Annotated in this window: 210 protein-coding genes and 9 pseudogenes (1 of these 219 running past the window's edge); 87 read left to right on the top strand and 132 right to left on the bottom strand. The window is 70.9% G+C overall.

The annotated features are described in order from the left end of the window. The 12 genes from moeZ to ACWDEN_RS09265 all read right to left on the bottom strand — a co-directional run. A protein-coding gene (gene moeZ, locus ACWDEN_RS09320; RefSeq protein ID WP_351608401.1) for an adenylyltransferase/sulfurtransferase MoeZ crosses the window boundary here: on the bottom strand, positions 1-393 show its start. It extends 786 nt beyond the left edge of the window; the window shows 393 of its 1,179 coding nt (coding positions 1-393); the start codon lies at positions 391-393; the stop codon falls past the left edge of the window. A gap of 63 nt (positions 394-456) precedes the next feature. Continuing rightward, on the bottom strand, positions 457-1,206 hold the full coding sequence (locus ACWDEN_RS09315) for a spherulation-specific family 4 protein (RefSeq protein WP_351608398.1): 750 nt from the start codon (positions 1,204-1,206) through the stop codon (positions 457-459). Then, on the bottom strand, positions 1,194-2,153 hold the full coding sequence (locus ACWDEN_RS09310; protein ID WP_351608395.1) for an NAD-dependent epimerase/dehydratase family protein: 960 nt from the start codon (positions 2,151-2,153) through the stop codon (positions 1,194-1,196). Before ACWDEN_RS09310 ends, ACWDEN_RS09315 begins: the two co-directional genes overlap by 13 nt. A gap of 334 nt (positions 2,154-2,487) precedes the next feature. Beyond that, positions 2,488-3,867, bottom strand: coding sequence for a hypothetical protein (locus ACWDEN_RS09305; RefSeq protein ID WP_450858264.1), 1,380 nt, complete (start codon positions 3,865-3,867; stop codon positions 2,488-2,490). A gap of 362 nt (positions 3,868-4,229) precedes the next feature. Beyond that, the gene (locus ACWDEN_RS09300) at positions 4,230-5,930 is read right to left on the bottom strand and encodes a DUF3492 domain-containing protein (protein WP_351608392.1); all 1,701 of its coding nucleotides are present in this window, start codon (positions 5,928-5,930) and stop codon (positions 4,230-4,232) included. Positions 5,931-6,131: 201 nt separating this feature from the next. Further along, a complete protein-coding gene (locus ACWDEN_RS09295; RefSeq protein WP_450858198.1) occupies positions 6,132-7,724 on the bottom strand; it encodes a dipeptide ABC transporter ATP-binding protein in 1,593 nt (530 codons plus the stop codon). Continuing rightward, on the bottom strand, positions 7,721-8,719 hold the full coding sequence (locus tag ACWDEN_RS09290; RefSeq protein ID WP_351608387.1) for an ABC transporter permease: 999 nt from the start codon (positions 8,717-8,719) through the stop codon (positions 7,721-7,723). Before ACWDEN_RS09290 ends, ACWDEN_RS09295 begins: the two co-directional genes overlap by 4 nt. Further along, the gene (locus ACWDEN_RS09285; protein ID WP_450858196.1) at positions 8,716-9,759 is read right to left on the bottom strand and encodes an ABC transporter permease; all 1,044 of its coding nucleotides are present in this window, start codon (positions 9,757-9,759) and stop codon (positions 8,716-8,718) included. The genes ACWDEN_RS09290 and ACWDEN_RS09285 overlap by 4 nt, the downstream gene beginning before the upstream one ends. A 4-nt stretch (positions 9,760-9,763) precedes the next feature. Next, positions 9,764-11,482 (bottom strand): ABC transporter substrate-binding protein, encoded by a 1,719-nt coding sequence (locus ACWDEN_RS09280; protein ID WP_450858195.1) that lies wholly within the window; start codon positions 11,480-11,482, stop codon positions 9,764-9,766. 156 nt (positions 11,483-11,638) lie between these two features. Further along, positions 11,639-11,734 carry an Ms4533A family Cys-rich leader peptide gene (locus ACWDEN_RS09275; RefSeq protein ID WP_351608378.1) on the bottom strand — a complete coding sequence of 32 codons (96 nt, stop codon included), beginning with the start codon at positions 11,732-11,734 and terminating at the stop codon, positions 11,639-11,641. Positions 11,735-11,790: 56 nt separating this feature from the next. Then, positions 11,791-13,521: a DUF3152 domain-containing protein gene (locus ACWDEN_RS09270; protein WP_450858192.1), complete on the bottom strand. Its 1,731-nt coding sequence runs from the start codon at positions 13,519-13,521 to the stop codon at positions 11,791-11,793. A gap of 7 nt (positions 13,522-13,528) precedes the next feature. Continuing rightward, on the bottom strand, positions 13,529-14,512 hold the full coding sequence (locus ACWDEN_RS09265; RefSeq protein WP_351608372.1) for an alpha/beta fold hydrolase: 984 nt from the start codon (positions 14,510-14,512) through the stop codon (positions 13,529-13,531). 235 nt (positions 14,513-14,747) lie between these two features. Between ACWDEN_RS09265 and ACWDEN_RS09260 the strand changes: the two genes are divergently transcribed. The 4 genes from ACWDEN_RS09260 (at position 14,748) to ACWDEN_RS09245 (ending at position 16,621) form a co-directional block, all read left to right on the top strand. Further along, the gene (locus tag ACWDEN_RS09260) at positions 14,748-14,972 is read left to right on the top strand and encodes a hypothetical protein (protein WP_351608370.1); all 225 of its coding nucleotides are present in this window, start codon (positions 14,748-14,750) and stop codon (positions 14,970-14,972) included. Positions 14,973-15,129: 157 nt separating this feature from the next. Further along, entirely contained in the window at positions 15,130-15,771 is a 642-nt protein-coding gene (locus tag ACWDEN_RS09255; protein WP_132853227.1) for a TetR/AcrR family transcriptional regulator, read from the top strand. Between the two features lie 134 nt (positions 15,772-15,905). Beyond that, positions 15,906-16,133 (top strand): DUF3107 domain-containing protein, encoded by a 228-nt coding sequence (locus ACWDEN_RS09250; RefSeq protein WP_351608368.1) that lies wholly within the window; start codon positions 15,906-15,908, stop codon positions 16,131-16,133. Between the two features lie 221 nt (positions 16,134-16,354). Then, on the top strand, positions 16,355-16,621 hold the full coding sequence (locus tag ACWDEN_RS09245) for a hypothetical protein (RefSeq protein WP_450858189.1): 267 nt from the start codon (positions 16,355-16,357) through the stop codon (positions 16,619-16,621). Positions 16,622-16,747: 126 nt separating this feature from the next. Here the strand turns inward: ACWDEN_RS09245 and ACWDEN_RS09240 are convergent, their stop codons facing one another. After that, positions 16,748-17,494: a ferritin-like fold-containing protein gene (locus tag ACWDEN_RS09240; RefSeq protein WP_450858187.1), complete on the bottom strand. Its 747-nt coding sequence runs from the start codon at positions 17,492-17,494 to the stop codon at positions 16,748-16,750. 406 nt (positions 17,495-17,900) lie between these two features. Between ACWDEN_RS09240 and ACWDEN_RS09235 the strand changes: the two are divergent. Beyond that, positions 17,901-18,902: pseudogene (locus tag ACWDEN_RS09235) on the top strand (DEAD/DEAH box helicase); the annotation flags it as partial. Here the strand turns inward: ACWDEN_RS09235 and ACWDEN_RS09230 are convergent. Beyond that, a complete protein-coding gene (locus tag ACWDEN_RS09230) occupies positions 18,899-20,551 on the bottom strand; it encodes an AbfB domain-containing protein (RefSeq protein WP_450858262.1) in 1,653 nt (550 codons plus the stop codon). The pseudogene ACWDEN_RS09235 and the gene ACWDEN_RS09230 overlap by 4 nt on opposite strands. On the opposite strand from ACWDEN_RS09230, the gene ACWDEN_RS09225 reads away from it, so the two are divergent. After that, positions 20,550-21,431: an alpha/beta fold hydrolase gene (locus ACWDEN_RS09225; protein ID WP_450858185.1), complete on the top strand. Its 882-nt coding sequence runs from the start codon at positions 20,550-20,552 to the stop codon at positions 21,429-21,431. The two genes, ACWDEN_RS09230 and ACWDEN_RS09225, sit on opposite strands and share 2 nt — an antisense overlap. Here ACWDEN_RS09225 and ACWDEN_RS09220 read toward each other — a convergent pair. Further along, a complete protein-coding gene (locus ACWDEN_RS09220) occupies positions 21,428-22,324 on the bottom strand; it encodes an NYN domain-containing protein (protein ID WP_351608357.1) in 897 nt (298 codons plus the stop codon). The two genes, ACWDEN_RS09225 and ACWDEN_RS09220, sit on opposite strands and share 4 nt — an antisense overlap. Before the next feature lie 216 nt (positions 22,325-22,540). Here ACWDEN_RS09220 and ACWDEN_RS09215 point away from each other — a divergent pair, with 216 nt between their 5' ends. Next, positions 22,541-22,693 (top strand): hypothetical protein, encoded by a 153-nt coding sequence (locus ACWDEN_RS09215; RefSeq protein ID WP_351608354.1) that lies wholly within the window; start codon positions 22,541-22,543, stop codon positions 22,691-22,693. Positions 22,694-22,748: 55 nt separating this feature from the next. On the opposite strand, the gene ACWDEN_RS09210 is transcribed toward ACWDEN_RS09215, so the two are convergent. From ACWDEN_RS09210 to ACWDEN_RS09195, 4 genes are all read right to left on the bottom strand, one after another. Continuing rightward, a complete protein-coding gene (locus ACWDEN_RS09210; RefSeq protein WP_351608351.1) occupies positions 22,749-23,354 on the bottom strand; it encodes a MarC family protein in 606 nt (201 codons plus the stop codon). 62 nt (positions 23,355-23,416) lie between these two features. Further along, a complete protein-coding gene (locus ACWDEN_RS09205) occupies positions 23,417-24,274 on the bottom strand; it encodes a PHP domain-containing protein (protein ID WP_450858183.1) in 858 nt (285 codons plus the stop codon). Between the two features lie 188 nt (positions 24,275-24,462). Beyond that, positions 24,463-25,104: a DUF6758 family protein gene (locus tag ACWDEN_RS09200; RefSeq protein ID WP_351608347.1), complete on the bottom strand. Its 642-nt coding sequence runs from the start codon at positions 25,102-25,104 to the stop codon at positions 24,463-24,465. 164 nt (positions 25,105-25,268) lie between these two features. Next, complete coding sequence (locus ACWDEN_RS09195) at positions 25,269-25,853, bottom strand: suppressor of fused domain protein (RefSeq protein ID WP_351608346.1); 585 nt, start codon at positions 25,851-25,853, stop codon at positions 25,269-25,271. Positions 25,854-26,366: 513 nt separating this feature from the next. Between ACWDEN_RS09195 and ACWDEN_RS09190 the strand changes: the two genes are divergently transcribed. Both ACWDEN_RS09190 and ACWDEN_RS09185 read left to right on the top strand, forming a co-directional pair. Continuing rightward, on the top strand, positions 26,367-27,497 hold the full coding sequence (locus ACWDEN_RS09190; RefSeq protein WP_351608344.1) for a magnesium and cobalt transport protein CorA: 1,131 nt from the start codon (positions 26,367-26,369) through the stop codon (positions 27,495-27,497). Between the two features lie 25 nt (positions 27,498-27,522). Next, on the top strand, positions 27,523-28,038 hold the full coding sequence (locus ACWDEN_RS09185) for a hypothetical protein (protein ID WP_351608341.1): 516 nt from the start codon (positions 27,523-27,525) through the stop codon (positions 28,036-28,038). A 95-nt stretch (positions 28,039-28,133) separates the two neighbouring features. Here ACWDEN_RS09185 and ACWDEN_RS09180 read toward each other — a convergent pair whose 3' ends face one another. Beyond that, entirely contained in the window at positions 28,134-28,889 is a 756-nt protein-coding gene (locus ACWDEN_RS09180) for a hypothetical protein (RefSeq protein WP_351608338.1), read from the bottom strand. Between the two features lie 226 nt (positions 28,890-29,115). On the opposite strand from ACWDEN_RS09180, the gene ACWDEN_RS09175 reads away from it, so the two are divergent. Genes ACWDEN_RS09175 through ACWDEN_RS09165 form a run of 3 tightly spaced genes read left to right on the top strand, consistent with a single transcriptional unit; the run spans position 29,116 to position 32,195 of the window. Beyond that, a complete protein-coding gene (locus tag ACWDEN_RS09175) occupies positions 29,116-30,408 on the top strand; it encodes a magnesium transporter MgtE N-terminal domain-containing protein (protein WP_351608336.1) in 1,293 nt (430 codons plus the stop codon). Continuing rightward, entirely contained in the window at positions 30,398-31,018 is a 621-nt protein-coding gene (locus tag ACWDEN_RS09170; RefSeq protein WP_351608333.1) for a DUF1003 domain-containing protein, read from the top strand. The genes ACWDEN_RS09175 and ACWDEN_RS09170 overlap by 11 nt, the downstream gene beginning before the upstream one ends. A 43-nt stretch (positions 31,019-31,061) precedes the next feature. After that, a complete protein-coding gene (locus ACWDEN_RS09165) occupies positions 31,062-32,195 on the top strand; it encodes an Mrp/NBP35 family ATP-binding protein (RefSeq protein WP_351608332.1) in 1,134 nt (377 codons plus the stop codon). Between the two features lie 88 nt (positions 32,196-32,283). On the opposite strand, the gene ACWDEN_RS09160 is transcribed toward ACWDEN_RS09165, so the two are convergent. The 5 genes from ACWDEN_RS09160 to sigE form a co-directional block, all read right to left on the bottom strand. Next, entirely contained in the window at positions 32,284-32,949 is a 666-nt protein-coding gene (locus tag ACWDEN_RS09160) for a hypothetical protein (protein WP_351608329.1), read from the bottom strand. A 269-nt stretch (positions 32,950-33,218) separates the two neighbouring features. Beyond that, entirely contained in the window at positions 33,219-33,668 is a 450-nt protein-coding gene (locus ACWDEN_RS09155) for a sec-independent translocase (RefSeq protein WP_450858178.1), read from the bottom strand. Between the two features lie 84 nt (positions 33,669-33,752). Continuing rightward, positions 33,753-35,582 (bottom strand): trypsin-like peptidase domain-containing protein, encoded by a 1,830-nt coding sequence (locus ACWDEN_RS09150; protein WP_450858176.1) that lies wholly within the window; start codon positions 35,580-35,582, stop codon positions 33,753-33,755. 145 nt (positions 35,583-35,727) lie between these two features. Next, entirely contained in the window at positions 35,728-36,780 is a 1,053-nt protein-coding gene (locus ACWDEN_RS09145; protein WP_351608325.1) for a zf-HC2 domain-containing protein, read from the bottom strand. Next, on the bottom strand, positions 36,777-37,487 hold the full coding sequence (sigE, locus tag ACWDEN_RS09140; RefSeq protein WP_351608322.1) for an RNA polymerase sigma factor SigE: 711 nt from the start codon (positions 37,485-37,487) through the stop codon (positions 36,777-36,779). The genes ACWDEN_RS09145 and sigE overlap by 4 nt, the downstream gene beginning before the upstream one ends. Positions 37,488-37,733: 246 nt before the next feature. Between sigE and ACWDEN_RS09135 the strand changes: the two genes are divergently transcribed. Next, positions 37,734-38,432, top strand: coding sequence for an O-methyltransferase (locus tag ACWDEN_RS09135; protein WP_351608440.1), 699 nt, complete (start codon positions 37,734-37,736; stop codon positions 38,430-38,432). Between the two features lie 84 nt (positions 38,433-38,516). On the opposite strand, the gene ACWDEN_RS09130 is transcribed toward ACWDEN_RS09135, so the two are convergent. Both ACWDEN_RS09130 and ACWDEN_RS09125 read right to left on the bottom strand, forming a co-directional pair. Further along, positions 38,517-38,684, bottom strand: coding sequence for a DUF3117 domain-containing protein (locus ACWDEN_RS09130; protein WP_018544333.1), 168 nt, complete (start codon positions 38,682-38,684; stop codon positions 38,517-38,519). Positions 38,685-38,828: 144 nt separating this feature from the next. After that, entirely contained in the window at positions 38,829-38,993 is a 165-nt protein-coding gene (locus tag ACWDEN_RS09125; RefSeq protein WP_351608320.1) for a hypothetical protein, read from the bottom strand. Positions 38,994-39,055: 62 nt separating this feature from the next. Here ACWDEN_RS09125 and chcB point away from each other — a divergent pair, with 62 nt between their 5' ends. Further along, on the top strand, positions 39,056-39,859 hold the full coding sequence (gene chcB / locus ACWDEN_RS09120) for a 2-cyclohexenylcarbonyl CoA isomerase (protein WP_351608317.1): 804 nt from the start codon (positions 39,056-39,058) through the stop codon (positions 39,857-39,859). 125 nt (positions 39,860-39,984) lie between these two features. On the opposite strand, the gene ACWDEN_RS09115 is transcribed toward chcB, so the two are convergent. Both ACWDEN_RS09115 and ACWDEN_RS09110 read right to left on the bottom strand, forming a co-directional pair. After that, positions 39,985-40,575 (bottom strand): DNA-3-methyladenine glycosylase I, encoded by a 591-nt coding sequence (locus tag ACWDEN_RS09115; RefSeq protein WP_450858173.1) that lies wholly within the window; start codon positions 40,573-40,575, stop codon positions 39,985-39,987. Next, complete coding sequence (locus ACWDEN_RS09110) at positions 40,572-40,928, bottom strand: DivIVA domain-containing protein (RefSeq protein WP_450858171.1); 357 nt, start codon at positions 40,926-40,928, stop codon at positions 40,572-40,574. Before ACWDEN_RS09110 ends, ACWDEN_RS09115 begins: the two co-directional genes overlap by 4 nt. Positions 40,929-41,065: 137 nt before the next feature. Here ACWDEN_RS09110 and folP point away from each other — a divergent pair, with 137 nt between their 5' ends. After that, entirely contained in the window at positions 41,066-41,926 is an 861-nt protein-coding gene (gene folP, locus ACWDEN_RS09105; RefSeq protein ID WP_450858169.1) for a dihydropteroate synthase, read from the top strand. A gap of 62 nt (positions 41,927-41,988) precedes the next feature. Here folP and ACWDEN_RS09100 read toward each other — a convergent pair whose 3' ends face one another. Continuing rightward, positions 41,989-42,747, bottom strand: a complete 759-nt coding sequence (locus tag ACWDEN_RS09100; protein WP_351608307.1) for an LOG family protein — start codon at positions 42,745-42,747, stop codon at positions 41,989-41,991. Positions 42,748-42,891: 144 nt separating this feature from the next. Continuing rightward, positions 42,892-43,971 carry a succinyl-diaminopimelate desuccinylase gene (gene dapE / locus ACWDEN_RS09095; protein ID WP_450858167.1) on the bottom strand — a complete coding sequence of 360 codons (1,080 nt, stop codon included), beginning with the start codon at positions 43,969-43,971 and terminating at the stop codon, positions 42,892-42,894. 98 nt (positions 43,972-44,069) lie between these two features. Here dapE and ACWDEN_RS09090 point away from each other — a divergent pair, with 98 nt between their 5' ends. Then, positions 44,070-45,062 carry a heavy metal transporter gene (locus ACWDEN_RS09090; RefSeq protein ID WP_450858165.1) on the top strand — a complete coding sequence of 331 codons (993 nt, stop codon included), beginning with the start codon at positions 44,070-44,072 and terminating at the stop codon, positions 45,060-45,062. A gap of 288 nt (positions 45,063-45,350) precedes the next feature. After that, complete coding sequence (locus tag ACWDEN_RS09085) at positions 45,351-45,767, top strand: ATP-binding protein (protein ID WP_351608301.1); 417 nt, start codon at positions 45,351-45,353, stop codon at positions 45,765-45,767. Positions 45,768-45,846: 79 nt separating this feature from the next. On the opposite strand, the gene ACWDEN_RS09080 is transcribed toward ACWDEN_RS09085, so the two are convergent. Continuing rightward, positions 45,847-46,944, bottom strand: a complete 1,098-nt coding sequence (locus ACWDEN_RS09080) for a bifunctional succinyldiaminopimelate transaminase/glutamate-prephenate aminotransferase (protein WP_351608299.1) — start codon at positions 46,942-46,944, stop codon at positions 45,847-45,849. 124 nt (positions 46,945-47,068) lie between these two features. Next, positions 47,069-47,389: a ferredoxin gene (gene fdxA / locus ACWDEN_RS09075; RefSeq protein ID WP_018561461.1), complete on the bottom strand. Its 321-nt coding sequence runs from the start codon at positions 47,387-47,389 to the stop codon at positions 47,069-47,071. 140 nt (positions 47,390-47,529) lie between these two features. Here fdxA and ACWDEN_RS09070 point away from each other — a divergent pair, with 140 nt between their 5' ends. After that, on the top strand, positions 47,530-48,645 hold the full coding sequence (locus tag ACWDEN_RS09070; protein WP_450858162.1) for a GNAT family N-acetyltransferase: 1,116 nt from the start codon (positions 47,530-47,532) through the stop codon (positions 48,643-48,645). A gap of 28 nt (positions 48,646-48,673) precedes the next feature. Further along, the gene (locus ACWDEN_RS09065; protein WP_351608294.1) at positions 48,674-49,540 is read left to right on the top strand and encodes a transglutaminase-like domain-containing protein; all 867 of its coding nucleotides are present in this window, start codon (positions 48,674-48,676) and stop codon (positions 49,538-49,540) included. A gap of 4 nt (positions 49,541-49,544) precedes the next feature. Here ACWDEN_RS09065 and ACWDEN_RS09060 read toward each other — a convergent pair whose 3' ends face one another. The 7 genes from ACWDEN_RS09060 to mshB form a co-directional block, all read right to left on the bottom strand. Then, on the bottom strand, positions 49,545-50,159 hold the full coding sequence (locus ACWDEN_RS09060) for a response regulator transcription factor (protein WP_351608291.1): 615 nt from the start codon (positions 50,157-50,159) through the stop codon (positions 49,545-49,547). Next, a complete protein-coding gene (locus ACWDEN_RS09055; protein ID WP_450858259.1) occupies positions 50,156-51,346 on the bottom strand; it encodes a sensor histidine kinase in 1,191 nt (396 codons plus the stop codon). The genes ACWDEN_RS09060 and ACWDEN_RS09055 overlap by 4 nt, the downstream gene beginning before the upstream one ends. A gap of 5 nt (positions 51,347-51,351) precedes the next feature. Then, a complete protein-coding gene (locus ACWDEN_RS09050) occupies positions 51,352-52,083 on the bottom strand; it encodes an ABC transporter permease (protein ID WP_351608288.1) in 732 nt (243 codons plus the stop codon). Then, positions 52,080-53,009: an ABC transporter ATP-binding protein gene (locus ACWDEN_RS09045; RefSeq protein WP_351608286.1), complete on the bottom strand. Its 930-nt coding sequence runs from the start codon at positions 53,007-53,009 to the stop codon at positions 52,080-52,082. The genes ACWDEN_RS09050 and ACWDEN_RS09045 overlap by 4 nt, the downstream gene beginning before the upstream one ends. Before the next feature lie 147 nt (positions 53,010-53,156). Then, on the bottom strand, positions 53,157-55,568 hold the full coding sequence (locus ACWDEN_RS09040; RefSeq protein WP_450858158.1) for a hypothetical protein: 2,412 nt from the start codon (positions 55,566-55,568) through the stop codon (positions 53,157-53,159). Positions 55,569-55,764: 196 nt separating this feature from the next. After that, positions 55,765-56,181: a DUF6113 family protein gene (locus ACWDEN_RS09035; protein WP_351613697.1), complete on the bottom strand. Its 417-nt coding sequence runs from the start codon at positions 56,179-56,181 to the stop codon at positions 55,765-55,767. Beyond that, positions 56,178-57,044: an N-acetyl-1-D-myo-inositol-2-amino-2-deoxy-alpha-D-glucopyranoside deacetylase gene (mshB, locus tag ACWDEN_RS09030; protein WP_351613700.1), complete on the bottom strand. Its 867-nt coding sequence runs from the start codon at positions 57,042-57,044 to the stop codon at positions 56,178-56,180. Before mshB ends, ACWDEN_RS09035 begins: the two co-directional genes overlap by 4 nt. Positions 57,045-57,161: 117 nt before the next feature. Here mshB and ACWDEN_RS09025 point away from each other — a divergent pair, with 117 nt between their 5' ends. Continuing rightward, positions 57,162-57,947, top strand: coding sequence for an alpha/beta fold hydrolase (locus ACWDEN_RS09025; protein WP_351613703.1), 786 nt, complete (start codon positions 57,162-57,164; stop codon positions 57,945-57,947). 38 nt (positions 57,948-57,985) lie between these two features. Here the strand turns inward: ACWDEN_RS09025 and ACWDEN_RS09020 are convergent, their stop codons facing one another. After that, complete coding sequence (locus tag ACWDEN_RS09020) at positions 57,986-58,180, bottom strand: hypothetical protein (RefSeq protein ID WP_228623323.1); 195 nt, start codon at positions 58,178-58,180, stop codon at positions 57,986-57,988. A gap of 164 nt (positions 58,181-58,344) precedes the next feature. Between ACWDEN_RS09020 and ACWDEN_RS09015 the strand changes: the two genes are divergently transcribed. Further along, a complete protein-coding gene (locus ACWDEN_RS09015; protein WP_450858155.1) occupies positions 58,345-60,483 on the top strand; it encodes a prolyl oligopeptidase family serine peptidase in 2,139 nt (712 codons plus the stop codon). 146 nt (positions 60,484-60,629) lie between these two features. Here ACWDEN_RS09015 and ACWDEN_RS09010 read toward each other — a convergent pair whose 3' ends face one another. From ACWDEN_RS09010 to ACWDEN_RS08990, 5 genes are read right to left on the bottom strand one after another with little or no spacing between them, the layout of a single operon-like run. Beyond that, the gene (locus ACWDEN_RS09010) at positions 60,630-61,682 is read right to left on the bottom strand and encodes an ABC transporter ATP-binding protein (protein WP_351613708.1); all 1,053 of its coding nucleotides are present in this window, start codon (positions 61,680-61,682) and stop codon (positions 60,630-60,632) included. After that, positions 61,657-62,649 carry an ABC transporter ATP-binding protein gene (locus ACWDEN_RS09005; protein WP_351613784.1) on the bottom strand — a complete coding sequence of 331 codons (993 nt, stop codon included), beginning with the start codon at positions 62,647-62,649 and terminating at the stop codon, positions 61,657-61,659. Before ACWDEN_RS09005 ends, ACWDEN_RS09010 begins: the two co-directional genes overlap by 26 nt. A 23-nt stretch (positions 62,650-62,672) precedes the next feature. Further along, complete coding sequence (locus ACWDEN_RS09000) at positions 62,673-63,653, bottom strand: ABC transporter permease (protein WP_351613710.1); 981 nt, start codon at positions 63,651-63,653, stop codon at positions 62,673-62,675. Continuing rightward, the gene (locus ACWDEN_RS08995) at positions 63,646-64,566 is read right to left on the bottom strand and encodes an ABC transporter permease (RefSeq protein ID WP_351613713.1); all 921 of its coding nucleotides are present in this window, start codon (positions 64,564-64,566) and stop codon (positions 63,646-63,648) included. The genes ACWDEN_RS09000 and ACWDEN_RS08995 overlap by 8 nt, the downstream gene beginning before the upstream one ends. Positions 64,567-64,571: 5 nt before the next feature. After that, on the bottom strand, positions 64,572-66,191 hold the full coding sequence (locus tag ACWDEN_RS08990; protein WP_351613716.1) for a peptide ABC transporter substrate-binding protein: 1,620 nt from the start codon (positions 66,189-66,191) through the stop codon (positions 64,572-64,574). Positions 66,192-66,567: 376 nt separating this feature from the next. Between ACWDEN_RS08990 and ACWDEN_RS08985 the strand changes: the two genes are divergently transcribed. Genes ACWDEN_RS08985 through ACWDEN_RS08965 form a run of 5 tightly spaced genes read left to right on the top strand, consistent with a single transcriptional unit; the run spans position 66,568 to position 72,423 of the window. Beyond that, entirely contained in the window at positions 66,568-68,442 is a 1,875-nt protein-coding gene (locus tag ACWDEN_RS08985) for an ABC transporter substrate-binding protein (RefSeq protein ID WP_450858151.1), read from the top strand. Positions 68,443-68,445: 3 nt separating this feature from the next. Further along, complete coding sequence (locus ACWDEN_RS08980) at positions 68,446-69,489, top strand: ABC transporter permease (RefSeq protein WP_450858149.1); 1,044 nt, start codon at positions 68,446-68,448, stop codon at positions 69,487-69,489. Further along, complete coding sequence (locus tag ACWDEN_RS08975) at positions 69,486-70,400, top strand: ABC transporter permease (protein ID WP_351613722.1); 915 nt, start codon at positions 69,486-69,488, stop codon at positions 70,398-70,400. Before ACWDEN_RS08980 ends, ACWDEN_RS08975 begins: the two co-directional genes overlap by 4 nt. After that, positions 70,397-71,413, top strand: coding sequence for an ABC transporter ATP-binding protein (locus ACWDEN_RS08970; RefSeq protein WP_351613724.1), 1,017 nt, complete (start codon positions 70,397-70,399; stop codon positions 71,411-71,413). Before ACWDEN_RS08975 ends, ACWDEN_RS08970 begins: the two co-directional genes overlap by 4 nt. Continuing rightward, on the top strand, positions 71,410-72,423 hold the full coding sequence (locus tag ACWDEN_RS08965; protein ID WP_351613726.1) for an ABC transporter ATP-binding protein: 1,014 nt from the start codon (positions 71,410-71,412) through the stop codon (positions 72,421-72,423). The genes ACWDEN_RS08970 and ACWDEN_RS08965 overlap by 4 nt, the downstream gene beginning before the upstream one ends. Before the next feature lie 343 nt (positions 72,424-72,766). On the opposite strand, the gene ACWDEN_RS08960 is transcribed toward ACWDEN_RS08965, so the two are convergent. From ACWDEN_RS08960 to ACWDEN_RS08930, 7 genes are all read right to left on the bottom strand, one after another. Then, the gene (locus ACWDEN_RS08960) at positions 72,767-73,909 is read right to left on the bottom strand and encodes an ABC transporter ATP-binding protein (protein WP_351613729.1); all 1,143 of its coding nucleotides are present in this window, start codon (positions 73,907-73,909) and stop codon (positions 72,767-72,769) included. Further along, positions 73,902-74,954 carry an ABC transporter ATP-binding protein gene (locus ACWDEN_RS08955; protein WP_351613730.1) on the bottom strand — a complete coding sequence of 351 codons (1,053 nt, stop codon included), beginning with the start codon at positions 74,952-74,954 and terminating at the stop codon, positions 73,902-73,904. Before ACWDEN_RS08955 ends, ACWDEN_RS08960 begins: the two co-directional genes overlap by 8 nt. Positions 74,955-74,968: 14 nt before the next feature. Then, on the bottom strand, positions 74,969-75,904 hold the full coding sequence (locus tag ACWDEN_RS08950) for an ABC transporter permease (protein ID WP_351613733.1): 936 nt from the start codon (positions 75,902-75,904) through the stop codon (positions 74,969-74,971). Continuing rightward, on the bottom strand, positions 75,897-76,820 hold the full coding sequence (locus ACWDEN_RS08945) for an ABC transporter permease (protein WP_351613736.1): 924 nt from the start codon (positions 76,818-76,820) through the stop codon (positions 75,897-75,899). Before ACWDEN_RS08945 ends, ACWDEN_RS08950 begins: the two co-directional genes overlap by 8 nt. A gap of 164 nt (positions 76,821-76,984) precedes the next feature. After that, on the bottom strand, positions 76,985-78,610 hold the full coding sequence (locus ACWDEN_RS08940) for a peptide ABC transporter substrate-binding protein (RefSeq protein ID WP_351613738.1): 1,626 nt from the start codon (positions 78,608-78,610) through the stop codon (positions 76,985-76,987). Positions 78,611-79,281: 671 nt separating this feature from the next. Next, the gene (typA, locus tag ACWDEN_RS08935; protein WP_351613741.1) at positions 79,282-81,189 is read right to left on the bottom strand and encodes a translational GTPase TypA; all 1,908 of its coding nucleotides are present in this window, start codon (positions 81,187-81,189) and stop codon (positions 79,282-79,284) included. Positions 81,190-81,342: 153 nt separating this feature from the next. After that, positions 81,343-83,547 (bottom strand): ABC transporter family substrate-binding protein, encoded by a 2,205-nt coding sequence (locus ACWDEN_RS08930; protein WP_351613744.1) that lies wholly within the window; start codon positions 83,545-83,547, stop codon positions 81,343-81,345. Between the two features lie 314 nt (positions 83,548-83,861). On the opposite strand from ACWDEN_RS08930, the gene ACWDEN_RS08925 reads away from it, so the two are divergent. Genes ACWDEN_RS08925 through ACWDEN_RS08910 form a run of 4 tightly spaced genes read left to right on the top strand, consistent with a single transcriptional unit; the run spans position 83,862 to position 87,725 of the window. Continuing rightward, positions 83,862-84,152, top strand: coding sequence for a hypothetical protein (locus ACWDEN_RS08925; RefSeq protein ID WP_351613747.1), 291 nt, complete (start codon positions 83,862-83,864; stop codon positions 84,150-84,152). Between the two features lie 28 nt (positions 84,153-84,180). Beyond that, positions 84,181-85,002 carry a hypothetical protein gene (locus ACWDEN_RS08920; RefSeq protein ID WP_351613750.1) on the top strand — a complete coding sequence of 274 codons (822 nt, stop codon included), beginning with the start codon at positions 84,181-84,183 and terminating at the stop codon, positions 85,000-85,002. A gap of 18 nt (positions 85,003-85,020) precedes the next feature. Continuing rightward, complete coding sequence (locus ACWDEN_RS08915; RefSeq protein WP_351613752.1) at positions 85,021-86,958, top strand: fumarate reductase/succinate dehydrogenase flavoprotein subunit; 1,938 nt, start codon at positions 85,021-85,023, stop codon at positions 86,956-86,958. Further along, positions 86,955-87,725, top strand: coding sequence for a succinate dehydrogenase/fumarate reductase iron-sulfur subunit (locus ACWDEN_RS08910; RefSeq protein ID WP_351613755.1), 771 nt, complete (start codon positions 86,955-86,957; stop codon positions 87,723-87,725). Before ACWDEN_RS08915 ends, ACWDEN_RS08910 begins: the two co-directional genes overlap by 4 nt. On the opposite strand, the gene ACWDEN_RS08905 is transcribed toward ACWDEN_RS08910, so the two are convergent. Continuing rightward, a complete protein-coding gene (locus ACWDEN_RS08905; RefSeq protein ID WP_351613757.1) occupies positions 87,706-88,014 on the bottom strand; it encodes a hypothetical protein in 309 nt (102 codons plus the stop codon). The genes ACWDEN_RS08910 and ACWDEN_RS08905 overlap by 20 nt on opposite strands. An 82-nt stretch (positions 88,015-88,096) precedes the next feature. Next, positions 88,097-89,284 carry a glycoside hydrolase family 18 protein gene (locus ACWDEN_RS08900; protein ID WP_351613760.1) on the bottom strand — a complete coding sequence of 396 codons (1,188 nt, stop codon included), beginning with the start codon at positions 89,282-89,284 and terminating at the stop codon, positions 88,097-88,099. 80 nt (positions 89,285-89,364) lie between these two features. Between ACWDEN_RS08900 and ACWDEN_RS08895 the strand changes: the two genes are divergently transcribed. Next, entirely contained in the window at positions 89,365-90,927 is a 1,563-nt protein-coding gene (locus ACWDEN_RS08895) for a hypothetical protein (protein WP_351613763.1), read from the top strand. Between the two features lie 52 nt (positions 90,928-90,979). Here the strand turns inward: ACWDEN_RS08895 and ACWDEN_RS08890 are convergent, their stop codons facing one another. The 5 genes from ACWDEN_RS08890 to ACWDEN_RS08870 form a co-directional block, all read right to left on the bottom strand. Continuing rightward, complete coding sequence (locus ACWDEN_RS08890) at positions 90,980-93,565, bottom strand: SpoIIE family protein phosphatase (RefSeq protein ID WP_351613766.1); 2,586 nt, start codon at positions 93,563-93,565, stop codon at positions 90,980-90,982. Between the two features lie 271 nt (positions 93,566-93,836). Then, positions 93,837-94,298 carry an ATP-binding protein gene (locus tag ACWDEN_RS08885; RefSeq protein ID WP_351613769.1) on the bottom strand — a complete coding sequence of 154 codons (462 nt, stop codon included), beginning with the start codon at positions 94,296-94,298 and terminating at the stop codon, positions 93,837-93,839. A gap of 66 nt (positions 94,299-94,364) precedes the next feature. Next, positions 94,365-94,775: a (deoxy)nucleoside triphosphate pyrophosphohydrolase gene (locus ACWDEN_RS08880; protein ID WP_351613788.1), complete on the bottom strand. Its 411-nt coding sequence runs from the start codon at positions 94,773-94,775 to the stop codon at positions 94,365-94,367. A gap of 126 nt (positions 94,776-94,901) precedes the next feature. Beyond that, positions 94,902-95,093, bottom strand: coding sequence for an SPOR domain-containing protein (locus ACWDEN_RS08875; protein ID WP_055709733.1), 192 nt, complete (start codon positions 95,091-95,093; stop codon positions 94,902-94,904). A gap of 1,103 nt (positions 95,094-96,196) precedes the next feature. Continuing rightward, on the bottom strand, positions 96,197-96,949 hold the full coding sequence (locus ACWDEN_RS08870) for a GntR family transcriptional regulator (protein WP_351613772.1): 753 nt from the start codon (positions 96,947-96,949) through the stop codon (positions 96,197-96,199). Positions 96,950-97,424: 475 nt separating this feature from the next. Here ACWDEN_RS08870 and ACWDEN_RS08865 point away from each other — a divergent pair, with 475 nt between their 5' ends. Continuing rightward, positions 97,425-98,669, top strand: coding sequence for a serpin family protein (locus ACWDEN_RS08865; RefSeq protein WP_450858140.1), 1,245 nt, complete (start codon positions 97,425-97,427; stop codon positions 98,667-98,669). Between the two features lie 25 nt (positions 98,670-98,694). After that, on the top strand, positions 98,695-99,915 hold the full coding sequence (locus tag ACWDEN_RS08860; RefSeq protein ID WP_450858138.1) for a serpin family protein: 1,221 nt from the start codon (positions 98,695-98,697) through the stop codon (positions 99,913-99,915). Here the strand turns inward: ACWDEN_RS08860 and ACWDEN_RS08855 are convergent. Further along, entirely contained in the window at positions 99,878-100,318 is a 441-nt protein-coding gene (locus ACWDEN_RS08855; protein ID WP_351613776.1) for a MarR family winged helix-turn-helix transcriptional regulator, read from the bottom strand. The genes ACWDEN_RS08860 and ACWDEN_RS08855 overlap by 38 nt on opposite strands. Before the next feature lie 136 nt (positions 100,319-100,454). Between ACWDEN_RS08855 and ACWDEN_RS08850 the strand changes: the two genes are divergently transcribed. The 3 genes and pseudogenes from ACWDEN_RS08850 to ACWDEN_RS08840 all read left to right on the top strand — a co-directional run. Beyond that, positions 100,455-101,432, top strand: coding sequence for an SMP-30/gluconolactonase/LRE family protein (locus ACWDEN_RS08850; RefSeq protein ID WP_450858136.1), 978 nt, complete (start codon positions 100,455-100,457; stop codon positions 101,430-101,432). 107 nt (positions 101,433-101,539) lie between these two features. Next, positions 101,540-102,865: an NYN domain-containing protein gene (locus ACWDEN_RS08845; protein ID WP_351613780.1), complete on the top strand. Its 1,326-nt coding sequence runs from the start codon at positions 101,540-101,542 to the stop codon at positions 102,863-102,865. Positions 102,866-103,214: 349 nt separating this feature from the next. Further along, positions 103,215-104,528, top strand: a pseudogene (locus ACWDEN_RS08840) (M14 family zinc carboxypeptidase); the annotation flags it as partial. Between the two features lie 93 nt (positions 104,529-104,621). On the opposite strand, the gene ACWDEN_RS08835 reads toward ACWDEN_RS08840, so the two are convergent. Further along, positions 104,622-105,002 carry a VOC family protein gene (locus tag ACWDEN_RS08835; RefSeq protein WP_351613796.1) on the bottom strand — a complete coding sequence of 127 codons (381 nt, stop codon included), beginning with the start codon at positions 105,000-105,002 and terminating at the stop codon, positions 104,622-104,624. Positions 105,003-105,983: 981 nt separating this feature from the next. Here ACWDEN_RS08835 and ACWDEN_RS08830 point away from each other — a divergent pair. The 6 genes and pseudogenes from ACWDEN_RS08830 to ACWDEN_RS08805 all read left to right on the top strand — a co-directional run bounded on the left by ACWDEN_RS08830 (position 105,984) and on the right by ACWDEN_RS08805 (position 113,461). After that, positions 105,984-106,451, top strand: coding sequence for a transposase family protein (locus ACWDEN_RS08830; RefSeq protein WP_450858133.1), 468 nt, complete (start codon positions 105,984-105,986; stop codon positions 106,449-106,451). 79 nt (positions 106,452-106,530) lie between these two features. Then, on the top strand, positions 106,531-106,956 hold the full coding sequence (locus tag ACWDEN_RS08825) for a hypothetical protein (RefSeq protein ID WP_388764905.1): 426 nt from the start codon (positions 106,531-106,533) through the stop codon (positions 106,954-106,956). After that, complete coding sequence (locus ACWDEN_RS08820; protein WP_388764904.1) at positions 106,953-107,111, top strand: hypothetical protein; 159 nt, start codon at positions 106,953-106,955, stop codon at positions 107,109-107,111. The genes ACWDEN_RS08825 and ACWDEN_RS08820 overlap by 4 nt, the downstream gene beginning before the upstream one ends. Positions 107,112-107,435: 324 nt before the next feature. Further along, a pseudogene (locus ACWDEN_RS08815) lies at positions 107,436-108,614 on the top strand (DUF6531 domain-containing protein); the annotation flags it as partial. Positions 108,615-108,677: 63 nt separating this feature from the next. Then, positions 108,678-112,988 (top strand): RHS repeat-associated core domain-containing protein, encoded by a 4,311-nt coding sequence (locus tag ACWDEN_RS08810; RefSeq protein ID WP_388764936.1) that lies wholly within the window; start codon positions 108,678-108,680, stop codon positions 112,986-112,988. A 74-nt stretch (positions 112,989-113,062) separates the two neighbouring features. Beyond that, complete coding sequence (locus ACWDEN_RS08805) at positions 113,063-113,461, top strand: DUF6193 family natural product biosynthesis protein (RefSeq protein ID WP_388764902.1); 399 nt, start codon at positions 113,063-113,065, stop codon at positions 113,459-113,461. A gap of 265 nt (positions 113,462-113,726) precedes the next feature. Here the strand turns inward: ACWDEN_RS08805 and ACWDEN_RS08800 are convergent, their stop codons facing one another. From ACWDEN_RS08800 to ACWDEN_RS08730, 15 genes are all read right to left on the bottom strand, one after another. After that, positions 113,727-114,227: an NUDIX domain-containing protein gene (locus ACWDEN_RS08800; protein ID WP_388764900.1), complete on the bottom strand. Its 501-nt coding sequence runs from the start codon at positions 114,225-114,227 to the stop codon at positions 113,727-113,729. 2 nt (positions 114,228-114,229) lie between these two features. Continuing rightward, positions 114,230-115,066 carry a hypothetical protein gene (locus ACWDEN_RS08795; protein ID WP_388764897.1) on the bottom strand — a complete coding sequence of 279 codons (837 nt, stop codon included), beginning with the start codon at positions 115,064-115,066 and terminating at the stop codon, positions 114,230-114,232. Further along, entirely contained in the window at positions 115,050-115,934 is an 885-nt protein-coding gene (locus ACWDEN_RS08790) for an aldo/keto reductase (RefSeq protein ID WP_450858130.1), read from the bottom strand. The genes ACWDEN_RS08795 and ACWDEN_RS08790 overlap by 17 nt, the downstream gene beginning before the upstream one ends. Then, positions 115,931-117,100, bottom strand: a complete 1,170-nt coding sequence (locus ACWDEN_RS08785; RefSeq protein ID WP_388764892.1) for a cupin domain-containing protein — start codon at positions 117,098-117,100, stop codon at positions 115,931-115,933. Before ACWDEN_RS08785 ends, ACWDEN_RS08790 begins: the two co-directional genes overlap by 4 nt. Before the next feature lie 15 nt (positions 117,101-117,115). Next, the gene (locus ACWDEN_RS08780) at positions 117,116-117,250 is read right to left on the bottom strand and encodes a hypothetical protein (protein ID WP_388764891.1); all 135 of its coding nucleotides are present in this window, start codon (positions 117,248-117,250) and stop codon (positions 117,116-117,118) included. 179 nt (positions 117,251-117,429) lie between these two features. Next, positions 117,430-117,753, bottom strand: a complete 324-nt coding sequence (locus ACWDEN_RS08775) for a hypothetical protein (protein WP_388764889.1) — start codon at positions 117,751-117,753, stop codon at positions 117,430-117,432. Beyond that, positions 117,747-118,154: an ATP-binding protein gene (locus tag ACWDEN_RS08770; RefSeq protein WP_388764935.1), complete on the bottom strand. Its 408-nt coding sequence runs from the start codon at positions 118,152-118,154 to the stop codon at positions 117,747-117,749. Before ACWDEN_RS08770 ends, ACWDEN_RS08775 begins: the two co-directional genes overlap by 7 nt. Before the next feature lie 171 nt (positions 118,155-118,325). After that, positions 118,326-119,174, bottom strand: a complete 849-nt coding sequence (locus ACWDEN_RS08765; RefSeq protein WP_388764887.1) for a helix-turn-helix domain-containing protein — start codon at positions 119,172-119,174, stop codon at positions 118,326-118,328. Positions 119,175-119,189: 15 nt separating this feature from the next. Beyond that, positions 119,190-119,723, bottom strand: a complete 534-nt coding sequence (locus ACWDEN_RS08760; protein WP_388764885.1) for a DUF6879 family protein — start codon at positions 119,721-119,723, stop codon at positions 119,190-119,192. After that, positions 119,692-119,958, bottom strand: a complete 267-nt coding sequence (locus ACWDEN_RS08755) for a hypothetical protein (protein ID WP_225099815.1) — start codon at positions 119,956-119,958, stop codon at positions 119,692-119,694. The genes ACWDEN_RS08760 and ACWDEN_RS08755 overlap by 32 nt, the downstream gene beginning before the upstream one ends. 162 nt (positions 119,959-120,120) lie before the next feature. Continuing rightward, positions 120,121-121,833, bottom strand: coding sequence for a relaxase/mobilization nuclease domain-containing protein (locus ACWDEN_RS08750; protein ID WP_450858126.1), 1,713 nt, complete (start codon positions 121,831-121,833; stop codon positions 120,121-120,123). Continuing rightward, positions 121,830-122,402 (bottom strand): MobC family plasmid mobilization relaxosome protein, encoded by a 573-nt coding sequence (locus ACWDEN_RS08745; protein ID WP_388764879.1) that lies wholly within the window; start codon positions 122,400-122,402, stop codon positions 121,830-121,832. Before ACWDEN_RS08745 ends, ACWDEN_RS08750 begins: the two co-directional genes overlap by 4 nt. A 400-nt stretch (positions 122,403-122,802) precedes the next feature. After that, entirely contained in the window at positions 122,803-123,651 is an 849-nt protein-coding gene (locus ACWDEN_RS08740) for a DUF2637 domain-containing protein (RefSeq protein ID WP_388764877.1), read from the bottom strand. A gap of 363 nt (positions 123,652-124,014) precedes the next feature. Further along, entirely contained in the window at positions 124,015-125,316 is a 1,302-nt protein-coding gene (locus ACWDEN_RS08735) for a DUF3631 domain-containing protein (protein ID WP_388764875.1), read from the bottom strand. A gap of 140 nt (positions 125,317-125,456) precedes the next feature. Continuing rightward, entirely contained in the window at positions 125,457-125,654 is a 198-nt protein-coding gene (locus tag ACWDEN_RS08730; RefSeq protein WP_388764873.1) for a helix-turn-helix transcriptional regulator, read from the bottom strand. A gap of 122 nt (positions 125,655-125,776) precedes the next feature. Here ACWDEN_RS08730 and ACWDEN_RS08725 point away from each other — a divergent pair, with 122 nt between their 5' ends. Continuing rightward, positions 125,777-126,274, top strand: coding sequence for a helix-turn-helix domain-containing protein (locus ACWDEN_RS08725; RefSeq protein ID WP_388764872.1), 498 nt, complete (start codon positions 125,777-125,779; stop codon positions 126,272-126,274). A 17-nt stretch (positions 126,275-126,291) separates the two neighbouring features. Further along, the gene (locus tag ACWDEN_RS08720; RefSeq protein ID WP_450858122.1) at positions 126,292-127,416 is read left to right on the top strand and encodes a tyrosine-type recombinase/integrase; all 1,125 of its coding nucleotides are present in this window, start codon (positions 126,292-126,294) and stop codon (positions 127,414-127,416) included. Between the two features lie 106 nt (positions 127,417-127,522). Here ACWDEN_RS08720 and ychF read toward each other — a convergent pair whose 3' ends face one another. Next, the gene (ychF, locus tag ACWDEN_RS08715) at positions 127,523-128,611 is read right to left on the bottom strand and encodes a redox-regulated ATPase YchF (protein WP_351613782.1); all 1,089 of its coding nucleotides are present in this window, start codon (positions 128,609-128,611) and stop codon (positions 127,523-127,525) included. 184 nt (positions 128,612-128,795) lie between these two features. Between ychF and ACWDEN_RS08710 the strand changes: the two genes are divergently transcribed. Then, positions 128,796-129,374 (top strand): DUF6542 domain-containing protein, encoded by a 579-nt coding sequence (locus ACWDEN_RS08710; RefSeq protein WP_450858119.1) that lies wholly within the window; start codon positions 128,796-128,798, stop codon positions 129,372-129,374. Positions 129,375-129,404: 30 nt separating this feature from the next. Here ACWDEN_RS08710 and ppgK read toward each other — a convergent pair whose 3' ends face one another. Together ppgK and ACWDEN_RS08700 are read right to left on the bottom strand one after the other, a co-directional pair. Continuing rightward, entirely contained in the window at positions 129,405-130,151 is a 747-nt protein-coding gene (gene ppgK, locus ACWDEN_RS08705) for a polyphosphate--glucose phosphotransferase (RefSeq protein ID WP_450858117.1), read from the bottom strand. 30 nt (positions 130,152-130,181) lie between these two features. Beyond that, positions 130,182-131,198, bottom strand: a complete 1,017-nt coding sequence (locus ACWDEN_RS08700) for a 4-hydroxy-3-methylbut-2-enyl diphosphate reductase (RefSeq protein ID WP_351611891.1) — start codon at positions 131,196-131,198, stop codon at positions 130,182-130,184. Positions 131,199-131,340: 142 nt separating this feature from the next. Between ACWDEN_RS08700 and xseA the strand changes: the two genes are divergently transcribed. The 3 genes from xseA to ACWDEN_RS08685 all read left to right on the top strand — a co-directional run bounded on the left by xseA (position 131,341) and on the right by ACWDEN_RS08685 (position 133,520). Next, positions 131,341-132,549, top strand: coding sequence for an exodeoxyribonuclease VII large subunit (gene xseA / locus ACWDEN_RS08695; RefSeq protein ID WP_450858115.1), 1,209 nt, complete (start codon positions 131,341-131,343; stop codon positions 132,547-132,549). Further along, positions 132,546-132,785: an exodeoxyribonuclease VII small subunit gene (locus tag ACWDEN_RS08690; RefSeq protein WP_351611886.1), complete on the top strand. Its 240-nt coding sequence runs from the start codon at positions 132,546-132,548 to the stop codon at positions 132,783-132,785. The genes xseA and ACWDEN_RS08690 overlap by 4 nt, the downstream gene beginning before the upstream one ends. A 144-nt stretch (positions 132,786-132,929) precedes the next feature. Then, on the top strand, positions 132,930-133,520 hold the full coding sequence (locus ACWDEN_RS08685; RefSeq protein WP_351611883.1) for a malonic semialdehyde reductase: 591 nt from the start codon (positions 132,930-132,932) through the stop codon (positions 133,518-133,520). Between the two features lie 65 nt (positions 133,521-133,585). Here ACWDEN_RS08685 and ACWDEN_RS08680 read toward each other — a convergent pair whose 3' ends face one another. Beyond that, on the bottom strand, positions 133,586-134,113 hold the full coding sequence (locus tag ACWDEN_RS08680; protein WP_351611880.1) for a DUF4245 domain-containing protein: 528 nt from the start codon (positions 134,111-134,113) through the stop codon (positions 133,586-133,588). Positions 134,114-134,240: 127 nt separating this feature from the next. Between ACWDEN_RS08680 and glpX the strand changes: the two genes are divergently transcribed. After that, positions 134,241-135,275 (top strand): class II fructose-bisphosphatase, encoded by a 1,035-nt coding sequence (gene glpX, locus ACWDEN_RS08675; RefSeq protein ID WP_351611877.1) that lies wholly within the window; start codon positions 134,241-134,243, stop codon positions 135,273-135,275. A gap of 65 nt (positions 135,276-135,340) precedes the next feature. Here the strand turns inward: glpX and ACWDEN_RS08670 are convergent, their stop codons facing one another. Continuing rightward, a complete protein-coding gene (locus ACWDEN_RS08670) occupies positions 135,341-135,718 on the bottom strand; it encodes a WhiB family transcriptional regulator (protein WP_228625931.1) in 378 nt (125 codons plus the stop codon). A 175-nt stretch (positions 135,719-135,893) separates the two neighbouring features. Further along, positions 135,894-136,613, bottom strand: a complete 720-nt coding sequence (locus tag ACWDEN_RS08665; RefSeq protein ID WP_351611874.1) for a DUF1707 SHOCT-like domain-containing protein — start codon at positions 136,611-136,613, stop codon at positions 135,894-135,896. A 167-nt stretch (positions 136,614-136,780) separates the two neighbouring features. On the opposite strand from ACWDEN_RS08665, the gene ACWDEN_RS08660 reads away from it, so the two are divergent. The 4 genes from ACWDEN_RS08660 to ACWDEN_RS08645 all read left to right on the top strand — a co-directional run bounded on the left by ACWDEN_RS08660 (position 136,781) and on the right by ACWDEN_RS08645 (position 143,429). Then, positions 136,781-138,451 (top strand): fumarate hydratase, encoded by a 1,671-nt coding sequence (locus ACWDEN_RS08660; RefSeq protein WP_450858111.1) that lies wholly within the window; start codon positions 136,781-136,783, stop codon positions 138,449-138,451. 287 nt (positions 138,452-138,738) lie between these two features. Further along, on the top strand, positions 138,739-140,130 hold the full coding sequence (locus tag ACWDEN_RS08655) for a class II fumarate hydratase (RefSeq protein WP_351611870.1): 1,392 nt from the start codon (positions 138,739-138,741) through the stop codon (positions 140,128-140,130). A gap of 82 nt (positions 140,131-140,212) precedes the next feature. Continuing rightward, positions 140,213-140,929, top strand: a complete 717-nt coding sequence (gene fomD / locus ACWDEN_RS08650) for a cytidylyl-2-hydroxypropylphosphonate hydrolase (RefSeq protein WP_450858109.1) — start codon at positions 140,213-140,215, stop codon at positions 140,927-140,929. Between the two features lie 304 nt (positions 140,930-141,233). Beyond that, positions 141,234-143,429, top strand: coding sequence for a SpoIIE family protein phosphatase (locus ACWDEN_RS08645; RefSeq protein ID WP_450858107.1), 2,196 nt, complete (start codon positions 141,234-141,236; stop codon positions 143,427-143,429). A gap of 60 nt (positions 143,430-143,489) precedes the next feature. On the opposite strand, the gene ACWDEN_RS08640 is transcribed toward ACWDEN_RS08645, so the two are convergent. Beyond that, positions 143,490-145,832: a transglycosylase domain-containing protein gene (locus tag ACWDEN_RS08640; RefSeq protein ID WP_450858105.1), complete on the bottom strand. Its 2,343-nt coding sequence runs from the start codon at positions 145,830-145,832 to the stop codon at positions 143,490-143,492. A 217-nt stretch (positions 145,833-146,049) separates the two neighbouring features. Between ACWDEN_RS08640 and ACWDEN_RS08635 the strand changes: the two genes are divergently transcribed. The 5 genes from ACWDEN_RS08635 to ACWDEN_RS08615 all read left to right on the top strand — a co-directional run bounded on the left by ACWDEN_RS08635 (position 146,050) and on the right by ACWDEN_RS08615 (position 150,835). Further along, positions 146,050-146,961: an SPFH domain-containing protein gene (locus ACWDEN_RS08635; RefSeq protein WP_351611860.1), complete on the top strand. Its 912-nt coding sequence runs from the start codon at positions 146,050-146,052 to the stop codon at positions 146,959-146,961. Continuing rightward, complete coding sequence (locus tag ACWDEN_RS08630) at positions 146,958-147,191, top strand: hypothetical protein (RefSeq protein ID WP_351611858.1); 234 nt, start codon at positions 146,958-146,960, stop codon at positions 147,189-147,191. Before ACWDEN_RS08635 ends, ACWDEN_RS08630 begins: the two co-directional genes overlap by 4 nt. 94 nt (positions 147,192-147,285) lie before the next feature. Further along, entirely contained in the window at positions 147,286-147,810 is a 525-nt protein-coding gene (locus ACWDEN_RS08625; RefSeq protein ID WP_351611855.1) for a PadR family transcriptional regulator, read from the top strand. Further along, positions 147,807-148,496 (top strand): ABC transporter ATP-binding protein, encoded by a 690-nt coding sequence (locus tag ACWDEN_RS08620; RefSeq protein WP_351611853.1) that lies wholly within the window; start codon positions 147,807-147,809, stop codon positions 148,494-148,496. Before ACWDEN_RS08625 ends, ACWDEN_RS08620 begins: the two co-directional genes overlap by 4 nt. Then, a complete protein-coding gene (locus ACWDEN_RS08615; RefSeq protein WP_450858102.1) occupies positions 148,493-150,835 on the top strand; it encodes an ABC transporter permease in 2,343 nt (780 codons plus the stop codon). Before ACWDEN_RS08620 ends, ACWDEN_RS08615 begins: the two co-directional genes overlap by 4 nt. Before the next feature lie 47 nt (positions 150,836-150,882). On the opposite strand, the gene ACWDEN_RS08610 is transcribed toward ACWDEN_RS08615, so the two are convergent. The 4 genes from ACWDEN_RS08610 to ACWDEN_RS08595 all read right to left on the bottom strand — a co-directional run bounded on the left by ACWDEN_RS08610 (position 150,883) and on the right by ACWDEN_RS08595 (position 153,747). Continuing rightward, on the bottom strand, positions 150,883-151,308 hold the full coding sequence (locus tag ACWDEN_RS08610) for a hypothetical protein (RefSeq protein ID WP_351611847.1): 426 nt from the start codon (positions 151,306-151,308) through the stop codon (positions 150,883-150,885). Positions 151,309-151,311: 3 nt separating this feature from the next. After that, on the bottom strand, positions 151,312-151,698 hold the full coding sequence (locus ACWDEN_RS08605; protein ID WP_351611845.1) for a roadblock/LC7 domain-containing protein: 387 nt from the start codon (positions 151,696-151,698) through the stop codon (positions 151,312-151,314). A 60-nt stretch (positions 151,699-151,758) separates the two neighbouring features. After that, positions 151,759-152,625, bottom strand: a complete 867-nt coding sequence (locus tag ACWDEN_RS08600) for a MarR family transcriptional regulator (RefSeq protein ID WP_351611842.1) — start codon at positions 152,623-152,625, stop codon at positions 151,759-151,761. Positions 152,626-152,799: 174 nt separating this feature from the next. Beyond that, on the bottom strand, positions 152,800-153,747 hold the full coding sequence (locus tag ACWDEN_RS08595; RefSeq protein ID WP_450858256.1) for a LysR substrate-binding domain-containing protein: 948 nt from the start codon (positions 153,745-153,747) through the stop codon (positions 152,800-152,802). Between the two features lie 138 nt (positions 153,748-153,885). Here ACWDEN_RS08595 and ACWDEN_RS08590 point away from each other — a divergent pair, with 138 nt between their 5' ends. Beyond that, positions 153,886-154,440 (top strand): peroxiredoxin, encoded by a 555-nt coding sequence (locus tag ACWDEN_RS08590; RefSeq protein WP_351611839.1) that lies wholly within the window; start codon positions 153,886-153,888, stop codon positions 154,438-154,440. A gap of 3 nt (positions 154,441-154,443) precedes the next feature. Beyond that, positions 154,444-154,977, top strand: coding sequence for an alkyl hydroperoxide reductase (locus tag ACWDEN_RS08585; protein WP_351611836.1), 534 nt, complete (start codon positions 154,444-154,446; stop codon positions 154,975-154,977). 21 nt (positions 154,978-154,998) lie between these two features. On the opposite strand, the gene ACWDEN_RS08580 is transcribed toward ACWDEN_RS08585, so the two are convergent. From ACWDEN_RS08580 to ACWDEN_RS08560, 5 genes are all read right to left on the bottom strand, one after another. Next, on the bottom strand, positions 154,999-156,333 hold the full coding sequence (locus ACWDEN_RS08580) for an AI-2E family transporter (RefSeq protein ID WP_351611833.1): 1,335 nt from the start codon (positions 156,331-156,333) through the stop codon (positions 154,999-155,001). Positions 156,334-156,484: 151 nt separating this feature from the next. Next, the gene (locus ACWDEN_RS08575; protein ID WP_351611831.1) at positions 156,485-157,183 is read right to left on the bottom strand and encodes an aggregation-promoting factor C-terminal-like domain-containing protein; all 699 of its coding nucleotides are present in this window, start codon (positions 157,181-157,183) and stop codon (positions 156,485-156,487) included. Positions 157,184-157,583: 400 nt separating this feature from the next. Beyond that, on the bottom strand, positions 157,584-158,909 hold the full coding sequence (locus tag ACWDEN_RS08570; protein ID WP_351611829.1) for a PhoH family protein: 1,326 nt from the start codon (positions 158,907-158,909) through the stop codon (positions 157,584-157,586). Between the two features lie 352 nt (positions 158,910-159,261). Next, on the bottom strand, positions 159,262-160,035 hold the full coding sequence (locus ACWDEN_RS08565; RefSeq protein WP_351611826.1) for an isoprenyl transferase: 774 nt from the start codon (positions 160,033-160,035) through the stop codon (positions 159,262-159,264). Between the two features lie 720 nt (positions 160,036-160,755). Next, entirely contained in the window at positions 160,756-161,538 is a 783-nt protein-coding gene (locus ACWDEN_RS08560) for a methyltransferase domain-containing protein (protein WP_450858097.1), read from the bottom strand. A gap of 52 nt (positions 161,539-161,590) precedes the next feature. On the opposite strand from ACWDEN_RS08560, the gene ACWDEN_RS08555 reads away from it, so the two are divergent. Next, positions 161,591-162,100 carry a DinB family protein gene (locus tag ACWDEN_RS08555; protein ID WP_351611820.1) on the top strand — a complete coding sequence of 170 codons (510 nt, stop codon included), beginning with the start codon at positions 161,591-161,593 and terminating at the stop codon, positions 162,098-162,100. Here the strand turns inward: ACWDEN_RS08555 and ACWDEN_RS08550 are convergent. The 3 genes from ACWDEN_RS08550 to ACWDEN_RS08540 are packed head-to-tail and all read right to left on the bottom strand — an operon-like array spanning position 162,084 to position 164,097. Beyond that, positions 162,084-162,683, bottom strand: coding sequence for a nucleoside deaminase (locus tag ACWDEN_RS08550; protein ID WP_450858094.1), 600 nt, complete (start codon positions 162,681-162,683; stop codon positions 162,084-162,086). The two genes, ACWDEN_RS08555 and ACWDEN_RS08550, sit on opposite strands and share 17 nt — an antisense overlap. Positions 162,684-162,688: 5 nt before the next feature. Then, positions 162,689-163,171, bottom strand: coding sequence for a GNAT family N-acetyltransferase (locus tag ACWDEN_RS08545; protein ID WP_450858092.1), 483 nt, complete (start codon positions 163,169-163,171; stop codon positions 162,689-162,691). A gap of 47 nt (positions 163,172-163,218) precedes the next feature. Then, positions 163,219-164,097 carry an LLM class flavin-dependent oxidoreductase gene (locus ACWDEN_RS08540; protein WP_450858090.1) on the bottom strand — a complete coding sequence of 293 codons (879 nt, stop codon included), beginning with the start codon at positions 164,095-164,097 and terminating at the stop codon, positions 163,219-163,221. 95 nt (positions 164,098-164,192) lie between these two features. On the opposite strand from ACWDEN_RS08540, the gene ACWDEN_RS08535 reads away from it, so the two are divergent. Beyond that, the gene (locus ACWDEN_RS08535; protein ID WP_450858088.1) at positions 164,193-164,603 is read left to right on the top strand and encodes a DUF192 domain-containing protein; all 411 of its coding nucleotides are present in this window, start codon (positions 164,193-164,195) and stop codon (positions 164,601-164,603) included. A gap of 123 nt (positions 164,604-164,726) precedes the next feature. Continuing rightward, positions 164,727-165,170 (top strand): DUF3224 domain-containing protein, encoded by a 444-nt coding sequence (locus ACWDEN_RS08530; RefSeq protein ID WP_450858086.1) that lies wholly within the window; start codon positions 164,727-164,729, stop codon positions 165,168-165,170. Between the two features lie 221 nt (positions 165,171-165,391). Here ACWDEN_RS08530 and ACWDEN_RS08525 read toward each other — a convergent pair whose 3' ends face one another. The 14 genes from ACWDEN_RS08525 to ACWDEN_RS08460 all read right to left on the bottom strand — a co-directional run bounded on the left by ACWDEN_RS08525 (position 165,392) and on the right by ACWDEN_RS08460 (position 176,563). Continuing rightward, positions 165,392-166,006 carry an OmpA family protein gene (locus ACWDEN_RS08525; RefSeq protein ID WP_450858084.1) on the bottom strand — a complete coding sequence of 205 codons (615 nt, stop codon included), beginning with the start codon at positions 166,004-166,006 and terminating at the stop codon, positions 165,392-165,394. A gap of 7 nt (positions 166,007-166,013) precedes the next feature. Beyond that, the gene (locus tag ACWDEN_RS08520) at positions 166,014-166,595 is read right to left on the bottom strand and encodes a hypothetical protein (RefSeq protein WP_450858082.1); all 582 of its coding nucleotides are present in this window, start codon (positions 166,593-166,595) and stop codon (positions 166,014-166,016) included. A gap of 34 nt (positions 166,596-166,629) precedes the next feature. Continuing rightward, positions 166,630-167,223: a pilus assembly protein TadG-related protein gene (locus ACWDEN_RS08515; RefSeq protein ID WP_450858255.1), complete on the bottom strand. Its 594-nt coding sequence runs from the start codon at positions 167,221-167,223 to the stop codon at positions 166,630-166,632. Further along, positions 167,223-167,420 (bottom strand): Flp family type IVb pilin, encoded by a 198-nt coding sequence (locus ACWDEN_RS08510; RefSeq protein ID WP_450858080.1) that lies wholly within the window; start codon positions 167,418-167,420, stop codon positions 167,223-167,225. Before ACWDEN_RS08510 ends, ACWDEN_RS08515 begins: the two co-directional genes overlap by 1 nt. A 125-nt stretch (positions 167,421-167,545) precedes the next feature. Further along, positions 167,546-168,301, bottom strand: coding sequence for a response regulator transcription factor (locus ACWDEN_RS08505; protein WP_351611797.1), 756 nt, complete (start codon positions 168,299-168,301; stop codon positions 167,546-167,548). A gap of 11 nt (positions 168,302-168,312) precedes the next feature. Beyond that, positions 168,313-169,632, bottom strand: a complete 1,320-nt coding sequence (locus ACWDEN_RS08500) for a sensor histidine kinase (RefSeq protein WP_450858253.1) — start codon at positions 169,630-169,632, stop codon at positions 168,313-168,315. 78 nt (positions 169,633-169,710) lie between these two features. Then, positions 169,711-170,601, bottom strand: coding sequence for a DUF5936 domain-containing protein (locus ACWDEN_RS08495; protein ID WP_351611795.1), 891 nt, complete (start codon positions 170,599-170,601; stop codon positions 169,711-169,713). Between the two features lie 16 nt (positions 170,602-170,617). Next, positions 170,618-171,562 carry a type II secretion system F family protein gene (locus ACWDEN_RS08490; RefSeq protein WP_351611792.1) on the bottom strand — a complete coding sequence of 315 codons (945 nt, stop codon included), beginning with the start codon at positions 171,560-171,562 and terminating at the stop codon, positions 170,618-170,620. Positions 171,563-171,567: 5 nt separating this feature from the next. Further along, a complete protein-coding gene (locus ACWDEN_RS08485) occupies positions 171,568-172,905 on the bottom strand; it encodes a CpaF family protein (protein WP_351611789.1) in 1,338 nt (445 codons plus the stop codon). A gap of 16 nt (positions 172,906-172,921) precedes the next feature. After that, the gene (locus ACWDEN_RS08480) at positions 172,922-173,266 is read right to left on the bottom strand and encodes a TadE/TadG family type IV pilus assembly protein (protein WP_351611787.1); all 345 of its coding nucleotides are present in this window, start codon (positions 173,264-173,266) and stop codon (positions 172,922-172,924) included. Between the two features lies 1 nt (position 173,267). Then, complete coding sequence (locus ACWDEN_RS08475; protein WP_351611784.1) at positions 173,268-173,648, bottom strand: TadE family protein; 381 nt, start codon at positions 173,646-173,648, stop codon at positions 173,268-173,270. Between the two features lie 7 nt (positions 173,649-173,655). Next, the gene (locus ACWDEN_RS08470; RefSeq protein ID WP_450858076.1) at positions 173,656-174,897 is read right to left on the bottom strand and encodes an AAA family ATPase; all 1,242 of its coding nucleotides are present in this window, start codon (positions 174,895-174,897) and stop codon (positions 173,656-173,658) included. Positions 174,898-174,909: 12 nt separating this feature from the next. Beyond that, positions 174,910-175,617: a Flp pilus assembly protein CpaB gene (gene cpaB, locus ACWDEN_RS08465; RefSeq protein WP_450858074.1), complete on the bottom strand. Its 708-nt coding sequence runs from the start codon at positions 175,615-175,617 to the stop codon at positions 174,910-174,912. 58 nt (positions 175,618-175,675) lie between these two features. After that, positions 175,676-176,563 carry a hypothetical protein gene (locus ACWDEN_RS08460; protein ID WP_450858072.1) on the bottom strand — a complete coding sequence of 296 codons (888 nt, stop codon included), beginning with the start codon at positions 176,561-176,563 and terminating at the stop codon, positions 175,676-175,678. 321 nt (positions 176,564-176,884) lie between these two features. On the opposite strand from ACWDEN_RS08460, the gene ACWDEN_RS08455 reads away from it, so the two are divergent. Then, positions 176,885-178,600, top strand: a complete 1,716-nt coding sequence (locus ACWDEN_RS08455; RefSeq protein ID WP_450858070.1) for a chitinase — start codon at positions 176,885-176,887, stop codon at positions 178,598-178,600. Between the two features lie 142 nt (positions 178,601-178,742). On the opposite strand, the gene ACWDEN_RS08450 is transcribed toward ACWDEN_RS08455, so the two are convergent. From ACWDEN_RS08450 to ACWDEN_RS08430, 5 genes are all read right to left on the bottom strand, one after another. After that, complete coding sequence (locus ACWDEN_RS08450) at positions 178,743-179,309, bottom strand: hypothetical protein (RefSeq protein ID WP_450858068.1); 567 nt, start codon at positions 179,307-179,309, stop codon at positions 178,743-178,745. 73 nt (positions 179,310-179,382) lie between these two features. Next, the gene (locus ACWDEN_RS08445) at positions 179,383-180,861 is read right to left on the bottom strand and encodes a GntP family permease (protein ID WP_450858066.1); all 1,479 of its coding nucleotides are present in this window, start codon (positions 180,859-180,861) and stop codon (positions 179,383-179,385) included. Positions 180,862-180,983: 122 nt separating this feature from the next. Then, positions 180,984-181,394, bottom strand: a complete 411-nt coding sequence (locus ACWDEN_RS08440) for a RidA family protein (protein ID WP_351611768.1) — start codon at positions 181,392-181,394, stop codon at positions 180,984-180,986. Continuing rightward, entirely contained in the window at positions 181,391-182,164 is a 774-nt protein-coding gene (locus ACWDEN_RS08435; protein WP_351611765.1) for an IclR family transcriptional regulator, read from the bottom strand. Before ACWDEN_RS08435 ends, ACWDEN_RS08440 begins: the two co-directional genes overlap by 4 nt. After that, positions 182,161-183,192 carry a sugar kinase gene (locus tag ACWDEN_RS08430; RefSeq protein WP_450858063.1) on the bottom strand — a complete coding sequence of 344 codons (1,032 nt, stop codon included), beginning with the start codon at positions 183,190-183,192 and terminating at the stop codon, positions 182,161-182,163. The genes ACWDEN_RS08435 and ACWDEN_RS08430 overlap by 4 nt, the downstream gene beginning before the upstream one ends. Positions 183,193-183,351: 159 nt before the next feature. On the opposite strand from ACWDEN_RS08430, the gene ACWDEN_RS08425 reads away from it, so the two are divergent. Both ACWDEN_RS08425 and ACWDEN_RS08420 read left to right on the top strand, forming a co-directional pair. Beyond that, positions 183,352-184,626 (top strand): amino acid deaminase, encoded by a 1,275-nt coding sequence (locus tag ACWDEN_RS08425; protein WP_450858061.1) that lies wholly within the window; start codon positions 183,352-183,354, stop codon positions 184,624-184,626. 25 nt (positions 184,627-184,651) lie between these two features. After that, entirely contained in the window at positions 184,652-186,265 is a 1,614-nt protein-coding gene (locus ACWDEN_RS08420; protein ID WP_450858059.1) for an N-acyl-D-amino-acid deacylase family protein, read from the top strand. On the opposite strand, the gene ACWDEN_RS08415 is transcribed toward ACWDEN_RS08420, so the two are convergent. Continuing rightward, a complete protein-coding gene (locus ACWDEN_RS08415; protein ID WP_351611756.1) occupies positions 186,262-187,095 on the bottom strand; it encodes a trypsin-like serine peptidase in 834 nt (277 codons plus the stop codon). The genes ACWDEN_RS08420 and ACWDEN_RS08415 overlap by 4 nt on opposite strands. 222 nt (positions 187,096-187,317) lie before the next feature. Further along, positions 187,318-188,046 (bottom strand): hypothetical protein, encoded by a 729-nt coding sequence (locus ACWDEN_RS08410; RefSeq protein ID WP_450858057.1) that lies wholly within the window; start codon positions 188,044-188,046, stop codon positions 187,318-187,320. A 294-nt stretch (positions 188,047-188,340) separates the two neighbouring features. On the opposite strand from ACWDEN_RS08410, the gene ACWDEN_RS08405 reads away from it, so the two are divergent. The 6 genes and pseudogenes from ACWDEN_RS08405 to ACWDEN_RS08380 form a co-directional block, all read left to right on the top strand. Beyond that, on the top strand, positions 188,341-189,552 hold the full coding sequence (locus tag ACWDEN_RS08405) for a pyridoxal phosphate-dependent aminotransferase (RefSeq protein ID WP_450858055.1): 1,212 nt from the start codon (positions 188,341-188,343) through the stop codon (positions 189,550-189,552). A gap of 110 nt (positions 189,553-189,662) precedes the next feature. Next, positions 189,663-190,082, top strand: a complete 420-nt coding sequence (locus tag ACWDEN_RS08400; protein ID WP_450858053.1) for an SCO4983 family protein — start codon at positions 189,663-189,665, stop codon at positions 190,080-190,082. A gap of 258 nt (positions 190,083-190,340) precedes the next feature. Continuing rightward, positions 190,341-190,884 (top strand): annotated as a pseudogene (locus ACWDEN_RS08395) (hypothetical protein); the annotation flags it as partial. Beyond that, positions 190,871-191,342: pseudogene (locus ACWDEN_RS08390) on the top strand (toxic anion resistance protein); the annotation flags it as partial. The pseudogenes ACWDEN_RS08395 and ACWDEN_RS08390, both read left to right, overlap by 14 nt. After that, positions 191,339-192,238: pseudogene (locus ACWDEN_RS08385) on the top strand (substrate-binding domain-containing protein); the annotation flags it as partial. The pseudogenes ACWDEN_RS08390 and ACWDEN_RS08385, both read left to right, overlap by 4 nt. Beyond that, positions 192,238-192,477, top strand: a pseudogene (locus ACWDEN_RS08380) (hypothetical protein); the annotation flags it as partial. The pseudogenes ACWDEN_RS08385 and ACWDEN_RS08380, both read left to right, overlap by 1 nt. A 124-nt stretch (positions 192,478-192,601) precedes the next feature. Here ACWDEN_RS08380 and ACWDEN_RS08375 read toward each other — a convergent pair. Further along, positions 192,602-194,422, bottom strand: coding sequence for a phosphoenolpyruvate carboxykinase (GTP) (locus tag ACWDEN_RS08375; RefSeq protein ID WP_351618329.1), 1,821 nt, complete (start codon positions 194,420-194,422; stop codon positions 192,602-192,604). Between the two features lie 287 nt (positions 194,423-194,709). Between ACWDEN_RS08375 and trhA the strand changes: the two genes are divergently transcribed. From trhA to ACWDEN_RS08350, 5 genes are all read left to right on the top strand, one after another. Then, on the top strand, positions 194,710-195,420 hold the full coding sequence (trhA, locus tag ACWDEN_RS08370) for a PAQR family membrane homeostasis protein TrhA (protein ID WP_351618326.1): 711 nt from the start codon (positions 194,710-194,712) through the stop codon (positions 195,418-195,420). Positions 195,421-195,550: 130 nt separating this feature from the next. After that, positions 195,551-197,122, top strand: coding sequence for an MFS transporter (locus tag ACWDEN_RS08365; RefSeq protein ID WP_450858050.1), 1,572 nt, complete (start codon positions 195,551-195,553; stop codon positions 197,120-197,122). A 5-nt stretch (positions 197,123-197,127) separates the two neighbouring features. Then, the gene (locus tag ACWDEN_RS08360; protein ID WP_450858048.1) at positions 197,128-197,760 is read left to right on the top strand and encodes a TetR/AcrR family transcriptional regulator; all 633 of its coding nucleotides are present in this window, start codon (positions 197,128-197,130) and stop codon (positions 197,758-197,760) included. Positions 197,761-197,793: 33 nt separating this feature from the next. Further along, positions 197,794-198,525 (top strand): Mut7-C RNAse domain-containing protein, encoded by a 732-nt coding sequence (locus tag ACWDEN_RS08355; RefSeq protein WP_351618317.1) that lies wholly within the window; start codon positions 197,794-197,796, stop codon positions 198,523-198,525. Positions 198,526-198,573: 48 nt separating this feature from the next. Then, entirely contained in the window at positions 198,574-198,918 is a 345-nt protein-coding gene (locus tag ACWDEN_RS08350; RefSeq protein WP_351618314.1) for a hypothetical protein, read from the top strand. Here ACWDEN_RS08350 and ACWDEN_RS08345 read toward each other — a convergent pair. The 6 genes from ACWDEN_RS08345 to ACWDEN_RS08320 all read right to left on the bottom strand — a co-directional run bounded on the left by ACWDEN_RS08345 (position 198,905) and on the right by ACWDEN_RS08320 (position 208,247). Further along, positions 198,905-201,301, bottom strand: a complete 2,397-nt coding sequence (locus tag ACWDEN_RS08345; RefSeq protein WP_351618312.1) for a galactose oxidase early set domain-containing protein — start codon at positions 201,299-201,301, stop codon at positions 198,905-198,907. The genes ACWDEN_RS08350 and ACWDEN_RS08345 overlap by 14 nt on opposite strands. After that, positions 201,298-202,461: a glycosyltransferase gene (locus ACWDEN_RS08340; protein ID WP_450858045.1), complete on the bottom strand. Its 1,164-nt coding sequence runs from the start codon at positions 202,459-202,461 to the stop codon at positions 201,298-201,300. The genes ACWDEN_RS08345 and ACWDEN_RS08340 overlap by 4 nt, the downstream gene beginning before the upstream one ends. Next, on the bottom strand, positions 202,458-204,104 hold the full coding sequence (locus ACWDEN_RS08335; RefSeq protein WP_450858043.1) for an ArnT family glycosyltransferase: 1,647 nt from the start codon (positions 204,102-204,104) through the stop codon (positions 202,458-202,460). The genes ACWDEN_RS08340 and ACWDEN_RS08335 overlap by 4 nt, the downstream gene beginning before the upstream one ends. Continuing rightward, positions 204,101-205,369, bottom strand: coding sequence for a glycosyltransferase (locus tag ACWDEN_RS08330; protein ID WP_351618304.1), 1,269 nt, complete (start codon positions 205,367-205,369; stop codon positions 204,101-204,103). Before ACWDEN_RS08330 ends, ACWDEN_RS08335 begins: the two co-directional genes overlap by 4 nt. Before the next feature lie 216 nt (positions 205,370-205,585). Further along, positions 205,586-207,631 carry a thioredoxin domain-containing protein gene (locus ACWDEN_RS08325; RefSeq protein ID WP_450858040.1) on the bottom strand — a complete coding sequence of 682 codons (2,046 nt, stop codon included), beginning with the start codon at positions 207,629-207,631 and terminating at the stop codon, positions 205,586-205,588. Next, positions 207,612-208,247 (bottom strand): ArsR/SmtB family transcription factor, encoded by a 636-nt coding sequence (locus ACWDEN_RS08320; protein WP_450858038.1) that lies wholly within the window; start codon positions 208,245-208,247, stop codon positions 207,612-207,614. The genes ACWDEN_RS08325 and ACWDEN_RS08320 overlap by 20 nt, the downstream gene beginning before the upstream one ends. 118 nt (positions 208,248-208,365) lie before the next feature. On the opposite strand from ACWDEN_RS08320, the gene ACWDEN_RS08315 reads away from it, so the two are divergent. Continuing rightward, the gene (locus ACWDEN_RS08315; protein WP_450858036.1) at positions 208,366-208,773 is read left to right on the top strand and encodes a hypothetical protein; all 408 of its coding nucleotides are present in this window, start codon (positions 208,366-208,368) and stop codon (positions 208,771-208,773) included. Between the two features lie 126 nt (positions 208,774-208,899). Next, positions 208,900-212,103, top strand: coding sequence for a tetratricopeptide repeat protein (locus ACWDEN_RS08310; protein WP_450858034.1), 3,204 nt, complete (start codon positions 208,900-208,902; stop codon positions 212,101-212,103). Between the two features lie 8 nt (positions 212,104-212,111). Here the strand turns inward: ACWDEN_RS08310 and ACWDEN_RS08305 are convergent, their stop codons facing one another. Further along, positions 212,112-212,366 carry a hypothetical protein gene (locus ACWDEN_RS08305; protein ID WP_450858032.1) on the bottom strand — a complete coding sequence of 85 codons (255 nt, stop codon included), beginning with the start codon at positions 212,364-212,366 and terminating at the stop codon, positions 212,112-212,114. Further along, positions 212,359-213,219 (bottom strand): mycothiol conjugate amidase Mca, encoded by an 861-nt coding sequence (gene mca / locus ACWDEN_RS08300; protein ID WP_450858251.1) that lies wholly within the window; start codon positions 213,217-213,219, stop codon positions 212,359-212,361. The genes ACWDEN_RS08305 and mca overlap by 8 nt, the downstream gene beginning before the upstream one ends. 135 nt (positions 213,220-213,354) lie before the next feature. Here mca and ACWDEN_RS08295 point away from each other — a divergent pair, with 135 nt between their 5' ends. Beyond that, a complete protein-coding gene (locus ACWDEN_RS08295) occupies positions 213,355-213,753 on the top strand; it encodes a DUF4307 domain-containing protein (protein ID WP_351618286.1) in 399 nt (132 codons plus the stop codon). A 188-nt stretch (positions 213,754-213,941) separates the two neighbouring features. Then, on the top strand, positions 213,942-214,442 hold the full coding sequence (greA, locus tag ACWDEN_RS08290) for a transcription elongation factor GreA (protein ID WP_351618284.1): 501 nt from the start codon (positions 213,942-213,944) through the stop codon (positions 214,440-214,442). Positions 214,443-214,548: 106 nt separating this feature from the next. On the opposite strand, the gene ACWDEN_RS08285 is transcribed toward greA, so the two are convergent. From ACWDEN_RS08285 to ilvA, 3 genes are all read right to left on the bottom strand, one after another. Beyond that, positions 214,549-215,406 carry an ABC transporter permease gene (locus tag ACWDEN_RS08285; protein WP_450858030.1) on the bottom strand — a complete coding sequence of 286 codons (858 nt, stop codon included), beginning with the start codon at positions 215,404-215,406 and terminating at the stop codon, positions 214,549-214,551. Next, entirely contained in the window at positions 215,403-216,386 is a 984-nt protein-coding gene (locus tag ACWDEN_RS08280) for an ATP-binding cassette domain-containing protein (RefSeq protein WP_450858028.1), read from the bottom strand. Before ACWDEN_RS08280 ends, ACWDEN_RS08285 begins: the two co-directional genes overlap by 4 nt. Positions 216,387-216,573: 187 nt before the next feature. After that, positions 216,574-217,803 (bottom strand): threonine ammonia-lyase, encoded by a 1,230-nt coding sequence (gene ilvA, locus ACWDEN_RS08275; protein ID WP_450858026.1) that lies wholly within the window; start codon positions 217,801-217,803, stop codon positions 216,574-216,576. Positions 217,804-217,947: 144 nt separating this feature from the next. On the opposite strand from ilvA, the gene ACWDEN_RS08270 reads away from it, so the two are divergent. The 3 genes from ACWDEN_RS08270 (at position 217,948) to ACWDEN_RS08260 (ending at position 219,536) form a co-directional block, all read left to right on the top strand. Then, positions 217,948-218,472 carry a MarR family winged helix-turn-helix transcriptional regulator gene (locus ACWDEN_RS08270; RefSeq protein ID WP_351606171.1) on the top strand — a complete coding sequence of 175 codons (525 nt, stop codon included), beginning with the start codon at positions 217,948-217,950 and terminating at the stop codon, positions 218,470-218,472. Positions 218,473-218,653: 181 nt separating this feature from the next. Beyond that, complete coding sequence (locus ACWDEN_RS08265; protein ID WP_351606169.1) at positions 218,654-219,157, top strand: sigma factor-like helix-turn-helix DNA-binding protein; 504 nt, start codon at positions 218,654-218,656, stop codon at positions 219,155-219,157. Positions 219,158-219,287: 130 nt separating this feature from the next. After that, a complete protein-coding gene (locus ACWDEN_RS08260) occupies positions 219,288-219,536 on the top strand; it encodes a hypothetical protein (protein ID WP_351606166.1) in 249 nt (82 codons plus the stop codon). A gap of 355 nt (positions 219,537-219,891) precedes the next feature. Here ACWDEN_RS08260 and ACWDEN_RS08255 read toward each other — a convergent pair whose 3' ends face one another. Beyond that, a complete protein-coding gene (locus ACWDEN_RS08255; RefSeq protein ID WP_351606163.1) occupies positions 219,892-221,046 on the bottom strand; it encodes a cystathionine gamma-synthase in 1,155 nt (384 codons plus the stop codon). Positions 221,047-221,190: 144 nt separating this feature from the next. On the opposite strand from ACWDEN_RS08255, the gene ACWDEN_RS08250 reads away from it, so the two are divergent. The 3 genes and pseudogenes from ACWDEN_RS08250 (at position 221,191) to ACWDEN_RS08240 (ending at position 223,300) form a co-directional block, all read left to right on the top strand. Next, positions 221,191-222,309 carry a hypothetical protein gene (locus ACWDEN_RS08250; protein ID WP_450858023.1) on the top strand — a complete coding sequence of 373 codons (1,119 nt, stop codon included), beginning with the start codon at positions 221,191-221,193 and terminating at the stop codon, positions 222,307-222,309. A 259-nt stretch (positions 222,310-222,568) separates the two neighbouring features. Then, positions 222,569-222,721 (top strand): annotated as a pseudogene (locus tag ACWDEN_RS08245) (DUF4291 family protein); the annotation flags it as partial. Positions 222,722-222,739: 18 nt separating this feature from the next. Continuing rightward, positions 222,740-223,300: a recombinase family protein gene (locus tag ACWDEN_RS08240; protein ID WP_450858021.1), complete on the top strand. Its 561-nt coding sequence runs from the start codon at positions 222,740-222,742 to the stop codon at positions 223,298-223,300. Here the strand turns inward: ACWDEN_RS08240 and ACWDEN_RS08235 are convergent. Both ACWDEN_RS08235 and ACWDEN_RS08230 read right to left on the bottom strand, forming a co-directional pair. Continuing rightward, positions 223,295-223,687: a hypothetical protein gene (locus ACWDEN_RS08235; RefSeq protein ID WP_351606155.1), complete on the bottom strand. Its 393-nt coding sequence runs from the start codon at positions 223,685-223,687 to the stop codon at positions 223,295-223,297. The genes ACWDEN_RS08240 and ACWDEN_RS08235 overlap by 6 nt on opposite strands. Before the next feature lie 121 nt (positions 223,688-223,808). Next, positions 223,809-224,450, bottom strand: a pseudogene (locus ACWDEN_RS08230) (hypothetical protein); the annotation flags it as partial.

Below are 224,450 nucleotides of genomic sequence, written 5' to 3'. Positions count from 1 at the left end.
GTACTGGCTGAAGATGTCCATCACGTTCTCGGCTTCGAGCCGCTCCTCGTGAAGGATCACGTTCACGTACGGGTTGATGCCCTTGACGGTGTCACGGGCGGACTCGGCCTTGGAGCGGCCGATGTCGGACTGGCTGTGGATGATCTGGCGCTGCAGGTTCGACTCGTCCACCTCGTCGAACTCCACGATGCCGAGGGTGCCCACGCCCGCGGCGGCCAGGTACATCAGCGCCGGCGAGCCCAGGCCGCCGGCGCCCACACACAGCACCTTGGCGTTCTTCAGCCGCTTCTGCCCGTCCATGCCCACGTCGGGGATGATCAGGTGGCGGGAGTACCTGCGGACCTCGTCTACGGTGAGCTCAGAGGCTGGCTCAACCAGGGGTGGCAGCGACACGGGGACTCCGTTGGTCGGTCAATCACTACAGTTGTTCTCCCCGTAACACTGCCACGGCCTTCTTCATTCCGAGACACCCGTTCCGATGCGCGAGACGATTTCGTCCCAGTAGCCGGGCATGGTCTCCCAGGGGTCGCTGCGGCCGCCTCGGTCCGTGCGGTCGGTGAAGTAGATCGTCGCCGCTCCCTGCCAGCGGGCGATACGCAGCGCCTCCTCCAGATGGCCGCGGGGCACGCTGTGCACGAAGTGGCAGAAGCGGTCCGGCGGGTAGTCGGCGGTCCACTCGGCGACCTGCGACCAGCGGTAGTCGGACCAGGGGCCGGAGAAGGTCACCAGTTGATCGGCGTTCTCCGCGTACCCGGGGTGCGGATGGCTGCCGTGGCCGAGGACGATGTGGGCGGTGTCACTGATCGTCCGGAGCGTGGTGACCGCGCGGCGGACCTCGGGGAGCGCGGTGCGGTCGGTGGGGCAGCGGTCCAGCAGGAAGCCGTCGACGCGGTACCAGTCGAGGTGGCGGTGGGCGTCGGAGAGCAGGTCGGCGAAGGCGCGGGTGCCGTGGGCGAGGTCCAGGTGGCCGAGGACCCGGACGCCCGCTCGCCGCAGCCGGCCCGCGGCCTCCAGGCAGTGCGGGTCCGGGCGGGTGCCGGGGCCGGCGGCCACGTTCAGGACCACCCAGTCCAGCGGGGTGCCCGGGCGGGCGAGCTCGGCCCACTGGGCGGGAGCGACGAGGGGGTGGGCGTAGCCGGGGACGCCGATGGCGGTGCGCAGGCCGGTGCTCGTGGCGCCTGCTGTGGTGCTGGTCAGATGCGGCATGCCGCCTCCATCCAGATGTCGGCCAGGGATTCTTCGAGGTTGATGCGGGGCCGCCAGCCGAGCCGGTCGCGCGCGGTGCGCACGTCGGCCTGCTGCCAGCTGCCGCAGCCGTCCGGGTACGGGTACGCCATCGGGGCCGCGTGGTCGGAGTCGGCGCGGGGGTGGCCGATGGCGCTGCGCAGCGGGCCGGGCGGGGCGTCGAGTTCGTGCAGGGCGCCGCCGTATCCGGCCACGCGCGCGAGGACGGCGGCGGCGTCGCGGAGGCGGACGGCGCGGCCGGAGCCGATGTTGATGACGCCCTGCGCGGCGGAGAGCGAGGCGGCGTGCACGGCGCGGGCGACGTCGCGTACGTCGACGAAGTCGCGCTGCACGCCGAGGCCGCCGAGTTTGAGCTCACCGTCGCCGGACTGCATGGCGCGCCGCATGGCCTCGGCGAGCCGGCCCAGCGGGGAGCCGGCCGGGGTGCCGGGGCCGGCCGGGGAGAAGATCCGCAGTACGACGGCGTCCAGTCCGGAGCCGAGGACCAGCTCGGTCGCGGCGAGCTTGCTCACGCCGTACGGGCCGCCGGGGCGCGGTACGGCGTCCTCGGCGGTCGAGGAGCCGGGCTGGCTCGGCCCGTACTCGGAGCTGCAGCCGATCTGCACCAGCCGGGCCCCGCAGCCGCTGCGGCGCAGGGCCTCGCAGACGGTGGCGACGGCCACGGTGTTGTGCCGGGTCAGTTCGCGGGCACCGCCGCGGATGGCGCCGGCGCAGTTGACGACGACCCCGGGGTGGACCGCGTCGAGGAAGCGGGTGAGGGCGCCGGGGCTGCCCGTGGCGAGGTCGAAACGGACGTCGGCGTCGTCGCCGCGGCCGAGCGCGGTGAGCTGGACGGCCGGGTCGGCGAGCAGGCGGTCGGCGACGAAGCGGCCGATGTATCCGTTGGCTCCGATCAGCAGAACCCTCATCGGACGGCTCCCTGGGTGCGGGCGCCGGCCTGACGGGCGGGGCCGAGGTGATGACCGGCAGGGCCCATGTGACCGGCGGCGCCGAGGGGTTCCGTGGGCCGGGAGGGGGCGGCGGGTCCGCTCTCTCCCGCGGTGCCGGCGGATCCGGTGGTTTCCCGGACTCCGGCTCCGGCGGTCCCGGCGGATTGTGCGCCTGCGGCTGCGACTGCTGCGGACGCGCCGGCGGCTCCGGGGTCTCCGGACGCTCCGGGTCGGGAGGTGGTCATCTGGCTTTCTCCTTCAAAAGGCGTGGTGCGGTCGCCTCCGGCGGCGGTTCGGGCCGGTGGCGGAAGATTCAATCGGGGGCTCCGGTGGGCGCGTGCGCCGAGGCCTGGGTGAGGGTGCGGCCGGCGTGGAACAGCAGGGCCAGCGCGGCCGTGCCGCAGGCGAGGGCCGGGACGGCGGCCTCGCCCCAGGCGTCCAGCAGCGTGCGTACGGGGGCCGTCAGGACGGCACAGCCCGGCAGCCTTCCGGCCAGCGGCAGGGCGAGGGCCACCGCCTCCGTGGCCGCCGCGGCACCGAGCACCACGGCCGGGGCGTGCCGGTGGCCGTGGACGGTGAGCAGGCGGGCGAGCAGCAGCAGGGCGCCCAGGGCGAGGGTCTGCGGGTAGGCCACGGGTCCGTGCAGGACGGTGCCGCACACCAGGAGCAGGGCGGTGAGCGCGCCCAGGAACAGGGCGAACGTGCCGAACAGCAACGGCTTGGCGGCGGCTGTGAAGTCCTCCAGACCCCGGCTGCCGGTGAGCCTTCGGCGGGCGCCCGCGCTGAGCAGATGGGCGCACCAGGCCGCCGGGGCACAGGCCAGGATCAGGGCCAGGGCGGGGGCGACGGCCGTGGGCCAAGGGCCGTCCGGGATGCCGGTCGGCAGGGCATCGGGGCCACCGGTCGCGACGGCGTGGAGGAGGCCGTCGCCGAGGAGGGCGTACCCGAGCAGCCACAGGGTCCACGCACGCGTGCCGTACGCCGTGCGCCACGCGTGCGTGCCGGGCGGACTGGCGAGGGGGCCGCGGCGCAGCGCGGCGCGCGTGGCGAGGGCCACGGCGAGGATGCCGACGGCGGCGGCCAGGAGGCGGGGGTGTCCGTGGGTGAGGCGCAGTCCGGCCACGGTGGCCGCGCCGAGGGCGCCCGGCAGGAGGGTGAGCAGGATCCAGTCGGCGCGCACGCGGGGTACGGGCAGGGGCTCGGGGTCTGGGCCCTGCTCGCCGCCTCGCGGCACGCGCGCGTACAGCTCCTCGGCGAGCGAGAAGACATCGCGGTGGCGGAAGCGGGCGGCGGTCCGGTCGGTGACACCGTGCGCCTCCAGCCCGGCGGCGATCTCCAGCGGGTCCACGGCCCGCTCGCACAGCTCACGGTGCCGGTGCAGCAGGGCTTTCACGGGGTCGGCGGCGCCACGCCGGGGCGCGGCGACGCGCCGTTTGCCCGACTCCCCGTTGCCCGGGCGGGAGTTGTCCGGCGCCGGCCGTGTGGCGGCGCCCGTGGCGAGCGGTCCAAGGCGGCCCGGCCGCCCGTCCGGCGCGGCGGTGCCGACGGGGCCTCGCGCACCGGAGACGGAGGCGGACGGCGCCGACGAGGTGGCGCCGTACGGGACTTCCTCGGGGCCCCGCTCTGTCCCGAACCACTCCCCCGGCCCCGGGTCCCAGGGCTCAGCCGCGCTGGGCATCCCGGGCCGGTCCATCCCGCCCGGCGCACCGGCCACCCGCCCGCCGTCGTCACAAGCCCCCGGCGCGACGGCCGAACCGGAGCCCCCGGCTCCCTCCGGCACGCCGGTGCCCAGCCCGCTCAGCGCCTCCGGTGCCCCGGCAGCCGAGCCCAAGCTCCCCGCCCCGTCCGCCACCCCGGCAGCCGAACCCGACAACCCCATGTCCGGCGCACCCGGCGCACCCGGCGCACCCGGCGCCCCGGCGCCCGAATCCGCGTGGCCCAGCCCCGCCGGCGCCCCCCTGCCCAGCGGGCCGAGGTCTCGTAGCGCGTCCCGGTCGCTCAACTCGTCCACCGCCCCGGTGTGGTCTCGGCCCGTGCGGTCGTCCCGTGTGTCCATCACGCCCCCTCAGCGGCGGCCAGTCGTGTCGCGCGCACCGGTGGGGCCGTGGCCCAGCCGGGGACGGTCCGGGGCAGGACGCGGGCCGTGGGGCCGGTCCAGCGGCCGGGGATGTGGGACTCGGCGGGGGTGGCGAACGGCAGGGGTTCGCCGGCCTCGTCGAGGACGACCCGGCGGACCGGGCAGTGCGAGACGATCTGCAGGTAAATGCCGTGGAACGCGGCGACGTTCTGCTCGACGGTGAAGAGTTCGAGCGCGCGGGCGCGCGCGGCGGCGCCGAGGCGCGCACGGCGCTCGGGGTCGCGCAGCAGCGCCACGCACGCCTCGGCGAGTGCCCGCGGATTGCGCGGAGGCACGACGAGTCCCGTGCCCCCGATGACCTCCACCACCGCGCCGACGTCGGTGGACACCGTGGCCCGGCCGCAGAACATGGCCTCGATCAGGCCGACCGGGAAGCCCTCGACCACGCTGGACAGCACGGCGACCGCACCGGCGGCGTACGCCTCGGGCAGCGTGGGGGTCTCCGGGCCGCCGATCTCCTCGAAGGAGACCGGGTTGTCGCCGACGGCGTGCACGCCCTCCGCCTCGTCCGGGAAGAGCTGTGCGGCGAGCGCCCGGCAGTGGCCGAGGTAGGCGGCGCCCTCGGGTCCCGAGGGCGTGCCGACGATCCTGAGGCGCGCCTCGGGCTCCTCCTTGCGGACCTCGGCGAAGGCGTGCAGCAGTGAGATCAGGTCCTTGGCGGGTTCGACGCGCCCGACCCAGACCAGGGTGCCGGGGTCGGCGCGGTCCGGGGCCTCGCCGACCTCCGCGAAGCGGGTGGCGTCCATGCCCGGGTGGACCGTGCGGATCCGGGCCCGGTCGGCCCCGCACCGTTCCTGCCAGCGGCGGGCGTGGGCGTTGCCCGGGGTGAGGATCTCGGCGCGCCGGTAGACCTCGGCGGCGAGCCGGCCGTGGAAGGCGGCGAGCAGTGCGCGTACGGCCGGGGCGGCGGTGTCGGGGCCGAGGGCCAGGTAGTGGGAGCGGAGTTGCACGCCGTACTCGGTGACGAGCAGCGGTACGTCGGCGAAGTGCCGGGCGAGCAGCCCGGGGAGGGCTGCGGAGCCGCCGGCGGCGGCGTGGCTGAGGTCGGCCGCGCCGAGGCCGTCGTCGCCGTACCAGTCGAGGGAGAGAGGGCGCAGGGCGCGTTCGAGGTGTGCGGTGACGGTGAGGAGATCGGGTACGCGCGCCTCGCGCGCCGTGCGCAGCGCGCCGGGGGCGCGGCAGGCGCGTTCGAGGGTGCGTACGGCGGCGTCCGAGCGCAGGGCGGCGACCAGTCCGCCCTCCTCGCGGGCGAGTTCGGCGAGTCCGTACAGCGCGCTGCCGAAACGGTCCGCCAGATCGGTGGACGCCCCCTCGGAGGCGGCACCGGTCCCGTCGCACACCGCTCCGGCCAGTTCGCCGTAACACTCGGTGAAGCGCCGGCGCGTGCGCCGCCCGTAGGCGACCCCGTCATCCTCGGCCGTCCACAGCGGTGCCGTACGCACCCGGCCGACCTGCGGCGGGAGCGCGACCCAGCCGTCGTCCTCCTGGCGCCTGCTGCGGCTGAGCGCGTAGATGTCGAACTCGTGCTGGTCGAGCCCGCGCACGAGCCGGTCGCACCAGAGTCCGGCGTCACCGCTCACATACGGATAGCCACCCTCCGTAAGCAGTCCGATGCGCACGCGTGCACCCCCGATCTCCTGTCCGGTGAGCCGCCGTTCGTCCGGCGGCTCGCAGCGGGACGAACGTAAGCGGACAAGGCGGTGGCGCGACGGACGGTTGTCCATCGCGCCACCAAAAGGGGTGAACGGTCGTAACTTTCGCGTGCGGGTCGCGTTCGGCCGCGCTAAGGCATCACACGGCGATCAACCATGCACGAAACGTTACGCCACGGCCGGTTCGTGTCGCGCCGCGCGCCGCCGTGCCGCCAGTTCCGGGTCGAGTGCAGGTACGGCGGCCAGGAGCTCCCTGGTGTACGGCTCGCGCGGGCTGTCGTACACCTCGTCGGCCGGCCCGTACTCGACGACCCGGCCCCGGCGCATCACCGCGACCCGGTCGCTGACCTGCCGTACGACGGCGAGGTCGTGGGCGATGAAGACCAGCGCGAGGCCGAGTTCCCGCTGGAGCTCGCCGAGCAGCTCGACCACCTGGGCCTGTGTGGTGACGTCGAGCGCGGAGACCGGCTCGTCGCAGACGATGACGCGCGGATCGGCGGCGAGCGCCCGGGCGATGCCGATGCGCTGGCGCTGACCGCCGCTGAACTCGTGCGGGTAGCGGTCGAAGTGCGCCCTTTCGAGCCCCACGCGCTCCAGCAACTCCGTCACACGCCCCCTGATGCGCTCCTCGTCGTGGTCGCCACGCGCGCGGAGCGGGTCGGCGATGGACTCGCCCACGCTGCGGCGCGGGTTGAGGGAGGAGACGGGGTCCTGGAAGACCATCTGGACGGCCGGGTTCACGCCGGTGTGCGGGCGGCCCTCGTAGCGGATCGCGCCGGCGGTCGGCTGCAGCAGCCCGACCAGCATGCGGCCGAGTGTCGTCTTGCCGCTGCCGCTCTCGCCGACCACGCCGAGCGTCTCGCCGCGGCGGACGGTCAGCGAGACGTCGTCCACGGCCGCGAACGCCCGCCTGCCGCGCCCGAACTCGCGCCGCAGCCCGGTGGCCTCCAGCACGACCTCGTCGGAGGCCGCGGAGGCGGTGCGGCGGGCGTCCACGCGCGGGACGGCGTCGAGGAGTTCCCGGGTGTACGCCTCGGCGGGCGCCGCGAGGACCGTGCCGACCGGGCCGTGCTCGACGACCCTGCCGTGCCGCATGACGAGGATGTCGTCCACGCTCTCGGCGGCGACGCCCACGTCATGGGTGACGAGCAGCAGGCCCATGCCGGTCTCCTCGCGCAGCGTGTGCAGCAGGTCGAGGATCTGGGCCTGGACGGTGACGTCGAGGGCGGTGGTCGGCTCGTCGGCGATCAGCAGGTCCGGCTCGCAGGCGAGGGCCATGGCGATGAGGGCGCGCTGGCGCATGCCGCCGCTGAACTCGTGCGGGCGGGACCGGGACCGCCGTGCCGCGTCCGGAATTCCAACCCGCTCCAGCACCTGCACGGCACGCGCGCGTGCGCTGCGGCGCGACACGCGCGTGTGCACGCGGTGGACCTCGGCGATCTGGTCGCCGATCGCGTAGTAGGGGTCCAGCGAGGACAGCGGGTCCTGGAAGACCATGGCGGCCTTGGCGCCGCGCAGCCGCCGCAACTCCTCCTCCGGGGCCGCCTGTACCTCCGTGCCGGCGACGCGGACCTGGCCGGTGACCCGGGCTCCGGTGCCGCGGTGCAGGCCCAGCAGGGCGCCGGCGACCGTGGACTTGCCGGAACCGGACTCGCCGACCAGGGCCAGCGCGGCGCCCTTCGCGAGGCTGAAGGAGATTCCGTCCACGGCCCGCAGCGGGCCGAACTCGACGGTCAGGTCCGTGACTTCCACCAGGCTCATCGGAGCACCACCCGTCGATCGGCCACCGCGTACAGGACGTCCGCGACGGCGTTGGCGAGGACCACGAAGAATCCGATGACCAGGACCATGCCGACGACCACCGGCAGGTCGACGACGTTCACCGCGTGCACCAGTTCCTGGCCGATGCCGGGCAGCCCGAAGAGGGTCTCGGTGAGGACGGCACCGCCGACGGCCGAGCCGACGTTGTTGGCGTTCAGCGCGATCACGGGCGCCAGGGCGCCGCGCAGGGCGTGCCGGCCGACGATCGCGCGCTCCGCGACGCCGTACGCCCGGAAGGTGCGGATGTGGTCCTCGGCAAGGGTCTCCAGCATGGCGGCGCGGGTGAGGCGGGCGAAGGACGCCGCCTCGATCAGGGCGAGCGAGAGCCAGGGCAGCAGCAGGTTCCAGGCCCATTGCTCGGGGTCGTCGGAGAAGTTCACGTACTGCGGGAAGGGCAGCAGCTGCAGTTCGCCGCAGACGACGATCATCAGCACCAGGCCGATGACGAAGACGGGCGTGGCCGTGCCCGCGAGGGTGATCGCGGTCAGCACGCGCTCGGAGATCCGGCCGCGTCGCCACGCGGACAGCACACCGGTGCCGACGCCGAGGAGGAGCCACAGCACCATGGCGCCGAGGACCAGCGACAGGCTGACCGGCAGCTTGGTCAGGATGATGTCCAGGACCTGCTGGTCGGTCTGGTACGACTGCCCCAGGCAGGGCGCGGCGCAGTGCTCGACCGCGGTGCCCGTGGAGAAGTCCTGGCCGACGAACAGGCCCTGCAGGAAGTGCCAGTAGCGCAGGTAGAGGGGGTCGCCGAGCTTCAGCTGCGCGGCGACCTGGTGCACCTGTTCCGGTGAGCAGCGCGGGCCGCAGGTGATCTGGGCGACGTTGCCGGGAGTGACGTAGAAGACGACGTAGACGATCACCGAGATGGCGAGCAGGGTGACCACCACGCCCAGGGCACGGCGCAGCAGAAATCCGCCGAGGCCGCTCATGCGGTTGCCTCCTTGTCGTTCATGGCGCCCTCGATGCCCTTGGCGTCCTCGACGACCTTGGCGTCTTTGCGGCCGGTGCCGACGCGCAGGCGGGAGGCGGCGCGCGGGTCGAGGGCGGTGCGCACGCCGTCGCCGAGGACCGTGAGGGCGAGGACGGTGACGAACAGGGCGCCGGCCGGCAGCAGCAGGTACTGGGGCGCGGCCTGGTACCAGACGTCCGCGGCGGTCAGCATCTGTCCCCAGGACGGGGTGGGCGGCTTCACGCCGACGCCGAGGAAGGACAGCGCCGCCTCGACGGAGATGTTCGTGGGCACCAGCAGGGCGGCGTAGGTGATGACGGGCGCGGCGAGGCCGGGCAGCAGTTCGCGGCGGGCGACGTGCCAGGTGCCCCAGCCGCTCAGCCGGGCCGCGGAGACGTGGTCGAGCCCCTTGAGCGAGAGGGTCTGGGCCCGCACGATCTTCGCGATGTTGCCCCAGGCGATCAGGCCGATGACCAGGGTGACCAGGACCGGCCGCGGGAAACTGGACGGCACGATGGCCAGCAGTGCCAACGACATGATCATGAGCGGCATCGAGACGATGATGTCCGTGGCACGGCTCAACAGTTGATCAACCCATCGGTTGCCGAGCGCGGATCCCACGCCGACCGCGACACCGATGGCGACCTGCACCACCGTGGCTGCCAGCGCGACGCCCAGCGACACCCGCGCCCCGTACACCAGGCGGGCGAACAGGTCGCGGCCGGTCTGCGGTTCGACGCCCAGCCAGTGGTCGGCGCCGATGCCGCCGAGGGAGCCGATGGGCACGCCCCCGCGCGCGGAGTCGACCAGGGACGGGTGGTAGGTGGTGGGGTCCTGGCCCTCCAGGGCGGTGAGCAGCGGCGCGGCGAGCGCGACCAGGACGAGCAGCGCGACGACGGCCGCGGCGACCAGGGCGGCGCGCTGCGCGCGCAGCCGCCGCCAGAACTGACGGGCCCCCGAAGCCGCCGGGACGGAAGCGTCCGTCCCGGCGGCCCCGACGGCGACGAGTGCCTCGCTCACGGCGCTACTTCACCGCGACCTGGGAGATGTCCAGCACGCCGGTCCAGTCGCTGATGACGATGTTCTTGACGTCCTTGCCGTACAGACGCTTGTAGACCGGGTGGAACAGCGGCACGACGAGGGCCTTCTCGCCGATCTTCTTGTCCAGTGCGCCCCACCGCTCGGCGGCCGCGTCAAGGTCGGTCAACTTGTTGATCGCGTCAATCTCGTCATTGACCGACTTGTCATTGAGCAGGCCCGTGTTGAAGTTCGCGCCGTCCTTGACGATCTGCCGGCCGTCGAAGATCGGCGCGAGGAACGGACCGCCGGAGGGCCAGTCGGCACCCCAGTGCGCGAGGAAGAAACCGGGCTCGGTCTTCACGCTGTGGATCTTGTCCCGGTAGTCGTTGTCCTCCAGGCCCTGCAGCCTGACCGTGATGCCGGCCTTCTTGAGCGCGTCCTGGACGGCGGTCGCGATCTCGGGGCTGGTCTCGAAATCCTTGGCGTTGGAATGGGTCAGCGTCACCGTGAGACCGCTCTTGTAACCGGCCTGGGCGAGCAGGTCCCTGGCCTTGGCCGGATTGCCGGACGCACCGGCCGGGAACGGGTCGTACGGCGTGTGGCCGAAGGACTTCTGGTCGGGCAGGAAGGTGGTGGCGGACTCGGCCAGCGCGCTGCCGCCGGCCGCGTTGACCACCGAGGAGCGGTCGACGGCGTAGGCGATCGCCTGCCGCACCTTCGGGTTGTCGAACGGCTTCACGGTCGGGTTGAACGCGATGTAGTTCGTGTAGCCGAAGTGGCCGGTGCCCACGCGCGCGGCCAGTTCCCTGTCGCCGCTGACCTTGGCGAGCTCGGCCGGGCCGAGGTTGGTGTCCGTGGTGACCGCGGCGGCGTCCACACCCTGGGACGCGGACAGCCGCTGGTTGATCACCGGGGAGTCGAGGCCGGAGCGGACGTCGATGGTGTCCGGGTAGGCCTTGCGCTGGTCGTCGACGGCCGCCGACCAGTACGTGTTGCGCTCCAGGACCAGGTGCTCACCGTCGTTCTCGTTCCTGACGACCTTGTAGGGGCCGGACGAGATCGGGTGCTCCTCGTACTTGGTGCCGTTGTCCTTGCTCCTGGGCACCGGGGTGAACTGCGTCTGCGTGGCGAGGAACGGGAACTCGCCCTCGGGCTTGTTCAGATGGAAGACGATGGTCCGCGCGTCCGGCGTCTCGATCGCCGAGAGCCCCTTCTTGTCCTTGTAGGGCCCCTGGTAGTCGGCCGCACCGACCAGCCAGTCCCGCAAGTAGGGTGCGCCGCCGGAGAGTTCGGGGGCGAAGGAGCGCTCGATGCCGTACTTGATGTCGGCCGCGGTGATCGGGGTGCCGTCCTCGTACTTGAGTCCCGCCTTCAGGGTGTACGTCCACACGGTCGCGTTCTTGCTGGGGCGCCCGGTGTCGGTGGCGAGGTCGGGGACGACCTTGGCGCCGGCCGCGCCGTTCGCGCGGTTGCGCGTGGTGAGGGTGCGGAAGACCAGCGAAGGGACGTTTCCGCCGCCGGAGGTGTAGAGGCGGGCCGGGTCGAAGTCGGTCTGCGGCTGGGAGTTCAGCACCGTGAGGGTGCCGCCCCTGTGGGGCGTGGAGTCGCCACCGGAGCCCTTGGCACCGTTGTCCTTCGGGCCGCAGGCGGCGGCGCCCGCTGCCACGACCAGGCTGACGGATGCCGCTGCCACGCGGCGCGCTATGACGGACGGTTGACGCATCGGAATGACGACCTCTCGAATACTGAGACTTACAGACAAGGGGTGAGACGATTGCGGGCAGACGTCAGCCCCGGCGTCGGTCGTCGAAAATCCGTGACTCACTCACGGACACAAAAGGGAGAAAAGGGTCGCGACGCGAACGCCAGGGAGGCGGCGTCAGCGACAGTGGACGTCGGCCACGCAGAGTGCGGTCACGCCGATGAGCGCCAGCTCGATGGCTGCGCTGTCGGAGGCGGCATGACTAGACCACATGCACAGGAATATGAACGAACTCGCGCCGCATGTCAATGTGACATAAGTGGTATCCGTCAACTCCTGGGATAAGGCCAGGGGTTGGGCAGACAGTGGATTCCGTCATGGTCGAGGAACTTGGTCTGCTGCTGCATGACGGGGGCGAGTTCGCCGTCCTTCTGACACGTCACATGGCCGTGGCCGAGCCGGTGACCGACCTCATGATTGATCAACATCTGCCGGTAGGCGTACATCTTGTCGCCATATGTCGTGCTGCCCTGGGCCCACCTGTATGCATTGATCATCACTCGTTCGGTGGCAGCCGAGTCACAGGAGACGTTGTCCTCGGTGGTGTCGAGCCCGGACTTGGCGCACCACTCGGCGGTCGTACCGGGGCTCGCCAGCGTGATCACGAAGTCGGGCTTGCCGGAGGAGATCCGCTCGAAGGTGCGGGCGCCGGCGTGGGCCCAACTGCGGTCGTCGTTCAGGGTCTTCTGCACGGCCTCGGCGAACAGCTCGCCGTCCAGGCCGAGTCCCTGCTCGACGTCCACGCGGTAGGTGTACTTCTGCCCGGTGCCGGGCGCCTTGGCGAAACCGGGCACGGAGTCGAACTTCCCCGAGCCCTTCAGCGTGGAGCTGAGCGGGTACTTCCGGTCCATCTTCTGCTCGTACGACAGCGTGGCCGTGCCGGGCGAGGCGGACGGGGTCGCACCGCCGGGGGTGCGTGCGTCCCGGGCCTGGTCGGTGGCGGAGTTCGACTCTGCGCCGCCGTCGTGGTGCGACCCGGTCACCTGGCCGGCGACGACCACCGCGAGCACGGTGGTGACGGCGGCCGCCGCGATTCCGGTGAAGGCCCGTCCCTTGCCGCCGGTGCGCTGCGCGGGCAGGCCGGCGGGGCGCTCGGCGGGCGGGCCGGCCGGGGTTGCGTCATCGGCGTCCGCCTCCGGCGCGTCGGCCGGGTGTTCCACGGCGGGGCGAGGCGTCCCCGTGCGGGGCGTGAAGACGTCGACGTCGACGTCGTCGTCGAGGCCGACGCCGCGGACGCGCCCGTCGGCGAAGGCGTCGAGGTACTCCTGCCGGGGCCCGGAGCCGGGCCCCGGCCCGGCCGACCGCTGCCGCGGAAGCACCACACCGGGACCGGCCGCCCCCGCGAACCGGCCCCAGCCCCCGCCGGTTTCCCGCTGCTCGGGATGCCCACCACGCGTGGGAGCGCCCTCACGAAGACGGGGGACGCCGTGCGCGGGCGTGCCGTCGGGGAGACGGGGGACGCCGTGTGCCGGGGTGCCGTCGGGAAGCCTCGGGACGCCGTGCGCGGGCGTGCCACCCGGAACCCTCGGGACGCCGTGCGCGGGAGTGCCCTCCGGAAAGCCCGGGACACCGCGCGCGGGAGCGCCATGAGGGAGGCGGGGGACGCCGCGCGCCGGAGTCCCCTCCCCGAAACGCGGCACACCCCGGCCCGGCGTGCCGTCCGCGAACCTCGGAACACCCTGCGCGGGCGTGCCGTCAGGCGGACGAGGCACACCCCGCACCGGAGCCCCCTCCCCGAAACGCGGCACACCCTGGGCCGGAGTCCCCTCCCCGAAACGTGGCGCGTGGTCCTGCGGGAACGTCGGTGGTTCTTGCGGGCCGCGCGGCGGGTATCCGGTTGCGGTTGCGGCATCGGCACTGGTGCCGGCCCCGTCCGTCGGTGCCTGTCGCCGGCCGGGCAGGAGCGGCTGCCCGTCCCGGGCGCCGCCCTTCCGCCTGGCGGCGGGTATGTCCGCGGAGTCGCCCTTCGGAGACGGGCCGCGGCGGCTGTGACGTCCCACGCCGGCCTCAGCTCCCCGTGCCCGAGTCGGTGCCGGCGTCCCCGGTCTCCGCGAGGAGTTCCCGGAAGGCCGTGGCCACCACGCCCGGGTACTCCATCATCGCCACGTGCCCCGCGTCCGGCAGGGACAGCAGGCGCGAGTCGCGGAAGGCGCGGGCGGCCCGGCCGGCCATGCGGAAGCCGACCAGCTGGTCGCGGCCGCCGTAGATCAGCAGGGTCGGCGCGAGCACACGCTCGGCCTGGCGCCACAGCCCGTGCTGTCCGCCGAGCGTGTAGGCGTTGACGATCCCGCGCGCGGAGCGGGCCATCGCGTCCCAGAAGTACGGCAGCTGCAGCCGCCGCTCCAGTTCCTCCACGGCGTGCTGGAACGCCTCGGGCGACACCCGCCCGGGGTCGCCGTAGCAGAGCGCCAGGACACCGCGCACCCGCTGCTCGGCCGTCCACCCCCTGGTGAACCGGGTGAACAGGGCGGCGACGCCGGGCACGCCGAGCAGCGCGGTCGGCGCCGCGGTGCGCTGGATGCGCAGCTCCGGCAGGGCCGGCGACACGAGTGTGAGCGTGCGGACGAGGTCGGGGCGTACGGCCGCCACGCGCGTGGCGACCGCGCCGCCGAGGGAGTTGCCGAACAGGTGGACCGGGCCGCGCCCGGCCGCGTCGAGATAGCGGATCACCGCACGCGCGTGCCCGGTGACGGAGTAGTTCCCGTCGTCCGGGGGCGGGGAGTCGCCGAAGCCCGGAAGGTCGACCGCCTCGCCGTCGACCACGCCGTCCAGCTCGGCCATCAGCGCCGACCAGTTCTGCGAGGATCCGCCGAGCCCGTGGACGTACAGCGCGGGCGGCAGGCCCTCGCGCGCGGGAGGGCGGGAACGGATCGACAGGGTGACCCCGGGCAGCCCCACGGACCGCAGCCGCTCGCCCTCACCGACCCGGACGGGCGCCACCCGCGGAAGCACACTGGCGGCCGGCACGGACGGCGACTCGGTCGAAGACATGCGGCAATGTTACGAGGTGATCACGTCGTGGTTCATGTGTTCGCCGTCACAACCAGCGCATCCGTCACAGAGACGTTTGCACCGGAACCGGCGGGTGAACCCGGAGCGTACCGGCCCGCTACGAACAGGCGCGACGGCATGGCGTCCGGTTCTGCCGTCTCCTAGGCTCGTACACAGGGCACCCGTATGTTGCCCCTGCTGCTCACCAGGGACGTTCGTAGGAAGGGAGCCCACCATGGCCCATGACCCCACCGAGCCCGACACGATCGAGGATCTGGAGGCCGAGACGGCCCCGGAGATCGACGTCGAAGCCCCCGAGGTGGACGCCGCCGAGCAGCACACCGATGTCAGGCCCGACCGTGACGACCCCCTGACGGGCGTCCATGCGGACCGTGCGAACGAGGCCGATCTGATCGAACAGGCGCGTGTGGTTTCGCTCGACGAGGACGACTACCGCTGACCTCGCCGGACTCCCGCGGCCGTGCGCGGAGCCGGCTGCGGCTTTCGTCGCCGTCCGGTACGTGAAATTCTGCGCTCGCACCGCGCACACCACGGTTACCGAAAAGTACGATGGCCGCGCGGCCGACACCGCGATTTGGACGACTTTGGGAGGCGGCGTGACAGCCATCGAGCAAACTGAGGCAGCACGCCCGCGTGGCACTCGCCTGCCACGCCGAGCCCGACGGAACCAGCTGCTGGGCGCTGCCCAGGAGGTTTTCGTCGCGCAGGGGTACCACGCGGCGGCGATGGACGACATCGCCGAGCGGGCCGGCGTGAGCAAGCCGGTGCTCTACCAGCACTTTCCCGGCAAGCTCGACCTCTACCTCGCGCTGCTGGACCAGCACTGCGAGTCGTTGATCCAGTCCGTGCGCAACGCGCTGGCGTCGACGACCGACAACAAGCAGCGCGTCCGGGCGACCATGGACGCCTATTTCGCCTACGTCGAGGACGACGGTGGCGCCTTCCGGCTGGTCTTCGAGTCGGACCTGACGAACGAGCCCGCGGTCCGCGAGCGCGTCGACAAGGTCACCAACGACTGCGCCGAGGCGATCTGCGACGTCATCGCCGAGGACACGGGCCTGTCGCGCGCGGAGTCGATGCTGCTCGCCTCCGGACTCGGCGGTCTCGCCCAGGTGGTGGCCCGCTCCTGGCTGCACAGCGACCGCAGCGTGCCGCGCGACCAGGCGGTGCAGCTGCTGACCTCACTGGCCTGGCGGGGCATCGCCGGCTTCCCGCTGCACGGCACCGAACACCACTGACGGCCGTTTGTTCCCGCACGCTGTTCGCTGACGGCGTTCCGTCCCGCAGCGTGCGGGTCCCCTCACCGGACTAATGTGTGCTGGGTACGGCGCGGAAGATCGCGCACATCACTGACCGTCGGAGGGACATAGCCGTGGAGGTCAAGATCGGCGTGCAGTACGCGCCTCGCGAGATCGTTCTGGAGAGCGGCCAGAGCGTCGAGGAGGTCGAGCGCCTGGTGTCCGAGGCGCTGTCCGGCAAGACGCAGCTGCTGACCCTTGAGGACGAGAAGGGCCGCAAGGTCCTGGTGCCGACGGACCGCCTGGCGTACGTGGAGATCGGCGAGCCGACCGTGCGCAAGGTGGGGTTCGGCGCGCTGTAGGCCGACGTCGTGAGAAGGGCCCGGCGGCCGTGTGCCGCCGGGCCCTTTCGCATGGTGCGGCACCCGCGGCCTTCCGCTGGTGCCGCGCCCGCGGCCTTCCGCATGGTCCGGGCACACAGTTGGAGCACAACTCCTCCACAGCGGAGGATTGCACTCCGCAGGTCACGGGTATGACGGGCTACGACCGTTCAAGGCGGACCGGCCATGGGAGGGACCCCGACATGATCCTGGAAGCACTCGCATCCGCAGTGCTCGGTCTGGCCCTCGCCCTGATCGCGGCGTACCGCCTGCCCCACCGCCTGCCGGCCCGCCCGCTGGTCCTCTCGACAGGCATCGCCGGGGCCCTCTTCGGCGACTTCGTCACCCACACCGCCCTCGGCCCCGGCGGGGCCTGGCTGAGCCTCCTGGGCGCCGCGATCATCTCGGCGGCGTCCCTGTCCCTGCTCATCCGCCCGGCAGGCAGGTTGCGCCGATCAGCGACGGCGTAGCAACGGCGCCTTCACGGACGGGGCGAGCAGCAACACCCTGGGGGCGCGGGGAACTGCGCGACCAGCCCCCACGCACCCCGGCAGCCGCGAAACAACGGCACCCGCCCCCACGGAGCGCACCGGCTCTCAGGCCGCGAGGCCCAGCGCAGCCATCCGCTTGGTGTGCGCCTCGGTGATCCGCGAGAACATCCTCCCGACCTCCGCGAGGTCGAACCCGTCGGCAACCCCGCCCACGAGCATCGTGGACAGCGCGTCCCGGTCGGCGACCACCCGCTGGGACTGCGACAGCGCCTCGCCCATCAGCCGCCGCGCCCACAGCGCGAGCCGGCCGCCCACGCGCGGGTCGGCGTCGATGGCGGCCCGCACCTTCTCCACCGCGAACCCGGCGTGCCCGGTGTCGTCGAGGACGGCGAGGACGAGCTCACGCGTGTCCGAATCCAGACGGGCGGCGACCTCCCGGTAGAAGTCGCTCGCGATCGAGTCGCCGACGTACGCCTTGACCAGACCCTCCAGCCAGTCCGAGGGAGCGGTCTGCTTGTGGAAGCCGTCGAGCGCGGCGACGAACGGGTCCATGGCGGCCGTCGGCTCCTCGCCGATCTCGGTCAGCCGATCCCGCAGCCGCTCGAAGTGGTGGAACTCGGCCGAGGCCATCTTCGCCAGCTCCGCCTTGTCCGCGAGGGTCGGCGCGAGCTTCGCGTCCTCGGCGAGCCGCTCGAACGCCGCAAGCTCCCCGTACGCGAGCGCGCCGAGCAGGTCCACGACGGCGGCGCGGTACTGCGGGTCGACGGCGGCCTGCGCCCAGTCCTGGGCGGCGACACCGGTGGGCTCGGCGGAGGCGGCGGACGCGTTCTCAGGCTTGTCAGAGCTAGTCATGAGGCGCACAATAGCCCGCTTGCGTGGTGTCGGAAGGTCCTCGCCGATCAGTGTGACGACCATGACGTGACCAAATCGGCCATCGCATGTGCGCGAATCCGGGGTATGGTGGTAATGCGCCTGCAAGAGTGCGTCGACGGTGTTCGACGCCTCCCTACAGGCCGCACGCATGAGGATGCCCGGTCGGTGGCCCGATCGGCTCCGACCCGACAGCCCTCCCCGGCCGTACGGCTCAGTACGTACGACGACCGGAGGGACACCCTCAGCGGTACGAGCGCTAGAGCGTCGGCAGAGGTCCCGTGTCTTACGGCTTGCCTTAGTGGTTCGCCCGTACGGCAGCCGACGTCCCCGGCACGGTCGCACATGACCCCCCGCGCTCGCCTCGCGCCGCGCACACAGAAGAGGCATGATCCTGACTACGACGTTTCGAGAACTCGGAATTCTTCCCGAGACCGCCGAGGCCCTGGAGGCCGTCGGCATCATCACTCCCTTCCCCATCCAGGAGATGACGCTCCCCGTCGCCCTTTCCGGCACGGACGTCATCGGCCAGGCCAAGACCGGCACCGGCAAGACGCTGGGCTTCGGTCTTCCGCTCCTCGAGCGCGTCACCGTCCCCGCCGACGTCGAGGCCGGACGCGCCGCCCCCGAGGCCCTCACCGACGCCCCGCAGGCGCTCGTCGTCGTACCCACGCGCGAGCTGTGCACCCAGGTCACCAACGACCTGCTGACCGCGGGCAAGGTCCGTAACGTGCGCGTGGTCGCGATCTACGGCGGCCGGGCCTACGAGCCCCAGGTGGAGGCCCTGAAGAAGGGCGTCGACGTGGTCGTCGGCACCCCGGGCCGGCTGCTCGACCTCGCGGGCCAGAAGAAGCTCGACCTGAAGCACGTCAAGTGCCTGGTCCTCGACGAGGCCGACGAGATGCTCGACCTGGGCTTCCTGCCCGACGTCGAGAAGATCATCGACATGCTGCCGGTCAAGCGCCAGACCATGCTGTTCTCGGCGACCATGCCGGGCGCGGTCATCGGTCTCGCGCGCCGCTACATGTCCCGGCCCACGCACATCCGCGCCACCGCGCCGGACGACGAGGGCGCGACGGTCGCGAACATCAAGCAGTTCGTCTACCGCGCGCACAACATGGACAAGCCGGAGATGGTCGCCCGCATCCTGCAGGCCGAGGGCCGCGGACTGGCGATGATCTTCTGCCGCACCAAGCGCACGGCCGCCGACATCGCCGAGCAACTGCAGCGTCGCGGGTTCGCCTCCGGCGCGGTCCACGGCGACCTCGGGCAGGGCGCCCGCGAGCAGGCGCTGCGCGCCTTCCGCAACGGCAAGGTCGACGTCCTGGTCTGCACCGACGTCGCCGCGCGCGGCATCGACGTCGAGGGCGTGACCCACGTCATCAACTACCAGTCCCCCGAGGACGAGAAGACGTATCTGCACCGGGTCGGCCGTACGGGCCGCGCGGGCGCCAAGGGTACGGCGATCACGTTCGTCGACTGGGACGACATCCCGCGCTGGCAGCTGATCAACAAGGCGCTGGAGCTGGACTTCAACGACCCGGTGGAGACGTACTCGTCCTCCCCGCACCTGTTCTCCGACCTCGGCATCCCCGAGGGCACCAGGGGCACCCTGCCGCGCTCGGAGCGGACCCGTGCCGGTCTGGACGCGGAGGAGCTGGAGGACCTCGGTGAGACCGGCGGGCGTGGCGCGCGCGGCCGTGGCCGTGGTGGCCGGGGCGAGCGCGACGGCCGTCCCGGGTCCGGCACCGCCGAGCGCGAGCGTACGGACCGTACGGCGCGCCGTCGCCGCCGCACCCGTGGCGGAGCACTGGTCGACGGCGCCACGGACACCGGGGCCGCCGCGGTGGCGGCCGCCGAGCCGGGCGCCCTGGAGGCAGCCGGCGTGGAGGAGTCCGGCGCGCCCCGCACCCTGCGCCGCCGTCGCCGTACGCGCGGTGGGGCGTCGGCACAGCCGGTGACGGCCACCGAGGCCGCCGTCGAGTCGGTGGACACGGCGGAGGGCCCAGGCCGGCTGGAGACCCCGCAGGCTCCGGAGGCGGTTGAGAAGCCGCGCCGCCGCCGCACCCGCAAGCCGGCGGAGCCGGCTGCGACGGGGACGACGCCCGAGGCCACCGCATCGGAGGCGGAGCCGGCGCCTGTCGCCGCCGAGCCGCAGACCGAAGCCGCGCCCGTGGAGGCCCCGGAGGCGAAGCCGCGCCGCCGTACGCGCAAGACGGCCGAGTCCGCCGCCGAGACGGCCGTGGACACGGCCGAGGGCACGGAAGCCAAGCCGCGCCGCACGCGGAAGACGGCCGCCGCCGTCACCGAGGCTGCACCGGCGGACGCGGAGGCGGAAGCCAAGCCGCGTCGCACCCGCAAGAAGGCCGTCGCCGCACCGGAGACGACCGAGACCGCCGAGGCCGAGGCCAAGCCGCGCCGCACCCGCAAGACGGCCGCCGCCGCACCGCAGGCCGAGGCCGCGGTCGACACGGCCGAGGGCACGGAAGCCAAGCCCCGCCGCACCCGCAAGAAGGCCGTCGCCGCACCGGAGACGACCGAGGCCCCCGAAGCCGAGGCCAAGCCCCGCCGGACCCGCAAGACGGCCGCCGCCGTCACCGAGGCAGCACCGGCGGACGCGGAGGCGGAGCCCAAGCCGCGCCGCACCCGGAAGACGGCCGCCGCCGCACCGGAGACGACCGAGGCCCCCGAAGCCGAGGCCAAGCCCCGCCGGACCCGCAAGACGGCCGCTGCCGTCGTGGAGGCGGACGGGGACGCCGAGGTGGCCGCGCCCAAGGTCCGGCGGACCCGCAAGGCCGTCGCCAAGGCGGTCGCCGCCGAGATTCCGGCGCAGGCCACCGAGGAGCCGGAGGCCAAGCCGCGTCGCCGTACCCGTAAGGCCACGGCGGCCGTCGAGGGCTGATCCGGCACCGACCACCGACGGCCCGGTCCACCGATGTGGACCGGGCCGTCGTATGTGCCGGTCGCGCCCTCGCGGCGCAGGCGCAGGCGGGACGCAGCCCCGCGCCCCTTCGGGGCACTCCGATAACCTCTCCCCATGAGCAGGCCCGCCACCTTCGTCCCGCCTCCCGGTGCCCGTGCGTACGCGCTGCGGACCGCGCGCGGGCAATTCGCCGTTGTCGACGCTCCCGTGGCCGACGAGGCCGAGCCCCGAGGGGTGGCGCTGTTGCTGCCGGGGTTCACCGGGAGCAAGGAGGACTTCAATCCGCTGCACGTGCCGCTCGCGCAGCGCGGTTACCGGACCGTGGCCGTGGACGGGCGCGGGCAGTACGAGTCGGACGGGCCCGAGACCGACGAATCCCCTTATGCACAGCAGGAGTTGGCGCTGGACGTGCTGGCACAGGCCGAGGCGCTCGGGGAGCCGGTGCATCTGCTGGGACACTCCTTCGGCGGGCAGGTCGCACGCGCGGCCGTGCTGCTCGACCACGCGCCCTTCCGGTCGCTCACCCTCATGGCCTCCGGCCCGGCGCAGATCTCGGAATCCCAGCAGCAGCGCGTGAAGCTGCTGCGGGACGCGCTCGCGGTGATGACCATGGCCCAGGTGTGGGACGCGATGCGGGCGATGGAGACGCCCGAGGAGACCGAGACGGCGGTACTCGACGGCGGCCTCGACGACCGCGACGACCTGCAGCGCCGCTGGCTGGGCACCAAGCCCGCCCAACTCGTCGCCGCCGGACGTCAGTTGTGCACGGAGCCGGACCGGGTCGGGGAACTGGCGGCGCTGCCGCTGCCGTTCCACGTCCTGTCCGGCGCACAGGACGACACCTGGCCGCTGCCCCTGCTCGACGACATGGCGGTACGGCTCGGCGCACGGCGGACGGTGATCGAGAACGCCGAGCACTCCCCCAACACCGACCAGCCCCTCGCCACGGCCCGCGCGATCGCCGGCTTCTGGGACACCGCGGTCCGGCAGGGTTAGTACTGCGTCTGCAGATGCTCCCAGAAGCCGTCCCTCAGGGCGCGGCGCAGGTCGGCCTGGCCGCGCAGGGAGTACTGGAGCAGGCCCTCGGCCTCGACCAGCAGGTCCTGGTCGACGGAGCCGGGGAGGTAGGGATGGCCGGGGAGCAGTTCGACCAGGGACTCACGGCCCCGCTCGGCCAGCCACTTCGCGGCGATCCGGGCGCCGACGAAGCGGACGTTCTCACGGGTGGGGCGGGTGCCGGCGGTGGCGTCGTAGGCGGCGGCCGTGCGGCGGGAGACGTACGGCTTGAAGAACTCGAGGTCGAGGGTGCGCTGGCTGTCGACCTCCCACAGCAGCGGCTCGGCCTGGTTGCGGCCCTCGGGTGCCTCGATGCCCCAGAGGTGGACGCGGGCGCCGTAGCCCTGCGCCGCCTCGACCGCCGAGACCAGGTCCTCGTCGCCGCCGAGCAGGGCCGCGTCGCTGATCGCGCGGTGCCTCGCCAGTGACTCGAGGTCGCTGCGGATCAGGGAATCGACGCCCTTCTGCTGGTTGTTGGCGTTGAGGTTGCCCAGGCGGACCTTGACGTCGGGGAGTTCGGCGATGGACTGCTGCTCGGCGGTGTGGATGCGGCGGCGGGCGCCGTCGTACCAGTACACGCGCAGCAGTCGGCTGTCCGCGAAGACCTGGCGGGCCCGGTCGATGAGGGCGTCGATCAGGCCCTCGGCGTCGAGGTCGAAGGCCCGGCGGTCCTCGGTCCCGGCGACCAGCCGGCCCGCGGCCGCGTACAGATAGCCCGCGTCGACGAAGATCGCGTGGGTGGAGGGCGTCTTCGCCACCTCGGCGAGCATGCGTTCCAGCAGCTCGTTCGTGCGGTCGATGCGGGCGCCCAGGGCCGCCAGGTCGTCGTTCATCGCCTCCATTGTCCCGGTGGTCACGCTGCGAACACAACCGGCCCCGGCCGGTCCGGGCGACCTACTTACCGGTCAGTAATTAGACGTTCGAAAATTTTCTTTAGCGTAGGGAATGTTTGTAACAAGCGGCGCGTTGACTCCCTGTGAACGCCGGATACGGATCCGGCGCATCAAGTAGTTCTCCGCAGGAGGATGACCAGACGAAGGGAGAAGCCTGTGCGCTTCGAGATCATGCGACTCGACGAGGTCGACGGCACCACCGTGGACAGCACCGTCGTGGACGCCGCCTCCGTCAACCGGATCGTTCAGCAGGCCGCCGCCATCGGACAGCGCCTGTGGATCCGCCCGGCCGAGGCCCAGGCCTCGTAACGCTCACGCGCTGCGCGCCACTCAAGCTTTCCGGGGGAGCCGAGCCGACGAGGGCTCAGCTCCCCCGGATCACCTGAGTGATCCCGTTGATGATCTGCTGTACGGCGATCGCGGAGAGCATCATGCCCGCGAGCCGCGTCACCAGCACGACACCGCCGTCCTTGATGACCCGGATGATCAGCAGCGAGTAGCGCATCACCAGCCACAGCACGACATGGATCGCGAGGATCGCGGTCCACACCGACACCTGCGTGGCCACGCTGCCGGCCTTCTGCACGGCCAGGATCACGGACACGATCGCACCGGGCCCGGCCAGCAGCGGCATGCCGAGCGGTACGAGCGCCACGTTCACGTCCTTGGTCTGCTTCGGCTCGTCGGTCTTGCCGGTGAGCAGGTCCAGCGCGATCAGCAGAAGCAGCAGACCGCCCGCGATCATCAGCGCGGGGACGGAGACGTGCAGGTAGTCGAGGATCTGGTGGCCCAGGACACCGAAGGTGGCGATGACCCCGCCGGCCACGCAGACGGCCTGGAAGGCCATCCGCTTCTGCACCTTGGCCGGACGCCCGGCGGTCAGGGCGAGGAAGATCGGGGTGATCCCGGGGGGATCCATGATGACAAAAAGGGTCAGGAACAGAGAGCCGAAGACGGCGACGTCGAACATGGGGAAGTACTGGCCTTGCTGGAAAAGGGTGGAATGGGGGCGCGTGAGGGCCGTCGGCGGCCTCAGACTCCGCCGGTGCCCGGCACCGGGAACGCGCCGGTCGCCCGCCGCGTGATCTCCCCGTACACCTCGGGGTCCGTCGTGTACGCGCCCAGTGACACGGTCTTGCGGCTGCCGTGGTAGTCCGAGGAGCCGGTGACCAGCAGATCCAGGTCCTTCGCCAGGCCCCGCAGCCGGTCGCGCGCGTCGGCGTCGTGGTCCATGTGGTCGACCTCGATGCCGTCCAGACCGGCCTCGGCCATCTCGGCGATCCGCGCCTCGGGGACCGTACGACCGCGCTTGGCGGCGGCCGGGTGCGCGAACACACAGACCCCGCCCGCGTTCTTGACCAGCCGGATCGCCTCGAAGGGGTCCGTCTCGTGCTTCTCCACGAAGGCCCGGCCGCCGTCGGCCAGCCACTCCTCGGTGAACGCGTCGCTCACCGTCGGCACGACACCCAGCTCGACCAGCGCCGTCGCGACATGCGGGCGCCCCACGGACCCGCCGGCCGCGATCCGCTCGACCTGTTCCCAGGTGACCGGCACGCCCAGCGCGTCCAGCTTGGCGATCATGCCCTTGGCCCGCGGCACCCGGTCGTCCCGCACCAGTTCGCGCTCGGCGAGCAGGGCGGGCTCCACGGGGTCGAAGAGGTAGGCCAGCATGTGCATCGAGATGCCGTCGACACGGCAGGACAGCTCGGCCCCGGTGACCAGGGTCAGCCCCTCGGGCAGCGCGGCGATCGCCTCGGCGTACCCCCGGGTGGTGTCGTGATCGGTCAGCGCGACGACGTCCAGGCCGGCAGCGGCGGCATTGCGCACCAGCTCGGCCGGGGTGTCCGTACCGTCAGAGGCCGTGGAGTGACAGTGCAGATCGATGCGCACGGTGACTCCAGACGGGGACGGCTACGGAAGGGGACACCTAAGGATAGCGGGGTTTTGAAGCCCGGCTGTCACACCCGCAACCTGGAAGCACCCCCTACTGAACCCACCCAAGGGGCACGGGAAACTGCGCGAGCAACCACGAAGCACCTGCACCCGCCGACGCACAGAACCCCCCACCCCAGTGGGCGCTACGGCCGGAGCAAGCGCGGCGACAACGCTCCGAAGGGCACCAGATCCAGCTCCGCCCCCGCATCCCGCAGATCCGTCAGCACCAGCTCGTCGTACATCAGCAGGCCCGCCTGCTCGGGCCACATCACCGCCCACAGCCACATACCGAGGGCCTCGCCGGCGAAGACGGCCCGGTCGTCGGGGGTGCGGTAGACGTGCCAGAGCGGGGTCGGGCGACCGACGGCCAGCACCTTGGCCTGGGGCGGCTTCTCGACGTTCATGTACGACCCCGGGTCCGGGCCGTCGATGCCCGCGTACCGCGCACCGAGGCCGACGCCGAGCTCCTCGGCGACCAGGATGAGTTCGGCCGGGCCGCCGAGCGGGCCGGGTCCGGAACAGGCGACGGCGGTCGCGCGGCCCCCGCTGCGGTCGTCACCCGCGTAGGCCGCGCCCGTGAAGAGCCAGCCGACGGGGAGCGGCCAGGGCATCCACAACGGGACGTGCGTGCGGTGCACGATGGCACCGAGGGCTTCGACACTGGGCGGGATCACGGGCTGCAGCGGATACACCGTGCCGTGCACATCGCACTGCCACGCATCGGCGAAGAGACCGGGCGCCCTGACCCGGCCACCGCACCTCGGGCAACTGGGTTCGCCCCTCATAGGGCTCCACGGTCCTACCCCTGCCCGCCCACGTCAAGGACGATCACCCGTCCGGCAAACTCGATGTCACCTACATTGATCAGCTGCGCCGCCGAGGACGGCGTCACCGTCCTTGCCAACTGACGGGCCCCCGCCCTGCGTTGGTGAGATCGGTCACGTCCGGATCAGTCGAGCGGGACGGACCTGCGGGCGGGATCCCTCAGGTCCGTCCCGCGCGCGAGCCACCGCTCCTGGAGGGCCTGGGCGCCGTGCACCCGCTTCCAGGCCGCCTCGTTCGGGGTCATCGGCAGCAGCGGCAGGAACCGCACGGGCTCCATCGGGTCGTCCAGCTCCAGGTCCTCGACCAGGCCGCCGGGCTCACCCACCAGGAACGAGGTGAAAGGGGCACCGGGCCACAGCGGCTCACCGACGTCCAGGGAGGCCCCCGGGGTCACGATCAGACCCTCCACCTGCGGGGACGCGGCCAGCACGGCGAGCGGCCGGAGCACCTTGTCGGTGTCGGCGAGGCCCGCGCGCACGGAGAGGACCAGCTCGGCGCGGGGGCCCTTGACCGGGTCGGCGAGCATCGCGGTGGGGTCGGTCATGGGGTGGGCGGACATGCCGAGGGTCGCGTACCGCAGGACGTCCCCCTCCTGGAACCGGAGCACCTCGATGCGGTCCGTGCCGAGGAAGGTGACGGCGGCGCGCGCGTCCGGTTCGCCCAGGGCGGTGGTCAACCGCGCCTCGACCAGAGGAAGAACATCAACCATGACGCGAGCATAGAACTCGTCAGCAGCGGGCAAAGCGGCGCCTTGACACATCGGGCGGCTGCTACGCTGAGCCGGTGGTTCGGGGCAGCACGCAGAAGCGTCGCTATCGAGTCCCGACGCCGATGAGACTCCCTTACGAGGGACCGGCAGGAGGAGGTGGGGCTGTCATGGATCGAAGTCGACCGTGCAGTACCACTCGCTCTTCCGCCCGTTGATGTAGTCACTGGCTGGTTTCCGGCTGCTCTACGCCTTCCCGTGCACGTCGCCCTTCGGAAGAGCACTTCGTCTCGCTTTGCCCTGATCGTCTGATCACCCGATCTGTCTGATCGAATCAGTTCTGCATCAGTAGCGAAGTCGCCACCGCGACGGTGCGGTGCTCCCCGCTTTGTGGACGTGCCAAACATCCTTCCCCTGCCTCGAGGGCGGGGAGACCCCTTGTCAGGACGTCCCCATTCCGGGTAGTTCCACCCGTCGTCGGCGGTCTTTCGTTGCCTGTCGCGAAGGAGCCTGCCCATGTCGATGATCCGCGACCTGCGCGCCGTGGTCCGTCCGTCCCGCGTCTCGCTGCGCAAGCCCACGAGCGCGTCGAGCGTGTCGTACGACACCACCCGTGACCCCGCCACCCCGTCGGCCGTGGTCGACTGCGCCGTCTACCGCGACGGCGTGCGCGTGCGCAGCGACAAGCCGCTCAGCCCGCACGAGGCGATGCGGCTGGTGCGGCGCGACGGCGGCTTCGTGTGGATCGGGCTGCACGAGCCGACCGAGGCCGAATTCGCCGGTATCGCGAGCGAGTTCGGGCTGCACCCGCTGGCCGTGGAGGACGCGGTGCAGGCGCACCAGCGGCCCAAGCTGGAGCGGTACGACGACTCGCTGTTCACCGTCTTCAAGACGATCCACTACGTCGAGCACGACCGGCTCACCGCCACCAGCGAGGTCGTGGAGACCGGCGAGGTCATGTGCTTCACCGGCCGGGACTTCTTCATCACCGTCCGGCACGGCGGCCAGGGATCGCTGCGGGCGCTGCGCCACCGGCTGCAGGACGACCCGGAGCTGCTGGCCAAGGGCCCCTCGGCCGTGCTGCACGCGATCGCCGACCATGTGGTGGACGGCTACATCGCGGTCGCCGACGCCGTGCAGGACGACATCGACGAGGTGGAGACGGAGGTCTTCTCGCCGGGCCGCAAGGGCGGGGTCTCCCGTGGTGTGGACTCGGCGCGGATCTACCAACTCAAGCGTGAGGTACTGGAGTTCAAGCGCGCGGTGGCTCCCCTGCTGCGCCCGATGCAGCTGCTGAGCGAGCGGCCGATGCGGCTGGTCGACCCGGACATCCAGAAGTACTTCCGGGACGTCGCCGACCACCTCGCCCGGGTCCAGGAGCAGGTGCTGAGCTTCGACGAACTCCTCAACTCCATCCTCCAGGCCAACCTCGCCCAGGCGTCCGTCGCGCAGAACGAGGACATGCGCAAGATCACGGCCTGGGCCGCGATCATCGCCGTACCGACGATGGTGACCGGCGTGTACGGGATGAACTTCGACCACATGCCCGAGCTGCACTGGAAGTACGGCTACCCGCTGGTCCTGGGCGTCACCATCGCCATGTGTGTGGGCATCCACCGGGTGCTCAAGCGCAACGGCTGGCTGTGAGCGGGCACTGGATAGGCTGGGCGCCATGACAAGCGAGCTGCTCGACCGGGCCCTCATCGAGGAGGCCTCGAAGAAGTCCGGCCTCATCTGGGTCAGGGGCGCCGGGGCCTCCGCCGCGCGTGCGCTGTGGCACGTGTGGCACGAGGGCGCGGTGTGCCTGGTCGGCGACGGGCCCGGCGAGCAGCCGCTGGAGGGGCTGGTCGACGGGGGCACCGCCGAGGTGACCGTGCGCAGCAAGGACAAGGGCGGGCGGCTGGTGACCTTCCCGGCGGCCGTGTCCGAGCTGCCCTCCGGCTCCGAGGAGTGGGAGGCGGCCGTCGCCGAGCTGAAGGGCAAGCGCCTGAACGCCCCCGACGGCGAACAGATGCCGGCCCGCTGGGCCCGCGAGTGCCGGGTGCTGCGCCTGACTCCGGCCGGGTCCCCGGCGCCGTTGCCGGACGGCAGCCTGGCCGAGCGGCCGGTCGCGACTCCGGCGACCACGCGGCGACCGGTGCCGGCGGGCCTGCCGAAGCTTCTCGTCAAGCGCCGGAAGAGGCGGTAGCGCCGGGGGCCGAAAGGCCGAGCAGGGTTCGGCACCTCCCCCACCGCCTCAAAGGCGTGAGGGACCCCTGGATGCGCCGCCGTGGCCGGGCGCCGCTAGGACGCCGGCAGCTGCTGCCCGTAATCCACCGTGTCGGACTGGGCGGGCTCGGCGACGGCGAAGTCCTTGCCCCAGTCGGAAAAGCTGAGCGTCCCCGCCCCGCCGCCACGGACCAGGCGGAGGGGATACGGCGTGCCCTCCAGGGAGACGTCGAGGCTGCCGCCGGAGCCCTTGTCGCCGGTGATGCGGATGGTGCGGGTACCCGCGTCGTCGTGGTGGCCGTCGGTCGCCAGTGGGCCGTGCAGTGCGAGCAGCCCCTCGAGGAGGACGTCCTTGTCCGTGAAGCCGCTGAACTTCCTGTACGCGGGGTCGTCCTGCGGCACCTTGACGTACTTGCCGTTCAACGCGGCGGCCGCGCCGTCTCCGCCGGCGCCGCCCTTGCCGCCGGCCTGGTTCCAGAAGTCCGCGTCGGCCTTCAGATACAGCTGCTTCCCGACCCGCAGCAGCTTGAAGGTCGCCCCCTTCGCGGTCACCGACCCGGTCCCGCCGTCGGCCTTCAGCCGCATGTCCAGCCGGTACGTCCGGCCGCTGGTGACGACGGTGCCGGACAGCCGTACCGCCGGTGCCCCCTGGGCGGCCGCGCGGGTCTTCGCCTGGATCGTGTCGGCGGGCAGCCTGCCCACGCCGTTCGTCCCCGCGTCCGGATCCTCGCTGCCGCACCCGCTCAGCACCGCCGTCCCCGTCAGGGCGCATACGCAGATCGAGGTGACCAGCGCGGCCCGGCGGGTACGGCCCTGGGGAATCGCAGTCACAGGTGGGGTCGCCTTTCTGACGGTTCCTGAGCGGTGGACCGCAGCGTACCGGTGCCTCGCCCGCGCGGCGGAGCGAGTCCGTCCGGACCCCCCACCAGGGCGTATCCGACCGGTACGGGCTAGCCTGAAGCGCACCCGAGCGGGCAATTCCGAGCAATTCACAAAGAAAGCGGAACACCCCGGAGAGGGGCGATTCCCAGGCCACGTCAGCAGAGGAAGCAGAGCCATGGCAGCCGGCGCCCCCCGGATCTTCGTCTCGCACCTCGCCGGGGTCCCCGTCTTCGATCCGAACGGCGACCAGGTGGGCCGCGTGCGCGACCTGGTCGTGATGCTGCGCGTGGGCCGCAAGCCCCCGCGCCTCCTGGGGCTGGTCGTCGAACTGGTCACCCGGCGCCGTATCTTCCTGCCCATGACCCGGGTCACCGGCGTCGAGTCCGGGCAGGTCATCACCACCGGCGTGATGAACGTCCGGCGCTTCGAGCAGCGGCCCACCGAGCGGCTGGTCTTCGGCGAGCTGCTGGACCGGAGGGTGACGCTGGCGGAGACCCGCGAGGAGGTCACCGTCCTCGACCTGTCCGTGCAGCAGCTGCCGGCCCGCCGCGACTGGGAGGTCGACCGCGTCTTCGTGCGCAAGGGCAGGAAGGCGAGCGCCTTCCGGCGCGCCAAGGGCGAGACGCTGACCGTCGAGTGGTCGGCCGTCACCGGCTTCTCCCTGGAGGAGCACGGACAGGGCGCCGAGAGCCTGCTCGCCACCTTCGAGCAGCTGCGCCCCGCCGACCTCGCCAACGTCCTGCACCACCTCTCCGCCAAGCGGCGCGCCGAGGTCGCCGCCGCCCTGGACGACGACCGGCTGGCCGACGTGCTCGAGGAGCTGCCGGAGGACGACCAGATCGAGATCCTCGGCAAGCTGCAGGAGGAGCGCGCGGCGGACGTCCTGGAGGCCATGGACCCCGACGACGCGGCGGACCTGCTCGGCGAGCTGCCCGAGGAGGACAAGGAGCGGCTGCTGAGCCTGATGCAGCCGAGCGACGCGGCCGACATGCGCCGCCTGATGTCGTACGAGGAGCACACGGCCGGCGGTCTGATGACCACCGAGCCGATCGTGCTGCGCCCGGACGCCACGGTCGCCGACGCGCTCGCCCGGGTCCGCAACGCCGACCTCTCCCCCGCGCTCGCCGCCCAGGTCTACGTCTGCCGCCCGCCGGACGAGACCCCGACGGGCAAGTACCTGGGCACGGTGCACTTCCAGCGGCTGCTGCGCGAGCCGCCCTACTCCCTGGTCAGCTCCCTCGTCGACACCGACCTGCAGCCGCTCGCCCCGGACGCGGCGCTGCGCGTCATCGCCGGGTTCTTCGCCACGTACGACATGGTCGCCGCGCCCGTGGTGGACGAGTCCGGGTCGCTGCTCGGCGCGGTCACCGTGGACGACGTGCTGGACCACATGCTGCCGGAGGACTGGCGGGAGACCGAGTTCCACCTGAACGACGAGAACGAGGGGGTGGGGACCCATGGCTCCTGAGCGCGAGCGCGACACCGCGACCCGCGAGCGCACCCCGGCGGGCGCCACCGCCGCCACCCGGCCGCGCACGCCCCGCCTGGACCAGCCGCGCCCGCCGCGCCGCCGGGTGCTGCCCGAGTGGGACCCGGAGGCCTTCGGCCGGCTGTCGGAGCGGATCGCCCGCTTCCTGGGCACGGGACGCTTCATCGTCTGGATGACGGTCGTCATCTTCGTGTGGCTGACGTGGAACATCACCGCGCCCAGCCACCTGCGGTTCGACCCGTACCCGTTCATCTTCCTGACGCTGGTGCTGTCCCTCCAGGCCTCCTACGCGGCCCCGCTGATCCTGCTCGCGCAGAACCGGCAGGACGACCGCGACCGCGTCAACCTGGAGCAGGACCGCAAGCAGAACGAGCGGTCCATCGCCGACACCGAGTACCTGACCCGGGAGATCGCCGCGCTGCGCATGGGCCTGGGCGAGGTCGCGACCCGCGACTGGATCCGCTCGGAGTTGCAGGACGTGGTCAAGGAGCTGGAGGACAGGCGCCGGCACGACGGGCACCCCGGGCATGTCGTATTCCCGGCGGAACGGTCAGATCGGTCTCCCGGACGTGACACAGACGACCGCTGAGGGGCATCCCGGACGCCCCTCGGCGCGCCGTACCATCGTCCTTATGGCTACGGAAGACGCGGTGCGCGAGGCACTGGCGACGGTGAACGACCCCGAGATCAACCGACCCATCACCGAACTGGGGATGGTCAAATCGGTGGAGATCGGGGATGACGGCGCGGTCGCCGTCACCGTGTACCTGACGGTCTCCGGCTGTCCCATGCGCGAGACGATCACCCAGCGCGTCACCGAGGCGGTCTCCCGGGTCGAGGGCGTCACCCGCGTCGACGTCACCCTCGACGTGATGAGCGACGAGCAGCGCAGGGAGCTGGCGGCGGCCCTGCGCGGCGGCCAGGCCGAGCGTGAGGTCCCCTTCGCCAAGCCGGGCAATCTCACCCGTGTCTACGCGGTCGCCTCCGGCAAGGGCGGCGTCGGCAAGTCCTCGGTGACGGTGAACCTGGCGGCCGCCATGGCCGCCGACGGCCTGAAGGTGGGCGTCGTCGACGCCGACATCTACGGCCACAGCGTGCCGCGCATGCTGGGCGCGGACGGCCGTCCCACCCAGGTCGAGAACATGATCATGCCGCCGTCGGCGAACGGCGTGAAGGTCATCTCCATCGGCATGTTCACCCCGGGCAACGCGCCCGTCGTCTGGCGCGGCCCGATGCTGCACAGGGCGCTCCAGCAGTTCCTGGCGGACGTGTACTGGGGCGACCTGGACGTCCTGCTCCTGGACCTGCCCCCCGGCACCGGCGACATCGCCATCTCCGTCGCCCAGCTGATCCCGAACGCCGAGATCCTGGTGGTGACGACCCCGCAGCAGGCGGCGGCCGAGGTCGCCGAGCGCGCCGGCTCCATCGCGGTCCAGACCCACCAGAAGATCGTCGGCGTGGTCGAGAACATGTCCGGTCTGCCCTGCCCGCACTGCGGCGAGATGGTCGACGTCTTCGGCACGGGCGGCGGCCAGGTGGTCGCCGACGGCCTCACCCGCACCACGGGTACGACGGTCCCGGTGCTCGGCAACATCCCGATCGACGTCCGCCTCCGCGAGGGCGGCGACGAGGGCAAGCCGGTGGTCCTGACCGACCCGGACTCCCCGGCGGGCTCGGCCCTGCGGGCGATCGCGGGGAAGCTCGGCGGCCGGCAGCGGGGTCTGTCGGGCCTGTCGCTGGGGATCACACCGCGGAACAAGTTCTGAGGACTCGTCGAAGAGCCTGCTGAAGGCCTTGACGACGAAGGGGCGCCGACATCGGTCGGCGCCCCTTCGTCGACTGCGTGCGCGGATGTCACGCGTAGGCGGCAACGTCCTTCACCACGGCGAACCCGAGACCGTACGCGCTCATGCCCCGCCCGTACGCCCCCAAGTGCACCCCCGCCTCAGTAGTACCGGCGAGCACCCATCCGAACTCGGACTCCCGGTAGTGGAAGGAGGCGGCGACCCCGTCCACCGGAAGGGAGAGCCGACTCCACTCCGGCCCCTCCAGATCGTCGGCCAGAGCCCACGCCGTCTCGGTCTGCTGCTCCAGCCAGTCGTCCCGCAGGCTGTGGTCCATCTGCCCGGGCCACGTGAACGACAGCAGCCCCACCCCGGCCAGCCACGCCGCCGAGGAGACCGACGTGGCCTCCAGCAGCCCCGTACCGTCGGCGCTCCTCCGGGACGGCTGCGCGGCGACGGTGACGACCACCGCGAACTTCTCCCGCGGCTCACCGGCGGAGCCGGCCTCGCCGCGCACGGAGGGCTCGTCGCCGTGCCCGATCGACCCGTGCTCGACGGCACCGTCGGCCGCCGTCCCCACCTGCATCAGCCAGCGCGGCCCGGTGAACGCCTCGTCGAGGCCGTACCAGGGGAAGGATGCCTGCAGATAACCGTCGACCGTGCGCCGGGCGGAGGGGAGCTGCTGCGCACCCTCCGCGGCCGGCGCCTGCGCGCCCACCCGACTCGTCGTCTCCATCTGCCCGGACGCCTCCTCGCTCTCGTCGGACCGGCGGTGGCCCGCCCCCCTTCGGGCGTACTCGTCCGGTCCGCACAACAACTCGGCAGCATATCCACACCGGTGAGAGGCTCAGGGCAGGCGCTGGATGCGTGGGTCGCGCGAACGGCCTGTTCAGGCCGTGTGCGACGGGGGCGTGCTATGAAACGCGTCACGTGCGCGGCATGCGCCCGTGTGCGCGTGTCGGCGCCGGAGGATGCGCCCGGGTGGCGTCCGCTACGTGGCGTCCGCTAGGTGGCGTCCGCGTCGAAGGGCGGCCGCTCGTCCTTGGCGAGCTCCTCCGGCTTCTTGGTCATGTCGATACGGCCCGAGGCGGCCGAACCCGGAGAAGACGCGGACGACGGGACGGCTTCGCTGTCCCGCCCGTTGACGGCGTCCGTGACCTCGGCCATCTCCTTCTTCAGGTCGAACCCGTTGCGGATCTCCTTCAGGCCCAGCTCGTCGCCGTCCAGCTGCTTGCGGATGAACGTCTTCGGGTTGAGGTCCTCGAACTCGAAGTCCTTGAACTCCGGACCCAGTTCGTTGCGGATGTCCTGCTTGGCACTCTCCGAGAACTCGCGGATCTTCCGGATCGTGCGCGTGACGTCCTGGATGACCTTCGGGAGCTTGTCCGGACCGAAGACGAGCACCGCGAGCACGATGATCGTCAGCAGCTCCAGTGGCCCTATGTCATTGAACACCTGACGCTCCTTGCGATGTCCTCGGTCGCTCAACGGTACCCGGCGTTGCTGTCCGGCCGGTACCGTCCCGAGGTGAGACTTGTGTCAGTTCTGCTCCGCCGCGCCCAGTCGGAGCGGGACCTCCCGGTCCGTGCCGTCGCGTCGGACCGTCAGCCGCAGCTGGTCACCGGGCCGGTGGGCGCGGATCTTGACGATCAGTTCCTCGGCGGTGTGCACGGGCTGCCCGTCGACCTCGGTGATGACGTCGCCGGCCTTGAGACCGGCCTGTTCACCGGGGCCGCCCTTGCTCACGGCGGGGCCGCCGCCCGCGCTCCTGCTGTCGATACGGGCGCCGTCGCCGGTGTACGCCATGTCGAGCGTGACGCCGATCACGGGGTGGGTCGCATGGCCGTCGCTGATCAGCTCCTCGGCGACACGCCTGGCCTGGTTCACGGGGATGGCGAAACCGAGACCGATGGAACCGGCCTGGCCGCTGTCCGAGTCGGAGCCGCCGTCGGCGGAACGGATGGCGGAGTTGATGCCGATGACCTGGGCCCGGGAGTCGAGGAGCGGGCCACCGGAGTTGCCCGGATTGATGGGGGCGTCGGTCTGCAGCGCATCGACATACGAGACGTCACTGCCGTCGCCCTTCTCTCCTCCGGCCGTGATGGGCCGCTCCTTGGCGCTGATGATGCCGGAGGTGACGGTGTTGGCGAGGTCGAAGGGGGCGCCGATGGCGACGACGGGGTCACCGACGCGGACGTCGTCGGAGTTGCCGAGGGGCAGCGGGGTGAGCCCGGTCAGGCCGTGGACCTGGACGACGGCGAGGTCGTAGCCGCTGTCGTGGCCGACCACCTCGGCCTTGACGGTGTCGCCGCTGCTGAACGTCACGGATATGGCGCCGCTTGATCCGGCCGGCGCGACGACGTGGTTGTTGGTGAGGATGTGCCCCTGGGTGTCGAGCACGAAGCCGGTGCCGGTGTCGCTCTGCTCGGTCCCGGTGACGTGCAGGGTGACGACACTGGGCAGCGCGCGGGCGGCTATCCCCGCCACGCTGTCCGGCGCCCGCCCGGCGGGCACGTGCCCCGCCTGCGGCAGGTGGACGTCGTCGCCCAGCCCGTGGCGCTCGACCCAGGCACCGGCCACCCCGCCGATACCCGCGGAGACGACGGCGACCACGAGGGTCCACACGACCAACAGCCTCTTCCCCCGCCGCTTGCGCTGCGTGTCCGTCAGCACCCCCACACCGCTCTGCTGCAACGCCCCCTGCCCCCATACCTGCTCCTTGGGGGACCCCACAGCCCAGGGGTCATAACGCAGAGCCGCCTCCCCTCCCGAGGGGGGCGGCGCCGGGGCACCCGCGGGGGCGCCGGGGGCCGGAGGACCGGCAGCCGGAGCGCCGGGCTCGGGCGCCTCGGGTGCCGGGACGGGAGTGGTGCCGCCGGGTACGGGTGTCCCGGCTCCTGGTGTGGGCGGGCCGGGTTCGAACGCCGGAGCCCCCGGTGCCGTGCTCAGGGGTGGCGTGGGCGGAGCCGTAGGGGGCGGCACGGGTGTTCCCTGGGCCGCGGTGACCGCCGGGTGCTGTACGGGCGGTGCGGGCGCCCAGGGGCCCGGCTCGCCGTACGGCGGGGTGCTGTAGGGGTCGGGGTCGTGCAACGGCTTCGGCCGCTCGCCGGGAGCCGCCCAGGCGCCTTCCCCGGGCTGCTCGACCGACACGTCGGCCCCGGTGGCCTCATCCGCCTCGGCACCTGCCGTCGCCCCCGGCACCGGCTTGGCCAGCTCGAAATCCCCGTCGGCCCCGGCCGACCCGATGCCACCCGGCGTCCGACGCTGCCCGGCGCTCTCCCGCTCCGCGGTGTCGGTCCGGTCGGTCGGTGTCGCCCCCGCCGTACCCTCCGGGTCGTCCTCCGGTGGGACACGGTTCCCCTCGTTCATGCTCTCCCCACGGCTGGCCGCGGCCGCACGCTTCGGCGGCGGCCGCGGAACGTCGACTACGCCCCCGGGTCATCGCCGCGGGAACGGCCCTCACCGGATTCAACCAGGTTCACGGGCCGTGGCGTAGTGGCCGGTCGGGGGCAGATCAGGGGGTCCGGTCGGGTGCGGAGGGGGATGGCGTGGCGGCGGGGGTGGCGCCAGGCGCGGGGGCGGACAGCAGGCCGGAGCCGTTCACTCCGGGAACGGCGGACCAGGCGTTGAGCGGGTACACCACCGTGTCGTCGAGCGGACGTATCAGCGGGGAGACCGCGGCCGCACCGGCCATCACCGGCGCGGCCAGTCCGCTCGTGGTGGCGTCGCCCTGGGTCCGACCGGTGGCGGGGGTCGGCAGTCCGGGCACCAGCGGCGCGGTCATCGAGGTGGGGACGGCCGGCATCGGTCCGAACTGTGTACCGCCCTGGGCGAACAACGGCCCCAACGAGCGGCGGCGCTGGCCGTCCGGCGTGGCCGCCCCCGAGCCCGCCCCGGTGCCCGCCGAACGCGCCGGGATCACGTTGTTGCCGGTGCCGGAGCCGCCGCGGCCGTCCGCGGTGGTGTCACCGGGGATGGCGGTGGTCACGCCGCCGAGGGCGACCGCGGCCAGCGACACCGCACCGGCGGCGGCGAACGCGAACCGCAGACCGCGCGAGGCGGAGCGGCCGTCGTCCGGTCGGCCGACGGGATGGATACGGAAGCCGCGCTCCTCGGCGGCCGGGACAGGGCTGTCCGGATGCGCGGGGCCGTGCGGGCGGGCGGGGACGTAACCGAACGCGAAGCGGTCGCCGCGCCTCACTCCGAAGACCCCGAAGACGCCGGAGACGCCCGACGCCCCGGGGAGTTCGTCGCCCCCCGAGCCGCGGCCGAAGAGTCCCCCGGGCGGCGACATTCCGTCGCCGTCCAGGTCACCTCCTCCGGGGAGGCCCTGCAGGCGGGCCAGGAGGCTCGCCGAGGGAGGCGGCGGGGCCGCCTCCGCGAACACGTTCTTCAGCCGGCGCTGGGCGTCCGCCTCCGCCTTGCACCGGGCACAGGTGGCCAGGTGCGCGAGGACCCGCTCACGCGACTCATGACCGAGCTCTCCGTCCACCAGGGCGGAGAGCCGGTCTCCCAGGTGCTGCTCTGCGAGGTGTGCCTCCGCAGGTTTGGGCCGGGATCCACTCACGCGGTCGCGCCCCCTCCCCCCAGAGCGGGGACACGGGTCAGGAAGGAGCGCCGCTCGGCCGCCCGGGCCTCCGGGGAACGGTGCGCGAGGGCCTTGCGGAGCTGGGAGCGACCACGGTGGATACGGGAGCGGACCGTGCCGAGCTTGACGCCGAGGGTCGCGGCGATCTCCTCGTACGACAGTCCCTCGATGTCGCACAGGACGACGGCGGCGCGGAACTCGGGCGCGAGGGTGTCCAGGGCCTGCTGGACGTCGGCGTCGAAGTGCGCGTCGTTGAAGAGCTGCTGCGGGGTGGGCTCGCGGCTGGCCAGGCGCTCGGCCGCGTCGTCGCCGAGGGCGTCGAAGCGGATGCGCTGCTTGCGCCGGACCATGTCCAGGAAGAGGTTGGTCGTGATGCGGTGCAGCCAGCCCTCGAAGGTGCCCGGCGAGTACGTGGACAGGGAACGGAAGACGCGGACGAAGACCTCCTGGGTGAGGTCCTCGGCGTCGTGCTGATTGCCGGTCAGACGGTAGGCCAGCCGGTAGACCCGGCCGCTGTGCGTGCTGACGATCTCCTCCCACGTGGGCGGAGTCCACGCCTGCCCGTCCGCGTCGGTGGAGAAGGTCGCGGTCTGGGCCTCGCCTGCGGCGAAACCGGCGTGGTGGTCAGCAGCGGTGTCGGTCACGGATTTCGGCCTGCCCGCCGACCCGAGGAAGCGCCGCAGCACTCCACCCCGGTCTCCGGGCGCAGCCGCACCTCCCCTGTCAGCTCTGGTGGTGTCCAGTGGAGCCCCTACCATAGCCACCTCGCCCGTTAGCTCCCCATAAGCGGTTTTACGAGAATTTGATCTGGGCTGATACGGCTCATACGGCTGCGTCAGCTGTCGCTCGGCGTCCTGATCCACCCCTTGCACTCCCGTCCTGCCCCCCTCACATCCCGGGCCACCGTCTCCCCCCTTTAAACGCCCGGTCCCATCTGCGGGTTCCCGGCGCCAACGGATACAGTCACGCCCAGGCAACCACGGGGACAGGAGAGGGTCATTACCGGCAACCGGCAGACGAGCTGGGCGTTCGCCGACGCCTTTGTCGCCGAGGACGAGGCGCTGCGGTGGGCCCGAGACCGGGCCCGCGACGCAGGCCTGCGCTCGGTGTCGCCCGGCACCGGCGCCGCGCTGCGACTGCTCGCCGCCTCCGTGGACGCGAAGGCGGTGGCGGAGATCGGCACGGGCTGCGGGGTGTCCGGAATCCATCTGCTGCACGGAATGCGCCCGGACGGGGTGCTCACCACGGTCGACCCGGAGCCGGAGCACCAGCAGTTCGCCCGGCAGGCCTTCCGCGCCTGCGGTTTCGCCAGCAACCGGGCCCGCTTCATACCGGGCCGCGCCCTGGACGTACTCCCCCGGCTCGCGGACGCCGGCTACGACCTCGTCTTCTGCGACGGCGACCGGCTGGAGTACCTGGACTACCTCGCTGAATCGTTGCGCCTGCTGCGGCCGGGCGGTCTGGTGGTCTTCGAGGGCGTCTTCGCCAACGGCCGTACGGTGGACTCGGGCCCCCAGCCCACGGAGGTGCTGCGGCTGCGGGAACTGCTGCGCGCGGTGCGCGAGAGCCAGGAGCTCGTCCCTTCGCTGCTGCCGGTGGGCGACGGGCTGCTGTGCGCCGTCAAGCGATGACCGGCCGCCGCGGGACGGGACACGCGACTGCCCCGGCACCGCGTACGATGCCGGGGCAGTCCGAAGGACAAGATCGCTGGGATGTCAGACGACGACCTTCTTGAGGGCGTCGCCGAGCGCCTCGGCCTCGTCAGGGGTCAGCTCGACGACGAGTCGACCGCCGCCTTCGAGCGGAACGCGCATGACGATGCCCCGCCCCTCCTTGGTCACCTCGAGCGGGCCATCACCCGTCCGCGGCTTCATGGCCGCCATGCTCGTTCCCCTTCCTGAAACCAGCTCATCGTCTGCCGAGAGCCCTGGGAGGGCATCCGCGGTTCCGTAACGGACACGCGACACCGGCATCGAACACATTGCTTCCCAGCCATTATCCCGCATGGCAGGACCCGATGACCAACATCAGTCGGCATCGCTTGGGCAACGCGCGCGAGCAAAACCACCCAATTCGGCGATGTGGCTGCGATACTGCACCGCCGCACGGAGATCCAGCGGTCGGCTCCGCTCCGGTTTTCTTTGATCCAGGTCACATGTCCGGTCCGGCCCTTGGGCGGCGATCTCCGCCATGCTGTCCTTCATACCAGGACGTACTGAGCGGTACGTCACCCGCGAACCGGAGGGGATGCGCCATGGCCGACACCGTGCTCTACGAGGTGAGCGACGGACTCGCGACGATCACGCTGAACCGCCCCGAGGCGATGAACGCGCTGAACGTCGCGACCAAGGTCGCCCTCCGGGAGGCGGCGGAATCCGCGGCAGGCGACACGGCCGTACGGGCGATCCTGCTGACCGCCGCCGGGGACCGGGCGTTCTGCGTCGGCCAGGACCTCAAGGAGCACATCGGGCTGCTCGCGGCGGACCGCGAGACCGGGTCCGGGCAGACGATGAGCACGGTCAAGGAGCACTACAACCCGATCGTGCGGGCCCTCGCCGGGGCGCCCAAGCCGGTGGTCGCCGCGGTGAACGGGGTCGCGGCCGGGGCCGGCTTCGGCTTCGCGCTCGCCGCGGACTACCGGCTGGTCGCCGACACGGCCGCCTTCAACACCTCCTTCGCCGGTGTCGCGCTGACCGCCGACTCCGGGATCTCCTGGACCCTGCCCCGGGTGATCGGCCCGAGCCGCGCCGCCGACCTGCTGCTCTTCCCGCGCAGCATCAGCGCCCAGGACGCGCTGGAGCTGGGCATCGCCAACCGGGTCGTCCCCGCGGCCGAGCTGCGCGCCGAGGCCGAGAAGACGGCGCGGGCGCTGGCCGAGGGCCCGACCGTGGCGTACGCGGCCCTCAAGGAGGCGGTGGCCTACGGCCTCACGCACTCCCTCACCGAGACCCTGGAGAAGGAGGACGAGCTGCAGACCCGGGCCGGCCGGTCCGAGGACCACGCGATCGCCGTGGAGGCGTTCGTGAACAAGGAGAAGCCGAAGTACCTGGGCCGGTGAGGCGCCGTCCGGGCCGATGGGACACCGCCGTCAGCCACTCGGATCGTCGGCCCCGGCAGCCCCCGTCCGAAGAGCTCATGGCGCCACCGGCCCGGCCGCACCGCCCCGAACTCGGGGCGGCCTGGTCAGGCACCCGCTCCTCTCGCCACGCACGCTTCCAGGTGGTCGTCGACCAGGCCGCAGGCCTGCATCAGCGCGTACGCCGTCGTCGGGCCGACGAATCCGAGGCCCCGTTTCTTCAGGGCCTTGGACAGGGCCGTGGACTCCGGGGTCACGGCCGGGACATCGGCGAGGGTCCTCGGGGCCGGGCGGCCGGCCGGGTCGGGTGCGTGGGACCAGATCAGCTCGTCCAGCTCGCCTTCCGCCCAGTCGGCGAGCACGCGCGCGTTGGCGAGCGTGGCGTTGATCTTGGCGCGGTTGCGGATGATGCCAGCATCCGCCAGCAGGCGCTCGCGGTCCTCGTCCGTGAACGCGGCGACCTTCTCGATGCGGAAGCCGGCGAAGGCGGCACGGAAGCCCTCGCGGCGGCGCAGGATCGTGATCCAGGACAGGCCCGACTGGAAGGCCTCCAGGCTGACCCGCTCGAAGAGGGCGTCGTCGCCGTGCACCGGGCGGCCCCACTCCTCGTCGTGGTACGACACATAGTCGTCGGTGGACAGGGCCCAGGGGCAGCGCAGGGCACCGTCGGGCCCGGCGAGGGCGGCGCCGTCGCTCATCGCCGGTCCTCGGGGTGCTCGGGCTTCTCCATGTGGACGTGGGCCGCCGCGGCTCTGGCGCCTGCCAGCGCCGACTCCAGGTCGGCGATACGGGCGTCCCGCTCGGCGAGCTCGGCACCGATCCGGCCGAGGGCGTCGTCGACGTCCGCCATGCGGTAGCCGCGCGGGGCGACCGGGAAGCGCAGGCCGTCCACGTCCGCGCGGTTCACCGGGCGGTCCGGGGGCAGCGGGTCCTGCAGCCGCTCGGGTGCCACCTCGGGCAGCGGGCCGCTTCCGCTGCCGCCCACCACGGCGAGTGTCACCGCGCCGACCACGACGGCCAGCGCGACGACCAGGAACAAGAACATCACCATCGCCAGGGTCCCCACGCTCCGTGCCGGACGTTTGTGCCGGACGCTGAAACTGTCTGGGTCCGATCGTGCCATGCGAGTCGGACAGTTAGGGTCACAGGCGGTTGTACCGCGGGACGTACGAGGAGAGGTCACAGCTGATGCTCAGGCTGGGCAAGCGGGAATTCGGGCCCCATGAGCCGGTGATCATGGCGATCGTGAACCGGACTCCGGACTCCTTCTACGACCGAGGGGCCACGTTCCGTGACGAGCCGGCCCTCGCCCGCGTGGAGCAGGCCGTGGCCGAGGGCGCCGCGATCATCGACATCGGCGGGGTGAAGGCCGGGCCGGGCGAGGAGGTCACGGCCGAGGAGGAGGCGCGGCGGACGGTCGGTTTCGTGGCCGAGGTACGGCGGCGCTTCCCGGACGTGGTCATCAGCGTGGACACCTGGCGGGCCGAGGTCGGCGAGGCGGTGTGCGCGGCGGGGGCGGATCTGCTGAACGACGCGTGGGGTGGCGTCGATCCGGGACTGGCGGAGGTCGCCGGGCGGTACCAGGTGGGGCTGGTGTGCACGCATGCGGGGGGTGTGCAGCCGCGTACGCGCCCGCATCGGGTGACGTACGAGGACGTGATGGCCGACATCCTCGACGTCACCGTGGGTCTGGCCGAGCGGGCGGTCGCGCTCGGGGTGCCGCGGGAGTCGGTGCTGATCGATCCCGGGCACGACTTCGGGAAGAACACGCGGCACAGCCTGGAGGCGACGCGGCGGCTGGACGAGATGGCCGCCACGGGATGGCCGGTGCTGGTGTCGCTGTCCAACAAGGACTTCGTCGGGGAGACGCTGGACCGGCCGGTGCAGGAGCGGTTGATCGGTACGCTGGCGACGACCGCGGTGTCCGCGTGGCTCGGGGCGCAGGTGTACCGGGTGCACGAGGTGGCGGAGACCCGGCAGGTGCTGGAGATGGTGGCGTCGATCGCCGGGCACCGGGTCCCCGCGGTGGCCCGGCGGGGTCTGGCCTAGGTACCCAGCGGGCTCCGCCCCCTGGGTACCCGTCCTGCCCACCACACGGCCGAAGCCCCGCGCTACCGGCCCGCCTCCTTCGACACCAGGGCCACCGCCTCGTCCACCTCGTCCGTGACGTGGAACAGCAGCAGGTCCTTCTCCGCCGCCTTGCCCTGGGCCACCAGGGTGTTCTCCAGCCAGGCCACCAGGCCGCCCCAGTACTCGCTGCCGAAGAGGACGATCGGGAAGCGGGTGACCTTCTGGGTCTGGACCAGGGTCAGCGCCTCGAAGAGTTCGTCGAGGGTGCCGAGGCCGCCGGGCAGAACCACGAACCCCTGGGCATACTTCACGAACATCATTTTTCTGACGAAGAAGTAGCGGAAGTTCAGCCCGATGTCGACGTAGGGGTTCAGCCCCTGCTCGAAGGGCAGCTCGATGCCGAGGCCGACCGAGACGCCGCCCGCCTCACAGGCGCCCCTGTTGGCCGCCTCCATCGCGCCCGGCCCGCCGCCCGTGATGACGGCCCAGCCCGCCTCCACCAGGCCCCGGCCGAGCCGCACCCCGGCGTCGTACTCCGGCGAGTCCACCGGCGTACGTGCCGAGCCGAACACGCTGATGGCAGGCGGGAGTTCGGCCAGCGTGCCGAAGCCCTCGATGAACTCCGACTGGATGCGGAGCACGCGCCAGGGGTCGGTGTGGACCCAGTCCGAGGGGCCGCCGGCGTCCAGCAGGCGCTGGTCGGTCGTGCTGGCCGTCACCTGCCCGCGCCGCCGGAGGACCGGTCCGAGCCGCTGCTCGTCCGGCGGGATCTTCTTCCCCTCGGGGTTGCCGGTAGGCATGTGCGCTCCCTCCGCTCGGGGGTGGTTCCACCTCAGCGTAGATCCACGTCGGTTACGGAGGGGGGACAAGCGCATGTCCGGCACGCGTGCGCCGTAGGGGCGTCTTACGGCGCCTTGCGCCGCCCTGCGGCAGCTCACCGCCTCCTACGCGGTGAGCCAGGTGCGCAGGCGTTCCTCGCCCGCGAGGATCTTCGCCGTCTCCACCCGCTCGTCCCGCTTGTGGGCCAAGTGCGGGTTGCCGGGGCCGTAGTTGACGGCCGGGATGCCCAGCGCGGAGAAGCGGGAGACGTCGGTCCAGCCGTACTTGGGGCGGGGGGTGCCGCCCACCGCCTCGATGAAGGCCGCGGCGGCCGGGTGGGAGAGCCCGGGCAGCGCGCCGCCGCTGTGGTCGTCGACCACGAACTCCTCCACGCCGCAGTCCGCGAACACCTCGCGGACGTGGGCGATCGCCTCCTCCTCGGTGCGGTCGGGGGCGTAGCGGAAGTTGACCGTCACCACGCACTCGTCGGGGATGACGTTGCCGGCGACGCCGCCGCTGATGCCCACCGCGTTCAGGCCCTCGCGGTACTCCAGGCCGTCGATCACGGGGTAGCGGGGCTCGTAGGCGGCCAGCCGGGCCAGGATCGGGGACGCCGCGTGGATGGCGTTGGAGCCCATCCAGGAGCGTGCCGAGTGGGCACGCTCGCCCTTCGTCTTCAGCAGCACGCGCAGGGTGCCCTGGCAGCCGCCCTCGACCTCGCCGTCGGAGGGCTCCAGCAGGACCGCGAAGTCGCCCTCGAGCCACTCCGGGTGGGCCATGGCCACGTGCTTGAGGCCGTTGAGTTCGGCGGCGACCTCCTCGTTGTCGTAGAAGACGAAGGTCAGGTCGCGGTTGGGGGCGGGGACCGTGGCCGCGATGCGCAGCTGCACCGCGACGCCCGACTTCATGTCGCAGGTGCCGCAGCCCCAGAGCACGCCGTCCTCGTCCAGGCGTGAGGGCACGTTGTCCGCGATCGGGACCGTGTCGATGTGGCCGGCCAGGACCACCCGCTCGGCGCGGCCCAGGTGCGTACGGGCGACGACGTTGTTGCCGTAGCGGTCGACCGTCAGGTGCGGCAGGGCGCGCAGGGCGGTCTCGATCGCGTCCGCGAGCGGCTTCTCGGTGCCGCTCTCGGAAGCGAAGTCCACGAGCTGCGCGGTGAGCGCGGCGGCGTCGAGCGTGAGGTCAAGCGAGGTGTCGGCCATGGCGTCGACCCTAGCGCGCCGCCTGCCGGGGGCGGCGGGTAAGCGCTGTCCCGGTAACCCCCCGTGAGCTCCCGCCGGGCCTCAAGTACCTTGTACGCGTGCCAGAGCCGTCCCCCACCCGTCCCAAGCGTCGCGGCCGCCTCCTCCGTTTCGGTGCGGCCCTGTTGGTCCTGTGCGGCGTCGCCGCGTACCTCGTGGTGCAGTACGTCACCGGAGGCGGCGGAGCGCACGGCTGCAAGGTGGTCTCGGACGACGGTGACAGAACGTCGTACGAGTTCACGCCGGAGCAGGCGGTGAACGCGGCGACGATCGCGGCGGTCGGCACCGGGCGCGGGATGCCCGAGCGGGCGGTGACGATCGCGCTGGCGACCGCTCTGCAGGAGTCCGGGCTGCGCAACATCGAGCACGGCGACCGGGACTCGCTGGGCCTGTTCCAGCAGCGGCCCTCGCAGGGCTGGGGCACCGCACAGCAGATCATGGACCCGGCGTACGCGGCGGGCATCTTCTACGCACACCTGGCCAAGGTGCCGGACTACACCGGTCTGCCGCTGACCAGGGCGGCCCAGGAGGTCCAGCACAGCGGCTACCCGGAGGCGTACGCCAAGCACGAGCCGGACGCGCAGCTGCTGGCGGCGGCGCTGACCGGGCGCTCGGCGGCCACGCTGACCTGCGACGGGCGCCCGGAGACCACGGCCTCGGCGCCGGGTCCGGACGCGGTACGGGCCGCGCTGGTACGGGACTTCGGGCGGGACGCGCTGCAGGAGACCGGTGCGGAGGTGGGCGGTACGCCCGTGCCGCCGCCTTCTCCCTCACCCAGCGTGACCGCGACAGCTCAGGGGCGGACCGTGACCGTGCCGGTGCCGCAGGGCACGAAGGTGGACGCGATCGGGCGCGGCGAGCGGCAGCGGGGCTGGCAGCTCGCGCAGTGGGCCGTGGCCAACTCCTCGGCGCTGCACATCCAGCGGGTGGCGTACGCGGGGCGGGAGTGGGTCGCGGGAAGCGGCGGCGGGCAGTGGAAGCCGGCCGCTTCGGACGGGACCGGCGGTGCGGGGGCGTCCCTGGGGACCGTCCGGATCGTCACCGGACAGTAGTACGGGAGATCCCTCCCAGGGGTTGTACGGCGCCGGTCGGGGCGGCGGCGGGGACGGGAGGCGTGCCGCCTTGCGAGTTCCCCGGAAAATCAAGGGCCGTAAGGATTCTGCGGGATTTCGGGCAGACGTTCTTTGCCCGTTTTTATCCACACCTGATAATGCGATGCGTTATCCATTCTTTACCTGGGGCCTCCGCAACCTTCGCGGGCTTCGAGCGGTAGTCACGGCGTCCGGGCCACGACACGGACCGGACACACAACACCGTTCTCTTCCGTCGAATGGAGCATCATGTCCCTCCCTCTGACCCGCCGGATCGCCCGTGCCGCGCTGCTCGTCGCAGCGGGAGCGGCAGCCGGGGTCGGTGCGGCCGGCTCCGCCGGTGCGGCCACGAACCTGCCGGCGGCGGCCCCGAACGTGGGTGGTCTGACCGCCCTGGACGGAGCGCACGTCGCCAACAGCGTCGACGGTGCCGCGCAGAACGTCACCTCGCTCGCGGGCCACGCGGGCGGCAAGGCGGTCGAGCAGACGGTGCCGGCCGCGGCCAAGACCGGCGGCGGTGCCGTGAAGAAGGCGGCCCCGGTGGCGCAGCGGGCCGCCGGCGGCGCTGCCGGGGCGGCGGGGGAAGTCCTCGGGGGCGCCGCGTCCGACGCAACGAAGGGCGGGGCGACTGACCTGCCGGTGCAGGGCCTGCCGCTGGGTGGCTGAGCGCCGCTTCGACCGCTGACGGGGCCCAGGGACTTCCCTGGGCCCCGTTGCCTTGTGTGTGCTGCCGGTACGGCGGGCTCTACGCCGTCAGGCGCGTCACCGCTGCCTGGACGCGTTCGTCCGTTGCCGTCAGGGCCACGCGGACGAACTTCTCGCCCGCCTCGCCGTAGAAGTCGCCGGGGGCGACGAGGATGCCCAGGTCGGCCAGGTGGGCGACCGTGGTCCAGCAGGACTCGTCGCGGGTGGCCCAGAGGTAGAGGCTCGCCTCGCTGTGTTCGATGCGGAAGCCGTGGCCCAGCAGCGCGGTCCGCAGGGCGTCGCGGCGGGCCGCGTAACGCTCGCGCTGGACACGGACGTGCTCGTCGTCGCCGAGGGCCGCCACCACGGCCGCCTGGGTCGGCGCCGGGGTCATCATGCCGCCGTGCTTGCGGATCTCCAGCAGCGGGCCCAGGACGGCCGGGTCGCCGGCGATGAAAGCCGCGCGGTAGCCCGCCAGGTTGGAGCGCTTGGAGAGGGAGTGGACGGCGACGATGCCGTCGTAGGAGCCGCCGTTGACGTCCGGGTGCAGGACGGAGACCGGGTCGGCCTCCCAGCCCAGTTCCAGGTAGCACTCGTCGGAGAACAGCAGGACGCCGTGCTCGCGGGCCCAGGCCACGATGCCGGTCAGGTCCTCCTTCGGGATGACCTTGCCCGTCGGGTTGGACGGGGAGTTCAGCCACAGGAGCTTCAGGCCGGCCGGGTCGAGGTCGCGCGGGTCGTCGTAGACCTCGTAGTCGGCGCGGGCCAGGCGGGCGCCGACCTCGTAGGTGGGGTAGGCGAGGCGCGGGTAGGCCACCTTGTCGCCGGGGCCGAGGCCGAGCTGGGTCGGCAGCCAGGCGACCAGTTCCTTGGAGCCGACGACCGGCAGGACGTGGCGGTGGGTCACGTCCTGGGCACCGAGGCGGCGCCGGAGCCAGCCGGTGATCGCGTCGCGCAGCGCAGGGGTGCCCCAGACGGTCGGGTAGCCCGGGGAGTCGGCCGCGTCGATCAGGGCCTTCTGGATCGGTTCGGGCACCGGGTCGACCGGGGTGCCCACGGAGAGGTCGACGATCCCGTCCGAGTGCGCCGCGGCCGTCTTCTTGTACGGCTCGAGCTTGTCCCAGGGGAAGGTCGGCAGGCGGTCGGAGACTGCGGACACGGTCGGTGGCTCTCTTTCGTCGGTGGCGGCAAACGCCTCGGTCCCGTACGGCCGCGATCTGGGCGATCGGGCCGTACGGGACCGAGGCGGCGCGGTTGGTGCGGGCCGCTTGGCGCTCAGACGGTCACTCGCCCTGCGGCGGCAGCGCGGCGATGAAGGGGTGGTCGCGCTCGATCAGCCCCAGCTTGCTGGCACCGCCGGGAGAGCCCAGCTCGTCGAAGAACTCGACGTTCGCCTTGTAGTAGTCCTTCCACTCCTCCGGAGTGTCGTCCTCGTAGAAGATCGCCTCGACCGGGCAGACCGGCTCACAGGCACCACAGTCGACGCATTCGTCCGGGTGGATGTACAAGGACCGCTGGCCCTCGTAGATGCAGTCGACCGGGCACTCCTCGATGCACGCCTTGTCCTTGACGTCGACACAAGGCTGCGCGATGACGTAGGTCACGCTGTCGTTCCTCCTCGATAGGGCGCTGGCGGGCCTCCTCAGGCTCCGCCGCCTGGCGCGCGGGAGCGCGGCGTCGTCGATGCCCGCCCCTAGTATCTCCGTTCCGGAGCATGATCCGAACAGGAGGGGTGAACTGACCAGTGGAAATCTCGGCGACAGGACACTTGGAAGTCCGCATCACCCCTTCTGACGTGGGAAAACGTGTCTCCGTACGGCGCTTGAGCGAAACTGGTGCGGCGCAAGAGAAGTTCACCGACACGGTGGGTGTTCTCACATCATGGGATGCTGGCGTGCTCATGATCACACGCCGGGACGGGCAGAGCGTGCGGATCGCCGAGTCCGCACTGGTCGCGGGCAAGGTCGTACCGGCCGCCCCGGCGCGGCGCCGGGGCCCCGCCGCCTCGTACGAGGAACTCGCGCGGGTCTGCGCGCGAGGCTGGCAGCCGCTCGAGAGCGAGCGGCTCGGTGAGTGGGAGCTGCGGGCCGCCGGCGGGTTCACGCGGCGCGCCAACAGCGTGCTGCCGCTCGGCGACCCCGGCCTTCCCCTCGACGCGGCCCTGGCAGCCGTACGACGCTGGTACGGCGAGCGTGGCCTGCCCGCCTACGTCCAGACGGCCACCGGCGCCGAGGGCACGCAGGAGCTGCTGTGCGCGGAGCTGGAACGGCGCGGCTGGGTGCGGGAGGTGACCGCCGAGGTGTGGACCGGTGCCCTGGCGCCGGTCGCGGACCGGGCCGAGGGCACCGGTGTGGTGCTGTCCCGGCAGGCGGACGAGGCGTGGCTCGCCCGGTACCGGCGCAAGGGGGTGAGCGAGGTGGCCCTGCGGGTGCTCGGCGGGGCTCCGTCGGTGTGGTTCGCGACCGTGCCCGGTGCCGGGGGTGAGCCTCCGGCGGCGATCGGGCGGTGTGTCGTGGACGGGCGGTGGGCCGGGTTCGCGGCGGTCGAGGTGGATCCCGGGCGCCGCCGGCAGGGGCTCGCCACCGAGGTGATGGCCGCGCTGGCCCGGCGGGCGCTGGACGAGGGCTCCTCGGCGGCCTGGCTGCAGGTCGAGACGGACAACGAGGAGGCCCGCGCGCTGTACACCGCCCTCGGCTTCACCCCGCACCACACGTACCACCACTACCGCGCACCGGAGGCGCCGGAGTCCGACGGCCGGAACCACGAGACGGACGCGGCCACGGGCGCACACCGGCACACGCGAGCGGCCACCGATCCCGGCCGGAGCCCGGCGGGCGATTCCCGGCCGGGCGGGTCGTAGAAGCGCCGTGGAAGGGCATGAGCCTGGCATGCGTCACCCGTATCTGCCGCCGCCGTACCCGCCCCCGCCGGAGCGGTCGGCCGAGTTGCGCCGGAGGTTCGCCGAGGAGGCGCGGTCCGAGCGGCCGGATCTGTCGGCGCTGTGCCTGCTGATCGGCGCCGAGGCGGACGGTTCGCTGGACGAGGCCGGGATCGACGCCGCGCAGCTGGAGCTGGACCGGCTGGCGGGCGAGCTGCCGTACCGGCCGGGCGGGCCGCACGCGTGGGCGGAGGCCGTACGTCGGCTGCTCGGCGGCCGGTACGACTTCCACGGCACCCCGGCCGACTACGACCGGCTGGAGTCCTCCCTGCTGCACGAGGTGCTGCGCCGGCGGCGCGGGCTGCCGATCCTGCTGTCGGTGGTGTGGCTGGAGGCCGCGCGGCGGGCCGGGGCCCCGGTGTACGGCGTCGCGCTGCCGGGGCACTTCGTGGTCGGCTTCGGGCCGGCGGAGGAACAGGTGCTGGCCGATCCGTTCGACGGGGGACGGCTGCTGACCGGGGCCGATGCGGAGATGCTCGTGGTGGGGGCCACGGGAGCGCCGCTGGACGCCTCGATGCTGGAGCCCGCGGCGCCGCTGGAGGTCGTCCAGCGGATCCTGAACAACATCCGCGCGTGGGCCTCGGCCCGGCCCGAGCGGTCGGACGTGGCGCTGTGGGCCGTGGAGCTGGCGCTGCTGGTGCCCTCGCATCCGGCCCGGCTGCGGTACGAGCGCGGGCAGCTTCTGGTGCAGCGTGGGGAGTTCGCCTCGGGCGCGGAAGAGCTGGAGTACTACGCGGACCTGATCGAGGTGGTGGACGAGTCGACCGCGCGGACGGCACGGCAGCAGGCGCACACCGCGCGCGCGATGCTCAACTGACCCCTCAGAGCCAGCCCTTCTCCCTCGCCGTCCGCACCGCCTCCGCCCGGTTGCGTACCGCCAGTTTCTGGATGGCCGTGGAGAGGTAGTTGCGGACCGTGCCCTGGGAGAGGTGGAGGGCCCTGGCCAGTTCGGCGTTGGTGGAGCCGTCGGCGGCCGCGCGCAGCACCTCGCGTTCGCGCTCGGTGAGCGGGTTCGCGCCCTCGGCGAGCGCGGCGGCGGCGAGCGTGGGGTCGATGACCCGCTCGCCGGAGAGCACCTTGCGGATGGCCTCGGCGAGCTGTGCGGCCGGGGCGTCCTTGACGAGGAAGGCGTCGGCGCCCGCCTCCATGGCGCTGCGCAGATAGCCGGGGCGGCCGAAGGTCGTCAGGACGACCAGTTTGACCTGCGGGAACTCCCGGTGGACCTGGGCCGCCGCCTCGATGCCGGTGCAGCCGGGCATCTCGATGTCGAGCAGCGCCACGTCCACGCCGTGCGCGCCGACGGCGGCCAGCACCTGGTCGCCGCGCGCGACCTGGGCGACGACCTCGATGTCCTCCTCCAGGCCGAGCAGCGCGGCCAGGGCCTCGCGGACCATCGACTGGTCCTCGGCGAGAAGGACCTTGATCGTGCTCGTCATGCCCCGGATCCTACGTCCCCCACAGGGGCCGCGGGGACGCGGGCGACCAGCCGGAACCCGTGCCTGATCCGGCCCGCCTCCAGGGTGCCGCCGGCCTTCTCCAGCCGCTCGGTGAGGCCGATCAGACCGTTGCCGGGTCCGCTGCCGGAGCCGCCGGATCCGTTGTCCTCGACGGAGAGTTCGAGCATCGCGCCGTCCAGGGTCTGGCGGCGGGTGAGCTGGACGAGGCACTTGTCGGCGCCGCTGTGCCGGACCACGTTCGTGACCGCCTCGCGCAGCGCCCAGGCGAGCGCGGACTCCGACTCCTCGGGGACGCCGTCGAGATCGGGCTCGGCGGGCACCTCGGCGATGACCCCGGCGGCGGTCAGGGCGACCTGGGTACCGGCGAGCTCGGCGGCGAGCCGGGGGCGCCGGTAGCCGGTGACGGCCTCCCGGACGTCGACCAGGGCCTGCCGGCTGACCTGTTCGATGTCGGCGACCTGCTGGGCCGCCTTGTCGGGCTGGTCGGGCAGCATCCGGCCGGCCAGCTCGCTCTTCAGCGTGATCAGGGAGAGCGAGTGGCCGAGCAGGTCGTGCAGGTCGCGGGCGAGGCGCAGCCGCTCCTCGTTCGCGGCGAGCTGGGCGACGGTGGCCCGGGCCTTGCGCAACTCGACGGTCGTACGGACAAGTTGGCCGACGCCGATCATCGCGAACCCGATCATCGGGACGAGGAGCAGGGTCACGTCCGGCTTCTCGTGCCAGCGCAGTCCGACGAGGACCATCATCACGGTCGCCGCGGGGATCGCGCAGAACGCGGCCCGGACCGGCATGGTGGCCCCGCAGGCGACGGAGAGGTAGACGAACAGGCCGAGCCAGGCGGGACCGAGCGTGTAGACCAGGAGGGGGGCGAGGACGGCCATGACCGAGATCATCGAGACGACGATCCTCGGCGAGAAGGGCCGCCCCATGTTGCGGAAGACCAGCGACAGGTAGGTGACGACGAAGGCGGTCAGGCCGAGCGCGCCCGCCATCGTGCCGCCCGCGGTGTGCCGGCCGCTGGTCAGATCCTGGACCGGGGAGCTGAGAAAGACCAGCCAGACCCCGATCCACAGCGTCTTGACCACGAGCTCGCGCCGGTTGCGCGGCCCCTGGCCGATCCGCACCTGGTGCTCCGGCCGCCGCTCGCAGGCCCGCGGGTCTTCCGTCATCGTGCTCACGCCTTCAGCGTGTCCTTCCGGTACAGCCAGGCCGCGCCGCCCGCGAAGATCAGGAAGAAGGCGACGAGGATGGCGATGTCCTGGGCGTGGGGAGCCTGGCTCTGCTCGATCGCCCGCCCCAGTGCAGCGTACGCGTGCGTGGGCAGCCACTTCGCGATGTCCTGCAGCCAGGTCGGGAAGGAGGAGGACGGCATCCACAGGCCGCCGAGGATCGACAGCCCGAAGTAGACGATCATCGTGATCGGGCGGACCGCGTCCCCGGAGGCGAGGTAGCCGATGGCGACGCCGAGCGCGGCGAAGACCAGGCTGCCGGCCCAGATCGCCCCGGTGAGCGCGGCCCACTGCCAGGCGTCCAGGCGTACGTCCTTCACGGCCGCGGCGACCAGGAAGACGACCACGATGGACGGCAGGCTGACGACGGCGGCGCCGGCGGTCTTGGCGAGGACGTACCCGCGCCCGGGCAGCGGGGTGAGCCGCAGCTGCCGTACCCAGCCGCCCTCCCGCTCCTTGGCGATGCGCTCGCTGTTGCCCATCAGGACGGCGGTCAGGGCGCCGAAGGAGGCCATGGAGACCATGACGTACTTCGCGACGCTCAGGCCGGTGCCGTCGACGTCACCCGTCTGGTTGGAGACGAGCAGGAAGATCACCGATGGGTAGATCACCGAGAAGAACAGGAACTTGCGGTTGCGCAGGGCCCGGGTGAGCTCCAGCTTGATCAGGGCGTTCATGACTGCTTGGCCTCCTCGGCCTCCGTGATGGCGACGAAGGCCTGCTCCAGACCGAGACCGGCGACTTCGAGGTTGCGGGGGTAGACACCGAGGCCGTACAGGGCGTGCACGGTGGCGTCGGCGTCGGACGACTGGATGCGGACGGTCTGGCCCGACACGTCGATCGACGTCAGGAACGGCAGGGCGCGCAGGGCGGCCTCGTCGATCTCGCCCTCCAGGTCGAAGGAGACGCGGCGGGCGCCGGCCTTGGCCTTGATCTCGGCGGCGGTGCCGTCGGCGAGGAGCCGGCCGCGGTGCAGCACCAGAACCCGGTCGGCGATGGCGTCGGCCTCTTCGAGGTAGTGGGTGGCGAAGAGGATCGTACGGCCCTGGTCGGCCTGCTCGCGCATGGTGGCCCAGAAGGCCTGGCGGGCGGAGACGTCCATGCCGGTGGTCGGCTCGTCCAGGATGATCAGGTCGCTGTCGCCGGCGGTGGCGAGGGCGAAGCGGACACGCTGGGCCTGGCCGCCGGAGAGCTTGTTGACCTTGCGGTCGGCGATCTGCGCGATGCCCGCGCGGGCCATCACGTCCGCGGCCTTGTACGGCTTCGGGTGCAGCGAACAGCCCAGCTTGACCAGTTCCTCGACGGTGACCTCGTCCATCAGCCCGCCGCTCTGCAGCATCGCCCCGACCCGCCCGGCGACGATCGCGTCACGCGGGGTGCCGCCGAAGAGGTTCACCGTGCCGCTGTCGGGGTGCTTGAGACCGAGGAGCAGGTCGAGGGTGGTGGACTTGCCGGCCCCGTTCGGGCCGAGGAGGGCGACGGTCTCGCCCGGGTACAGCCGGAGCGAGAGCCCGTCGACGGCCCGCACGCTCCCGTACGTCTTGGTCACCTGGTCGAAGCCGACCACCGGGGTGGTGGTGGCCGGTGCCGCAGTTGTCGTCATGGCAACCATGCTCGCGGCGCGGGCCGGGTGCCGGGCAGTGTCGGGGGTCCTGAGTGCCGGATGACAGATGTCATGCCGAACGGGTGACGGGGACGGCGAAGGGGGCGCCCGCTGAACGCCGGACGCCCCCTGCCGTGTGTGGCGCGGCTACTTGGGGTTGGTGTCGATGACCGCGACCCGGTTGGTGGTGCTCATCAGGGCCTGGCGCAGGGCGACATAGACGTCCTGCGGGGTGACGGCCGTCTTCTTGCCGTTGGCGCGGGTGATGAGCACGCCGTCGAAGGCCCCGCGGTAGAGCTGCTTCAGGGCGCTCAGGTCGGGCTTGTCGACCAGCTTGCCGTCCGCGGTGGGCACCACCCTGAGGAACTTCCAGAGCGATTTCTCCGGGCTCATCAGCACCACGTGCCCCGGGCCCGCCGACACCGTCACCTTGGCCGACATCGCCGGCTTCGCGAACAGCTTCATCTCCTGGTCGACCGCCGCGTTCGACACCGTCGGCTGCTTGGTCGTCGTCGGCACGGTGACCGGGGTCGCCGTGCCCGTCTCCACCAGCGTGCGGTAGGCCTGTTCGACCGCCTGGGTCGACTGGGCGGCGTCGATGGCCTTGCCCGCCTTGCCGTAGACGGCGACCGCCTGGCCCGGCTTGAAGTCGATGCCGCCCTCGACGACCGAGCCGGAGCCGCCGCCGGCCTGCTGGAGCGCGGCCTGGAGCTTCTCCTCGTCCACCGGCATGTCGGGCTCGATCACCCGCTTCTGCCCGAAGAGGGAGCCGATGACGTGAACGGGGTTGTAGTCGCTGGTCGCGGCCTGGCTCACGGTGGCCTGGAAGTCGAACTGGAGACCGGCGTTCTCCGGGGTGAGGGTGACCGTGTTGCCGCCGACGGAGAGCTTCAGCGGCTTGTTCACCCGGCTGCCGAAGGCGTCGTCGAGCTTCTTGACGGCGTCGTCACGGGTGCCGCCGCCGATGTCCACGCCGAGGACCGTGGTGCCCTTGGGCACGTCGGTGTGGTTCATCAGCAGTCCGGCGCCGTAGGCACCGCCCGCGACGACGACCACGCCGGCGCCCAGGAGCACCAGCTTGCTGCGGCCCTTCTTCTTCGGCTTGGCCTGTGCCTTGGGCGCGCCGGAGGACTCCGGCTTGGCCGGGGCCTGCGGGGCCGTGCCGCCGAACGAGGAGGCACCGGCTCCGGGGACCACCGGGATGCCGCTGGTGACGGTGTGTCCGGAGACGTTGTCGGCCGGGCGGTAGCCGGGCGTGCCCGGTTCGGGGGCCGGCTTCTGCGGGGTGAGGATCGCGGTGTCGTCGCTGAGCCCCCCGCCCGGGCCGAGACCGCTCGGGCCGGGGCCGGCAGCCGGGGCGCCGGGTCCGGCGGGTCCGCCGCCCGGGCGGCCGGGTCCGGCGGACCGTTCGAGGTCGGCGATGTCGGCGAGGGCGCTGCGCGGCGGCCGGCCGGCCTGGCTGCCCTGGCCGCCGGGGCCGTCGTAACCGCCCGTGCCGGACAGGGCGTCGAAGGGGTCGCCGGCCGACGGGACGAGGGGGCCGTCGCCGGTGACCGGGCCGCTGGTGGGGCCGGCCGGACCCTGGGGGCCGCCGGGACCGCCATGGCCGTGCGGGCCGTTGAAGCCGCTCGGACCACCGGGGCCGCCGAGGCCGCCGTGCCCGTTCGCACCGGGGGTGCCGGGGAAGCCGTTCTGGCCGTTCGCGCCGGGGGTGTCGCCGAAGCCGTCGTGGCCGCCCGGACCGGCCGGACCCGAACCCGTCGCGCCCGCGCCGCCGAAGCCGTCCTGACCGCCGTTCTCCGAGAAGTACGGCAGGTCGTCGCGACGCGTGTCGCCGCCGGACGCGCCGGGACGGGAGCCGCCGCCCAGCGGACCCGCGTTCAGTGCCTCGGTGACGTCGAAGGAGCCGGTGCCGCCACCGTGTCCGGGGGCGACGGGGCCGCCGGTGGCGCCGGGCAGGCCCTTGCCGGCGCCGGAGCGGGTGCCGCCCGGGACGGTCATGGAGCCGACCACACCGCCGGGACGGCCGCCGCCGGGACGTGCGCCGGTGGTACCGGCCGCGCCGGATGCCCCCGAACCACCCGGACGGGTGCCCGACGCACCGGGGGCGGAGCTGGAACCGCCGGGGATTCCAGCCCCGTTCGTGCCGCCGCCGCCCGGACCGCCCTTGCCGCCGGAGGACTTGCGGGGCGCGAACCAGTCGCTGGTCTTCTCCTCGGCCTGGGCCGCGGGCTCGGCAGGGGATTCGGCGATGCCGGCGGCGGTCCGGTCGGCCGCGGGCAGCGGGCCGGTGTCGGGCGCCTCGTCCCGGATGCTCTCGCCGTCCCCGACGGGCTTGCGCACGACGACCGGCGGGATGGGCCGGGATCCCGGGATGTTGATCCGGATCCGGGTCGTCAGCGTGGTCTCGGTCTTCTTCTCCGGTCGCGTGGCCGAACGGCCGGCGTCCGTACCGTCGTCGGAAGCCATGGGGGTCCCGTACGGCGGCGTGCCGGAGGGGTATGCGGCTCCGCCGCGCCCGTCGGGCCCGGAGGACGGAGTGTCAGTTTCACGACTCAAGGCAGGTTCTCCCAGTTGGCTCCGCCGCCCTTACGACCTGACTGCTTTGGGGGTCCCCCCAACTCGAGCGAAGTCGAGAGCTTGGGGGAGGCTCGGCGGCGCGCACCACCATACTGGCCACGTCTGGCGCTCATCCCGTGACCGTTGAGGAAACCCACACCGGACTCGCACGTGCGCCGCACGGCGAAGTGGTACGTCACTTGCCAAGTCGGGCGGGACCGCCACGAGGTTGCCGCCCGGCGCCAAGGGTGGCACAGATCACAGCGAGGGCCATGCCGCCGAGCAGGAAGAGATAGGAGCCGAGTCCCGCGCCGAACAGGAAGTCGCCCTCGGGGCGCGAGGTGGTGAGCAGGATGACGGTGACGATCCAGCCCACCACGGGCGCGACCGCCCCGCCCCGGCCGCCCGTGGCGTACGCCCCGCCGAGGAACAGCCCCGCCGCGCCCGCGAGGGCGAGCAGCAGCCCCCCGGGGAACCACGCGGCCTGCACGAGGGCCCCGGCGAGGCCGATGACGGCACCGAGCAGGAAAAGGCCGGCATAGGCGGCGATTCGCCCGGCCGAGGGCCGTTGCAGCGGCTGGGCGAGCAGCGGCCCCTGTCCCGCGTCGCTCATGGGGTCTCCTCCGGATCGAGGCCGAGGCCGGCGAACAGGTCGGTCTCCCCCGGCCGGCCCTCGCCGCGCACCAACTCGTAGTACTCGGTGGTGAACAGCGGCTGGGCCAGTTCGTTGGAGAGCGCGAAGTAGGGCTCGGCCACCTCGATCTGGGTGACGTGGGCGCGCATCGCGGCGGCCTTGGCGGCGGCGAAGGCGGTCCCGTCGACGCTGGTGGTGACCCGCTCGTCGGCGACCACGCCCGGTACGTCGGCCACGGTGGCGCCCTTCTCGAAGGGCAGTACGGCCAGCTCGTCCTGGAGCCGGGCGAAGGCGGCCTCGGCGACGGAGCGCGGCACCCGGTTCCAGTACACCTTGTCGATCCGGTGCCCGCGCTCGTCCGCGAGCTCGACGGCGCGCATGGCGACGCGGTGGGCCTGGACGTGGTCCGGGTGGCCGTAGCCGCCGTTGTCGTCGTACGTCACGAGGACCTGGGGCCGGACCTCGAGGATCACGTCGGCCAGACGCCCGGCGGCCTCGTCCACGTCGGCCTGCCAGAAGCACCCGGGGTCCGCGTTGTCCGGAATGCCCATCATCCCGGAGTCGCCGTACCGGCCCGCCCCGCCGAGCAGCCGGGCATCCGTCACCCCCAGCGCGCGCACGGCGGCGGCCAGCTCCCCGCGCCGGTGCGCACCCAGCGCGGGCCCGCTCAGATGCCGCAGCTCGGGCGGGATGACCTCGCCGCGCTCTCCGAGGGTGCAGGTGACCAGGGTCACATGCGCACCCTCGGCCGCGTACCTGGCCATGGTGGCGCCGTTGTTGATCGACTCGTCGTCCGGATGCGCGTGCACCAGGAGAAGACGCCGGGCGGGGAGTTCCGTCATGGGACCACCCTACGAGGCGACGGCGCCCGGACCGCGCCTTGGGCGGCACCCCGGAGGAACGGCTTCGTCGGCAATATCTCGTTCGTGCACATGCCGTGGTCCTGCGATCATCCGCACATGCTCACACTCGACGACGACCTCGGACACCTTTCCTACGACGTGGCGGGCGCCGGATCGCCCGTCGTGCTCGTGCACGCCGGTGTTGCCGATCACCGCATGTGGGACGCGATCGTGCCCGCTCTCGCCCAGCGGCACACCGTGGTCCGGTACGACCTGCGCGGCTTCGGCGAGTCCGCGCCCCCGGCCGGACCGTTCCGCGAGACCGACGACCTGCGCCGCCTCCTGGACCACCTCGGCCACGAACGCGTCCGGCTCGTGGGCGCGTCCTGGGGTGGCCGTGTGGCCCTGGACTTCACGCTCACCCACCCGGACCGGGTGCGCTCCCTGACGATGCTCGCCGCGCCCTGGCCGCGCTACCACTGGTCCGCGGACATGATCGCGTACGACGAGGCCGAGACGGCGGCCCTGGAGGCGGGCGACCTGGACGCCGCCGTGCGTATCAACCTGGACATGTGGCTGCGCGGACCTGCTCGCCACTGGGACGACGTGGCCGGTGGTCTGAGCGACCGGCTCCGCGGCCCCCTGCGGACCTCGCTGGTGAACCAGGCCGTCGTGGGGCAGCACTCCCAAGGTCCGGCAACCGGTGACCTCGCCGCTGTCTCCGTCCCCACAATGGTGGGTGTGGGCAAGCTCGACGTCCCCGACTTCCAGGACATCGCCCGCCGCTACGCCGCCGAGATCCCCGGCGCCACCCTGGTGGAGTTCGCCACCGCCGCCCATCTCATCGCCATGGACGCGCCCGCCGAACTCACCGCGGTACTCAGTCCGTTCCTCGCCCGGTAGGGCGTGTACCGAATCCTGCTCGATCCGCGGGACCCGCCTCAGAACTTGATGCTGCTGATCATGCTGGCGACGTTGGTCGTCAGCTGGCTGATCGTGGGGGCGACGGTCGAGGAGGCGAGGTAGAAGCCGAGCAGCATGCAGACGATGGCATGCCCGCCCTTGAGCCCCGACTTCTTGATCAGCAAGAAGACGATGATCGCCAGCAGCACCACCGCCGAAATCGAGAGTGCCACGGCGGCTCACCTCCAAAGATCGCCAGATCTAGATCAGTTGAGCAAATCCATGCAGACGCCAGCAGGTTCATACCCACACAGCGGTAGTGATCATAACTATCCGTGCTCGCGCATCGCTCGGCGCACGGCCGCACAAGGGGGCGCATGGCCAATATGGTCGGGGTATGACGACCGAGTCTGATTCCTTCCCCCGTCGGCACGCCCGGACGCAGCGGTTCACGCTCGGCGCGCCGCGTGCGTTCACGGTGGCGCCCGACGGTTCGCGTGTCGCGTTCCTGCGCTCCGGATCCGGCACCGACCGGGCCAACTCCCTCTGGGTGACGGACCTTCCGGAGGGCGCCGAGCGGCTGGCCGCCGATCCGGGTGCCCTCCTCGGAGACGCCGCCGAAGAGCTCTCCGCCGAGGAGCGGGCGCGCCGTGAACGCAGTCGGGAGGGAGGCGCCGGCATCGTCGGCTATGCCACCGACAGCGCCGTGGAGTTGGCGTCTTTCGCCTTGTCAGGGCGGCTTTTCACGGCCGAGCTGCGGGCCGGTACGGCGCGCGAACTCCGGGTCCCGGGGCCGGTGATCGACCCGCGTCCTTCCCCCGACGGCACCCACATCGCCTATGTCGCGCACGGTGCGCTGCGGGTCGTGGGCGCCGAGGGCGAGGGCGACCGGGCGCTCGCCGAGCCGGAGGCCACGGACGGACCGGGGCGGGTCACCTACGGGCTCGCGGAGTTCGTCGCGGCCGAGGAGATGGGGCGTTCGCGGGGGTTCTGGTGGGCTCCCGACGGGAGCCGGCTGCTCGTGGCGCGCGTGGACGACACGCCGGTGGAGCGGTGGTGGATCGCCGATCCGGCCCATCCGGAGCGTGAGCCACGTAACGTCGCCTACCCGGCCGCCGGCACGGCCAACGCGGACGTACGGCTGTTCGTTCTCGGGCTCGACGGGGGACGCACCGAGGTCGCGTGGGACCGGTCCCGGTATCCGTATCTGGCCCGTGTGCACTGGTCAGCGGCGGGTGCGCCGCTGGTGCTGGTGCAGGCGCGGGACCAGCGCAGCCAGCTGTTCCTGGCGGTGGACCCGGACACGGGAGCCACCCGGATGGTGCACGCCGATGAAGATCCAAGTTGGCTTGAACTGTTCGCTGGAGTGCCCTGCTGGAGCCCGTCCGGGCAGCTTGTCCGGATCGCGGACGAGGGCGGCGCCCGGGTCCTGGCGGTCGGCGAACGGCCTTTGACCAGCGGTCAGTTGCATGTGCGCGCGGTGCTGGACGTGGGTGCGGACGACGTGCTGATTTCCGCCTCGGCGGGCCCGGAGGTGCAGGAGCCGGAGATCGGCCAGGTCCATGTGTACCGGGTGAACGAGCTGGGCCTGGAGCGCGTGTCGCAGGAGCCCGGCGTCCACTCGGCGGTGCGCGCCGGCGCCGTGACCGTGCTCGTGTCCGCGACACCGGACACTCCCGGCCCCCGGGTCCAGGTGCTGCGTGACGGAAAACCGGCGGCGACTGTCCGGTCGTACGCCGAAAATCCCGGTTTCTCCCCCCGGGTGACGCTGACCCAGGGGGGCGCACGCCGAATCCCGTGCGCCGTGCTTATGCCACGGGACTACCACGGTGACACTCCCCTGCCCGTCCTCATGGACCCCTACGGCGGCCCGCACGGCCAGCGCGTGGTCGCCGCGCACAACGCCCACCTCACCTCCCAGTGGTTCGCCGACCAGGGTTTCGCGGTGGTCGTGGCGGACGGACGGGGCACTCCGGGGCACTCGCCGGCCTGGGAGAAGGCGGTCCGGGACGAGCTGGCGGCCGTCGTGCTCCAGGACCAGGTGGACGCGCTGCAGGCGCTCGCCGGGGAGTTTCCGCTGGACCTGGGGCGGGTGGCGATCCGCGGCTGGTCCTTCGGCGGCTATCTGGCGGCGCTGGCGGTGCTGCGCCGCCCGGACGTCTTCCACGCGGCGGTCGTCGGCGCCCCGGTCACCGATCTGCGGCTGTACGACACCCACTACCAGGAGCGCTACCTGAGCCTGCCGGACGAGCAGCCGGAGGTCTACCGCCGCAACTCGCTGATCGACGACGCGGGCCTGGTCGGCCCGGCCGAGCCGCACCGCCCGATGATGATCATTCACGGCCTTGCGGATGACAACGTCGTCGTCGCCCACTCCCTGCGGCTGTCCTCCGCCCTGCTCGCCGCGGGCCGCCCGCACGAGGTCCTGCCCTTGTCCGGGGTGACGCACATGACCCCGCAGGAGACCGTCGCGGAGAACCTGCTGCGGCTGCAGCTGGACTTCCTGCGGCGTTCGCTGCCCCACCGGGGAAAATGACCGTCAACTGCGTTAACACGCAGGCAACTCCGCGGAAGCCGTACCGATATACGGACGCGGGAGGCTGATCAGCGTACGGCCGTGCGGGTGCCGTGAGCGGGCCGGGGCGCGCCATGTCGTCCCGGCCCGCTGCCGTACGCGTACCCCTACGCGTCCTCCGCCGGGACCACCCGCTTCTCCTCCGCGAAGTGACAGGCCGAGGCGTGGGCCGCCGGGCCGGAGGTGTCGCGGAAGACCTCCGGCACCGCGAGGGCCGGCACCTCCCGGACACAGCGCTCCTGCGCCTTCCAGCAGCGGGTGCGGAAGCGGCAGCCGGAGGGGATGTTCGTCGGCGACGGCACGTCTCCGCTGAGGATGATCCGCTCGCGCTGTTCCCTCGCCTCGGGATCCGGGACCGGGACCGCCGAGAGCAGCGCCTGGGTGTAGGGGTGCGTGGGGTGGTCGTAGATCTCGGTGTCCCGGCCGATCTCCACGATCCGCCCGAGGTACATCACGCCGACCCGGTCGGAGATGTGCCGGACGATGGACAGGTCGTGCGCGATGAAGACGTAGGAGAGGTCGAACTCCGACTGCAGGCGGTCCAGGAGGTTGATCACCTGGGACTGGACCGAGACGTCGAGGGCGGACACCGGCTCGTCGGCGACGATCACCTCCGGGCGCAGCGCCAACCCCCGTGCGATTCCGATGCGTTGGCGCTGGCCGCCGGAGAACTGGTGCGGATAGCGGTTGACGTACTCCGGGTCGAGGCCGACCACGTCCAGCAGTTCCTGGACCCTGCGGCGGCGGTCGCCCTTGGGCGCGGCCTCGGGGTGGATGTCGTACGGCTCCCCGATGATGTCGCCGACCGTCATACGGGGGTTGAGGGAGGTGTACGGGTCCTGGAAGACCATCTGGATGTTGCGGCGTACGGCCTTCAGGGCCTTTCCCGACAGCTTGGTGATGTCCTCGCCCTTGAAGCGGATGGAGCCGGCCGTGGGCCGTTCCAGGTTGCAGAGCAGCTTGGCGACCGTGGACTTGCCGCAGCCCGACTCGCCGACGATGCCGAGGGTTTCGCCCTTGGCGAGGGTGAAGTCGACGCCGTCGACGGCCTTCACCGCGCCGATCTGCTTCTTGAAGAGGATGCCCCGGGTGAGGGGGTAGTGCTTGACCAGCCCGATCACTTCGAGGATGGGCTCAGTGGTCGAGGTCGTCGACGTCATCGAGGCACTCCCTCCAGAAGTGGCAGGCGCTGCCGCGGGTGCCGGAGACCTCGTACAGCGGGGGTTCGTCGGTGCGGCAGACGTCCCGGGCCATGGGGCAGCGCGGGTGGAAGGAGCAGCCCGGCGGGATGTGCATCAGGTTCGGCGGCAGGCCCTTGATCGCGTACAGCTGCTGTCCCTTCTGGTCCAGGCGCGGGATGGAGTCCAGCAGGCCGCGGGTGTAGGGGTGGGCCGGCGCCTTGTAGATGTCGCGGACGGGCGCGGACTCGACGATCTTCCCGGCGTACATCACGGCGATCCGGTCGGCCACGTCCGCGACGACGCCCAGATCGTGGGTGATGAGGATGAGCCCCATGTGGTACTCGCGCTGCAGCTCCGCGAGCAGGTCCATGACCTGCGCCTGCACGGTGACGTCGAGGGCGGTGGTGGGCTCGTCGGCGATGATCAGCGCCGGTTCCAGGGCCAGCGCCATGGCGATCATGATGCGCTGGCGCATACCGCCGGAGAACTGGTGGGGGTAGTCCCGCACCCGCTGGGCGGCGGCCGGGATGCGCACCCGTTCCATCAGCTCGACAGCCCTGCCCCGCGCGGCCTTCTTCGACATCCCGCGGTGCACGACGAACATCTCGCCGAGCTGGTCCCCCACGGAGATGACGGGGTTGAGGGCCGACAGCGCGTCCTGGAAGATCATCGCCATCCCGGCGCCGCGGATCCTCCTGCGCTCCTCTTCCTTCAGTGTGAGCAGATCCCGTCCCTGGAACAGGATCCGGCCGCCGGTGACCCTTCCGGGCGGGGTGTCGAGGATGCCCATCACGGCCTGCGCGGTCACCGACTTGCCCGACCCCGACTCGCCGAGCACGGCCAGGGTCTCCCCCGCGTCAACCTCGAAACTCACCCCGTTGACGGCATGCGCGACCCCGTCCCGGGTCCGGAACTCCACCTTCAGGTCCCGCACTTCGAGCAGCACTTCGCCCTCGCCTCGCACGGCCGTCACCTCAGCTTCGGATCGAGGGCGTCGCGGACCGCGTCGCCGAGCATGATGAAGGCCAGGACCGTGAGGGCCAGGGCCCCCGAGGGCCACAGCAGGGCGTGCGGGGCGTTGCGGATGTAGGGGGAGGCGGCGGAGATGTCGATGCCCCAGGAGACGCTGGGCGGTTTCAGGCCCACGCCGAGGTACGACAGGGTCGCCTCCAGCGCGATGTAGGTGCCCAGCGCGATGGTCGCCACCACGATCACGGGGGCCACGGCGTTCGGGGCGATGTGGCGCAGCAGGATGCGGGAGTCGGAGGCGCCGAGGGCGCGGGCGGCCTGGACGTAGTCGTTCTGCTTGGCGGTGATGACCGAGCCGCGGGCGATGCGCCCGATCTGCGGCCAGCCGAGCAGCACCATGAACCCGATGACCGGCCAGACCGTGTTGCTGGTGACCACCGACAGCAGGACCAGACCGCCGAGGACCACCGGGATGGCGAAGAAGATGTCGGTGATCCGGGACAGGATCGAGTCCCAGACACCGCCGAAGTAGCCCGCCAGGGCCCCCAGGACCGACCCGAGGACACCCACCCCGAGTGTCGCCAGCACGCCCACCGTGACGGACGTACGGGCGCCGTACACCGTGCGCGTGTAGACGTTGCAGCCCTGGCCGTCGTACCCGAAGGGCGCGCCCGGGCCCGGGCCGTCCTGGGCCTTGGCGAGGTCGCACTTCAGGGGGCTGCCGGAGGCGATCGCCGAGGGCCAGACGGAGATGAAGACCAGGAAGAGGATCACCACGGCGGAGATCAGGAAGACCGGGTTGCGGCGCAGGTCCCGCCAGGCGTCGGACCACAGCGAACGCGGCCTGCCCGCCGGGCCCGTGCCCTCCGGGCCGCCCGGGGTCCGCTCCAGGGTGGCGGCCTCGCTCGCGCCCAGGTCCATCGTGCCGCCCATGCCCGTCCCGGCGATCGCGCGCTCGGGCTCGTACGACTGCTCAGGCATAGCGGATCCTCGGGTCGAGTACGGCGTACAGGAGGTCGACGAGGAGGTTGGCGACGAGGAAGACCAGGACGAGGACCGTCACGAAACCGACGACCGTCTGGGTGTTCTGGCGCAGGATGCCCTGGTACAGCTGGAAGCCGACGCCGTGGATGTTGAAGATCCGCTCGGTGACGATCGCACCGCCCATCAGCGCGCCGATGTCGGCGCCGATGAAGGTGACCACGGGGATCAGCGAGTTGCGCAGCAGGTGACGGACCACGACCCGGCGCCTGGGCAGGCCCTTGGCGACCGCCGTACGGACGTAGTCGGCCCGTTTGTTCTCCGCGATGGAGGTGCGGGTCAGCCGGGTGACGTAGGCGAGGGAGACGGAGGCGAGGACCAGGCCGGGCACGATCAGCTCGTCGAAGCTGCCGTAGCGCACGGACGGGCTGATCCACTGCCACTTGATGCCGAGCAGCAGCTGCAGCAGCAGACCGGTGACGAAGGTCGGTACGGAGATCACCACCAGCGTGGACAGCAGCACCCCGGTGTCGACGGGCCGGCCGCGCCGCATGCCCGTCATGACGCCCAGCGTCACGCCGACGACGATCTCGAAGAGGATGGCGACGATCGTGAGCCGGATGGTGACGGGGAAGGCGGTGGCCATCAGCTCGGTGACCGGCTGGCCGTTGAAGGCGGTGCCGAAGTCGCCGGTGAAGAGGTGGCCCATGTAGGTCGCGTACTGCTGCCACAGCGGCTTGTCCAAGCCGAACTCCCGCTTCAGCTGGGCGGCCGTCGCCGGATCGCAGGCCCGCTCCCCGCACAGGCCGGCGATGGGGTCGCCCATCACGTTGACCATGAGGAAGATCAGCAGGGTGGACCCGATGAACACGGGGATCATCTGCAGCAGCCGCCGTGCGACATAGCGCCCCATGCCGCTCAGCCCACCCTGATCTCGTTGTAGACCGGCACGCTGAACGGGTTGAGCGCCACACGGGAGAGCCGGGAGGAGTAACCGGCGCTGCCGTTCTGGTACCAGAGCGGGATGGCGGCCATGTTGTCGCGGACGACCTCCTCGGCCTGCTGGAACAGCCGGACGGCCGCGGCCTGCCCGGTCTCGGCGTTGGCCCGGTCGACGAGCCGGTCGAACCGGCTGTCGGACCACTTGCCGTCGTTGGAGGAGGCGCCCGTGTAGTACAGCGGCTGCAGGAAGTTCTGGATCAACGGGTAGTCCATCTGCCAGCCGGCCCGGAAGGGGCCGGTCATCTTGTGCTGCCCGATCTGGTTGCGGAAGTCGGCGAAGGTGCCGACCGGGTTGCCCACGCAGGCCTTGTCGTTGCCGAGCGTGTTGTTGACTGAGTTGCACACGGCGTCCACCCACTGCTTGTGGGAGCCGGTGTCCGCGTTGTAGGTGATCTTCAGCTGGCCGCCGGGGAACCCGCCGCCCTCCTGGATGAGCCTCTTGGCCTGCGCGGGGTCGTAGTCGCAGGCGTGGCCGCACAGCCCGGGCTTGTAGCCGCCGGCCGCGCCGAGGACCGGGGAGGTCCAGTCGGTGGCGGGGGTGCGGGTGCCACGGAAGATGGTCTCGGTGATCTGCTTGCGGTTGATCGCCATGGACAGGCCGGTGCGGACCTTCCGTGCCCCGGGGGTGTTCCACTTCGGGTCGTAGTAAGGGAAGGCGAGGGTCTGCAGGATGCCGGCCGGGGTGTTGATGTAGCGGCCGTTCAGGTCGGTCTCGACGTTCTTGAGCTGGGTGGAGGGCACGTCGTCGACCAGGTCGAGGTTGCCGGCCAGCACGTCGGTGTAGGCGGTGTTGCTGTCGGTGTACACCAGCAGCGTCACCCCGGCGTTCCGCGCCTTGTCGGGGCCGGGATAGCCGTCCCACTTCCTCAGGTTCATCGCCGAGCCCCTGGTGTACGACTCGATCCGGTACGGCCCGTCGCCGACCGGTTTCCTCAGCCAGGCGGCGTGGTCGGTGAAGAAGGCGCGGGGCAGCGGGGCGAAGGCGGCGTAGCCGAGGGTGTCGGGGAAGCTGGAGAACTTCTGGTTGAGCCGGACGGTGAAGGTGTCCGGGCCGGTGACCTTGAGTCCGGACAGGGTGTCGGCGGTCTGGGTGCCGCTGTCGGGGTGGACCTTGTCATAGCCGTCGATGTAGGCGAAGAAGTAGGCGTTCTTCTGGTTGTTGCGCAGGCTCGCGCCGTAGTTCCAGGCGTCCACGAAGGAGCGGGCGGTCACCTTCTCGCCGTTGGAGAAGGTCCAGCCGTCCTTGACCCTGACGGTGAAGTTCTGCGAGTCCGAGGTGTCGATGCGCTCGGCGAGCCAGTTCTGGGCCTTGCCGGTCTTCGGGTCGTACTTCTTCAGCCCCCGGAAGATCATGTCGAGGACCTTGCCGCCCTGCACCTCGTTGGTGTTGGCGGGCTCCAGCGGGTTCTGCGGGTCGCCCCAGGAGGAGGTCAGCACCCCGGCGCCGCCGAAGCCGCCGCTGTCCCCGCAGCCGGTGGCCAGCAGCCCGGCGGCGATCACACAGGCGGCCCAGCGGGCGTGCGCGGTACCCCGCATGGCTGCCTCCTCCGCGATCACCCAACCGATACTCGTCAATATCGGCTTATATGACACATACCGCATGCGCGCTGCCGGTTTGAGGGGCCTTTCGAGGGACATCACACGAATGCGGGCACACGCACGGGCTCACCAGGAGGCCGCCCGTCATGCCGTCAGGACTCCACCAGGATGTCTTCACGGGTCTGGACCAATGGCCGTCGCAATGCCCGTCGATCCGCTGTTTCCGCAGGCCACACGAGCTTCGCGCGCCGTTGACGCGCGCAGAGCGCCGCTGATAGACACACTCATCACCCAGCTGGCGTCACCAGGAGAAACCCCGGTCCGGAAGTCGAACAAGCCGTCCCTGTGCGAACGATGACGCGAGGTCACATTCATGAGCACACCAGAGCAGCACGGCACGAGAGGTTCACATCCGAAAAGCCCCCGACCCCGCGTCCGCCGACTCGCCCTCGCCGCCGGAGCCTTCGCCCTGACGCTCTCGGCGGCCCTCGCGACCCCGCTCGACCCCACGCCCCAGCGGGCGGAGGCGGCACAGGGCGACAAGGTGCTCACCGTCGCCGTCGCGCAGAGCGTCGACTCGCTGAGCCCCTTCCTGGCGGTGCGCCTGGTCAGCACCAGCATCCTGCGGCTCACCTACGAGTACCTGACGGACTACGACCCCGGGGACGGGCACCCGGTGCCGGGCCTGGCCACCCGCTGGTCGTTCTCGCCCGACAAACTGACCTGGACCTACACCATCCGCTCCGACGCCACGTGGTCGGACGGGCAGAAGGTGACCGCCGAGGACGCGGCCTGGACCTTCGACAAGCTGATGACCGACCCGGCCGCCGCCACCGCGAACGGCAACTTCGTCGCCAACTTCCGCAAGGTGACCGCCCCGAGCCCCACGCAACTGGTCATCCAGCTGAAGAAGCCGCAGGCCACCATGACCGCCCTGGACGTGCCGATCGTCCCGGAGCACGTCTGGAAGAACGTCACCGACTTCGCCAAGTTCGGCAACGACAAGAGCTTCCCGATCGTCGGTGACGGCCCGTTCGTCCTCACCGACTACAAGGCCGACAGCTACGTCCGGCTGAAGGCCAACAAGCGCTTCTGGCGCGGGGCCCCCAAGTTCGACCAACTGGTCTTCAAGTACTACAAGGACCAGGACGCGGCGGTCGCCGCCCTGCGCAAGGGGGAGGTGTCCTTCGTGGCGGGCTCCCCCTCCCTGACCCCCGCCCAGGCGGCCTCCCTCAAGGGCGAGCCCGGCATCCACGTCAACGACGCTCCCGGCCGCCGCTTCTACGCCCTCGCCACCAACCCCGGCGCCCGGGCGAAGAACGGTGCGAAGTTCGGCGACGGCGACCCCTCCCTGCTGGACGAGCGGGTCCGGCACGCCCTCTTCATGGCCGTGGACCGCACGACCCTGGTGGACAAGGTGTTCCAGGGCCACGCCGTCGAGGGCCAGGGCTACATCCCGCCGCGCTTCTCGACGTACTTCTGGAAGCCGTCCGCGAGCCAGGAACTCGGCTACGACCCGGTGAAGGCGGCCCAGCTCCTCGATCAGGCCGGCTACCGGAAGAACGCCGACGGCAAACGCGTCGGCAAGGACGGCAGACCGCTGAACTACCGTGTCCTGTGCCACGCCACCGACCCCAACGACAAGGCGGTGGGCCAGTACCTGAAGGAGTGGTGGGGCAAACTCGGCGTCGGCATGACCCTGGACTGCCTCGACAACGTCACCGATCCCTGGCTCGCCGGCAAGTACGACCTCGCCTTCGACGGCTGGTCCGTCAACCCCGACCCGGACTTCGTCCTCTCCATCCACACCTGCGCGGCCCTGCCCGCGACCCCCAAGGACACCGGCGCCACCGACAACTTCATCTGTGACCGGACGTACGACGGCCTCTACGCCAGGCAGCTGACCGAGTACGACACCGGCAAACGGGCCGCGCTGGTCAAGCAGGCGGAATCGCGGCTGTACGACCTCGGGTACATGAACGTCATGGCGTACCCGAACGCCGTCGAGGCCTACCGCACCGACCAGATCAGGTCGATCGAGACCATGCCGAAGGCCGCCGGCAACATCTACGGCCAGGACGGCTACTGGAGCTGGTGGTCGGCGGTCCCGGCGGACTCCGGCGGCTCCTCCGGCGGCGGCTCGACCAGGGTGGTCATCGGGGTCACCGCGGGAGGCGTGGTCGTCCTCGCCGCTGCCGGAGTGTTCCTGGCGCGCCGCCGGCGCACCACGGCGGACGACCGCGAGTAGCCGATGGACCCCACGGCCCAGGCGGTGCTCCCGGCCGCCGACGACACACCCGGGAGAACACGTGGCGGCGGCGCGTACCTGCGGTACGCGGCGATGAAGGCGGGCGGCGCGGTCGTGTCGCTGCTCGCCGTGCTCGTCACCGGCTTCTTCCTGTTCCGGCTGATCCCGGGCGACCCGGTGAAGACGATGACCGGGGGACGGCCGGTCTCGGCCCCGCAACTCGCCGAGTACCGAAAGGAGTTCGGGCTCGATCTGCCGCTGTGGGAGCAGTTCACGGACTACTGCGGCAAGGCGCTCACCGGCGACCTGGGCACCTCCTACCAGTTCCACGCCCCCGTCATCGACAAGATCACCGAGGCGCTGCCCAACACCCTGCTGCTCACCGGCACCGCGTTCGTGCTCTACACCGCGCTCGGCCTCGTCCTCGGCACCCGCGCCGCCTGGCGCCGGGGCCGGTTCGCGGACCGGTTCCACACCGGGCTGGCCCTGACCCTGTACTCGGTGCCGTCGTTCTGGCTGGGGCTGCTGCTCATCATCGTGTTCGCGGTGGGAGCGGGCCCGATCCCGGGTCTCTTCCCCACCGGCGGCATGGAGACGGGCGGCAGGCACGGCCTCGCCTACGCCGTCGACGTCGCCCACCATCTCGTGCTGCCCGTCATCACGCTGGTCGCGGTCGAGTACGGGCAGACCCTGCTGGTCACCCGCTCCGCGCTGCTCGACGAGATGGACAGCGACTATCTGACGACCGCGCGTGCCAAGGGCCTGCGCGACGACCTGGTACGGCGCCGGCACGCCGTGCCCAACGCCCTGCTGCCCACCGTCACGCTGCTCTTCGTCAACCTGGGCCGGACGGTCGCGGGCGTCATCCTGGTCGAGACCGTGTTCTCCTGGCCCGGTCTGGGCGGCCTGTTCTATCAGGCGCTCAGCGTGCCCGACCTGCCGCTCGTGCAGGGCCTGTTCCTCTTCTTCGCCTCGGCGGTGATCGTCATGAACACCCTGGCCGACCTCGTCTATCCGCTGCTCGACCCGAGGGTGGGCCGGACATGACCACGGAGATCCTCGCGGGCCCGAGCGCCCGGGCACTGGCCTGGCAGCGCAGGCGCCGAGCCGCCGCACGGTTCTGGCGCCAGTACCGCTCCCACCGCGCGGGCCTCGTCGGTCTCGCCGCCCTCGCCCTCTTCGCCCTGGTGGCGCTGACCGCACCGCTCACGGTCGGCTCGGACGTGGCGAGCGTGACCGGCGCGCCCGGGCAGCCCCTGCAGGGGCCGAGCGGCGCGTTCCCGCTGGGCACGGACCGGTTCGGCCGGGACCTGCTGGGGCTGCTGGTGTGGGGCTCCCGGGTCTCGCTGCTGGTCGGGCTGCTGGCGGCGGTGCTGTCGGTGGCGATCGGCGCGCTGGTGGGCATCACCGCGGGCCACTTCAAGGGCGCGTACGCCACCGTGCTGATGCGGATCACCGACTGGTTCCTGGTGATGCCGACGCTGGTGCTGGCCATCGCGCTCGCCACCGTGATGTCCCGTTCCCTGGGCACGGTGATCCTCGCGATCGGTGTGACGACCTGGCCCACCACGGCACGCCTGGTCCGGGCACAGACGCTGGCGGTGGAGTCGCGGCCGTACATCGAACGCGCCAGGGCGCTCGGCGGCGGGCACTGGCACGTCATGACCCGGCACGTGCTGCCCAACGTGCTGCCCCTGGTCCTCGCCCAGACGACCCTGATGGTCTCCTCCTCCATCCTCGCCGAGGCGACCCTGGCCTTCCTGGGGCTCGGCGACCCGACGGTGGTGTCCTGGGGCGGGCTGCTCCAGGACGCGCGGGAGACGGGGGCGGTCAGCTCCGGCGACTGGTGGTACCTGGCGCCGCCCGGCATCGCGGTCGCGGGCGTGGCGCTGGCGTTCACCCTGTGCGGGCGGGCCGTGGAGTCCGTGCTCAATCCCAGGCTGGGGGTGGCCCGTTGACACTGCTGGAGGTCCGGGACCTGAAGGTCACCTATCCGGGCGGAGCGGCCGCCGTACGCGGGGTGGACCTGTCGCTCGCGGCCGGGCGGACACTGGGCATCGCCGGCGAGTCGGGGTGCGGCAAGTCCACGCTGGCGCTGGCACTGCTGCGTCTGCTGCCGGCCGGCACCGAGGTCGCCGGGGAGATCCTGCTGGACGGCGAGGACGTGCTGAGCATGCGCTGGGGGCGGCTGCGGGCGGTCCGCTGGGCCGGGGCCTCGATCGTCTTCCAGGGGGCGATGCACTCCCTCAACCCCGTGCACCGGGTCGGCGACCAGATCGCCGAGCCGATCCTGCTGCACGGCGGGGCGAGTGCGGCCGCCGCCCGCACCCGCGCCGGGGAACTGCTGGAGCAGGTCGGGCTGCCCGCGGCGCGGGCGTCGGCGTACCCGCACGAGCTGTCCGGCGGGCAGCGGCAGCGGGTGATGATCGCCATGGCGCTGGCGTGCGCACCCCGGCTGATCATCGCGGACGAGCCGACGACCGCGCTGGACGTGATGGTGCAGGCGCAGATCCTGCGGCTGATCGGCCGGCTCGTCGCCGAACAGGACCTGGCGCTGGTCATGATCAGCCATGACCTGGCGGTGCTGGCCGACACCTGCGACCGGCTCGTGGTGATGTACGCCGGGCGCGTGGTGGAGCAGGGCCCCGCACGGGCGGTGTACGAGGATGCCCGGCATCCCTACGCCGGGGCCCTGTCGGCCGCCTTCCCGCGCATCGGCGACCCCGCCTCCCGGTTCGCTCCGCGCGGGCTGCCCGGCGACCCGCCCGACCCCGCCGCGCTGCCGCCGGGCTGCACCTTCCATCCGCGCTGCCCGGTGGCGCTGCCGGTCTGTGCGACACAGGACCAGCCGCTGCGGGAGGCGGGGGACGGGCACCGGGCGGCATGCGTACGCGTCGGCACACCGACGGCGGAGCCCGCGGAGCCGGCGGAATCCGCGGGCACCGCCGAGAACGCGGGGAGCACTCCATGACGCACTCCGAGCAGCAGACACCGCCCCTGCTCAGCGCCCGCGGGCTGGGGGTGGCCTTCCCCGGCCGGCACGGGGGCGCGCCGGCCCGCGCGGTCGACGGGGTCGAACTCGACATCCGGGCCGGGGAAATCGTGGCGCTGGTGGGTGAGTCGGGGTGCGGGAAGTCCACTCTGGCCCGGGCGTTGCTGGGGCTGGTACGGCCGACGCAGGGACAGGTGACGTTCGCCGGGCGTCCGCTGCAGTACTCGACGCGGGCGCTGCGGGCGTACCGGCGGCGGGCCCAGCTGGTGCTGCAGGATCCCACCGGTTCCCTCAATCCCCGGCACACGGTGTACGACGCGGTGGCCGAGGCCCTGCGCATCCACGGGCACGCCGGGGACGAACGGGCGGCGGTCGCCGAGGCCCTGGCCCGGGCCGGGCTGCGCCCGCCGGAGCGGTTCTTCCTGCGCTATCCGCACGAGCTGTCCGGGGGCCAGCGGCAGCGCGTGGTGATCGCGGGCGCGCTGGTGCTGCAGCCCGAACTCCTGGTCGCCGACGAGCCGGTGGCCTCCCTGGACGCCTCGGTACGCGGCGAGATCCTGGCGCTGCTGCTCCGGCTGCGCGCGGATCTCGGTCTCGCGGCGCTGGTCGTGACCCACGATCTGGGGCTGGCGTGGAACATCGCCGACCGGGTGGCGGTGATGTACCTGGGGCGGATCGTGGAGACAGGCACGGTCGAGCAGGTCCTGACCGCTCCCCGGCACCCGTACACGCAGGCACTGCTGTCGGTGCTGCCGGAGGCCGACGGTGCACCGGTGGTGCTCACCGGCGAGCCCCCGGACCCCGCCCGCATCCCCGCAGGCTGCCGCTTCCACGCCCGCTGCCCGGTACTGGCGACCGGTGAGGCGGACCGCACGGGCGTGGCCCGGGCCTGCCGCACCGAGGACCCGGGCATCCTCGCCCCGGCCCCGGAGGCACAGGTGGCCTGCCACTGGGCACGAACCCGAACAGCGGACGAAGCACCCGCCTGACGACACCGCCACGCGGCAGCCTCCCCGCCCGGTGACGGCCCGATGCCCGCCCGACGACGCCGCCACGCGGCAGCCTCCCCACACGGGTGACAGGGCCGAAGGCCCGCCCGAAACCGCCCACGAACGGCCGCCTCCCCACCCAGACGGCGCGCCGGGGGCCCGCCCGACGACGCCGACGCACCGCCGCCTCCCCACCCAGACAGCAGGCCGAACGCCCGCCCGGAAACACCCGCACACGGCCGCCTTCCCGCCCAGACGGCAGGCCGGAGGGCCGCGCGAAAACGCCGGTTGCCGGCCCCCTCGTGGTGTGAGGGGGCCGGCAACCGGCGTCGGCGGGAGGGGGTCAGGCCGCGTGGACCACGTCCTTGTCCTCGGCGAAGTGGCAGGCCGACTCGTGGGCCGCCGGGGAGTCCGAGCCCTGGAAGGGCTCGGGCACGGCGAGGAGCGGGATCTCCTCGGCGCACTTGTCCTGGGCCTTCCAGCAGCGGGTGCGGAAGCGGCAGCCCGACGGCGGGTTGGCCGGGGACGGGACGTCGCCGGTGAGGATGATCCGCTCGCGGTGCTCGCGGGCCTCCGGGTCCGGGACCGGGACTGCGGAGAGCAGCGCCTGGGTGTAGGGGTGCGTCGGGTGGTCGTAGATCTGCTCGTCCGTGCCGATCTCGGCGATCTTGCCGAGGTACATCACACCCACGCGGTCCGAGATGTGCCGGACGATCGACAGGTCGTGCGCGATGAAGATGTAGGAGAGGTTGAACTCGTCCTGCAGTCGCTCCATCAGGTTGATGACCTGCGCCTGGACGGAGACGTCCAGCGCGGAGACCGGCTCGTCGCAGATGATGATCTCGGGGTTGAGCGCCAGGCCGCGGGCGATGCCGATGCGCTGGCGCTGACCGCCGGAGAACTGGTGCGGGTAGCGGTTGATGTGCTCGGGGTTGAGGCCGACGACCTCCAGCAGCTCCTGCACCTTGCGGCGCCGGTCGCCCTTGGGGGCCACGTCGGGGTGGATGTCGAAGGGCTCGCCGATGATGTCGCCGACCGTCATCCGCGGGTTGAGCGAGGTGTACGGGTCCTGGAACACCATCTGGATGTTCCGGCGCACCGCCTTCAGGGCGCGCCCGGACAGCTTGGTGATGTCCTGGCCCTTGTAGAAGACCTCGCCCGCGGTGGCCCGCTCGAGGTTCATCAGCAGCTTGGCCACGGTGGACTTGCCGCAGCCGGACTCGCCGACGATGCCCAGGGTCTCGCCCTGGTAGAGGTCGAAGGACACGCCGTCGACGGCCTTGACCGCACCGACCTGACGCTTGAACAGGATGCCCTGGGTGAGCGGGAAGTGCTTCACCAGGTTGCGCACCTGCAGGATCGGTTCCCCGCGCTCCACCGGTGCCTCGACGGCGGCGATGGCCGCCTCCTCGGTGGCTGCCTCGACCTTGTCCACCGGCACGGTGTTCGGGGTCTCGGCCGCGTCCCCAGCCGTGGGCTCAGCCATTGAGGGTCTCCTTCCAGAAGTGGCACGCGCTGCGGCGGCCGACCAGTTCCCGGCCCTCGTCACCGGTGATCTGGGCGAGCTTCGGGACGTCCGTACGGCAGACGTCCTGCGCCTTGGGGCAGCGCGGGTTGAACGCGCAGCCCTCCGGGATCCGCAGCAGGTTGGGCGGCAGGCCCTTGATCGCGTACAGCTCCTGGCCCTTCTGGTCCAGGCGCGGGATGGAGTCGAGCAGACCCCGGGTGTACGGGTGAGCGGGGTTCTTGTAGAGCTCGTGCACGGGGGCGGCCTCGACGATCCGGCCCGCGTACATCACCGCGATCTTGTCCGCGACGTCGGCGACCACGCCGAGGTCGTGGGTGATCAGGATCAGGCCCATGTTGAACTCGCTCTTGAGCTCCGCGAGCAGGTCCATGACCTGCGCCTGGACCGTCACGTCGAGCGCGGTGGTCGGCTCGTCGGCGATGATCAGGTCGGGCTCCAGGGCGAGCGCCATGGCGATCATGATGCGCTGGCGCATACCGCCGGAGAACTGGTGCGGGTAGTCGTTGACCCGCGCCGCGGCGGCCGGGATCTTCACCCGGTCCATCAGCTCGATCGCCTTGGCCTTGGCCTCCTTGCGGGACATGCCCCGGTGCACCCGGAACATCTCGCCGAGCTGGTAGCCGACGGTCAGCACCGGGTTGAGCGAGGAGAGCGCGTCCTGGAAGATCATGGCGATCTCGGCGCCGCGGATCTTCCGGCGCTCCTCGCCGGACATCTTCAGCATGTCCCGCCCGCGGAAGAGGATCTCCCCCTGCGGGATGCGGGCCGGGGGCATGTCCAGGATGCCCATGATGGCCTGCGCGGTGACCGACTTGCCGGAGCCGGACTCGCCGAGCACGGCGAGCGTCTCGCCCGGCGCCACGGTGTAGTTGACGCCGTTGACCGCCTTGGCCACGCCCTCACGGGTGTGGAACTCCACATGCAGGTCACGGACTTCGAGCAGCGGGGTCTGCTCGTCGCCGGTGCCGCGCGCGGCGGGGACGGCGTTCTCGATGATGGTCATGGATTACGCCCTCCTCAGCGCAGCTTGGGGTCGAAGGCGTCGCGGACCACGTCGCCGAGCATGATGAACGCGAGCACCGTCAGGCTCAGCGCGCCGGCCGGGAACAGCAGGGCGTGCGGCGAGGTGAGCCAGCGGTCCTGGGCGTCACTGATCATCAGACCCCAGGAGATGGCCGGGGACTGGACGCCGATGCCCAGGTAGGACAGCGAGGCCTCGGCGGCGATGTAGACGCCCAGGTTCATCGTGGAGACGACCACGATCGGGGCGAGCGTGTTGGGCAGGATGTGCCGGAACGCGATCCGCATCGGCCCCGCGCCGAGCGCCCGGGCGGCGGCGACGTAGTCGTTGTACTTGTTGCCGATGACCTCACCGCGCATGATCCGGTAGACCTGCGGCCAGCCGAGGACCGACAGCACGACGGACACGGTCCAGACGTTGCTGCTGCCCACCATCGACATGATCAGCAGACCGCCGATGAGGATCGGCAGCGCGTAGAAGATCTCGGAGAAGCGGGAGACCAGCGAGTCGATCCAGCCGCCCGTCAGACCGGCCAGCATGCCGATGACAGCGCCGAGCACCGTCGTCAGGACGGTGGAGACCACGCCGACGATGATCGAGTTGCGGGTGCCCCACACCGTACGGGTGTAGATGTCGCAGCCCTGGACGTCGTAGCCGAACCAGTGGCCGCTGCGCGGGCCGTCCATCGAGTGCGTCAGGTCGCAGAAGCCGTCGCTGAGCGGGGAGCGGGAGGTGAACATACCGGGCGCGATCGCCAGCACCAGCAGGCACAGGATGATGAAGGCCGAGATGAGGAACATCGGCCGCTTGCGCAGGTCGGTCCAGCCGTCGCGCCACAGGCTGGCGACGCGCTCCGGCTTGCCCTCCGGTGCCGGCGCCTTGGCCGTGGGGCCGTCGGCGGGCACGGGCCGTTCGATGATCTGTTCACTCATAGCGGATCCTCGGGTCGAGCACGGCGTAGAGGACGTCGACGACGAGGTTGGCCACCAGGTAGATCAGGATGAGCAGGGTGACCAGGCCCACGACGACAGGCCCCTCGCGCAGGGAGACGGACTGGGCCAACTGACCGCCGATACCGGGGAGGTTGAAGACCCGCTCCGTGATGATCGCGCCACCCATCAGCGAACCGAGGTCCATGCCGAGGAAGGTGACGACGGGGATGAGGGAGTTGCGCAGCGCGTGGACGCCGATGACACGGCGGCGCGGCAGGCCCTTGGCGATGGCGGTGCGGACGTAGTCCGAGCGGACCGACTCGATCATGCTGGTCCGGGTCAGCCGGGCGATGTACGCCATCGACGTGGCCGCCAGCACCAGGCCGGGCAGCACGTAGCTGGCGGGCCAGCCGTCCTCGATGCCCGCGACCGGCGTCAGCTTGAACTTGACGCCCAGCTCGAGCTGGAGGACGTTGCCGAGCACGAACACCGGGATCGAGATCAGGAACAGCGTGGCGATGAAGACCAGGTTGTCCAGGAACTTCCCGCGCTTGAGCGCCGAGAGGATACCGGCCAGGATGCCGATGACCGCCTCGAAGCCGAACGCCGTCAACGCCAGCTTCAGCGTGATCGGGAAGCGCTGGGCGACGATGTCACTGATCGACCGGCCGGTGTAGGTGGTGCCCAGGTCGCCTCGGAAGACGCCGCTGATGTAGTGCCAGTACTGCACCACCAGCGGGTCGTCGAGGTGGTACCGCGCGCGCAGCACCAACGCCAGGTGGGGGTCCTGCTTCTCGCCCATCAGGGCCCTGATCGGGTCGCCTGGCAGCAGGAAGACCAGGCAGTAGATGAGGAACGTGACGCCTATGAGTACAGGGATCGCCTGCAGCACACGGCGCACGACGAATCGGCCCATTGGTTCTCCAAGGAATGCTGGCCCGGTCCGGCGCCCCGGGGGAGGGCGCTCGCCGGTCGGACCCAACGGCGAAGAGGGTGGGCGGGGGAGCCGTCGTGCTCCGGCGGTTCCCCTGCCCACCCCGGCCCGCTACTTCACGTCGCGGGCGCTGTTTTCGGCCTCGCTCAGGCGAGCTTGATGCTCGTCCAGTCGATCTGGTGAGCGATGATGTTCATCGAGCTGATCTTGTTGCTGAAGCCCGTGTTCAGACGGTAGAAGTACACCGGGATGTACGGCAGGTCCTTCAGCAGGACGTCGTCCGCCGCCTGGTACTTCTTGATGGCGTCGGCCGGGCTGGTCGCCTGGTCGCCCTGGCTCAGCAGCTTCTCGAACTCCGGGTTGGTGTAACCGGCGTAGTTCGAGCCGTTCTGGATCGCGTCCTTGGAGAAGATCGGACGGAGGAAGTCCTCCATGTTCGGGTAGTCCATCTGCCAGCCCATACGGAAGGCGCCCTGGTACTTCTTGGCGTCCAGGTCGTTCAGGATGGTCTGGAACTGCTCGAACGGCTTGGCCGTCACCTTGACGCCGAGGCTCTTCTGGATCTGGTTGGCCACGGCCTCGACCCAGACCTTGTGGTCGCCGTCGGCGTTGTAGCCGATCTCCAGGGAGTTGCCGGGCAGACCGCCGGCCTCCTGGAAGAGCTGCTTGGCCTTGGTCGGGTTGTAGGTGCACGCGTCACCACAGGCACCCTTGCGGTAGCCGTCGATCAGCGGCGGGAAGTAGTCGTCGGCCGCGGTGCGGGCACCGAGGAACACCTTCGAGGCGATGATGTTCCGGTCGATGGACATCGAGATGGCCTGGCGGATCTTCGGGTTCGCGAAGGCCTTGTTGTACTTCAGCGGGAAGCCGATGTAACCGGTCGCGCCCTCGGGGACGTCGATGGTGTGGCCCGGCAGGTCCTTCTTGTACGTGGCCAGACCCGAGGTCGGGATGACCGGCAGGACGTCGAGGTTGCCCGCGACCAGGTCCTTGTAGGCGGTGTCCTGGTTCGAGTAGACCTTGAAGTCGATGCCCTTGACCGTGTACTTGGACGCCTCGGGGAACTTGGCGTACTTGGTCAGGCTGATGCCCTCGTTGTCGACGAAGGACGTCTTGGCCTCGTAGGGGCCGTTGCCGATCGGCTTCTTGCCGAAGCCCTTCGGGTCCTTGAAGAAGGCCTTCGGCAGCGGCACGAAGCCGGTGAACGACAGCTGGGTCGGGAACGCCGAGAACGGCGCCGTCAGCGTGACCTGGAGGGTGTTGGCGTCGACCGCCTTCAGGCCGGACATCGTGTGGACCTTGACGGTCTTCTTCGGGCCCGGGTTCAGGTCCGTGTAGCCCTGGATGTGGCTGAAGAGCGCGTTGGTCTGCTGGGCGTTGGTCTGGTCGGCGCCGTAGTTCCAGGCGTCGACGTACGACTGCGCGGTGACCTGCTCGCCGTTGTGGAACGTGTAGCCCGGCTTCAGCTTGATCGTCCAGACCTTGTTGTCCGTCGTGGTGATGGACTGGGCCTCGTCGTTGACGATCTTGTTGTTCGGGTCGATCTTCGTGAGACCGGTGAACAGGGCGTGGATGACCTGGCCGCCCTCGGTCTCGTACGTGTTGGACGGGACAAGCGTGTTCTGCGGCTGTCCGATCTCGACCGACACGACGCCGTTGCTCTTACCGCCGGCATTGCCGTTACCAGTGTCGCCACCGCCACCACAGGCAGTCGCGCCCATGGCCACGACTATCGCGACCGCGGCCCACCTGGCGCCCTTGGCACCACGCATGGGGCTCCTCCTCAATGAGTCCATTGGTTCACCACATGGAGGGGCACAAGACGCATCACCGTCACCGGTGCTTGCGATCGTCAGGTGCCCCCGCGCTCGTGAGTCGGCGCCGCCAGCGGCGTGACCCTTTTTGCTCCGAGCTCTACGCGCCTAACTATCTGCCATGTGAACCGGCGTGAACCACACCCTCAAGGTCTCGGTTCGATCACAGCTGTCGCGAACTTCTTCCAAAATCCGGACAAACGGTTAGGCGAAAGATCCCTGCGAAACGGACTTGTTACACAACTATCGGGCCCAGTTGTCCGTATAGCGGACAAGTGGTGGTAGAAAACCGGTTGCGCGAATCGGCTGCGTGGGCATGCCCGGCGCGATCGACATCACGCCGGGACGTATCGCAGTGCACCGGGTCAGGTCGGGACGCATCGGACCGAGCGCTCGGACAGACCGGCGCGAGGGGCCAACAACCGCAGATTCCGGTCACTCTAACAACGTCGCACGGCGGCCCGGCCCCCTCGCGGGGATCTGACGCCCCGTCGTAGGGAAAACCCTCTACGCCCCTGACCTCCACCGACGCCTTTGACGGCGCCCGGAACGGCACGAGGGCCCGCCCGGCGGTCGCCGGACAGGCCCTCGGTGCGTGCACGGCCCGCGAACGGCCGTGTCCCGGCACGTCAGCCGTGCTTGGCCCTGCTGGCCGCACGGGCGCGCTCACGCTGGTCCAGGTTCACCTTGCGGATGCGGACCGCCTCCGGGGTCACCTCGACGCACTCGTCGTCACGGCAGAACTCCAGCGACTGCTCCAGCGACAGCTTGCGCGGCGGCACGATCGATTCGGCCACATCGGCCGTCGAGGACCGCATGTTGGTGAGCTTCTTCTCCTTGGTGATGTTGACGTCCATGTCGTCGGAGCGGGAGTTCTCTCCGACGATCATGCCCTCGTACACCTCGGTGCCCGGCTCCACGAACAGCACGCCGCGCTCCTGGAGGTTCGTCATCGCGAACGCGGTGACCGCGCCGGCGCGGTCGGCGACCAGCGAGCCGTTGTTGCGGGTCTGCAGCGTGCCGAACCAGGGCTCGTGGCCCTCGTGGATGGAGTGGCCGATACCGGTGCCGCGGGTCTGGGTCAGGAACTCGGTCCGGAAACCGATCAGACCACGCGAGGGCACGACGAACTCCATGCGCACCCAGCCGGAACCGTGGTTGGACATGTTGTCCATGCGGCCCTTGCGGACACCCATCAGCTGCGTGACGGCGCCCATGTGCTCCTCGGGCACGTCGATCGTCATGCGCTCGACCGGCTCGTAGACCTTGCCGTCGACGTCCTTGGTGACGACCTGCGGCTTGCCGACGGTCAGCTCGTAGCCCTCCCGGCGCATGGTCTCGACCAGGATGGCGAGCGCCAGCTCACCACGGCCCTGCACCTCCCAGGCGTCCGGGCGCTCGGTGTCCAGCACGCGCAGCGAGACGTTACCGATCAGCTCGCGGTCCAGGCGGTCCTTGACCTGGCGGGCGGTGACCTTGCGGTCCTTCACGGCCGCCTTCGCGTCGGCACCCTTGCCGGTGCCGCCGCGGCCGACCAGCGGCGAGGTGTTCGTACCGATGACCATGGAGATCGCCGGCTCGTCCACCGTGATCAGCGGCAGCGGGACCGGGTTCTCGGTGTCGGCCAGCGTCTCGCCGATCATGATGTCCGGGATACCGGCGACCGCGCAGATGTCACCGGGGCCGGCCTTCTCGGCCGGCTTGCGGGTGAGCGCCTCGGTCATCATCAGCTCGGAGATGCGGACGTTGCTGATGGTGCCGTCGCGCTTGATCCACGCGACCGTCTGGCCCTTGCGCAGCTCGCCCTGCTCGACCCGGAGCAGCGCGATACGGCCGAGGAAGTTGTCGGCGTCGAGGTTGGTGACGTGGGCCTGGAGCGGCGCGTCCTCCTCGTACGTCGGCGCGGGGATGTGCTCCAGGATCGTGGAGAAGAACGGCTCCAGGCTGTCGGAGTCCGCCGGGACCGTGCCGTTCTCGGGCTTGGTCAGCGAGGCGATGCCGTCCCGGCCGCAGGCGTAGACGATCGGGAACTCGATCTGCTCCTCGTCCGCGTCCAGGTCCAGGAAGAGGTCGTAGGTCTCGTTGACGACCTCGTCGATCCGGGCGTCCGGGCGGTCCGTCTTGTTGATGCACAGGATGACGGGCAGCCGGGCCTGCAGCGCCTTGCGCAGCACGAACCGGGTCTGCGGCAGCGGGCCCTCGGAGGCGTCCACCAGCAGCACGACACCGTCCACCATGGACAGACCGCGCTCGACCTCGCCGCCGAAGTCGGCGTGGCCGGGGGTGTCGATGATGTTGATGGTGATCGGGTCCCCGCCGTCCTTCGGGTGGTACTTCACCGCGGTGTTCTTGGCGAGGATCGTGATGCCCTTCTCACGCTCCAGGTCGTTCGAGTCCATCATGCGGTCGTCGACGCCTTCGAGCTGATGGGCGGCGAAGGCGCCGGCCTGCTTCAGCATGCCGTCGACGATGGTGGTCTTGCCGTGGTCGACGTGAGCGACGATGGCGACGTTGCGGATGTCGTGGCGCGTGGCCATAGTGCGACGAACTCCCGGGGTGTGAGGATTGCCCTGCGCGTACGTCTGTGTCACGCGGGTCCTGCCGGGCTGGACACGCCACGGCCTCACCCCATGGTACGTGGCCTCACGGGAACCGGCCTCCTCAGGGCTGTGTGATCATCTCCTCGCAGGTCAGCCCTTGGGGCCGGCGGAGGCGCTCGTGGGACCGGCGGGGACCTTCGCGCCCTTCTTCAGGAAGCCCATGTCCTCGTAGACCGGCGTCTGGAATCCGAACGCCCCGGCGTTGACCAGGTTCTTCCGCACCGCCACGAGCTGAGGCCGCTGATAGAGCGGAATGGACGCGGCCGAGGCCCAGATCCTGGCGTCCGCCTTGCGGATCAGCGACACCTCGTCGTCCTCGTCCAGGGTGGCCGCGGCCTCGTCGAACAGCTGGTCCACCTGGTCCGTGCCGACCCGCGTGTAGTTCTGCTCGACGTTCACCGAGCCGTCCGCCGCCGGCACCGGCTTGGCGAACACCGGCCGGTCGTCCGTCGCCGGGAACGCGGAGGACGGCCAGGAGTACAGCGCGAGGTCGAAGTCGCCGGCGGCGATGTGGTCCTTGAAGTAGCTCGCGTCCGGGACCCTGCTGATCGTCGTCCGGATGCCGACCCGCTCCAGCATGGCCGAGATCCGCTCGGCGACCGAGTTCAGCGTCTCGGAGCCGGAGCCGGACGGGAGCACGAAGCGGAGCTGCAGCGGCTTGCCGTCCTTGGCGAGCTGCTGTGCCGCAGCGGCCGCCGGCGCGGCCGTGCCCTGGGGGGCGTAGGCGCCCTGTGCGCCACCGCGCCTGCCCTCCTGGGCCAGGTGCCGGTCGCCGCCGTCCCCCCGTCCGCCGTTCTTGCCGTTCTCGTCGTTGTCCTCGCCGACGATGTACTCGCCGTCCCTGCCGCCGTCGGACTTGTCCTCCCTGACCTTCTTCTCGCCGTCCTTCTTCTCGCCGTCCTTCTTCTCGCTCTTCCTGCCCTCGGGGCCGGCCGCTTTCTGGCCCTTCTTCTGCTCCTTGACCGGGCCGCCCGGCACCCAGCCGGCGTCGGCGAGCAGCTCCTGCGCCTGCTTGGTGTCCTGGCCGCCGATCGCGCCGCTGTTGTCGGTGTACGCGGCCTGCCCGGACAGGGCGAGATGACTGCCGACCGGCACGGCGGGCAGACCCAGCGGGGTGAGGACCAGCCTGGCCAGTTCCCGGCGGTCCAGGGCGCGGGCGACGGCCCGGCGGACGCGTTCGTCGGCGAGGGGCCCCCTGGAGCCGTTCAGGGCGAGCTGGGTGTAGGCGGCCTCCAGCGACCTGCGGACCTCGACGTCGCGCAGCGCCTGCTGTTCGTCCAGGTACTCGGAGATGGCCTTGCGCAGCTTCTTCCGGCCGGCCCTGACGTCGTCGGAGTCGAAGTCGTGCGCCCGCGCCCATGCGCGCAGCTGCTTGACCGAGGTCTTGCCGGAGCCCTGCAAGGGGTTCGCCGCGCTGTGCGCGGCGAGCCCGATCCGCTGGGCGTCACCGGGGTCGACGTCGGCGACGTCCACGCTGCCGTCGGCGAGCGCGGCGGCCCGCTTGTCGCGGGGTACGGCGTGCAGCACGATCTCGTTCAGCTTGGCGGGCCGGCCCCACCAGCGCGGGTTGCGGGTGAGGACGACGTCCTTCTTGGCGGTGTCGACCTTGTCCACCTTGAAGGGCCCGGCGGTGACCTGCAGCTTGCGGCGGGCGCCGTCGTTGAAGGCGTCCGGAGTACCCATGACGTCCTTCGGGTACAGCGGGGAGAACAGCGACTTCCAGTCGGCGTACGGGCGGGAGAAGGTGACCCGGACCTGGAGGTCGTTGGCGCCGCGCTCGATCTTCTCGATGCGGTCGTAGCCGGCGTTGCGGGCCGTCCAGTACGAGCTGTTCTTCCCGGACAGGGCGCGCCACTGGGCGACGAAGTCGGCGGCGCCGATCTCCCGGCCGTCGCTCCACACGGCCTGCTGGTTCAGCTTGTACAGCACGACCTGGCGCGGCTCGGTCTCGATGACCTTGGCCGACTCCAGGTAGGCGGGGTTGGGCACCGGCCGGCCGGTGGCGTCCAGCCGGAACATCGACGGCAGGACCGCCTGGGCGATGCGACTGGTGCCGGCGTCGGCGTCGGCCTGGAAGGTGTTCAGGGTCTCCGGTACGGCGTCGACGGCCCACTTCAGGGTCCCGCCGTCGGCGACCAGGTCGCGGGCGACCGGGGCGATGTCCTGCCCGGCGAGGGGCCCCGCCACCTTCTCGTCGGAACCGCATCCGGCGAGGAACGGCACCGCGAGCGCGCCGGCGGTGAGGAAGGAGACCGAGCGCATCACCGCACGCAGTCCCACGCCGTGGTGGTACATCTCTGCTACCTCCGGGAAGCCGCGGGTTTATGCTCGCTTGTGTCGGTATGTGGAGCTGATCACCTTTGGCGGTATATGGAGCTGATCAGATCTATGCGGCCCACTGAAGAGGAAAGGATCCGGCCACAGCGGGCGACACGGCGACGGCGGGTGGTAACCCCACCCGTGTGGCGCAACACCACCGGAGATGCACCAGTGCGCCTCCGCCAATCGCTGCACACGCCTTCACATCGACAGGTGTGACGCGCAACACTCCAAGGCGCATGAACGTTGCCGCGCAGGGCCCGCCGGATCCGCGGAAGTGAGGGCAAGTCATGTCCGTGCACGACGACATCACCTCGGTCCAGCGCTCTCTCGACGATCTGAACCGGTCGCTGGGACGCCTGGAACACCAGCTCGGCAGCGGCGGCCTGGAGATGCGCCGGGTCCGGTTGGACGCCGACCATCTGCGCGAGAGCGTGGCGCTGCTGCGTGAGGCCGCCACCACCGGGGAGGCCCCGCGCCGCCCCGACCTCGTCACCATCTCCGACACGCCGTATGACACCAGCCTGTGGGTGGGCTCGGACGACGAGGGCCTGGGCGCCCGCGACCGGCACGCCCCCTGAACCGACCCGAACCGACCGGAGTCATCCCTTGGCCACTGGTACGGAACCCCAACAGAACAGCGGCGGCGTACGAGCCGGTGCGCGCGCCGCGATCACGGCCCCGCATCTGCGGACCGACCGCTGGTGGCTGGCGCCCGCCGTCACCGCGGCCGGTCTGCTGGCCTTCGTCGTCTACTCGACCTGGCGGGCCTTCGCGAATGCGGACTACTACGCGGCGCCGTACGTCTCGCCGTTCTACTCGCCGTGCCTGGCGAGCAACTGCCGGACCATGCACGCGGGCCCGAACGCCGATCTCTTCGGCAGCTGGTGGGGCATCTCCCCCGCGATCATCATCCTGATCTTCCCGCTCGGCTTTCGGCTGACCTGCTACTACTACCGCAAGGCGTACTACCGCAGCTTCTGGGCGTCCCCGCCCGCCTGCGCCGTCGCCGAGCCGCACAAGACGTACACCGGTGAGACCCGCTTCCCGCTGATCCTGCAGAACGTCCACCGCTACTTCTTCTACGCGGCCCTGCTGGTCGCCGGCGTGCTCACCTACGACACCGTGCTGTCCTTCCGGGACACGCACTACCGGTGGGGCCACATGGGGCTCGGCACCCTGGTGTTCCTGGTCAACATCGTGCTGATCTGGGCGTACACGATCTCCTGCCACTCCTGCCGGCACATCGTCGGCGGCAAGCTCAAGCACTTCTCCAAGCACCCCGTGCGCTACGGGGCGTGGCAGTTCGTCGGCAGGCTCAACGCCCGGCACATGCAGCTGGCCTGGGCGTCGCTGCTGAGCGTGGCGTTCGCCGACTTCTACGTCTATCTCGTCGCGTCCGGGGTCTTCGCCGACCCGCGCTTCTTCTAGGAACAGGTGAGCCGTCTGATGTCCGTGGTGGACCGCCAGGAGTGGGACGTCGTCGTGGTCGGTGCCGGCGGCGCCGGGCTGCGGGCCGCGATCGAGGCGCGCGAACGGGGCGCCCGTACGGCGGTGATCTGCAAGTCGCTGTTCGGCAAGGCGCACACGGTGATGGCCGAGGGCGGCATCGCGGCGGCCATGGCCAACGCCAACGAGCACGACAACTGGCAGGTGCACTTCCGCGACACCATGCGCGGCGGCAAGTTCCTCAACCAGTGGCGGATGGCCGAGCTGCACGCGCAGGAGGCCCCGGACCGGGTGTGGGAGCTGGAGACCTGGGGCGCGCTGTTCGACCGTACGAAGGACGGCCGGATCTCCCAGCGCAACTTCGGCGGCCACGAGTACCCGCGGCTCGCGCACGTCGGCGACCGTACGGGCCTGGAACTGATCCGCACGCTCCAGCAGAAGATCGTCGCCCTGCAGCAGGAGGACTTCAAGGAGACCGGGGACTACGAGTCCCGGCTGAAGGTCTTCCAGGAGTGCACGGTCACGCGGGTCCTCAAGGACGGGGACCGTGTCTCCGGTCTCTTCGCCTACGAGCGCGAGACCGGCCGCTTCTTCGTCCTGGAGGCCCCCGCGGTCGTGATCGCGACCGGCGGCATCGGCAAGTCCTTCAAGGTCACGTCCAACTCGTGGGAGTACACGGGTGACGGGCACGCCCTCGCCCTGCTCGCGGGCGCGCCGCTGCTGAACATGGAGTTCGTGCAGTTCCATCCCACCGGCATGGTCTGGCCGCCGTCGGTGAAGGGCATCCTCGTCACCGAGTCGGTGCGCGGCGACGGCGGGGTCCTGCGGAACTCCGAGGGCAAGCGGTTCATGTTCGACTACATCCCGGACGTCTTCAAGGAGAAGTACGCCGAGTCGGAGGAGGAGGCCGACCGGTGGTACGAGGACCCGGAGAACAACCGGCGCCCACCGGAACTGCTCCCCCGCGACGAGGTGGCCCGCGCCATCAACGCCGAGGTCAAGGCGGGCCGGGGCTCGCCGCACGGCGGGGTCTTCCTGGACGTGTCCACGCGGATGCCCGCCGAGGTGATCCGGCGCCGGCTGCCGTCGATGTACCACCAGTTCAAGGAGCTGGCGGACGTCGACATCACGGCGGAGGCGATGGAGGTCGGGCCGACCTGCCACTACGTGATGGGCGGCATCGCCGTCGACTCCGACACGGCGGCGGCGCGCGGGGTGCCGGGCCTGTTCGCGGCCGGTGAGGTGGCCGGCGGTATGCACGGCTCCAACCGGCTCGGCGGCAACTCGCTCTCCGACCTGCTGGTCTTCGGGCGCCGGGCGGGCTGGCACGCGGCGGAGTACGCCCAGGGGCTGGCGGATCGGCGTCCGCCGGTGGACGACGCCCAGGTCAACACGGCCGCGGCGGAGGCCCTGCGCCCGTTCTCCGCCGAGGCGGACCGGGAGGGCGAGGCGGGCCCGCCGGAGAACCCGTACACCCTGCACCAGGAGCTCCAGCAGACCATGAACGACCTGGTCGGCATCATCCGCCGCGAGGGCGAGATGGAGCAGGCCCTGCGCAAGCTCGCGGAGCTGCGGGGACGCGCCCGCCGGGCCGGGGTCGAGGGCCACCGCCAGTTCAACCCCGGCTGGCATCTGGCGCTGGACCTGCGGAACATGCTGCTGGTCAGCGAGTGCGTGGCCCGTGCGGCCCTGGAGCGCACCGAGTCGCGCGGCGGCCACACCCGCGAGGACCACCCCACGATGGACCGCAAGTGGCGCAACGTGAACCTGCTGTGCACCCTCGCCGACCCCACCGGCGGCCTCGCGGCGACCGACTCCGGCCGCGGCCAGGTCCGCCTCACCCGCGAGACCACCGCCCCCATCCGCCCGGACCTGCTCGCCCTCTTCGAGAAGGAGGAGCTGGTCAAGTACCTCGCCGAAGAGGAGCTGTACGAGTGAGCAGCTACGAGGCCCGCTTCAAGGTGTGGCGGGGTGATGAGCAGGGCGGCGGCCTGGAGGACTTCACCGTCGAGGTGAACGACGGCGAGGTGGTCCTCGACATCGTCCACCGCCTCCAGGCCACCCAGGCCCCCGATCTGGCCGTGCGCTGGAACTGCAAGGCCGGCAAGTGCGGTTCGTGCTCGGCGGAGATCAACGGCCGCCCCCGGCTGATGTGCATGACCCGCATGTCGGTCTTCGACCGCGCGGAGACCATCACCGTCACGCCCCTGCGCACCTTCCCGGTGATCCGCGACCTGGTGACGGACGTCGGCTTCAACTACCAGAAGGCGCGGGAGGTTCCGGCGTTCGTGCCGCCCGCCGGGCTGGGCGCCGGCGAGTACCGGATGATGCAGGAGGACGTGGACCGTTCGCAGGAGTTCCGCAAGTGCATCGAGTGCTTCCTGTGCCAGGACACCTGCCATGTCGTCCGCGACCACGAGGAGAACAAGACGGCATTCGCGGGCCCGCGTTTCCTGATGCGGATCGCCGAACTCGACATGCACCCGCTGGACGCGGCCGCGGAGACCGGCCTGGACCGGGGGCGCACGGCCCAGGGCGAACACGGCCTCGGCTACTGCAACATCACCAAGTGCTGCACGGAGGTCTGCCCCGAGGGCATCAAGATCACCGACAACGCGCTGATCCCCATGAAGGAGCGCGCGGTCGACCGCAAGTACGACCCGCTGGTGTGGCTCGGCTCGAAGATCAGGAGGCGGTCCTCCTAGGAGCGGGGCGACCGGGGCGCTGGGAGAGAACCTGGACCACCGTGCCCGCCATCCACAGGCACCACCCGGCGGCCGGAAGGGCGCCCAGCCCCGCGTCGGCGAGCGGCCCGAGGAACATGAACAGGCCCAGCCCGACCGCGTTGGCCAGCGCCCCGTACCCCCACAGCCGGGGCCGCAGCACCCGGCGCCGGGCCAGTGGCGGTATCCACTCCGCCACCACGGCCAGGGCGCCGAGCACGCCCATGAACGCCACCGCCGGCACGCCCGCCACCACCAAGAACATGTGCATGCCGATCATGCTCCCACCCGTGCCGCCCCAGCGGCACGACTGCCCGCAGCCACGGGGAATTGCTGTCGTGTTCCGGTCACCGTCACCGGACCCAGTCTTCCCGATAGGCCGTCCAGTCCGCCTCGGTGGCCGCGAAGTCGACGTAGAGGGCGACGCCGAAGCGGGCCCGGTCCCTGTCGGTGCGGGACAGGCCGAGGCGGACCCCGCGTACGGCGGCCGGGACGGTCTCGGCTCGGGCCCGGTGGCCGAAGCGGTTCTCGTGGTAGAAGGGCAGGCCCATGAGCAGGTCGGTGGACTCGGGGGTGACCTCCAGGGCCAGCGAGGTCTGCTGGGCGACATAGCCGCCGTACAGGCTCTGCAACGGCTGCATGGTGTCGTACGACATCACCGCGATCTGGTCGACGCGCCGCGCGACCTGCCCGAAGTACGCCTGCGACCACCACTTGGGGTGGCCGGTCACGGTGCCCCAGAAGGAGTGGAGGGCCGGCAGCGGATCGATCTGGTGGGCGGCGACGGAGAGCACGGCGTGGTGGGCGCGGGTGACGCGGTGCAGGGCGTCCAGGAGGGCGAGGTAGTTCCGGTCGCCGGAGTGCAGGGGCTCCAGGTCGAAGTGGGCGCCCTGGAAGCCGGCGGCGAGGATCTGCCGGGTGGACTCGACGACGGCAGCGCGGGTGGCGGGGCGCTCCAGGTGCATGGCGTACGGCTTCTCCGGGGCGACCTCGTCGCCGAGCCAGGCCTGCACACGGATGTGCGGCGCCCGGCGGCGCAGGGCTTCCGTGAGCCAACGGGCCCTGGGATACGCCGACTCGGGGAGCGTGCCGTCGTGTTCCAGGGGACCCGCGTGGACGTACAGGTCACGGATGCCGGTGTCGCGCAGACGGCCGGCGAGCGCGGTGACGTCGGCGTCGGTCCTGCGGCCGTCGATCCAGGCGTGGCCGAGCCAGACGGCGTCGCGGCCGCGGGTGTACGTGCCGCTGTCGGGGGTCCCGGTGTAGTCGAGGCGGAGGGCGGTCTCCGCGGCGAGGGTGGGAAGGAGCAGCAGGAGGACGAGGGCGAGCGCGGTGCGCCTGAGTGTGCGCGCCCATGTGCGTTTCCGGCTCCTGTCGGCGGGGCGGCTTTCGTCCCCGGGTGCGGGCGGCCCCTGTGGGCTTTCCTCGGCGTCGGCGGCCTCGGGCGGTCGTGGCGTGGGCGCGCCGGTACGCCCGTCCGCGCCTCCCCCGTCCGTCGTCGCCGCTTCCGTTTTCGCCCCGTCGCCGTCTCTGGTGTCCATTCCTGCCCCCTGCCCATCCCGTCCCCCACCCGTATCCATCCCGCTCGCGAAGGCGCCTACCTGCCCATACGCTCCAAAATGTGACGTCCTCCCCGATCCGCGGCCGGCCCCGGCGCGCCAAGGCGCACATATGGGTGCGGGTGGCGCATGCCGTGGTGGGTGTCGTGGTCGGGGCCGGGTGGCTGGTGTTGCCGGTGATGACGGGCGGTGCGCAAGATCCGGTTCCCGTGACGCCCGCCGGGACCGTCGCGAGCGCCACCGCGCCGCAGCAGGACGAGACGTCCGCCACCGACCTCCTGCTGCCCCTCATCGCGGTGGTCGCCGCCGTGGGGCTGGCCGGATACGGCTACCTGCGCCGCACCCGCCGCGCCCGTACCCGTACGACCCCCGGGATCGTCTCCGTCGCCCCGCCCGCGCCCACTCCGGCCGACTCCGAGCGCCAGGCGCGCGCCGCGCTGGTCCTCGCCGACGACTGTGTCCGCACGAGCCGGGAGGAACTCTCCTTCGTCCAGGAGCGGTTCGCGCGAACGGACACCGAGCCCTTCGTCGACGCGCTGCGGGCCGCCGAGACCGAGCTGGCGGCCGCGTGCGCGATCTGGCGTCGGTACGAGCAGGGGGTCCCGGAGGACGACGTGGCCCGGCGGCAGGCGCTGGTCGGCGTGGTCGGCCGGTGCGCGGAGGCGGGGCGCCGGCTGGATGCCCAGGCTCCCGCGCTGGACCGGCTGCGGCGGCTGGAGGAGCCGGAGCCGGCCGGAGCGCTGGAGGTCGCCGAGCGGCGGTTCCGGGAGCTGACGGGGCGGACGCCGGCCGCCGAGGAGACCCTGGCCACCCTGCGCGACCGCTGCACTCCCGCGGCCGTCGCGCCCGTCACCGGGTACCTCGAACAGGCCAAGGACCGGCTGGTGTTCGCCACCTCGCGGCTCAACGAGGCCCGCCAGTCGGCCGACGCGGGCGACGGCGCGCGGGCCGCCGGGCAGCTGCGCGCCGCCGAGGGCGCGGTGGCCCAGGCCGACGTCCTGGTCACCGGGGTGGAGCGGCTCGCCGCGGAGCTGCGGGAGGCGGCGGAGCTGGTGCCGGCCGCGCTGACCGGCGCGGAGGCGGAGATCGCGGCGGCCCGGAAAGGGGGCGTTGTGGTTCCGCTGACCAGCGGTGAGCTGCACGCCCGGCTGGCCCACGCGGACGGCGTGCTGGCCGCCGTACGGGAGGAGCTGACGGCGGGCGCGTACGACCCGCTGGACGCCCTGCGCCGGATCGCGCGGGCGGTGGAGCGGCTGGAGACGGGCCGCGCAGGTGCGCCGGCCGCCGCTGCGCTGCTCGTGGCGAGGAGTTCCGTCGCCGGGGCGGAGGACTTCGTCACGGTGCACCGGGGTGCGGTGGGCCCACAGGCGCGGGTCCGCCTGGCGGAGGCGGCACGCGAACTGGGCGCGGGTCACGCCGGCCAGGCCGATGCCATCGCCCGCGAGGCCCGGGACCTGGCCGAGCAGAACGTACGGGCCCACGGCAACCCGCACACGGGCGCCGACGGAGACGCACCGGGCCTGGCCGCTGCGGTCCTGGGCGGAGTCCTCCTGGCCGAGGACCCGGACGGCGGGCCACCGGCGAGCTACGGCGGCCCGGAAACACGGTCCCGCCGCAGCCTCTGAGCAGCTGCCCGGCCGATCGGGCCGTCCAGGTCCGAGCCCCGGGTGGCCGGTGTCAGAAGAGGCTCAGCAGAGCCTCCGCCGGGTCGGTGAGGCCTGCCTCTCCGCCGGGGAGCGGCAGCTCGAACCACACGGTCTTGCCGCGAGGCGTCCGGCGCGAGCCCCAGGCCGCGCTGAGCAACCCCACCAGCTGCAGCCCCCGGCCGCCCTCGTCGGTGTCCCGGGCCCGTCGGCGCCGGGGCTGGACCAGCCCGGAGTCCCACACCTCGCAGACCAGGGTGCGGTCCAGCAGCAGCCGGAGCCGTATCTCCCCCTCGCCGTACCGCAGCGCGTTGGTGACCAGCTCGCTGACGAGCAGTTCGGTGGTGTCGACGAGCGGCTCCAGGTCCCAGCTCAGCAGCTGTCCCCGGGCATACTCCCGCGCCCGCCCCACACTCCGCGGCTCACGCGGCAGCGTCCAGTCGCCGACGGACTCGGCCGGCAGCCCCTGCACCCGCGCCATCAGCAGCGCGATGTCGTCCTCGCCGTGGTGGGTGTCGAGGGTGTTGAGGACGTGGTCGCAGACGTCCTCCAGCGGGCGGGAGGGATCGGTGAGCGCGCCGACGAACGCCTGCAGCCCCTCGTCCAGGGGGTGGTCGCGGGACTCGACCAGGCCGTCCGTGTACAGCGCCAGCAGCGCGCCCTCCGGCAGCTCGACCTCGACCTCCTCGAACGGCTCGCCGCCCACTCCCAGCGGCATGCCGGGCGGCACGTCCAGCATCAGGGCCGGCTCACCGGGCTCGACCAGGACCGGTGGCAGATGGCCCGCGTTGGCGAACGTACAGCGTCTGGTGACGGAGTCGTACACGGCGTACACGCAGGTCGCGAGGTAGACCTCGGAGAGGTCGGCGTCGCGGGGCTGGCGTGCCGTGCGCGTCGCCTGCTGCACCCCGCCCGGAGTGCCCAGCCCCCGCGCGATCTCGTCCAGCGCCGAGAGCACCTCGGCCGGTTCGAGATCCAGCAGCGCCAACGTCCGTACGGCGGTGCGGAGTTCACCCATCGCGACCGCCGCCCGCAGACCCCGCCCCATCACGTCGCCCACCACCAACGCCGTACGGTGGCCCGGCAGTTCGATCACGTCGAACCAGTCGCCGCCCACCTCGGTCGCGGCGTTGCCGGGCAGATAGCGGCAGGCGATGTCCAGCCCGGAGGCCTCGGGGTCGCCCGGCGGCAGCAGCGAGCGCTGCAGTATCAGCGCCCGCTCGTGCTCCCGGCGGTACAGGCGCGCGTTGTCGATGCAGACCGCGGCGCGCGCGGCCAGCTCCACCGCCAGGTCCCGGTCGCGGTCGCCGAACGGCTCGCTGCCCTTGGTGCGGGCGAACTGGGCGAGGCCGACGACCGTGTCGTGGGCGACCATCGGCACGGCCAGCGTGGACTGCACGAGCCCGCCCTCCTCGGGCGGTACGGCTTGCGGCCGGGCGGTGCGCAGGGCGTCCGCGCAGGGCGAGTTGAAGGGGAAGTGGTGGACCGCGCCGACCTCGACGGGCTCGCCGGCGACGGCGAAGGGCGCACCGGAGACGGCGCTCGCGAAGGCGACGCGGCGCAGTTCGGCGCTGCCGTCCGTGAGTCCGGGCGGGGTCTCGTCGCCGGTGAGCAGGCCCTGGTAGAGGTCGACGGTGGCGAGGTCGCAGAATCCGGGGACGACGACGTCGAGGAGTTCCCGGGCCGTGGTCTCCAGGTCGAGGGAGTTCCCTATGCGCGCGCCGGCCTCGTTGAGCAGGGCGAGGTTGCGCCGGGCGGCGGCGGCCTCACGGGCGGCGGCCCGGCGGGCGGTGATGTCGGTGCCGAGCCAGGCGATACCGATGGGCCGGCCGCTGCCGCTGTGCACACGGTAGAGGTTGACGGACCAGTGCCGGCGTTCCTCGGAGCCGGGGACGTGACCGGTGACATGCATGTCGGTGATGGACTGGCCGGTGTCCAGCACCCGCCGCAGGGTGGCCGAAACCCGCTCGGCCTCACCGCGCGGCAGATAGTCGTGGACGCCCTTGCCCCGGTGGTCGTCCGGGGTGCCGCCGAAGGTGGAGGCGAAGCGCTCGTTGGCCCGACGGACCCTCAGATCGGTGTCGATCAGCAGGAATCCGAACGGGGACTGACCGAAGATGGCCTGGGAGGCGGCCAGATCGGTCTCCATGCTGCGCAGGGTGCGGACGTCCACGACGATACACACGGCGGCCTTGTCGCCCTCGGCGGTCCGGGTGGGCATGACGTAGACCTCGGCCAGGCCCTCCTCGCCGCGCCCGCCGTCCGCCCTGTCCGGCATCCGGAAGGGCACGACCCCGGTCCACTCCCGCCCGTCGAGGATTTCGGCCATCTTGCGCTGGCCGCGCTCGCGCAGGTCGGGGTCGATGAAGGCCTCTATCGGGTCCATGCCGACGGCGCGTGCGGCGGGGATGCCGAAGAGCTGCTCGGCGCGCAGGCTCCACTGGTCGACCAGCCCGCCTGGACTGATGGAGAAGGACGCGACCTTGATGTAGTCGTAGATGGAACCGGGCGGACTGCTCTGCCACATGGCGTCGCCGGGTGCGGCGGCCTCCGCGGCCTGGTTCCTCGCGCCGTCCGACGGGTCCTCGGACTCCGTGGCCTTCGCTGGTATCTCGCTCACGCGAACCGTCCCCTCCAGCTCACCGCGCCCGGCACCGGTCACCGACAGCGGCTGCCCGCAGTATCCAGCACTACGGCGCCGCACGACACGGTGTTCACGATCACAGCTCGGTCCAGATGTTTTTCGGACCGGTCCGTGACAACACTTCCACTCTTCTAACCAGGGAACACGCCCTCGAATCACGCACCGCGGCGACGGCGGCGCGCCCGCGGCGCACGATGGACGCACCGCCACCCGCTGTACACCCCCGTGCCCCCCGGATGCTTCCGGCTCACCCCGGCACCGTCAGTTCGAACCAGACGGTCTTTCCGCTCGCGCCGGGCCGGGTGCCCCAACGACGCGAGGAGCCCGCGACGAGTTGCAGACCGCGCCCGCCCTCGTCCTCGTCGCGGGCGACGCGTTCGCGCGGCGGGTCGGGCAGCGGGTCGGAGACCTCCACCCGCAGCGCGTCGTCCAGCCCGGCGGGACGTACGAGCCGTACGCCGATGGGGCCGGTGGCGTGCCGCAGCGAGTTGGTGACCAGCTCGCTGACCAGCAACGCGGCGAGATCGGCCAGGCAGTCGAGGTGCCAGCCGTGCAACTGGCCGCGGACCGCGGCGCGGGCGGTGCGCACGGCACCCGGTTCCGCGGGAAAGGTCCACTCGGCGCAGTCGCCATCGGTGTCGATCACGCCGATCACTTCCCAGGCCAGTGAGCCTACCCATGTCCGGTTTCGTGGGGTTAATGGGCACATACCCGATATCCAGGGGGCAGTACCGCGCGGGAGGGCGCACAGTGGCACGAACGGCGTAGGAGGCGCTCAGTGCGGGCCGCTGATGAGCCGGGGTGAGACTTCACGGACCGCCGGGACGTCCTGGTCGAGCCAGTCCACTTCCCAGATCCGGTCCGGGGTCAGCCAGCGCAGTTCGTCATGGTCCTGGAGGGGCCTCGGCGCGGGGGAGCCGGGGCGCAGGCGGGCGGTCCACACCTGCAGGACGTACGGCGCCCGCAGCGGCCACTGGCCGGGCACGCGCTCGACCGCCTCGGCCTCGATGCCGAGTTCCTCGCGCAGTTCACGCACCAGGGCGTCCTCGGGCCGTTCGCCCGGCTCGACCTTGCCGCCGGGCAGCTCCCAGCGGCCGGCCAGGTCGGCGGGTGCGCTGCGGCGGGCGGCGAGCAGTCGGCCGCCGTCGAGGAGGGCGGCTCCCACCACCACGATCCGGTCCTTCAGCGGTGTGCCGGGTGTCATGGGCGTCATGGGGCGGAGCCTACGGGAGGGCGCGCCAGGTCAGTTGGGGCACGTCTCCCCGTGTCAGTTGCAGGCGCCAGGGCCGGGGTGGCCGGCACCGTCCCCGTGTCAGTTCCGGGCGCCGTCCCCGTTCTGGCCGATGCGCTCGACCCAGTAGAGCTGTTTGTGTCCCCGGTCGTCGAGGCTGTCGGCGATCTTCTGGGCCTCGGCGCGGGTCGCGTAGCGGCCGACGCGGTAGCGATTGCCGTTGTCGTCCTGCCGTATCACGATCCAGGGCAGGGAGACCGTCCCCTCACTCATGGTCCCCACCGCCCGCGCCGCTCCTTCTCGCACCACCCCACCAGCCTCCGCTTCCTGTCCCGGGCCCCCGCCGTGCCCCGCCTAAGGAAACCGCAATACGCATATGCCCGAGCGTACGCCCAACCTTTACGCAGCGAACACGCCTTTTCACAAAGAGGTATGCAACCAGCCAGAACGCAGGGGGCGCACGGATGCGAATGCGCCGTCGTGAGCGCCGCTGTCCCGAGTCGGAGGCATATCCGTGTGACCCCTGGTCACCAGGGAAAACGGCCGGATTACGGCGACGGCCGGGGCCCGGACACAGAACGCGCGACCGCCCGCCCTTCACCGGACCGCAGCGAGGGTGTGCGCTACCTCACTCAGGGGGCGCACAGCAGGTCAAACCTCGCGCAAGGGGCGCCGACGGCCAGGGCGGGTGCGGCGGTGGGCACGGCCAGGCGGAGCGACTGTCAGATCCGCGCCAGACGCGAGCCCATTACGGCTGGAGTTGGCCGCCCCGCCCATCACCGCGTCCAGCGAACGCCCCGACGGCCACGGCCCCGCCGTCGCGCACATACGGCCCCACCGTCACGACCCCACGGCCCCGCCACCCCGCGCTCAAGAACCTGCGGCCCCACGGCACCGCACCTCACCACCCGGCACTTCCCAGGCCGCCCACCCAACAGCACCACCCGCCCCAACCCGGCCGCCCGGCACTCCCGGGCCGGCCGCCCGCCACCCGTGCTCCGGCCGGACCACCCATCCCCGCCCCGCACTTCACCCCCACCGCCCCGGCACTCACGGGCCGACCACCCGCCACCCGCGCCCCGCAACACCGCCCGCTCCAACCCCGCCGCCCTGCATTCCCCGGCCGACCGCCCACCACCCGCGCTCCAGCCGGACCACCCATTCCCGACCCGCACTTCGCCGCCGCCCGGCACTCACGGGCCGACCGCCGCCCGCCACCCGGGCCCCGCCGGACCACCCGTGCCGCCCCGCACTTCGACCCCGCGACCCACGCTCCTGGGCCGACCGGCACTCGCGGGCCGGCCACCCGCACCCGCACTCCCGCCGAACCACCCGTTCCCGCCCCGCGCCCCCACCGGCACCGCCGTCGGCGCTCCTCACCTCACCGGCAAGTGATAAGCCACCCGGTACCGGTCCGCCGGGATGACCACGTCGGCCGTTTCCACCGGGCGGCCGGAGGCGTAGTACGTGCGGTGGACGACCAGGACCACGTGGCCGGGGACGCCGCCGAGCACGTGCAGTTCCTCGGCGAGGCCGGGACGGGCGCCGACCTCCTCGGTGACGTTGTCCACGATGACGTCGATGGCGCGCATGCGCTCGACCACGCCCATGCCGCCGAGCGGCCCCTCCTCGGGCAGCATCACCGGGGTGCGGCCGGTGACGGCGAGGGGCTCCCACGAGGTGGAGAGCATCATCGGCTCGCCGGCCTCCCGGAACAGGTACTTGGTGCGCATGACCCGGTCGCCGACCTGGAGGCCCAGCCGCTCGGCGATGGCCGCCCCGGCCTCGGCCTGTTCGCTGCTGGACTCCCAGGTGCCGCGCACCGAGGCGTCGGCCTGCTCCTGCCGGAAGGGCGTGGCACCGCTGGAGGGGCGGTATCCGGAGCGGGCCACGCGGCGGGGCACCGGGCGCTCGCGCACATACGTCCCCGAACCGGAGCGGCCCTCGACCAGCCCCTCGGCCATCAGCACCTTGCGGGCCTCGAGCGCGACGGTGTCCGAGACGCCGTACTCCTCGCGGATGCGGGCCTGCGAGGGCAGGCGGGTATGAGGCGGCAGTGAACCGTCGACGATCTTCTTGCGGAGATCACCCGCGACACGCAGGTACGCCGGCTGCTCACCGAAAGTCACTGGCCGCTCCCATCAGGTTGTACAGACAGCAACAGCCTGGCAACCGTGGGTTGTGCCACGCAAGCAAGGGCCAGAGAATCACCCGATGTGATTACGTGGGGCACGGGAAGGCTTTACCCAGGCACTTTCTCCTTATAGATGCATAGATGCGCTCACACGGCCGTGCTCACACCTGGACTGTGCTCACACCTGGGCGCCGTGGCCACACCGGCGGCACCCCGGGGCCGGGGGCGTTGCCAGGCCCAAGGCCTTCCGTACGGTGACCGACCGGTGCGGCTCGATCAGGCCGAGGGCGGTCTCCTGGCGGCCTGGCTGATATGGCCCTTGTGGCTGGTGGGGCTGCAAGACAGCGGTGTGGACACCGGTACCGTGCTCCTGGGGCGGGCGGCGGCAGCGCGCGGGACCGGTGGAGGCCGTGACCGGGCCGACGTGCGACAGACAGGGCATGGTGAGCGGGGCACGAACGGGGGGCGGAATGAGGGGGGACACCCTGCCCGGGAACCGGGTGGGCGACGAGGTCGTCCGGGCGGTGAACGGGCTCACCAAGCGGTGGGCCGCGTCGGCGCAGGACGGCACGGTCTTCTCGGCGGCCGGGGTCTGGCCGCTGCTGGCCTTCCTGGCGGACGGCGCGGCGGGCCCGGCCCGGGCCGAGCTGAGCGAGGCCCTCGGACTGCCGGCGGATCAGGCAGCCGGTGCGGCACGGGAGTTGCTCGGCGCGCTGGGCGCCCTGCCCGGTGTGGGCTCCGCCGTCGGCCTGTGGACGAAACGGACGGTGGAGCTCGTCCCGCCGTGGGAGGCGGGGCTGCCCGCCGAGGCGCACGGCGTGCTCACCGGGGACACCGGCGCCGACCAGCGGGCGCTGGACGCCTGGGCGGCGGACCGTACCGGCGGGCTGATCGACCGGATGCCGGCCACGCTGGACAAGGACACCGAGCTGGTGCTGGCCGGGGCGCTGACGGTGCGGACCCGGTGGCTCAGCCCCTTCGACGAGGTTCCGCTGGAGACGGCGTACGAACCCTGGGCCGCCACCGAGCGGTTGGGCCTGCGGCACAGGAGCACCCTGCCGGACCGGGTCGGCGTCGCCGACACCCCGCACGGCCGGGTCACCGAACTGAAGGTGCTCGGCACGGACGCGCTGGACGTGCATCTGCTGCTGGGCGAGAAGGGGACGGCGCCGGGCCGGGTGCTCGGCGCGGGCGTGGACCTGCTGCACCGGCCGCGCACGGTCGTACCGGGCTCCCGGCTGCCGTACGGGGAGGTGGGCCCCGGGCTGCGGGTGGTCGAGGAGCGCTGCGCGGCCCCCTCCCCGCCGGTCCTGGACGTGCTGACGGCCGCGTACGACGTGACGGCGGACCACGATCTGCTCCAGCGGCACGAGCTGTTCGGGCTGACCACGGCACGGGACGCCCGGCAGGGGCACTTCCCGGGGATCAGCGGCTTCCCCCTCGCCGTCGGCTCGGCCGCACAGAGCGCCCTGGCGCGGTTCGGGGCGCTGGGCTTCCAGGCGGCGGCGGTCACGATGGTGGGGGCGTACGGGGCCGGGATGCCACCACAACTGCGCCATGTGAGGCGGCGGGTGAACGCCGTCTTCGACCGCCCCTTCGGCATCCTCGCGCTGCACCGGCACTCGCGGCTGGTGCTGGCGGCGGGGTGGGTGACGGATCCGCTGCCGTTCCCGGAGCACCCGGGGCAGCCGGAGGATCCGTGGGACGACGAGTGAGCAAGGCCCTGTGGAAGGACGATCAGTGAGCAAGGTGACCGCCGAGACGGTCCGTGGGGTGAACGGGCTGACGGCCCGCTGGGCGCAGGCCCTGCCGGAGGGGACGGCCTTCTCCGCGCCCGGGGTCTGGCCCCTGCTGGCCTTCCTGGCCGACGGCGCCGCCGGCCCGGCGCGGGCCGAGCTGAGCGGGGCTCTCGGCCTGCCGGCGGATCAGGCGGCCGGTGCCGCACGGGAGTTGTCGGCGGCGCTCGCGTCGGTGTCCGGGCTGGACGCGGCGCTCGGCCTGTGGACGCACCAGGCGCTCACCCTGCGGGAGGAGTGGCGGGCCGGGCTGCCGGCCGGGACGTACGGGGTGTTCGGGGACGACCTCGTCACCGCGCAGGAGCGGCTGGACGCCTGGGCGGCCGAGCGGACCGGCGGGCTGGTGGAGCGCATGCCGGTGACGCTGACCCGGGACACGCGGATGGTGCTGGCCAGTGCCCTGGCGCTGCGCACGACCTGGCGGCAGCCGTTCAGCGAGCTGCCGCTGCGGCCCGGCTCCGGACCCTGGCAGGGGCGTACGCTGCGCGGCCTGCACCGGCGGAGCGTGCGGCCGGACCGGGTGGGTGTGACGGGCACCGCGGACGGCTTCGTCACCGCGCTGACGGTGCCCGGCGACAACGGCATCGACGTCCATCTGGTCCTCGGGGAGGAGCACATGAACCCGGGCGAGGTGCTCACGGCCGGGGTGGGGATCGTCGAGCGGGCGCTGCCGCTGACCGGGGGCGGCGCGCTGCCGCACGGGCATGTGGGGCCGGGCCTGTACGTGGAGCAGCAGCCGGCCGTCGAGCCGACGCCGCTGACGCTGGATGTGCGGACGGTGGCGTACGAGGTGCGCGCCGACCACGATCTGCTCGCCCTGGCGGGGCTGTTCGGCCTGACGGCGGCGACGGATGCGCGACACGCCCATTTCCCCGGCATCAGCGACTACCCGCTCGCCATCGGCGCGGCCCGCCAGTCGGCGCTGGCCCAGTTCGGCGCGCTCGGCTTCCGCGCGGCGGCGGTGACCGCGGTGATGGCGGCGCCGGGCGGTGCCCCGCCGCAGTACCGCTACGAGTCGACGGTCGTCCGGGCCGTCTTCGACCGCCCCTTCGGCTTCCTCGCCGTCGACCGCGAGTCGCGTCTCGTGCTGGTGGCGGGCTGGGTGACGGATCCGGCGCCGGAGCCCGTCATGAGCTTCCCGGGCGCTGTTCCTCCAGGACTCTGACGCAGCGGGCGAGCAGCCCGGTCAGCGCCTCGCGCTCGGCGTCGGTGAACTCCGCCGCGAGGGCCCGTTCGACGCGTACGGCGGCCGTGTCGGCCTCGGCCATGACGGCGCGGCCCTCGTCCGTGAGGCGGGTCTCCAGGACGTTCTTGTGCCACTCGTGCGGGCTGCGGGTGATCAGGTCGCGGTCCTGGAGGTTCTTCAGGACCGTGTTCATGGTCGGCGGCGTGACCCCGCACAGCCGGGACAGGGCCGCGGCGGAGATGCCGGGGTTGCCGGAGAGGTGGAGCAGCGCGGCGTACTGGGCGACGGTCAGGCCCGCGGGCTTGAGGACCGCGGTCTTCGTGGCGTTGAGGGCCTGCTCGGCCCGCTTGAGGTGGGAGCCGAGGCGCTCGGACGCGGGCATGGAGGTCACCCGGCCCAGATTAGTGCTTGGGCAAGGATGAAGGCCCTGATGGTGATTAATGCACTGACAAGCATTAGAGCTCTAATGTAGCTTTGCATTCGTCCTGCAGTGAGCAGCCGAACCGAGAGGCACCGTCGTGTCCCGTTCGATCCACCGCCGCACCCTCCTGACCGGCGCCGCCGCCGCGACCGTGGCCCTCGCCGCACCCCGGGCCACCGCGGCCGCCGGCCCCCGCATCTCCACCGCCTTCACCCTCCCGGACGCCCGGGCCTACCCCGAGGGCATCGCCCTGGACCCGCGCACGGGCGACGCGTACGTCGGCTCCTTCACGACCGGCGCGATCTACCGGGCCGCCGCCGGCAGCCGCGCCGCCGACGTCTTCCTGCCGGCCGGCGCGGACGGCCGTACGACGGCCAACGGGCTGAAGGCCGACCGCGCGGGCCGCCTGTGGGTCATCGACCACACCACCGGGATCGACGTCTACGACCTGCGCGACCGCTCCCTGCTGGCCCGCTTCCAGGTACCGGAGGGCGACCCGCGCTTCATCAACGACCTCGTGATCGGCGCCGACGGCACCGCCTACGCCACCGACAGCGTGCGCCCGGTGGTCTACCGGGTCACTCCCGCCGAGGTGGCCCGGGGCGGCAGCGCGCCGCTGGCCGCACACTTCGACCTGAGCGGCGCCGTCCCCCCGCACGCGCCGAACGCCTACGCCCTCAACGGCATCGTCGCCGACCCCACCGGGCGCCTGCTGTTCGTGGTCGACATGACCGGCGGCGGCCTGTACCGGGTCGACGTGACCGACGGGTCGGTCCGCCAAGTCACCCTGCACGGCGGAGACCTGGTGAACGGCGACGGCCTGGAGCTGTCCCACCGCACCCTGTGGGCGGCCCACAACCGGACCAACACCCTGACCCGCTGGCACCTCTCCCCCGACGGCACCGAGGCCCGCCTGACCCGCACACTGACCACGACCGACCTCCAGATCCCCACCACCCTGGCCCACACCCACCGCGGCCTCCTCGTCGTCCGCTCCCAGTTCGACAAGGGCGGCCCCATGGGGCAGGGGACACCGACCACGCCGTTCACGGTGGCCCGGGTGACGGGGATGTGAGCCTCGGGCCTCCCAACTGACCTACCGTCCGGTCGAGTTGAAGCACTACCGCCCCTGTGACCACGCCGCTACGCTGAGCCACTCGGCCGTCCACCGGAGGTGAGCAGTTGGGCACGACAGCGCATGGCGGCGGCACCGAGCCACGAAAGGCCGCGCTATTCGTTGACTTCGACAACATCTATCTCGGCCTGCGCAAGTTCGCCGGCGAGGCCGCCGAAGCCTTCGCCACACACCCGACGCAATGGATGAACTGGCTGGAGGCAGGGAGCGACACCGCGGCGGCTCCGCCCGGGAATCACGCCCGCCGGTTTCTCGTGCGGAACGTCTATCTCAATCCCGGACCCTTCAGCCCGTACCGGGCCGTCTTCACGAGCAGTGGGTTCCGAGCGATCGACTGCCCGACCCTGACCGCCCAGGGCAAGAACAGCGCCGACATCCATATCGTGCTCGACATCATGGACGCGCTCGCGAACCAGACCCGCTACGACGAGTTCGTCATCATGTCGGCCGACGCCGACTTCACCCCCGTGCTCCGGCGGCTGCGCGCCCAGGACCGGTGGACCACGGTGGTGACGGCAGGACTGAGCGCCCCGGCCCTGCGCGCGAACTGCGACACCCTGGTGACACCCGAACAACTCGTCGCGGCCATCCTCGGAGAGACGTCCGAATCGGCCGAGACGGCGCTGGACTACGTTCCCGCGCCGCTCAGGGCTTCCTCCGCGCCGGCCCGCGAGTTCGCCGGCGAGCGGGCACAGGCCGAGCCGAGCGGGGATGTCGAAGCCGTCGCCGTGGCGATCCGCGATGCCGTCCGGCGCAACCCCCGCCCGCTCGCGGCCTCGAGCGCGGCGCAGGCGGCACTCGCCGTCGACCCGGAGATCAAGACATCGGGCTGGTACGGCGCGGGGTCGTTCCGCGCCTTCGTCGAACGCCACCTGCACGATCTGCGGTACGAACCCGGCGGAGCCGGCTACGTGGTCGATCCGGCACTCCGCCCGGCGGACGGCACACCGAGCGACGAACGGCTCGAGCGCGACCCCTTCCTCCAACGGGTGCGCACCGTGACGGGCGTACCCGCACTGCCGTCACAGGCATACGGCACCCTCTTCCGCGTCCTCGCCGAGGATCTGCAGGAGCATCCGTTCCACCTCACCGAGACGTCCAAGCGGGTGCGCGATCAGACGGACCTGCAGGGCACGCCGGTCCCGCGCAGCGCGATCAGCTTTGTCATCAAGGGACTCACCTACGCCAAGCAGAAGCTGACGGATGAGGCCACCGCCGAAGCCCTGGCCGATGCCTGGGTCGACAACATCTACACGCTGTGCGCGAACGAGCAGATGCCGCTGACGGAGGAGGACCGGCAGGCGATCCGGGCGTGGGTCACCGACAACGTCGTACCCGAGAGCACCGGATCAGCCGAGGGGCCGGACTCCTGAGGTACGCCGGCCGGGACGGCCACGCCACCAGGTCCCGTGCGGCAGCAGTAACGCTCACGTTCCCGCTCGGGGAGCTCGGCCGGCGGCGCGGCACCGGCATCCTCCACGTACCCGGCCGTGGTCAGGTCCGTCATCGCCTGGACGATGTCCGGGTCGGGCGGCCGCAGCTGCGGGTGGCGACGTCCGCGGTGCTCCGCGTACCGTCCATGGCCTCACGTCTGGTGTTCCGGCTTGATCCGAGGCCGCCGTATCGGGTGCACCGTCCTCTTCCCCAGTCTCTTCAGCCCCAACTCCCCGAAGGAGACCACCAGCGACAGCGGTGGCATCGGCGGCGCCTGAGCGGACGCGGATGATGGACCGCTTCCCCACGGTCGCGGAGGTCACCGAGTCGGCGCGGCAGCTGGTCTCCCGGTTTCCCGGAGCCGGCCGCCTGCGCCGGATCGGGACGTCCCGCGCGGGCCGTCCGATCCTGATGCTGTCCGTGGGGCACGGGCCGCGCCACATCCTGGTGGTCGCCCGACCGCACCCCGACGAGCCGGTCGGCGGCGCGACCGCGCTGGCGCTGGCGGAGCAGGTGGCACGCGGCGACCGGGTTTCCGCCCACTCCGGCTGTTCCGCCGCGACCGGGCGGTAGGCGGTGCGGTAGTAGGCGTCCAGGGTGTGGTCGGGGCCGGCCGTCGCCTCTTCGATTCCCGGGCTCAGCGCGGCGCCGTCCGGGTCCAGGCACAGGACGATGTCCCAGGTCACGACGGAGGGGTCGGTCGCCGCACCGATCGAGTCACGGCACCTCCCGGAGAGCCTGGCGCTGTTCCGTGTGATCGACGAACTGCGGCCGTTTCTCCAGTGCTCCCTGCACGGCGTCGAGGCGGGCGGCAGCTGGGTGCAGTTGACCCACGACCTGCCCCAACTCGCCGTACCCTTCCGCATGTCCGCCGCGGACCTCGGCATCCCGGTCCAGCACGGCACGTTCGACGCCCTGTACTGGGAGAACCCCGGCCCCGGGGTCTACGTCCTGCCTCCGCCGGACAGCACCGACCGCCTGGCGGCCGGGTCCGCGAACATCGGGCTGTCCACCTGGTGCGCACCCGCACGGTACGGCGGCGTCACGGCGATCGTCGAAGTGCCCATGTGGGCGACCGACATGGCCGACGACCTCTCCCCGCACCCGGAGCCCGCTCCGGCACTGCGCGAGCTGGCCGGGCTGGTACGGGAGGGCGGACGGCAGGTGAGCGCCGTCCTCGACAAGGCACGCGCCTTCCTCCCACCGGCCCGGCACAACCCGCCCCGACGCGTGCTGGAGTGGATGGCCGACGGCCTGTACGACCTGGTCGCCGACTCCTGGGAACCGCTGGCCCGGCAGGCGGCCGAGGCAGCCCACGCCGACGGTCCGCCGCCGTTGACGACAGCCCAGATCTGCGCCCTCGACATCGTGGCCCGCCGGCAGCCGCTGCGCGCCGCGGGTCTGCTGCTACGCCTGCTGAGGGCGGCGGACGACCCCGCCGCCCCCGGTCTGCACCGCGAGCTGGACGAACTCTTCACCGCATGGTGCAGGGACTTCGAGAAGGCCCTGCGGCTGCGCCGGGTGCCCGTGCACCATCAGGTGGAACACCAGGCACGCACGGTCATGGCAGCCGCGGAGACCGCACCGACCGCCCTCGGGTGAACACGGCGGAATGCGCTCCCGACGCCCCAGGTGACCGTTCCGGGACGACCCGCCAGGTCGCACCGACCCGAGGAGACCTCACCCACAGCCCGATCAGAGCGGGTTGAGACGAGCCTTGAGCAGGCAGAACTCATTGCCCTCGGGGTCGGCCAGGACATGCCACTGCTCCTCCCCCGTCTGGCCGATGTCGGCGCGGCGCGCACCGAGCTTCAGAAGGCGCTCGAGCTCGGCATCCTGATCGCGGTCGGTGGCGTTGACGTCGATGTGCAGCCGGGACTTCCCCTTCTCCGGCTCATCCCTGCGACTGAGGATGATCGTCGGCTGCGGACCACCGAACCCCTCGCGCGGCCCGATCTCCAACGTGCCGTCGTCCTCGCGATCGAGCACGACGAAGTCCAGGACCTCGCACCAGAACCGCGCCAGCACCTCAGGGTCGCGGCAACCGAGCACGAGCTCACTGATACGACATGCCATGACGAAACCTGCTCTCGGTGAAAACAACCCCGCGACGGTACCGGACGAGGCGAGCACGGGCGAAGCGATTTCAGGCCGCCCTGTCGGGGCAGCCGGGCAAGGCCGTCGGCCATGCCGCAGGCAGAAGAGCGCTGCCCCACCACCGCACGCGAAAGAGGCCGGCTCCCGGAAGAGCCGACCCCGTCTGACCTGCCTGTTCACCAGGGCGCCACGGTGGTGTTGTTCCGTCCGCTCACACGTTGAAGCGGAACACATGAGGGCAGATCCTGACCTGCGGCGGGACGCCGATGATGCTCCTGACCAGGTATTTTTCTGTTTGCAAGCGATGGCGTGCGACGGCCGCTCTCGACCGTCCTGCGGACTGTCTGCGGACTCATGGTGAGCAGTCGGGCCGCCCCGAGCAGAAGGCCAGCCGTCTGGGCTCCCGGGCAGCGAGGAAGCGCCCGCGCGGCCATCCGACTCTGGACGCGCCCCTGTCGGCTCGGCCGGTGGACCATCGGCGTCCGAACCTCAATCCACTGGATTACAAGTCCTGGTCACGGCATGACGAGTGGTTCCGGACGGTGCTTCGGGGTCCGGAACCACCAGGTCAGAGCACATTCACAGTGACGAGCGATCTACCTCGTGACGGCACGTGCTACACCGTGCGCTTACGCATCGCTCGCGCAAAAGAGGCTGCTGACCAGTGCGTGAGCCCCCTCCGGGGCGCCTCAGCTTTCGATCAGACTCAGGCAACATCAAGCCCTACGCCAATGGACCGGTGCAGTGCCCGGCTATCGGGGCTCGAGCCTCACCCACCTGCCCAGGCGTGATGCGTGCTCGGATCTTGGGCGGGGGGCAGGGGAACGTTGAAGGGCGCGGCCCGTCCTGATCATGTGATTCCACTCGCAAGATCGTGAAGGCCGCGCCCGTAAGCCACCTTGCCCGACCCTGCCCGCCTCTCGTCAACTCGCCGATCAACTCCGCGTCGAGGATGAGGAGTTGTGCACGCCCGCGAAACTCCCCTCGCTCCTGGAGGCGGTCGGCGCCGTGCCCGACCCGCGTTCTGCGCACCTGGTCACGTACCCTCTCCCGATGCTGCTCGGCCTGGTGGCCTGCGCCCTGTTGTGCGAGGTGCGCTCGCTGCGCAGTGTGATCCGCTGGGCGAACGGCCAGGGAGCAGGCATCCTGGCGGCGCTCGACGTCCCCGACGGTGATCTGGCGCAGTTGCCGGTGGCCACCACGCTCACCCGCGCCCTTGCCCGGATCGACGCCCACGCACTCGGTGCGGCCGTCGGCGCCTTCGTGCAGGCCCACGCCGCCGACCCGCTGGCCGGAATCGCGGGGGATCCGCCCATGCTGCAACTGGCCGCGGACGGCAAGACGGTTCGCGGCGCCCGCGACGCCGACGGCCTGCAGCTTCACCTGCTCGGTGTCTACCAGGTCTATCCCGGCGTGATGCTCGCTTAGCGCGAGATGCGCCACAAGCCCCACGAGACCGTGCACTTCACGCCGCTCTGACCTGATCGCAAACATCACCGGCGCGACGGTGACCGCCGACACCCTGCACACGGTGGCCGATCACGCCCGCTACCTGCACCGACGCGGCGCCTTCGGACTCTTCCCGGTCAAGGAGAACCGCGCTGCCCTGTTCGCCCAGCTCGACGCGCTCAACTGGGACGAGACCACGAACCCGCAGATCAGCATGGTCCGCACCGAGGAGACCAACAGCGGCCGCCACGAGACCCGCATCGTCCGAGTCCAGGCACTGGAAGACGGTCAGGTCAACTTCCCGCACGCCACCCAGGCTCTGCTGGTGGAGCGGTACACCACCGGCCGGGGAGACCAAAAGGTCCACGCGGACGCCGAACTCGGCATCACACCGCACCTGTCCAGGCCGCCGACGCGGCCACCCTCGCCCGCTGCGTGCGAGGCCAATGGGCCATCGAATCCCAGCATTTCGTCAGAGACGTGACCTTCGGCGAAGACGCCAGCCGGGCCCGCACCGGCAGCCTTCCCCGAGCCCTCGCCACCTTCCGCAGCCTGGCGATCAGCCTCGCCCACCTCTCCGGATGGAAGAACAACGCCGCCGCACGCACCGTCAGTTCACCTGATACCGCGTGCGGGTAGACCCCAACGATCTCGGCCCACTCCGCGTCTTTGGCCCGGGGCGTCGCCCTGCAAGGGCGATGGTGACGCGAACGGCCAGCCTGCACGTTTCGGCCAGATCGCCGGGCAAATCTCTCGGTTACAAGACGCTATTTGCCCACCGGTTGTCTGCCGACCCGTCTCCTGACCAGGTCCAATGACAACCGTAACGAATTCCGGACACTCTGCTGCTTCTAGCCAATCTCGTTATGCCTTCTGTGGTGACAGTTTACAGAGAGCTTACTGTGTCCTAGCGCGCTGTGATCATTGAACGCTTGCCCAGACCGAGACTCCATAAGGACGGCAATGATTTTTCTCTACTCGCGCTCAATCAAAATTCTGCTCGCTAGCCTTTCAGTCTGGGCGCTCCTTTTAACCGGAGTGGCCATATCCGCCGAGGCGCTTCCGCCTATCCAAAAAAATGGAGGGCTTGATGAACCGATAGGGCGCGACGTTCCTCACGCCGTAAGCCCGCAGAAAGCCATGAGCCTGAACCAGCGCCGCGCACAAGTTGCACGTGACGCAGAAATACGGTCTAGCCATGATTTTCAGACACAGAGAAAGAAGGGTGCCGCAAATTCACCAGGCTCCCACGAGCCTTCTGTGCGTCACCATGCCAGCACAACTCCGAGATACACATATTTCGCAGATGAGCTGCAACTGCTAAGAGAGGACGGCAGTGTTGCCAGCCTGAGCCACTTGGCGCCCAAACCTTCCTATGACACGGGTGACTTCGTCCCAATGGACGGCGAGAAGCTGACCATTCGTGCTGGCGTTTACTACGATCCAGGGGTGCCAGGACGACTGCAAGATCTAGATTTCGGCCTACAGAACGTACAGCTACGCGTCTCCTATCACTGTGGTTTCGACTTCTCACACGTAGCGGACTCCGTGTGGTCATCACAGACAATAAATATCAAGGCGCCATCATACGTTCACAGTCACTTCATTCTAGATGACCCTCCTGTCGACCCAACCGATCCGCGACCTCTTCCGAAATATCAGGCAGGGGCGCCGCTCGACTTTAGTTTTACCTATGATGCGACGCAATGCAGAAGGGCTCTAGCTGACGGCGATTTCGATCTAACCTCTGAGCCAGTCATCAGTATTGGCATAACAGAGCCGAACACTGACGGCACCTGGCCAAATGGTGGACCTACTCTCGGATATGGATGGGACGTCCGATCGCGTGCCCTCGCAAGCATTGGACCGAACCAGACGTACGGAAACTGCTCCAGTAACTCCGCAAGCACAGCGCACTGCCAGAGTGTCGGCGGGTTCGACGTCAATACTGCTACCGGGGCCTTCGGCCAGGTTCTGAATGATGGATCCACCCTGGGCGGATCCGACCAGGACTTCCAGCGAACGTACTCATCAAACAATGATGCGACGGGTTCTTTGGGCAGTGGATGGGCCGCATCATGGGACACCAAGCTCACGGTCTCAGACAAAGGTGACGCCACATTCCTCGCAGAAGATGGCTCCCGATACATCTTCACCAAAAACGCGGATGGCACTTACTCCTCACCCGTCACCTCCCATGCCGAGTTGAAGAGCGAAACTGACGGATACACCTTGCAGACCCGAGAGGGAAACAGCCTCCAGTTCGACAAGTCAGGCCTCCTTATTTCGCGGACCGACAAGCAAAGCCACACAACAAGTTACGACTACGACGCCTCAGGTCACCTATCTTCCCTGACAAACCCTCTCGGACATCGCGCAAACTTCAGCTACTCTGGTGACCTGCTGTCGGAAATCAGTCTTTCGGACGGCCGGAAAATTCACTACGGATACAACGATGGCCGGCTTACTTCCGTAAGTGACGCAAACGGCCTCGCCATGTCGTACGCCTACACCGGCGGAAGGCTTTCCAGCATTCAGGATGAGCGTGGAAACTACACCATTCGCAACTCCTACAACGTGGCTGGAAGAGTCTACGAACAGACCGACCCCACCGGAGAAAAGGTCAAGTTTTCATACAAGGGCGGCGAGACCGACGTAACGATGCCGGACGGCGGGGTCTGGAGCGACGTCTACAGCAGCGGCAACGTCCTACTCAATAAGTATGACCCTTTCGGGAATAAGACCTCATTCGAGTACACGTACCGACTCGACCCTCTCAAGGTCACCGACGCCGAAGGACATACAGTTACGACAGAGCCTGATGAAAAGGGACGACTCCGAGTAATTCATGCGCCGCTACATGATGAGCGATGGGACTACTCGTCGGACGGCGACATCCTCGACTACTACAACGGAAACAAGAAGGCATCCGGGTACTATTACGATGCCGATCATAAACTCACAAAGTCGACGGACGCGCTAGGAAAGCGAACTTCGTACACGTACAATTCTCGTGGACTGATCGAAACGGTCACCGATCCCCGGGGCAAGACTATATCGTTCGGCTATGATGACGGCGGCAACCAGACATCGCAAACCCTCCCCGACGGTTCCCGCATCACTCGCACCTTCGACGCAGCCGGACGCACAGCCAGTCTGACTGATCCACGAGGGAACGAGCCCAACGCCAATCCTGCAGATTTCACCACGACGTACGATTTTGATGCTGGCGGACGACTGAAATCCACCACGGACACTAAGGGAAACGCAAGCCACCGTGACTACGACGCCGCCGGTAATCTGACCGCAGTAACCGACGCGGCTGGCGAAGTCACCAATTTCAGCTATGACGCCGCCAATAGGTTGACCGATATTAAGGATCCCGACGGTCACACATCAAAGATCTCCTATGACGTGATGGGGAACGTCGCCTCACGTACTGACGCCTCCGGCGCGAGGACGACCTACACGTACGACAAGGCCGGCCACATGCTGACCATGACAACGCCGCTGGGCAACGTCTCCGGGGCGGATCCTGTCAAGTACACGTGGAAGTACGGCTACGACAAGGTCGGCAACCAGGTCACCGTCACCGACCCCGCGGGCAACACCACCAAGACCGACTACGACGCGGAATACCGGCCGATCGCCGTCACAGACCCGCTCGGACACGTGCGGAAGACTGAGTACGACGGCGAGGGCAACGTCACCAAGACCACCGATGCCCTCGGCAAGACCACCGTCTACGCCTACGACGACGACAGCCAGCTGCTCACCACGACAGACCGCGGTGGCAAGACCATCACCTACACCTACGACGACGCCGGCAACCTCGCCTCCGAGACGTCACCGCGGGGCAGCAAGACCACCTACGGCTACGACGACAACGGCCGCCTGACCACCAAGGTGGAACCGCGCGGCAACGCCTCCGGCGCCGACCCGTCCCAGTACACCTGGCGCACCGTCTACGACGCCGCCGGCAACATCGCCAGCCAGACCGACCCCTACGGCGTCAAAGCCGTCTCCAACACCTACGACGGCGACGGTCGCCTCACCGAACGCGCCGACGCCCTGGGCAAGAAGACGGTCTACGGCTACGACAAGCTGGGTCGGCTCACGACCGTCACCACCCCCGACGGCGGAACCACCACCCTCGGCTACGACGACCTGGGCAACCTGACGTCTCGCAAGGACGCCAACGGCCACACCACCAGCTACGGCTACGACGACTCTGGCCGCCTCAACAAGGTCACCGATCCCCTGGGCCGCGCCACTGCCTTCCTGTACGACGTCAACGGCAACCGGACTAAGACCACCAACGCCCGCGGGCAGACCATCACCAACACCTACGACGCCCGCAATCTGGTCACCAAAACCACCTACTCCGATGGCACCCCGGCCGTCTCACACACCTACGACGCGGCCGGCCACCCCAAGACCGTCACGGACGGCACCGGCACCAGCACCTTCACCTACGACAACGAAGACCGGCCGCTGACCATCACCTCCCCTGGGGCCACAAACCCCTACAAGTACACCTACAACCCCAACGGGGCCCTCAGCAGCCGGACCTATCCCGACGGTCGTGCCATCACCTACGCCTACGACGACGACGGCCACATCACGGGCCAGACGGCAGGCGGTAAGACCACGTCCTATGCCTACGACGCCGCAGGGAACCTCACCGCGACCAAGCTGCCCACGACCACAGCCGTCACCGAAGCTCGCACCTACGACAAGGCAGGACGCCTCGCCTCGCTCTCGGAAGGCACCGGCGCCCGCTACTTCCAACGGGACGACGACGGCCGCATCACCGCCGACTACTTCAAGGACGCCACCACAACCGGCCTCGCCGACCGCTACGCCTACGACGATGCCGGCCGGATGACCCGCGCCTGCACCGACGCCTCCACCACCGACTCCTGTCTCACCGGCAGCAGCGGCAGTACCTATAGCTATGACAAGGTGGGCAACCTCACCACCTCGTCCACCTCCACCAGCACCCGGACCAACACGTACGACGCTGCCGACCAGCTCACCAAACGCGTCGAAGGCACCACCACTGTCGACTTCACCTACGACGCCGACGGCAACCTCACCAAGGACGACAACGGCACCTATGTCTCCGACCCGGCCGGACACCTCAAGTCCGCCACTCTCGGCACCGACACCTACACCTTCGTCAACGATGCCGACGGCAACCGCACCACCACCAACAAGAACAACGCACTTTGGCGAACGACCCGGTGGGACCTGGTCGGCCCTCTGGCGCAGATCGCCACGGAGACCAACAGCAGCGGTGCCTTGATCGCGGACTACCAGTACAACCCCGGCGGCGTCGCCGAAGCGCAGAACCGCTCCGCTGGCGTCTTCTACATGCGCCACGACCGCCAGGGCTCCGTCACTGCGGTCTACGACGCGGCTGGCAAGGAGAACTACACCTACACCTACACCGCCTGGGGCGTGTCCACGGGCAAAGCGAACATCACCAACGGTCAGAGCAGCATTTTCGGCTACACCGGCCAGTACAAGGACCCCGCTCTCACCAGCCGCCTGTACCTGCGCGAGCGTAGCTATGATCCCGATAACCGGCGCTTCACCAGCCCCGACCCTGCTCCCGTAGGCAACGACAGCCCCAACCTGTCGACCTACGCCTACGCCAACAACGACCCCGTCAACCATGACGACCCCTCCGGCCGCTGCCCCGTCTGCGTCAGCGCCGGCATCGGTGCCGCCGTCGGCGCCGCCATCGAGGGGGGCATCTACGGGTGGCAACACCGCAATGGCGGGTTCACCTGGGGTGGCTTCGCCGAAGCTACCGGAGAGGGTGCCGTTACGGGCGCCATCGCCGGCGCCATCATGCCCGGCGCCGGCAACGCCGCCGCTCGTGCCCTCGGCCTGAGTGGCGGCCGTGCCCTAGCCACTTCCTCCGTTGTCAACGCCGGCGTGGGAGCTGGCCTTTCGTGGGCCGTCAACGAGGCTCATTGCCAGCCGACCACTCCCTGGGATCTACTGTTCGGTGCTGCAGGCGGCGCCAGCAGCAGCCTCGCCGGCCCGGCCTTCGACTGGCTCAAGGGCAAGTTCACTCCGCGGACGACGCCCCCACGTTTTGGTCCTGGGGCGGCTCACGCGGATGACCCCGCTGTTGCCCCAGTCAAGCAGCCCGGCCCGCATCTCGCTCTTGGCCTCCGTGACATCCGTGGTGGAGAGCGAGGCATCCTGCAGAAGTTCGCTCAAAAGATGGGAGCGATTCTCTACAACGATCCCATCTTCAACCTTCCCGGCGGTGGAGCCACTATGACCCCGAAGATGGTCAAGGACATGATCGACGTAGTGGTCGCGAAGAACGGAAAGATTTCCTTCAACATGCAAGGCATCCAGGGTGTCGACCAAATGCTGTCCGATGCACCCACGTACATCGGACAGTCTGTGACAGCCCACGAGCTCCGGTACGTGTGCGGGAACAAGGCAGCGCGCGCCATCACCACGTTCTACAACGGCGAAGCACCCTGCTAGATCAAAGGTGCCGATCCGTGCCTACGGCGAAAGGTGCCGCCCTCAGGTCTGGAGGGCGGCACCTTTCGCTGCACTTGACCTCGCTCACCAACACCAAGGATGATCGCGCTATGAGAAACCGTGATGAAGAGTGGGACGCCCTACTGGAGGAGTTCAGTCCGCCGCATGCATCCGGCAGCTTGGCCACCGACGAGATGTGGAAGCTAATCTCGGCGGCCTCAGAGAATCCCACGTTGAGATCGCTCTACCCTGCCGTATCGATGTGGTCACTCACATTCTCAGAGGCCGACTCACTCGAAGACATCAAGGATGCATTGCCCGCGATCTCCGCCACCAATGGAGAATACCGGGTCCTTTCCTGGCCTTATCCGGAAGAGACCTGCCTATTCCTTACAAGCGATCCGACTGAAGCGGTTGAATATGCAGCAGAATGGATCGGAAGCCGCGAGCCCCGCCAACGTGACGGAGAATAGAAAACAGTGCGATCTACTCAGTACAGCGACTGAGGTGAATTCCGTAGATGTAGATTTACTGATCGCAGACCTGAATGCGATGAAGCGCCTGACCGAAATGCTGATCACCATCGCAGAGCGCCGATAGGATAATTGAGGGCTCTGCTCCGGGCAAGCGAGCTGGAAGGACTCACTCTCGTTCGGCATCGTGAAGGGTGGCAGCTCACCCTGATTGCGTGCGGCATCGTGCCTTTGTCCTTTCTGGCCACGGTGACGCCGTAGGTCTCTACTTCCACCCGTCCAGCGACACCTGAGGGCCATCGGTGAGATATCGGTGGAGGGCGCTCGCAGTGGTGTCCACGAAAATTTCTGGGATGGTCCTGGCGTCGATCCAGCAGACCTGGGCGTGCTTGCGAGGCTCGCGGTTCTGTGGTTCACCGGACCACTCGTGTGCGGTGAAGACAACCGTCAGGAAGCCGTTGGGAGCCTCGACGCCCCAGGCACCGTGGATGATGTGGGCGACCTTCAGGGACTCCGGCTTCACGGTCAGACCGGTTTCCTCGTACAGCTCGCGCACCGCGGTCTCGGTAATCGGCTCACCGGGCTCGCTTTTACCGACAGGCAGGTCCCACATGCCCTGAGCGAACTTGGCATTCTGGCTGCGCTGGAGGAGGACGACGCGGTTGGTGGCCTTGTCGTGGACGATGACAGCGGGGACCAGCAAGGTCATGGAATCGAGCGCGGGCTTGAGGGCCTTGGGCTCGTCGTCGGTTGTCCGCTGAGCCACTCTCAGGCCGTCCTCTCATACGCCGTCTCCAGGTACTCCTTCACCGGGCCCACCAGCTCCTTGTAGAACGGCGTGCGGTCGGCTGCCTGAAGGATCTGGGCGCAGACAGTCAGTTCTGCCACGCGTGCGGCCCGGGTGTCGAGGATGTGGGAGAAGGTCTCGCGGACGCGGGCGGCCGTGACGGGGGTGTGGAGGGAGTAGAGGTAGAGCTGGGCGGCATCGAAGGCGACCGGGGCTCGCCCCCAGCCCTCCCAGTCGAGGATGGTGAGGTCGGGGCTGCCGAGATTGGACCAGTGGAAATCGCCATGGGCGGTGGACCACTCGATCTGACCGACATCGCAGCCCGTGTATTCGGGGACGGCTCGGCGGATGTACTCCTCGCGTACGGCGATGCGTTCTGTGGGGGCTTCGGCAAGGTGGTCGAGTGCCGTCCGCAGCTTCGCCCACCATGCCTCGGGGAGAGCCGGGTCGTGTTCGAGGACCGGTGAGCGGGAGATGACGGTGGCGTCCGTGTGCTGGTACAGCTCCGCCCGGTGCGCCCAGCCAGCGTCCTGCCAGTCATGGACGTCGTGGAGGACAGGACGGGGGATCGCCGGAGGAAGCAGCTCCTGAGCAGTCTTCGGGCCGTCCCAGAGTTTCCCGTACGCCTTGTCGGGCCGCTCCGCGACGACGCGGAGCCAGCCGGTGCCCTGCGCGCTGGTCACGGCGCCGGAGAGGGTCCGGCCGGCGTAGCCCCAGACGGGCTCCTCGGCAAGGTCGGTCAGCATGAGAGCGGCGCACGCAAAAGCCCTGGCGGTACGCATGCGCTGGGCGGTGGCGTCGTCAGGCGCCGAGAACATCGATCACCTCGTGCAGGGTCTTGTCCGGGAGCGGAGGTAGAGCGAGGACGCGCTGGGCGGCCTCCCAGTGTTGCGCAGGCCCGGACCCCAGCAGGACGTGATTCACCCCTGGGGTGGACGCGGCGACGCGCAGCGCGGCCTCGGCAGGGGTAGCGCCTGGGTCAATGAGCAGGGCGAGTTCGTCCGTGACCATGGTGGGGAGTTCTCCGCCATGCAAGGGCGCGGAAATGAACGTGTCCAGGCCGGCTGCGGTCGCCTCAGCGAGAGGGCCGGTGCCCTCCAGAGCCTGGGCTACCGGCTTGAGCATGACCAGCGATACGGGGAGTTGGATGGCGGCCAGGTGATGGCCGGGGCCTCCGCAGCGGGTGGCGATGTCGAGGAGGTCGGCAACGCTGAACACACCGTCGAAGCCGGTCCAGGTCGCGATACCGTAGCCACCGATCCGTCCGGCTCGCGCCTCGGCTTCGAGAGCGGTGAAGGCGCTGGTGATTGCGTCGTGAGGGCGGTCGGCTCGTTCGGGGTTGTGGATGAAGACGATGTCCGGCACGCGGCCCAGCTCTGCGACGTTGTGGCGGCTCTGCCAGGCGACGTAGCAGTGTGTGAGGCAGTGGCCTGAAGCGGCTTCGGCTGGTGTGAGAACTCCGGCTTCCTTGGCGGCCGTAGCGATGTCGGGGGTGAAGAACCCGACCTTCGTCGACACACGCAGCTCCGGGTTCCCGGCGAGCACGGGCTGAAGCTGGGCCTGGGCGCGGCCTTGGTGGTAGTTGGGGGCGGTGTCGATCCAGGACGCCCCGCAGGCGACCGCGTGGACGGCCGCCTGCGGTATGTCCCGGCACCGGTACGTTCCCAATGCGAGGTCGGGGCTCACGGCTCGCTCACCGCCGCGATGTTTGCGTTGACCAGTTCGGTAATGAGCCTGGCAACCTGTCCGACTGTGAGACCGCTCGCTTTCGCCAGGTACCCCAGCGATGTCGAGGAGCCGTCGAGGAGTGGCGACAGTACAGCGCGTACGGACGCGGTGAACGTCCACTCTTCGCCGCCGGCGAGGAGCACGACCTGGTCCTGATCGTTGTCGGTGAGCTGGGCTCGGGCTGTGGTGAGCCGGACGCTCAGGTCCTCTCGAGCCGGTACGGCGTCGAGGAAGGGCAGTGACGGCATGGGGCGGCCCGGTTCGATGCCGTCCCTCGCGGTGAGGAAGTCTCTGATCGCGCCGTCGTGGAGGGCGTCCGTGACTTCCTTGCGGAGGAGTTCGAGGTAGGCGGCCTGTTCCTGCGGCGGGGCGAAGACGGGCAGGTGCGCGCGTACGGTTTCCGAGGTCCGCAGCCGGTCTGAAAGCCAGCCCAGCAGATCGGCGCCGGTCGTGGTCTGGAGTCCGCACGTCAGGTGCAGGGATCGGCCCTCGGTGGCCGCCACCGTGTGCCACCAGCCCCGGGGCAGGTACAGCATGTCGCCGGCGTGCAGGACGAGCTCTTCGATGGGCTCGTCGGCCGGAGGTTCCGGGGCTTCGGTGTCACGGTGCATCGGGTTGGTCCGGGTCGGCCCGTACAGACGCCACCGCTTGGCTCCTTCGAGCTGGACCACGATGACGTCGTGATCGTCCCAGTGGGTGCCGAAGCCCTCCGTCGCGGTCCAGGAGGCGTACACGTTGATCTGGACACGGCCCCGGAAGACCGCTTCGAGGGCCTGTGCCAGGCGTTCGGCGGGCTGGTGGAGTTCATCCACGGCGTCCAGGACCAGTGAGGCGCCGTCGTGGAGCTGGCCATGCAGCCGGGAGGGCTGGATGCGCTGCCACACCACGTTCCTGCGGGTGGTGACGACGGTGGCGTAGCGCTGCCAGGGGATGAGTTCCCCGTCGCGGTGAAGGCGGAGGCGAGGCGGTTCAAGGCGGCCCCGGCCGATGACGGTGTTGAGGTCGCCCCATGTCAGGACGGAGGAGAAGTCGGCGACGCTGCGCCAGATGCGGTAGGTGCGGCCGAAGGCCCCGGTGGGGAAGTCCCCACCGAGGCGTTCGACCACCTTCGAGAAGGCGGTCACTTCTGTCGGCTCCGCTCAGTCGTTGGTGTCGGAGACGCCGGTCGAGCCGCCGTCGGACGGCTGCTCCGCACGGGAGCGGGCGGCAGCGATGGACTTCCGGGAGACGATCAGCCCGTGCTCGGCGGGCTCCATGACGACGTTCTCGGGCATCGTGCACTCCTGTTTCTCTCGGCTTCCTCCCGCTCAGTCAGAGCGAGAGGTTTTGGGTAGATCCGCTGTGCCGGTTGCAGTCAGCGGTCTGGAGCGGCGCCCGCCCACCTGGGGGGAGACGAGAGGACGCCGTACCGCCCGGGGCTGTCCTTCGGTACACCGGGCGGGGTCTGTGGGTACTACAGGGAGGCCCGCAGGCCCTCCAGGACGAGCGAGAGCAGCGCCGTGTCCGGCCGGGTGGCCTCGACGGCGGCTCGCCCGTCGGCGTGCCAGTGCGCGAGTCGTTCGTGCCACGCGGCCTCGGCGCGCATGACTTCGGTACGGATATCTGCCAGCGCCAGATCGGTTTCCGTGCGCAGCCGCACGAGGTCGGCGGGTGTCAGGCGCAGGGTGCGGACGGTGATCCTGCCCTGCGTGCGGCGGGGTACAGCCAGCTCCACGCATCGCTCCGGATCGGCGACGCCCGCCAGCTCGTCTTCTGGCAGCAGTCGCAAGGTCAGCATGGCGGGACTGCCAGCTCCGCCCAGACGGTTTTGCCCCAACGCTTTCGGTCATAGCCCCAGCGGTGTGACAGCGCGTCGATCAGTACGAGGCCACGCCCGGTTTCATCGCCGCCGGCGGCCGGACCCATTTTCGGCAGGGCGTGGGATTTGTCGGTGACGCCGATCCGTACGAGATCGTTCGTGACGCGTCGGACGGACACCCGAATCAGACGGCACGGGGTGTGGCGGACTGCGTTGGCCACCAGCTCGGAGACGATCAGTGTGCCCGCATCGGCCATCTCGCCTATGCCCCAGGTGTTCAGCGTGGCCGAGACGAGCCGCCGGGCACGGCGGGCCGTCTCGGGCTCGCAGGGGAGGGTTTCGCTGTAACCGGCCGGTCCGACTGTGGTGGGTCTCGTCATGACGCTCACGGGGTCGTCTCCTCGGGGCTGGGAACGTCCCGCTCGCAACGGGGGTGCGAGCGGGACTCTCCTCCACTGCCGCCGAGGGGAGCCTGGCCTGCCCGGCGACGTCAACGACCGTACGTAGAGCCGGAGTTTTGCCTCAACGGAATTGCGGGGAATTGCGCAATGTCATCCGAGGGAGTCGATCGCCGTGTTGATCAGAGCGCGGGCGGCGTTGCCGTGGACAGCCATCTTCGTCAGCTCCCCGAACGCCTTGCGGTAGTCGGCAAGTTCGCGCGGTTGCACCACGTTGACCTCGGCCGTGAGGGTTTCCACGACGCTGCGTGTGCCGTCATGGAGGTAGAACGCCTCCAGCGGCCACATGGTCCTCTGCACGGTAAAGGGGATGACGCCCAGGGAGACGGAAGGGAGCGGCATTACGGCCAGCAGATGCCTCAGCTGTCCGGCCATCGTCTCGGCGTCGCCCACGCGGTAGCGCAGGACGCACTCCTCCATGAGCACGATGAACCGGTGTCCGCCCTCGTACAGGAAACGGCTTCGGGCGACGCGGGCCGCGACGGCCTCCGAGACGTCGTTGGGGGTCCCCTGGAAGTCGGTTATGGCCTCCATCAGGGCCGTGGCATATGCGGGGGTCTGGAAGAAGCCGGGCACGACGTTGGAGACGTATGCGCGTGTGACGCCGGTCTGCGCGTAGAGGTCGTAGAAGTGCTCCTGGGTCTTGCGCATGCCCATCCGATGGCTTCTGCGCCACTCCACGTACATCGAGTCGACGGCGCGGGCCGTGGCGATCAGGTCGTCGGCCTGGTCGGCGGCGCCACAGGCAGCGCACCAGGCGCGGATGTCCACGTCGGTGGGCTGTACCTCGGCCTTCTGGATGCGGGTGGTTTTCGCGGGGTGCCAGCCGCACCGGGCGGAGAGTTCCTTCCCGGTGAGGCCGGCGTCCTTGCGAAGGTGGGTCAGGCGCACGGCGAGCGCTTCACGGGCAGCCTGAGCGCTGGACGAAGGAGAAGCGGGCATGGGGCGGAGCGGCGGTCAGACGGTGTACTTCTCGTGGTCGACGGCGCGCTCCCACACGGCCTCGAACGCGTCGGAGCACAGCTTGACCACAGTGGGGTCCTCGCTGAATTCCTTGGGCGGATCCGCCCAATCGCCGTCTCCGGTGAAGATGTTGAACTGCACCAAGCGGTCGTCGAACAGCCAGAAGTCGGCTCCCGGCAGGGCGATGTCCACGGCCCGCCGGCGGGGCAGCCAGCGCACCAGTTCACCCGCCTCGACGTTCAGCGGGGTGGCGGCGTGCTCCCAGCGGATGTAGTCCGTCACGGGCTCGGAGACGATCCTGGCCCGGCGCATCACCACGCCCCGGCCGACGGCCTCCCGCACCATGCCCAGCCAGCCCGGCCACCACCGCGACGTCGGATCGAGATCGACGTGGCCGGTGCGCTTGAACTCCTCGAACTCCTCAGCCTCGTCACCGACGCCGTACGCGTCGCGCATCTCCAGATGCACCGCGCTACGGTGGGTACCGGCAAGCAGCTCAGCGAAGCTCGGCACGCCGCTCTGCGACATCGCACGCCTCCCTCAGAATCGGCACCATGCGGGCCGGAATGCGGATCACCGTCTCGTGGGCGGGGATCCCCACCGCGTGACCGGCGACCCACTCCGTACCGCTGACCAGTGCCTCCAGCGCTTCCTCAGCCTTGACGCCCTGGAGGACCAGGTCAGCCGTCTCCTCTTCCACCCACACCGTCGGCGACCCCTCGCCCCCGGTGTTGGGGTCGATCCCGATGAACTGTAGGTCCACGATGCCCTCCCAGATCAAGTCGGTTGCGCGTTCTTGCGTGCGACGCTTCCGAAGTGGGCAAGCGTCGTCAAGGGCACAGGGTCGGTTCGGTGTGACGTTGGCTTGAACGCACCAACTCTCAGTCACAGAAGCTGCGGGGCGCACGGCGAAACCACACGGCGCCTACCGGTGCTTTCGGTGCTGCTGTTCGGTGGGGGTCCCCGCCACCGAGAGCTGGGGACTCCTGTTCTGCTGGGTGGGCGTCGAGGCTGCGATGGCCGAGCGTCGGCGGGCGGCTTCGGCGCGGCGGTTAGGGGCCGGGTTGCGGCCGGTGTGCTGGATGCGGGTGATCAGTACACGGGCGGGTTGGCAGGCTGTGGTCAGTTCGCGTTGGGCGGCGGCCTCCTTGAGGAGTTGGTGGGGTTGGTGGCCTCGGGCTTCAGCGTCGGCGAGGACGGTGGCGAGCGCGGGCCAGGCCGGGTCGGCGAGGATCCTCTCGGCGTGATCGGGGACGGCTGTTCGCAGGTCATTCGCGAAAACGCGGCGGGCTTGATCCCTGGGCGGGCGGGCTGCGAGTTCGGCGAGCGTCGCGGCGAAGGCGCGGTCCGCGGTTGTCTGCAGGTGCTGGATGGTCTGGCGGGCGGCGTCGGCCTGGTGGGCGTGGTTCTTCGCTTCGTGCCAGCGCTCAGCGACGATGGTGGCCCAGACGAGGGCGGCGAGCAGGGCGGCGAGCGCGCTGCCGTCGGGGCCGGTGGCGGTGTGGGCAATGTCGCGTGCCGCACTGCGCAGGGCGTGGGCGGCTCGGTCTTCTGCGCGGATCCGAGAGCGCTGGGCTCGGGCGAACGCCTTGGATGCGGCCTGGAGTTCGGCGCGCAGGTTGGCGGGTGCCTTCTGGGCGGTGGCTTCGAGCAATTCGCCGAGGGCTGCGATGTGGGCCTGGGCGTGGGTGTCGTCGGCGAGGTCGGTGTGGAGGGTGTCGAGCGCGTCGGTGGCCTGGTGCCATGGGGTGGTGGGGCAGTTACGGCGGGCGGTGGGGTGCTCTTCGGGCTGGCCGGATTCGAGACGGGCCTTGATCTTGGGCAGGGAGAGGTCGGGGGCGATCTTGCCTCCCGGGTGGAAGATCTGCTCGTCGTCCTCGTTGAGGTCGCCGGGGCGGCCTACGGCGTAGCCGAGGAGGTCTCCTGACGGCCCGCGCCGGGCCTTGACCTCGATGCCGTCGGCTTCCAGGTAGGCGATGAATTCCTCGGCGTTGGTCACGTGGGGGATGGCGGCGCGGATGCGGTCCTGGAGCCACTCGGGGCTGGTCTGTTCCCAGCCGAGGCGTTCGGCTTTGTGCATCTCGGCCTGGGTGGGGCGGCGGGCGCCGGTGCGGTCGCCCTTCGTCAGCCGGCGCAGCCCGTAGTCCTTCTCGATCTCGCGGCAGGCGTCGCCGACACGCAGGCCGCTGTCGTGGAGTTTGGGGCGGCGGCCGTCCTCGCGCACGGTGGTGGCGAGGATGTGGATGTGGTCGTCGGCGTGGCGTACGGCGATCCAGCGGCAGGCCAGATCATCACCGGCGGGGGCGATGCCGACCGCCTCTACGATGCGCTGGGCTATCTCGCCCCACTCGGCGTCGGAGAGGTAGCGGTCCTCGGGAGCGGCGCGGACGGGGCAATGCCAGACGTGGTCGGTGACCTTCTTGCCGAACTCGTTGTTGCGCAGCCGGACGGGTTCGTCGAGGTAGCGGGCGAGTTCGGTGAGGGTGGCGTCCTCGTCGCGGCCGGGGTCGGGCATGCCGAGCATGGCGAATCCGGCCACGATGTGCGGGTCGAGGTGTTCGTCGTGGCGGCCGGGGCCGTAGAGGTAGGCGAGCAGGCCGCGGGTGTTGGACCCGGCCGGTTTGATGGCGGCGATCACGCGGGCAGTTCCTCCTCATCCAGCTCGGCCGGCCCGGCGGGCTGGCGCAGGGCCTCGGCGATCAGCTCCAGCAGCTGCTGGAGTTCGGTCAGGCGCTGGCGGATGTCGGGTGGGGTGAGGTCGCTGTTGAGGGCGCGGGCGATCTGGTTGATGTTGACGCCGATGCGGTTGAGCTGGCGCAGGACCTGGGCGCGGAAGTGGTGGGTGCGGCGGCGGTCCTCGGACAGCGGCAGGTTGGCGGTGAACCGCCCGGTGATGAAGGCCATGACCACGTCGGCGGCGAATCCGGAGTCGCCCTTGTAACCGTGCTCGGCGGCGACGTCCTGGAGGCGGGCACGCTCCTCATCGAGGAACCGCAGGGGACCGACGCGTGCATCACGCTTCTCGCCGGTAAAGCGACGGATCGTCGGCTGCACGCTCTTCACAGTGGGCTCGCCAGCGGTGGCAGCATCTTCGCGTACGGGGCGCAGGATCTGACGCTGGACGGCGTGGAGTGTGTCCGGGTCGGGGCCGCCCTCGGCCCCGGCCTCCTGGTCCGGCGCCCCCTGGCGCTGGGCCGTCTCCGCCACCCCCGGGGCGGAGACCCCCGAAGACCGGCCTGGAGTCGGACTCGGGGTACTACTGGCTCCGCCAGGGGCTCCGAAGTTGAGCGCCCGCCGCAAACGCTCTTTCTAGCCAGACTGCTTCGCCGGCTCTTCGTTGGGGTCGGCTTCGGGGCGCCGGATGCTGCTCACGGCATCGTCTCCAGAACGGGGTCGGTTGCACGGACGGCGGCAGGGCGGTCCGCGCAGTGCTGGTGGAATGGTCCGGGCGAGGCGCGGTTTGGCCCGGCCGGATGTGGGGGCGTAGAGGGGGCGGCTGACCGCATTCGCGGAAGTCCGCAACGGCTAACCGGACTTCCGCGAAGGGAAAGCCGGGTCTGGACCGGCGTCCGGTCAGTGGCGGGCGGCATCCGGAGCGGAGGCCCGGTCACTCGACGGTGGGGTGCTCGCGCGCTCCTTGGTCCTGCGGGTCGCCCGACTCCGCATGTTCGGCGCGCAGCAGGTTCATCAGCTGGGTGAAGCGCGCACTGCCGATAGGGAGCCCGGCTTCCCGGATGGCCTGCTGGACCACGGCGACGGTCACGCCGTGCTCAGCGACGGCGGGTCGGACGGCCGCCAGGAGCTGCTCCATGCTCGCCCCGGGCGGACGCCCCGTGCGCTTGCGCCGAGCCACCGTCTCGCGATCCGCGCGCTGCGCCGACGACGTGGCAGCGCCGTCGCCATCTGCGGATTCCGGCTCCGGATCGGGTTCGTCCGTGATCGTTGGGAGAGCAGGCTCGCCCGCTTCCTCATGTTCGACAGGCCCACTGGGTTCGGCAAGGGCCGGCATGGTGGCGTGGCGGGCGACGAGGATGCCGAGGTGGACCGCTCCGGCCAGGGCGAGCGGAGCGATCATCGACAGGGCTCCGACTGCCGTGTCACCGAGGTGGAGTCCTGAACCGGTCGGAGCCTGGTCGTTGAGACGAACGGCGTGCAGGGTGTTGGCCCACACGCTGGCGGCGGTGGCGGCCAGGAAGAGGGCCCAGACGTAGGCGCGGGCGGTGAAGGCCGCCCGGCGCAGGATGAGCAGGGCTCGGACGCCGTAAGCGATGAACCCGTCGACGACCAGGGGGAAGAGGTAGGTCAGGGCTCCTCGGACATGGATGGCGTCGGCGGTCTGTCGCAGCGCGTCGTACGACAGGGCGAATCCGGCGGCGGCGAGGACGCCGATGGCGGCGCGGTCCCAGCCGGTGACGCGGCTGACCGGTATGCCGGAGGGCGGTGCGGTGGTAGGCATGGTGGGGCGTGCTCCGTGGGCGGTGCAGGGGGTGGTCGCGGGATCCGTCTTTGCCGTCCTGGGCGTTCCAACAGCAGGTCAGGGCGGTCACGGCAGGAGGTGGTGGGACGGCACGTTGCCGTCTTGGCCGTGTGTGCCGTCTTGCGGGCATGGCCGGTGACCTGGGGTTTTACGGCTGGGACGGCACGGACGGCACAAGACGGATGTCGGTGCCGTCCCACGCCCCGCCTGCCACCGAGGGCTGATGTGCGCTCGGCGACAGGCGGGCAGGGGGCCGTCTTGCGTCCGGTTGCCGTCTTGGCCACAGCCCGTCTGAGCTGCGCAGTTACGGCAGGGACGGCACGTACGCAAACGGCGGAGGGGTCAGCCTGCGGCGCGTTCGGCGGCGTCCAGCGGGTGGACGGTGGGGCAGTACCGTCGCCAGGGGTCCGCGAACTTGTTGCGGGTGTAGCCCTTGCGCTGGATCTCGCCGACGCGCACGTTGGCCGAGGAGATGCCGTACTCGCGCAGCATGGCGCTGAGTCCGCGGGCGGTCAGGCCGCCTCGGCCCCATTCGCCCCACGGGGCCTCGGGGTCGCTGTTGAGGGCGTACAGCAGGTCGTCGGTGCACAGGCTGTCCACGTCGCCCCGGCCGAAGAAGATCCTGCGGATGTCGGCGAGGATCCTCGCGCCGCTGGGGTTGTCCTCCTCGGCCTGGACCTCGGAGGCGACCATGTGCGCGCACGCCTGCCGGGCCAGCCGCGGCCACGGGCCACCCGCCAGGTCGGCGACGATCACCAGGGGCTCCCAGGTGTCGGCGGCCCGGTCCTCGACCGGCATCTCCGGCTCCAGATGCAGGGCCTGGTTCACCAAGGGTTTGGTCCAGGCGGTGAGCCTGGACCGGATCGCGTGCAGAGCCGGGGTGTCCCGCTTGGAGCGGAAGGGGGAGACCCGCTCGCCCGCGGCACGGCGGCGCATGCGGATGACCACCGACCGGTCCATGATCGTGTCCGGCAGATCGCCGATACCCGCGATGGCCGCCATCGCGAACGTGGGGAACCTGCGCGGCGTGTGGTCGTTGCCCACCACCCGCAGCACGTAACGTCCCCGTTGGTGACCAGCGTTGAGCAGGCCCCGCATCTCCTCGTTCTTCTCCGCCATCTTCGGCGTGCCGAAGATGGTGTCCGCCTCATCCACCAGCAGCGTGGGCGGCTCCTCGCCGATCGAGCGGAAGACCGCTGCCGGGGTGGAGTTTACCGTTATCACCGGGTTGTGGACCGTCTCGGTCAGCACATCCAGCAGGCGGGACTTGCCGCACCGTTTCGCCGGGCCCACCACGGCGAGACGCGGCGCGTGCTGCCACGCAGGCTGCAGATGGGTCGCCGCGACCCAGAGCGTGACCGCGTCCAGGGCCTGCTCGGAAGGCAGGATCACGAACCTCGCGATCAGTTCCTTCAGCTGAGTCAGGAGATCGTCGCCCTCAGTGGCCGGCGTGTCCGGCATGGCGTCGAGCCCCGCCGGCCCGCCCGGGTCGTCCGATGCAGCGGCGGCACCGTCTCCACAGGGTGTGGATGCGTCGGCGCGCTCTTGGATCGACCGATGCCGGCCGGGCCGGCCGGGTATCGCTGCCGGAGGCCATGAAGCGTTGAGGGATGCGCCTGCGGCATGCGGGGAAGTAGTCTTCAACGTGCACTCCTGGTGGTGGGGCGCGCGGGCTGGCAGGCCCGGCTCCACCGGTCCGAACGGGCTGGTTGCCTGTGGGGTGTTCACCCGGCTCTCGGCGTTCGCACCGCCGAGGGCCTTTTCACTACCGGGGGCGGGTCGCATCAGGCCCCCAGCGCCCAGTTGTCGCTCTGCTCACGCAGTTCCTGGTCGAAACGGGCGAGTTCGGTCTCCAGGTACAGGACGCGGCGCCCAACCTTCACGCCTCGCGGGCCGTAGCCGGTGTGCCGCCAGTACCGCACGGTGCTCTCGGCGGTTCGGTAGCGCTGGGCGACCTCGGCGGTGGTGAGGTAGCGATCCACGGTTTTCCCTTTCGACTATCTTGCATTTCGCTATGCATAAGTCGTACCGTACGACCACTGCTTAGTCAAACGGGATAGGATATGGTTCAATTGGGATAGCGACGGCATGCGATGGAGGCGAGATGGCCAGAGAGACCGGCGAGGGCGAAGCGCCCTTGCTGTACAGCGAAGGCAACGCGGCGGCACGCATCGCTCTGGAGCGGGAGGTCAGAGGGTGGAGTACCACTGAGCTGGCGGCCCGCATGACCAAGGCGGGTGTCCCGATGAACCAGACGGCGGTCTGGCGTATCGAGAACGGCAATCCTCGGCGCAAGATCACGCTCGATGAGGCTCTGGGCTTCTCCCGGGTCTTCGAGCTACCTCTGGACGAGCTGATGTCGCCCCCGCTGCAAGGCGTCGACCTCGAAGGGCGGCGGATCGTCCAGGAGGCGGTCGAGGCGTTCTACGAGGTCCGCGACGTGGAGGACCGCCTCCACCGCGCCGTCGTTGCCACCTCCGACTACATCGAGAGCCGTCCCGGCAGCTCCAAGGGCATCCACGAGCAGTTCCTCCGCCTGATGGGCGAGGAGCGCGACGCCCGCGCGCTCACCGAGTACGTCGAGCGCGGCGGTTACCACTGACGACTGGAGAGATCGACTTGGCCAACATTCAGAAGCGCCCCAACGGCAAGTGGCGCGCCCGGTACCGGGACCTCGACGGCAAGGAGCACGCCCGCCACTTCGACCGCAAGATCGACGCCCAGCGCTGGCTCGACGAAGTCACGGCCAGCGTGGTCACCGGCCAGTACGTGGACCCTCGATCGGCCAAGAAGCCCTTCAAGGACTACGCGGAGGAATGGCGGGCCCGCCAGCCGCACCGACCCTCAACGGCCAAAGCCGTTGCCCAGCACCTGCGTTGCTACGTGTACCCGACGTGGGAGAAGCGGGCGCTGGGAGCGATCAAGCCGGGCGACGTCCAGGGCTGGGTGACCGGGCTGACGACGACCCACGGCCTCGCGGCCAGCACCACGCGAACCGTGTTCAACACGGTCAACGCGGTGTTCCGTGCGGCGGTCCGCGACCGCATGATCCCCGAAAACCCCTGCGCGGCCGCGAAGCTGCCACCGGTGCCACGCAAGCGGGTCGTGCCGCTGTCGGTCGACCAGGTCCGCGAGCTGGCAGCGGCGATCCCTCCTCGCTACCAGGGTCTCGTCCTGCTGGGCGCCGCTACCGGCCTCCGCCCTGGCGAGCTCTTCGGCCTTCAGCTCCGGCACGTCGACCTGCTGCACGCGGCGGTCACCGTGGAGCAGCAGATCCAGCAGACGGCCAGGCACGGCGTCTACGTCGGACCACCGAAAACCACAAGGTCGTATCGCACCGTGCCCCTGCCGAAGATGGCCGTCCGGGCTCTCAAGGCGCACCTACAGGGCTTTCCCGTCAGCGAGCCCGAAGGCTGGCTGTTCACCGCTTCTGAGGGCGGCCCGGTCGTCTACACCCACTTCATGGACGGTGCGTGGCGGCCCGCATGCAAGAAGGCCGGCATACCGAAGGGCACCGGTCCCCACGCCCTCCGGCACCACTACGCCAGCCTGCTGATCAAGAACGGCGAGTCGGTGAAGACCGTCTCCGAGCAGCTCGGTCATACCAATGCCGCGATGACGCTGAACATCTACACCCACCTCTGGCCCGACTCCGAGGAGCGGACCCGCGCCGCCGTGGACCGCGCCTACGGCGCCGGCAACGACGCGGACCAGGGTGACATCCCGACCGCCGAAGCGGCGTAAAGACGCCGGTCGCGTTGGCCGGAGTTGGCAGTACTGCGGACTCCCTGCGGACCGCTAGGCCGCCCAACCCACTCCGCCGCAGGTCAGACGGCCTTCTGTTGATCGCTCAGACGTTGAAGCGGAACTCCACCACGTCCCCGTCCTGCATGACGTAGTCCTTGCCCTCCATGCGGGCCTTGCCCTTGGCTCGGGCATCGGCCACCGAGCCGGTCGCCACCAGGTCGTCGAAGGAGATGACCTCGGCCTTGATGAAGCCCTTCTGGAAGTCGGTGTGGATCACGCCGGCCGCCTCGGGGGCCGTGGCGCCCTTCTTGATCGTCCAGGCGCGGGACTCCTTGGGGCCGGCCGTGAGGTAGGTCTGCAGGCCGAGGGTGTTGAAGCCGACGCGGGCCAGGGTGGCGAGGCCGGGCTCGTGCTGGCCGACGGACTCCAGCAGCTCCAGCGCCTCCTCCTCGTCCAGCTCGGCGAGGTCCGCCTCCAGCTTGGCATTGAGGAAGATCGCCTCGGCGGGGGCGACCAGGGCACGCTGCTCGTTCTTGAAGTCCTCGTCGATCAGTTCGTCCTCGTCGACGTTGAAGACGTAGAGGAAGGGCTTGGTGGTGAGCAGGTGCAGGTCGTGGAGGAGCTCGGCGCGTTCCGAACCCTGGACGATGCCGTGCGCGAAGAGCGTGTCGCCCTTCTCCAGGATCTCCTTGGCCTCCTCGACCGCCTTGACCTTGGGAGCCACGTCCTTCTTGATCCGCGACTCCTTCTGGAGACGGGGCAGGACCTTCTCGATCGTCTGGAGGTCGGCGAGGATCAGCTCGGTGTTGATCGTCTCGATGTCGTCCTTGGGCGAGACCTTGCCGTCGACATGTACGACGTTCTCGTCCTTGAAGGCACGGATGACCTGGCAGATCGCGTCGGACTCCCGGATGTTCGCGAGGAACTTGTTGCCGAGGCCCTCGCCCTCGGAGGCGCCGCGCACGATACCGGCGATGTCGACGAAGTCGACCGTGGCCGGAAGGATGCGCTCCGAGCCGAAGATCGAGGCCAGTTTGGCCAGGCGGCCGTCGGGCACGCCGACCACGCCGACGTTGGGCTCGATCGTGGCGAACGGGTAGTTGGCCGCCAGCACGTCGTTCTTGGTCAGGGCGTTGAACAGGGTCGACTTGCCGACATTGGGCAGGCCGACGATTCCGATCGTGAGCGACACGTTGCGACTTCCCGTAGATGAGTGGGCCAGGGGCTGCCAGGGGCCAGAGACCGACACTGGCCGATCCACCAGTTTACGGCGTCCGCGCCGGGCGGCTAGCGGGAGCTTCGAACGCCCGACCAAGCTCTTCCCACCGGCGTGTCTGATGGGCTATTCGGCACATAAACAGACCTAAGTTGGTCCAGTGGAGCAACACGGAAGGCGACCCTCGAACGACGGACCGCGACGCGGCACGCCGCAGCAGCCCGCGCACCTTCCACCGCAGTCCCGGCGCGGGCCCGGCGGCGAGCGCGGGCCGGGCCGGGGGCAGGGGCAGGGGGCGCGGCGACCGGGGCGCGGCGGACGGGAGGCGGGGGCCGCCGCCCGGCCGCTGCCGCTGGACCCACGGCTTCCGGGGCCCCGGCTCACCGCGCTGGGCAGCGGGCTGTTCTGCATCCTCGTGATGCTGCTGCTCGGTTGCGTGGACGCGCTGCTGGGCGGGCCACTGCCCGTGTACGGCGTGCTGTTCGTGCCGGTGTGCGTGCTGACCGCGCTGTGGGTGCGGGACGGGGACGTACTGACCGCCCCCCTGGTCGTACCGATCGCGTTCGCCGTGGGGATGGTTCCCGTCGCCGACGGGGGCGGGGGGCTGCTCGGCAGCCTGATGGGGGTGTTCACCGGGCTCGCGACCCAGGCCGGCTGGCTGTACGGAGGGACGCTCCTCGCCGGAGTGATCGTGCTGGTGCGCCGGGTGCTGTGGGTACGGCGGCGGCGCCGGGTCTGAGTCGACGCCTGCGGCCATCCCGTTACGCGCTCATCTCTCCTGGGCCGCTCTCATCGCCGCTCCCACGATCCCCGCGTTGTTCTGCAGCTGCGCGGGCACGATCTCGGCCTTGACGCCGTCGATGAAGTGCAGGAACTTGTCCGCCTTGCGGCTGACCCCGCCGCCGATGATGAACAGCTCCGGCGAGAACAGCATCTCCACATGCGCCAGGTACTTCTGGACGCGGTGCGCCCACTGCTCCCAGCTCAGGGCATGGTCGTCCTTGGCCTTGCTGGAGGCCCGCCGCTCCGCGTCGTGGCCCCCCAGCTCCAGATGGCCCAGTTCCGTGTTCGGGACGAGGGCGCCGTCCACGAAGACGGCGCTGCCGATGCCGGTGCCGAAGGTGAGCAGGATGACCGTGCCCCCGCGGTCCCGGCCGGCGCCGAACTGCATCTCGGCGACGCCCGCCGCGTCCGCGTCGTTGACGACCGTCACCGGCAGGCCGCCCAGCGTGCCGCTGAACAACGCGCGCGCGTCGGTGTCGATCCAGCTCCTGTCGACGTTCGCCGCCGTACGGACCGTGGCGCCGCCGGTGACCACTCCGGGGAAGGTCAGGCCGACGGGGCCGGTCCAGCCGAAGTGGTCGATGACCTGCTTGACCCCGTCGGCGACGCCGTCCGGCGTCGCCGGATGCGGGGTGAGCACCTTGCAGCGCTCCTCGGTCAGGTCGCCCCTGTCCAGGTCCACAGGGGCGCCCTTGATCCCGGATCCGCCGATGTCCACGCCGAAGATCTGCATGGCACCCACGTTACGACGGACGACTGACAGTCACTTCTCGGCGGTGCCGGTGCCGCCGCGCTCGGCGACCAGGGTGGCGGCCTCCTCGCGCAGGTCGCGGCGGAGCTCCTTGGGGAGGGAGAACGTGATGGACTCCTCGGCGGCCTTGACGATCTCCACGTCGCCGTAACCGCGCTCGGCGAGCCACTCCAGGACCTGTTCGACCAGGACCTCCGGAACGGAAGCGCCGGAGGTGACGCCGACGGTCTGCACGCCCTCCAGCCAGGCCTCCTCGATCTCGTCGGCGAAGTCCACCAGGTAGGCCTCGCGGGCGCCGGCGAGCTTGGCGACCTCGACGAGCCGCTTGGAGTTGGAGGAGTTGCGCGAGCCGACGACGATGACCAGCTCGGCCTCGGCGCCCATCTGCTTCACGGCGAGCTGGCGGTTCTGCGTGGCGTAGCAGATGTCGTCGCTGGGCGGGGAGACCAGGCCCGGGAACTTCGTCTTCAGGGCGTCGACGGTCTCCATGGTCTCGTCCACGGAGAGGGTGGTCTGGGACAGCCAGACGACCTTGGAGGGGTCCCGGACCTCGACCTTGGCGACGTCGCCGGGGCCGTCGACGAGCTGGATGTGGTCGGGGGCCTCGCCGGAGGTGCCGATGACCTCCTCGTGGCCCTCGTGACCGATCAGGAGGATGTCGTAGTCCTCCTTGGCGTAGCGGACGGCTTCCTTGTGGACCTTGGTGACCAGGGGGCAGGTGGCGTCGATGGTGGCGAGGCGGCCCTGCTCGGCCTCCTCGTGCACGACCGGGGCGACGCCGTGCGCCGAGAACATGACGATGTTGCCGGGCGGCACCTCCTCCGTCCGCTCGACGAAGACGGCGCCCTTCTTCTCCAGGGTCTGCACGACGTACTTGTTGTGGACGATCTCGTGCCGGACGTAGATCGGGGCCCCGTACTGTTCGAGGGCCTTCTCGACGGCGATCACGGCGCGGTCCACACCGGCGCAGTAGCCCCGGGGGGCGGCGAGCAGGACACGGCGGCCAGGCGAAGCGGTCATGCGTCCCATCGTAAGGGTGCGTTCGGCGCCGCCGGGATCGCCTGCCCGGTGCCGCGCGGGCCCTGCGGCCGCCACGGCGGAGTCGCGCCCGGTGGCGGGCCGCAAGGGCAGCGGCGCTCCGCTGTCGGTGCCCCCCGTTACCCTCAACCGCATGGCTGCGAAAACCACCCCCGAAGCCCCCCTGCCCGTGGGCGAGGTCTCCCGGCTGATCGGGGGCTGGATCGATCGGCTGGGTGCGGTGTGGGTCGAGGGGCAGATCACGCAGTTGTCGCGGCGGCCCGGCGCCGGGGTCGTGTTCCTGACGCTGCGCGACCCGTCGTACGACATCTCCGTGAGCGTGACCTGCTACCGGCAGGTGTTCGACGCCGTCGCCGATGTCGTCGGGGAGGGCGCCCGGGTCGTCGTACTGGCGAAGCCGGAGTGGTATGCCCCGCGTGGCCAGCTGTCCCTGCGCGCCGCCGAGATAAGGCCCGTCGGCGTCGGTGAGCTGCTGGCCCGGCTGGAGCAGCTGAAGAAGGCGCTGGCGGCCGAGGGGCTGTTCGCGCCGGAGCGGAAGAAGCCGCTGCCCTTTCTGCCGCAGCTGATCGGCCTGGTCTGCGGGCGCGCCTCCGCCGCGGAGCGGGACGTGCTGGAGAACGCCCGCCATCGCTGGCCCGCCGTCCGCTTCGAGGTGCGCAACGTGCCGGTGCAGGGCGTGCACGCCGTCCCGCAGGTCGTGCAGGCGGTGAAGGAGCTGGACGAGACCGAGGACGTGGACGTCATCATCGTCGCCCGTGGGGGTGGCAGCGTCGAGGATCTGTTGCCCTTCTCCGACGAGCAGCTGGTGCGGGCCGTGGCCGAGTGCCGTACGCCCGTCGTGTCCGCCATCGGCCACGAGCCCGACAACCCGCTGCTGGACTACGTCGCCGACCTGCGCGCCTCCACGCCCACCGACGCGGCCAAGAAGGTCGTGCCGGACGTGGGCGAGGAGTTCGAGCGGGTGCGGATGCTGCGGGACCGGGCGCGGCGCTGTGTGCACGCGTATCTGGAGCGGGAGGAGCGCGGCCTGGCGCACGCGCTGGCCCGCCCCTCGATAGAGGATCCGCACCGGATGATCGACGAGCGCGCCGACCACGTGGCCTCCCTGGTCGGGCGGAGCCGGCGGACCCTCGGCCATCTCCTCGACCGCGCGGACTCGGAGCTGGGGCACACGCACGCGCGCGTGGTGGCCCTCTCCCCCGCGGCGACGCTCAAGCGCGGGTACGCGGTGCTGCAGAAGGCGGACGGGCACGTGGTGCGCGGTCCGGACGAGGTGACGGAAGGCGAGGCGCTCCGGGCCCGCGTCGCCGACGGCGAATTCACAGTGAAGGTAGGCGAATGACCGGCAAGGTGGACGAGGCGCTCTCCTATGAGCAGGCGCGGGACGAGCTGATCGAGGTCGTACGGCGACTGGAGGCGGGCGGTACGACGCTCGAGGAGTCCCTGGCGCTGTGGGAGCGCGGCGAGGAGCTGGCCAAGGTGTGCCGCCGTTGGCTGGAGGGGGCGCGGGCCCGGCTGGACGCGGCGCTGGCCGAGGAGGAGCACGAGGAGGAGGGAGAGGAGGGGGACGCCGGGTAGGCGTGGACCGTGGGCTGTGAAGCGGGTCACCGCATCCCGAGCTTTGTTGAAGGTTGAACTTCATTGGCGTAGGGTCATGTCTGTCAGCCGATCCGGACCACGGTCCGGTACGTCGGATCCCGGCGCCACCTAGGAAGTCCACGCATGTCTCTCGTTCTTGACCCCGCCGCCCAGGACCTGCTGTTCCGCGAGGCCCGCACCGCGAACACCTTCACCGACGAGCCGGTGACCGACGAGCAGGTCCAGGCGATCTACGACCTGGTCAAGTACGGCCCCACCGCCTTCAACCAGAGCCCGCTGCGCATCACCCTGGTCCGCTCCGCCGAGGCCCGCGAGCGCCTGGTGCAGCACATGGCCGAGGGCAACCAGCCGAAGACGGCCACCGCCCCGCTGGTCGCGATCCTCTCCGCGGACAACGAGTTCCACGAGGAGCTGCCGACCCTCTTCCCGCACTTCCCGCAGGCCAAGGACCTCTTCTTCGGCGAGCGTCCGGCCCGTGAGGGCGCCGCCGCGCTGAACGCCGCCCTGCAGGCCGCCTACTTCATCATCGGCGTCCGTGCCGCGGGTCTCGCCGCCGGCCCGATGACCGGCCTCGACTTCGAGGGCGTCCGCAAGGAGTTCCTGGACGACGACCACACCCCGCTGATGGTGGTCAACATCGGCAGGCCGGGTCCGGACGCCTGGTTCCCGCGCTCGCCGCGCCTGGCGTACGACGACGTCGTCACGACCGTCTGAGACGCACCGGACACACGAAGAGGCCCCCGGCACCGCCGGGGGCCTCTTCGCATGCCCTGCGTGGCTCACTGCATCTTCAGCGCCGCCGCCACCTTCGTCAGCTCCGCGAAGGACGCCGTACCGGCCACCACCGTGGTGGAGCCGGGCGTGCCGTTCAGGACGAGGGCGTCGTAGCGGCCGCCTGTGTAGCGGGTCCAGGTGCGGCCGCCGATCGTCTCGGTGTTCTTCGTCGCCGACGCGCCCTGGCTGGCCTGGTCGATGAAGTCGGCCCGCTTCTGCGTGGACTGCTCGATCTGCACATACTGGCTGTCCGGGGTCTGCAGGCCCAGGTGCCAGCGGTCGCCGTTCTCGCCCTGGAAGCGTACGGAGGTCGCTTTCCAGGTACTCGGCAGGCCCTCGGGGGCGGCCACCGGGTAGCTCGCCGCGCGACGGGCCGTGAGCAGTTCGACCTGGTAGTCGACCCGCTTGAGGTCGGGAGCGTGATCGTCGTGCGGGATGGTGAGGAAGTAGACGACCGCCGCCGCGATGCCGATCAGGGCCAGGGAGAGAATCATGTCCCGGGCCGTCTTCTGCTTGCCGTTCGAACCTGCCACGCCCTCTATCGTCGCAGGTACCCCAAGCGCTCATCCGTGGGGTCCCCTGCTCATTTTGTCTGCCTAACGATAGAGTCGGGGCCAACACCCTCATCCGGCCGTCGTCGTATCAGAAAGGTGCGCTCCGATGACCGAAAATCATCACTTGCCGTCCGAGCTCGATGTTCCCTCCGAGGCTCCCGACCGCAACCTCGCCCTGGAACTCGTCCGGGTGACCGAAGCCGCCGCCATGGCCGCCGGCCGCTGGGTGGGGCGCGGCGACAAGAACGGCGCCGACGGTGCCGCGGTGCGCGCCATGCGGACCCTCGTCTCCACCGTGTCGATGAACGGCGTCGTCGTCATCGGCGAGGGCGAGAAGGACGAGGCCCCGATGCTCTTCAACGGGGAGCACGTGGGCGACGGCACCGGTCCCGAGGTCGACATCGCGGTCGACCCGATCGACGGCACCACCCTGACCGCCAAGGGCATGCCCAACGCGATCGCCGTCCTCGCGGCGGCCGAGCGGGGCGCCATGTTCGACCCGTCCGCCGTGTTCTACATGGACAAACTGGTCACCGGCCCCGAGGCCGCCGAGTTCGTCGACATCGACGCGCCCGTGGCCGTGAACATCAAGCGGATCGCCAAGGCGAAGAAGGCCACGCCCGAGGACGTGACGGTCGTCATCCTCGACCGGCCGCGGCACGAGGGGCTGATCAGGGAGGTCCGCGAGGCCGGCGCGCGCATCAAGCTGATCTCCGACGGTGACGTGGCGGGCTCCATCTACGCGCTGCGCGAGGGCACGGGCGTCGACCTGCTGCTCGGCATCGGCGGTACGCCGGAGGGCATCATCTCGGCCTGCGCCGTGAAGTGCCTGGGCGGGACGATTCAGGGCAAGCTGTGGCCCAAGGACGACGAGGAGCGTGCGCGGGCCATCGACGCCGGGCACGACCTGGACCGCGTTCTGACGACCGACGACCTGGTGTCCGGGGAGAACGTCTTCTTCGTCGCGACCGGGATCACCGACGGTGAGCTGCTGCGGGGCGTCCAGTACCGGTCGGAGACCGCGCTGACCGAGTCGATCGTGATGCGGTCGAAGTCGGGGACCGTGCGCAGGATCTACTCCGAGCACCGGCTCGCCAAGCTGCGGGCCTACAGCGCGATCGACTTCGACCGGGCGAAGTAGCGCCCGCCCGCGCCACTCAGGGAAAGGCGCCCCCGGTGCGGCGGGGGCGCTCCCTCTTCAGTGTCCTAACCCGCTATGCGGTTGGCCGCCGTCGCCCGTGCCGCCTTCTTCAGCTCCATCTCCCGACGGCGCCTTCGCGCCAGGACCACGCGGCGCTCCGCCGCCGTGAGGCCGCCCCAGACGCCGTACGGCTCGGGCTGCAGGAGGGCGTGTTCGCGGCACTCGACCATCACCGGGCAGCGGGCGCAGACGCGCTTGGCCGCCTCCTCGCGGGACAGCCGGGCGGCGGTCGGCTCCTTCGACGGGGCGAAGAACAGGCCCGCCTCGTCGCGCCGGCACACCGCCTCGGTGTGCCAGGGAGCGTCTTGGTCCCTGTCTCGCGCTGGCACCCGCTGCGCCGGAAGGGCAGCTACCTGCAGGGACGAATGCGGCGGTTGCAGCACGGGTCTACTCCTGACGACGGCTTCGCGAGCGAGAGACGATGCAGCAAGCCCTACCCGCTGTGCGCGCGCCTATGCACAGCGTTCCCAGTCGCAGGCGCGCGGGCGGCTCGTTCACGCCCCCACCGGGCCGCACAGGAGGAGCGGAACCTTCCGCTCAACGGCGCATTCGCGACCGTCAGCGCCCCAGGTGTTTGCGCAGCTTCCGGTCGACCTTGTCCTGGACCCGCTCCAGCTTCCGGTCGACCTTGCTCTGCACCCGGTCCAGGATGTCCGCCACGCGCTTGCCCCGCCTGGGGCGTGCCTCGACATTGCCGAGTACGGCCCAGCCGTCGACGTAGACGACCGGCGCGTCGGACTCGACCGAGTCCAGCGTGTCCACCTCGAAGTTGCCGAGGACGCCGCCTCCGGTGCCGCGCAGCGACACGTTCTCCGGGACGCGGATCTGGACGTCGCCGAAGACCGAGACGGCCTTGATCACGACCTGCTGATACTCGAAGATCGCCTCGCTGAGGTCGATCTCGACGCTGCCGAAGACCGAGTACGCGTGGATCCGGCGCCCGGCGCGCCAGCGGCCCCGGCGCACGGCGCTGCTGAACACGGCGACAACGTTGGCGTCGGCCTCCTGCGGGATCGCGCCCGGGGTGGGCCGGGGCGGGACGGGCGCATAGGCACCGGCGGCGGGGCGCTGGTGCGCGGCCGGCAGGTCCCGGATGAAGACCTCCAGCTCGCCCACCGTCTTGGCGGCGAGGACGCCCTCGACCCGCTCGGCGTGCTCGTCGGCGGTCAGCCGGCCCTCGGCCAGGGCCTCTCGGAGGATCTCGGCGATGCGGTCACGGTCGGCGTCCGAGGCACGCAGCTCGGCGACAGGTGCGTCGGTGTGCTTCTGAAGGTCCACGCGGACAGCGTACCGAAACGCGATAGATCGCGACTAGGGGCTGTGGAAAACCCCGGCGTGTCGAACTGAGCCTTACCTCACAGGTTTCGTGTCGGCGGCAGGTTCTACGCTGGTGAGGCCCGCCAGCGTCGGCGGGCGCCGTCCGTCAGAGTGAGGAATGGGCTGAGATGCCTGAGTTCGCGTACACCGATCTGCTCCCCCAGGGAGAGGACACCACCCCGTACCGGCTGGTGACGTCCGAGGGCGTCTCCACCGTCGAGGGCCCGGACGGGCGGACGTTCCTCAAGGTGGAGCCGGAGGCGCTGCGCAAGCTGGCCGAGGAGGCCGTCCACGACATCCAGCACTACCTGCGCCCCGCCCACCTCGCCCAGCTGCGCCGGATCATCGACGACCCGGAGGCGTCCGGCAACGACAAGTTCGTCGCCCTGGACCTGCTGAAGAACGCGAACATCGCAGCGGCGGGCGTGCTCCCGATGTGCCAGGACACCGGCACGGCGATCGTCATGGGCAAGCGCGGCCAGAACGTCCTCACCGAAGGTGAGGACGAGAAGCACCTCTCGCACGGCATCTACGACGCCTACACCAAGCTGAACCTGCGCTACTCGCAGATGGCCCCGCTCACCATGTGGGAGGAGAAGAACACCGGCTCCAACCTCCCGGCCCAGATCGAGCTGTACGCGACCGACGGCGGCGCCTACAAGTTCCTGTTCATGGCCAAGGGCGGCGGCTCGGCCAACAAGTCGTTCCTCTACCAGGAGACGAAGGCCGTCCTGAACGAGGCCTCCATGATGCGGTTCCTGGAGGAGAAGATCCGTTCGCTCGGTACGGCCGCCTGCCCGCCGTACCACCTGGCGATCGTCGTCGGCGGCACGAGCGCCGAGTACGCGCTGAAGACCGCGAAGTACGCCTCCGCGCACTACCTGGACGAGATCCCGGCGGAGGGCTCGGAGCTGGGACACGGCTTCCGGGACAAGGAGCTCGAGCAGAAGGTCTTCGAGCTGACCCAGAAGATCGGCATCGGCGCCCAGTTCGGCGGCAAGTACTTCTGCCACGACGTCCGCGTGGTCCGCCTCCCCCGGCACGGCGCGTCCTGCCCGGTCGCCATCGCCGTCTCCTGCTCGGCCGACCGCCAGGCCGTCGCGAAGATCACCGCCGAGGGCGTCTTCCTGGAGCAGCTGGAGACCGACCCGGCGCGCTTCCTGCCGGAGACGACCGACGAGCACCTCGACGAGTCCTCCGACGTGGTCAGGATCGACCTCAACCAGCCGATGGACACGATCCTCGCCGAGCTGACCAAGTACCCGGTCAAGACCCGCCTCTCCCTGACCGGCCCGCTGGTCGTGGCCCGCGACATCGCGCACGCCAAGATCAAGGAGCGGCTCGACGCGGGCGAGGAGATGCCGCAATACCTGAAGGACCACCCGGTGTACTACGCGGGCCCGGCGAAGACCCCCGAGGGCTACGCCTCCGGTTCCTTCGGCCCGACGACGGCCGGCCGCATGGACTCCTACGTGGAGCAGTTCCAGGCGGTGGGCGGCTCCAGGGTGATGCTCGCCAAGGGCAACCGCAGCAAGCAGGTCACCGACGCGTGTGCCGCGCACGGCGGCTTCTACCTCGGCTCCATCGGCGGCCCGGCCGCCCGTCTCGCCCAGGACTGCATCAAGAAGGTCGAGGTCCTGGAGTACGAGGAGCTGGGCATGGAGGCCGTCTGGAAGATCGAGGTCGAGGACTTCCCGGCGTTCATCGTCGTGGACGACAAGGGCAACGACTTCTTCCAGGACCCGGCCCCGCAGCCGACGTTCACGTCGATCCCGGTGCGGGGTCCCGGACTGGCGTAGTGGCTCCGGGGCGGCGCGGACTCGTCTCGCCCCCGCCGCCCCTACCCGTCCCATCCCCAGGGACCGCGCCTTTTCGACCCCGCCCGGAGGACTCCGCCCCGGACCCCGTTCCGTCCGAAAGGCCCCGCCCTCAAGCACCGGACAGGCCGGCTGGTGCCGCCGGACGAACAAGCCGAACGAGTTCTTCCAGGACCCGGCCCCGCAGCCGACGTTCACGTCGGCGGAGACATCGCTCACTCAGCGTAACGACGGGGAACAACCCCGTGGGCCCGATCGCTATAGCTGCCATGAGCGACAGCGACTACCGCATCGAGCACGACTCCATGGGCGAGGTCCGCGTGCCCGCCACCGCCAAGTGGCGCGCCCAGACCCAGCGTGCCGTCGAGAACTTCCCCATCTCGGGCCAGCGCCTGGAGCGCGCCCACATCGAGGCCCTGGCCCGGATCAAGGGCGCCGCCGCCAAGGTGAACGCGCAGCTCGGCGTGGTCGATAAGGAGACCGCCCAGGCGATCCAGGAGGCGGCCGCCGAAGTCGCGCGGGGACAGTGGGACGAGCACTTCCCCATCGACGTCTTCCAGACCGGCTCCGGCACCTCGTCGAACATGAACACCAACGAGGTCATCGCCACCCTCGCCAGTGAGCGGCTCGGCCGGGACGTGCACCCGAACGACCACGTCAACGCCTCCCAGTCCTCCAACGACGTCTTCCCCTCCTCCATCCACATCGCCGCCACCGCTGCCGTCACCCATGACCTGATCCCCGCCCTCGAGCACCTCGCCGCCTCCCTGACCCGCAAGTCCGAGGAGTTCGCCGATGTCGTGAAGTCCGGGCGGACCCACCTGATGGACGCCACTCCCGTGACGCTCGGCCAGGAGTTCGGCGGATACGCGGCCCAGATCCGGTACGGCGTCGAGCGGCTGCGCGCCTCCCTGCCCCGCCTCGCCGAACTCCCCCTCGGCGGCACCGCCGTCGGCACCGGCATCAACACCCCGCCCGGCTTCTCCGCCGCCGTCATCCAGGAGGTCGCCCGGGTCACCGGGCTGCCGCTGACCGAGGCCCGCGACCACTTCGAGGCGCAGGGCGCCCGGGACGGGATCGTGGAGACCAGCGGGCAGCTCAGGACCATCGCGGTCGGGCTGACGAAGATCGCCAATGACCTGCGGTGGATGGCGTCCGGGCCGCGCACCGGGCTCGCCGAGATCCGGCTGCCCGACCTGCAGCCGGGGTCGTCCATCATGCCGGGCAAGGTCAACCCGGTGATCCCCGAGGCCGTACTGATGGTGGCCGCCCAGGTGACCGGCAACGACGCGGCCATCGCCACCGCCGGCGCCTCCGGCAACTTCGAGCTGAACGTCATGCTGCCGCTCATCGCCAGGAACGTGCTCGAATCCGTCCGGCTGCTCGCCAACGTCTCCCGGCTGCTGGCCGACCGGACCGTGGACGGCATCACCGCCGACCGTGAACGGGCGCGCGAGTACGCCGAGTCGTCCCCCTCCGTGGTCACCCCGCTCAACAAGTACATCGGCTACGAGGAGGCCGCGAAGGTCGCCAAGAAGTCCCTCGCGGAGCGCAGGACGATCCGGCAAGTCGTGCTGGAGGGCGGGTACATCGAGCGCGGCGACCTCACCCTGGAGCAGCTCGACGAGGCGCTGGACGTGCTGCGGATGACACGTCCCTAGCCGCGAGCGAACCTTTTCGGCCACCGCCGGAACCGTGACGTGCACCGCAGCGTCGTATGCCTGCGGCACCTAATATCTGTCCATGACGGACGACGGAGCGACGACACACGTGGACACGGCGGACGCGGCGCACACGACGGACCCGGGACCGGCGACCCGCTGGAGCACCGGGACCCAGATCCTGTGGCGCTACCGGGAGAACGCCGGCGCGCACATCCACATCGCGCGGCCCGTCACCGTCGTACGCGACGACGCCGACCTGCTCGCCGTGTGGATGGCCCCCGGCACCGAGTGCGTGAAGCCGGTCCTCGCCGACGGCACACCCGTGCACCTGGAGCCGCTCCGGTCCCGCTACACCAAGCCGCGCTCGGTGCAGCGGGACCGCTGGTTCGGCACGGGCGTGCTGAAGCTGGCCCAGCCCGGCCGGCCCTGGTCGGTGTGGCTGTTCTGGGAGCCGGGCTGGCGGTTCAAGAACTGGTACGTCAACCTCGAGCAGCCGCTGGCCCGTTGGGCGGGCGGGGTGGACTCCGAGGACTACTTCCTGGACATCTCCGTGCACCCCGACCGCAGCTGGCACTGGCGCGACGAGGACGAGTTCGCGCAGGCCCAGCGGGACGGGCTGATGAACGAGGCCACCGCCGAGCGGGTCCGGGCGGCCGGGCGGGAGGCGGTCGAGGTGATCGAGGCCTGGGGGGCGCCGTTCTCGGACGGCTGGCAGCACTGGCGCCCGGATCCGTCCTGGGAGGTACCTTCTCTCCCCGAGGACTGGGACCATACGCCCGCGCACGTGTCCTCATGAGACCCTTGATGCGCCCCCGGGCAGGAAACGTAGGATCGTCGTCCGCAAACGGATAATCAGAGTCAGTGCGCGGCACTGTCGTTGAGGGGTGGTGGTCGGGTGGCGGATGGGAGCAGAAGTGCAACTCCGGGAGCATGCGCAGAGCTTGACCGATCGTCACCGAGGGGCGGCAGCACGTGAGCGAGGGGCACCAGGGCACAGGAACCACCTCTGAGCACGCGGGAATTCCGTTCCTGGGGCACGTATTGCGGGTATCGGGACTTCTGCGGGAGCAACTGCGCGCCCGGCGCGCAGTGCCGTACGGATGGATGCGACACGCGTGACGGAGCAGCCCACCTCCTTCGAGCGCCCCCAGGGCGCCGACCCCGCGGAGGGCCGCGGGGCGCTCCTGCGTACCCCGAAGCCCGCCACCACCCCGGCCTTACCGGCGCAGGCCCGGGCGGAGGGAGCGTCCTGCGGACCGGGTACGGCCACGCCCTGTGGCCAGGGAAAGGACGGCAGGGGGACGCAATCCCCGGTCGGCAAGGGGAAGGAGCCCCCAGTCAACGGCCCCGAGCACTCCCAGCCCGCGACCACCGAGCCCGGCGCACACCGCCCGCGGCCCGCGCCTGATGCCGTCCCGCCGCGACCGGCGTCGGAGGCCGTCCCCCCGCGTCCCGGGCCGGAGGCCATCCCGCCGCAGCCCGGCGCCGAGCAGGAGCGGACGGCGGACCGCACGCCGGGCGGTCAGGAGCGCCGTACCGGGCGCGGTCTGCCGCCGGGCCGGCCGATGCCGATGCGGCGCGACGGCGACCGGCTGAGATTCGTGGGCGCGGCCACCCGGCGGATCGCGCGCGGCCTCGATCTGGACGAGATCGTGATGGGCCTGTGCCGGGCGACCGTGCCGACGTTCTCGGACGCGATCCTGGTCTATCTGCGCGATCCGCTGCCGGTCGGCGACGAGCGGCCCACCGGTCCGGTGGTGCTGCGGCTGCGCCGTACCGACCGGATTCCGGAGGACCGGGACACCGAGGGGGTGCTGCTGCCCCCGGCCTTCGACCCCGAGCCGGAGCCGAGCGCGCTGGCCGAGCTGTCCTCGCTCACCACCGAGCTGTGCGAGGTGCGCCCCGGGGGCGCGCTGAACGAGGTGCTGCGCGGGGTGCGGCCGGTGTTCGCGGACGCGCCCGCCGCCCGGGCCGCGCTGCCCGAGCTGCTCGGCGACTGCGCCGAGACGGTCGTACCGTCCGGGCAGCACGCGATCCTCGCGCCGTTGCGCGGCCGGCGCCGGGTGATCGGCGCGGCGCTGTTCCTGCGCCGCCCGGAGCGGCTGGCGTTCGAGGGCGACGACCTGCTGGTGGCGGCCCAGCTGGCCACGCACAGCGCGCTCGGCATCGACAAGGCGGTGCTGTACGGCCGGGAGGCGTACATCGCCGACGAGCTGCAGCGCACCATGCTGCCCGAGACCCTGCCCCGCCCGACGGGTGTACGGCTGGCGTCGCGGTATCTGCCGGCGGCGGAGACCGCGCGGGTCGGCGGCGACTGGTACGACGCGATTCCGCTGCCGGGCAGCCGGGTCGCGCTGGTGGTCGGTGACGTCATGGGGCACTCCATGACCTCGGCGGCGATCATGGGCCAGCTGCGCACCACCGCGCAGACCCTGGCCGGGCTCGATCTGCCGCCGCAGGAGGTGCTGCACCACCTGGACGAGCAGGCGCAGCGGCTCGGCACGGACCGCATGGCGACCTGCCTGTACGCCGTCTACGACCCGGTCACCCACCGCATCACCATCGCCAACGCCGGCCATCCGCCGCCCGTGCTGCTGCACCTGGGCGGGCGGGCCGAGGTGCTGCGGGTACCGCCGGGCGCGCCGATCGGGGTCGGAGGGGTCGACTTCGAGGCCGTCGAGCTGGACGCGCCCGCCGGGGCCACGCTGCTCCTCTACACCGACGGGCTGGTGGAGTCCCGGCTGCGGGACGTGTGGACCGGCATAGAGCAGCTGCGGGAAAAGCTCGCCGCGACCGCCCAGTTGACCGGGCCGGACCATCCGCCGCCGCTGGAAGCCCTGTGCGACGAGGTGCTGGACATGCTCGGGCCGGGGGACCGGGACGACGACATCGCGCTGCTCGCGGCCCGTTTCGACGGGATCGCGCCGAGCGATGTCGCGTACTGGCGGCTGGAGCCGGAGGAGACGGCCCCCGGCCAGGCCCGCCGGCTGGCCCGGCGCGCGCTCGCCCGCTGGGACCTGGAGGACCTGTCGGACTCGGTGGAGCTGCTGGTCAGCGAGGTCGTGACGAACGCCGTGCGGTACGCGTCCCGGCCGGTGACGCTGCGGCTGCTGCGCACGGACGTGCTGCGCTGCGAGGTCGGCGACGATGTGCCGCAGCTGCCGCGGCTGCGCCAGGCCCGGGCCACGGACGAGGGCGGGCGCGGCCTGTACCTGGTCAACAAGCTGGCCCGGCGCTGGGGCGCGACCCGGCTGAGCACCGGCAAGGTGGTGTGGTTCGAGCTGAACCGGGGCTGAGCGAGCCGTACCTGCGCCAAGGGCGCCCGGGGAGTCCCCGGGCGCCCTTCGTGTGCGCTCCTACTGGCCGAAGTTGCCCTGGCCGAAGTTCCCTCCGTTGCCGCCCGGGTCGATCGGGTCCTGCGTGATCTGGCCCGTCGGCGTCTGCGTCGGGGGCTGCGTGGGAGGCTGCGTCGGGGGCTGTGTGGGGGGCTGGGTCGGCGGGTGCGACGGCGGCGTCCTGGACGGGGGCGCGGAGCTGCTCGGCGCCTTGCTGGTCGGCGTGTGCGACGGCGTCTGCGACGGGGTCTGGCTGTAGGTCGGGGGGGCCGTCGGCTGGACGGCCGCGCCCTGGGTGGTGTCGAGGTCGAACGTGGCGCTGCCCGTCACGCCGAAGGTGTACGCCGCCCAGACCTGCGCCGGGTAGGTGCCGCCGTTGACGCGGCCGGGCGGATCGAGCAGGCCGGTCGCACCCGTCAGGGACACATGGCGGCCGGACCCGCTCTGCTCGCCGAACAGGCCGACGGAGGTGACCAGGTCGGGCGTGTAGCCGGTGAACCAGGCGGACTTGTCCTCGTCGGAGGTACCGGTCTTGCCGGCCACCTGCTGGCCGGCGCGCAGCGGGTTGTCCGCCACGCGCTGCTTCGCCGTGCCGTCGTCGACCACACCGGTCAGCACGGAGGTCACGGTGTCGGCGGCGGTCCGGCTGATCACCTGGCCGCCGACCGGGTCGGGGATCTGGACCGAACGGCTGCTCTGCTCGGCCGACTTGAGGATGCTCGGTGTCACCTTGTTGCCGTGGTTGTCGAGCGTGGCGTAGATCCCGGCCATCTCCAGCGGGCTCGCGCCCATCGAGCCGAGGGTCTGCGCGGGCACCGCCTGCATACCCGTGGTGTCCATGCCGAGCTGCTTGGCCGTGCTCATGACCTTGTCCATGCCCACGTCCATGCCCATCTGCGCGAAGACGGAGTTCACGGAGTTGTTCATGGCCTGCTGGACGGTGATGGGCCCGTAGTTCTGGTGGTCCTCGTTCGGCGGGCCGAAGCCGACCTTGCTGCCGTGGTCCACGACCTGGCGGCCGCTGGTGCCGTCGTAGATCGTGCTGGCGGTGATGGGCTTGCCGTCCTGCGTGGTGGCACTGTTCTGCAGCGCGGCGGCGAGGATGACCGGCTTGAACGTCGAGGCGGGCTGGTAGTCCCGGCGGGTGGCGTTGTTGACGTAGTGCTGGAAGTAGTCCTTGCCGCCGTACATCGCGACGATCCTGCCGGTCTTCGGGTCCACCGAGACCGCGCCGGCCTGGACCGCGCCGTCGACCTTGCGCTTCTTCGGGTCCAGCTTGCCGGTCAGCTCGGACTTGACGGCCTGCTCCAGCTTGACCTGCTTCTTCTTGTCGATGTTCAGGGTGATGGTCCAGCCGCGGTCGATCACCTCGGCCTCCGCCTGGGAGCGGCTGATGTTCTCCTGCTGCATCAGCTGCTGTTCGAGCTGCTGGTTGGCGAGGTCGATCAGATAGCCCTTCTGGCCCGCCTGACTCGGCGTCGCCTTGGGCTCCTTGGGGTACGGGAACTTCATGGCCTGCCGCGCGGCCGGATCCAGCCAGTGCTGCTTGACCATGTTGTCCAGGACGTAGTTCCAGCGGGCCTGCACCAGCTTCTTGCCCGTGGAGGTCGCGACGGCCCAGTCGTACTGGCTCGGCGCCTGGAGGAGCGCGGCGAGGTAGGCGCCCTGCTGGACCGTCAGCTTCTCTGCGTCGGTGCGGTAGTAGGCCTGGGCGGCGGCCTGGATGCCGTAGGCGCCGCGGCCGTAGTAGCTGGTGTTGATGTAGCCCGCGAGGATCTGGTCCTTGGACAGCCTCTGGTCGACCTTCAAGGAGATGACCATCTCCTTGAGCTTGCGGGTGACGGTCTGGTTCTGGGTGAGGTAGTAGTTCTTGACGTACTGCTGGGTGATCGTGGAACCGCCCTGGGCGCCGCGGCCCATCGCCGTGTTGTACAGACCGCGGGCCAGGCCCTTGAGGTCGATGCCGGAGTCCGAGTAGAAGGTCTTGTTCTCGGCGGCGACGAAGGTGTGCTGGACGTCCTTGGGCACCTTCGACAGGTCCACGCTCTCGCGGTTGGTCTTGCCGACGCGGGCCAGGACCGTGCCGTCGCTGTACTTGTAGACGTTGCTCTCCTGCTGGGCGAGGGCGTTGGCGCCCTTGGGGATGTCCACCAGCATGTAGAGGGCGATGAAGCCGCCGATGCCGAGCAGGCACAGCCCGAGGAACGTGCCGAGGATCTTCTTCCAGCTGAAGAGCCGGCGTATGAAGCTCTTCGCGGGCTTGCCGCCGGCCGGTGCAGCCGCCGTGGGGGCGGAGCGGCGGCGCCTGGGCGCCGCGCGGTGGCCACCGCGCTGTCGCGCTCGTCTCTCTTCCGCTCGTCCCATGGGTCCTTCGCTCCGCTTCCGTCTCAGTGGTCAGCTCCGAAAGCTAACACCCGTCTATATGACAAAGGGCGTCCGATCCGCTCTTTTACGGACGTGACAATCAGCACCTGCCCCAAGGGAACCGACGGCTCTGGAGGGCACAGGGTTGCTTCCACCCGGAAAAGTGATATCACTTGGATAGACCCAAGCTAAGCTTTCACGAAACGGGGGATGATCCATGTCCGACGTACCCGAGATGCCCGCCCCGCGCGTACGGGAGTTCACCGCGCACAGCATCGGCGGCGGGCTCGCCCTGCTGCTCGGCCTGCTCGGCGTGGCCGTCGCGGCCGGCCTCTTCGCCACCTCCTCGACGGTCTCCGCCGGCGGCGCCAAGGGGGGCCTCATAGCCGCCGGCGTCCTCGTGCTGCTCGCCGGCCTCCTGGCGATGGGCGGCCTGAACACCATCGCCCCCGGCGAGGCCCGCGTCGTCCAGCTCTTCGGCCGCTACCGGGGCACGATCCGGCAGGACGGCCTGCGCTGGGTGAACCCCCTCACCTCGCGGACCCGGATCTCCACCCGCGTGCGCAACCACGAGACCGCCGTGCTGAAGGTCAACGACGCCTACGGCAACCCGATCGAGCTGGCCGCGGTCGTGGTGTGGAAGGTCCAGGACACCGCCCAGGCCACCTTCGAGGTGGACGACTTCGCCGAGTTCGTCGCCACCCAGACCGAGACCGCCGTACGGCACATCGCGATCGAGTACCCGTACGACGCCCACGAGGAGGACGGCCTCTCGCTGCGCGGCAACGCCGAGGAGATCACCGAGAAGCTGGCCAAGGAGCTGCAGGCGCGCGTGGAGGCGGCCGGAGTGCGGATCGTCGAGTCGCGCTTCACGCATCTCGCATACGCTCCGGAGATCGCCTCGGCGATGCTCCAGCGGCAGCAGGCCGGTGCGGTCGTGGCCGCGCGGCGGCAGATCGTGGACGGCGCGGTCGGCATGGTCGAGGCGGCGCTCGCCCGGATCGCGGAGGCGGACATCGTGGAACTCGACGAGGAGCGCAAGGCGGCGATGGTGTCCAACCTGATGGTGGTGCTCTGCGGCGACCGGGCCCCGCAGCCGGTCCTCAACACCGGGACGCTCTACCAGTGACGGAGCCTTCGGAGACCCCGAAGCGACGGCCGCAGCAGCGCAAGCAGGTGCTGCTGCGGCTGGACCCGTCGGTGTACGAGGCGATCGCGCGGTGGGCCGGGGAGGACCTGCGGTCGGCCAACGCGCAGATCGAGTTCCTGCTGCGCAGGGCGCTGGCGGAGGCGGGACGGCTGCCGAAGGAGACCGGCCCCATGCCGCGCAGGGGCAGGCCGCCTGTTTCGGAACCGTGACAATCGGCTCCCACCTGCACCGCCGCACACCGGGCCATGATCCCTGCACTCCGCGTATACATGCTGCGTATACACCATGTGTAGAGTGCTGCGCATGTCCATCGGTCACACTCTCCTGGGGCTCCTGGAGTCCGGCCCGCGGCACGGTTACGACCTGAAGCGGGCCTTCGACGAGAAGTTCGGTCACGACCGGCCGCTGCACTACGGCCAGGTCTACTCCACGATGTCCCGGCTGCTGAAGCACGGCCTCGTGGAAGTCGACGGGATCGAGGCGGGCGGCGGTCCCGAGCGCAAGCGGTACGCCATCACCGAAGCCGGCATCACCGACGTCAACGCCTGGCTCGCCACTCCGGAGAAGCCCGAGGAGTACCTGCAGTCGACCCTGTACACCAAGGTCGTCCTCGCCCTCCTCACCCACCGCGACGCCTCCCTCATACTCGACACCCAGCGCGCCGAGCACCTGCGCAGCATGCGGATCCTGACCGACCGCAAGCGCAAGGGCGACCTCGCGGACCAGCTGATCTGCGACCACGCGCTGTTCCATCTGGAGGCCGACCTGCGCTGGCTGGAACTGACCGCCGCGCGCCTCGACAAGCTCCGCGAGGTGGTGGCCAAGTGACTCCTCCCCCCGGCTTCCTGCTCGCCGCCGAGAACCTGCACAAGGCCTACGGCCCCACGGTCGCGCTCGACGGCGCCGAGTTCTCCATCCACCCCGGCGAGGTCGTCGCCGTGATGGGCCCCTCCGGCTCCGGCAAGTCGACGCTGCTGCACTGCCTCGCCGGCATCGTGCCGCCCGACTCCGGGTCCATCATCTACAACGGCCGCGAACTCGCCGGCATGAACGACGCCGAACGCAGCGCGCTGCGCCGCTCCGAGTTCGGGTTCGTCTTCCAGTTCGGCCAGCTGGTGCCCGAGCTGACCTGCGTGGAGAACGTGGCCCTGCCCCTCAGGCTGAACGGCCGCCCCCGCAAGCAGGCCGAGCGGGCCGCGCTCGCCTGGATGGAACGCCTGGAGGTGGACGACCTCAAGGACAAGCGGCCCGGCGAGGTCTCCGGCGGCCAGGGACAGCGCGTCGCGGTGGCGCGCGCACTGGTCACCGAGCCCCGGGTGGTGTTCGCCGACGAGCCGACCGGCGCACTCGACTCCCTCAACGGCGAGCGCGTGATGGAGCTGCTGACCGACGCGGCCCGCACCGCCAACGCGGCCGTCGTCCTGGTCACGCACGAGCCCCGGGTGGCCGCCTACTCCGACCGCGAGATCGTCGTACGCGACGGCAAGTCCCGGGACATGGAGCGCGCCATATGAACGCCCGGCAATGGGGCCGGGACCTCGGCATGGGGGTCCGGTTCGCCTTCACCGGCGGGCGCGAGGGCTGGATCCGGATGCTGCTGACGGCGGTCGGCGTCGGTCTCGGCGTCACGCTGCTGCTGCTGACGACCGCGATCCCGAACGCGCTGGCGGTACGGGACCAGCGCAACCAGGACCGCTTGGACTACACCTACGGCCCGCACCGGGCGAAGGCCGCGAACACCCTGGTGATCTCCGACACCGACAGCACCTTCCGCGGCAGCGACGTGCGCGGCCGGCTGGTGGAGCCCGAAGGGCCGCGGGCACCGCTCGCACCGGGCCTCACGAAGTACCCGGCGCCCGGCGAGATGGTCGTCTCGCCCGCACTGAAGGATCTCCTCGGCTCGGCGGACGGCAAGCTGCTGCGCGAGCGGCTGCCGTACCGGATCACCGGGACGATCGCCGAGCCCGGACTCATCGGCTCGCACGAACTCGCCTACTACGCCGGGGCGAAGGACCTCGCCCCGCGCTTCGACGGCTGGCGGACGGCCCGGATCGACCACTTCGGTCCGCCGAAGGCCTCACCGGTGAACAAGGCCGACCCGGTACTGATCCTGCTGGTGCTGGTCGTCTTCGTGGTGCTGCTGATGCCGGTCGCCGTGTTCATCGCCACGGCCGTACGGTTCGGCGGCGAGCGGCGCGACCGCAGGCTGGCCGCGCTGCGGCTGGTGGGCTCCGACAGCCGGATGACCCGGCGGATCGCGGCCGGCGAGGCACTCGCGGGCTCGCTGCTCGGGCTGGTCTTCGGCACCGTCTTCTTCCTGCTCGGCCGGCAGCTCGCGGGCTCGGTCGAGATCGTGGGCATCAGCGTCTTCCCCAGCTATCTCGATCCCTCCCCGGCACTGGCCGCCCTGGTCGCTCTCGCCGTTCCGGCGGCGGCGGTGCTGGTCACGCTGTTCGCGCTGCGCCGGGTGGTCATCGAGCCGCTGGGCGTGGTCCGTACGGCCAAGCCCACCCGCCGCCGGCTGTGGTGGCGGCTGCTGCTGCCGCTGGGCGGCCTGGCGATGCTCACCCCCATGATCGGACAGGGCCGCAGCAACGGCACCTTCAACGAGTACCTGGTGATCGGCGGCGTCCTGCTGCTGCTCGTCGGTGTCACCGCGCTGCTGCCATGGGTCGTCGAGGCGGTCGTGGCCCGGCTCGGAAGCGGCGGGCTGTCCTGGCAACTGGCCGTACGACGGCTGCAGTTGAGCAGCGGTTCGGCGGCCCGCCTGGTCAACGGCATCGCGGTCGCGGTGGCCGGGGCGATCGCGCTGCAGATGCTGTTCGCGGGGGTCCAGGACGACTACACCAAGTACACCGGGCAGAACACCGACCGGGTGCAGATGCAGGTCAACCTGTCACGGGGGCTGCCCTTCCTCCCGGCCGCCCAGCAGTTCGCCGCGACCAAGGGCGTGCGGAAGGCCACCTCGGTTGGCAGCACCGAGCTGGGCGACGGGCGCTGGAGCTCCGACAAGGGGCCGGCGAACACCGTCGGCCTCACCGTGGGCACCTGTGCCACGCTGCGGGAGATGGCCGACCTGCCGAGCTGCCGCGACGGCGACGTCTTCGCGGTGACCGGCGCGGACCGGGACGCCGACGTGGCGAAGCTCGCCCGGCCCGGCCGCACCCTCCATCTCGACGCGAGCGACGGCGCGGGCAACGGCCCGGACGTCGTGTGGACCGTGCCCGGCAACCTGAAGCGGGGCCGCGCGCTCATCGGTCCGGCCGGCTTCAAGGAGAGCGGTGTGCTGATGACCCCGGCCGCCGTGTCCCACCGGATGAGCGCCGCGCTGGCCGGATCGGTGTACCTCAGACTGGACGAGTCGCTGCCGGACGTGCACGAGTTCGTCCGCAACACGGCGGCGCGGATCGACCCGCTCGCGGACTCGCTGGTGTGGTCGTCCACCGAGCAGTCGAACAAATTCACCTCCATCCGTACGGGAACCTTCGCCGGCGCGGTCTGTGTGCTGGCGCTGATCGGGGCGAGCCTGCTGGTGTCCCAGCTGGAGCAGTTGCGCGAGCGGCGCAAGCTGCTGTCGTCGCTGGTCGCCTTCGGCACCCGGCGACGCACCCTGAGCATGTCGGTGCTGTGGCAGACGGCGATCCCCATCACCCTCGGCCTGCTGCTCGCCTCGGCCGTCGGACTGACGCTGGGCGCGGTGCTGCTGAAGATGGTGGGCGCGACGGTGGGCGTGGACTGGCCGAGCATGCTGTCGATGACCGGCGCCGGCGCGGCGGTCGTCCTCACGGTCACGCTGCTGAGCCTGCCGCCGCTGCTGCGGCTGATGCGGCCGGAGGGGTTGCGGACGGAGTAGGAGCGCGACGCGCCGTGGGCCCCCGGGGGAGGGCCCACGGCCGTTCCTCACAGGCTGTGCTCCCGCACCACCCTCCGCGCCTGGGCGAACAGCATGCCGACGTTCACCGACTTACGGCAGACGACGACGGCGACGACGTCCTGCTGCTCGTTCAACCGCAGGAACAGATGGGTGAGGTTCTCGCTGTTGACGAGGATCTCCTGGAAGAAGTGGTTGTCGTCGCTGACCCCGCGGCGCTCCTTGAAGATGTCCTCGATCATGACGACCGTGCGGCCCTGGAACAGGTCGAGGGTCGCGCCCGCCAGCAGGTCCAGGACCTCCGGCGGATGGTTGTCGACGGTCTCGTACGACAGCAGCATCCCGGTGGCCATGTCGACCACACCGGCCGCGACGCAGTCGGGCGCCTCGGCCCGCAGCGACTTCACCAGACTCATCACCTGGTCGGAGAAACCCGTCATGCGCTTGGTCGCCATCCGTCACACTCCCTCTGGCGTCTTCTCGGTGAGGATCGATCCGATGCGGTCGAGGGCCGGAGGAGTCGCCCGGTTCAGGCGGTTCACGTCCATCCCCTCGTCACCGAGGACCACCATCAGGGCGGTGTCGCCGACGGCGTAGAAGGCGACGCAGCCGTGGCTGCCGTACGTCACCGTCTGGCGCAGCGCTCCGCGCGCCGTGGCGGCGGCGGTGCGGCGCGCCAGGCCCAGGCCCGCCGCCGCGAGCGCGGCGAGCCCCTCCGGGTCGATCGACTCGGCGGTGTCGGCCGCGATGAGCATGCCGTCGGCCGCCGCGAGGGCGGTGTCGGTGATCCCGGTCACCTCCTCGCGCAGTCCGCGCATCTCCTGCGCCAGCGCTTCATGGTCCATGTGCTCAACTCCCTTGTTCCCTTGCCGGATTCGACCGCTGCGGCAGTCGGCGGACCCCTGTCATTCGGCGGTTCCGTGCCGCAGCCGGAAGAACCCTTTCCAGCCCACCCCGCTCGGCGGCGGGGCGAGGACTTCGGTGATGCCGCTGGCACCGGGTGCGCGGTGCGGCAGTTCGGCGGAGGCGGGCGCCTCCGGCTCCGGCGCGTCCTGCTCGCGGTGCCGCGCGACGGGCGCCTCGGGCGCCATCAGGAGCGGGGCCGGGGCGAGCGGGCCGGCGCACTCCAGCAGCCCTTCGCTCAGCATCCGCGCGACCTCCACGGTGACCGTGTAGACGCCGCGGCCGGTGCGGAAGGCGAGGTCGCGGGCGGTACGGCGGCCGTCGGCGTGCGCGAGCAGTTCCCGTTGCAGCGGGGTGCAGGCATGCTGCGGCGAGGCCTTGGGCAGGGGCCGTTCGCGGTCGGGGCGTACGGGGTACGGCAGCGCGTCCACGGCGGCCACCTTGCGCACCGCCTCCTCGAGCAGCCGGGCGGGCCTCTCGCCGGGGGCGACCGGGGCGTGCGGCTCGGTGCCGGTGAGGCGTTCGCAGGCGTCCACCCGGCCGGCGACGACGGCGAAGGCCGCGTCCTGCAGCGCCATCAGGCACACGACCCGGAGCTGGGCGGCCCCCGCGTAGCCGCGCTCGATCAGCCCGGCGGTCGGCCAGCGCTCCCCGGATCCGCGCACCAGTTCCGCCCACTGCTCGCCGTCGATGCGCTCGGAGCGCAGCAGCAGCACCTCGGCGCCGGGGGCGCCCGGACTCTCCGCCGCCACGACGAGTCCGTCCCGCAGATGGAAGGCACCGCCGGGGCTCCCCGGCACGCGCAGTTCCCCCGTGAATCCGTCACGCCCGCACGCGGTCAACGCGTGCGCGAGCCCGCCGTGATCCATCACTCCCCTTGCATTTCGCACAGACGCCTGACGCGTCGCACCGAGGGGGTATGTGTATCAGCCGAGCGGCATGTTTCAGCCGGGGATTTCCGACCTGACCCGGACTGACGGAAGTTGGAGTTTCATGCCGTTGCACATCACTTTGTTCGACACTCATTTGATCGATTGACGGGCTCACCCGTCCGGGTCGAGCACCCGCACCGGCAGCGTGCCCAGCGCTTCCCGCAGGGCCGCCGCCAGTTCCCCGTACTCGGCGGCCCTGGCCGCGCCCGCCCGCATGGCGAAGGCGACCCGGCGGCTCGGTGCCGGGTCGGCGAAGTAGCCGGTGAGGAGCTGGCTGCTCCGGGTCGTCTCCAGCTTCAGCGCGGTACGCGGCAGCAAGGTGCACCCGAGCCCTCCGGCGACCAGCTGGACCAGCGTGGACAGCCCGGCGGCCGTCGTGGTCACCGGCGCGTCCTCGCGGCCCGCCTCCCGGCAGATGTCCAGGGCCTGGTCGCGCAGGCAGTGGCCCTCGTCCAGGAGCAGCAGGTTCAGCTCCTTCAGCGCCTCGCGCGGGATGCCCTCGCGGCCGCCGAGCCAGTGGTCGAGCGGGGTGACGAGCACGAAGTCCTCGTCGAAGAGCGGGAGTTCGGCGACTCCGGGCACGCCGAGCGGCACCGCCAGCAACAGCAGGTCGAGACGGCCGGAGTTCAGGCCGTCGATCAGGCTGGCGGTCTGCTCCTCGTGCACCTGGAGGTCGAGGTGCGGATAGCGCTCGTGGACCAGCCGCAGCACGGTCGGCAGGAGGTACGGCGCGACCGTGGGGATCACCCCGAGGCGCAGGACGCCCGTGAACGGCGCCCGGACCGCCTCGGCCTCCTCCAGCAGCGCCCCCACCGCGTCCAGCACCGCCCTCGCCCGTACGGCCAGCCGCTCGCCGGCGGGCGAGAGCAGCACCTTGCGCGTCGTACGCTCGAGGAGGGTCACGCCCAGGGTCTCCTCCAGCGCCGAGACCGCACCGGACAGGGCGGGCTGGCTCATCCCGATGGCGGCCGCCGCGTCCCGGAAGTGCAGATGCTCGGCGACGGCGGCGAAGGCACGCAGCTGGGCGAGGCTCGGCTGCCTCCGCTTGCCGTTACTCATGGTCACTGATAACTACCTCCGATCAACATGACCGAGTGTAGCTATTTCACTAATCAATGCACCCTGTGCCAACATCGACGGAGTCCAACCCATGGGAAACACCCCCAAAAAGGGTGTTCCTCGCTGCAAGGAGAGCGTGTGCTCACTGTCGGTGACAAGTTCCCCGAGTTCGAACTGACCGCCTGCGTCTCGCTGGAGAAGGGCAAGGAGTTCGAGCAGATCCACCACAAGTCCTACGAGGGCAAGTGGCTGGTCGTGTTTGCCTGGCCGAAGGACTTCACCTTCGTCTGCCCGACCGAGATCGCCGCGTTCGGGAAGCTGAACGACGAGTTCGCCGACCGCGACGCCCAGATCCTCGGCTTCTCCGGTGACTCCGAGTTCGTCCACCACGCCTGGCGCAAGGACCACCCGGACCTGACCGACCTGCCGTTCCCGATGATGGCCGACTCCAAGCACGAGCTGATGCGCGACCTGGGCATCGAGGGCGAGGACGGCTTCGCGCAGCGCGCCGTCTTCATCGTCGACCCCAACCGCGAGATCCAGTTCACCATGGTCACCGCCGGTTCCGTGGGCCGTAACCCCAAGGAGGTCCTGCGGGTCCTGGACGCCCTGCAGACCGACGAGCTGTGCCCGTGCAACTGGAACAAGGGTGAGGACACCCTGGACGCGGTCGCGCTGCTGGCCGGTGAGTGACCCATGTCGCTCGACTCGCTGAAGTCCCGCGTCCCGGACTACGCCAAGGACCTGAAGCTCAACCTGGGCTCGGTCATCGGCAACTCCGACCTTCCCGCGCAGGCGCTGTGGGGCACGGTGCTGGCGACCGCCATCGCCTCCCGTTCCCCGATCGTGCTGCGTGAGCTGGAGCCGGAGGCGAAGGCGAACCTGACGCCGGAGGCGTACACGGCCGCCAAGTCGGCCGCCGCCGTCATGGCGATGAACAACGTCTTCTACCGGACGCGTCACCTGCTGTCCGACCACGAGTACGGCACCCTGCGCGCGGGCCTGCGGATGAACGTCATCGGCAACCCGGGCGTGGAGAAGGCCGACTTCGAGCTGTGGTCGTTCGCGGTGTCCGCGATCAACGGCTGCGGCATGTGCCTGGACTCGCACGAGCAGGTGCTGCGCAAGGCGGGCGTGGAGCGCGAGGTCGTCCAGGAGGCGTTCAAGATCGCCTCGGTGATCCAGGCGGTCGGCGTCACCCTCGACGCCGAGGCCGTGCTGGCCGAGTAGGCGGTTCCGCGAAGGCCCCGCTCACCCTTGGTGGGCGGGGTCTTCCGCGTTCTCGGCCAGGAGCTCGTCCGCCGTCACGGCGGCGGCCTTCTGCAGCCGCAGCTCCTCCGCGTACTGCCGCAGATATCCCACCACCGTGTTCGTCACCGCCACCAGCGGTACGGCCACCACCGCGCCGCCGATGCCGGCCACCATGCCGCCGGCCGCGACCGTGAGGACGACGGCCAGCGGGTGCACGCGGACCGCGCGGCCGAGGATGAACGGCTGCAGGATGTGGCCCTCTATCTGCTGGACGGCGAGGACGACCACCAGGGTCATGACGGCCGTGAAGACGCCCTGGGTGACCAGCGCCACGATCACCGCGAGCGCGCCGGAGGCGACCGCGCCGACGAGCGGGATGAACGAGAACAGGAAGATGAAGACGGCCAGCGGGACGGCCATCGGCACGTTGAGGAAGTAGATGCCGATGCCGATGAACGTGGCGTCGATGAGGGCGACCAGGACCGTGCCCCGGACGTAGGCGGTCAGGGTGCGCCAGGCGCGCGGGCCGGCGCCGGCCACGCCCGGGCGGGCGGCGGCGGGCACCAGCTTCAGGAACCACTCCCAGATGCGCCTGCCGTCGTAGAGCAGGAACAGCGTCGAGAAGAACACCAGCAGGAGCCCGGTGAGGAAGTCGACGATGACCTGAACGCCCTCCAGCCCTGCGGACGTTATCTGGTCGGTGTTGGCGCCGATCGCCTCGCGGAGGTTCTTGGCGATCTGGTTGATCTGCTTGTCGGTGACGTGGAAGGGGCTCTTCAGCAGCCAGTTGCGCAGGTCGTCGATGCCGGACTGGATCTGGTTGGAGAGCGTGTCGATGTTCTCCATGACCTGCCAGGTCACGAACCAGCCCATCAGCCCTATGACGACGAACCCGCTGATCGCGGTGAGCGCGGTGGCCGGGCCGCGCGGCACTCCGCGCCGGGTGAGCCGGGCGACCGTCGGCTGCAGCAGCGCGGTGACGAGCAGGGCGATGACGAAGGCGAACACCACCAGCTGGACCGCGCTGATGACCTTCATCAGCACCCAGACGGTGCCGGCGAGGACCAGCATGCGCCAGCCGGCCTCGGCCGCGACCCGCACACCCCAGGGCACGGCCTCGGCGGGGTCGGGGCGGGGACCGGTCGCGGGTACGGGCCGGCGGGGGGATGGTACGGCGGCGTCGGGCGCGGGGGCCGCGGCGACCGGTTCGAGCGGGGTGTCCTCGGAGGGCGCGGACTGCTCGCGCTCCACCTCCGCACGGCGCTCGTCCAAGCGCTCACTCATCTCGGTGAGGCCGGCACCGAGCTTGCCGAGCCACCCTGGCACTCGCGACATGATCCGTCCTCTTCCCCCGCGTCCCCGCGTGCTCGCCACCTCTCCTCCCCCTGGAGGCGTTCGGATACGACCGTACAGGGCGAAAGCCCCTCCCCTAAGGACGGGGAGGGGCTGCGCAAAGTTGAGTCACTCGGCCGAACCGGCGGAGCGCCTAGTACCAGTGGTTGGCCGCCCAGAACGACCAGGCCTGGCAGGGGCTGCCGTACCGGCTGTCCATGTAGTTGAGGCCCCACTTGATCTGCGTGGCGGGGTTGGTCTGCCAGTCCGCGCCGGCGGAGGCGTACTTGCCGGCGGGGAGGGCCTGGAAGAGGCCGTAGGCACCGGAGGAGGCGTTCGTCGCCTGGTAGTTCCAGCTGGACTCGTGGTCCACGATGTTGCTGAAGCACTGGTACTGGTCGGACGCCACCATCTGACGCGCCATCGCCTGGATCTGTGCGACGGTGTAGCTGCTCTGGACGGGGAAGCTCGAGGAGTCGCGGGCGCTGTCGCGGCTGGCCGCGGACTTCGCCTCGGCACGCGCCTTGGCGTCCTTGGCCGCCTGCTCGGCCGCCGCCTTCTTGGCGATCGCGGTCTCGGCGGCTGCCTTGCGGGCCGCCTCCTCGGCGTCCTTCTTGGCACTCGAGTCCGCGGCGATGGCCTGGGCGTCGGCCTGCTGCGTCAAGGACGCGGACTGCACCTGGGCCTGCTGGCCCGCGGGTATGTCCGCGAGGAGCGTGGTGTCGGCTGCCGTCGCCTCGGCGTCGTTGTTGTTCTGCGCGACGCTGCCCGAGGCAACTCCGACGACGCTTCCGACGGCGGTGACCGCGGTGGCCGAGGCCACTGCGAATCCCCGGACCGAAATCCGGCTCACACGGTTTCCTTCCAGCATCGCCCGCTTCGGTGACCCTGGCGGACGCAATCGTGCCCCTGGCACTGGCCTCCCAACTGCGGGGTCACGGGAGGCGCGGGCCCGGTGGGCAACTCCCCCTTCGGGGAGCGCCGCATGGTGCTCGGGCGGCATACGACGAACTCTATGGAGTTGGTGGTACTTCTGTGGTGCTGTACCGCTGGCGGTACAGGTGTGTCGTATGCGGGGCCTGACAGGACTGAGACTCTGCCGTAACCGGACGCCGAGTGGCAATTCTGTGTTGCGTGTGAAAGCTCACATCCCGTTTGGCCCAGGGGATTTTCGGAAAGCTCCACACGCCGAGGCGCCGCCCGGCTAGGCTCGTGGCCTTTGCCGGACGGCGCCAACTGTCATGGGAGTGGGGTCAGATGTGCCCGTCCTCCAGCATTTCGGTCACAAGCGCCGCAATCTGGGACCTCTCGGAGCGAGTCAGCGTGACATGCGCGAAGAGCGGGTGCCCCTTGAGCTTCTCAACGACGGCGACCACCCCGTCGTAGCGGCCTACGCGCAGATTGTCCCTTTGCGCCACGTCATGGGTCAGAACGACCCGTGAATTGGCGCCGATCCGGGACAGAACGGTGAGAAGCACATTCCGTTCGAGCGACTGGGCCTCGTCCACGATCACGAACGCGTCGTGCAGTGAGCGGCCGCGGATGTGGGTGAGCGGGAGCACCTCGAGCATCCCGCGCGAGGTGACCTCCTCGATGACCTCGCGGCTGGTGACCGCCGACAGCGTGTCGAAGACAGCCTGCGCCCACGGGCTCATCTTCTCCGCCTCGCTGCCCGGCAGATAGCCCAACTCCTGCCCGCCGACCGCGTACAGCGGCCGGAACACCATCACCTTCTGGTGCTGGCGGCGCTCCAGGACCGCCTCCAGGCCCGCGCACAGCGCCAGCGCCGACTTGCCGGTGCCGGCCCGGCCGCCCATCGAGACGATCCCGACGTCCGGGTCGAGCAGCAGGTCGAGCGCGATGCGCTGCTCGGCGCTGCGGCCCTTGATGCCGAACGCCTCCCGGTCGCCGCGCACCAGGCGGACGTTGCCCTCGGCGGTGATGCGGCCGAGGGCCTTGCCGCGCTCGGAGTGGATGGTCAGGCCGGTGTGCACGGGCAGCTCGGCGGCCTCCGGGACGTACAGATGCCCTTCCTCGAAGAGGATGTCCACCTGCTCGCCGGAGAGCGTCAGTTCGGACATTCCGGTCCAGCCGGAGTTCTCCGTGATGGCGAGTTCCGCGCGGTACTCCTCGGCCAGGAGACCGACGGAGGAGGCCTTGATCCTGAGCGGGAGGTCCTTCGACACGACGGTGACGTCGTACCCCTCGGCCTGCAGGTTGCGGGCCACCGCGAGGATGCGGGAGTCGTTGTCACCCAGGCGGTAGCCGGTGGGCAGCACGCTGGGGTCCGAGTGGTTGAGCTCGACACGGACGGTGCCGCCGAGGTCCCCGATCGGAATGGGGGCATCGAGACGGCCGTGCCGGACCCGGTAGTCGTCGAGCAGGCGCAGGGCCTGACGGGCGAAGTAGCCGAGTTCCGGATGGTGCCGCTTGGCCTCCAGTTCCGTGACCACCACGATGGGGAGCACGACCTCGTGCTCGTCGAAGCGGGTCAGGGCGTTCGGGTCGGCCAGCAGGACGCTGGTGTCGAGAACATAGGTGCGCCGGTCGGACTTGTGGCGCTTTGTGCTGGTCACCACGGAAGGACGTACCCCCTCGGATGAGGTCGGGGAGCGACGAAGTGGAGCTGGACCGGTGTGCGGCCCCCGCGTACGGCGGCGGGCCGTGAACCGGCCCTCCGCGGCTGCTTCCGTGCAGTCACCGCACGATCGGGCTGGTGCAAAGGGCCTCCCGGGCGGACGGCCCCGTGCCGCCCGCTGAGATCCGACACCCGTGGTTCGGGCGTCGACCTGTTTGGCTTATGCCCTCGAACATGCACCGCCATGCAAAAGCGGCCACCGGCGTACCGGTGAACTCCTCGTTACATCCACACGAATCCGGGTATCCGGCGCACCCCGACGGCGTGGCGGCCGACGGGGCGTTCGGTGCGGTTCAGCCGCCGTAACGGCGGTGACGTGCGGCGTAGTCGCGCAGGGCACGCAGGAAGTCGACCTTGCGGAAGGCGGGCCAGAAGACCTCGCAGAAGTAGTACTCGGAGTGCGCGGTCTGCCACAGCATGAATCCGGACAGCCGCTGCTCGCCGCTGGTGCGGATGACGAGGTCCGGGTCGGGCTGGTCGCCGGTGTAGAGATGACGGCCGATCATGTCGATGTCGACGGACTCGGCGAGGTCCTCCAAGGTCGCGCCCTTGTCGTGGGCGTCGAGCAGCATGGAGCGCACGGCGTCGGCGATCTCCTGCCGGCCGCCGTAGCCGATGGCCACGTTGACGAGTATGCCGTCGATGTGGGCGGTGGTCTCCTCGGCCTCCTTCAGGGTGCGCTGCATCCCGCCCGGCAGCAGGTCCATCGTGCCGACGTGGTGCACGCGCCAGCGGCCGTCGGCGGCGAGCGTGCGGACGACGTCCTCGATGATGCCGAGCAGCGGGACGAGTTCGTCCTGCGGCCGGTCGAAGTTGTCCGTGGACAGCAGCCACAGGGTGACGACCTCGACGTCGGTCTCGGTGCACCAGCCGAGGAACTCCTCGATCTTTTCCGCACCGGCCCGGTGGCCGTGGACGGTGGTGGAACCGGACGCCTTCGCCCAGCGGCGGTTGCCGTCCATGATGACGCCGATGTGCTTGGGCACCTGAGCGTGGTCCAGGTGGCCCTCCACCCGGCGTGCGTAGAGCCTGACGAGCAGGCTGCGCAGATTGTCGCGCAGGTTCACGTGGCCCTCCGGGGGTGGCGGGGGTTGGGGTGCGGGAGGTTGTTGAGCCTACCCCCGCTGGGGGTTCGGTTCTGGCCCGGGGTTTGGGGATCGGGGGCGCCCCCATGGGTGAGGACGCTCGTCCATGGGTGGGGACGTTCGTCCATGGGTGGGGACGTTCGTCGCAAGCCGGGAGGTTCCCGGAGTCCCCCTTCCGAGACCTGCCGGTGACGCGCAAGAAAAACGGGCCGGTCCGTGGGGGGGAGACGGACCGGCCCGAGGGGGGGTTTCCACCATAACCCTTCGTAAGGGATGGTGGGTGCATCCGCGGGACACAACTACTCTCCGGAATCATCCGGCGACGCCCCGGTGGGCGCGCGAGGCTGGATTCAGGGGTGCCGCATGGCCGGTTCACAGCGGAATCCCAAGGAAAACCGATCAGATTCGAAACGATTCGGAGGGATCCGCAGGATTTGCGCCACTTTGAGCGCGTCCCGGCGAGTTGCCCCGGGGGTCCCCCCGACGGGCTAACCGGTCAGCGAACGGTGACTTGACGGTTCCGCTACGGGCCGCGGGAAGGTCATTCGGCTTCACGGCACCGCGCAGCCCCCTCCACTGCGCGGTGCCGGCCGCGCGGGTTTGCCGACGCGAATAACCTTGGTCTGAACTTATGTGACTGGTGAGGCTGGTGTGAACCGCACGGGATAACGATGTGGAAACCGTCGGTGAACCACGGGTGAATCAGCCCGGCTTGCGCACCTCGAAGAGGTGCCGGGTGCTGTGTGCCACGAACGGCCCCTCCGTCTCGATCCGCTCGTGCAGTGCGCGGAGTCGAGGCTCGTACGCCTCCACCGTGAAGCCCGGGACCATCCACACCACCTTGCGCAGGAAGTGGACGACGGCGGCGATGTCGTGGAACTCCATCCGCAGCCGCGCCGCCCGCAGCCCGGCCACCTCGAGGCCCGCCGCCTCGGCGTCGGCCCGCTCGCGCTCGGGGTCCCGGCCGGAGCGCACCTCCTGCGGCAGCGGCCCGAGGAAGTACTCCACCAGCTCGAAGACGCTGGCCGGCCCGACATGCTGGGCGAAATAGGTACCGCCCGGCCGCAGCACCCGGGCGATCTCCTCCCAGTACGGCCGGACCGGATGCCGGCTGAGCACCAGGTCGAACGTCTCGTCGGCGAACGGCAGCGGCGCGTCGTCCGCGGCCACGACGACCACCACCCCGCGCGGCCGCAGCAGCGCGGTGGCCCGGGCCGCATTCGGCGGCCAGCCCTCCGTCGCGGCGGCCAGCAGCGGCCGGGCCGGAGCCGCCGTGGCGAGGGCGAAGTCGAACACCTCACCGCCGCCGGTCTGGATGTCGAGGACGGCCTCGGCGCCGGCCAGCCGCTCCCCCGCCGAGACGGCGTACCCCCACGAGGGCCGCTCCTCACTGGCCCGCCCCTCGAACCAGGAGAAGTCCCACCCCTCGGTGGGTACGGCGGCACCCTCGGCCACGAGTGCCTCGAAGGAGCGGTTCACTGACATGCCCTCCATGATCCCGGGGCGTGGCCGGCGCCGCCTGCTAATTTCCGCTGGCATGACGATCCGTACGACGACGTACACCGCCGGAGAGAAGCAGACCCTGCACGCGAGCCTGGACCGGCACCGGGACGCCGTGCTGTGGAAGCTGGACGGCCTGGACGACGAGCAGCTGCGCCGGCCGATGACACCGTCCGGCACCAACCTGCTGGGCCTGGTGAAACATCTCGCCAGTGTCGAGTACGGCTGGTTCGTGGAGACGTTCGGCGGCGAGGCCGAGCCGCTGTGGTTCGACCCGCACGACGACATGCGGATCACCCCCGAGGAGACGACCGAGCGGATCGTCGCCTTCTACGGCCGCGCCCGCGCCGCCGCCGACGCCGTCATCACGGGGCTCCCGCTGGACGCCGAGGGCAGCCCGGCCTGGCGGGACATCACCGTGACCCTGCGCTGGACCCTGGTCCACATGGTGGAGGAGACCGCGCGGCACGCCGGCCACATGGACATCCTGCGGGAGCTGATCGACGGCGCGACCGGCGACCATCCCCCGGTCACCGGCTCACGCTGAGCGTGTCGCGGACCATCTCGTACGCCGCCCGGGCCGTGGCCGCGTCGAGAACGCCGGCGTCCAGGTGACGGCGGGCCTCGCGGGCTGCGGGGCCCTCGGGCACCAGGTCCCGCGTGTGCACGAGGCCCCACAGCGTCATCAGCAGGGCGCCGAAGCGGGCGAGCGGCCGGAGCGGTCCGTCCAGCGGGCCCTCGCGGGTGGCCCAGCGGGCGGCTGTCGCGCCACCGACCTCCGGGACGCGCTCCACTCCGCGCCAGTGCTCGTCGGCGGTGGCGTGGACGACGTGCGGGACGTGGGCGTGGATCAGCGCGCCGCTGCACATCAGGCACGGCTCGAGGGTGGTGCACAGGCGGTGACCGGAGTACCGGCGGCCGGCCGGGAGCTGGGCCAGGGCGTTGATCTCGGCGTGGGCGAGGTCCGCACCCGCGACCAGGCCCGGCGGGGCGGTGGCCTCCCGGCTGCGATTGCGCCCGGCCGCGACGACGTCGCCCTCCGGGTCGTACAGCACGGCACCGACGGGCCGGCTGCCGGCGCGCAGTGCCTCCCAGGCCGGCTCGAAGGGGAGGCGCCAGGGGGCGGGCATCGTCCTCATCGGGGCGCCGCCGGCCCGCCGAGGACGAGCAGGACGTGCTCGTCGTCCCCGTGCCGGACCGTGCCGGCCCGCTCGAAACCGTGTCTCTCCAGCAGGCGGACGGAGGCGGCATTGGCGTGGAAGGGGTCGGCGTACAGGGGCCGTACGCGCTCCAGCTCCAGGAACAGGCCGAGCGCGCGGGTGCCGACGCCCCGCCCCCAGTACGGCCGCCCGAGCCAGTACCCCACGAACCGCCGCGCGTCGTCCGCCGTCCAGGAGACGACACTCCCGGCGGCCTCGCCGCCGACGGTGACCGTCCGCACGAGGCAGTCGGGATCGCCCAGCACGCGCTCCCGCCAGTGCGTGAGGAAGGCGTCCCGCGGCCGGGGCGTGAATCTCGAGCGCCGGAGGGCTTCCGGGTCGTGCTCATAGGCGAGGAAGACGTACAGGTCGTCGTCCGTGACGCTGTGCAGGCCCACTTCGCTGTGCTCCTCGGTCATGCGGGGCAGTGTGGCAGCCGCCTCTGACAACGCCTCACCACCTGCGGTTACGGCACCAGCGGCCGGACCTCCTCGGCGGCGAACCGCACGAATCCCTCCGGGTCGGGCTCGTCCCCGGTCGGCTGCAGCACGACGGTGTCGGCACCGGCCTCGGCGAGCCGCCGTACGGCCGCGGCGACGGCGCCCGCATCCCCCGCCACGCCCACGTCCGCGGCCTGCCCCAGCCCCTCCGCGACGAGTTCGGCCCGCAGCCGGGCCTCGGCGCCGGGCCCCGTTGCGGCGAGCAGGTACACGACGACCCGGTGCGGCCGCGACGCGTCACCCCCTGCCTCCTTCTGTCCCTCCGCGATGAGCTGCCGGGCCTGCCGCACGCCGTCCGGGGAGGTGGCGGCGGTGAGGACCGTACCGTCGGCCCTGGCGCCGGAGAGGCGGAGGGTGCGCGGCCCGGTGCCGCCGGCGAACACGGGCACGGCGGCCTCCGGCGGCCAGTCGAGGCCGACGTCGTCCAGGGAGACGTACCGTCCGCGCACGCTGAGCCGCTCCCCGCCCAACAGGGCGCGCAGGGCGTCGAGATGCTCGCCGAGGAGGGTGAGCGGGGAGGCGGGGCGGGCGCCGGCCTGCCCCATCCAGTCCTGCACGCCGTGCCCGACGACGAGGGTCGCGCGGCCCGGGAACATCCGGTGCAGGGAGGCGGACTCCATCGCGGTGAGCGCCACGTTCCTGAGGGGCACCGGCAGCAGCCCGACACCGACGCGCACCCGCTCGGTCCAGGCGAGCGCCGCGGCGGCGGTCGTCATCCCGCCCTCCCGGAAACAGTCCTCCCACAACCACAGTTCCTCGAGCCCTGCTTCGTCCGCCGCGCGCGCCACCGCCCGCAGCCGCTCGGGGGGAAGCTGGGGGCGGAATACGACACCGAGTGCAGTCATGGACCTCTTCCTAGTGGGGAGGAGGTGGGGTGGCAACCGGGTTTTGCCACCGGCGAGTTGTCTGCGCCGCAGGGCCGCGGGAGGGGACAGGGGACGTGGGGAGACGCTGGCGGGACGGGTCGGGGAGACTGATCGTGCCGAGGGGCGGCGACGGGGAGGCGCTGGGGGACGAGGGCGAGGAGACGCCGACCGCCGCCCCGACGACGCTCCCCCTGGAGATCGCGGCCTCCTACCGGGCCCGGACGAAGGGGCTGCTGGGCCGGGACTCGGTCGCCGGGGCGATGCTGCTGTCACCGGCGAGCGGGGTGCACACGTTCGGGATGCGCATCCCGATCGACGTCGCCTACCTGGACCGCCGCCTGACCGTCCTCGCCGTCCGCACCATGCCCCCGGGCCGCCTGGGCCTGCCCCGGCTGCGGGCCCGGCACGTCCTGGAGGCGGAGGCGGGGGCGATGGCGGGGTGGGGGGTGCGGGTGGGGGTTCGGCTCAGCGTGGAGACGGCGTGACGCGAGGCCTTCCCGGGTGGCCCTCCTCGGGCCGGCAGGTGTTCAGGTCGGGCTGCCGGCCGTGGGCACGACCCGGTGATGCGGCACGAGGGCGTTGTCAGTGGCGGGTCCTAGCATCGCGGTATGAAGGCTTCAGGGACGTTCAAGGTCGAGGAGTTCGCTCCGGCGGAGGTGCCGCTGCCGGAACCGGTGGTCGAGACGGCGGTGCCGGTCGGGGTGGCCACGATGCGGAAGCGGTACGAGGGTGAGGTCGCCGGGGTGTCGGGGACGCTGTTCACGGCGGCGTACGACCAGTCCAGTGGGACCGGTACGTATGTCGCCATGGAGTCCTTCGAAGGGACGCTGGGCGGTCTGGGCGGCACCTTCAACTTCGCCCACTCGGCGACGACCCGCGGGGAGGGCAGACAGGCCGAGTTCTTCGTGATCGTGCCGGGGAGCGGGACGGGGGCGCTGGCCGGGATCCGAGGGGCCGGCGGTCTGCGGATCGACGCGGACGGCACCCATCGGATCTGGTTCGAGTACGAGGTGGGTGACCGAAAGGAGGAGCACGCGTCCGACGCCCGGTGATGTCGAGTCGGCGCAGCAGCGGCTGAGTCAGCGATGCAGATCCATGACACCCACTGCGAGTCCGGCGTAGGCCTCCGGTGAGACAGTGACCACCGGCGCACCCTCGGGAAGCATCGGGTTCGGTCGCGCCACGTGGACGGTTGCCGCGATGCCAGGGACCACACCCTGGCTGAGCAGCTCGGCGACAGTGGCGTATACGCCCGATGTCCCTCTCGGTGCCGTCAGCTCCCCGAGCGCGGGAAGGACACCTCGACGCGGCGGTTCTTCCTCCTGCCCTCCTCGGTGGAGTTGTCGGCGATCGGGTACTGCTCGCCGTACCCGCGGACCTCGAAGGTGACGTTCGGGTCGTTCAGGTCCTGGTCCAGGACGGCCTGTACGGCGTTGGCGCGTTGCCTGGACAGGACGTCGCCGTGGGCGGACGAGCCGAGGTTGTCGGTGAACCCGAAGACGCGGACCTTGGTCGCGTTCTGCTTCTTGATCTCCTCGGCGATGGTTGCGATGCGGGCCTTGGCCTCTCCGCCGAGCTCGGCGCTGTCCTTGCTGAAGAGGACTTCGGCCTGGAGCGCGAAGGTGACGTCGGCGTTGGTGTCCTCGCGTCGCTCGTCCCCGCTCTGGTCCTCCACGACCGACTTGATGTCCAGCACCTTGGGCGCGGCGAGGGTGGCGCCCTCGGGGAGCTTGAGGTCCGGGTCGGTGGGGTCGATCTTCACCGGGGCGGTGGCGGAGGGCGCGGTGTCCGGGGGCTGGCTCGGGTCCGTGCCGTCGGCTTGGGCCGGGGTGGCGGCGAGGAGGAGGGCGGCGGCGGTGAGGGTGAGGGCGAGACGGGCGGTGGTCATGTCGGGCTCACCCGGAGATCTTGATGGTGGCGGAGGAGAAGGTGGGCAGTTGGAGGGTCACCTCGGTGGTGTCCGTGGGCGGCGAAGGGAACTGCATGAAGACCGGCAGCGACTGACCCCCCTTGAGTGTGCCGAGGCCGGTTGTGGTGAGCGGGCGGCCCTCTGTGTCCCGCAGTACGTAATAGCGCTTTCTGCCCTTGGAGTCGACAAGGGTGGCTCCGCCCAGGGACGGGCCGTTCCTGGTGATCTCGGTTTCATTTCCACTGAGTGCGGACGGGATGAGCAGGTCACCGGCCCCGTCGTTCTTCAGGGCGCCGTTCACGGTGACGAAACCGCCGGAATCGCGTTGCGCGGAGGTGATCTGGAGAAGCAGGCCATCCGAACCCTTCAGTTCGGCCAACGGCTGGTCCGATTGCCCCTCCTGGGCGCTCGGGCCGGAGTTGCCTCCGTGGGAAGCGGACGCAGAACTGTGCGGCTTCTTGTCGTCGCCGGCACCTCCGCCGCAGCCGGTCACCCCGACAGCCAGACCAGCCACAACGGTCAATGCGACCATCCCCCTGCGGGCCTTCGCAGTGAACCGCATGCTCATCGCTCCGCTTCTTTCGTCATTGATCGTTCGCTCGTCAGTCGGCCAGGTGGACGTCGAAGAGGTCTTCGGGCTTCGGCAGCCCTGTTGTGTCGTCCGGCTTCAGATGCCAGACCTTGCCGTTGCAGGTGAGTGCGGGCAGCGCGTCGCCCTCGGCGCCCCCGGCGGGGGGGTTGAAGGTACAGAGGGACTTGATCTCGGCGGTGGCGGAAGCCGTGGACTGGTAGTTCTCCGACCCGGGCACGACAGACCGGCCGACGGACTTGTTGGTCCGCACGTCGACCCGGTACTTCAGCAACCCCGGCGGCAAGCAGTCATTCAGCACGGCATCGTTCTGCTTGGCGAGTTGGCCGGCCCGCTCACACGGGTCGGGGCCGACGAACGTCGCCCTGCCCTCGAAGATGGCCTGCCACTTCGCGGGGTCGGGCAGCACCTTCACCCACTGGGCCGCGAGTTGGTCACGCTCGCTCTGAGCCGCCGCGAGCGCTGCCGCGTCGGCTGCCGTCTGGGCGCCGCTGCGATTCACCGACGCCTGGCCGACCGCGAGGTAGGCCAACGCAAGAAAGAGCAGGCCTGCCACCACCGTGATGTAGATGGGGAAGGCCTGCCCTGCGTCGCGGCGTGGAGGGATCAGCCGCCGGTGACCTGGGCGATCTTGTTCCTGATCGCGTCGAAGATCGTCTGACCGATGCTCGTACCCGTGATCGCCAACACGATCGCCACGACCACCGCGATGATGCCGAGGTACTCCACCGCGGTCTGCCCCTTGTCGCTGCGAGCAACACGGGCCTGCAGATACGCGACGGTGGTGTTGAACCAGTTGTTCATGGTGGTCCCCTCCGGACTCGCCTCCGATCCGGAAAACGTAGGCCTGAACGCCGCCCCCGCGAGAGGGCCCCAGGACCCAACCCCAGGCCCATTCCCCGCCCCGTCCGCTCCCCCACGCCCCCACCTCAAGCCACCCCCAACCACTTCGCGGCCGCCTGGGACCGCGTGGTGGTCTGGAGCTTGGCGAAGATGCGGTTGATGTGGTTCTTGACCGTCTTCTCGGAGATGAAGCAGGCGGCGGCGATCTGCTGGTTCGTCATGCCGGACGCGATAAGGTCCATGATCTCCGCCTCCCTTGTGCTCAGCCGGAAACGTGAACGGAATGACTGTCCCATGGAGGATTGCAGTTGCGAAAGAACTTGGGGTGAGTTTTTCCGTAAAAATTGAGGGACTTGGGGTTCCATGTGTGCAGGTGCACTCGCCTGCAAGTGCGTCAGCAACGCCTTCGCGGCCCCCGGCGTCACATGCGGCCGCCCCTCCCGGACATCCCGCACCGCGCGCACCAGCTGCTCCGTCGTGAACTCGCCGTGCACCAGGTATCCCCCCGCCCCCAGCCGCAACGCCTCCCGCACGGTCTCCGTCTCGTGGCTGTAGGTCAGCATCATGACCGGCGCCAGCCGCACCAGGTGCGGCAATGCCGAGATTCCGTCGACCCCGGGCATGCGGACGTCGAGGAGGATGACGTCCGGGCGGTGCCGTACGGCCGCCTCGTACGCCTCCCGGCCGTCCGTCGCCTCCGCCACCACCGTGGTGTCCGCGCGGGCCGAGAGCAGGGCCGTCAGGCCCGCCCGGACCACGGGGTTGTCGTCGGCCACCAGCAGACGCAGGGGAGGGGGAGGCGGTGGCGGGGGAGCCTCGGGCCAGGGGTTGCTGTGCTGCATGGTGCCTCCTCTCAGGGTTTCCCGGGTGTGGGGCCGGAGTCGTTCACCGACGGCAGCGGGAGTTCCACGCGTACCTCCGTGCCCCGTTCGTGGCCGCCCCTGCCGATGCGGATCCGGGCGCCCAGCTGCGCGGCGCGCTCGACCATGCCGAGCAGGCCGAAGTGGCCGGAGTCGCGGAGCCGTTCGAGCGTGGTGCCGGGCGGGAGGCCCCGGCCGTCGTCGTGGATCGTGAGGCACAGCAGACCCCCGTGCATCGCCGCCCCCACCTCCACCTGGGTCGCGCACGCGTGGCGGTAGGCGTTCTCCAGCGCTTCCGTGGTGATGGAGAGGAGGTGGCGGGCCAGGGGGGCGGCCAGCGGGGGGAGACGGCCGGGGTCCAGGTCCGGGCAGGTGACCCGTAGGCCCGTGCGTTCCGTGAAGTCCCTTGTCATGTCGGTCAGTTCGCTCCACACCGCCGTCCCGCCCGCGTCGAGCGCATCCGGCTGCTGCTGTCGGCGCAGGTCCGTCAGGAGTTCCCTCGACTCCGCCGCCGCCCTGCGCGCCGAGCGGGACACCAGCTCCGCCTGTTGCCGGATGCGGTCGGGGTCGGGAGCGTCCGTCGAGGCCGTCGCCGCCAGGCCGTCCGCCGCGAGGGCCACGCCGTAGAGGGTCTTGGCCACGGAGTCGTGCATCTCGCGTGCCAGCCGGGCGCGTTCCTCGCTCACCGCCTCCGCCGCCGCGAGGCGTGCCTGGACCGAGGTCAGGGCCTGGGTCGCGGCGCCGAAGCGGAGCATCAGGTTGCGCAGGGTCGAGCCCATGGCGCCGGAGATGACGCACAGGCCGGGGAGGAGGAGCGCTTCCGCGACCGGGGCGTGCCGGTCTGCCTTCAGGGTGGCGTGGACCAGGAGCAGGATCAGGGACTGGAGGGAGGCGAAACAGGCCGCGCCCCGCCAGCTGTAGACCAGGCCTGCCAGGAGCGGGGTGCAGACGCTGACGTAGGCGAGGGTGGTGTCCGGGCCGGCCGAGATCAGCAGGAACGAGCCGAAGAGGGTGTCGGCGGCGAGGAGGCTGGGGTGGCGCAGGAGGAGCGGGCCGAAGCGCTCCCAGTCGCGGAACAGGACGTACGACACCATGAACGTCACGACCACGGCCGCGCCGGCCAGGCGGGCGCCCAGGCCGGGGGCCGCGTGCAGCAGCGCGGCGGGGGCGGCCAGGGCGATCATGGCCAGGCGGAAGCCGAAGACCTGCCGGCACATGGCCTGCAGCGCACGGATCTGGATCTTCTCCGAGGGTTCGGCGGTGGCGGGATCCGTACGGGCGGTCGCCCGCCAACGGCGTGTGAACCAGCCCATGACGGCGCGCACCCGGCCGCCGGCCCCGGAAGGCACCCCTCCCCCGCGCCCCATCAGACCCACCACCGTCACGTCCGCTCACTTCCCCGTGAGGGAGCCGAAGTCCACGCCGGAGCCGAGGATCAGGCCCGCGCCGAGCAGGAGCATCGTGGCCGGGACCATGAACGTGGTGATCATCAGCGTGGCCTTGGGCACCGCGCGGGCGGCCTTGCGGCGGGCGTTCTGGGCGTCGGTGCGGCGCATGTCCTTCGCCAGCGCGACCAGCGTGTCCACGATGGGGGCGCCCAGCTCCTCCCCCTGCTGCAGTGCCGTCACGAACATCGCCACTTGTTCGGAGTCGTTCCTCCTCCTCAGCTCGGCGAAGGCCTGGCGGCGGCTCATGCCGAGGTCCATCTGGCGCAGGGTGATGCGCAGTTCGTCCGCCCAGGGGCCCTCGTACCTCGTCGCCACCCGGTCGAGAGCCTGGCGGAAGCCCAGCCCCGCGCTGACCACCACCGCCAGCACGTCCAGGAAGTCCGGCAGTGTGCGCTCGATGACGTCCTTGCGGACCCGGATCGCCGACCAGATGCCGACCTCCGTCCAGAAGGCGCCGAACAGGAGCAGGAGCACGGCCACGAACCACTGGCCCCGCAGCAGGAACACCAGGCAGCCGACCGCGCCCAGCGCGCCGTACACCGCGCGGCGGGCCGCGTAGCGGTCGATGGTCAGGCCGCCGGGGTTGCCGGCGAGGTCGATCTTGCGGCGGTAGCGGGCCACCAGGCGCGGGCCCATCAGGCGCAGCACGGCGGGGGCGTAGCGCATGCCCATCCGGTCGATGAGCGAGCCCACCGCGCCGGTGCGGGTGGCGCCGACCTCCAGGGCCACCGCCAGGTCACCGGGGAGTTTCGCCTCCGCGCGGTACATGCGCAGGCCGGCGAAGGCGCCCCAGACGCCGAGGGCCATCAGGAGTGCGAGCAGGAGTCCGGTCATCGGGCCGCCACCCCCTTCACACGTCGATCCGGCTCAGGCGCCGGATGAGGACGAATCCGACCGCGTACATCGCGAACGCGATGAGCACGCAGGCCTGGCCGACCGGTGAGCCGGTCATGCGGGCCAGCGCGCCGTCCTTGACGCCGTTCATGAGGAAGAGCGCGCCGACGCCGAGGACGGGGACGGCGTACGACGTCATGGTCACCTGGGAGAGCTGGGTGCGGATCTCCCGCCGGGTCTCCTTGCGTTCCTCCAGGGTCTCGGTGAGGTTCCGCAGGGCCGACACCACCTGGCCTCCTGCCCGGTTGGACAGGACCAGGGTGGTGACGAGGACGACCAGTTCCCGGGACGGCAGCCGGTCCGCCAGCTCACCGAGCGCGTCGTCGAGGGAGTGGCCGATCGCCAACTGGTCGGAGATCTTGGCCAGTTCCTCGCCCGCCGGGGCCTCCAGCTCCTCCGCCGCCATGCCGATCGCGGTGCGCAGGGCGAGGCCCGCCTGGGTGGCGTTGGCCAGGATGCGGGCGAGTTCGGGGAGTTGGTTGATGAAGCGCTCGATGCGTTTCTGCCGCTGCCAGTTGAGGAACTGCACCGCCGCACCGATGCCGAGGAGCCCGGCGAGGGGTCCGAAGAAGGGGGCCAGGGTGGCCTGGCCGATCAGCCACAGCGCGGCGACCGTCGCCAGCATGCAGACGAAGAACTCGCCCGGGGTCACGTCCAGTCCGGTCGCCGCGAGGCGCAGCTCCAGCCGGCGGCCGAGGCGGGTGCGGCGCAGCCGCCGGTCCAGGTCGCGGAAGCGGCGCCTGCGGCCGGTCGCCGGGGCCGGGCCGGTGTGGGTGAGCCGGTCCACGAGGGCCGCGCGCTGGGCCCGGCCCGAGGCGTAGGCGTGCACGCCGGCCACCGCCAGGACGCAGGCCAGCAGCGTCACGCCGGTGGTCAGCTGGACGAGGGTGTGGAGTTCCATGGGGCCTACCTGGCTTCTCGGGTGGCGAGCTGGTCCACGGAGTGGGCGACTCCGAAGGCCTGCGGGACGGGCTGGCTCGCCATGTAGAGGCGGTCGGCGGTACGGCGGGGCAGCGGGAAGTACTGGAAGCCGCCGTACACGCGGCCGTCGGGGGTCATGGGCCGGGCGTCGAACCGGGCCACGGTCGCGAGCCGGTACGGCTCCCCGCCATGGCTGTCGAGCAGCGCGATCTCGGTGATCCGGCGGGCGCCGTCGGCGAACCGGGTGAGCTGGACGATGACGTCGACCGCGCTGTTGATCTGGTCGTGGAGGGCCACGAAGGGGACCTCGACGTCGGACATGGAGGCGAGGGTCTGCAGCCGGGTCAGGGCGTCCTCGGCGCTGTTGGCGTGCACGGTCGCCAGCGATCCGTCGTGGCCGGTCGACATCGCCTGGAGCATGTCGAGGGACTCGCCGCCGCGGACCTCGCCGACCACGATCCGGTCCGGTCGCATCCTCAGGGAGTTGCGGACCAGGTCCCGGATGGTGACCTGGCCCTTGCCCTCGACGTTCGGCGGCCGCGCCTCCAGCCGGACCACGTGCGTCTGCTGGAGCTGGAGCTCGGCGGAGTCCTCGATGGTGATGATGCGCTCGTGGGAAGGGATCAGGCCCGACAACGCGTTCAGCAAGGTCGTCTTTCCCGTGCCCGTGGCGCCCGAGACGATGATGTTGAACTTCGCCTGCACCAGGCCCCCCAGCAGATACACCATGTGCTCGTCCAGCGAGCCGAAGGAGATCAGCTCCTGGAGGGTGAAGGAGCGCGGGAAGCGGCGGATGGTGAGGATCGGCCCGGTCAGGGACAGCGGCGGGATGATGACGTTCACGCGTTCGCCGGAGGGCAGGCGGGCGTCCACCATCGGGTTCGACTCGTCCACCCGCCGGTTGACGGTGGACACGATCCGCTCGATGGTCTGCATCAGCTGGTCCGAGGAGACGAACCGCAAGGGCAACTGCTCGACGCGGCCGCCTCGTTCGACGAAGATCGCGTCGGGGCCGTTCACCATGATCTCGGTGATCGACGCGTCCTCCAGCAGCGGCTCCAGGATGCCGAGGCCCAGTGCCTCGTCCACCACCCGGCGGATCAGCTGCGCGCGCTCCACCGTCGACAGCACCGGGCCCTCACGGCTGATGATGTGCCCGAGCACCCGCTCGAGGCGCGCCCGGCGTTCGGCCGCCGCGAGCGAACTCATCTCCGCGAGGTCGATCTCCTCCAGCAGCTTGGCCCGGTAGGAGGCGACCAGATGCCCGTCCTCGCCCCGGCTGCCGTGCTCCTCCGGAGTGCTGATGCGTGCCCGCAGGCTCATGTCGGCATCTCCTCGCCTAGTGGTCGAGCGGCATGGTGGCTTTTTTCGTGGCGTCGCCGAAGTCCCAGATGATCTTCGGGATCTTCACCCGGGCGGTGACGGTCACCGAGCCATCTCCTGGTTCCTCACCGCACGTCACGCTGAGTCCGCCGCTGACGGCTTCGGAGCACGCCTGCTGGGCGTCCTGCCGCAGGGAAGCCGCCCGAGCCCCGGCCCGGGCCGCCGTACCGGCCTGCTCGGCGGCGTACGCGACGGCCCCGATCTGGATGCCCGCCATGGCCACGATCAGGAGGATCGGGATGAACCCGAGGTACTCGATGGCGACCTGGCCCCTGTCCCGCCGCCCGCGTCGGTACGGCATCTCAGTGCTTCACCTCCTCGACGGCGCCGGCGTGGCCGTGCACCGTGGCGGGGAAGGAGATCACCCCGGGAAAGAGAACGGGGACCTTGAGGTAGACATCGGCCGTGACATAGCCGGACGGACTGCACTGCACCTTTGCATCCCCCTTCCAGGCCGCCGACAGATGCTTCAGCCCCGCAGCCGAGCAGGCCGCCTGCCGTGCACCCCCGCGCGGCGCCGCCGTCCCCGCCCGTACCCCTTCGTCCGCAGCATTCCCGGCCAGCGTGAAGGTGTACCCCACGAGCACGGCCTGCCACACGAGCACCAAGGTCAGAACGATCAGCGGCGTCATCCCGAGGAACTCGATGCTCACCTGCCCCCGATCCCCCTCCGGCCTTCTCATGGGGCACTCACTCCTTCCGCCGCCGGAATCCGCCCGCGCCACGCCCGCTCCCCCGATGACCGGTGGTCCCCTCGGCCGCCCGCACCAGCCCCAGCTCCCCCGCGAGCCCCCACAGGGCCTGTTTCACGGAACTCCTGCTGTCGAGCTCATGCACCCGCCCGGTGTCGACAACGGCCTGAAGTTCCTTGAAGTTGGCCGGAACGGCCGTACGCGCCACCGCCGTGCCGGTGATGCGCTGCACGAGGGCCGGCTGGATCTCCGTACTGCGCGTGTGCCGGTTGACGACCACCGTCGTCTCCTCGGCCTTGCGGATCTGCAGCCGGTCCCACATCCGTACGGTCCGCTTGGCGGCGCGGACGGCGATGACGTCCGGCGTGGTGACCAGGAGCGCGATGTCGGCCATCTCGACCACGGCGGCGCCCGCCCCGCTCAGCTGGGCGCCGCAGTCGACGACGACCACCTCGTAGCGGGAGCGCAGGGCGCTGACGGTCTGGCGGGCGGCGCGGTCGGTGACCTCCTCGCCGCGTTCGCCCTCGCCGGGGGCGAGGAGCAGGGCGAGCCCGGTGTCGTGGCGGAAGAGGGCGTCGGCGAGGACGCGGGGCGAGATGTCGGTGATGGCGGCGAGGTCGGCGACGGACCGCCGGAACTGGATGTCCAGGTAGGAGGCGATGTCTCCGGCCTGGAGGTCGAGGTCGACCAGAGCCGTCGGCCGGCCGGAGGCCTGTGCGGCGAGGGCCAGCTGGATCGCCGCCAGGGTGGCGCCCACGCCTCCCTTGGCGCCGCTGACCGTGACGACCGTACCGCCGACCCCGCCGAGCAGGTCGGAGACGCCATGGCCGAGATGACGCCGTACCCCGGTCGACCACTGGGCGACCGCCTGGACCCGGCTGGCGAGTTCCTCGTACGACAGCGGGAGCGCGACCAGGCCGCGGGCGCCGGAGTCCATGGCGGCGGAGAACAGGCCGGGTCCGGCGTCGGTGGTGACGAGGATGACGCCGACGGCGGGGAAGCGGAGCGCGACCTCGCGGATCAGTTCCAGGGCCGGTACCGGGCCGATCCGCTCGTGGACGACCACGACCTCGGGCAGTTCGTCCACGGACTCGGCGGCGAGCCGGGCGAGGGTGTCGACCAGCTGGGTGGAGTCGCCGACCGGCGGCTGGGGTTCGGCGTCGGGGAGCTGGCTGAGCAGGGTGGTGAGGGAGCGTACGGCGTCCGGGTCGGCTCCCGCCGGGAGGATCCTGGTTGGCATGCGGGCCGCCTCTCACTTGTCCGTCGCGAGTTCGTAGGTGCGTTCCTTGTCCGGGACGCTGGTCTCGCTGCCGGGGGCCACCAGCGCGAGCCGGACGCGCTGGGCGAAGGACTCGGCGTAGGTGATGCGCTGGGCGTCGAGGGTGGACAGCGCGAAGGTGATGGGGACGGCCTCGCTGGGCTGCTGCTGGTTCTTGCTCTGCTCGGGGTCGAGGGCGGTGATCTGGCCGACGTCGAGGACCCGGGCGTCGGTGACGATGATCTTCGACTGGTCCGGGTCGCCTTCCTTCTTTCCGGCGAAGGTGGCGTACACGTTGACGTGCGATCCGGGGGTGATCTTCCCTGCCACGCCGGTCGCCGCGTCGATCATGATGGCGACCTCCTGCTGTCCGGGCTGGAGGGCGGGCTGGTCGACGACCATGTCGGTCTGGAGCAGGGAGCCCTTGCGCAGGGTGGTGACCGCGATCTTGCCCTGGATCTGCCGCAGATCCGTGACCGCGTTGTCCGACAGCCACCGCTTGGGCATCTCGGTCTTCTCGAACTGGCCGGCGTCCAGGGTGGTGTACGGCTTCACGTCGGACCGCACCCGGTAGGCGGTGACCTCGGGGCCGACCTTGGAATTGACGTCGTGGACGACGGAGAGCACGCCGGCGAACGCGCCCAGAGCGCACAGGACCGACAGGATCAGGAGTATCACGCCGCGGCGCTGACGGGAGTTCATGAACCGTGCAACCTCATTGGGGGAATCGGTCGAGCGGGCTGGGGACGTGCGGGTCGGGTCAGGCGGGCGTGCGCTGCTCCAGGGCGCGGGGCGCGGCGGGTTCGTGGGCGGGCGGGGTGGCGGAGCAGAAGACGCACCGGTCGCCGATGACGTCCAGTCCGCACCAGTGACAGGTGGTCTGCCGTACCGACGTGACCAGTTGGTAGAGAACGGACAGGTCGGCGAGGTAGCTGCAGAACTCGGTCATGCGGCCCGTCCCCCACCACACCGGGGACTCGGCGGGCAGCGGGACCTCGCGCAGCCCGTGCACGCTCCACTGCCCCGCGAGCCCGGCGACCCAGTCACCCTGCTGCGTCTGCTGTCCTTTGCCGACGAGCATCCAGGTGTTGAACTCGGGCCCTTTGAGCGTGACGCCGGGACCCGTGCGCACGAGCTGCGGCTCGGGATGCGCGAGCACGGCGAACTGGCTGCCGGGCACCCAGGACTTGGCGTGCGCCTTGAGGCCGACCGGCACGCGGTCCAGTCTGGCGACCGAGCCGAGCACGGCCCCGGCGTGGATGTAGTGGGTGAGCAGCCGCCCGGCGGAGGCGAGGACGCCCGGACTGAGGTCGCAGGAGGAGAGTTGCCGCAGCTGCCGGGCGAGCACGGCGATGCCGAGGGGCGGAAGTCCGGGCCGGAAGACGGCGATGCGGTCGCTCTCCAGCAGCGAGCGCAGGGTGTGCAGCCGTCGTAGGACGGTCTTCGGCGTGGCGGTCGAGCACACGACGATCAGGTATCCGTACTGCTCGGTCAGGGTGTGGAGTTCGGTGAGCGCGTGCTCCAGGGGCCGCTGGTCGAGGCCGCCCAGCACGACGGCCGGCATGGTCCGTTCGTCCTGCGCCGGCAGTGCCATGTCGGCACTGGTCACGGCAATGGCAGTGGGCACGCGCAACTCCCCGCTCTTCACACCCGCCGGCCCACGGAGGTAACTCCCGTGCGCCAGGACGACTTCACTGCGTGACTACGTGAGCACTGTATCCACGGCCGTATGGCCGGAGAACAGCGTTTGTGAAGCCCGCGTGGAACTCTCCGGTCACAACTCCGGCCAAATACGGACAGCTTGAGCGGTGAACCGGAAACGGTTTTGGTCTGGACCTCTTGACACCCAGATTGGTCTGGACCAACTTGTATGCCCAACGGTGGCCACCGCACCTTCTCCTCCCCTCTCCCCTCTCCCCTCTCCGCCAAGGCTCCCTCTCCGAACCCCCCTTCCCCACCGGAGGCCCCAATGGACCATGCACCAGGCATACCCAGACCCCGCGGACGGCGAATCACCCTGTGGTCCGCCGCCACGGCCCTGGCCCTCTCCGTCGCGGGACTCGCCGCGACCCCGGCCTCCGCGGCGGACGTCAACAACGTCACGAACGCCGGCTTCGAGTCGGGCCTGTCCGACTGGACGTGCACGGCCGGCAGCGGCACGACGGTCTCCTCCCCGGTGCACTCCGGTTCCTCCGCGCTGAAGGCGACCCCGGCCGGCCAGGACGACGCCCAGTGCACCCAGACGGTCGCGGTCAAGCCCAACTCGACGTACACGCTGAGCGCGTGGGTGCAGGGCGGCTACTCCTACCTGGGCGTGACGGGCTCGGGTACGACGGACGTGTCCACGTGGACGCCGGACACGACGACCTGGAAGCAGCTGTCCACGACCTTCACCACAGGCGCCTCGACGACATCCGTCACGGTCTACACCCACGGCTGGTACGGCCAGGCGGCCTACTACGCCGACGACGTCTCGGTCTACGGCCCCGACGGCGGCGGAGGCGGCGGCCCGGCCCCGACCATTCCGGCGGCCCCCGGCGGCGTGACGGTCTCCGGTACGACGTCCTCCTCCGTCTCACTGTCCTGGTCCCCGGTCTCGGGCGCGACGGGCTACAACGTCTACCGGGACGGCACGAAGGTGACCGCGGTGACGGGCACCTCGGCGACGGTGACAGGCCTGACGGCCTCGACCTCGTACTCCTTCCAGGTGACGGCGACGAACGCGGCGGGCGAGTCGGCGAAGTCGGCGGCGGTGACCGCCACGACGGCTTCCGGGGGCAGCAGCGGCGGTGGCGGCGCGCTGCCCAAGCACGCGGTGACCGGCTACTGGCAGAACTTCAACAACGGCGCGACGGTCCAGAAGCTGTCGGACGTCCCGTCCTCGTACGACATCATCGCGGTGGCCTTCGCGGACGCCACGTCGACGCCGGGCGCGGTGACGTTCAACCTGGACTCGGCCGGCCTCGGCGGCTACACGGTCGACCAGTTCAAGGCGGACATCAAGGCGAAGCAGGCGGCCGGCAGGAAAGTCGTCATCTCGATCGGCGGCCAGAACGGCACGGTGTCGATCAACGACTCCACCTCGGCGACGAACTTCGCGAACTCGGTCTACTCCCTCATGCAGACGTACGGCTTCGACGGCGTGGACATCGACCTGGAGAACGGCCTCGACGCGACGTACATGACGCAGGCGCTCCGCGCCCTGTCGGCGAAGGCGGGCTCGTCGCTGATCATCACGATGGCGCCGCAGACGATCGACATGCAGTCGACGTCGAACGCGTACTTCCAGACGGCCCTGAACATCAAGGACATCCTCACGGTCGTCAACATGCAGTACTACAACAGCGGTTCCATGCTGGGCTGCGACGGCAAGGTCTACAGCCAGGGGTCGGTCGACTTCCTCACCGCTCTCGCCTGCATCCAGCTCCAGGGCGGCCTCGCCCCGTCCCAGGTGGGCCTCGGCCTCCCGGCTTCCCCAAGCGCGGCGGGCAGCGGCTACGTATCTCCCTCGGTGGTGAACAACGCGCTGGACTGCCTGACCGCGGGCACGAACTGCGGTTCCTTCAAGCCGTCGAAAACGTATCCGGACCTCCGCGGTGCGATGACCTGGTCCACGAACTGGGACGCGTCGGCGGGGAACGCGTGGTCGGGCTCGGTGGGGGCGCATGTGCACGCACTGCCGTGACATGAGAATCGGCTGGTGACGAGGCCCGGGCCCGCAGCGGCCCGGGCTTTGTCGATTCGATCGGACCCGACCGCCTTCGAGACGCGCAACGTGCTCCACCACTACGGGCCGGAGAAGCCGGCCGACGCCTTCGTCCCCTTCATCAACGCTCCGAAGGGGACTCCTCGGAGTCGTCGAAGTACGCGTCCAGCACCGCGTCCAGCTGTTCGTCCCACTCCTTGAAGCGGGACTTCGCCGTCGCCTCGATCTCGATCGGGAACCAGCGGCGGTCCGGGGTGTGGACGGTGATCGTGTAGCGCTTGCCGAAGCGGGGGGACTCCGTCTCGACCGCCGCGATCTCGTCCCAGCGGAACTCGCAGGCCTCCTCGTCCAGGCTGAGGCGGACACCCTTGCGGTCGGCCACGATCTTCGCCCGGCGGTCGGAGGCCTCGAAGACCGGTCCGTCGTCCGGGCCTTCGTCGTCCACGGACTCCGTGGCTTCCTCGGACGTCCCGGTCACCTCCGTCTCGGGCGCCTTCGAATCCTCCGGCTCCGCCGACACCGCCGACGCCACCGCGTCCTCCGGCTCCGGCTCGTCGGACGACCTGGCCTGTGCCGGAACCGTGATTCCGGGGATGAACGCCGGGTCGAAACCGGCGCCCGTCACGGGCCCGGTCTTCAACGGCTCGGCCTCGGACGGCTTGCTGCTCGCTCCTATGCGCTGCTCCACGGCGGAAGTATGGACGACTTCCCTGTGCCGGAACCAGTCAGCCCGCTCATCCCCGGTATCCCTCACGTCACGTTCATACGAACACGCTCACCACCGCCGCCACCGCGAACCCCGCCACCGACAGCACCGACTCCAGGACGGTCCACGTCCGCAGCGTGTCCCGTTCGCTGATGCCGAAGTACTTGGCCACCATCCAGAAGCCACCGTCGTTGACGTGCGAGGCGAAGATGGAGCCGGCCGAGATGGCCATGATGACCAGGGCCACGAAGGGCTGCGCGTGGTGGCCCTCCGCGAGCAGGGGCGCCACGATGCCCGCCGTCGTCACGATCGCCACCGTCGCCGAGCCCTGGGCCACCCGCAGGACCAGCGAGATCAGGTACGACAGGACGATCACCGGCAGGCCCACGCCGTGGAACGTGTCCGACAGGGCCTGGGCCACCCCGCTCGCCTTCAGTACCGCGCCGAAGACCCCGCCCGCGCCCACCACCAGCAGGATGTTGCCGACCGGCTTGAGCGAGGCGGTCGACACCGTCTCCAGCGACTTGCGGGACCAGCCCCGGCGGATGCCCAGCAGGTAGTAGGCCATCAGCAACGCGATGGTCAGGGCCACGAACGGGTGGCCGAAGAACTCCAGGACCGAGCGGGTGGGGGACGGGTCCAGGGCGATCGAGGAGAACGTGGCCGCGAGGATGAGGATCAGCGGTGTGCCGATGATGGCCAGGACCGTGGCGAGCGGGACCGGACGTTCCCGGCGTTCCACTCCCTGGGCACGCTGTTCGGCCACGACCGCCCGCCTGGCCTCCTCCGCCGCCTCGGCCATGTCCTGCGGTACGGCGACGAAGATCCGCTGTCCGATCCAGGCGGAGTACGCCCAGGCGGCCAGGACGGCCGGGATGCCGCAGACGATGCCCATGAGGATGATCCAGCCGAGCTGGACGTGGAGGAGGCCCGCGGCGGCGACCGGGCCTGGGTGCGGGGGCAGGAAGGCGTGGGTCATCGAGAGGCCGGCCAGCAGGGGGAGGCAGTAGAGGAGGATCGACTTGCCGCCGCGCTTGGCCGCCGCGTAGACGAGCGGGGCCAGGACGAAGATGCCCACGTCGAAGAAGACCGGGATGCCGAAGATCAGGCCCGTCAGGCCCATGGCGAGCGGGGCGCGCTGTTCGCCGAACAGACCGAGCAGACGGGTCGCCAGCACCTCCGCGCCGCCGCTGACCTCCAGGATCGCGCCGAGCATCGTACCGAGGCCGATGATGATCGCGACGTGGCCGAGGATGCCGCCCATGCCGGACTCGATGGTGGAGACGGCGTCGGAACGCTGGACCGTGCCGAAGAGTTCGGTGACCGACAGGCCGGCCAGCAGGCCCACGGCTATGGAGACGGCCAGGAGGGCCACGAAGGGCTGCAGCCGGACCCTGATGATCAGGAACAGCAACAGGGCTATGCCGAGGGCCGCGACCGTGAGGAGGCCGGGGGTGCCGTTCAGGAGGAGGAGCAGGCCTCCGGTGTGGGGTGGTGGGGCGGTGGGAGCGGTCGCGGCGAGCAGGAAGGACATACGGAGGTCCTCTTCGTAAATGCATGATGCTTTCGGGCAGGGGGGATCGCGACACGGCGGCCCGGGGGTGGGGGCCGCCGTACCGTGAGGGGACGTGCGGGTGGTGAGCGATCGTCAGCTGTTCAGCCGAGTACGGCGAGCGCGTCGATCTCGATGAGGAGGCCGGCCGGGAGTCCGACGTAGACCGTGGTCCGGGCGGCGGGCGGCTGGGTGAGGCCCTGCTCCTCGAAGTAGGTGTTGTAGATGTCGTTCATCTCGGCGAAGTGGTCCACGTCGGTGAGGTAGACGCGGATCATCATCACGTCGTCCCAGCTCGCGCCGCCTTCTTCGAGGATCGCCCTGACGTTGGCGAGGGTCTGGAGGGTCTGTTCGCGCAGGGTGGGACCGGCCGGTGTCGGGGGCCTGCCCTCCTCGGCGGGCAGGAAGCCGACCTGGCCGGCGACCTGGAGGATGTTGCCCTTCCGTACGCCGTGGGAGAACCGGGCGGGCGGGGTGGTGTGGGTCTTCGGGGTCAGCGCGGTCTTCTCGGTCATGCGGTGTCCTTCGTGGGGTCCGTCACTGGCGTTCTTCCGGAGTACTCGCCGCTGATCGCGTCCGCGGTACGGCGGACCTGCGGGAGCAGGGTGAGGAGTTCCTCGGCGGTGACGACCACGTTCGGCGCGGACACCGACATCGCGGCGACCACGCGGCCGTCGGCGCCGCGGACGGGGGCGGCGACGCAGTTGATGGACTCCTCGTGACCACCGAGGTCGGTGGCCCAGCCCTGTTCGCGGACCTTCTCCAACTCCCGCAGGAACGCGGGGGCGTTGGGGGTCGAACGGGGCGTGTAGAGGGGGTACTCGAGCTTGTCGGCGAGGGCGCGGCGCTCGGGTTCGGGCAGGTCGGCGAGGAGGAGCTTGGCCACGGCCGCGACCGTGATGGCGACGGGCTTGCCGATCCGGGAGTACATGCGGACCGGGTAGCGGCTGTCCACCTTGTCGATGTAGAGGACCTCGCCCTCCTCGTACACGGCGAGGTGCACGGTGTGCCCACAGGCCTCGTTCAGCCGTACGAGGTGGGGGTGGGCGATCTCGCGGATGTCGAGGTTCTCCATCGCCTCCTGGGCGAGGGCGAAGAGGCGGGCGCCGAGGCGGTAGCGCTGGTCGGACTGGCGGTAGACCAGGCCGTGCTCGTGCAGGGTGCGCAGGAGGCGGAGCGCGGTGGACTTGTGCACGCCCAGGCGGTCGGCGACCTGGCCGAGGTCGGCGGGACCCTCGGCCAGGAGCGGCAGGATGCTCAGGGCGCGGTCGACGGTCTGGCTCATGGGGTGTTCGCCTCCTGTGTGGCCCGCTCGGCCTGCGTCCAGCCGGGGGCGAGTCGAAGTCTCCCCCATGCGGTGTCGTCCAGGGCGGTCAGGCGGTCGGCGTGGTCCCGGGCGGGGGGTGTGGCGAGGTCGCCGGGGGTGGTGAGGGCGGCGGCGGCGAAGAGGTGTCCCAGCCTGAGCCGGGTCTTGAGGGGGAGGCCGCGGAGGGTGCCGGAGAGGAACCCGGCGGCGAAGGCGTCCCCGGCGCCGGTGGCCGCCACGACGTCCACGTGGAGGGCCGGTTCGAAGGTGACCGGGAGTGCGGTGGGCCGGCGCCCGTCGAACGCGGTCGCCCCCTTCTCCCCCTGCTTCACCACCAGCAGCCCCGGCTCCGGAAGCGCCGCTCGGATCGCCTCCGGGCCGCCCGTGACGCCCCACGCCTCCTGCGCCTCGTCCTCGCCGACGAAGACGATGTCCGCTCGGCGGGCCAGGCCGAGCAGCACGAGGGGCCCCTCGGGGGTGCTCCGCAGGGCCGGGCGGTGGTTCACGTCGAAGGAGAGGAGCGGGCGCCCCGGGCGGCGTGCCGTCAGGGTGTGCAGCAGGGCGCGGCAGTCCTCCGACAGGGCCGCCGTGATGCCCGACAGGTGCAGCACCCGCCCCGCCCGCGCCGCCGCCAGGTCCACGGTGGCCGCGCTCATCGCCGAGGCCGCCGAACCCGCCCGGTAGTACGCCACCTCGTGCGCGCCCGTGCCCCGGTCGCCGGCCGTGCGGAAGTAGACACCGGTCGGGCGGGCCGGGTCGCGGGAGACGGACGAGACGTCGACGCCGTACCCGGCGATCCGCTCCACCAGGTGCTGCCCGAAGCCGTCCGCACCCACGCGGCTCACCCATCGCGCGGTGTGCCCGGCGGCGGCCAGCACGCAGGCCACGTTGGACTCGGCGCCGCCGATCGCGCGGTCGAAGGAGGGCACGTCCGCGAGGCGGCCCGGCCGGGTGGGCAGGAAGGTGACCATGGACTCGCCGAGCGCGACCAGGTCCACAACCTCCATGACCGCACCCTTCACGGCGTCAGCAGCGTCGTTGATGATGACTCCTGTCCGATCCCCGGGTCACGGTTCCGTTGACCCGATGTCGGCGAGATGCTAGACACCATTCAGCAATCCGTGCAATGACCGTTGCAGAGAGTGCAACGGTGAGAGAGGGGCTCCATGAGCAGCAGCGAAGCGCTCGCCCAGCTGGCCGAGGAACGCGTCGACCACCGCTTCAAGGGCCTCCCGCCGGACGCCGAGGGCCTCACCGTCGGCGAGCTGGCCGCCCAGCGCCGCAACCTCTTCGCCGAGACGGACGGCTTCACCACGCCCGTCCTCGCGCTGTCCGCCGAGCGCCTGGAACACAATCTCGCGCTCATGGAGACGTACGCCGCCCGGCACGGCCTCGCCTTCGCCCCGCACGGCAAGACCTCCATGGCCCCGCAGCTCTTCCACCGTCAGATCGAGCACGGCGCCTGGGGCGTCACGCTGGCGGTGCCCCACCAGGTGCGCGTCGCCCGGGCGTTCGGGATCCAGCGCGTCTTTCTCGCCAACGAGCTGGTCGACGCCTCGGCACTGCGCTGGATCGCGGGCGAGCTCGCCGCCGACCCCGGCTTCCGATTCGTCTGCTACGTCGACTCCGTGCGCGGCGCCGAGCTGATGGACGCCGCGCTCAGGGGCTCCGCCCGGCCCGTGGACGTCGTCGTCGAGCTGGGCGCCGGCGAGGGTGCGCGGACCGGCGTGCGCACGGAGGAGGACGCCCGGGCCGTCGCCGATGCCGTGGCCGGCACCGAGACGCTGCGGCTCGTGGGTGTCGCGGGCTACGAGGCCCAGGTGCCCGGCGCCGACCCGGAGCTCGTGCGGGCCTGGCTGGACCGGCTGGTCGCGCTCGCCGTGGAGTTCGACAAGGCCGGGCGGTTCGCCGGAGCGGGCGAGATCATCGTCAGCGCCGGCGGCAGCGAGTGGTTCGACGCGGTCGCCGATGTCTTCGCCGCCGTCCCCGGGCTCTCCCTCCCCGTCCTGAAGCTGCTGCGCTCCGGCGCCTACGTCTCGCACGACGACGTGCACTACAGCAGGCTCACCCCGTTCAACCGGGTGCCCGAGGAAGGTGCCCTGGAGCCCGCGTTCCGGCTGTGGGCGCAGGTCGTCTCGCGCCCCTCGGCCGATCAGGCCTTCGTCAACGCGGGCAAGCGGGACGCCGCCTACGACCTGGACCTGCCCGTCGTCCAGGTGGTACGCCGGGACGGCACGGAGCACCCGGCCGACGGGATCGAGGTGACCGCCCTGTCCGACCAGCACCTGTGGCTGCGCACCGCCCCCGGCGCGGACGTCGGGGTCGGCGACTGGATCGGGCTCGGCCTGTCCCACCCGTGCACGGCGTTCGACAAGTGGCAGCTGATCCCGGTGGCCGAGGCCGACGGCACGGTCGTCGACTACGTCCGTACGTTCTTCTAGGAGCCGGTGAAAAGGGAGGCGGGACATGGAGGACCTGGTCATCCGGGACGCCGACGTCGTCGACGGCAGCGGCGCACCGTCGTACCGGGCCGATGTGGTGATCGACGGCGGCCGGATCGTCTCGGTCGTCAAGGAGGCCGCCGCGGCCGGCTGCCAGCGCCCGCGCGCCATGCGGGAGCTGGACGCGGAGGGCCTGGTCCTCTCCCCCGGCTTCATCGACATGCACGCCCACTCCGACCTCGCCCTGCTGCGCGACCCCGACCACAGCGCGAAGGCCGCGCAGGGGGTCACGCTGGAGGTCCTCGGGCAGGACGGGCTGTCGTACGCGCCGGTGGACGACCGCACGCTTCCGGAGGTGCGGCGGGCGATCACCGGGTGGAACGGCCACGGCGACGACATCGACTTCGACTGGCGGTCGGTCGGCGAGTACCTGGACCGGCTCGACCGGGGCATCGCCGTCAACGCGGCCTACCTCGTCCCCCAGGGCACGGTCCGCGCGCTCGCCGTCGGCTGGGAGGACCGCGCGGCGACCCCGGAGGAGCTGGACCGGATGCGGCGGCTGGTCGCGGAGGGGCTGGAGCAGGGCGCGGTCGGACTGTCCTCCGGGCTGACGTACACGCCCGGCATGTACGCCCCGGACGCCGAACTGACCGAGCTGTGCCGGGTGGTGGCGTCGTACGGCGGCTACTACTGCCCGCACCACCGCTCCTACGGCGCCGGCGCGCTGGAGGCCTACGCCGAGATGGTCGCCCTGACGCGGGAGGCCGGCTGTCCGCTGCATCTGGCCCACGCGACGATGAACTTCGGCGTGAACGAGGGCCGCGCGCCGGAGCTGCTGGCCCTGCTGGACCGGGCCCTGGACGCCGGGGCGGACATCACCCTCGACACCTATCCCTACACGCCCGGCTGCACCACCCTGGCCGCGCTGCTGCCGAGCTGGGCGAGCGAGGGCGGCCCGGAGGCGGTCCTGGCGCGCCTCACCGACGCGGCGACGGCCGAGCGGATCCGGCACGACCTGGAGGTGACCGGCTCGGACGGCTGTCACGGCGTGCCGGTGGAGTGGGAGACCATCGAGATCTCCGGCGTCACCGACCCGGCGCTCGGCGACCTGGTGGGCCGTACGGTCCGGGAGGCGGCCGGGCCGCGCGGGGAGGCCCCCTGGGAGACCGCCCGCCGGCTGCTGGTCGAGGACCGGCTCGGTACGACGGTCCTCCAGCACGTCGGCCATGAGGACAACGTCCGCACGATCATGCGGCACCGCACCCACACCGGCGGCTCCGACGGCATCCTGCGCGGCGACAAGCCGCACCCGCGTGCCTACGGGACCTTCCCGCGCTATCTCGGCCACTACGTACGGGAGTTGGGGATCCTCTCGCTCGAGGAGTGCGTCGCCCACCTCACCTCCCGGCCCGCGGCCCGGCTGCGGCTGCCGGACCGGGGGCTGGTGCGCGAGGGGTACCGGGCCGATCTGGTGCTGTTCGACCCGGGGACGGTGGCGCCCGGCGCGAGCTTCGCCGAGCCCCGCACGCTTCCCGCGGGGATCCCGCACGTCCTGGTCGACGGCCGGTTCGTCATCGAGGACGGGAAGCGTACGGACGTGCTCGCGGGCCGGTCCGTCCGCCGCACGGAGGTCCGCTAGGGCTTGGGCAGGGTGCAGCCGGCGGCGCTCAGGTCCAGCTTGTTGCCCGTGGTGAAGCAGGCGGGGATCTCGTAGGTCTCCTCGGCGTAGTTGATGCCCTGGTGGATGGTGACGTTGCCGTTCTCGTCCACCTCGCACGGGTTGTTCACCGTGCAGGTCTCGCCGTCCTCGTTGCCGGTGTTGTTGACGGCGACGACCTTGCCGGTGCTGGTGTCGATCACCGGGGAGCCCGAGGTGCCGCCGATGGTGTTGCAGGCGGAGGTGTAGCGGACCGAGTCCTTCCAGGTCCAGTCGCCCTCCTTCAGCCGGTACACGAACCCGTCGATGCTGCAGCTGTAGGTGCGCTTCCAGTAGCCGGAGACGACCTTGATGGCGGTGCCGGCGGTGGGGTGGGTGTCGTTCACGGTGAGCGGGCTGATCCCGTACGCGCTCTTGATCTGCGCGTAGGTGGTGGTCAGCCGGTAGATCGTGACGTCCGTGTCCGTCATGGTCGAGTAGACGACCTGGTTGGCGCGGAGGGTGGCGACCCTGCTGCCGGAGGCGTTCAGCAGGCCGAAGCTGCGGCTGGAGGACTGGCCGGTGATGACCTGGCCGGGGTCCGGGAAGCCGGTCTCCAGGCAGTGGCCGTTGGTGAGGACGAGCGCCGGGTCGCTGTCGGCGGAGTTGGGGAAGCGGATGACGGAACCGGAGCAGTTGCTGAGCGCGACCGTGCCGGCGAAGTTGACGGTCGCCGCGGGCTTGACGGCGCTGTGCGGCGCGGCGACCGCGGGGGCGGCTCCCAGCCCGGCCATGGCCAGGGAGGAGAGCGCGGCAAGGAGAGGCTTGTTCATGTGGGGGTCCCCTCTGACGACGTGGGCGACCGGAGTTCTCCGGCCGCCCGTTCGTTTGTCATGCACATCTTCGGTGCATCGAGAGGAAGGGAACAAGGAGCCGGCTCAGGTCATAGGGGTTTCCCTCTACCGCCGCAAGCGTTCAACTCGCCCTTTCCCGGCGCCGCTTGGGCTTGGTGACCACGGCACCGCACAGCGCGAACCCTCGCCGCCGGCCCGCGCTCACGCACCCGTCGGCCAGCGAGGGTGCTTCGTGGCGCCGTGGCCGTGGCCGCGGCCGCCGGGCGTGGGCGCGCTGGTGTCCGGGCGGGCCGTCGTCACGGTGGGCGCGGGCGCGTCGGGCGTCGTGGGGGCGGTGGTGGCGGCCTCGGTGGCCGGACCGCCGGTCGTCCGTCCCGGGGACGCGCCGGCGGCCGGGAGACCGGACGGCGAGGCCGAGGGGCCGCCGGAGGGCGTCGAGGTGGCCTCGGCCGAAGAGCCGGCGCCGGTGCGGGGACTCGCGGCGCTGGGGCCGCCGACGGCCGGACCGGACCCTCGCGAGGCGGGGGAACCCGAGCCGCTCGAACCACCCGACAGAGCGGCGATCACCGCGACCGCACCGGCGACGCCCAGCACCGCGGCGACGGCCGCCACCCGGCGGCGGCCGCCCGTGTGCCGCTCGGCGCGCCGCCGCGCCGCCCGCCCCTCGCCCTCCCGCGACCGGCCGGCCGGCCCGGTCGGGCCGACCGGCTCGACCAGCTCGAACCGGGTCGGCTGTGTCGGCCGGGTGGCGTCGGCCGGGCCGGGCCGCTCGGTCAGCGCAGGCAGTTCGCGGGTCTCGTCGTAGGCGTTCATCCAGCCATGGGCGGCGGCGGGGTCGGCATACTCCTCGTACGCCGGCGCCGGGGCCTGCGGGAGGTACACGCTGGGCGGGGCCGCGTCCGGCGGGGCAGCCGCGAGGGGATGCGGCACAGCACCGTCCGGCAGTGCCGGAAGCGGCTGCGCGGGGTACGCGTCCGGCCGGTCCTGGGGCGCAGGACGCGGTACAGGTCCGCCGTTCCGTCCGTGTCCGCCGCCCATCCCCATCCCCTCCGTACCTCCCCGCCCGCTCACGGCGCCGTGCGCGACCGGGCGCCCCGGCGGCACCGCATTCTAGGGACGCAAGTGACCGCTGAGACAGCCCACGGAGATATCAGGACAAACCAATGCGTCTCACGTGTCGGAAAACACCACCCACGAGGCATTACCGGGCCGTAAGCTCACGGCATGCAGGTGATCCAGTCGACCAAGCTCGCCAACGTCTGTTACGAGATCCGGGGCCCGGTTCTCGAGGAGGCCATGCGGCTTGAGGCGGCGGGACACCGCATCCTCAAGCTCAACACCGGCAACCCGGCCGCCTTCGGCTTCGAGTGCCCGCCGGAGATCCTGGAGGACATCCTCCGCAATGTCTCGACGGCTCACGGCTACGGCGATGCCAAGGGGCTGCTGGCCGCCCGCCGCGCGGTCGTCATGCACAACCAGACCCTCGGCATCGAGACGGATGTCGAGCACGTCTTCATCGGCAACGGCGTCTCCGAGCTGATCGTGATGGCGATGCAGGGGCTGCTGGACGACGGCGACGAGGTCCTCGTACCGGCCCCGGACTACCCGCTGTGGACGGCGGCCGTCTCCCTCTCCGGCGGCACGGCCGTGCACTACCGCTGCGACGAGCAGTCCGACTGGATGCCCGACCTCGCCGACGTCGAGCGCAAGGTCACCGACCGCACCAAGGCCATCGTCATCATCAACCCCAACAACCCCACGGGCGCGGTGTACGACGAGGCGGTGCTGAAGGGCCTGACCGACATCGCCCGCCGGCACAACCTGCTGGTCTGCTCCGACGAGATCTACGACAAGATCCTCTACGACGACGCCACGCACATCCCGACCGCGAAGATCGCCCCGGACCTGCTCACCCTCACCTTCAACGGCATGTCGAAGGCGTACCGGGTGGCCGGCTACCGGGTCGGCTGGATGTCGATCTCCGGCCCGCGCGCCCACGCCGACTCCTACATCGAGGGTCTGACGATCCTGGCGAACATGCGGCTGTGCGCCAACATGCCGGGGCAGCACGGGGTGGTGGCCGCGCTCAGCGGACGGCAGTCCATCAACGACCTGGTGCTGCCGGGCGGGCGACTGAAGGAGCAGGTGGACACCGCGTACGAGCTGCTGACCCGGATCCCGGGCGTCAGCTGCGTCCGCCCCAAGGGCGCGCTGTATCTCTTCCCGCGCCTCGACCCCCAGGTCTTCAAGATCAGGGACGACCGGCAGATGGTCCTGGACCTGCTGCGCGAGGAGAAGATCATGGTCGTCCAGGGCACGGGCTTCAACTGGCCCGAGCCGGATCACTTCCGGGTGGTGACCCTGCCGTCGGTCGGCGATCTGCGGGACGCGATCACCCGGATCGGGAACTTCCTGGACGGCTACGGCCAGCCGTAGCGGACGGGGCAGCCGACCGTGGCCGGCGGATCTCATTCCGTGACACGACTCAACTTTAGACGAAATCCAAGCTAGGATGGCTTCCTGTCAGCGCACAGGAGGCCATCCGCATGTACGAACCGATCCGCACCCCGTCGGTCCACAGCACAAGGGCCGGCACCGCCTCCGACTTCCCCCACCGGTCGCGCGAGGAGGAGCTGGACATCCAGCTCGCCGGCCACCTCGCCGCGCTGCTCGCCGTGACCGACGAACTGCGCGGGCAGACTCCGTCGGCCGACCTGGAGACCGCTGCCGAGCGGCTCGCCGAGCAGGTGGCCCGGCTCCGGGGCGGGCGCTCCCCGCTGCGGGCGGCGCCGTCCGCGGCCGGCGATCCCGCGGCGCTGCACCGGCGGGCGCACGCCCTCGCCGGCCGTGCGCTCGTGGTCGCCGCCTCGCGTGCCGACACCGCGGCGGCCATCCTCGCGGCCGAGCGGATGGATGCGCACGCCGCCGCGTTGTCGGAGCCGAAGGAACTGAGCATCACCGCCTGACCCCCGGGGTCCCACGATCGGCCCCGGTCCGCGTGCACCCGCAGCGACGCGCGGACCGGGCGCCATACACCGCGCCCGCTGTGGCGGGGTGCGCTTCGCCGTGGTGGCTGGTGTCGTCCTACGGCTTCCTGTCCGCACTGGCCGGTCGCGCGGTTCCCCGCGCCCCTTCGGGCGCGTTGCAGTGCCGGGTCCGGTCCGTCACCGGCTGTTCATCCCCGGCGCCCAGGAACTTGGGCTTCCGGCAGCACGCTCCCCGGCGTGAGACGTATCGCTGGAATCGTCCTCGCCGTGCTGCTGATCGGTGGCGTGGTGGCCGCCGTCGTCGCGGGCCGGCACGGGGAGGACAAGGGCACGGCAACGAAGACCGTGCGTGGCGTGATCGGGTCGGAGAAGGCGGACTTCTTCGCGGATCCCGACGTGGTGAAGGCCCTCGCCGCCAAGGGCTACACCGTGCAGACCGAGGCCTCCGGGTCCTGGGCCATGGAAGGGCTGGACCTCAAGGGGTACGACTTCGCCCTTCCGGGGAGCCGGGCGCCGGCCGACGCGCCGGCCGCGAAGTTCCACGCGCAGGAACCCCAGCCCCGGCCGTTCTACTCGCCGCTGGTCGTCGTGGCCCACCGGAGTGCCGCCGACGTACTCGCGGCGAACGGGCTGGCCGTACTCGACGGCAAGAACCGCGGCACGCTCAGGATGGCCGCCTACCTGGACACCGCCCGGCACGACCGGACCTGGCAGCAGCTCAAGGGGGCCAAGGCGCACGGGGAGCTGACCGGCACCCTCTACATCGCGAGCACATCGCCCGGGTCGGCGACCCCCGGCAGGCCGACGCCCTCCGCGCCGACGTGCTCTTCCCCGTCCGGCAGAAGCACAACGAGCTGATCAAGGGCGTCGACCGGGCCGCCACGACCACCGTGTCCGCCCTGCGCATCTCGGTGATCCTGGCCTCCGCGCGGGACACGCAGAAGAAGGTGATCGAGCAGGTCGACGCCCTGCGCGGGACGACCGAGGGACTCGTCCGGGGCAACGCCGAGATGCTCTCCTCGCAGGGGGAGGAGATACAGCGGATCGCCGCCGACCCGGCCGTCGGCGCGGAGACGCTGCGCAGCGCGTTCCAGCACATCTACCGCACCCTCGACGCGATCGACAGCTACAAGGCGCAGGCGGCCGAGATCATGGCCTCGACGGTCGCCTCGCTGACCGACGAACTGCACAGCGCCGCGCAGCAGGTCCCAGGGCGCACTGGAGGGCCCGCCGGCATGAGACGACGACGTTCCGCACTCGCCCTGCTCGCCGCGACGGCCGTGACAGCGGCCCTGCTCGGCGGCTGCACGTCCGAGGACCACCAGAAGGACGACCCCGCCGCGCCGAAGCCCGGCACCCTGCGTGTGCTCGCCTCCAGCGAGCTCAGCGACATGACCGCCGTCCTCGACCGGGTCCGCAAGGACACCGGCGTCACCGTCCGGCCCACCTGCATGGGCACCCTGGACGCCGTCGACCTGCTCGCCAGGGGCCAGGCCGACGGCCGTTACGAGGCGCTGTGGCTGTCCTCGGACGACTGTCTGCGGCTGCAGCCCGACGCGGCGAGGAAGGTGGTGTCCGAGACCCCGGTGATGTCCAGCCCGGTCGCCATCGGCGTCAAGCCGGCCACCGTCAGGGCGCTCGGCTGGCAGCCCGAGCAGGTGACCTGGGGGCAGATCGAGCAGGCCGTACAGGACGGGAAGCTGACCTACGGCATGACCGACCCGGCCCGCTCCAACTCCGGTTTCTCCACGCTGGTCTCGGTCGCCTCGGCGCTCTCCGGCGCCCAGTCCGCACTCACCGACGCCGACGTCGCCAAGGCCACGCCGAGGTTGAAGGAGTTCTTCAAGGGCCAGAAGCTGACCTCGGGCTCCTCGGGCTGGCTGGCCACCGCCTACAAGCGGCGCGGCAGCGTCGACGCCCTGCTCAACTACGAGTCGGTGCTCAAGGGCATCCCGGGCCTCACCGTGATCCGCCCCCGCGACGGCGTCGTCACCGCCGACTACCCGCTCTCCTCACTGGCCTCCAGCGGCGCGCGCACCCGCGAGGACGTCCGCAAGGTCACCGAGGACCTGCGCACCGACGCCGTGCAGCGGCTCATCACCGACACCACCCACCGCCGCCCGGTCGTCGCCTCGAGGGCATGCACACGGTGTCCCGCGCGGTACGGCAGGACGTCCCTGAGGCCGTCGACGCCTACGTCCGCACCCGCTGGTGGACCCGGCTGACCCCGGGCACCGAGTCGCCGGAAGCACACCTGGACCGCCAGCTCGCGCTGCTCCGCGAGGAGGCCGAACATCTGGCCTCGGCGCTCAGGGACCGGGAGGCACGACGTCAGGAGTCGCACACGCGGTATCTGGAGGAGCGCAACAACTGAGGCGAGAACCAGGGCGGGGCCCCGCACGCCTTTGTGCGGGGCCCCGTTGGGTGGTCACCACGGCCGGTCGTGACGATCGCTGGTCAGGGCATCCGGACCGGCCGTGGAGTCTTCGACGGGCGGTTCAGCCCAGGCGCTCCACCAGCGCGTGGTACTGGTCCCACAGCTCCTTCGGGGTGTGGTCGCCGAAGGTGTTGAGGTGCTCGGGGACGAGCGCCGCCTCCTCGCGCCAGACCTCCTTGTCGACCGTCAGCAGGAAGTCGAGGTCGGACTCGGAGAGTTCGAGGCCGCCTGTGTCCAGGGCGTCCTTGGCCGGCAGGATGCCGATCGGGGTCTCGACGCCCTCGGCCTTGCCGTCCAGGCGCTCCACGATCCACTTCAGGACCCGGGAGTTCTCACCGAAGCCGGGCCAGACGAACTTGCCCTCGTCGTTCTTGCGGAACCAGTTGACGTAGTAGATCTTCGGCAGCTTGGACTGGTCCTTGTCCTTGGCCACGTCGATCCAGTGGGCCATGTAGTCGCCCATGTTGTAGCCGCAGAACGGGAGCATCGCGAACGGGTCGCGGCGCAGCTCGCCGACCTTGCCCTCGGCGGCGGCGGTCTTCTCGGAGGCCACGTTGGCGCCGAGGAAGACGCCGTGGTTCCAGTCGAAGGACTCCGTCACCAGCGGCACCGCGGAGGCGCGGCGGCCGCCGAAGAGGATCGCCGAGATCGGCACGCCCTTGGGGTCCTCCCACTCCGGCGCGATGATCGGGCACTGGGAGGCGGGGGTGGTGAAGCGGGCGTTGGGGTGTGCGGCGGGCTCGGCGGAGTCCGGGGTCCAGTCGCGGCCCTTCCAGTCCGTCAGGTGGGCCGGGGTCTCCTCGGTCATGCCCTCCCACCACACGTCGCCGTCGTCGGTGAGGGCGACGTTGGTGAAGACCGAGTTGCCCCACAGGGTCTTCATCGCGTTGGCGTTGGTGTGCTCACCCGTGCCGGGCGCGACGCCGAAGAAGCCGGCCTCGGGGTTGATCGCGTACAGGCGGCCGTCCTCGCCGAAGCGCATCCAGGCGATGTCGTCGCCGATGGTCTCCACGGTCCAGCCGGAGACCGTCGGCTCCAGCATGGCGAGGTTGGTCTTGCCACAGGCGCTCGGGAAGGCGGCGGCGACGTACTTGGACTCGCCCTGCGGCGGGGTGAGCTTGAGGATCAGCATGTGCTCGGCCAGCCAGCCCTCGTCACGCGCCATGACGGAGGCGATACGCAGCGCGTAGCACTTCTTGCCGAGCAGGGCGTTGCCGCCGTAGCCGGAGCCGTAGGACCAGATCTCGCGGTCCTCGGGGAAGTGCGAGATGTACTTGGTGGAGTTGCACGGCCACGGAACGTCCTCCTGGCCCTCCTCCAGCGGGGCGCCGAGGGAGTGGACGGCCTTCACGAAGAAGCCGTCGTCGCCCAGCTCGTCCAGGACGGCCTGGCCCATGCGCGTCATCGTGCGCATGGAGACGGCGACGTAGGCGGAGTCGGTGATCTCCACGCCGATCGCGGACAGCGGGGAGCCGAGCGGGCCCATGCAGAACGGGACGACGTACATGGTGCGGCCCCGCATGGAGCCCCGGAACAGGCCTTTCTCGCCGCTGAAGATCTCCCGCATCTCGGCGGGGGCCTTCCAGTGGTTGGTCGGGCCCGCGTCCTCCTCCTTCTCGGAGCAGATGAAGGTGCGGTCCTCCACGCGCGCGACATCGGTCGGGTCGGAGGCCGCGTAGTAGGAGTTCGGGCGCTTGATCGGGTCGAGCTTCTTGAAGGTGCCCTTGGCCACGAGCTCCTCGCAGAGCCGCTCGTACTCCGCCTCGGAGCCGTCGCACCAGACCACGCTGTCCGGCTGCGTCAGTTCGGCGATCTCGTTGACCCAGGAGATCAGTTCCTGGTGGGTGGTGGGAACACTGGAAGCCGAGTTGTCGCGCGCCACGGTTGCTCCTAAGTGAGGGATTTTGTCCTTGTGGCCCCGTGGGGGCTGCGACCCGGATGCTTCGTGATGCTCATCCGGTGCCGACCGCACTCATTTGATCATCCGTCGTGAGTGCGCATATGTCCAGGGGACCTCACAGGTGAGCGGAGTGAGGAAGACCACGGTTTCCAGGGCGGTTTGCGTTCCCTTTACGTCCAGGTTTGCGTCACCTGAAGGTCTTTTTGCGTTCGATCGACCAAGACCCGCCCTGACACCCGACTTACGGTGGCGTAGGTACCATGCCCCGCATGACTGCGTCCGTCCCCGACGCGCCCACGGACACGCCGGCCCACGGCCGCGGTCCCGCGCTCTCGCTGCCGCAACAGGTCAAGCCCAAGCTCCGCGGCTGGCTGCACCTCGGCATGTTCCCGGCCGTGCTCATAGCGGGCCTCGTGCTCACCGCCCTCGCCGACTCCACCAGAGGCCGCATCGCCTGCGGTATCTACGTCCTGACCGCCTGCCTGCTCTTCGGCGTCAGCGCGCTGTACCACCGGGGCAACTGGAGCCCCCGGATGGACGGCGTCCTGCGCCGCCTGGACCACGCCAACATCTTTCTGATCATCGCGGGCACCTACACCCCGCTGACCCTGCTGCTCCTGCCCGGAACCAAGGGCCGGTGGCTGCTGTGGAGCATCTGGGCCGCCGCCGCGGCCGGCATCGTCTTCCGGGTCTTCTGGGTGGGCGCCCCGCGCTGGCTCTACACGCCCTGCTACATCGCGATGGGCTGGGCAGCCGTGTTCTTCCTGCCCGACTTCCTGCGCACCGGCGGCGTCGCGGTCCTGGTCCTGGTCATCGTCGGCGGCCTGCTCTACAGCGCCGGCGGCGTGATCTACGGCATCAAGCGCCCGAACCCGTCACCGCGCTGGTTCGGCTTCCACGAGGTCTTCCACTCCTTCACCCTCGCGGCGTTCGTCGTCCACTACGTCGGCATCTCACTGGTGGCCTACCAGCACGCATAAACCCGACACCCACCCCTCCCCTCCCCCTGCGGCCACGGCTCCTCAGCCGTGGCCGCTTTCGTATGCCCGAAAACTTCTGAGACCAGCTACCCATTGACAGTCTCAGTATTTTGAGAGCTACTCTCATTTCATGGCTACTGTCACTCACGTCGGCGGCGGGACGCGGCGCGACCCCCGCCGCTGGTGGGCCCTCGGGGCCCTGGTCGCGAGCATGCTGGTGCTCGCCTTCGACTCGACGATCCTCAACGTGGCCCTGCCCACCATGGCCGCACAGCTCCACGCCACGACCGGGCAGCAGCAGTGGATGGCGGACGCGTACATCGTCGTGTTCGCCGCGCTGATGCTCCCCGCGGGCCTGCTCGGCGACCGGTTCGGCCGGCGCCGGATGCTCATCGCCGGGCTCGCCGTCTTCCTGGCGGGCTCGGTGCTCGGCTCCCTGGCCGGCGAGGTGAACACCGTGATCGCCGCGCGCGCGGTGCTCGGCATCGGCGCCGCGCTGATCATGCCGCTGTCGCTGTCCGTGCTGCCCGCGCTGTTCGGCCCGGACGAGCGCGGCAAGGCCATCGGCATGATCTCCGCCGCCTCGGCGCTCGGCATGCCGCTCGGCCCCCTCGTCGGCGGCTGGCTGCTGGGCCACTTCTGGTGGGGCTCGGTCTTCCTGATCAACGTCCCGATGGCCGCCCTCGGCATCGCGGCCTGCGCGTTCCTGCTGCCCGAGACCCGCGACCCGGCGAGCCCCAAGGTCGACACCGCCTCCACCGCGCTCACCGCGACCGGGCTCGGCGCCCTCATCTACGCGATCATCGAGGCCCCGGACCGCGGCTGGGGCGACGGCCTGGTGCTGGCGACGTTCGCGGCGGCCGCCGTCCTGCTCACCGCGCTGGTCCTGCGGGAACGCCGGATGACCCGCCCCATGCTCGACATGGGCCTGCTGGCCCACCGCGGCTTCCTGCTCAACACCACCGCCGCGACCCTGGTGATGTTCGTGCTGTCGGGGCTGATGTTCACCGTGCCGACCTACCTCCAGGCGGTCCTCGGCCACGACGCCTTCGCCACCGGTCTGCGGCTGCTGCCGATGATGGCCGGGCTGATGGTCGCCGCGAAGGGCGCCCAGCCGGTCGTCGCCCGGTTCGGGGCGCGCGCGGTGGTCACCGCGGGCCTGGTCGTGCTCGCCTTCGCCGCCCTGCTGGGCAGCCGTACGACCGTGCACGACGGCTACGGCTTCACCGCCCTGTGGCTGTCGATCACCGGCCTCGGCTTCGGCTTCGCGGTCGTCCCGGCGATGGACGGCGCGCTCGGCACGCTGCCCGCCGACCGGGCCGGCAGCGGCTCCGGGCTGCTCATGACGTTCCGCCAGGTCGGCGGCGCCGTCGGCATCGCCCTGCTCGGCAGCCTCCTCGCGAGCGCCTTCCGGGACCGGCTCGACGTGACCGGGCTGCCGGGACAGGCCGCGCACACCGCCGGGGAGTCCGTGGTCGCCGCGCATGCGGTGGCCGCGCACACGGGCTCGGCCCGCCTGGCGGCCTCCGCGGACAGCGCGTACGTCCACGGGATGACGGTGGTGCTGCTGGTGTGCGGGCTCGCCTCCCTCGTGGCGGCCCTGCTCGCGGCGCTGCTGCTGCCGAACACCCCCGTCGTACGGCGCACCGGGCGGAAGGAGACCCCGGCCGTGGCGGCCCCCGTCACGGATGCCGGACAATGACCGGCATGACGGCCGCACGTTCCCCCCTCCCCTCCGCCGACCGACCGCAGCCGGGGCTGCGCGAACGCAAGAAGATCAAGACCAGGGAGGCGATCCGCGCGGCGACGTACGCCCTGGTCCAGGAGCAGGGCTACGACGCCACGACGATCGACCAGATCGCCGAACGGGCCGAGGTGTCGCCGTCGACCGTCTTCCGGTACTTCCCGACCAAGGAGGACATCGTCCTCACGGACGAGTACGACCCGGTGATCCTGGAGGAGATCAAGGCACGGCCCGCCGACGAACCCTGGTCCGAGACCATCCGGTACGTCCTGCACCGGGCCGTCGAGCTCGCCGTGGCCGAAGACCTCGAGGTGTCCCGGCTGCGCACCCACCTCATGGTCCAGGTCCCCGCGGTGCGTTCGCGGATGATGGAGAGCATGTCGACCAGCGGCCGCATGCTCTGTGAGGCCATCGGCGAGCGCACCGGCCGCGACCCCGACGGCCTGGAGGTCCGCGTCTACGCCATGTCCCTGATCGGCGGCCTGATGGAGACCTCCATGTACTGGGCGGAGAACGACCACCGGGACGACTTCACGGCCCTGGTCGACCGCGCCCTGGACGTCATGGAGCACGGCCTCCCCGGCGAAAACCGCTGAGGCCCGGGCGCCGTCCCATGCGATGCTGACGGGGTGAACGGACCCGAGATCCGCGTCGAAGTCGCCCCCGCACTGCACCTGTTCGTGCCGCACGCCCGGCGCGCCGGAGCCACGCCCCTGGCCACGGACGGCGTCTCGACGCTCGGCCATGTCATCGAGTCCCTCGGCGTCCCGCTGACCGAGGTCGGCGCGCTGGTCGTGGACGGCCGCGCGGTGCCGGCCGCGCACATCCCGAAGGCCGGCGAGACGGTGCACGTACGCCCCGTCGACCGGCCCCAGCAGATCCCCGGTGCGCCCCTCCGGTTCCTCCTCGACGTCCACCTCGGCACGCTCGCCCGCCGCCTGCGCCTGCTCGGCGTGGACACGGCGTACGAGTCGACGGACATCGGCGACGCCGCCCTCGCCACCCGCTCGGCGGCCGAGAAGCGCGTCATGCTCAGCCGCGACCGGGGGCTGCTGCGCCGCCGCGAGCTGTGGGCCGGCGCCTTCGTCTACAGCACCCGCCCCGACGACCAGCTGCACGACGTCCTCGACCGCTTCGCCCCCGACCTGCGCCCCTGGACCCGCTGCACCGCCTGCAACGGCCTGCTCAGACAGGCCACGAAGGCCGAGGTGGCCGACCAGCTCAAGCACGGCACGCAGCGCTCCTACGACGTCTTCGCCCAGTGCACGGAGTGCGGCCGCGCGTACTGGAAGGGCGCGCACCACGAACAGCTGGAGGCGGTCGTGGAGCGGGCGTTGAGCATGCGTACCCAGGGGGAATGAGTACCCGCGCCGATCTGCGGGGACCGGCCGGCGCGGTGGGATGGGGTCATGAACGCCACAACGGAGCAGCAGGTGACGCCCACCTCGCAGCAGATGGACCGGTTCATCACCGGCTGGGCCGTCGCCGGGCTGGTCTCGCTCCTGCCGATCGTCATTCTGTCCTGGATCGTCGTGCTCTCCGGTGAGCGCGGCTCGATGTGCCTGGAGTACGGCGAGCAGTGCTCGACGATCCCCGGATACGCCCTCTACGACGCCTTCTGCCTGGCGGTGTTCGCCGGTCTGGCGGCACTGGTGTGGCCCAGAGCCCGGTGGACGTACGCCAGGCTCTGGGCCGTGTTCGTGCAGTGGGGTGCTCAGCTCACCCTCGGGGCGCTGATCCTCAACGGCGCCTGACGTCGCCCTTTCCGCACGCCACCCCGTCCCGGTTCGGGTCCAGGCCCAGCGGATCGTCGGCGCCGTCGACCTTCAGCCGACCGTAGTGGTTCTGCCGGAGCCAGGTGCAGCGGGCCGCGGTCGTCTTCCTCACCTCGGGCGGGAACACCGTCGGCACACACACGTTGATCGAGCCGTAGTGCCGGTCGCAGCCGGACAGGGTCGGGCTGACCTGCTGGGACGTGCGCTTCTTGGCGGGCCCCGACACCTTGCCGGTGAGGCCGTCGGCGAAGGCGTGGATGTGCGGGGACGCCGCGGTCAGGGCCGCCGGGCCCGTCAGATGCACCCACCGGGCCACCGAGGGCACCCCGTTGGCGTCGACCGCGAAGAGCATGTACCAGCCGGGCGGCGCCAGGTTGGGATTGTTCGTCACGTTCAGGTCGACGTTGTTGCCGTCCACCGAGAGCGGCAGGTCCACGAACCGCTGGTTCGGGTCGGACGAATGGGTCACCGCGGCCGGACGGATCAGCTCGGCCTTGGCGATCGGCCGGTCGACGGTGATCCGCTGGGTGTCGCCGTACTTCCACTCCTGGTTGATCACCGAGGTGATCGTCGGACGCGTGCCCTTGTAGAGGTACGGCGGGGTGTAGATCGACACGTTGTGGTTCCAGCTGCCGTTGCCCGGGTTGTCGCCGGTGGCCATCACCCGGCCGTCGGGCAGCAGGAACGCCGAGGAGTGGTAGCCGCGGGACTCGGGGTCGGCGGCCACCTGCTGGAAGGCGTTGGTGGCGGGGTCGTAGAGCGAGGACTCGTACACGGGGTTGGCGCGGTTGTGCAGGGCGCCGCCCGTCTCCAGCACCTTGCCGTCGGGCAGCAGCACGGTGGAGACGTACATCTTGCCCTGGTTGCCGGTCTCCGGCTGCGGGCCGTTGCCCAGGTCGACCGTGCCCTGCGGGACCGGCGGCCCGGCGACGTAGGACGGGTTGGCCTGCTTGAGGTCGATCAGGTCGGTGAGGCGGTTCGCGTCCGGGTTGGAGTCGATGTTGCCGCCGCCGACCGTCAGCACCCGCTGGTCCTGCGCCGGAGGCAGCAGCACGGACGACGACTGGTCCCGCTCGTCCTTGTTCTGCAGCCCCGGGATCTGCGTGACCGTGTTGGCCCCGTAGTCGTAGATCGCCGAACCCGTGCCGGGGATGTTGTTGCCGAAGACATGGCTGCCCGTGTAGAAGAGGCGGCCGTCCTGCATCAGGATCATCGCCGGGTACAGACCCCAGTACGACCAGGTCTGGTTGACCTGGGACAGCGGCAGCCACTGGTTCTGCGCGTAACTGAACTTCTCGGCGGTCACCGAGCCGGTGGAGTCCTCGCGGAGCCCGCCGAAGGAGATGACGTCACCGTTGCCGAGCTCGGTCGCCGACGGGTACCAGTGGCCGTCGTTGAGGTCGTTGGTCTTGGTGTAGGTCTCGGTCGCCGGGTCGAAGATGTACGAGTCCTTGAACCCCTCGTAGCCGTGCCCGCCCACCACCGGGTACGCCTTGTTGCCGCTCAGGACCAGCACCCGCCCGTCCTGGAGCTGGACATGGCCCGCGCAGAACATGTCCTTCGGGGTGGGGATGACCTTGTAGTCGCCGGTCGCCGGGTCGTACACCGCGCTGGTGAACGTGCCCGCGTTGAAGTTCTCCTCGCTGTTGCCGGAGCCGGCGATCAGCAGCACCTTGCCGTTGCTGAGCACGACGGAGTGCATGGAGCGGACCGGGTTCTGCGTCGGCAGGACGGACCAGCTGCCGTTCGCGCACTGGTCGTTCGTGCCCGTGCACTGGGCCGGCGGGAGCGGGTCCGGCACCTGGTCCATGGTGTAGTCGTCGGTGGTCGCCGAGCCGGTGCCGTAGACGGAGACACCCCAGGTGATGCGGTCGGTGCCGGCCGGGACCTCGGGTGTGCGGACCGTGGCCTGCGTCCAGGCCGAGGCCATGTCGAGGGTTTTGACGTCGGTCCAGTACTGCCAGCCGGCGGTCGTGTCGTGCCGGAAGAGAGTGATGTTGGCGTCCGGGGTGGTGGTCTTGTACCAGAGTCCCAGGTCGTACTGCTTGCCGACGCTCACCCCCGGCGCGCAGTCCGTCGACTCGGTGATCATCGCCTTGCGGTCGCCGGAGACCCGGCGGGTCAGCGTGACCTTCATGGCCGCGGATCCGGAGTGCGCGTCGGAGGTCGTCTCGAAGCTGAAGTCGTTGTCGCCCCAGCCCGACTTCTCCCAGCAGTACGGCATGTCGCCGCTGCCGGCGGTCTCGAAGCCGGGGTTCTTGATCAGGTTGGCGGCCTGTGCCGGCTGGGGCGCGGTCAGGAGCAGACCGGCGGTCAGGGCGCCCACCCCGGCCAGCGCGGTCCGTCTGCGGTACTTGCTCAAGCGGCTCTCCTCCGGTGGTTACGTCGCGGGAGATAGACCAGCGCCTCGGTTCCGACGAAGCGCAGGACGAACGTCATGACCAGCGCGAGCGCGGTGGCAGGCAGGGCGCCCATGCCGAACCGGCCGACGAGCAGGGCGATCAGCGGGATGCGCAGCAGCAGGTCGGCGTTGGCCAGCAGCGCGAACCGGCCGAGCCGGTCCCACCAGCGGCGGTGCGCGCGCCGGTCGCGGAACAGCAGCTGCTCGATGAGCAGGAAGTTCCAGGCGACTCCGAACTGGTTGGCGAGGATCTCCGCGGGGAGGTAGTGCATCCCGAGGACGGTCAGGGCCCAGAGCCCGAGGAGGTTCGGGGCGAACCCGCTCGCGCCGATCAGCCCGAAGCCGACCATGCGGGCGACCGGGGAGGCGGTGCGCAGACCCGCCAGGTGGCGCAGGAAGCGGAAGCCCTCCCGGGCGGTGGACTTGGACTCGCCGGCGAACCGGTCCTGGAAGACGAACGGCACCTCGGCGACCTGCCGGGGCCGGCTGCGTACGGCCAGCTCCAGCAGGATCTTGTAGCCGAGCGGTCTGAGCACGTCCGCCGTGACCGCGCTGCGGCGGATGGCGAAGAAGCCGCTCATCGGGTCGCTGATGCCGTGCAGTCTGCGCGGGAAGAGGGCCTTGGCGAGCCAGGTCGCGCCGCGCGAGACGGCCACCCGGTAGCCGCCGGCGAGCCCGGCCCGGCTGCCGCCGTCGATGTACCGGGAGGCGACGACGAGCCCGGCGTGCGTCCGTTCGCCCGTGGCCACCAACTCCGGTACGAGGGACGGCGGATGCTGGCAGTCGCCGTCCATGACGACGACCCACTCCGAGGTCGCCGCCCGCAGCCCCTCGACGACCGCCCCGCCGAGCCCGCCGACGGGTTCCTCCCGGTGCAGGACGGCCACCGGGAACGGGCAGTCCTGGGCGGCCTCGCGGACGACCTCGGGGGTGTCGTCGGTGGAGTCGTCCACGAACAGGACCTCGCAGGGCAGCCGCGCGGGCACCGACTCGGCGATCTGGTGCAGCAACCGCCGTACGTTCGCGGACTCGTTGAAGGTCGGCACGACGATGGTGACGGCGCCCGGCTCGGGGACCTCTACGGCGTCGAGGCCCTGTGCCGGGGCGGTGTACTCGTTCATCGCGCCCCTCCCACGGCCTGGATCCGCCGGATCTCGATGCGGTCGGGCCCGGTGCCGAAGGTGGCGACCGGCGTGGAGTGCCGGATCGCGGCCCGCACGTTGGGCAGGTCCTTGGCGTCCCGGCGGACGGTCGGCGAGGCGACGACGTAGTCGATGTCCCGCCAGCCGTGCGGCATGGTCTTCGTGACCGCCGGGTCGAGGTCGGCCTTGTAGAACCAGATGGCGCCGAGCCCGGGCCGGTATCCGGCGTGCACGAGGTCCAGCCAGAGGGCGTCGTCGACGAGCACCCGGGTGTCCTCCGGGTCGGCCACCTCGGTGCCGAGCCAGTGGGAGGCCTGACGGTAGGGCCGGTTGGCGTCGGCGGTGACGGCGGTGCGGTCGCCGTCGTACCAGTGCGGTACGACGTAGGCGCCGGCGGCGAGGGCGAGGACGGCGGCGAGCGCGTACCGGCCGCCGGTGAGGTACCGCTTCTCGCCCTCCGTGCGCCACCTGGTGATGACCGCGTGGGCGACGGAGGCGGCGCCGCCCGCGAGGACCAGGGCGAGGAAGGGCAGCGCGCCGATGACGTACATGGCGGGCAGGTAGCCGTTCGGGCGCAGGGCCACCGCGGCCAGGATGGCGACCGTGAGGGCCGGTCCGGCGAGGGCGCGGGCGGTGACCGACCAGCGCCAGGTGAGCAACAGGAGCAGGGCTCCGGCGACGCCGCCGAGGGGCAGGACGCGGTCGTAGTACAGCCAGGCGTGCAGGACGCCGTAGGAGCCGGAGCCCTGGTCGAGGATGAATCCCGAGCCGGGCCTGGACATCTGGTAGGTGATGCCGTCCCACAGGGAGACGTGCCCGGGGCCCGGCAGCAGCTCGCCCTTGAGCAGGGCGAACAGCGGATAAAAACAGCCGGTCAGGGCGCAGGCGGTGACGGCTCCGGTGAGGGCGAACTTGCGGGTGTCGCGGTGGCTGTGCCGCCACATGGTGACCAGCAGGGCGGGCAGGACGACGAGCATCGTCTCCTTGGTGAGCACGCCCGCGGCGGCGGCGAGGCCCGCGCCGAAGTGGTGCCAGAGGTGGCGGCTGGGCGAGGCGGCGAGGCAGAACGCCAGCAGCAGCCACATCACGGCGATGTTGTCGAGGAAGATCTCCCGGCTGAGGACGACCGCGAGCGGGGAGAGCCCGAACAGGGCCATGCCGAGTCCGGCGGCCCAGCGGGGCAGGGAGAGCCGGCGGCCCAGGACATAGAGGAGGACCGCGCTGACGCCGCTGACCAGCAGCATGACGAGCCGCATGGTGCCGACGGTCATCGAGCCGGGGCTGAGGGCCGCGGGGAGCCGGCTGAGCAGGGCTATCTGGATCCAGCCGAGCGGCGGGTGGTCGTACCAGTAGGTGTAGTGGGCGAGGCCGCGGCCCTGCTGGACCGCCCAGGCCTGGGCGAGATAGGTGCCCTCGTCGTCGCTGAGGGTGGGGTAGTCGGCGATGTTCCAGCCCTGGACGACGAGGATCGCCGCGAGCAGGACACCGCACAGCAGCAGGTCGGGGCGGGAGGAGCGGAGCCGCGGCGGCGGGCTTGTCCGGCCCGTCGAGCGGTCTTCCGGCACAGGTGGGCCCTGCGCGGGGACCTTCGCTGCGGTCACCGCGGGAAGTGTGGAGGTCACGCAGGAACGTCCTCTCGGATGGGCTCGGCCGCGGTGAGGTGTGCGCCGACGTGTGTGGTCAACTCCCAGTCGTTACGGCCGCGTTGCTCGCGCCAGACGGCACGGATCGCGGCACCGGCGAGGAGCACCTGGTAGAAGGGGCCGCCCACGATGAGCTTCACGTAGTGGACGAGGCGGACCTTCAGGCCGTACTGCTTGCCGAAGTCGTGCAGCCCGACCACCTCGAAGACGAAGGTGACGGCGGCGGTGACCAGCGGCAGGAAGGTGAGGAAGGCGACCCCGACGGGCACGTCGAGGAAGAGCGCGACGGCCGCGTTGAGCGGGATGATCACGCCGGAGAAGGCCTGCATGAACGGCGTCATCAGGGTGTACCGGGCGAGCAACCGCTGCCCGAATCCCGGCAGTTGCTTCCAGTCCCTCTTCCGGTAGACCTGCAGGAAGCCCTGGTTCCAGCGGGTGCGCTGCTTGAGCAGCGACATGAGGGAACCCGGGGTCTCCTCCCTGGTCACCATGTCGGAGTCGTAGGCGACGACGACCTTCTTGCCGACGCTGGACAGCCGGACGCCCAGGTCGCAGTCCTCGGCGAGGCAGTTCGGGTCCCAGCCGTCCGCCTCCCTGAGGACGCCGGTGCGCACGAAGACGGTGTTGCCGCCGAGCGGGATGAAGCCCTTCTGCGCGTGCAGGTGCAGCCGGGAGCGGAACCAGAAGAAGTACTCCAGGCAGTTGCGCAGGCTGTACCAGCTGGAGTGGAAGTTGATGAGCTGGACCCCGCCCTGGACGACGTCCGCCCCGGTGGTGCGGAAGGCGTGGTCGACGTGGGCCAGCAGCTCCGGGTGGACCTGGTCCTCGGCGTCGAAGACCCCGACGACGTCACCGCGGCAGTGCGGCAGCGCCGTGTTCATGGCCTTCGGCTTGTTCTTCTTCTCGTGGGTGTCGACGACGACCCGGACGCGCGGGTCCCGGGCGGCGGCCCGCTCGGCCACCTCCGTGGTCTCGGGGTCGTCGTGCCCGACGATCACGATGATCTCGAAGTCGGTGTGCGTGGATTCCAGCAGCCGCTGGATGGTGTGGTCCAGCACCGCCTGCTCGTGCCGAGCGGGCAGCAGCAGCGAGAACGACAGGTGTTCGCCGCCGTCCGGCCTGCCGAACCGGGTGGAGGCCAGCACCTCGGGCGTGCGCCACGCGTGCATCTGCCACCACAGGGTGAACGCCGCCATCCAGAACAGGGCCAGTGAGACGGCAGCGATGAAGACAGACGTGAGCAAAAAGATCCCCCCAGATCCCCGATTACCCCCTGTGCGGGCGACGGTGAGTTACCACCCGTCGACCCGCTGTGGAGAGATTAGGGGGGATCTGTGAAGCGCGGCAGCTCTTCCGATAAATAGCTTGTTTCGGAATGGTGGTGCGAGTAGTGGTATCTATCCGAACACGTGCTCCGTTTCGGACAGTTCACCCATCAGCCGCCCGGGGGTTCCCGGTACTCAGCGCCTGTTCAGGGACGCGCCGAGCCGTTCCGGATCGGTCGTCGGCGCGTCGCAGGTGAAGTTGCGGCAGACGTACGCGGTCGGCTCGCCCTGCTGCAGGGGCCGGTCGGCGAGGAGCGGGAACTCGTCACTGTCCGCAGTGCCGACGGCCACGACGGCCCCGGGGGCGGTGCCCAGAAGTGCCGTACGGTGCAGGGCCGCCGTCTTCTCGCCCGCGAGACCGGACCCGGGTCCTGGTCCGACGACGGCGACCTCCTTCGGCCCGTCGAGGAGGGCCTCGGCGACGGCGAGCCCCCAGCCGATGAACCGGGGCACGCGCGGCCCGAGGGTCTGCACGACCCCCAGCGCCCGTTCGGCGGCGCTGCGGTGCGGCTCGGATCCGGTGTGTGCGGCATAGCTCAGCAGGGCACCGGCCGCCGCGGTCCAGCCGGACGGGGTGGCGTTGTCGGTGGGGTCCTGCGGCCGGCGGATCAACCGCTCGGCGTCGGCGGCGGTGTCGTAGAGGGCGCCGGTCGCGGCGTCGGTGAAGCGGGCGAGCACATGGTCGAGGAGCAGTCCGGCGAAATCCAGCCAGACGCCCTCGCCCGTCACGGACGCGAGCGCGAGGAAGCCCTCGGCGACGTCGGCGTAGTCCTCCAGCACGCCCGCGTTGGGGCCGACGCGACCGTCCTTGCTGGTGCGGGCGAGCCGGGCGTGCTCGTCGAGGTGCACCCGGACGAGCAGGTCGGCGGCGCCGAGGGCGGCCTCGACCAGGTCGGGCCGGTCGAAGTAGGCGCCGGTCTCGGCGAGCGCGGCGACGGCGAGGCCGTTCCAGGCGGCGACGACCTTGTCGTCGCGGCCGGGTGCGGGGCGTTCGGTGCGCCCGGCGAGGAGCCGTTCCCTGATGGAGGCGATCCTCTCGGCGTCGAAGACGGCGGTGTCCTGCGGCAGTCGGAGGACGGACTGCCCGTGCTCGAAGGTGCCCTCGTCGGTCACCCCGAAGTACTGGGCGGCGAGGTCGCCGTCCGCCTCCCCGAGGACGGCGCGCAGCCGCTCGGGCGTCCACACGTAGTACGCGCCCTCGACGTGCCGGCCCGTGCCGTCGTCGCTGTCGGCGTCGAAGGCCGAGGCGAACCCGCCCTCGTCGGTGCGCAGTTCACGCACGAGGAAGTCGGCGGTCTCCAGGGCGACGCGCCGCGCCAGGTCCGATCCGGTGGCCCGCCAGAGATGGGCGTACACGCGGCAGAGCAGCGCGTTGTCGTACAGCATCTTCTCGAAGTGCGGCACGACCCAGTCGCGGTCGACGGAGTACCGGGCGAACCCACCGCCGAGCTGGTCGTAGATGCCCCCGCGGGCCATCCGCTCACACGTGTCGTGCGCCATCTGCAGCGCGCCCTCGGCGCCGGTCCGGGCGTGGTGCCGCAGCAGGAACTCCAGCACCATGGAGGGCGGGAACTTCGGCGCCCCGCCGAATCCGCCGCGCTGCGGGTCGTACTCACGGGTGAGCCCGAGAAGCGCCTGGGCGAGCTCCTGCTCACCGGGCGGCCGCGCGCCCTGGTGGCTGATCTCCCGCTGGGCCAGGTCGCGGACGATCTTCCCGGCGACCTCGGCGACCTCCTCACGGCGGCTGCTCCAGGCCTGCTGCACACCCTCCAGCACCTGCCGGAAGGACGGCATCCCGTGCCGGGGCGCGGGCGGGAAGTAGGTCCCGAAGTAGAAGGGTTCGGCGTCCGGGGTGAGAAAGACCGTCATCGGCCAGCCGCCCTGCCCGGTGGCGGCCTGCACGGCCTCCATGTAGACGGCGTCCACGTCGGGGCGTTCCTCGCGGTCGACCTTGATGTTGACGAAGTGCTCGTTGAGGTAGTCGGCGGTGGTCCGGTCCTCGAAGGACTCGTGGGCCATGACATGACACCAGTGACAGCTCGCGTACCCGACGCTCAGCAGAACCGGTCTGTTCGTCCTGCGGGCCTCGTCGAAGGCCTCGGCCGACCAGGGCCACCAGTCGACGGGGTTGTCGGCGTGCTGGAGCAGATACGGGGACGTCTCATGGGCCAGTCGGTTCACCGTTCCACTCTCCCACGGGACCCTTCGACTCTCCCACGGGCTCGGGGACGGCGTGGCTCTCCGGCTCGGGCACCGCGTAGAAACGCATGAGCATCGGGCGCGCCCCTTCGGGGGCCTCCTCGCGCGGGTGGCCGTACCGGTCGAGCAGGGCGTGGTACTCCCGCATGAAGGCGAGCAGTTCCTCCCTGGTGAGCCAGGTGCCGTGGCGCTGGACCTGGGCCCAGCCCTCGGGGCCGCGGTACTCCTGGTGGGCGCGGCGGTACAGGGCGGTGTCGAACTCGATCTTCAGATGGGCGAGCCGGGCTGCGGCCGCGTACTCCTCGGGGGACATCGTGGCGGGGTCGGGCGTGGTGTGCCGGAAGGGCAGCGCCCGCCACCACCTCTCCCGCCCGCCGGACTTCTCCGGGATCTCCTCGATGAGCCGCTGATCGGCGAGTTTGCGCAGGTGGTAGCTGGTGGTGCCGGAGCTCTCGCCGAGTTCGCGGGCGAGGACGGTGGAGTTCGCCTCGCCGTGCCGGCCGAGGTACTCGAGGATCCGGCGGCGCAGGGGGTTGCCGAGGGATTTGTAGAGCGCGGTGCGCTCCAGGCTGGTCATCTCCGGCAGGCCGTCGGTCATGCGGTCACGGTAACCCTGAGAACCCTGAGAAGCCCCCGAAGTCTGCCGAGTTTTCTTTGCAGAGTTTTCTCTGCGATCTACGGTGGAGTCGGTCGAAGGACGACGAGAGGGGGAGGACGTGACCGTGGCGGTGACGGTGACCGGGGCGGTGCGCAAGAAGTGGCCCATGGTCCTGCTGGGGGCGGCGGCGGTCCTGCTGGTGCCGTGGACGGTGGTGCTGGGCCTGACCCTGCCGGGCCGTACGGAGGTCGGCAACTGGCCGCTGGCCTGGATCGGCCTGGACGTCCTGATGGCGACCGGCTGCGCGGCGACGGCCCTGCTCGGCCTGCGCGGCGACGCGAGGGCACGGCTGACGGCTTCGGCGACGGCGTCGGTGGCGGTCCTGGACGCCTGGTTCGACATAACGACAGCGGGCACGGGCGCCCCGCTGACCGAGGCACTGCTGTGCGCGGTGGCGGAGGGTGCGCTGGCGGGGGCGTGCGTGTACCTGGCGGTGGCCAAGGGATGGCCGACCGCCGGGCGCTGAGGGGCCGACGCTCACACGGAGGTCGCCGCACCTCCCCAACTCCGCACCGGACACCACCCCTCCCGCTTCCGCGCCCCGCGAAGGACACTGGTGGGCAAGGGAGTTGCCGCCGGAGGGGGACGGGACATGCGGGACGGCCATCGGGCGGAAGCCGAGCGGCTGCTGGTGCGGGCCGTCGAGGAGGAGGTACGGCGCTCGGGCGGCCGGATCGACGGACAGCTGCTGCTGTCGCGGGCGCGCGGTGCACTCGACGCGATGGCGGGGACGGCCGGCGAGGAGTACGAGGCCTACGTCCACGCGCTGGACGAGACCGAGGCGGGCCGGCTGACCTTCGGGCAGCGCTACGCCCGCGAGGGCGCCGGAACGGCCCTGCTGGTGGCGGCGGTTGCCGCGGTGGCCGCGGCCGTGGCCGACCTCTTGCTCGGCACCGGCACCGGCACGGCCGCCGGCGCGGGTGTCGCCGCGGGAGTGGTCGGCGCCGCCGCCTCCGTGGCCAAGGCGGCCGGATCCCATCTGCCCGCCGCGCATCACCGTGCCGGCGCGGCCGGCCAGCCCGGCGGGACCGAGCAGCTGCGGCTGCAGTGGCTGACCGCGCTGGAGGTGCGCGGCATCCGCCCGTTCCTCGACCAGCAGCGGGTGCTGACCGCCGCCACGGCCCCGAAGAAGAAGGGCGGCCCGGCGCTGCGCGGCGCGGACAAGAGCGCGGCGGCCCGCCGGCGTACGGTGCTGGAGCAGTCGTTCGGACAACTCCCGGACACGGAAGGCCCGTTCGCGGGGCGCCGGGCGGAGCTGGCGCGGATCCGGCAGTGGGCGCAGGCAGCCCGGGCGGCCACCGAGACCCGGCCCACGGTGGTCGTGCTGCACGGCGAGCCCGGCTCGGGCCGGACCACGCTCGCGGTGCGCGCGGCGCACGAGCTGCGGGACCACTTCCGCGGCGCGGTGGTCGTGGATCTGCGCGGCGGCCGGCGGGAGGAGGCGCCCCTTGCGACCCGGGACGCCCTGCTGCATCTGCTCAACCGGCTCGGCGCGCCCCGCGAGCAGTTGCTGTTCCGGGAGCGCTCCTCCCCCGACCAGCAGGTCAAGCGGCTCGGCGAGCTGTACCACCAGCATCTGTCCGGGCTGCCGGTGACGATCGTGCTGGACGACGCCTCGGACCCGGAGCAGGTGCGGGCGCTGGTGCCCGAGCACTCCGACAGCCTGGTCCTGGTCACCGCCCGCACCGCCCTGGACCTAGCCGCGGACCTGCCTGCCTGGGTGCACCATCTGCCGGTTGAAGCGCTGGACGCGGCCGGTGCCGAGGAACTGCTCGGCACCGTCGCCGAGGACGCGTCGGGGCCGTACGACGCCGAGTCCGCCGACCGGATCCGGGACCTCACCGGCGGACTGCCGCTGGCGCTCAGGATCGCGGGCTCCGCGCTCGGGCCGCGCTCACCCCGGCAACTGGCCACGGACCTGGCCGCATACGGCCCGGTGGAGCCGGTGGAGCGTGCCCTGTGGCTGCGCTACACCGACCAGCCGGAGCCCACGCGCCGGCTGCTGCGCAGGCTCGCGCTCGCGGGCCGGGCCTCACTGGGCGCCGCTGCGGCCGCCGCGCTGCTCGCCACGGACGAGGCCGAGGCCACCCGCCATCTCGTCGCCCTCGCCCGGGCAGGCCTCCTCGACCATGTGCGCGGCAGCCGCTACCGGCTGCACGACCTGGTGCGCGCCTTCGCCCAGGCCCGGCTGCTGGACGAGGAGGACCCGGCCGAGCGCACGGCGGCCCAGGAACGGCTGATCGTGAACTACGCGGACCTGGCCGACTCGGTGCTGCGCCTGGTCGACGGAAACATGTCCACGCGCTCGCACCAGTTCGGCCCGCACGGCTTCACCTCGCTGGACGAGGCGCTGCGCTGGCTGGACGACGAGTCCAGCTTCATCACCGCGACCCTGCGTCACACGGAGGGCGTGAACCAGAAGGCTGTGCAGAACCTGCTGGGCGCCCTGTGCGACTACTGCCTGCTGCGCGGCGACCTGTACCGGCTGGGCGAGATCAGCGAGCTGGCGCAGGCCGTGGACAAGGGACTGCTGGCGCGTTCCGTGCAGTGGCGCACCGGTATCGCGGCCCGGCAGCTGGGCGAGCTGGACAAGGCGCGCACCACACTGGCCTCGGTGGTGGACCTGTACCGGGAGGCACACCACGACGCGGGAGCGGCCCGCGCCCTGGCCTCGCTCGGGATCACCCTGCACCACCAGGGCCAGCTCACCGAGGCCGCGGCCAGACTGCAGGAGGCGCTGGACCTGCAGGCGACGCCGGAGCTGGCGACGGACCGCGCCTGGACGATGCACGCCCTGGCTGCCGTCCAGCGCGACCGGGCCCGGCTGGCGGAGGCGCTGGAGCTGCTCACCCGCTCCCTGGTCCTGCACCACGAGGGCGGATCGGTGCACGGCGAGGCCTGGGCGCACTTCCAGCTCGGCCAGCTGGCACTGCGGATGGGAGACGTACCGCGCGCGGAGACCGAGCTGCGGGCCGCCCTGGAGCGGTACGGCCGGACGCACGACGCGCGCGGCGAGGCATGGGCACTGACCCAGCTGGCCCGGGCCCGTCTGGTCGCCGGCGACGCCTCACCGGCCGTCGAGAGCCTGCGGCAGGCCGCCGCCCGGCACCGGGAGAACGAGGACGCGCGCGGCGAGGCGTGGACGCTGTACTACCTGGGCCAGGCACTGGAGGAGGCCGGCGATCTGGATCTGGCGGTGCGCGACCTGGAGCGGTCCCGCACGATGTTCTCCCGGATGCGGGACGTGTACGGCCTGGCCTGCGCCCGGCACCACTCGGCGCGGGTCACCCGCGACCAGCGGGCCGCGCAGACCGGCTCGCTGCGCAACTCCGGCTTCGCCCGGCAGCTCCTGGCGGACGCCCGCGCCGACTTCCAGCGGATCGGCGTCGCCCACGGCGAGGCGTGGACCTGCCTGGAACTGGCGGTGGTCGACGCGGGCAACGCCCGTACGCAGGCCGCACTGGCCCTCGCCGACGAGGCGCTGGACCTGTTCGCCTCCTACGGAGACCGGCGCGGCGAGGACTGGGCGCGCTTCCTGCGCTGCACCCTGCTGCCCTACGCGGCACCCGGCGGGGCGGAGGTGGGCACGGCGGTCGCCCAGGAGGAGCTGGCCCAGCTGGCCCGCGCCGGCCATCCCCTGCGGGACGAGAAGCTGGCCGACTACGTCCCGGCGTATGCCCTGCTGCTGGAACGCGGGGTCAGCCTGGAGGACGGCTGGCAGGCCTGGCGGCTGCGCATGACGCCGGACCGCCACGCCCGGGAGGTGATGGGGGTGGCGGTGCCGGCGGGGCGCTGAGGTCCGGATCAGCCTCGCTCGGCCGCGGAGTCGGCCTTCTCGGCCTTCCCCGCCTGCCCGGCCTCGGGGTCCGGGGTCTCCTTGAAGTCGACCTTGTTCATGTGCTTGCTCATCGACTTCATCAGGCCCCACACCGCCACGGCCATCACCGCGAAGACGATGAAGCCGAGAACGCCGGGGGTGACCTTGTTCTGGTCGACCTCCTTGGCGAGGGGGACCAGATGCGTCACTGCCAGGCTCACGCTTGCGCTCATGTCAGGCATTGTCCCGGATGCCCGCGAAGAGGTCGTCCTCGGGGAGGGAGGTGTCGACGAGCGACTTCGCCAGCTCGTACTCCTCCGTCGGCCAGACCTCCTTCTGCAGCTCCATCGGCACCCGGAACCAGCCGCCGTCGGGGTCGATCTGCGTGGCGTGTGCGATCAGCGCCTTGTCACGGATCTCGAAGAAGTCCGCGCACGGGATGTGCGTGGTCAGCGTGCGCTCGGTGCGCTCCATCTCGCTCCAGCGCTTGAGCCACTCCCCGTACGGCGACTCCAGCCCGCGCTCCAGCATCGCACTGTGCAGGGCCTCGGTGCGGGGGCGGTTGAAGCCCTGGTTGTAGTACAGCTTCAGCGGCTGGCAGGCGGGGCCGAACTCGGACTCCGGGTACTTCTCGGTGTCCGCCGCGCCCTCGAACGCCACCATGGAGATCTTGTGGGTCATGATGTGGTCGGGGTGCGGGTAGCCGCCGTTCTCGTCGTAGGTGGTGATCACCTGCGGGCGGAAGGCACGGATCCTGCGGACCAGCTCGCCGGCCGCCTTGTCGACGTCCTCCAGGGCGAAGCAGCCCTCGGGCAGCGGCGGCAGCGGGTCACCCTCGGGCAGGCCCGAGTCGACGAAGCCGAGCCACTCCTGCTTGACGCCCAGGATCTCGCGGGCCTCGTCCATCTCCTTCTTGCGTACCTCGTGGATGTGCTCCTCGATGTACGTGTCGCCCTGCAGCTTCGGATTGAGGATGGACCCGCGCTCCCCGCCGGTGCAGGTCACCACCAGCACGTCCACCCCCTCGGACACGTACTTCGCCATGGTGGCCGCGCCCTTGCTCGACTCGTCGTCAGGGTGCGCGTGGACGGCCATCAGTCGCAGCTGGTCAGTCAAGACTCAATCCTCGGTAAGTCGGCGCCCCGTGGTCTCGGCGCGATCGGCGGCTTCTATAGTGACGGAATCGGGGGGCGAATAATTCCGGGTCCGGTTCCGGCCGAGAGGACGATCATGAGTACGGCGAGCACGCGGCTGCCCGAGGGCCGCTACGGCCGTTCCTCGGACGAGCGTGCGGACCGGCGGCTCAAGGCCGCCGGCGCGGTGCTCGGCGCGGCCCTGCTGGCACTGGTCGGTTACTTCGCCTACCACTATGTCGTGGAGAGCAGGATCAGCGCCCAGGTGATCGCCTTCGACGCCACGGACAACGCGGTCGAGGTGCATCTGGAGGTCCACAAGGACTCCGGCACCTCGGGCTACTGCACCCTGCGCTCCCAGGCGGCCGACGGCTCCGAGGTGGGCCGGGCCGACTTCCGCTTCACCGGATCGGCCACGCGTATCGACAAGGTCGTCACGCTGCGTACGACGGCGAAGGGCACCACGGCCGAGCTGCTCGGCTGCCATACCGGCTGACCGGGACCGGACACCCCGGCTTCACCCGGAATACGTACACGCTGACCTGCGTTGATGTGATTCTCATGGCTTATGTCCTCCCCCTCCCGGCCTTGAATTGTTAGGCTCGTGGTTTCGCCCATCCAAGAGGGAACATGCTTCTGGGTAGGGCGATGCTTTGTATTCCCAGTACCGACGAGGAGCACCCTGTGACCCAGACCAGCGAGAACGTCACCTGGCTGACCCAGGAGGCGTACAACAAGCTCAAGGACGAGCTTGAGTACCTTACTGGTCCTGCGCGCACGGAGATCGCCGCCAAGATCGCGGCCGCGCGCGAGGAGGGCGACCTGCGCGAGAACGGCGGGTACCACGCGGCCAAGGAGGAGCAGGGCAAGCAGGAGCTGCGTGTGCGGCAGCTGACCCAGCTTCTCGAGAAGGCCCAGGTGGGCGAGGCCCCGGCCTCCGCCGACGGTGCCGTCGCACCGGGCATGGTCGTCACGATCGCCTTCGACGGTGACGAGGACGACACGATGACGTTCCTGCTCGCCTCCCGCGAGTACGCGAGCGCCGACATCGAGACGTACTCGCCGCAGTCCCCGCTCGGCGCCGGCGTCATCGGCCACAAGGTCGGCGAGGACGCGGAGTACGAACTGCCGAACGGCAAGAAGGCCTCGGTGCGGATCCTGAAGGCCGAGCCGTACTCGGGCTGATCCGCCCTCCCGATATGACCTCGAGCCCCCGGCGCCCGGCGGATCCCGCCCGGCACCGGGGGCTTCGCCGTGCCCGCAGCCGGGCCCGCAGTCGTGCCCGGAGCCGTCAGGCGGTGGCCGAGCGGTACTTGCGGACCGCGAAGGTACGGAAGACGACGATGATCAGGACCGAGTAGATCAGCGAGGCCCACACGGGGTGCTCCATGGGCCAGGCGTGCGAGGTGGACCGGCCGGGGTTGGCGAAGAGCACGCGGCAGGCCTGCGCGGTGGCGCTGAACGGGTTCCACTCGGCTATGTGCCGCAGCCACGGCGTCATGTGGCCGGGGTCCACGAAGGCGTTGGAGATGAACGTCACCGGGAACAGCCAGATCAGCCCGCTGGACGTGGCCGCCTCGGGAGTGCGCACGGACATGCCGATCAGGGCGCCGATCCAGGTGAACGCGTAACCGAGCAGGAGCAGCAGACCGAACGCTGCGAGCACCTTGCCGACGTTGGTGTCGCCGTTGGACCCGACACGCCAGCCGACCAGCAGGGCGACCACGGCGAGCACGACCAGCGTGACGGCCGTCTGCACCAGATCGGCGAGGGTGCGCCCGGTCAGCACCGCCCCGCGTGCCATCGGCAGGGAGCGGAAGCGGTCGATGAGCCCCTTGTGCATGTCGTCGGCGATACCGGCGCCGGAGCTCGCGGTGGCGAACGTGACGGTCTGCGCGAAGATGCCCGCCATGAGGAAGTTCTTGTAGGCGATGGGGCTGGCGCTGCCGCCGATCTGCATGGAACCGCCGAAGACGTAGCTGAACAGCACCACGAACATGATCGGCTGGATCAGTCCGTAGATGATCATCTCAGGGATCCTGGACATGCGGATCAGATTGCGTTTCGCCACGACCATCGAGTCGCGGAAGGAGCGGCTGATGGGGTTGCCGGGCGGTGTCACCCGCGCGGCTTCGCTGACGGCGCTCATTTCACGGCCTCCTTGCCGTTCGCCTCGTCCTGGGCGGCGGTCTCGGCCACGTGTCCCGTCAGCGACAGGAAGACGTCGTCGAGGGTGGGGCGGCGCAGCCCGATGTCGTCTATCTCGATTCCGCGGGTGTCCAGCTCGCGGATGATCTCGGCGAGCAGCTTGGCGCCGCCGGTCACCGGGACCGTGAGCCGGCGGGTGTGCTCCTCGACCGTGACCTCGCCCTTGCCGAAGCCGCGCAGCACCTCGGCGGCGCTCGTGATGTGCTCGCGCTCGTGCACCACGACCTCGACGCGCTCGCCGCCGGTGCGGGCCTTGAGCTGGTCGGAGGTGCCCTTGGCGATGACCCGGCCGTGGTCGACCACCGCGATGTCATGGGCGAGGTGGTCGGCCTCCTCCAGGTACTGCGTGGTGAGCAGCAGGGTCGTACCGCCGGAGACGAGCTGCTTGATGACCTCCCACAGCTGCTGGCGGTTGCGCGGGTCCAGGCCGGTCGTGGGCTCGTCCATGAACATCACGGGCGGCGAGACCACGAGGGCCGCGGCGAGGTCGAGCCGGCGGCGCATGCCTCCGGAGTAGGTCTTGGCGGGGCGGTCGGCGGCGTCCGCGAGGTTGAACTGCTCCAGCAGCTCCCCCGCGCGCGCCTTCGCGGCCTTGCTCTTCATCTGGTACAGCTGTCCGACCATCTGCAGGTTCTCCCGGCCGGTCAGATACTCGTCGACCGCCGCGAACTGGCCGGACAGGCCTATGCAGCGGCGTACGGCGTCGGGGTCCTTCAGTACGTCCACGCCCGCGACGACCGCTTTGCCGCTGTCGGGGCGCAGGAGGGTGGTCAGGCAGCGGACGGCCGTCGTCTTGCCGGCGCCGTTCGGCCCGAGGAGGCCGAGGACCGTGCCCTCGGGCACGTCCAGGTCTACGCCGTCGAGAGCCCTTACGTCGCCGAAGGTCTTCACCAGGCCTTCGGCATGGATGGCGCCTGGCATGTCTGTCTCCACGTCGTCGGGGGGTTGCCTCGAAAAGGCTAGGTTTGCGCGTTCGGATGCGCCTGCGGTTTTTCCGAATACGAGCGGTGACCCGCAGCCGCCACGACACACCATAACGCGATGTATCGCGTTTCTCAATGGACTTCACCTGAACGGATGGCGAAGGGGCAGAACGGCGGCCGGACCCTCAGTCGATGACGGTGTAACCCGCGTCCCGCAGGGCCTGGCCGACCTCGGCGCAGTGCGCCGGGCCCTTCGTCTCGAGGTGCAGCTCCACCTCCGCCTCCGTGAGCCCGAGCCGGGGGTCGGTTCGAACGTGGCTCACGTCGAGGACATTAGCGTCGACCACTGACAACACCCCGAGGAGCGTGGCGAGGGCGCCCGGACGGTCCGTCAGCCGGAGCCGAACGGCCAGGTAGCGGCCCTGCGCGGCCATGCCGTGCCGCAGCACGCGCTGCAACAGCACCGGGTCCACGTTCCCGCCGGAGAGCACCGCGACGACCGGTCCCTCGAAGGTGTCCGGCGCGGCCAGCAGCGCCGCGACCGGGCTCGCCCCGGCCGGCTCCACGACCAGCTTGGCCCGCTCCAGGCACAGCAGCAGCGCGGCCGACAGCTGGTCCTCGCCGACCGTGCGCACCTCGTCGACCAGATCCCTGACGATCCCGAACGGCACCAGTCCCGGCCGGCCCACCTTGATGCCGTCGGCCATCGTCGCCGGGTTCCGCACCGACACCGGGTGCCCGGCGGCCAGCGAGGGCGGGTAGGCCGCCGCGCCCTCCGCCTGCACGCCGACGATCGTGACGTCCGGCCGGATGGCCTTCACCGCGACCGCGATCCCGGCCGCGAGCCCGCCGCCGCCGATACCGACGACGACCGTGCGGACCTCCGGGCACTGCTCCAGGATCTCCAGGCCGACCGTGCCCTGACCGGCGATGATGTCCGGGTGGTCGAAGGGGTGGATGAACACCGCCCCCGTCTCGGCCGCGTACTCCTCGGCGGCGGCCAGCGTCTCGTCGACCACCTGGCCGTGCAGTCGCACCTCGGCGCCGTAGTCCCGGGTCGCGCTGATCTTGGGCAGCGGGGCGCCCTTCGGCATGAACACCGTGGAGTGCACACCGAGCAGCGAGGAGGCCAGCGCCACGCCCTGCGCGTGGTTCCCGGCGCTCGCGGCCACCACACCCGCCGCCCGCTCCTCCGGCAGCAGTCCGGAGATCCGCACATAGGCGCCGCGCAGCTTGAACGAGCCGGTCCGCTGCAGGTTCTCGCACTTCAGATGCACCGGCGCGCCGACCAGCTGGGACAGGTGCCGGCTGCCCTCCATCGCGGTGACTCGTGCCACGCCAGAGAGCATCTTCTGGGCGCCGCGAACATCGTCGAGGGTGACGGAACGCAAGGAGTCAGCCGTGCGGTAGCTCATGACTCCAGCATCGCAGTTCACGGTCGTACACGACGGTTGTGACCAAGCTCCGAGACCGGTTTGCGCAGCGCCGGTACGGCCCGCCGCCGGGCCGCGTACCCTGTCCCCCAACCCAGCAGCCCTTCATGAAGCGAGCCTCCGGCCATGCCCACAACACCCGAATTGTCGATGGACATGACGACCGTCGGTGACACCGGTCTTCTCGACACCCTTCAGCACGAGGTGGCGGTGTTCGCCCGCCGTGCCGAACAGACGCGGCTCGGCGGGGTCGGGCAGGTGCGCAACTCCATGGACCGCGCGGCGTATCTGCTGCTCAACCGCCTCGACAAGGAAGGCCCGATGGGCGTCAAGGCGCTCGCCGCGAGCATGGGCATCGACTCCTCCACGGTCACCCGGCAGGTGGCTCCGCTGGTCGACACCGGGCTCGTCAAACGCACCTCGCACCCCGAGGACGGGCGGGCGGTGGTCCTTCAGCTGTCCCCGCGCGGGGTCGCCCGGCTGGAGGAGGTGCGCTCCTCCAGGCGTCAGCTGATGGCCGAGCTGACGCAGGACTGGGCCCCGGAGGAACGCGAGCAGTTCTGCACGCTCCTGACCCGGTTCAACCGCGCGCTGTCCGCGCGGATGACGGTGCAGGGGACCGCGCCGGTGGAGCAGCCGCCGGTGTCCTGAGGGCGGACGCCGGCCGCGGGCAGCCCGGCGCGGGCACGCACCGGTCGGGCGCCGGAGTCCGGCCGGTCGGTGCCGGAGTCTTGACCCCGGGCCGCCGCTGGCCTCATATGAGACCGGGTCCTGCGTCGTACGCGGTTCACCTGTCCCGTACCGGACAGGGCCCCCTCTAGGGGGAGGCGCGGTGCGTGATCGGCAGGTGTCCCGAGGGGCCCGCCGGGCCCGGGAGTTCGAGGCGTTCGTCGCGGGTGCGGCCGGACGTCTGCTGCATACCGCCACGTTGCTGACCGCGGAGGCGGCGAACGCCAACCCACGCGCGCGGCGCCTGCTGACGCTCGCGCTGGCCCACACCTACGCGCGCTGGGACCGGCTGCACGGCGAGGATCCGTACGACTGCGCCCGCCAGTTCCTCGCCACCCGCTTCGCACGCGCAACCTGGCACCAGTACGGCGCCTTCGGCCGTGCCCGCCCGGACCCGGACGGACCGCTCGCCGCACTCAGCCCGCAGGAGCGGCTGATCCTGGTGCTGCGCTTCTACGAAGGCGTCGCCGAGGAGCAGGCAGCGGCCCTCCTCGGACTCCCACGGGAGCGCGTCCACACCATCTGCGACCGTGCGACAGCCACTCTGCTCCACCCGGCAGGCCGCCCCGCACCACGGACGGCGGGCAGGAAGGTGGCGCCTTCATGAGGGCGTGGGGAGTGAACGGCGCAGGCGGTACCGAGGGCGTGGGGAGTGTGCGGGGCGGCGGGAACGCCGTGCGTGGGGGCGGCCCCTGTAGCGGGCCGGCAGCTGGAACCCGGCGCGTCGGGAGGGCGGTGTGAACCGGCCCGAACGGGAGGCCGCCGCGCGGCAGATCATGGAGCGGGCCCCGGCACCGGTGCCGCCGGAGCTGTGTGCGGAGGCGGTGCGCCGCGGTGAACGCCTGCTGCGGCGCAGGCAGCTCGTCCGCCGGGTGCTGTGGCTGCTGGCCTGCGCCGCGGTCGTCGCGTTCAGCGTGTGGGCGGCCCGAGTGCACCCGTGGACGCAGCCGCCCTCCCAGACGACCCCGCCGATCACCGGCTGGTGAGCCGCCGGTCGATGACGCCAATGGCCTCTATGGCCTCTGCGGCCTCTACAGGCTCTACGGCGGCCTCTGCGGCCTCTATGACGCCTATGGCCTCTACGCCGTCGATGGCCGTTGCCGGTACGGCCGCAGGCCGACGGGCGTCACGGCCCACCCGTGCGGCGGCCGGCACCACGTCCGCCCCCGGAGGTCCGGCCCAGTGGCGACCGCCCGCGGACACCGGCGATCGGACACCGGCGATCGGACACCGGGCCCGCCGGGGGCGACCGTCGGGGTGGCGCGGGCGGAGCCGCACATCGATACGGCCCCGCGCCTCCCCGTGTGGCCCGGCCCCGCCCCGCGGCAGGCGTCCGCTCCGTCAGCCCAGCGCCTGCTGGAGGTCGGTCAGCAGGTCGTCGACGTTCTCGATACCCACGGACAGGCGTACCAGGTCGCCGGGGACCTCCAGCGCGGAGCCGGCCGCGGACGCGTGCGTCATCCGGCCGGGGTGCTCGATGAGGGACTCGACACCGCCGAGGGACTCTCCGAGGGTGAACACCTTCGCGCGGTTGCACACCTCGACGGCGGCCTCCTCGCCGCCCTCGACGCGGAAGGACACCATGCCGCCGAACGCCTTCATCTGCTTCGCGGCGACCTCGTGGCCGGGGTGCTCGGGCAGGCCCGGGTAGAGCACGCTGGTCACGCGCGCGTGCCGGGTCAGCATGTCGGCGATCTTCGTGGCGTTCTCGCTGTGCCGGTCCATCCGCACCGCGAGGGTCTTGGTGCCGCGCAGCACCAGCCAGGAGTCGAAGGGGCCGGCCACGGCGCCCATCGCGTTCTGGTGGTAGGCGAGCTCCTCGCCGAGTCCCTGGTCGGAGACGATCAGCGCGCCGCCGACCACGTCCGAGTGGCCGCCCATGTACTTGGTCAGCGAGTGGACGACGACGTCCGCGCCGAGCGACAGCGGCTGCTGGAGGTAGGGCGTGGCGAAGGTGTTGTCGACGACGAGCTTCGCGCCCGCGTCGTGCGCGACCTGAGCGACGGCGGCGATGTCGGTGATGCCGAGCAGCGGGTTGGAGGGGGTCTCGACCCAGACGGCCTTGGTCTTCGGGGTGATCGCGGCCCGTACGGCGGCCGGGTCGCTGGTGTCCGCGACGGACCACTCCACGCCCCAGCGGGTGACGACCTTGGCGAAGAGGCGGAAGGTGCCGCCGTAGGCGTCGTTCGGGATCACCACGTGGTCACCGGGGCTGAGCAGCGTGCGCAGCAGGGTGTCCTCGGCCGCCAGGCCGGACGCGAAGGCGAGGCCGCGGCGGCCGCCCTCCAGCGCGGCGAGGTTCTCCTCGAGGGCGGTGCGGGTGGGGTTGGCGCTGCGGCTGTACTCGTAGCCGCCGCGCAGTCCGCCGACGCCGTCCTGCTTGTAGGTCGAGACCTGGTAGATCGGCGGGACGACCGCGCCGGTGAGGGGATCCGCGGTGTTGCCCGCGTGGATCGCGAGGGTCTCGAAGTGCTGACTGATGTGCCTGTCGCTCATGTGCACCGAGCGTAATGCGCCTCACCGGGTCCTGACGCCCGCAGAGCCAACCGGCGCGCTGTCCTGTCATGAACGTGACCCGAGTTTTCCACAGCCCCGCGGCGGGGTTGGCCATTTGTCGGCGGCGTCTGGTTCGCTTGGGGCATGGCGATTCTCTGGCTGGTCATGGCGCTGCTCATGCTGAGCTTCGTGCTGCTCCCGTTCATGCGGCGCAGGCGCGGGATGATCGAGCAGGTGCCCCCGGGACACCCGGACGCCGCCGACCCGGCTGCCTACGGCTTCGTGCGCCAGGAGGAGCTGGATGTGCGCATGCCCGGTGCGGACCAGGACCTGCTGGAGGTCCTGGAGTTGGTGCAGCGCACACAGGACTATCGCGCGGCCTCCCAGCTGCTGGCCGGCACCGAGACCGAGGGCGAGCTGCGCTGGCAGCGGGTGCAGGCGTTCGCGGGCGCGGCCGCGCTGGAGCTGCAGCAGCGGCCCGGCGGGGTGCACGAGACGCCGGGCGGCCAGTGGCTGCGGGTGTGGCGGGCCGAGCAGCCCAAGGACGCGGGCTGCGCCGCCGTCTACGCGGAGTTCCTGGTGCAGCAGGCCTGGCGGACGTCGACGCCGGGCACGGACGACTTCCGGATCATCATGGAGGAGGCCCGGGACGCGTGCGCCCAGGCGGGCCTGCTGGCCCCCGGCGACCCGGTGCCGTACATCGTCGAGCTGTCCATCGCGCGTGGACTCGCCTATTCCCAGGCCGAGTTCGACCAGCTGTGGCTGAAGATCCTCGACCGCGCCCCGCATCACATGGGCGCCCATCTGGCCGCGCTGCACCACTGGTGCGAGAAGTGGCACGGCTCGCGCGAGCAGGCGTACGCCTTCGCCGAGGCCGCCGCGACCCGCGCCCCGCAGGGCTCGCTGCTCGCCGCGCTGCCCCTGTTCGCGGTCTTCGAGCACCTCCCCGAGGTCAACCTCGTGGCGAGCTTCTACCAGAGCGAGGTCGTCACCAAGGCGATGCACGGCGCCCTGCACGCAGTGCACTCGGCCCGCCCCGACGACCCCGTGCTCGCGCACGTCCGCCATCTGCTGGTCTTCTTCCTGGTCCGCGCCGAGCGCTGGCAGGAGGCCATGCACCAGCTGATACACGTCGACGGGCACATCGGGGCGCTGCCCTGGACACTGTCCGCCGACCCGGCGGCCGAGTTCGCCCTCTACCGCGCCCTCGCGGTGGCGGGTTACGAGGCCAACGGCGGCAGCCCGGCCACCCTCCCCGGCTGACCCATCGCCCCCGGCCGCCGCGCGGATCGCCGGACGCGACCGCGTGAACCCGACCCACGAGAAGGTCCGCGCGGGCCTGCCCAGCCACGCGGAGGGGATCCTCCCGGGCGGGTACCGCGGACCGGACGGGACGGTGGTCAAGCCGCGTACCGGTGTCGTCGCGCGCGGCCCGCGGTCGAGGCGTCCTTCCGGGGCAGGGAGAAGCCCGCCTTCGAAAATGAATGGCTGACAGGGTTCCACCGGCCGCACGCTGTAGGCCATACAAGAACCACAACGCAGGATCCGCGCATTGCACACGGCATCCACGATCACCGTCCATCAGGCATACGCCCCGGAGATCGGCCTGCCCGCGGCTCGCCACGGCCACTTCCCCGCGGGGTGGAAGCGGGACCGTATGACGTGGATCAAGCCGCGCTCATAACCTTTTTCCATGGCCGAAGACGACAGGAACCAGCAGACGGACGCCCGGTTACGGCGAGCCCTCCGGGCCAGGCAGGCAGCCGGCACGCAGAGGGCGAAGAAGCACCGGTCCGACTGGACGGGAGAGTCAGCGGCGATCTACTGCCGTATCTCCCACGTGAACGACGACGACCAGACCGGCGTGGAGCGCCAGGAGCGCATCTGCCGTGATGTGGCCGAGCGTCTCGGACTCATCGTCGCCGAAGATCAAGTCTTCGTGGACAACAACCGCTCGGCATGGCAGCGGAAGCGCAAACGGCCGGGGTGGGACGCGCTTCTCACCGAGGCCAGCAAGGGCCGTGTCCGGCACGTCCTCACCTACCACCCGGACCGGCTGATGCGACAGCCGCGCGACCTCGAAGAGCTGTTGCAGATCGCCGACGATCACGACATCACGCTGCACGGCCAGGCGAACCGGCGCGATCTCGCGGACCCCGATGACCGCGTCTTCCTGCGCATCGAGCCACTGCGTCGCAGGAGCCTCAGTCCGACACTGCGGCGCCACGGAGGCCAGTGGTTTGTCTCGTCATGATCCGGACGAGTGCTTCTCCACCCATCGGCGGGCGCCGACTTCGGCGGCGGATTCGCGGACCGTGAGCACAGCAAGGAACTCGCCGACGGTGTACGCGATCAATGCGGGAAGGACAGGCGCTGCGAGCAGGACGAGACCGCGGCCGGCGAAGGTCAGCCCCACGTTGCGGCGAGCCCGGTCGCGTTTGGCCTGGCGACTCTGATCGGGTGTAGGCGGGTTCAAGAGGGCCTCGTGGTGCCGACGCCGCTGAGCCAGCCAACCCCAGACAACGGTCACGCAGGATGCGGCCGCCAACACCAGGTTCCACACGTAGCGCACGGTTGCCGACGTCCCGCTGAGGAATCCCACATAAATGCCCAGCAAGCACCAGTAGGCAAACGCCAGCACGGCTAGCCAGAGAATCCCTGTGAGTGTCCGGCGCAACCAGTAGCGGGGACCGCGTTCGTACCACGTGGTCCCGAGTCCCGGAAGCGAGGGGACACGGACGGAGGGCGCGGGTACGGGGGCCTCAGAAGATGCTCTTGAAACCATGCCAGACGCCCTTTCCGAAACTCTTGACGTCGTTCCCATATCGTTTGACGTCGCCCCACGTGTCCGACCCGACGTTGGCGGTGCCGTGCAAGATGCCGCCGACCACGCCGTGATCGTGGATGTCCTCACTCCAGTGCTCGTGAAACGCGTGATCAAGGACGCTGCTCGCGCCGACGACGAGCCCAGTGCCCACCAGACAGACGCCGACGGCACCCTCGACCGGCAGTGCCGCCGTGATGCCCGCACCGATGGCCAGACCCCCGAGCGCCGCACCGCCGTCGACGACGACGGCGTGCTGCCAGGACCAGCCCCTGTCATGGTCGTCCTTCGCCTCCAGCAGACCGCAGGCGCCTGCCGCGGCGACGTCGAGTACCGGGACTTCTTTCAGGAAGTCCGGGAGTTTCTCGACGCCCTCCCCGAGACGCAACGCATGCGCCGCGTCGACCATCTTGATGTTCAGCGCACGGTCGTACGGCAGCTTGTCTCCGCCGTGGTCGGCGGCCAGGATGTCGTCCTCCAGCGCTTTGACCTTGCTCACCGCGTCGCGATAGGCGCTCTTGGCAGGGAGATCATCGGGCATTTTGCGGCCCTGTTGCTGGTACGTCCTGCGTTCAGCTTT

It is taken from the genome of Streptomyces sp. NPDC001153, from assembly GCF_053598315.1.
The sequence above is the reverse complement of the archived record's forward strand: the minus strand, read 5'-3'. Positions and strand labels throughout refer to the sequence as shown.

What these genes read in the sequence shown, in the direction of transcription:
- ACWDEN_RS09315 (WP_351608398.1), bottom strand. Translation starts at nt 1,206, where the DNA reads ATGCCGCATCTGACCAGCACCACAGCAGGCGCCACGAGCACCGGCCTG.
- ACWDEN_RS09310 (WP_351608395.1), bottom strand. Translation starts at nt 2,153, where the DNA reads ATGAGGGTTCTGCTGATCGGAGCCAACGGATACATCGGCCGCTTCGTC.
- ACWDEN_RS09305 (WP_450858264.1), bottom strand. Translation starts at nt 3,867, where the DNA reads ATGGACCGGCCCGGGATGCCCAGCGCGGCTGAGCCCTGGGACCCGGGG.
- ACWDEN_RS09295 (WP_450858198.1), bottom strand. Translation starts at nt 7,724, where the DNA reads ATGAGCCTGGTGGAAGTCACGGACCTGACCGTCGAGTTCGGCCCGCTG.
- ACWDEN_RS09290 (WP_351608387.1), bottom strand. Translation starts at nt 8,719, where the DNA reads ATGAGCGGCCTCGGCGGATTTCTGCTGCGCCGTGCCCTGGGCGTGGTG.
- ACWDEN_RS09280 (WP_450858195.1), bottom strand. Translation starts at nt 11,482, where the DNA reads ATGCGTCAACCGTCCGTCATAGCGCGCCGCGTGGCAGCGGCATCCGTC.
- ACWDEN_RS09275 (WP_351608378.1), bottom strand. Translation starts at nt 11,734, where the DNA reads ATGTGGTCTAGTCATGCCGCCTCCGACAGCGCAGCCATCGAGCTGGCG.
- ACWDEN_RS09265 (WP_351608372.1), bottom strand. Translation starts at nt 14,512, where the DNA reads ATGTCTTCGACCGAGTCGCCGTCCGTGCCGGCCGCCAGTGTGCTTCCG.
- ACWDEN_RS09260 (WP_351608370.1), top strand. Translation starts at nt 14,748, where the DNA reads ATGGCCCATGACCCCACCGAGCCCGACACGATCGAGGATCTGGAGGCC.
- ACWDEN_RS09245 (WP_450858189.1), top strand. Translation starts at nt 16,355, where the DNA reads ATGATCCTGGAAGCACTCGCATCCGCAGTGCTCGGTCTGGCCCTCGCC.
- ACWDEN_RS09240 (WP_450858187.1), bottom strand. Translation starts at nt 17,494, where the DNA reads ATGACTAGCTCTGACAAGCCTGAGAACGCGTCCGCCGCCTCCGCCGAG.
- ACWDEN_RS09225 (WP_450858185.1), top strand. Translation starts at nt 20,550, where the DNA reads ATGAGCAGGCCCGCCACCTTCGTCCCGCCTCCCGGTGCCCGTGCGTAC.
- ACWDEN_RS09230 (WP_450858262.1), bottom strand. Translation starts at nt 20,551, where the DNA reads ATGGGGAGAGGTTATCGGAGTGCCCCGAAGGGGCGCGGGGCTGCGTCC.
- ACWDEN_RS09220 (WP_351608357.1), bottom strand. Translation starts at nt 22,324, where the DNA reads ATGAACGACGACCTGGCGGCCCTGGGCGCCCGCATCGACCGCACGAAC.
- ACWDEN_RS09210 (WP_351608351.1), bottom strand. Translation starts at nt 23,354, where the DNA reads ATGTTCGACGTCGCCGTCTTCGGCTCTCTGTTCCTGACCCTTTTTGTC.
- ACWDEN_RS09200 (WP_351608347.1), bottom strand. Translation starts at nt 25,104, where the DNA reads ATGAGGGGCGAACCCAGTTGCCCGAGGTGCGGTGGCCGGGTCAGGGCG.
- ACWDEN_RS09195 (WP_351608346.1), bottom strand. Translation starts at nt 25,853, where the DNA reads ATGGTTGATGTTCTTCCTCTGGTCGAGGCGCGGTTGACCACCGCCCTG.
- ACWDEN_RS09190 (WP_351608344.1), top strand. Translation starts at nt 26,367, where the DNA reads ATGTCGATGATCCGCGACCTGCGCGCCGTGGTCCGTCCGTCCCGCGTC.
- ACWDEN_RS09185 (WP_351608341.1), top strand. Translation starts at nt 27,523, where the DNA reads ATGACAAGCGAGCTGCTCGACCGGGCCCTCATCGAGGAGGCCTCGAAG.
- ACWDEN_RS09175 (WP_351608336.1), top strand. Translation starts at nt 29,116, where the DNA reads ATGGCAGCCGGCGCCCCCCGGATCTTCGTCTCGCACCTCGCCGGGGTC.
- ACWDEN_RS09170 (WP_351608333.1), top strand. Translation starts at nt 30,398, where the DNA reads ATGGCTCCTGAGCGCGAGCGCGACACCGCGACCCGCGAGCGCACCCCG.
- ACWDEN_RS09165 (WP_351608332.1), top strand. Translation starts at nt 31,062, where the DNA reads ATGGCTACGGAAGACGCGGTGCGCGAGGCACTGGCGACGGTGAACGAC.
- ACWDEN_RS09160 (WP_351608329.1), bottom strand. Translation starts at nt 32,949, where the DNA reads ATGGAGACGACGAGTCGGGTGGGCGCGCAGGCGCCGGCCGCGGAGGGT.
- ACWDEN_RS09150 (WP_450858176.1), bottom strand. Translation starts at nt 35,582, where the DNA reads ATGAACGAGGGGAACCGTGTCCCACCGGAGGACGACCCGGAGGGTACG.
- ACWDEN_RS09130 (WP_018544333.1), bottom strand. Translation starts at nt 38,684, where the DNA reads ATGGCGGCCATGAAGCCGCGGACGGGTGATGGCCCGCTCGAGGTGACC.
- ACWDEN_RS09125 (WP_351608320.1), bottom strand. Translation starts at nt 38,993, where the DNA reads ATGGCGGAGATCGCCGCCCAAGGGCCGGACCGGACATGTGACCTGGAT.
- chcB (WP_351608317.1), top strand. Translation starts at nt 39,056, where the DNA reads ATGGCCGACACCGTGCTCTACGAGGTGAGCGACGGACTCGCGACGATC.
- ACWDEN_RS09115 (WP_450858173.1), bottom strand. Translation starts at nt 40,575, where the DNA reads ATGAGCGACGGCGCCGCCCTCGCCGGGCCCGACGGTGCCCTGCGCTGC.
- ACWDEN_RS09110 (WP_450858171.1), bottom strand. Translation starts at nt 40,928, where the DNA reads ATGGTGATGTTCTTGTTCCTGGTCGTCGCGCTGGCCGTCGTGGTCGGC.
- folP (WP_450858169.1), top strand. Translation starts at nt 41,066, where the DNA reads ATGCTCAGGCTGGGCAAGCGGGAATTCGGGCCCCATGAGCCGGTGATC.
- ACWDEN_RS09100 (WP_351608307.1), bottom strand. Translation starts at nt 42,747, where the DNA reads ATGCCTACCGGCAACCCCGAGGGGAAGAAGATCCCGCCGGACGAGCAG.
- dapE (WP_450858167.1), bottom strand. Translation starts at nt 43,971, where the DNA reads ATGGCCGACACCTCGCTTGACCTCACGCTCGACGCCGCCGCGCTCACC.
- ACWDEN_RS09085 (WP_351608301.1), top strand. Translation starts at nt 45,351, where the DNA reads ATGTCCCTCCCTCTGACCCGCCGGATCGCCCGTGCCGCGCTGCTCGTC.
- ACWDEN_RS09065 (WP_351608294.1), top strand. Translation starts at nt 48,674, where the DNA reads ATGCGTCACCCGTATCTGCCGCCGCCGTACCCGCCCCCGCCGGAGCGG.
- ACWDEN_RS09060 (WP_351608291.1), bottom strand. Translation starts at nt 50,159, where the DNA reads ATGACGAGCACGATCAAGGTCCTTCTCGCCGAGGACCAGTCGATGGTC.
- ACWDEN_RS09055 (WP_450858259.1), bottom strand. Translation starts at nt 51,346, where the DNA reads ATGACGGAAGACCCGCGGGCCTGCGAGCGGCGGCCGGAGCACCAGGTG.
- ACWDEN_RS09050 (WP_351608288.1), bottom strand. Translation starts at nt 52,083, where the DNA reads ATGAACGCCCTGATCAAGCTGGAGCTCACCCGGGCCCTGCGCAACCGC.
- ACWDEN_RS09045 (WP_351608286.1), bottom strand. Translation starts at nt 53,009, where the DNA reads ATGACGACAACTGCGGCACCGGCCACCACCACCCCGGTGGTCGGCTTC.
- ACWDEN_RS09035 (WP_351613697.1), bottom strand. Translation starts at nt 56,181, where the DNA reads ATGAGCGACGCGGGACAGGGGCCGCTGCTCGCCCAGCCGCTGCAACGG.
- mshB (WP_351613700.1), bottom strand. Translation starts at nt 57,044, where the DNA reads ATGACGGAACTCCCCGCCCGGCGTCTTCTCCTGGTGCACGCGCATCCG.
- ACWDEN_RS09025 (WP_351613703.1), top strand. Translation starts at nt 57,162, where the DNA reads ATGCTCACACTCGACGACGACCTCGGACACCTTTCCTACGACGTGGCG.
- ACWDEN_RS09015 (WP_450858155.1), top strand. Translation starts at nt 58,345, where the DNA reads ATGACGACCGAGTCTGATTCCTTCCCCCGTCGGCACGCCCGGACGCAG.
- ACWDEN_RS09010 (WP_351613708.1), bottom strand. Translation starts at nt 61,682, where the DNA reads ATGACGTCGACGACCTCGACCACTGAGCCCATCCTCGAAGTGATCGGG.
- ACWDEN_RS09000 (WP_351613710.1), bottom strand. Translation starts at nt 63,653, where the DNA reads ATGCCTGAGCAGTCGTACGAGCCCGAGCGCGCGATCGCCGGGACGGGC.
- ACWDEN_RS08995 (WP_351613713.1), bottom strand. Translation starts at nt 64,566, where the DNA reads ATGGGGCGCTATGTCGCACGGCGGCTGCTGCAGATGATCCCCGTGTTC.
- ACWDEN_RS08990 (WP_351613716.1), bottom strand. Translation starts at nt 66,191, where the DNA reads ATGCGGGGTACCGCGCACGCCCGCTGGGCCGCCTGTGTGATCGCCGCC.
- ACWDEN_RS08985 (WP_450858151.1), top strand. Translation starts at nt 66,568, where the DNA reads ATGAGCACACCAGAGCAGCACGGCACGAGAGGTTCACATCCGAAAAGC.
- ACWDEN_RS08980 (WP_450858149.1), top strand. Translation starts at nt 68,446, where the DNA reads ATGGACCCCACGGCCCAGGCGGTGCTCCCGGCCGCCGACGACACACCC.
- ACWDEN_RS08975 (WP_351613722.1), top strand. Translation starts at nt 69,486, where the DNA reads ATGACCACGGAGATCCTCGCGGGCCCGAGCGCCCGGGCACTGGCCTGG.
- ACWDEN_RS08965 (WP_351613726.1), top strand. Translation starts at nt 71,410, where the DNA reads ATGACGCACTCCGAGCAGCAGACACCGCCCCTGCTCAGCGCCCGCGGG.
- ACWDEN_RS08960 (WP_351613729.1), bottom strand. Translation starts at nt 73,909, where the DNA reads ATGGCTGAGCCCACGGCTGGGGACGCGGCCGAGACCCCGAACACCGTG.
- ACWDEN_RS08955 (WP_351613730.1), bottom strand. Translation starts at nt 74,954, where the DNA reads ATGACCATCATCGAGAACGCCGTCCCCGCCGCGCGCGGCACCGGCGAC.
- ACWDEN_RS08950 (WP_351613733.1), bottom strand. Translation starts at nt 75,904, where the DNA reads ATGAGTGAACAGATCATCGAACGGCCCGTGCCCGCCGACGGCCCCACG.
- ACWDEN_RS08945 (WP_351613736.1), bottom strand. Translation starts at nt 76,820, where the DNA reads ATGGGCCGATTCGTCGTGCGCCGTGTGCTGCAGGCGATCCCTGTACTC.
- ACWDEN_RS08940 (WP_351613738.1), bottom strand. Translation starts at nt 78,610, where the DNA reads ATGCGTGGTGCCAAGGGCGCCAGGTGGGCCGCGGTCGCGATAGTCGTG.
- typA (WP_351613741.1), bottom strand. Translation starts at nt 81,189, where the DNA reads ATGGCCACGCGCCACGACATCCGCAACGTCGCCATCGTCGCTCACGTC.
- ACWDEN_RS08930 (WP_351613744.1), bottom strand. Translation starts at nt 83,547, where the DNA reads ATGTACCACCACGGCGTGGGACTGCGTGCGGTGATGCGCTCGGTCTCC.
- ACWDEN_RS08925 (WP_351613747.1), top strand. Translation starts at nt 83,862, where the DNA reads ATGTCCGTGCACGACGACATCACCTCGGTCCAGCGCTCTCTCGACGAT.
- ACWDEN_RS08915 (WP_351613752.1), top strand. Translation starts at nt 85,021, where the DNA reads ATGTCCGTGGTGGACCGCCAGGAGTGGGACGTCGTCGTGGTCGGTGCC.
- ACWDEN_RS08905 (WP_351613757.1), bottom strand. Translation starts at nt 88,014, where the DNA reads ATGCACATGTTCTTGGTGGTGGCGGGCGTGCCGGCGGTGGCGTTCATG.
- ACWDEN_RS08900 (WP_351613760.1), bottom strand. Translation starts at nt 89,284, where the DNA reads ATGGACACCAGAGACGGCGACGGGGCGAAAACGGAAGCGGCGACGACG.
- ACWDEN_RS08885 (WP_351613769.1), bottom strand. Translation starts at nt 94,298, where the DNA reads ATGTGCCCATTAACCCCACGAAACCGGACATGGGTAGGCTCACTGGCC.
- ACWDEN_RS08875 (WP_055709733.1), bottom strand. Translation starts at nt 95,093, where the DNA reads ATGAGTGAGGGGACGGTCTCCCTGCCCTGGATCGTGATACGGCAGGAC.
- ACWDEN_RS08865 (WP_450858140.1), top strand. Translation starts at nt 97,425, where the DNA reads ATGAGGGGGGACACCCTGCCCGGGAACCGGGTGGGCGACGAGGTCGTC.
- ACWDEN_RS08855 (WP_351613776.1), bottom strand. Translation starts at nt 100,318, where the DNA reads ATGCCCGCGTCCGAGCGCCTCGGCTCCCACCTCAAGCGGGCCGAGCAG.
- ACWDEN_RS08835 (WP_351613796.1), bottom strand. Translation starts at nt 105,002, where the DNA reads ATGGCATGTCGTATCAGTGAGCTCGTGCTCGGTTGCCGCGACCCTGAG.
- ACWDEN_RS08795 (WP_388764897.1), bottom strand. Translation starts at nt 115,066, where the DNA reads ATGTTCTCGGCGCCTGACGACGCCACCGCCCAGCGCATGCGTACCGCC.
- ACWDEN_RS08780 (WP_388764891.1), bottom strand. Translation starts at nt 117,250, where the DNA reads ATGCCCGAGAACGTCGTCATGGAGCCCGCCGAGCACGGGCTGATCGTC.
- ACWDEN_RS08775 (WP_388764889.1), bottom strand. Translation starts at nt 117,753, where the DNA reads ATGCTGACCTTGCGACTGCTGCCAGAAGACGAGCTGGCGGGCGTCGCC.
- ACWDEN_RS08770 (WP_388764935.1), bottom strand. Translation starts at nt 118,154, where the DNA reads ATGACGAGACCCACCACAGTCGGACCGGCCGGTTACAGCGAAACCCTC.
- ACWDEN_RS08765 (WP_388764887.1), bottom strand. Translation starts at nt 119,174, where the DNA reads ATGCCCGCTTCTCCTTCGTCCAGCGCTCAGGCTGCCCGTGAAGCGCTC.
- ACWDEN_RS08760 (WP_388764885.1), bottom strand. Translation starts at nt 119,723, where the DNA reads ATGTCGCAGAGCGGCGTGCCGAGCTTCGCTGAGCTGCTTGCCGGTACC.
- ACWDEN_RS08740 (WP_388764877.1), bottom strand. Translation starts at nt 123,651, where the DNA reads ATGCCTACCACCGCACCGCCCTCCGGCATACCGGTCAGCCGCGTCACC.
- ACWDEN_RS08725 (WP_388764872.1), top strand. Translation starts at nt 125,777, where the DNA reads ATGGCCAGAGAGACCGGCGAGGGCGAAGCGCCCTTGCTGTACAGCGAA.
- ppgK (WP_450858117.1), bottom strand. Translation starts at nt 130,151, where the DNA reads ATGCAGATCTTCGGCGTGGACATCGGCGGATCCGGGATCAAGGGCGCC.
- ACWDEN_RS08700 (WP_351611891.1), bottom strand. Translation starts at nt 131,198, where the DNA reads ATGGGACGCATGACCGCTTCGCCTGGCCGCCGTGTCCTGCTCGCCGCC.
- xseA (WP_450858115.1), top strand. Translation starts at nt 131,341, where the DNA reads ATGGCTGCGAAAACCACCCCCGAAGCCCCCCTGCCCGTGGGCGAGGTC.
- ACWDEN_RS08690 (WP_351611886.1), top strand. Translation starts at nt 132,546, where the DNA reads ATGACCGGCAAGGTGGACGAGGCGCTCTCCTATGAGCAGGCGCGGGAC.
- ACWDEN_RS08685 (WP_351611883.1), top strand. Translation starts at nt 132,930, where the DNA reads ATGTCTCTCGTTCTTGACCCCGCCGCCCAGGACCTGCTGTTCCGCGAG.
- glpX (WP_351611877.1), top strand. Translation starts at nt 134,241, where the DNA reads ATGACCGAAAATCATCACTTGCCGTCCGAGCTCGATGTTCCCTCCGAG.
- ACWDEN_RS08660 (WP_450858111.1), top strand. Translation starts at nt 136,781, where the DNA reads ATGCCTGAGTTCGCGTACACCGATCTGCTCCCCCAGGGAGAGGACACC.
- ACWDEN_RS08655 (WP_351611870.1), top strand. Translation starts at nt 138,739, where the DNA reads ATGAGCGACAGCGACTACCGCATCGAGCACGACTCCATGGGCGAGGTC.
- fomD (WP_450858109.1), top strand. Translation starts at nt 140,213, where the DNA reads ATGACGGACGACGGAGCGACGACACACGTGGACACGGCGGACGCGGCG.
- ACWDEN_RS08645 (WP_450858107.1), top strand. Translation starts at nt 141,234, where the DNA reads ATGGATGCGACACGCGTGACGGAGCAGCCCACCTCCTTCGAGCGCCCC.
- ACWDEN_RS08640 (WP_450858105.1), bottom strand. Translation starts at nt 145,832, where the DNA reads ATGGGACGAGCGGAAGAGAGACGAGCGCGACAGCGCGGTGGCCACCGC.
- ACWDEN_RS08635 (WP_351611860.1), top strand. Translation starts at nt 146,050, where the DNA reads ATGTCCGACGTACCCGAGATGCCCGCCCCGCGCGTACGGGAGTTCACC.
- ACWDEN_RS08625 (WP_351611855.1), top strand. Translation starts at nt 147,286, where the DNA reads ATGTCCATCGGTCACACTCTCCTGGGGCTCCTGGAGTCCGGCCCGCGG.
- ACWDEN_RS08615 (WP_450858102.1), top strand. Translation starts at nt 148,493, where the DNA reads ATGAACGCCCGGCAATGGGGCCGGGACCTCGGCATGGGGGTCCGGTTC.
- ACWDEN_RS08610 (WP_351611847.1), bottom strand. Translation starts at nt 151,308, where the DNA reads ATGGCGACCAAGCGCATGACGGGTTTCTCCGACCAGGTGATGAGTCTG.
- ACWDEN_RS08605 (WP_351611845.1), bottom strand. Translation starts at nt 151,698, where the DNA reads ATGGACCATGAAGCGCTGGCGCAGGAGATGCGCGGACTGCGCGAGGAG.
- ACWDEN_RS08600 (WP_351611842.1), bottom strand. Translation starts at nt 152,625, where the DNA reads ATGGATCACGGCGGGCTCGCGCACGCGTTGACCGCGTGCGGGCGTGAC.
- ACWDEN_RS08595 (WP_450858256.1), bottom strand. Translation starts at nt 153,747, where the DNA reads ATGAGTAACGGCAAGCGGAGGCAGCCGAGCCTCGCCCAGCTGCGTGCC.
- ACWDEN_RS08585 (WP_351611836.1), top strand. Translation starts at nt 154,444, where the DNA reads ATGTCGCTCGACTCGCTGAAGTCCCGCGTCCCGGACTACGCCAAGGAC.
- ACWDEN_RS08580 (WP_351611833.1), bottom strand. Translation starts at nt 156,333, where the DNA reads ATGTCGCGAGTGCCAGGGTGGCTCGGCAAGCTCGGTGCCGGCCTCACC.
- ACWDEN_RS08560 (WP_450858097.1), bottom strand. Translation starts at nt 161,538, where the DNA reads ATGTCAGTGAACCGCTCCTTCGAGGCACTCGTGGCCGAGGGTGCCGCC.
- ACWDEN_RS08555 (WP_351611820.1), top strand. Translation starts at nt 161,591, where the DNA reads ATGACGATCCGTACGACGACGTACACCGCCGGAGAGAAGCAGACCCTG.
- ACWDEN_RS08550 (WP_450858094.1), bottom strand. Translation starts at nt 162,683, where the DNA reads ATGCCCGCCCCCTGGCGCCTCCCCTTCGAGCCGGCCTGGGAGGCACTG.
- ACWDEN_RS08545 (WP_450858092.1), bottom strand. Translation starts at nt 163,171, where the DNA reads ATGACCGAGGAGCACAGCGAAGTGGGCCTGCACAGCGTCACGGACGAC.
- ACWDEN_RS08540 (WP_450858090.1), bottom strand. Translation starts at nt 164,097, where the DNA reads ATGACTGCACTCGGTGTCGTATTCCGCCCCCAGCTTCCCCCCGAGCGG.
- ACWDEN_RS08530 (WP_450858086.1), top strand. Translation starts at nt 164,727, where the DNA reads ATGAAGGCTTCAGGGACGTTCAAGGTCGAGGAGTTCGCTCCGGCGGAG.
- ACWDEN_RS08525 (WP_450858084.1), bottom strand. Translation starts at nt 166,006, where the DNA reads ATGACCACCGCCCGTCTCGCCCTCACCCTCACCGCCGCCGCCCTCCTC.
- ACWDEN_RS08520 (WP_450858082.1), bottom strand. Translation starts at nt 166,595, where the DNA reads ATGAGCATGCGGTTCACTGCGAAGGCCCGCAGGGGGATGGTCGCATTG.
- ACWDEN_RS08510 (WP_450858080.1), bottom strand. Translation starts at nt 167,420, where the DNA reads ATGAACAACTGGTTCAACACCACCGTCGCGTATCTGCAGGCCCGTGTT.
- ACWDEN_RS08505 (WP_351611797.1), bottom strand. Translation starts at nt 168,301, where the DNA reads ATGCAGCACAGCAACCCCTGGCCCGAGGCTCCCCCGCCACCGCCTCCC.
- ACWDEN_RS08500 (WP_450858253.1), bottom strand. Translation starts at nt 169,632, where the DNA reads ATGGGCTGGTTCACACGCCGTTGGCGGGCGACCGCCCGTACGGATCCC.
- ACWDEN_RS08495 (WP_351611795.1), bottom strand. Translation starts at nt 170,601, where the DNA reads ATGACCGGACTCCTGCTCGCACTCCTGATGGCCCTCGGCGTCTGGGGC.
- ACWDEN_RS08490 (WP_351611792.1), bottom strand. Translation starts at nt 171,562, where the DNA reads ATGGAACTCCACACCCTCGTCCAGCTGACCACCGGCGTGACGCTGCTG.
- ACWDEN_RS08485 (WP_351611789.1), bottom strand. Translation starts at nt 172,905, where the DNA reads ATGAGCCTGCGGGCACGCATCAGCACTCCGGAGGAGCACGGCAGCCGG.
- ACWDEN_RS08480 (WP_351611787.1), bottom strand. Translation starts at nt 173,266, where the DNA reads ATGCCGTACCGACGCGGGCGGCGGGACAGGGGCCAGGTCGCCATCGAG.
- ACWDEN_RS08475 (WP_351611784.1), bottom strand. Translation starts at nt 173,648, where the DNA reads ATGAGAAGGCCGGAGGGGGATCGGGGGCAGGTGAGCATCGAGTTCCTC.
- ACWDEN_RS08470 (WP_450858076.1), bottom strand. Translation starts at nt 174,897, where the DNA reads ATGCCAACCAGGATCCTCCCGGCGGGAGCCGACCCGGACGCCGTACGC.
- cpaB (WP_450858074.1), bottom strand. Translation starts at nt 175,617, where the DNA reads ATGAACTCCCGTCAGCGCCGCGGCGTGATACTCCTGATCCTGTCGGTC.
- ACWDEN_RS08455 (WP_450858070.1), top strand. Translation starts at nt 176,885, where the DNA reads ATGGACCATGCACCAGGCATACCCAGACCCCGCGGACGGCGAATCACC.
- ACWDEN_RS08445 (WP_450858066.1), bottom strand. Translation starts at nt 180,861, where the DNA reads ATGTCCTTCCTGCTCGCCGCGACCGCTCCCACCGCCCCACCACCCCAC.
- ACWDEN_RS08440 (WP_351611768.1), bottom strand. Translation starts at nt 181,394, where the DNA reads ATGACCGAGAAGACCGCGCTGACCCCGAAGACCCACACCACCCCGCCC.
- ACWDEN_RS08435 (WP_351611765.1), bottom strand. Translation starts at nt 182,164, where the DNA reads ATGAGCCAGACCGTCGACCGCGCCCTGAGCATCCTGCCGCTCCTGGCC.
- ACWDEN_RS08430 (WP_450858063.1), bottom strand. Translation starts at nt 183,192, where the DNA reads ATGGAGGTTGTGGACCTGGTCGCGCTCGGCGAGTCCATGGTCACCTTC.
- ACWDEN_RS08425 (WP_450858061.1), top strand. Translation starts at nt 183,352, where the DNA reads ATGAGCAGCAGCGAAGCGCTCGCCCAGCTGGCCGAGGAACGCGTCGAC.
- ACWDEN_RS08420 (WP_450858059.1), top strand. Translation starts at nt 184,652, where the DNA reads ATGGAGGACCTGGTCATCCGGGACGCCGACGTCGTCGACGGCAGCGGC.
- ACWDEN_RS08415 (WP_351611756.1), bottom strand. Translation starts at nt 187,095, where the DNA reads ATGAACAAGCCTCTCCTTGCCGCGCTCTCCTCCCTGGCCATGGCCGGG.
- ACWDEN_RS08405 (WP_450858055.1), top strand. Translation starts at nt 188,341, where the DNA reads ATGCAGGTGATCCAGTCGACCAAGCTCGCCAACGTCTGTTACGAGATC.
- ACWDEN_RS08400 (WP_450858053.1), top strand. Translation starts at nt 189,663, where the DNA reads ATGTACGAACCGATCCGCACCCCGTCGGTCCACAGCACAAGGGCCGGC.
- trhA (WP_351618326.1), top strand. Translation starts at nt 194,710, where the DNA reads ATGACTGCGTCCGTCCCCGACGCGCCCACGGACACGCCGGCCCACGGC.
- ACWDEN_RS08365 (WP_450858050.1), top strand. Translation starts at nt 195,551, where the DNA reads ATGGCTACTGTCACTCACGTCGGCGGCGGGACGCGGCGCGACCCCCGC.
- ACWDEN_RS08360 (WP_450858048.1), top strand. Translation starts at nt 197,128, where the DNA reads ATGACGGCCGCACGTTCCCCCCTCCCCTCCGCCGACCGACCGCAGCCG.
- ACWDEN_RS08350 (WP_351618314.1), top strand. Translation starts at nt 198,574, where the DNA reads ATGAACGCCACAACGGAGCAGCAGGTGACGCCCACCTCGCAGCAGATG.
- ACWDEN_RS08340 (WP_450858045.1), bottom strand. Translation starts at nt 202,461, where the DNA reads ATGAACGAGTACACCGCCCCGGCACAGGGCCTCGACGCCGTAGAGGTC.
- ACWDEN_RS08320 (WP_450858038.1), bottom strand. Translation starts at nt 208,247, where the DNA reads ATGACCGACGGCCTGCCGGAGATGACCAGCCTGGAGCGCACCGCGCTC.
- ACWDEN_RS08310 (WP_450858034.1), top strand. Translation starts at nt 208,900, where the DNA reads ATGCGGGACGGCCATCGGGCGGAAGCCGAGCGGCTGCTGGTGCGGGCC.
- ACWDEN_RS08305 (WP_450858032.1), bottom strand. Translation starts at nt 212,366, where the DNA reads ATGCCTGACATGAGCGCAAGCGTGAGCCTGGCAGTGACGCATCTGGTC.
- mca (WP_450858251.1), bottom strand. Translation starts at nt 213,219, where the DNA reads ATGGCCGTCCACGCGCACCCTGACGACGAGTCGAGCAAGGGCGCGGCC.
- ACWDEN_RS08295 (WP_351618286.1), top strand. Translation starts at nt 213,355, where the DNA reads ATGAGTACGGCGAGCACGCGGCTGCCCGAGGGCCGCTACGGCCGTTCC.
- ACWDEN_RS08285 (WP_450858030.1), bottom strand. Translation starts at nt 215,406, where the DNA reads ATGAGCGCCGTCAGCGAAGCCGCGCGGGTGACACCGCCCGGCAACCCC.
- ACWDEN_RS08280 (WP_450858028.1), bottom strand. Translation starts at nt 216,386, where the DNA reads ATGCCAGGCGCCATCCATGCCGAAGGCCTGGTGAAGACCTTCGGCGAC.
- ilvA (WP_450858026.1), bottom strand. Translation starts at nt 217,803, where the DNA reads ATGAGCTACCGCACGGCTGACTCCTTGCGTTCCGTCACCCTCGACGAT.
- ACWDEN_RS08270 (WP_351606171.1), top strand. Translation starts at nt 217,948, where the DNA reads ATGCCCACAACACCCGAATTGTCGATGGACATGACGACCGTCGGTGAC.
- ACWDEN_RS08255 (WP_351606163.1), bottom strand. Translation starts at nt 221,046, where the DNA reads ATGAGCGACAGGCACATCAGTCAGCACTTCGAGACCCTCGCGATCCAC.
- ACWDEN_RS08250 (WP_450858023.1), top strand. Translation starts at nt 221,191, where the DNA reads ATGGCGATTCTCTGGCTGGTCATGGCGCTGCTCATGCTGAGCTTCGTG.
- ACWDEN_RS08240 (WP_450858021.1), top strand. Translation starts at nt 222,740, where the DNA reads ATGGCCGAAGACGACAGGAACCAGCAGACGGACGCCCGGTTACGGCGA.